Annotated in this window: 198 protein-coding genes, 2 tRNA genes, 3 pseudogenes and 1 riboswitch; of the genes and pseudogenes, 122 read left to right on the top strand and 81 right to left on the bottom strand. The window is 73.7% G+C overall.

The window, feature by feature from the left end; genetic code table 11:
* Positions 1-134: 134 nt before the first annotated feature.
* The 4 genes from AC1C2W_RS03020 to AC1C2W_RS03035 form a co-directional block, all read right to left on the bottom strand.
* On the bottom strand, positions 135-761 hold the full coding sequence (locus tag AC1C2W_RS03020) for a CYTH domain-containing protein (protein WP_495387852.1): 627 nt from the start codon (positions 759-761) through the stop codon (positions 135-137).
* 67 nt (positions 762-828) lie between these two features.
* The gene (locus AC1C2W_RS03025) at positions 829-1995 is read right to left on the bottom strand and encodes a bifunctional 2-methylcitrate synthase/citrate synthase (protein WP_495412345.1); all 1167 of its coding nucleotides are present in this window, start codon (positions 1993-1995) and stop codon (positions 829-831) included.
* 64 nt (positions 1996-2059) lie between these two features.
* Positions 2060-2971 carry a methylisocitrate lyase gene (prpB, locus tag AC1C2W_RS03030; protein WP_495387850.1) on the bottom strand — a complete coding sequence of 304 codons (912 nt, stop codon included), beginning with the start codon at positions 2969-2971 and terminating at the stop codon, positions 2060-2062.
* A 10-nt stretch (positions 2972-2981) separates the two neighbouring features.
* Positions 2982-4499 carry an MmgE/PrpD family protein gene (locus AC1C2W_RS03035; RefSeq protein WP_495412346.1) on the bottom strand — a complete coding sequence of 506 codons (1518 nt, stop codon included), beginning with the start codon at positions 4497-4499 and terminating at the stop codon, positions 2982-2984.
* 387 nt (positions 4500-4886) lie between these two features.
* Here AC1C2W_RS03035 and AC1C2W_RS03040 point away from each other — a divergent pair, with 387 nt between their 5' ends.
* Complete coding sequence (locus AC1C2W_RS03040; RefSeq protein WP_495412347.1) at positions 4887-6410, top strand: MFS transporter; 1524 nt, start codon at positions 4887-4889, stop codon at positions 6408-6410.
* Positions 6411-6471: 61 nt separating this feature from the next.
* Here the strand turns inward: AC1C2W_RS03040 and AC1C2W_RS03045 are convergent.
* A tRNA-Arg gene (locus tag AC1C2W_RS03045) sits at positions 6472-6547 on the bottom strand.
* Positions 6548-6648: 101 nt separating this feature from the next.
* Between AC1C2W_RS03045 and argS the strand changes: the two genes are divergently transcribed.
* From argS to nrdF, 29 genes are all read left to right on the top strand, one after another.
* The gene (argS, locus tag AC1C2W_RS03050) at positions 6649-8316 is read left to right on the top strand and encodes an arginine--tRNA ligase (protein WP_495387847.1); all 1668 of its coding nucleotides are present in this window, start codon (positions 6649-6651) and stop codon (positions 8314-8316) included.
* Positions 8313-9782 carry a diaminopimelate decarboxylase family protein gene (locus AC1C2W_RS03055; RefSeq protein ID WP_495387846.1) on the top strand — a complete coding sequence of 490 codons (1470 nt, stop codon included), beginning with the start codon at positions 8313-8315 and terminating at the stop codon, positions 9780-9782. Before argS ends, AC1C2W_RS03055 begins: the two co-directional genes overlap by 4 nt.
* Positions 9783-9963: 181 nt before the next feature.
* A complete protein-coding gene (locus AC1C2W_RS03060; RefSeq protein ID WP_495412639.1) occupies positions 9964-11265 on the top strand; it encodes a homoserine dehydrogenase in 1302 nt (433 codons plus the stop codon).
* A complete protein-coding gene (gene thrC, locus AC1C2W_RS03065; protein ID WP_495412348.1) occupies positions 11262-12476 on the top strand; it encodes a threonine synthase in 1215 nt (404 codons plus the stop codon). The genes AC1C2W_RS03060 and thrC overlap by 4 nt, the downstream gene beginning before the upstream one ends.
* 35 nt (positions 12477-12511) lie before the next feature.
* Positions 12512-13501, top strand: a complete 990-nt coding sequence (gene thrB, locus AC1C2W_RS03070; protein ID WP_495412349.1) for a homoserine kinase — start codon at positions 12512-12514, stop codon at positions 13499-13501.
* A gap of 280 nt (positions 13502-13781) precedes the next feature.
* Complete coding sequence (rho, locus tag AC1C2W_RS03075) at positions 13782-15878, top strand: transcription termination factor Rho (RefSeq protein ID WP_495412350.1); 2097 nt, start codon at positions 13782-13784, stop codon at positions 15876-15878.
* A 110-nt stretch (positions 15879-15988) separates the two neighbouring features.
* Positions 15989-16198 (top strand): 50S ribosomal protein L31, encoded by a 210-nt coding sequence (gene rpmE / locus AC1C2W_RS03080; protein ID WP_495387843.1) that lies wholly within the window; start codon positions 15989-15991, stop codon positions 16196-16198.
* A gap of 129 nt (positions 16199-16327) precedes the next feature.
* On the top strand, positions 16328-17419 hold the full coding sequence (gene prfA, locus AC1C2W_RS03085; protein ID WP_495387842.1) for a peptide chain release factor 1: 1092 nt from the start codon (positions 16328-16330) through the stop codon (positions 17417-17419).
* A gap of 25 nt (positions 17420-17444) precedes the next feature.
* Positions 17445-18419, top strand: a complete 975-nt coding sequence (prmC, locus tag AC1C2W_RS03090) for a peptide chain release factor N(5)-glutamine methyltransferase (RefSeq protein WP_495387841.1) — start codon at positions 17445-17447, stop codon at positions 18417-18419.
* On the top strand, positions 18416-19168 hold the full coding sequence (locus tag AC1C2W_RS03095; protein WP_495387840.1) for an L-threonylcarbamoyladenylate synthase: 753 nt from the start codon (positions 18416-18418) through the stop codon (positions 19166-19168). Before prmC ends, AC1C2W_RS03095 begins: the two co-directional genes overlap by 4 nt.
* Positions 19165-20394 (top strand): glycosyltransferase family 4 protein, encoded by a 1230-nt coding sequence (locus AC1C2W_RS03100; RefSeq protein WP_495387839.1) that lies wholly within the window; start codon positions 19165-19167, stop codon positions 20392-20394. The genes AC1C2W_RS03095 and AC1C2W_RS03100 overlap by 4 nt, the downstream gene beginning before the upstream one ends.
* Positions 20391-20852 carry a Cg1360 family ATP-synthase-associated protein gene (locus AC1C2W_RS03105; RefSeq protein WP_495387838.1) on the top strand — a complete coding sequence of 154 codons (462 nt, stop codon included), beginning with the start codon at positions 20391-20393 and terminating at the stop codon, positions 20850-20852. The genes AC1C2W_RS03100 and AC1C2W_RS03105 overlap by 4 nt, the downstream gene beginning before the upstream one ends.
* A gap of 154 nt (positions 20853-21006) precedes the next feature.
* On the top strand, positions 21007-21894 hold the full coding sequence (gene atpB, locus AC1C2W_RS03110; RefSeq protein ID WP_495387837.1) for a F0F1 ATP synthase subunit A: 888 nt from the start codon (positions 21007-21009) through the stop codon (positions 21892-21894).
* A 101-nt stretch (positions 21895-21995) separates the two neighbouring features.
* Positions 21996-22232 (top strand): ATP synthase F0 subunit C, encoded by a 237-nt coding sequence (locus AC1C2W_RS03115; protein ID WP_495387836.1) that lies wholly within the window; start codon positions 21996-21998, stop codon positions 22230-22232.
* Positions 22229-22843, top strand: a complete 615-nt coding sequence (locus tag AC1C2W_RS03120; RefSeq protein ID WP_495387835.1) for a F0F1 ATP synthase subunit B — start codon at positions 22229-22231, stop codon at positions 22841-22843. The genes AC1C2W_RS03115 and AC1C2W_RS03120 overlap by 4 nt, the downstream gene beginning before the upstream one ends.
* Positions 22843-23658: a F0F1 ATP synthase subunit delta gene (locus AC1C2W_RS03125; RefSeq protein ID WP_495412351.1), complete on the top strand. Its 816-nt coding sequence runs from the start codon at positions 22843-22845 to the stop codon at positions 23656-23658. Before AC1C2W_RS03120 ends, AC1C2W_RS03125 begins: the two co-directional genes overlap by 1 nt.
* A gap of 83 nt (positions 23659-23741) precedes the next feature.
* The gene (gene atpA, locus AC1C2W_RS03130) at positions 23742-25370 is read left to right on the top strand and encodes a F0F1 ATP synthase subunit alpha (RefSeq protein WP_495387833.1); all 1629 of its coding nucleotides are present in this window, start codon (positions 23742-23744) and stop codon (positions 25368-25370) included.
* Between the two features lie 2 nt (positions 25371-25372).
* Positions 25373-26272, top strand: a complete 900-nt coding sequence (locus tag AC1C2W_RS03135) for a F0F1 ATP synthase subunit gamma (RefSeq protein WP_495387832.1) — start codon at positions 25373-25375, stop codon at positions 26270-26272.
* 76 nt (positions 26273-26348) lie between these two features.
* Positions 26349-27833, top strand: coding sequence for a F0F1 ATP synthase subunit beta (gene atpD, locus AC1C2W_RS03140; protein WP_495387831.1), 1485 nt, complete (start codon positions 26349-26351; stop codon positions 27831-27833).
* A gap of 103 nt (positions 27834-27936) precedes the next feature.
* Positions 27937-28221, top strand: coding sequence for a F0F1 ATP synthase subunit epsilon (locus AC1C2W_RS03145; RefSeq protein WP_495387830.1), 285 nt, complete (start codon positions 27937-27939; stop codon positions 28219-28221).
* Positions 28222-28226: 5 nt separating this feature from the next.
* Positions 28227-28652 (top strand): DUF2550 domain-containing protein, encoded by a 426-nt coding sequence (locus tag AC1C2W_RS03150; RefSeq protein WP_495387829.1) that lies wholly within the window; start codon positions 28227-28229, stop codon positions 28650-28652.
* A 122-nt stretch (positions 28653-28774) separates the two neighbouring features.
* On the top strand, positions 28775-29470 hold the full coding sequence (gene nucS / locus AC1C2W_RS03155; protein ID WP_495412352.1) for an endonuclease NucS: 696 nt from the start codon (positions 28775-28777) through the stop codon (positions 29468-29470).
* Positions 29471-29547: 77 nt separating this feature from the next.
* Positions 29548-30861: an N-acetylglucosamine-6-phosphate deacetylase gene (locus AC1C2W_RS03160; protein ID WP_495412353.1), complete on the top strand. Its 1314-nt coding sequence runs from the start codon at positions 29548-29550 to the stop codon at positions 30859-30861.
* Between the two features lie 253 nt (positions 30862-31114).
* The gene (locus AC1C2W_RS03165; RefSeq protein ID WP_495412354.1) at positions 31115-32587 is read left to right on the top strand and encodes a GH1 family beta-glucosidase; all 1473 of its coding nucleotides are present in this window, start codon (positions 31115-31117) and stop codon (positions 32585-32587) included.
* Between the two features lie 102 nt (positions 32588-32689).
* Positions 32690-34123: a serine hydrolase gene (locus AC1C2W_RS03170; protein WP_495412355.1), complete on the top strand. Its 1434-nt coding sequence runs from the start codon at positions 32690-32692 to the stop codon at positions 34121-34123.
* Positions 34124-34707: 584 nt separating this feature from the next.
* Positions 34708-34950, top strand: coding sequence for a glutaredoxin-like protein NrdH (gene nrdH, locus AC1C2W_RS03175; RefSeq protein ID WP_495412356.1), 243 nt, complete (start codon positions 34708-34710; stop codon positions 34948-34950).
* Positions 34951-35118: 168 nt separating this feature from the next.
* Positions 35119-35550: a class Ib ribonucleoside-diphosphate reductase assembly flavoprotein NrdI gene (nrdI, locus tag AC1C2W_RS03180; protein ID WP_495387823.1), complete on the top strand. Its 432-nt coding sequence runs from the start codon at positions 35119-35121 to the stop codon at positions 35548-35550.
* A gap of 38 nt (positions 35551-35588) precedes the next feature.
* On the top strand, positions 35589-37715 hold the full coding sequence (gene nrdE / locus AC1C2W_RS03185) for a class 1b ribonucleoside-diphosphate reductase subunit alpha (protein WP_495412640.1): 2127 nt from the start codon (positions 35589-35591) through the stop codon (positions 37713-37715).
* Between the two features lie 32 nt (positions 37716-37747).
* Positions 37748-38728: a class 1b ribonucleoside-diphosphate reductase subunit beta gene (nrdF, locus tag AC1C2W_RS03190; protein WP_495388427.1), complete on the top strand. Its 981-nt coding sequence runs from the start codon at positions 37748-37750 to the stop codon at positions 38726-38728.
* A 155-nt stretch (positions 38729-38883) separates the two neighbouring features.
* Here nrdF and AC1C2W_RS03195 read toward each other — a convergent pair whose 3' ends face one another.
* Together AC1C2W_RS03195 and AC1C2W_RS03200 are read right to left on the bottom strand one after the other, a co-directional pair.
* Positions 38884-39405 carry a phosphoribosyltransferase gene (locus tag AC1C2W_RS03195; RefSeq protein ID WP_495387822.1) on the bottom strand — a complete coding sequence of 174 codons (522 nt, stop codon included), beginning with the start codon at positions 39403-39405 and terminating at the stop codon, positions 38884-38886.
* Positions 39406-39523: 118 nt separating this feature from the next.
* The gene (locus AC1C2W_RS03200) at positions 39524-40495 is read right to left on the bottom strand and encodes an FKBP-type peptidyl-prolyl cis-trans isomerase (protein WP_495387821.1); all 972 of its coding nucleotides are present in this window, start codon (positions 40493-40495) and stop codon (positions 39524-39526) included.
* Between the two features lie 135 nt (positions 40496-40630).
* Between AC1C2W_RS03200 and AC1C2W_RS03205 the strand changes: the two genes are divergently transcribed.
* The 3 genes from AC1C2W_RS03205 (at position 40631) to AC1C2W_RS03215 (ending at position 42650) form a co-directional block, all read left to right on the top strand.
* On the top strand, positions 40631-40930 hold the full coding sequence (locus tag AC1C2W_RS03205) for an Rv1322 family protein (protein ID WP_495387820.1): 300 nt from the start codon (positions 40631-40633) through the stop codon (positions 40928-40930).
* 38 nt (positions 40931-40968) lie between these two features.
* Positions 40969-41733: an alpha/beta hydrolase gene (locus tag AC1C2W_RS03210; RefSeq protein WP_495412357.1), complete on the top strand. Its 765-nt coding sequence runs from the start codon at positions 40969-40971 to the stop codon at positions 41731-41733.
* 89 nt (positions 41734-41822) lie between these two features.
* Positions 41823-42650 (top strand): alpha/beta fold hydrolase, encoded by an 828-nt coding sequence (locus AC1C2W_RS03215; RefSeq protein WP_495387818.1) that lies wholly within the window; start codon positions 41823-41825, stop codon positions 42648-42650.
* Positions 42651-42713: 63 nt separating this feature from the next.
* Here the strand turns inward: AC1C2W_RS03215 and AC1C2W_RS03220 are convergent, their stop codons facing one another.
* Positions 42714-44144, bottom strand: a complete 1431-nt coding sequence (locus AC1C2W_RS03220) for a coiled-coil domain-containing protein (RefSeq protein WP_495387817.1) — start codon at positions 44142-44144, stop codon at positions 42714-42716.
* 335 nt (positions 44145-44479) lie between these two features.
* On the opposite strand from AC1C2W_RS03220, the gene AC1C2W_RS03225 reads away from it, so the two are divergent.
* Genes AC1C2W_RS03225 through AC1C2W_RS03235 form a run of 3 tightly spaced genes read left to right on the top strand, consistent with a single transcriptional unit; the run spans position 44480 to position 47872 of the window.
* On the top strand, positions 44480-45880 hold the full coding sequence (locus AC1C2W_RS03225) for a hypothetical protein (RefSeq protein WP_495412358.1): 1401 nt from the start codon (positions 44480-44482) through the stop codon (positions 45878-45880).
* Complete coding sequence (locus tag AC1C2W_RS03230) at positions 45877-46893, top strand: DUF8094 domain-containing protein (protein ID WP_495387815.1); 1017 nt, start codon at positions 45877-45879, stop codon at positions 46891-46893. The genes AC1C2W_RS03225 and AC1C2W_RS03230 overlap by 4 nt, the downstream gene beginning before the upstream one ends.
* Positions 46894-46918: 25 nt before the next feature.
* A complete protein-coding gene (locus tag AC1C2W_RS03235) occupies positions 46919-47872 on the top strand; it encodes a co-chaperone YbbN (protein ID WP_495387814.1) in 954 nt (317 codons plus the stop codon).
* Positions 47873-47975: 103 nt separating this feature from the next.
* On the opposite strand, the gene glgB is transcribed toward AC1C2W_RS03235, so the two are convergent.
* Positions 47976-50240 carry a 1,4-alpha-glucan branching protein GlgB gene (gene glgB / locus AC1C2W_RS03240; RefSeq protein WP_495412359.1) on the bottom strand — a complete coding sequence of 755 codons (2265 nt, stop codon included), beginning with the start codon at positions 50238-50240 and terminating at the stop codon, positions 47976-47978.
* Positions 50241-50700: 460 nt separating this feature from the next.
* On the opposite strand from glgB, the gene AC1C2W_RS03245 reads away from it, so the two are divergent.
* Positions 50701-53286 carry a glycoside hydrolase family 2 protein gene (locus AC1C2W_RS03245; RefSeq protein ID WP_495412360.1) on the top strand — a complete coding sequence of 862 codons (2586 nt, stop codon included), beginning with the start codon at positions 50701-50703 and terminating at the stop codon, positions 53284-53286.
* On the opposite strand, the gene AC1C2W_RS03250 is transcribed toward AC1C2W_RS03245, so the two are convergent.
* The 5 genes from AC1C2W_RS03250 to glgX all read right to left on the bottom strand — a co-directional run bounded on the left by AC1C2W_RS03250 (position 53270) and on the right by glgX (position 63107).
* A complete protein-coding gene (locus AC1C2W_RS03250) occupies positions 53270-54805 on the bottom strand; it encodes an aminoglycoside phosphotransferase (protein ID WP_495412361.1) in 1536 nt (511 codons plus the stop codon). The two genes, AC1C2W_RS03245 and AC1C2W_RS03250, sit on opposite strands and share 17 nt — an antisense overlap.
* Positions 54802-56595 (bottom strand): maltose alpha-D-glucosyltransferase, encoded by a 1794-nt coding sequence (treS, locus tag AC1C2W_RS03255; protein ID WP_495387811.1) that lies wholly within the window; start codon positions 56593-56595, stop codon positions 54802-54804. Before treS ends, AC1C2W_RS03250 begins: the two co-directional genes overlap by 4 nt.
* 24 nt (positions 56596-56619) lie before the next feature.
* Positions 56620-58695: an alpha-1,4-glucan--maltose-1-phosphate maltosyltransferase gene (locus AC1C2W_RS03260; protein WP_495412362.1), complete on the bottom strand. Its 2076-nt coding sequence runs from the start codon at positions 58693-58695 to the stop codon at positions 56620-56622.
* Positions 58696-58942: 247 nt separating this feature from the next.
* Positions 58943-60691 carry an FAD-binding dehydrogenase gene (locus AC1C2W_RS03265; protein WP_495412363.1) on the bottom strand — a complete coding sequence of 583 codons (1749 nt, stop codon included), beginning with the start codon at positions 60689-60691 and terminating at the stop codon, positions 58943-58945.
* An 85-nt stretch (positions 60692-60776) separates the two neighbouring features.
* Entirely contained in the window at positions 60777-63107 is a 2331-nt protein-coding gene (gene glgX, locus AC1C2W_RS03270; protein ID WP_495412364.1) for a glycogen debranching protein GlgX, read from the bottom strand.
* Between the two features lie 309 nt (positions 63108-63416).
* On the opposite strand from glgX, the gene AC1C2W_RS03275 reads away from it, so the two are divergent.
* Together AC1C2W_RS03275 and AC1C2W_RS03280 are read left to right on the top strand one after the other, a co-directional pair.
* The gene (locus AC1C2W_RS03275; protein ID WP_495387807.1) at positions 63417-64223 is read left to right on the top strand and encodes an electron transfer flavoprotein subunit beta/FixA family protein; all 807 of its coding nucleotides are present in this window, start codon (positions 63417-63419) and stop codon (positions 64221-64223) included.
* 13 nt (positions 64224-64236) lie between these two features.
* Complete coding sequence (locus AC1C2W_RS03280) at positions 64237-65232, top strand: electron transfer flavoprotein subunit alpha/FixB family protein (RefSeq protein ID WP_495387806.1); 996 nt, start codon at positions 64237-64239, stop codon at positions 65230-65232.
* A gap of 33 nt (positions 65233-65265) precedes the next feature.
* On the opposite strand, the gene AC1C2W_RS03285 is transcribed toward AC1C2W_RS03280, so the two are convergent.
* The 15 genes from AC1C2W_RS03285 to AC1C2W_RS03355 all read right to left on the bottom strand — a co-directional run bounded on the left by AC1C2W_RS03285 (position 65266) and on the right by AC1C2W_RS03355 (position 80019).
* Positions 65266-65721 (bottom strand): TA system VapC family ribonuclease toxin, encoded by a 456-nt coding sequence (locus AC1C2W_RS03285; RefSeq protein ID WP_495412365.1) that lies wholly within the window; start codon positions 65719-65721, stop codon positions 65266-65268.
* Positions 65714-65959 (bottom strand): hypothetical protein, encoded by a 246-nt coding sequence (locus AC1C2W_RS03290; protein ID WP_495387804.1) that lies wholly within the window; start codon positions 65957-65959, stop codon positions 65714-65716. Before AC1C2W_RS03290 ends, AC1C2W_RS03285 begins: the two co-directional genes overlap by 8 nt.
* 83 nt (positions 65960-66042) lie before the next feature.
* Positions 66043-66330, bottom strand: coding sequence for a MoaD/ThiS family protein (locus tag AC1C2W_RS03295; RefSeq protein WP_495387803.1), 288 nt, complete (start codon positions 66328-66330; stop codon positions 66043-66045).
* A 16-nt stretch (positions 66331-66346) separates the two neighbouring features.
* The gene (gene moaA, locus AC1C2W_RS03300; RefSeq protein WP_495412366.1) at positions 66347-67453 is read right to left on the bottom strand and encodes a GTP 3',8-cyclase MoaA; all 1107 of its coding nucleotides are present in this window, start codon (positions 67451-67453) and stop codon (positions 66347-66349) included.
* A 4-nt stretch (positions 67454-67457) separates the two neighbouring features.
* Positions 67458-67802, bottom strand: a complete 345-nt coding sequence (locus AC1C2W_RS03305) for a DUF6457 domain-containing protein (RefSeq protein WP_495387801.1) — start codon at positions 67800-67802, stop codon at positions 67458-67460.
* The gene (gene mobA, locus AC1C2W_RS03310) at positions 67799-68488 is read right to left on the bottom strand and encodes a molybdenum cofactor guanylyltransferase (RefSeq protein ID WP_495412367.1); all 690 of its coding nucleotides are present in this window, start codon (positions 68486-68488) and stop codon (positions 67799-67801) included. The genes AC1C2W_RS03305 and mobA overlap by 4 nt, the downstream gene beginning before the upstream one ends.
* A 1-nt stretch (position 68489) precedes the next feature.
* On the bottom strand, positions 68490-69866 hold the full coding sequence (locus tag AC1C2W_RS03315) for a molybdopterin molybdotransferase MoeA (protein ID WP_495412368.1): 1377 nt from the start codon (positions 69864-69866) through the stop codon (positions 68490-68492).
* A 91-nt stretch (positions 69867-69957) separates the two neighbouring features.
* Complete coding sequence (locus AC1C2W_RS03320) at positions 69958-71193, bottom strand: MFS transporter (RefSeq protein WP_495387798.1); 1236 nt, start codon at positions 71191-71193, stop codon at positions 69958-69960.
* Positions 71194-71230: 37 nt separating this feature from the next.
* Entirely contained in the window at positions 71231-71989 is a 759-nt protein-coding gene (gene narI / locus AC1C2W_RS03325; protein WP_495387797.1) for a respiratory nitrate reductase subunit gamma, read from the bottom strand.
* On the bottom strand, positions 71980-72678 hold the full coding sequence (narJ, locus tag AC1C2W_RS03330; RefSeq protein ID WP_495412369.1) for a nitrate reductase molybdenum cofactor assembly chaperone: 699 nt from the start codon (positions 72676-72678) through the stop codon (positions 71980-71982). Before narJ ends, narI begins: the two co-directional genes overlap by 10 nt.
* Positions 72675-74444, bottom strand: coding sequence for a nitrate reductase subunit beta (gene narH, locus AC1C2W_RS03335; RefSeq protein WP_495412370.1), 1770 nt, complete (start codon positions 74442-74444; stop codon positions 72675-72677). The genes narJ and narH overlap by 4 nt, the downstream gene beginning before the upstream one ends.
* The gene (locus tag AC1C2W_RS03340; RefSeq protein WP_495412371.1) at positions 74441-78298 is read right to left on the bottom strand and encodes a nitrate reductase subunit alpha; all 3858 of its coding nucleotides are present in this window, start codon (positions 78296-78298) and stop codon (positions 74441-74443) included. Before AC1C2W_RS03340 ends, narH begins: the two co-directional genes overlap by 4 nt.
* Before the next feature lie 205 nt (positions 78299-78503).
* Entirely contained in the window at positions 78504-78974 is a 471-nt protein-coding gene (locus tag AC1C2W_RS03345) for a hypothetical protein (protein WP_495412372.1), read from the bottom strand.
* Positions 78975-78983: 9 nt separating this feature from the next.
* Positions 78984-79475, bottom strand: coding sequence for a hypothetical protein (locus AC1C2W_RS03350; protein ID WP_495412373.1), 492 nt, complete (start codon positions 79473-79475; stop codon positions 78984-78986).
* A gap of 67 nt (positions 79476-79542) precedes the next feature.
* A complete protein-coding gene (locus AC1C2W_RS03355; protein WP_495412374.1) occupies positions 79543-80019 on the bottom strand; it encodes a hypothetical protein in 477 nt (158 codons plus the stop codon).
* A gap of 193 nt (positions 80020-80212) precedes the next feature.
* On the opposite strand from AC1C2W_RS03355, the gene AC1C2W_RS03360 reads away from it, so the two are divergent.
* Together AC1C2W_RS03360 and AC1C2W_RS03365 are read left to right on the top strand one after the other, a co-directional pair.
* Positions 80213-82438, top strand: coding sequence for an AfsR/SARP family transcriptional regulator (locus AC1C2W_RS03360; protein ID WP_495412375.1), 2226 nt, complete (start codon positions 80213-80215; stop codon positions 82436-82438).
* A gap of 139 nt (positions 82439-82577) precedes the next feature.
* Positions 82578-84068 carry an HNH endonuclease signature motif containing protein gene (locus AC1C2W_RS03365; RefSeq protein WP_495387789.1) on the top strand — a complete coding sequence of 497 codons (1491 nt, stop codon included), beginning with the start codon at positions 82578-82580 and terminating at the stop codon, positions 84066-84068.
* Between the two features lie 71 nt (positions 84069-84139).
* Here AC1C2W_RS03365 and AC1C2W_RS03370 read toward each other — a convergent pair whose 3' ends face one another.
* Positions 84140-84856, bottom strand: coding sequence for a class I SAM-dependent methyltransferase (locus AC1C2W_RS03370; protein ID WP_495387788.1), 717 nt, complete (start codon positions 84854-84856; stop codon positions 84140-84142).
* Between the two features lie 26 nt (positions 84857-84882).
* Between AC1C2W_RS03370 and AC1C2W_RS03375 the strand changes: the two genes are divergently transcribed.
* Complete coding sequence (locus AC1C2W_RS03375) at positions 84883-85437, top strand: P-loop nucleotide/nucleoside kinase family protein (RefSeq protein WP_495412376.1); 555 nt, start codon at positions 84883-84885, stop codon at positions 85435-85437.
* Here the strand turns inward: AC1C2W_RS03375 and AC1C2W_RS03380 are convergent.
* Entirely contained in the window at positions 85383-85961 is a 579-nt protein-coding gene (locus AC1C2W_RS03380) for a DUF4143 domain-containing protein (protein WP_495412377.1), read from the bottom strand. The two genes, AC1C2W_RS03375 and AC1C2W_RS03380, sit on opposite strands and share 55 nt — an antisense overlap.
* Before the next feature lie 200 nt (positions 85962-86161).
* Here AC1C2W_RS03380 and AC1C2W_RS03385 point away from each other — a divergent pair.
* Positions 86162-86350: pseudogene (locus AC1C2W_RS03385) on the top strand (uroporphyrinogen-III C-methyltransferase); the annotation flags it as partial.
* A gap of 296 nt (positions 86351-86646) precedes the next feature.
* Positions 86647-87744, top strand: a complete 1098-nt coding sequence (locus AC1C2W_RS03390; RefSeq protein ID WP_495412641.1) for a uroporphyrinogen-III synthase — start codon at positions 86647-86649, stop codon at positions 87742-87744.
* 342 nt (positions 87745-88086) lie between these two features.
* On the opposite strand, the gene AC1C2W_RS03395 is transcribed toward AC1C2W_RS03390, so the two are convergent.
* The 4 genes from AC1C2W_RS03395 to AC1C2W_RS03410 all read right to left on the bottom strand — a co-directional run bounded on the left by AC1C2W_RS03395 (position 88087) and on the right by AC1C2W_RS03410 (position 91344).
* A complete protein-coding gene (locus tag AC1C2W_RS03395) occupies positions 88087-89154 on the bottom strand; it encodes a sulfate/molybdate ABC transporter ATP-binding protein (protein WP_495412378.1) in 1068 nt (355 codons plus the stop codon).
* On the bottom strand, positions 89151-89897 hold the full coding sequence (locus tag AC1C2W_RS03400; RefSeq protein ID WP_495412379.1) for an ABC transporter permease: 747 nt from the start codon (positions 89895-89897) through the stop codon (positions 89151-89153). Before AC1C2W_RS03400 ends, AC1C2W_RS03395 begins: the two co-directional genes overlap by 4 nt.
* 224 nt (positions 89898-90121) lie before the next feature.
* On the bottom strand, positions 90122-90940 hold the full coding sequence (gene modA, locus AC1C2W_RS03405) for a molybdate ABC transporter substrate-binding protein (protein ID WP_495387783.1): 819 nt from the start codon (positions 90938-90940) through the stop codon (positions 90122-90124).
* Complete coding sequence (locus tag AC1C2W_RS03410; protein WP_495387782.1) at positions 90937-91344, bottom strand: TOBE domain-containing protein; 408 nt, start codon at positions 91342-91344, stop codon at positions 90937-90939. Before AC1C2W_RS03410 ends, modA begins: the two co-directional genes overlap by 4 nt.
* 177 nt (positions 91345-91521) lie before the next feature.
* On the opposite strand from AC1C2W_RS03410, the gene AC1C2W_RS03415 reads away from it, so the two are divergent.
* The 7 genes from AC1C2W_RS03415 (at position 91522) to araA (ending at position 101378) form a co-directional block, all read left to right on the top strand.
* Entirely contained in the window at positions 91522-92886 is a 1365-nt protein-coding gene (locus tag AC1C2W_RS03415; RefSeq protein ID WP_495412380.1) for a molybdopterin molybdotransferase MoeA, read from the top strand.
* On the top strand, positions 92883-93476 hold the full coding sequence (gene moaC, locus AC1C2W_RS03420; protein ID WP_495412381.1) for a cyclic pyranopterin monophosphate synthase MoaC: 594 nt from the start codon (positions 92883-92885) through the stop codon (positions 93474-93476). The genes AC1C2W_RS03415 and moaC overlap by 4 nt, the downstream gene beginning before the upstream one ends.
* Positions 93473-94630 (top strand): molybdenum cofactor biosynthesis protein MoaE, encoded by a 1158-nt coding sequence (locus tag AC1C2W_RS03425; RefSeq protein WP_495412382.1) that lies wholly within the window; start codon positions 93473-93475, stop codon positions 94628-94630. Before moaC ends, AC1C2W_RS03425 begins: the two co-directional genes overlap by 4 nt.
* Positions 94631-94812: 182 nt before the next feature.
* The gene (locus tag AC1C2W_RS03430; RefSeq protein ID WP_495412383.1) at positions 94813-97065 is read left to right on the top strand and encodes a PhoX family protein; all 2253 of its coding nucleotides are present in this window, start codon (positions 94813-94815) and stop codon (positions 97063-97065) included.
* Between the two features lie 294 nt (positions 97066-97359).
* Positions 97360-98973, top strand: a complete 1614-nt coding sequence (locus AC1C2W_RS03435) for a xylulokinase (RefSeq protein ID WP_495412384.1) — start codon at positions 97360-97362, stop codon at positions 98971-98973.
* A gap of 71 nt (positions 98974-99044) precedes the next feature.
* Complete coding sequence (locus AC1C2W_RS03440) at positions 99045-99755, top strand: L-ribulose-5-phosphate 4-epimerase (RefSeq protein ID WP_495412385.1); 711 nt, start codon at positions 99045-99047, stop codon at positions 99753-99755.
* A 111-nt stretch (positions 99756-99866) separates the two neighbouring features.
* On the top strand, positions 99867-101378 hold the full coding sequence (araA, locus tag AC1C2W_RS03445) for an L-arabinose isomerase (protein ID WP_495412386.1): 1512 nt from the start codon (positions 99867-99869) through the stop codon (positions 101376-101378).
* A 207-nt stretch (positions 101379-101585) separates the two neighbouring features.
* On the opposite strand, the gene AC1C2W_RS03450 is transcribed toward araA, so the two are convergent.
* Positions 101586-102185, bottom strand: a complete 600-nt coding sequence (locus AC1C2W_RS03450; RefSeq protein WP_495412387.1) for a TetR/AcrR family transcriptional regulator — start codon at positions 102183-102185, stop codon at positions 101586-101588.
* A gap of 67 nt (positions 102186-102252) precedes the next feature.
* On the opposite strand from AC1C2W_RS03450, the gene AC1C2W_RS03455 reads away from it, so the two are divergent.
* The 4 genes and pseudogenes from AC1C2W_RS03455 to AC1C2W_RS03470 all read left to right on the top strand — a co-directional run bounded on the left by AC1C2W_RS03455 (position 102253) and on the right by AC1C2W_RS03470 (position 106326).
* Entirely contained in the window at positions 102253-103179 is a 927-nt protein-coding gene (locus AC1C2W_RS03455; protein WP_495388424.1) for an SDR family NAD(P)-dependent oxidoreductase, read from the top strand.
* A 143-nt stretch (positions 103180-103322) separates the two neighbouring features.
* Positions 103323-104304 (top strand): annotated as a pseudogene (locus tag AC1C2W_RS03460) (LacI family DNA-binding transcriptional regulator).
* 35 nt (positions 104305-104339) lie between these two features.
* Positions 104340-104758, top strand: a pseudogene (locus tag AC1C2W_RS03465) (carbohydrate ABC transporter permease); the annotation flags it as partial.
* A 92-nt stretch (positions 104759-104850) separates the two neighbouring features.
* Positions 104851-106326, top strand: coding sequence for a helix-turn-helix domain-containing protein (locus AC1C2W_RS03470; RefSeq protein WP_495412388.1), 1476 nt, complete (start codon positions 104851-104853; stop codon positions 106324-106326).
* Positions 106327-106500: 174 nt separating this feature from the next.
* On the opposite strand, the gene AC1C2W_RS03475 is transcribed toward AC1C2W_RS03470, so the two are convergent.
* Together AC1C2W_RS03475 and AC1C2W_RS03480 are read right to left on the bottom strand one after the other, a co-directional pair.
* Positions 106501-107787, bottom strand: a complete 1287-nt coding sequence (locus tag AC1C2W_RS03475; protein ID WP_495412389.1) for an MFS transporter — start codon at positions 107785-107787, stop codon at positions 106501-106503.
* Positions 107784-108410, bottom strand: a complete 627-nt coding sequence (locus AC1C2W_RS03480) for an ArsR/SmtB family transcription factor (protein WP_495412390.1) — start codon at positions 108408-108410, stop codon at positions 107784-107786. The genes AC1C2W_RS03475 and AC1C2W_RS03480 overlap by 4 nt, the downstream gene beginning before the upstream one ends.
* A 192-nt stretch (positions 108411-108602) precedes the next feature.
* On the opposite strand from AC1C2W_RS03480, the gene AC1C2W_RS03485 reads away from it, so the two are divergent.
* The 6 genes from AC1C2W_RS03485 to AC1C2W_RS03510 all read left to right on the top strand — a co-directional run bounded on the left by AC1C2W_RS03485 (position 108603) and on the right by AC1C2W_RS03510 (position 114831).
* Positions 108603-110135: a glycoside hydrolase family 97 N-terminal domain-containing protein gene (locus AC1C2W_RS03485; protein WP_495412391.1), complete on the top strand. Its 1533-nt coding sequence runs from the start codon at positions 108603-108605 to the stop codon at positions 110133-110135.
* Positions 110136-110156: 21 nt separating this feature from the next.
* Positions 110157-110244: riboswitch (ZMP/ZTP riboswitch) on the top strand.
* An 81-nt stretch (positions 110245-110325) separates the two neighbouring features.
* Positions 110326-111609 (top strand): serine hydroxymethyltransferase, encoded by a 1284-nt coding sequence (gene glyA, locus AC1C2W_RS03490; protein ID WP_495412392.1) that lies wholly within the window; start codon positions 110326-110328, stop codon positions 111607-111609.
* Entirely contained in the window at positions 111606-112481 is an 876-nt protein-coding gene (locus tag AC1C2W_RS03495; RefSeq protein WP_495412393.1) for a bifunctional 5,10-methylenetetrahydrofolate dehydrogenase/5,10-methenyltetrahydrofolate cyclohydrolase, read from the top strand. The genes glyA and AC1C2W_RS03495 overlap by 4 nt, the downstream gene beginning before the upstream one ends.
* Positions 112478-113341: a PPK2 family polyphosphate kinase gene (locus AC1C2W_RS03500; RefSeq protein WP_495412394.1), complete on the top strand. Its 864-nt coding sequence runs from the start codon at positions 112478-112480 to the stop codon at positions 113339-113341. The genes AC1C2W_RS03495 and AC1C2W_RS03500 overlap by 4 nt, the downstream gene beginning before the upstream one ends.
* A 117-nt stretch (positions 113342-113458) precedes the next feature.
* Positions 113459-113941, top strand: coding sequence for a VOC family protein (locus AC1C2W_RS03505; RefSeq protein ID WP_495412395.1), 483 nt, complete (start codon positions 113459-113461; stop codon positions 113939-113941).
* Between the two features lie 68 nt (positions 113942-114009).
* Entirely contained in the window at positions 114010-114831 is an 822-nt protein-coding gene (locus AC1C2W_RS03510; protein WP_495388423.1) for an exodeoxyribonuclease III, read from the top strand.
* Positions 114832-115198: 367 nt separating this feature from the next.
* Here AC1C2W_RS03510 and AC1C2W_RS03515 read toward each other — a convergent pair whose 3' ends face one another.
* From AC1C2W_RS03515 to AC1C2W_RS03530, 4 genes are all read right to left on the bottom strand, one after another.
* Positions 115199-116503 (bottom strand): alkaline phosphatase, encoded by a 1305-nt coding sequence (locus tag AC1C2W_RS03515; protein WP_495412396.1) that lies wholly within the window; start codon positions 116501-116503, stop codon positions 115199-115201.
* A gap of 106 nt (positions 116504-116609) precedes the next feature.
* A complete protein-coding gene (gene galK, locus AC1C2W_RS03520; RefSeq protein ID WP_495412397.1) occupies positions 116610-117875 on the bottom strand; it encodes a galactokinase in 1266 nt (421 codons plus the stop codon).
* A gap of 70 nt (positions 117876-117945) precedes the next feature.
* Entirely contained in the window at positions 117946-119100 is a 1155-nt protein-coding gene (locus tag AC1C2W_RS03525) for an Mrp/NBP35 family ATP-binding protein (protein WP_495387762.1), read from the bottom strand.
* Positions 119097-119690 (bottom strand): P-loop nucleotide/nucleoside kinase family protein, encoded by a 594-nt coding sequence (locus AC1C2W_RS03530; protein ID WP_495412398.1) that lies wholly within the window; start codon positions 119688-119690, stop codon positions 119097-119099. The genes AC1C2W_RS03525 and AC1C2W_RS03530 overlap by 4 nt, the downstream gene beginning before the upstream one ends.
* Before the next feature lie 111 nt (positions 119691-119801).
* Here AC1C2W_RS03530 and AC1C2W_RS03535 point away from each other — a divergent pair, with 111 nt between their 5' ends.
* The gene (locus AC1C2W_RS03535; RefSeq protein WP_495412399.1) at positions 119802-120611 is read left to right on the top strand and encodes a maleylpyruvate isomerase family mycothiol-dependent enzyme; all 810 of its coding nucleotides are present in this window, start codon (positions 119802-119804) and stop codon (positions 120609-120611) included.
* 33 nt (positions 120612-120644) lie between these two features.
* Here AC1C2W_RS03535 and AC1C2W_RS03540 read toward each other — a convergent pair whose 3' ends face one another.
* Together AC1C2W_RS03540 and AC1C2W_RS03545 are read right to left on the bottom strand one after the other, a co-directional pair.
* The gene (locus AC1C2W_RS03540; protein ID WP_495387759.1) at positions 120645-121151 is read right to left on the bottom strand and encodes a DUF1003 domain-containing protein; all 507 of its coding nucleotides are present in this window, start codon (positions 121149-121151) and stop codon (positions 120645-120647) included.
* Positions 121144-122415, bottom strand: coding sequence for a magnesium transporter MgtE N-terminal domain-containing protein (locus AC1C2W_RS03545; protein ID WP_495387758.1), 1272 nt, complete (start codon positions 122413-122415; stop codon positions 121144-121146). The genes AC1C2W_RS03540 and AC1C2W_RS03545 overlap by 8 nt, the downstream gene beginning before the upstream one ends.
* A 91-nt stretch (positions 122416-122506) precedes the next feature.
* Between AC1C2W_RS03545 and AC1C2W_RS03550 the strand changes: the two genes are divergently transcribed.
* Positions 122507-123319: a YflT domain-containing protein gene (locus AC1C2W_RS03550; protein WP_495387757.1), complete on the top strand. Its 813-nt coding sequence runs from the start codon at positions 122507-122509 to the stop codon at positions 123317-123319.
* 8 nt (positions 123320-123327) lie between these two features.
* Here AC1C2W_RS03550 and AC1C2W_RS03555 read toward each other — a convergent pair whose 3' ends face one another.
* From AC1C2W_RS03555 to AC1C2W_RS03565, 3 genes are all read right to left on the bottom strand, one after another.
* Positions 123328-123864, bottom strand: a complete 537-nt coding sequence (locus AC1C2W_RS03555) for a hypothetical protein (protein ID WP_495412400.1) — start codon at positions 123862-123864, stop codon at positions 123328-123330.
* Positions 123865-124016: 152 nt separating this feature from the next.
* Complete coding sequence (locus tag AC1C2W_RS03560; RefSeq protein ID WP_495412401.1) at positions 124017-125582, bottom strand: aminopeptidase P family protein; 1566 nt, start codon at positions 125580-125582, stop codon at positions 124017-124019.
* 54 nt (positions 125583-125636) lie between these two features.
* Positions 125637-126539 (bottom strand): alpha/beta fold hydrolase, encoded by a 903-nt coding sequence (locus tag AC1C2W_RS03565; RefSeq protein ID WP_495412402.1) that lies wholly within the window; start codon positions 126537-126539, stop codon positions 125637-125639.
* Between the two features lie 174 nt (positions 126540-126713).
* Here AC1C2W_RS03565 and AC1C2W_RS03570 point away from each other — a divergent pair, with 174 nt between their 5' ends.
* The 4 genes from AC1C2W_RS03570 (at position 126714) to AC1C2W_RS03585 (ending at position 130213) form a co-directional block, all read left to right on the top strand.
* Positions 126714-127580, top strand: coding sequence for a PHP domain-containing protein (locus AC1C2W_RS03570; protein ID WP_495412403.1), 867 nt, complete (start codon positions 126714-126716; stop codon positions 127578-127580).
* The gene (locus tag AC1C2W_RS03575) at positions 127577-128212 is read left to right on the top strand and encodes a MarC family protein (protein ID WP_495387753.1); all 636 of its coding nucleotides are present in this window, start codon (positions 127577-127579) and stop codon (positions 128210-128212) included. Before AC1C2W_RS03570 ends, AC1C2W_RS03575 begins: the two co-directional genes overlap by 4 nt.
* 61 nt (positions 128213-128273) lie before the next feature.
* Positions 128274-129023, top strand: a complete 750-nt coding sequence (locus AC1C2W_RS03580; protein ID WP_495412404.1) for a FadR/GntR family transcriptional regulator — start codon at positions 128274-128276, stop codon at positions 129021-129023.
* Positions 129020-130213: a CynX/NimT family MFS transporter gene (locus AC1C2W_RS03585; protein ID WP_495412405.1), complete on the top strand. Its 1194-nt coding sequence runs from the start codon at positions 129020-129022 to the stop codon at positions 130211-130213. The genes AC1C2W_RS03580 and AC1C2W_RS03585 overlap by 4 nt, the downstream gene beginning before the upstream one ends.
* 19 nt (positions 130214-130232) lie before the next feature.
* Here AC1C2W_RS03585 and AC1C2W_RS03590 read toward each other — a convergent pair whose 3' ends face one another.
* Together AC1C2W_RS03590 and AC1C2W_RS03595 are read right to left on the bottom strand one after the other, a co-directional pair.
* Positions 130233-130529, bottom strand: coding sequence for a DUF1905 domain-containing protein (locus tag AC1C2W_RS03590; RefSeq protein ID WP_495412406.1), 297 nt, complete (start codon positions 130527-130529; stop codon positions 130233-130235).
* 76 nt (positions 130530-130605) lie between these two features.
* Positions 130606-132354, bottom strand: a complete 1749-nt coding sequence (locus tag AC1C2W_RS03595) for a DEAD/DEAH box helicase (RefSeq protein ID WP_495412407.1) — start codon at positions 132352-132354, stop codon at positions 130606-130608.
* 281 nt (positions 132355-132635) lie between these two features.
* Between AC1C2W_RS03595 and AC1C2W_RS03600 the strand changes: the two genes are divergently transcribed.
* On the top strand, positions 132636-133361 hold the full coding sequence (locus AC1C2W_RS03600; RefSeq protein WP_495387749.1) for a ferritin-like fold-containing protein: 726 nt from the start codon (positions 132636-132638) through the stop codon (positions 133359-133361).
* 95 nt (positions 133362-133456) lie between these two features.
* On the opposite strand, the gene AC1C2W_RS03605 is transcribed toward AC1C2W_RS03600, so the two are convergent.
* Positions 133457-133681 (bottom strand): DUF3107 domain-containing protein, encoded by a 225-nt coding sequence (locus AC1C2W_RS03605; protein ID WP_495387748.1) that lies wholly within the window; start codon positions 133679-133681, stop codon positions 133457-133459.
* Between the two features lie 221 nt (positions 133682-133902).
* On the opposite strand from AC1C2W_RS03605, the gene AC1C2W_RS03610 reads away from it, so the two are divergent.
* Together AC1C2W_RS03610 and AC1C2W_RS03615 are read left to right on the top strand one after the other, a co-directional pair.
* A complete protein-coding gene (locus AC1C2W_RS03610) occupies positions 133903-137322 on the top strand; it encodes an ATP-dependent helicase (protein ID WP_495387747.1) in 3420 nt (1139 codons plus the stop codon).
* A 209-nt stretch (positions 137323-137531) separates the two neighbouring features.
* Positions 137532-140969 (top strand): ATP-dependent helicase, encoded by a 3438-nt coding sequence (locus tag AC1C2W_RS03615; RefSeq protein ID WP_495412642.1) that lies wholly within the window; start codon positions 137532-137534, stop codon positions 140967-140969.
* 116 nt (positions 140970-141085) lie between these two features.
* Here AC1C2W_RS03615 and AC1C2W_RS03620 read toward each other — a convergent pair whose 3' ends face one another.
* Positions 141086-142009: a macrolide 2'-phosphotransferase gene (locus AC1C2W_RS03620; RefSeq protein ID WP_495387746.1), complete on the bottom strand. Its 924-nt coding sequence runs from the start codon at positions 142007-142009 to the stop codon at positions 141086-141088.
* A 151-nt stretch (positions 142010-142160) separates the two neighbouring features.
* Here AC1C2W_RS03620 and nudC point away from each other — a divergent pair, with 151 nt between their 5' ends.
* The gene (nudC, locus tag AC1C2W_RS03625) at positions 142161-143153 is read left to right on the top strand and encodes an NAD(+) diphosphatase (RefSeq protein ID WP_495387745.1); all 993 of its coding nucleotides are present in this window, start codon (positions 142161-142163) and stop codon (positions 143151-143153) included.
* Between the two features lie 35 nt (positions 143154-143188).
* Here the strand turns inward: nudC and AC1C2W_RS03630 are convergent, their stop codons facing one another.
* On the bottom strand, positions 143189-143458 hold the full coding sequence (locus AC1C2W_RS03630) for a mycoredoxin (protein ID WP_495387744.1): 270 nt from the start codon (positions 143456-143458) through the stop codon (positions 143189-143191).
* A gap of 72 nt (positions 143459-143530) precedes the next feature.
* On the opposite strand from AC1C2W_RS03630, the gene AC1C2W_RS03635 reads away from it, so the two are divergent.
* Both AC1C2W_RS03635 and AC1C2W_RS03640 read left to right on the top strand, forming a co-directional pair.
* A complete protein-coding gene (locus tag AC1C2W_RS03635; RefSeq protein WP_495412408.1) occupies positions 143531-145564 on the top strand; it encodes an ATP-dependent helicase in 2034 nt (677 codons plus the stop codon).
* Between the two features lie 523 nt (positions 145565-146087).
* Positions 146088-146459 carry a WhiB family transcriptional regulator gene (locus AC1C2W_RS03640; RefSeq protein ID WP_495387742.1) on the top strand — a complete coding sequence of 124 codons (372 nt, stop codon included), beginning with the start codon at positions 146088-146090 and terminating at the stop codon, positions 146457-146459.
* Between the two features lie 134 nt (positions 146460-146593).
* Here AC1C2W_RS03640 and AC1C2W_RS03645 read toward each other — a convergent pair whose 3' ends face one another.
* The gene (locus AC1C2W_RS03645) at positions 146594-147658 is read right to left on the bottom strand and encodes a ThiF family adenylyltransferase (protein WP_495412409.1); all 1065 of its coding nucleotides are present in this window, start codon (positions 147656-147658) and stop codon (positions 146594-146596) included.
* Positions 147659-147761: 103 nt separating this feature from the next.
* Here AC1C2W_RS03645 and AC1C2W_RS03650 point away from each other — a divergent pair, with 103 nt between their 5' ends.
* Positions 147762-148337, top strand: coding sequence for a M48 metallopeptidase family protein (locus AC1C2W_RS03650; protein ID WP_495412410.1), 576 nt, complete (start codon positions 147762-147764; stop codon positions 148335-148337).
* Between the two features lie 81 nt (positions 148338-148418).
* Here AC1C2W_RS03650 and AC1C2W_RS03655 read toward each other — a convergent pair whose 3' ends face one another.
* Positions 148419-149885, bottom strand: a complete 1467-nt coding sequence (locus AC1C2W_RS03655; protein ID WP_495412411.1) for a zinc-dependent metalloprotease — start codon at positions 149883-149885, stop codon at positions 148419-148421.
* Between the two features lie 238 nt (positions 149886-150123).
* Here AC1C2W_RS03655 and AC1C2W_RS03660 point away from each other — a divergent pair, with 238 nt between their 5' ends.
* The 9 genes from AC1C2W_RS03660 (at position 150124) to AC1C2W_RS03700 (ending at position 160139) form a co-directional block, all read left to right on the top strand.
* Positions 150124-151284: a YlbL family protein gene (locus AC1C2W_RS03660; RefSeq protein ID WP_495412412.1), complete on the top strand. Its 1161-nt coding sequence runs from the start codon at positions 150124-150126 to the stop codon at positions 151282-151284.
* 116 nt (positions 151285-151400) lie between these two features.
* Positions 151401-154448 (top strand): UPF0182 family membrane protein, encoded by a 3048-nt coding sequence (locus AC1C2W_RS03665; RefSeq protein ID WP_495412413.1) that lies wholly within the window; start codon positions 151401-151403, stop codon positions 154446-154448.
* 158 nt (positions 154449-154606) lie between these two features.
* Positions 154607-154683 (top strand) — tRNA-Met (locus AC1C2W_RS03670).
* Positions 154684-154847: 164 nt separating this feature from the next.
* Positions 154848-155117 (top strand): DUF7218 family protein, encoded by a 270-nt coding sequence (locus AC1C2W_RS03675; protein ID WP_495387736.1) that lies wholly within the window; start codon positions 154848-154850, stop codon positions 155115-155117.
* A 435-nt stretch (positions 155118-155552) separates the two neighbouring features.
* Positions 155553-156047 carry a dsRBD fold-containing protein gene (locus tag AC1C2W_RS03680; protein ID WP_495387735.1) on the top strand — a complete coding sequence of 165 codons (495 nt, stop codon included), beginning with the start codon at positions 155553-155555 and terminating at the stop codon, positions 156045-156047.
* A gap of 132 nt (positions 156048-156179) precedes the next feature.
* Positions 156180-157040 carry an ABC transporter substrate-binding protein gene (locus AC1C2W_RS03685; RefSeq protein WP_495387734.1) on the top strand — a complete coding sequence of 287 codons (861 nt, stop codon included), beginning with the start codon at positions 156180-156182 and terminating at the stop codon, positions 157038-157040.
* A 7-nt stretch (positions 157041-157047) separates the two neighbouring features.
* The gene (locus AC1C2W_RS03690) at positions 157048-157941 is read left to right on the top strand and encodes an amino acid ABC transporter permease (RefSeq protein WP_495387733.1); all 894 of its coding nucleotides are present in this window, start codon (positions 157048-157050) and stop codon (positions 157939-157941) included.
* Entirely contained in the window at positions 157938-158726 is a 789-nt protein-coding gene (locus AC1C2W_RS03695) for an amino acid ABC transporter ATP-binding protein (RefSeq protein ID WP_495387732.1), read from the top strand. The genes AC1C2W_RS03690 and AC1C2W_RS03695 overlap by 4 nt, the downstream gene beginning before the upstream one ends.
* Positions 158727-158813: 87 nt before the next feature.
* Positions 158814-160139 carry a T6SS phospholipase effector Tle1-like catalytic domain-containing protein gene (locus tag AC1C2W_RS03700; RefSeq protein ID WP_495412414.1) on the top strand — a complete coding sequence of 442 codons (1326 nt, stop codon included), beginning with the start codon at positions 158814-158816 and terminating at the stop codon, positions 160137-160139.
* A 92-nt stretch (positions 160140-160231) separates the two neighbouring features.
* On the opposite strand, the gene AC1C2W_RS03705 is transcribed toward AC1C2W_RS03700, so the two are convergent.
* Positions 160232-160624, bottom strand: coding sequence for a universal stress protein (locus AC1C2W_RS03705; RefSeq protein WP_495387730.1), 393 nt, complete (start codon positions 160622-160624; stop codon positions 160232-160234).
* Positions 160625-160758: 134 nt separating this feature from the next.
* Here AC1C2W_RS03705 and AC1C2W_RS03710 point away from each other — a divergent pair, with 134 nt between their 5' ends.
* Complete coding sequence (locus AC1C2W_RS03710; RefSeq protein WP_495387729.1) at positions 160759-161148, top strand: TFIIB-type zinc ribbon-containing protein; 390 nt, start codon at positions 160759-160761, stop codon at positions 161146-161148.
* A 41-nt stretch (positions 161149-161189) separates the two neighbouring features.
* Here the strand turns inward: AC1C2W_RS03710 and AC1C2W_RS03715 are convergent, their stop codons facing one another.
* The gene (locus AC1C2W_RS03715) at positions 161190-161630 is read right to left on the bottom strand and encodes a SufE family protein (RefSeq protein ID WP_495387728.1); all 441 of its coding nucleotides are present in this window, start codon (positions 161628-161630) and stop codon (positions 161190-161192) included.
* A 105-nt stretch (positions 161631-161735) separates the two neighbouring features.
* Positions 161736-162662 carry a sulfurtransferase gene (locus tag AC1C2W_RS03720; protein ID WP_495387727.1) on the bottom strand — a complete coding sequence of 309 codons (927 nt, stop codon included), beginning with the start codon at positions 162660-162662 and terminating at the stop codon, positions 161736-161738.
* Between the two features lie 419 nt (positions 162663-163081).
* On the opposite strand from AC1C2W_RS03720, the gene AC1C2W_RS03725 reads away from it, so the two are divergent.
* Complete coding sequence (locus tag AC1C2W_RS03725) at positions 163082-163621, top strand: nucleoside deaminase (protein ID WP_495412415.1); 540 nt, start codon at positions 163082-163084, stop codon at positions 163619-163621.
* Here AC1C2W_RS03725 and AC1C2W_RS03730 read toward each other — a convergent pair.
* Positions 163536-164168: a nucleotidyltransferase family protein gene (locus tag AC1C2W_RS03730; protein WP_495412416.1), complete on the bottom strand. Its 633-nt coding sequence runs from the start codon at positions 164166-164168 to the stop codon at positions 163536-163538. The genes AC1C2W_RS03725 and AC1C2W_RS03730 overlap by 86 nt on opposite strands.
* Positions 164169-164285: 117 nt before the next feature.
* Between AC1C2W_RS03730 and AC1C2W_RS03735 the strand changes: the two genes are divergently transcribed.
* The 7 genes from AC1C2W_RS03735 (at position 164286) to AC1C2W_RS03765 (ending at position 170644) form a co-directional block, all read left to right on the top strand.
* Complete coding sequence (locus tag AC1C2W_RS03735; protein WP_495412417.1) at positions 164286-165458, top strand: SPFH domain-containing protein; 1173 nt, start codon at positions 164286-164288, stop codon at positions 165456-165458.
* Positions 165459-165461: 3 nt separating this feature from the next.
* Positions 165462-166538 (top strand): TFIIB-type zinc ribbon-containing protein, encoded by a 1077-nt coding sequence (locus tag AC1C2W_RS03740; RefSeq protein WP_495412418.1) that lies wholly within the window; start codon positions 165462-165464, stop codon positions 166536-166538.
* Positions 166535-166717, top strand: a complete 183-nt coding sequence (locus AC1C2W_RS03745) for a hypothetical protein (protein WP_495412419.1) — start codon at positions 166535-166537, stop codon at positions 166715-166717. Before AC1C2W_RS03740 ends, AC1C2W_RS03745 begins: the two co-directional genes overlap by 4 nt.
* 108 nt (positions 166718-166825) lie before the next feature.
* Positions 166826-167122 (top strand): DUF3175 domain-containing protein, encoded by a 297-nt coding sequence (locus AC1C2W_RS03750; protein ID WP_495412420.1) that lies wholly within the window; start codon positions 166826-166828, stop codon positions 167120-167122.
* A gap of 141 nt (positions 167123-167263) precedes the next feature.
* Positions 167264-168532 (top strand): GAF domain-containing protein, encoded by a 1269-nt coding sequence (locus AC1C2W_RS03755; RefSeq protein WP_495412421.1) that lies wholly within the window; start codon positions 167264-167266, stop codon positions 168530-168532.
* A gap of 149 nt (positions 168533-168681) precedes the next feature.
* Complete coding sequence (gene exaC / locus AC1C2W_RS03760) at positions 168682-170205, top strand: acetaldehyde dehydrogenase ExaC (RefSeq protein ID WP_495412422.1); 1524 nt, start codon at positions 168682-168684, stop codon at positions 170203-170205.
* A 16-nt stretch (positions 170206-170221) separates the two neighbouring features.
* Positions 170222-170644: a DUF779 domain-containing protein gene (locus AC1C2W_RS03765; protein WP_495387720.1), complete on the top strand. Its 423-nt coding sequence runs from the start codon at positions 170222-170224 to the stop codon at positions 170642-170644.
* Between the two features lie 18 nt (positions 170645-170662).
* Here AC1C2W_RS03765 and AC1C2W_RS03770 read toward each other — a convergent pair whose 3' ends face one another.
* Entirely contained in the window at positions 170663-171028 is a 366-nt protein-coding gene (locus tag AC1C2W_RS03770) for a DoxX family protein (RefSeq protein ID WP_495387719.1), read from the bottom strand.
* Between the two features lie 161 nt (positions 171029-171189).
* Here AC1C2W_RS03770 and AC1C2W_RS03775 point away from each other — a divergent pair, with 161 nt between their 5' ends.
* Positions 171190-172185 (top strand): hypothetical protein, encoded by a 996-nt coding sequence (locus AC1C2W_RS03775; protein ID WP_495387718.1) that lies wholly within the window; start codon positions 171190-171192, stop codon positions 172183-172185.
* A 48-nt stretch (positions 172186-172233) separates the two neighbouring features.
* On the opposite strand, the gene AC1C2W_RS03780 is transcribed toward AC1C2W_RS03775, so the two are convergent.
* Positions 172234-172713, bottom strand: a complete 480-nt coding sequence (locus AC1C2W_RS03780) for an HNH endonuclease (RefSeq protein ID WP_495387717.1) — start codon at positions 172711-172713, stop codon at positions 172234-172236.
* 265 nt (positions 172714-172978) lie between these two features.
* Between AC1C2W_RS03780 and AC1C2W_RS03785 the strand changes: the two genes are divergently transcribed.
* Complete coding sequence (locus AC1C2W_RS03785) at positions 172979-173353, top strand: dihydrofolate reductase family protein (RefSeq protein WP_495412423.1); 375 nt, start codon at positions 172979-172981, stop codon at positions 173351-173353.
* 119 nt (positions 173354-173472) lie between these two features.
* On the opposite strand, the gene AC1C2W_RS03790 is transcribed toward AC1C2W_RS03785, so the two are convergent.
* Entirely contained in the window at positions 173473-174588 is a 1116-nt protein-coding gene (locus tag AC1C2W_RS03790) for a class I SAM-dependent methyltransferase (RefSeq protein WP_495412424.1), read from the bottom strand.
* Between the two features lie 128 nt (positions 174589-174716).
* On the opposite strand from AC1C2W_RS03790, the gene AC1C2W_RS03795 reads away from it, so the two are divergent.
* Positions 174717-177476 carry an ATP-binding protein gene (locus tag AC1C2W_RS03795; RefSeq protein WP_495387714.1) on the top strand — a complete coding sequence of 920 codons (2760 nt, stop codon included), beginning with the start codon at positions 174717-174719 and terminating at the stop codon, positions 177474-177476.
* 39 nt (positions 177477-177515) lie between these two features.
* Here the strand turns inward: AC1C2W_RS03795 and AC1C2W_RS03800 are convergent, their stop codons facing one another.
* From AC1C2W_RS03800 to aceA, 5 genes are all read right to left on the bottom strand, one after another.
* On the bottom strand, positions 177516-178190 hold the full coding sequence (locus AC1C2W_RS03800) for a PKD domain-containing protein (protein ID WP_495412425.1): 675 nt from the start codon (positions 178188-178190) through the stop codon (positions 177516-177518).
* Between the two features lie 242 nt (positions 178191-178432).
* Positions 178433-179056, bottom strand: coding sequence for a DUF6318 family protein (locus AC1C2W_RS03805; RefSeq protein WP_495412426.1), 624 nt, complete (start codon positions 179054-179056; stop codon positions 178433-178435).
* Positions 179057-179198: 142 nt separating this feature from the next.
* The gene (locus AC1C2W_RS03810; protein WP_495412427.1) at positions 179199-179624 is read right to left on the bottom strand and encodes a hypothetical protein; all 426 of its coding nucleotides are present in this window, start codon (positions 179622-179624) and stop codon (positions 179199-179201) included.
* Between the two features lie 351 nt (positions 179625-179975).
* Positions 179976-181718 carry a malate synthase A gene (gene aceB / locus AC1C2W_RS03815; protein ID WP_495412428.1) on the bottom strand — a complete coding sequence of 581 codons (1743 nt, stop codon included), beginning with the start codon at positions 181716-181718 and terminating at the stop codon, positions 179976-179978.
* 56 nt (positions 181719-181774) lie between these two features.
* Complete coding sequence (gene aceA / locus AC1C2W_RS03820; protein ID WP_495387709.1) at positions 181775-183097, bottom strand: isocitrate lyase; 1323 nt, start codon at positions 183095-183097, stop codon at positions 181775-181777.
* 173 nt (positions 183098-183270) lie between these two features.
* Here aceA and AC1C2W_RS03825 point away from each other — a divergent pair, with 173 nt between their 5' ends.
* On the top strand, positions 183271-184782 hold the full coding sequence (locus AC1C2W_RS03825) for a helix-turn-helix domain-containing protein (protein ID WP_495412643.1): 1512 nt from the start codon (positions 183271-183273) through the stop codon (positions 184780-184782).
* 126 nt (positions 184783-184908) lie between these two features.
* Entirely contained in the window at positions 184909-185658 is a 750-nt protein-coding gene (locus AC1C2W_RS03830) for a DedA family protein (protein ID WP_495412429.1), read from the top strand.
* Here AC1C2W_RS03830 and nhaA read toward each other — a convergent pair.
* Both nhaA and AC1C2W_RS03840 read right to left on the bottom strand, forming a co-directional pair.
* Positions 185624-186823, bottom strand: a complete 1200-nt coding sequence (gene nhaA, locus AC1C2W_RS03835) for a Na+/H+ antiporter NhaA (protein ID WP_495412430.1) — start codon at positions 186821-186823, stop codon at positions 185624-185626. The two genes, AC1C2W_RS03830 and nhaA, sit on opposite strands and share 35 nt — an antisense overlap.
* Positions 186824-187055: 232 nt before the next feature.
* On the bottom strand, positions 187056-187658 hold the full coding sequence (locus AC1C2W_RS03840; protein WP_495412431.1) for a DUF1697 domain-containing protein: 603 nt from the start codon (positions 187656-187658) through the stop codon (positions 187056-187058).
* Positions 187659-188094: 436 nt separating this feature from the next.
* Between AC1C2W_RS03840 and phoH2 the strand changes: the two genes are divergently transcribed.
* Positions 188095-189378 (top strand): RNA 5'-3' helicase PhoH2, encoded by a 1284-nt coding sequence (phoH2, locus tag AC1C2W_RS03845; protein WP_495388419.1) that lies wholly within the window; start codon positions 188095-188097, stop codon positions 189376-189378.
* A 10-nt stretch (positions 189379-189388) separates the two neighbouring features.
* On the opposite strand, the gene AC1C2W_RS03850 is transcribed toward phoH2, so the two are convergent.
* Positions 189389-190696, bottom strand: a complete 1308-nt coding sequence (locus AC1C2W_RS03850) for an FUSC family protein (protein WP_495412432.1) — start codon at positions 190694-190696, stop codon at positions 189389-189391.
* 89 nt (positions 190697-190785) lie between these two features.
* On the opposite strand from AC1C2W_RS03850, the gene AC1C2W_RS03855 reads away from it, so the two are divergent.
* Entirely contained in the window at positions 190786-191295 is a 510-nt protein-coding gene (locus AC1C2W_RS03855) for a MarR family winged helix-turn-helix transcriptional regulator (protein WP_495387704.1), read from the top strand.
* A 197-nt stretch (positions 191296-191492) separates the two neighbouring features.
* Here AC1C2W_RS03855 and AC1C2W_RS03860 read toward each other — a convergent pair whose 3' ends face one another.
* Positions 191493-192932, bottom strand: coding sequence for a class II fumarate hydratase (locus AC1C2W_RS03860; RefSeq protein WP_495412433.1), 1440 nt, complete (start codon positions 192930-192932; stop codon positions 191493-191495).
* An 83-nt stretch (positions 192933-193015) separates the two neighbouring features.
* On the opposite strand from AC1C2W_RS03860, the gene AC1C2W_RS03865 reads away from it, so the two are divergent.
* Positions 193016-193573, top strand: a complete 558-nt coding sequence (locus AC1C2W_RS03865) for a DUF1697 domain-containing protein (protein WP_495387702.1) — start codon at positions 193016-193018, stop codon at positions 193571-193573.
* 21 nt (positions 193574-193594) lie between these two features.
* Here AC1C2W_RS03865 and AC1C2W_RS03870 read toward each other — a convergent pair whose 3' ends face one another.
* Genes AC1C2W_RS03870 through AC1C2W_RS03880 form a run of 3 tightly spaced genes read right to left on the bottom strand, consistent with a single transcriptional unit; the run spans position 193595 to position 195488 of the window.
* Positions 193595-194227, bottom strand: coding sequence for a carbonic anhydrase (locus AC1C2W_RS03870; RefSeq protein ID WP_495387701.1), 633 nt, complete (start codon positions 194225-194227; stop codon positions 193595-193597).
* A complete protein-coding gene (locus AC1C2W_RS03875; RefSeq protein WP_495387700.1) occupies positions 194224-195195 on the bottom strand; it encodes a carbohydrate kinase family protein in 972 nt (323 codons plus the stop codon). Before AC1C2W_RS03875 ends, AC1C2W_RS03870 begins: the two co-directional genes overlap by 4 nt.
* A complete protein-coding gene (locus AC1C2W_RS03880) occupies positions 195192-195488 on the bottom strand; it encodes an exodeoxyribonuclease VII small subunit (RefSeq protein WP_495387699.1) in 297 nt (98 codons plus the stop codon). The genes AC1C2W_RS03875 and AC1C2W_RS03880 overlap by 4 nt, the downstream gene beginning before the upstream one ends.
* A 103-nt stretch (positions 195489-195591) precedes the next feature.
* On the opposite strand from AC1C2W_RS03880, the gene AC1C2W_RS03885 reads away from it, so the two are divergent.
* Positions 195592-197220: an ABC-F family ATP-binding cassette domain-containing protein gene (locus AC1C2W_RS03885; protein ID WP_495412434.1), complete on the top strand. Its 1629-nt coding sequence runs from the start codon at positions 195592-195594 to the stop codon at positions 197218-197220.
* A 34-nt stretch (positions 197221-197254) separates the two neighbouring features.
* On the opposite strand, the gene AC1C2W_RS03890 is transcribed toward AC1C2W_RS03885, so the two are convergent.
* A complete protein-coding gene (locus AC1C2W_RS03890; protein WP_495387697.1) occupies positions 197255-197905 on the bottom strand; it encodes a TetR/AcrR family transcriptional regulator in 651 nt (216 codons plus the stop codon).
* Between the two features lie 97 nt (positions 197906-198002).
* Between AC1C2W_RS03890 and AC1C2W_RS03895 the strand changes: the two genes are divergently transcribed.
* Positions 198003-199214, top strand: a complete 1212-nt coding sequence (locus AC1C2W_RS03895) for an FAD-dependent monooxygenase (RefSeq protein WP_495412435.1) — start codon at positions 198003-198005, stop codon at positions 199212-199214.
* Positions 199215-199245: 31 nt separating this feature from the next.
* Here AC1C2W_RS03895 and xseA read toward each other — a convergent pair whose 3' ends face one another.
* The gene (gene xseA / locus AC1C2W_RS03900) at positions 199246-200526 is read right to left on the bottom strand and encodes an exodeoxyribonuclease VII large subunit (protein ID WP_495412436.1); all 1281 of its coding nucleotides are present in this window, start codon (positions 200524-200526) and stop codon (positions 199246-199248) included.
* An 81-nt stretch (positions 200527-200607) separates the two neighbouring features.
* Here xseA and AC1C2W_RS03905 point away from each other — a divergent pair, with 81 nt between their 5' ends.
* Positions 200608-201651 carry a 4-hydroxy-3-methylbut-2-enyl diphosphate reductase gene (locus AC1C2W_RS03905; protein ID WP_495387694.1) on the top strand — a complete coding sequence of 348 codons (1044 nt, stop codon included), beginning with the start codon at positions 200608-200610 and terminating at the stop codon, positions 201649-201651.
* Positions 201652-201750: 99 nt separating this feature from the next.
* Here the strand turns inward: AC1C2W_RS03905 and AC1C2W_RS03910 are convergent, their stop codons facing one another.
* On the bottom strand, positions 201751-203346 hold the full coding sequence (locus AC1C2W_RS03910; protein ID WP_495387693.1) for a DNA recombination protein RmuC: 1596 nt from the start codon (positions 203344-203346) through the stop codon (positions 201751-201753).
* Between the two features lie 116 nt (positions 203347-203462).
* Between AC1C2W_RS03910 and AC1C2W_RS03915 the strand changes: the two genes are divergently transcribed.
* The 7 genes from AC1C2W_RS03915 (at position 203463) to AC1C2W_RS03945 (ending at position 209959) form a co-directional block, all read left to right on the top strand.
* Positions 203463-204314, top strand: coding sequence for an ABC transporter ATP-binding protein (locus AC1C2W_RS03915; protein ID WP_495412437.1), 852 nt, complete (start codon positions 203463-203465; stop codon positions 204312-204314).
* Positions 204284-205879 carry a hypothetical protein gene (locus AC1C2W_RS03920; RefSeq protein ID WP_495412438.1) on the top strand — a complete coding sequence of 532 codons (1596 nt, stop codon included), beginning with the start codon at positions 204284-204286 and terminating at the stop codon, positions 205877-205879. The genes AC1C2W_RS03915 and AC1C2W_RS03920 overlap by 31 nt, the downstream gene beginning before the upstream one ends.
* 122 nt (positions 205880-206001) lie before the next feature.
* Positions 206002-207042, top strand: coding sequence for a GNAT family N-acetyltransferase (locus AC1C2W_RS03925; protein ID WP_495412439.1), 1041 nt, complete (start codon positions 206002-206004; stop codon positions 207040-207042).
* A 66-nt stretch (positions 207043-207108) separates the two neighbouring features.
* Positions 207109-207882, top strand: coding sequence for a DinB family protein (locus AC1C2W_RS03930; protein ID WP_495412440.1), 774 nt, complete (start codon positions 207109-207111; stop codon positions 207880-207882).
* Entirely contained in the window at positions 207879-208451 is a 573-nt protein-coding gene (locus AC1C2W_RS03935) for a chloramphenicol phosphotransferase CPT family protein (RefSeq protein ID WP_495412441.1), read from the top strand. The genes AC1C2W_RS03930 and AC1C2W_RS03935 overlap by 4 nt, the downstream gene beginning before the upstream one ends.
* An 11-nt stretch (positions 208452-208462) precedes the next feature.
* Positions 208463-209548, top strand: a complete 1086-nt coding sequence (gene ychF, locus AC1C2W_RS03940; protein WP_495387687.1) for a redox-regulated ATPase YchF — start codon at positions 208463-208465, stop codon at positions 209546-209548.
* A 51-nt stretch (positions 209549-209599) separates the two neighbouring features.
* Positions 209600-209959: a nucleoside triphosphate pyrophosphohydrolase family protein gene (locus tag AC1C2W_RS03945; protein WP_495387686.1), complete on the top strand. Its 360-nt coding sequence runs from the start codon at positions 209600-209602 to the stop codon at positions 209957-209959.
* Between the two features lie 4 nt (positions 209960-209963).
* Here the strand turns inward: AC1C2W_RS03945 and AC1C2W_RS03950 are convergent, their stop codons facing one another.
* A complete protein-coding gene (locus tag AC1C2W_RS03950; RefSeq protein WP_495388418.1) occupies positions 209964-211172 on the bottom strand; it encodes a N(5)-(carboxyethyl)ornithine synthase in 1209 nt (402 codons plus the stop codon).
* 122 nt (positions 211173-211294) lie between these two features.
* Between AC1C2W_RS03950 and AC1C2W_RS03955 the strand changes: the two genes are divergently transcribed.
* Positions 211295-211933, top strand: a complete 639-nt coding sequence (locus tag AC1C2W_RS03955) for a LysE family translocator (protein ID WP_495387685.1) — start codon at positions 211295-211297, stop codon at positions 211931-211933.
* 86 nt (positions 211934-212019) lie between these two features.
* Positions 212020-212409 carry a hypothetical protein gene (locus AC1C2W_RS03960; RefSeq protein ID WP_495387684.1) on the top strand — a complete coding sequence of 130 codons (390 nt, stop codon included), beginning with the start codon at positions 212020-212022 and terminating at the stop codon, positions 212407-212409.
* Here AC1C2W_RS03960 and AC1C2W_RS03965 read toward each other — a convergent pair.
* Entirely contained in the window at positions 212386-213135 is a 750-nt protein-coding gene (locus tag AC1C2W_RS03965) for a YqjF family protein (RefSeq protein WP_495412442.1), read from the bottom strand. The two genes, AC1C2W_RS03960 and AC1C2W_RS03965, sit on opposite strands and share 24 nt — an antisense overlap.
* 46 nt (positions 213136-213181) lie before the next feature.
* Positions 213182-214750, bottom strand: a complete 1569-nt coding sequence (locus tag AC1C2W_RS03970; protein WP_495412443.1) for an alcohol dehydrogenase catalytic domain-containing protein — start codon at positions 214748-214750, stop codon at positions 213182-213184.
* 501 nt (positions 214751-215251) lie between these two features.
* Here AC1C2W_RS03970 and AC1C2W_RS03975 point away from each other — a divergent pair.
* Positions 215252-216034: a phosphatase PAP2 family protein gene (locus AC1C2W_RS03975; RefSeq protein ID WP_495412444.1), complete on the top strand. Its 783-nt coding sequence runs from the start codon at positions 215252-215254 to the stop codon at positions 216032-216034.
* 20 nt (positions 216035-216054) lie between these two features.
* On the opposite strand, the gene AC1C2W_RS03980 is transcribed toward AC1C2W_RS03975, so the two are convergent.
* Positions 216055-216723 (bottom strand): LysE family translocator, encoded by a 669-nt coding sequence (locus AC1C2W_RS03980; protein ID WP_495387680.1) that lies wholly within the window; start codon positions 216721-216723, stop codon positions 216055-216057.
* A 77-nt stretch (positions 216724-216800) separates the two neighbouring features.
* On the opposite strand from AC1C2W_RS03980, the gene AC1C2W_RS03985 reads away from it, so the two are divergent.
* A complete protein-coding gene (locus tag AC1C2W_RS03985; RefSeq protein ID WP_495387679.1) occupies positions 216801-217238 on the top strand; it encodes a GNAT family N-acetyltransferase in 438 nt (145 codons plus the stop codon).
* Positions 217235-217831: a hypothetical protein gene (locus AC1C2W_RS03990; protein ID WP_495412445.1), complete on the top strand. Its 597-nt coding sequence runs from the start codon at positions 217235-217237 to the stop codon at positions 217829-217831. Before AC1C2W_RS03985 ends, AC1C2W_RS03990 begins: the two co-directional genes overlap by 4 nt.
* A 31-nt stretch (positions 217832-217862) precedes the next feature.
* Here the strand turns inward: AC1C2W_RS03990 and AC1C2W_RS03995 are convergent, their stop codons facing one another.
* The gene (locus AC1C2W_RS03995) at positions 217863-218723 is read right to left on the bottom strand and encodes an alpha/beta fold hydrolase (RefSeq protein ID WP_495412446.1); all 861 of its coding nucleotides are present in this window, start codon (positions 218721-218723) and stop codon (positions 217863-217865) included.
* A gap of 63 nt (positions 218724-218786) precedes the next feature.
* Between AC1C2W_RS03995 and AC1C2W_RS04000 the strand changes: the two genes are divergently transcribed.
* The 7 genes from AC1C2W_RS04000 (at position 218787) to AC1C2W_RS04030 (ending at position 228276) form a co-directional block, all read left to right on the top strand.
* Complete coding sequence (locus AC1C2W_RS04000; RefSeq protein WP_495412447.1) at positions 218787-219509, top strand: TetR/AcrR family transcriptional regulator; 723 nt, start codon at positions 218787-218789, stop codon at positions 219507-219509.
* Between the two features lie 63 nt (positions 219510-219572).
* Positions 219573-220382: a GNAT family N-acetyltransferase gene (locus AC1C2W_RS04005; RefSeq protein ID WP_495412448.1), complete on the top strand. Its 810-nt coding sequence runs from the start codon at positions 219573-219575 to the stop codon at positions 220380-220382.
* 13 nt (positions 220383-220395) lie between these two features.
* Positions 220396-220611: a hypothetical protein gene (locus tag AC1C2W_RS04010; protein ID WP_495387674.1), complete on the top strand. Its 216-nt coding sequence runs from the start codon at positions 220396-220398 to the stop codon at positions 220609-220611.
* A 234-nt stretch (positions 220612-220845) separates the two neighbouring features.
* Positions 220846-223809 (top strand): FtsX-like permease family protein, encoded by a 2964-nt coding sequence (locus tag AC1C2W_RS04015; protein ID WP_495412449.1) that lies wholly within the window; start codon positions 220846-220848, stop codon positions 223807-223809.
* Positions 223809-226562: an FtsX-like permease family protein gene (locus tag AC1C2W_RS04020; RefSeq protein WP_495412450.1), complete on the top strand. Its 2754-nt coding sequence runs from the start codon at positions 223809-223811 to the stop codon at positions 226560-226562. The genes AC1C2W_RS04015 and AC1C2W_RS04020 overlap by 1 nt, the downstream gene beginning before the upstream one ends.
* Positions 226563-226573: 11 nt before the next feature.
* Positions 226574-227506 (top strand): ABC transporter ATP-binding protein, encoded by a 933-nt coding sequence (locus AC1C2W_RS04025; protein WP_495387671.1) that lies wholly within the window; start codon positions 226574-226576, stop codon positions 227504-227506.
* Complete coding sequence (locus AC1C2W_RS04030; RefSeq protein WP_495412451.1) at positions 227503-228276, top strand: ABC transporter ATP-binding protein; 774 nt, start codon at positions 227503-227505, stop codon at positions 228274-228276. Before AC1C2W_RS04025 ends, AC1C2W_RS04030 begins: the two co-directional genes overlap by 4 nt.
* Positions 228277-228434: the final 158 nt, after the last annotated feature.

The following is a 228434-nucleotide window of genomic DNA, read 5'->3' on the forward strand; positions in this document are numbered from 1 at the left end:
AACCGGCGGGGTTTCGACAGGCTCAACCGGCGGGGTTTCGACAGGCTCAACCGGCGGGGTTTCGACAGGCTCAACCGGCGGGGTTTCGACAGGCTCAACCGGCGGGGTTTCGACAGGCTGAACCGGCGGAGTGGTCAGGTGGTGATGGTCGTGTTGCCGCCGAAGTCGTCGCGGAAGCGGGGGCCCTGGCCCGCGAGTTCCTGGGCGTAGGCGGCGGACCAGACGCGGAACGGGTCGACCGCGAGGGACTCGTTGGAGAACCGGCGGTCGTCGGTGAGCTCGGTGACGCAGAAGTCGGGGATCTGCAGGTCCGTGACCGGGCCGGACCGCTCGCATTCCGCCACGATCAGGGGTGCGTTGGCGCCGCCGAAGACGTCGATGGACCAGCCGTCCGCGCCCAGCCAGGCGGCGTACCGCGTCTTGATCACGTGCGCGCCGCCGCGTCGCACCAGCTCGACGCCCACCAGCGGGTCGAGCTGACGCTCGGCCTCGTACCGGGTGCCGCCCGCGGACGGGCCCTTGACGGTGACGGCGGCGAAGTCGACGCGCGTGCGGTAGAGCTCGAGCACGTCGCGGGCGTCGCTTTCCGGCCCCAGGCGCGCTTCGACCCCGGTGGCCTGCACCCGTACCCGCAGGGCGAAGCCGCCGTCGGACAGGAAGTACGACTGGACGATCAGCGCGGGCGCGTCCCGGAGCGCGTCGGGCAGCTCCCGGACGAAGAACCGGCGCTCGAACTCGAAGTCTGCGTAGTCCGTGGACATGCCGCGAGCCTAGTGCGCCTCAGGCTTCCCTCCGTGTGCCCGTGGACGGCCCGCGTGGACGGATCGCCTACCGCCGGGGCACCTCGCGACGCTCGGGGCCCACGTAGGCCGACAGCGGACGGATGAGGGCGTTGGCGGCCTGCTGCTCCAGCACGTGCGCGGTCCAGCCGGTGACGCGGGCCGCGACGAACAGGGGCGTGAACGTGGGCGTGTCGAAGCCCATGAGGTGGTACGCCGGGCCGGACGGGTAGTCCAGGTTCGGGTAGATGCCCTTGCGCGCCACGAACTCGGACTCGAGGGCGTCGTACAGGGCACCCAGGTCCGCGCGGTCGTAGTGGACGACGAGCGTGTCGAGGGCCGCCTTCATGGTCGGCACGCGGGAGTCGCCGTGCTTGTAGACGCGGTGGCCGAAGCCCATGATCTTGCGCTTCGCGGCCAGCGCGTCGTCGAGCCACGCGGCCGCGCGCTCGGCCGAGCCGATCTCGGCCAGCGTGTCCATCACGGCCTCGTTCGCGCCGCCGTGCAGCGGCCCCTTGAGCGCCGCGATCGCGCCCACGACGGCGGAGTGCAGGTCGCTGAGCGTGGACGTGATGACCCGGGCCGCGAAGGTGGACGCGTTGAACGAGTGCTCGGCGTACAGGATCATCGACCGGTTGAAGGCGTCGACGACGACCGGGTCCGGCTCGATGCCGAACGTCATCCAGAGCAGGTTCGCGGAGAAGTCGAGGTCGTCGCGCGGCTCGACCGGCTCGAGCCCCCGGCGCCGGCGCTGCCCGTGCGCGACGGCGGCCGGCAGGGCGGCGAAGAGACGGACGCTCCGCTCGAGGTTCACTGCCCGGTCCCCGGCGGCCTCCATCGCGGTGAGGCCGGCGGCCTCCCGCGCCCCGATCACGCTCACGGCGGTGCGCAGCTCGTCCATCGGGTGGGCGCTCGGCGGCAGCAGGTCGATCGCGCCGCGGACGTCGTCGGCGAGGCGACGGTGGTCGCGCTCGGTGGCCCGCAGCGCGGCCAGCTCCGCGTCGGTGGGCAGCTCGCCGTGCCAGAGCAGCCACGCCACCGCCTCGAACGGCTGCGTGGCCGCGAGGTCCTGCACCGGGTAGCCGCGGTACAGCAGGGAGTTGGTCTCCGGGTCGACCTTGGAGATCGTCGTGACGTCGGCGACCACCCCGGCCAACCCGCGGCGGACCTCCGGCTCCGTGGACTGCCCGGCGGTCGGATCCGTGTGCTCGGTCATCGGTGCTCCTTTGCTGCGGTGCTGCGTGCGGTCGACGGCGGCTGCGGCGCGAGTGCTGCGGGAGCTAGCCGTGCTGGTTGTCGTCCAGGGAGAAGTCGAACACCCCGGTGTCGAAGGCCGAGTAGGCCGCGTAGTCCAGGAGCTCGTACAGGCGGGCGCGGGTCTGCATGTGCTCGACCTCGCCCGTGAGCGAGCCCTCGGCCCGCAGCGCGTCCAGGCCGCGCTCGGCGGCGCCCATGGCGAGCCGCAGCAGCGAGACCGGGTAGATGACGAGGGCCACGCCGGCGTCGGCCAGCTGCCGGGTGGTGAAGAGCTCGGACTTGCCGAACTCGGTCATGTTGGCCAGCACGGGCACGTCCACGGCGTTCGCGACGGCCTCGAACTCCGCGAGGTCTCGCATGGCCTCCGGGAAGATCGCGTCCGCCCCGGCGTCGGCCAGCGCCTTGGCGCGGTCGATCGCGGTGTCCAGCCCGGCGACCGCCCGCACGTCCGTGCGCGCCATGACCAGCAGGTTGTCGTCCCGGCGGGCGGCGACGGCCGCGCGCACGCGCTGCAGCGCCGTGGGCTCGTCCACCACCTGCTTGCCGTCGAGGTGCCCGCACCGCTTGGGGTTCACCTGGTCCTCGACGTGCAGGCCGGCGACGCCCGCGTCCTCGAACGTCTGGACGGTGCGCGCCACGTTCATCGCCTCGCCGAACCCGGTGTCGGCGTCCACGAGGGTCGGCAGGTCGGTCATGCGGGCGACCTGGCCGGCCCGGGTGGCGACCTCGGTGAGCGTCGTCAGCCCGACGTCGGGCAGACCCAGGTCGGCGGCGACCACGGCGCCCGAGACGTAGACGCCGTCGAACCCCTTGTCCTGGATCAGCCGTGCGGCGAGCGGGTTGAACGCGCCGGGCAGCTGGAGCAGCTCGCCCGAGCGCAGCCGCGCGCGGAACGCCGCGCGCTTCGCGGCCGGGGTGGTCGTGGAGTAGAGCATCGGTCGCCTCTCAGAAGATGCCGGCGGGCACGGGGTGCCCGGCGAGCGGGTCGGCCAGCGGGGTGATCGTCAGGCCGGCGAGCTCGTCGGGCGTGAGCTCGGGCAGACGCTGAGCCACGTCCAGGAACCGCTCGATCTCACCGTCCGCGAGGACGCCCGCCGCGAGCGCGCGGAACTTCGCCACGTACTGCTCGCGGGCGAACGGACGCGCACCGAGCGGGTGCGCGTCGGCCACGGCGATCTCCTCGACCACGCGCGAGCCGTCGGCCAGCTCGATCTCCACCCGGCCGCCGAACGCCTTCTCGGCCGGGTCGACGGAGTGGTAGCGGCGCGTCCACTCGGCGTCCTCGGCCGTCGTGACCTTGCGCCACAGCGCCACGGTGTCCGGGCGGCCGGCGCGCTCGGGCGCGTAGCTGGCCGCGTGGTCCCAGGCGCCGTCCTGCAGCGCCACCGTGAAGATGTACGGGATCGAGTGGTCGAGCGTCTCGCGGCTCGCGGCGGGGTCGTACTTCTGCGGGTCGCCCGAGCCGGAGCCGATGACGTAGTGCGTGTGGTGGCTCGTGTGCAGCACGACGGCGGCGACGTTCGCCGGGTCGCGCAGCTCGGGGCGCTCGGTACCGAGGCGCCGCGCGAGGTCGATCCACGCCTGCGCCTGGTACTCGGCCGAGTGCTCCTTGGTGTACGTGTCCAGGATGGCGCGGCGCGCCTCGCCCGCGGCCGGCAGCGGCACGGTGTACCGCGCGTCCGGACCGTCGAGCAGCCAGGCGATCACGCCGTCCTCGCCCTCGTAGATGGGGCTGGGGGAGGTCTGCCCGCGCATCGCGCGGTCCACGGCCTCCACCGCCATCTTCCCCGCGAACGCTGGGGCGTGCGCCTTCCAGGTGGAGATCTCGCCCTTGCGCGACTGCCGGGTGGCCGTCGTCGTGTGCAGCGCCTGGCCCACGGCCTGGTACACGGTCTCCACGGGCAGGCCGAGCAGCGTGCCGAGGCCCGCGGCGGCGGACGGCCCGAGGTGGGCGACGTGGTCGATCTTGTGCGCGTGCAGGCTGATGCCCTTGACCAGGTTCACCTGGATCTCGTAGCCCGTGACGATCGCGCGGAGCAGCTCGGCGCCGCTGCGGCCCAGGTGCTGGGCGACGGCGAGGACGGGCGGGATGTTGTCGCCCGGGTGGGAGTACTCGGCCGCCAGGAACGTGTCGTGGTAGTCGAGCTCGCGCACGGCCACCCCGTTCGCCCACGCAGCCCACTCGGGGCTGGTGCGCGAGGGGGAGCCGACGATGGTCGCGCCCGCTCCGCCGCGGGAGACCGGGTGGGCCTCCGCCTGTGCGCGGGCGGCGAGGATCGGGCCGCGGCCCAGGGAGGCGGTCGCCACGGCCGCGTTGTCGATGACCCGGTTGATCACCATGTCCGCGACCTCGGCCGTCGGCTCGAGCTGCTCGGCGGCGACCTCCGCGATCTTCCACGCCAGCTGCTGCTCGCGCGGCAGAGGCTCGTCGGAACGGTAGACGCGGACCTCGTGGTCGATCATGCGGGGAGTCCTCCGGTGGGTGCAGGCCCCGTGTGGGCGCCGTCGCCGCCCGCGCTCCGGGCTGCCCCGAGAACGTAACGCCCGGCGCGCGCGGGGTCCAGCGAGCGCGGCCGTGGCGAACCCGTGCCCACGCGCCGTCCGGCACCCCTGTGGCGGGCTTCACGAATGACCGGTCAAGGGTCGGTGTCGTCGCAGGTGACGACGCCGGCCCTCCGGCCGTTGGGGACGGTGATTGCCCCGGCTAACTTGATTCGGGGTCAAGAATCGGTAACGTGGCCGCCCATGTTCGGGCTCGGCGTCCGCTTCTGTCGCGGGCGCCCGTTCCCCGTCACGGGCCGGGTTGTCACGGCACACCGCGTGCCGCGGCCCCGGCCACGGAAGGAAAACATGTCCGCCGCTCTCCCTCAGGATCAGACCGGCCCCACCCCCGCCACCCCCGCCAGTGCCACCACATCACCGGCCGGCGGCCCCCGCCGCAGGCTGCGCGTCTCCGACGTCACCGTCGTCGACAACTCCATGCTCAAGAAGACCATCGGGGGCACCGCCGTCGGCAACCTCATGGAGTGGTACGACGTCGGCGTGTACGGCTACCTCGCCGTCACGATGGGCGCCGTGTTCCTGCCGCAGGCGTCGTCCGGCGTGCAGATCCTCTTCTCCCTCGGCGTGTTCGCCGCTACCTACGTGGCCCGCCCGCTGGGCGGCATCGTCTGCGGCCGCATCGGCGACCGGATCGGGCGCCAGAAGGTGCTCGCCTTCACGCTGGTGATGATGGCGTCCTCCACGTTCCTCATCGGGCTGCTGCCGACCGACGGCCTGATCGGTGCGGCGGCGCCGCTGCTGCTCGTGCTCCTCAAGCTGGTGCAGGGCTTCTCCACCGGCGGCGAGTACGCCGGCGTCACGACCTTCCTCGCCGAGCACGCCCCTGACCGCCGCCGCGGCTGGGCCGCCTCGTTCCTCGACTTCGGCAGCTACCTGGGCTTCGCGCTCGGTGCCGTGGTCGTCACGGTGCTCCAGGTGACCCTCGGCGAGCAGGCGATGGTCGACGGCGCGTGGCGCATCCCGTTCCTGATCGCCGGGCCGATCGGCGCGTTCGCCGTGTGGTTCCGGCTGAAGGTCGAGGAGTCGCCGGCGTTCCAGGCGCAGCAGGTCGCGGCCGAGGCCGCGAAGGAACAGGGCATCGAGGCGCCCGTCGCCTCGGTCACGCTCCGTTCGCAGTGGCGCCCCCTCCTCGTCGCGATGGTCCTCGTGGCCGTCGCGAACACGGCCGGGTACGCCTTGACCAGCTACATGCCCACGTACCTGACCGACACGCTCGGCTACGCCGCGACGGACGGCACCCTCCTGACCGTGCCGGTGCTGGTGCTGCTGGCCGGGATGATCCTCGTCGCGGGGCCGGTGAGCGACCGGTGGGGCCGCCGTCCGCTGCTGTGGTTCGGCTCGGGCTCCCTGGCCGTGCTGGCGGTGCCGGCATTCCTGCTGCTCGCCGCGGGCCACGTGTGGTCGACGCTGCTGGGCCTGTGCCTCATGGCCGTCCCGGTGGCATGCATGGTGGGCGTGCAGGCGGCGACCCTGCCCGCGATGTTCCCCACGGCCGTGCGCTACCGGTCGATGGGCCTCGCCTACAACGTCGCGCTCGCGGTCTTCGGCGGCACGACACCGCTCATCGTGGAGTCGCTGACCCAGGCGACGGGATCGAGCATGGCCCCGGCGTACTACCTCGTGGGCTTCGCGCTCGTGGGCACCGTCGCGGTCGGCTTCGTGCGCGAGAGCGCGGGCAGGCCGCTGCCGGGCTCGATGCCGTCGGTGGACACGTCCGCCGAGGCGAAGGACCTGGTGCGCACGCAGGAGCGCAACCCGGACCTCGACCTGGACGCGCTGCCGCTGGACCAGGACCTGGTCGGCGCGCACTGACGGGGCACGCGACACAGAACGGCCCCCACCGGCATTCTTGCTGGTGGGGGCCGTTCTGATGTGGTGCGCCTGAAGGGATTCGAACCCCCGACCTTCTGCTCCGGAGGCAGACGCTCTATCCACTGAGCTACAGGCGCGGGCGCCGAGCCGGACCGGGAACGGTCGTGCTCAGCACGGTGCACGAGACTACCAGCACCTCGGGGTGGGGAGGCGCGCGAGGGTCAGTAGAATCGCCCGGGTGACCCCCGACCAGCTCTCCCGAGCGCTCAGTGCTGCCCTCGCCTCGGCCGTGGCCGACGGCACCCTCGCCCTGCCCGCCGACGCCGTCCCCGCGTCGGTCCACGTGGAGCGACCCCGGCAGCGCGAGCACGGCGACTGGGCCACCAACGTGGCGCTGCAGCTCGCGAAGAAGGCGGGCACCACGCCGCGGGCGCTCGCGGACGACCTCGCCGCGCGCCTCGGGTCGACGCCGGGGATCGCGCGGGTCGACGTCGCCGGGCCGGGCTTCCTCAACATCACGCTCGAGGCCGGCGCGGCGGGCGAGCTCGCGCGGACGGTCGTGACCGCGGGCGCGCAGTATGGCAGCACCGACGCCCTCGCGGGCCAGGTGCACAACCTCGAGTTCATCTCCGCCAACCCGACGGGCCCGCTGCACATCGGGCACACCCGCTGGGCCGCGCTCGGCGACGCGCTCGCCCGCATCATGCGGGCCGCGGGCGCCGACGTCACCGCGGAGTACTACATCAACGACGCCGGCGCGCAGATGGACAAGTTCGGCCGCTCGGTGCTGGCCCGTGCCAAGGGCGAGGACGTGCCCGAGGGCGGGTACCCGGGCGAGTACGTCGCCGAGCGCGCCGCCGAGGTGCTCGAGCAGGAGCCCGACCTCCTCGACCTGCCCGAGGACGAGGCCGCGACGATCGCCCGCGAGCTCGGCTACCAGGCGCAGCTCGAGGCGATCCGCCGCACCCTCGACGCCTTCGGCGTGCACTTCGACGTCTGGTTCTCGGAGCGCACGCTGCACGAGTCCGGGGCGGTGGAGCAGGCGGTCGCCCGCCTCCGCGAGCAGGGGCACGTCTTCGACGTCGACGGCGCGGTGTGGCTGCGCACCACCGACTTCGGCGACGACAAGGACCGGGTGATGATCCGGGCCAACGGCGAGCCCACGTACTTCGCCGCCGACGCCGCGTACTACCTGTCCAAGAAGGACCGGGGCTTCCCCCGCAAGATCTACCTGCTCGGCGCCGACCACCACGGGTACATCAACCGCCTCAAGGCCATCGCGGCCTGCGCGGGCGACGACCCGGAGACCAACATCGAGGTGCTCATCGGTCAGCTCGTGAACATCGGGGGCGAGCGCATGGGCAAGCGCCGCGGCAACGCGCTGTATATGGACGAGCTCATCGAGTGGCTCGGCTCGGACGCGCTGCGGTACTCGCTCGCTCGGTTCCCCGCCGACACCCCGCTGTCCCTCTCCGGCGAGGAGCTGCTCAAGCAGAGCAACGACAACCCGGTCTTCTACGTCCAGTACGCGCACTCGCGCACCTGCGCGGTGGACCGGAACGCTGTCGACCGCGCCGTGGACCGTACCCGCGAGGACGGCTCGGACGCCTTCGACCCGTCGCTGCTGACGCACGAGACCGAGGCGGCCCTGGTCGGGCGGCTCACGGAGTTCCCGCGGATCGTGTCCCAGGCGGCCGAGCTGCGCGAGCCGCACCGGGTGGCGCGCTACCTCGAGTCGCTGGCTGCGGACTACCACAGGTGGTACGGCGAGTGCCGCGTCACGCCGTACCCGGACGAGGAGGTCACGGACACGCACCGCACGCGCCTGTGGCTGAACGACGCGGTGCGCCAGGTGCTGGCCAACGGCCTCGACCTGCTCGGCGTCGGCGCCCCGGAGCGGATGTGACCGCGGCGCACGGCGGGGCGGTCGCGGCAGGCGTGCCCTGGTCCACCGGCGTGGTGCGCCGCGCGGACGGCGCCCTCGAGGTGGCGGGCGCCGACGTCCGCGACCTCGCGGCCGAGCACGGCACCCCGGCCTACGTGCTCGACGAGGCCGACTTCCGCCTCCGTGCCCGGGGGTACCGCACGGCGTTCACGACGGCGTTCGCCGAGGTGGGCACCGGCGTCGACGTCTACTACGCGGGCAAGGCGCTGCTCACCGTGGCCGTGGCCCGCTGGGCCCGCGAGGAAGGACTGCGGGTGGACACGGCCTCGGGCGGCGAGCTCGCCGTCGCGCTGCGCGCCGGCCTGCCGGGCGCCGAGCTCGGCCTGCACGGCAACAACAAGTCCGACGCCGAGATCCTCACCGCCCTGGACGCGGGGGTCGGCCGGATCATCGTCGACTCGCTCGTCGAGATCGACAGGGTCGCGGCGCTCGCGGCCTCCCGCGGCGTCGTCGCGCCCGTGATGGTGCGCGTCACGACCGGCGTCCACGCGGGCGGCCACGAGTACATCTCCACCGCGCACGAGGACCAGAAGTTCGGGCTCTCGGTGAACCCCGCTCCGATGGTTGCCCTTCGACAGGCTCAGGAACCGCCGGTCGAAACCCGTGAGCCGGTCGCCCTTCGACAGGCTCAGGGACCGGTCAGGGCGGTCGAGGCGACCGACAGCCCGGCGATGCGGGCGCTGCTCGCCGCCGTCGCGCGCCCGGAGCTGCGCCTGCTGGGCATCCACTCGCACATCGGCTCGCAGATCCTCGACCCCGCGGGCTTCGAGGCCGCCGCGCGCGTGGTGCTGCGCCTGCGGGCCGAGCTCGCCGAGCGCACCGGTGTGCTGGTCGACGAGGTGGACCTCGGCGGCGGCTACGGCATCGCGTACCTGCCGGGCGAGGTGCCCCTGGACCCGGAGGGCATCGCCAAGGACGTCGCGAGCGCGGTGGCCGCGGCGTGCGCCGAGCTCGGCACGCCGCTGCCGCGGATCTCGATCGAGCCCGGCCGCGCGATCGTCGGCCCTGCGGGCCTCACCCTCTACACCGTCGGCACGGTCAAGCCGGTCGCGCTCGACGACGGGCGCGTGCGCACCTACGTGTCGGTGGACGGCGGGATGAGCGACAACATCCGGCCCGCCCTCTACGAGGCGCAGTACCACGCGGAGGTCGTGGGCCGGTCGTCGGACGCCGAGCCAGTCCTGGCGCGCGTCGTGGGCAAGCACTGCGAGAGCGGCGACATCGTCGTGCACGAGGTGCAGCTGCCCGGCGACGTGCGGGCGGGGGACCTGCTCGCCGTCCCCGCCACCGGCGCCTACGGGCGGTCCATGGCGTCGAACTACAACCTGCTGACGCGGCCGCCCGTGGTCGCGGTGGCCGATGGCGCGTCGCGCGTCCTGGTGCGGCGCGAGACGGTCGCGGACCTGCTCGCGCTCGACCTGGGCTGAGCGCCAGCGCCGGGCGTGGACGACGGCCCGCGTGCCGCCGGGCCGCGGCTATCCTGACATTCGTCCCGGCATCTCGTTCGAAGGTTCTCCCGTGCCTGCAGCCCCCACCTCCGGGCCCCACCCTGGGGCCGTCCCCGCGGACCGTCCCAACCACGCGGCCGCCCCGAGCCTCGAGCCGGGCGTGCTGCGCGTCGCGCTGCTCGGCTGCGGCGTCGTCGGCTCGCAGGTCGCGCAGACCCTGCTCCAGCACGCGGACGACCTCGCCGCCCGCGCCGGGGCCCGCCTCGAGCTGACGGGTATCGCTGTGCGCGACGCGAGCCGTCCGCGGGAGGGCGTCCCCGCCGTCGTCCCACGCGACCTCTTCACCGAGGAGGCCGGCGCCCTCGTCGACGACGCCGACCTCGTGATCGAGCTCATGGGCGGTATCGAACCTGCCCGTGGGCTCATCCACCGGGCGATCGACGGCGGGGCGAGCGTCGTGACGGCCAACAAGGCCCTCCTCGCCGCGCACGGCCCGGAGCTCTTTGAGGCGGCCGACGCCGCCGGGGTGGACCTGTCCTTCGAGGCGGCCGTCGCCGGCGCCATCCCGATCGTGCGGCCGGTGCGCGAGTCGCTCGCCGGCGACCACGTGCGCCGCGTGCTCGGCATCGTCAACGGCACCACGAACTACGTGCTCGACCAGATGACGACGCACGGGTTGGACCTCGAGGAGGCACTCAAGGAGGCGCAGGACCTCGGCTACGCGGAGGCGGACCCGACCGCCGACGTCGAGGGTCACGACGCCGCCGCCAAGGCGGCGATCCTCGCGTCGCTCGCCTTCCACACGCGGGTGTCGCTGAGCCAGGTGGCCTGCGAGGGCATCACGAGCATCACGGCCGCGGACGTCGCCGCCGCGCAGCAGACGGGACACGTCGTCAAGCTGCTCGCGATCGCCGAGCAGACCGCCGAGGGCGTCTCCGTGCGCGTACACCCGGCGCTCGTGCCGGTGGCTCACCCCCTCGCCGCCGTGCGCGGCGCCTTCAACGCGGTGTTCGTCGAGGCCGACGACGCCGGCCCGCTGATGTTCTACGGCCAGGGCGCCGGCGGCCGGCCCACGTCGTCCGCGGTGCTCGGCGACCTCGTGTCGGCGGCGCGCGACCGGATCGTCGGGGGCCACGGCCCGCGGGAGTCCGCCTACGCGTCGCTGCCCGTGCTCCCGCACGACGCCGCGGTGACGCGCTACCACGTGCGCCTCGTCGTGGCGGACCGTCCCGGCGTGCTCGCCCAGGCGGCGCAGGTGCTGGCCGACCACGGCGTGTCGATCGACACGGTGCGGCAGGCCCCCGACGAGCCCTACGGCGTCGACGTCGCCGACGGCACGGCGGCGCTGCTGCTGACCACGCACGCCGCCCGCGAGGCGTCGCTCGCCGCGACGGTCGCCGCGCTGCGCGGCATCGAGCCCGTCCACGAGATCACGTCCGTCCTGCGAGTCGAGGGAGCATGACCTTGCCTGCCGACCAGCCTGCCGACCAGCCCACCGACCAGCCCACCGACCAGCCCACGCGCCCCGCGCACCAGTGGCGTGGCGTCATCACCGAGTACGCGGAGCGCCTGCCGGCCCACGTGCGCGAGCACGTCGTGACCCTTGGCGAGGGCGGCACCCCGCTGGTGCCCGCCCCCGCGCTGTCGGAGCGGACCGGGGCCGACGTCTTCGTCAAGGTCGAGGGCATGAACCCGACCGGGTCGTTCAAGGACCGGGGCATGACGACGGCCATCTCCGCGGCCGCCGGCCGCGGGGCGAAGGCCGTGGTCTGCGCGTCGACCGGCAACACGTCCGCGTCGGCGGCGGCGTATGCCACCCGGGCCGGCATGACCTGCGCCGTCCTCGTGCCGGAGGGCAAGATCGCGATGGGCAAGCTCAGCCAGGCGATCGCCCACGGCGCACGCCTGCTGCAGGTGGACGGCAACTTCGACGACTGCCTCGTCGCCGCGCGCAAGCTCGCGGAGGTTTACCCGGTCGAGCTGGTGAACTCGGTCAACCCGGATCGCATCGAGGGTCAGAAGACGGCGGCCTTCGAGATCGTCGACGCCCTCGGTGACGCTCCCGACATCCACTGCCTGCCCGTCGGCAACGCCGGCAACATCACGGCCTACTGGAAGGGCTTCCGCGAGTACGCGGGCCTGGACGACGGTGCCGCGTTCGGGGCCCTGGCCACTCGCACGCCGCAGATGTGGGGCTTCCAGGCCGCGGGCGCCGCGCCCATCGTCCACGGGCACCCGGTCGACCAGCCCGAGACGATCGCCACGGCGATCCGCATCGGCAACCCGGCGTCGTGGGAGCAGGCCGTGGCCGCCCGCGACACGTCGAACGGTGTCATCGAGGCGGTCACCGACGAGCAGATCCTCGCGGCGCACCGCGTGCTGTCCGCGGAGGTCGGCGTCTTCGTGGAGCCCGCGTCGGCGTCCGGCGTCGCGGGGCTGCTCGCCCGCGCCGAGCGCGGCCTCGTCCCCGCCGGCGCGCGCGTCGTCGTGACCGTCACGGGCCACGGTCTCAAGGACCCCCAGTGGGCGCTCCGCACCCCGATTCCCTGGGTTCCCGGCAAGGGCCCGCAGCGAAGCGAGGACACCTTGCTGGGACCAGGCGGTGGTGAGGTCGCACCTACCCGCGTCAGCGCCGACGTCGTGTCCATCGCCGACGCGCTCGGCCTCGACTGAGTTCACTCCGAACGAGCCCCGGGAAGGGGAGCACGATGCAGCTCGGCGCCGACCACGTCCTCGTCCGCGTTCCCGCCACCAGCGCCAACCTGGGCCCGGGTTTCGACGCGATGGGCCTGGCCCTCGCCCTGTACGACGAGCTGGAGGTCGAGCTCCTCGCGAGCGACGAGGCCGTCGTCGAGATGGAGGGCGAGGGGGCCGGCGAGGTCCCGACGGGGGAGGAGCATCTCGTCGTGCGCGCCCTGCGCCACACCCTGGAGCTCGCGGGCGCCCCCCGCACCGGGCTGCGGCTGCGGTGCGTCAACCAGATCCCGCACGGCCGCGGCCTGGGCAGCTCGGCCGCGGCCGTCGTCTCGGGGATCGTCGCGGCGCGCGCGCTGCTCGCCGACCCGCACGTGCTCGACGCCACCGAGGTGCTGCGGATCGCGACCGAGTTCGAGGGTCACCCCGACAACGCGGCGCCCGCCATCCGCGGCGGCGCGACGCTCGCGTGGCGCTCGGCCGACGGCGCCCGCGCCGTGGACCTCGACGTCGACGAGCGCATCGAGGCCACCGTGCTGGTCCCGGACGTCCGCCTGGCCACGAGCCGCGCCCGCGGCGTGCTGCCCGCCGAGGTGCCGCACGCGGACGCGGCGTTCACCGCGGGCCGCGCCGGGCTGCTGGTCGAGGCGCTGGCGCGCCGGCCCGAGCTGCTCCTCGACGCCACCGAGGACCGCCTCCACCAGGACTACCGCGCCGGGGTGATGGCCGGTTCGGCCGAGCTGCTGCGCACGCTGCGGGCGGAGGGCCACGCCGCGACCATCTCCGGGGCCGGTCCCACGGTCCTGGTGCTCACCGCGGGCGAGGGCACGGCCCGCCTCGACGCCGTGCTCGCCGACCTGATCGACGACGTGGCGGGCTGGCGGGCGCTGCGGCCGGGGGTGGACACCGAGGGTGCGGTGGCGCGCCGGGTGACCGGCGCCGGCGGGCACCCGGCGGCGTCCGACGGGTCCGGCGTGTCGGCCTCCGGCCGGGCACGCAGGTGATATGATGCGGTGAGCCTTCGGGAACGACTGCGAGGGCACTCCCTCTTCGCCGTACGGCGCGTCCGCGCGTCCGGCCAGAGCCTGGTGCCCCGGTGGTTGCGATGCGGTGCACGACCCGCCGCGGCAGTCCCGTGAGAAGGCGAAACACAACCCCGCCAGCCGACGTCGTCGTACCACTGATGCGAGGTTCCACGCGTCTCGGCGCTTCCCGCGTCTGGACGCCCGCCACCGCGGCCCGTGACAGCATTTCAGGGCCGCATACGAGGGGGAAGGGTCCTTCGTGACGAACACCACCGACAGCCGGAACGGCTCCGCCGCATCCGGAAACCTGAGCTCGATGCGTCTCGCCGAGCTCCAGGCGCTGGCCTCCCAGATAGGCGTCAAGGGGACGTCCCGGATGCGCAAGAGCGACCTGCAGGACGCGATCCGGTCCGCCAACGGCCAGAGCGCGCGCACCACGAGCGCCCCCGTCGCCGCGGCGACCGCGGTGGCGCCCACGGTCCGCAGCGACGCCCCGGCCCAGGCGCAGGCCGAGCCCGCGCGGAACGACGGCCCCGCCGAGCGCCCCGCTACCGAGGCGCCGCGGCGTTCGCGCCGCGCCATCCGCACGGCCGGGTCCACGGACGACGCCGACGCGCAGGGTGACTCCGGTCAGCAGCGCCAGGGCGCCGCGGCCGAGAGCTCCTCCGCCTCCACCGAGCAGCCCACACGCAGCGGGTCCGACCAGCGCGGCGACCAGCCGCGTGCCGAGCGTTCCGAGGGCGACCGCGAGGCGCGGCTCGCTCAGCTCGCCGAGGCCGTCGCCGCACCGCGTGAGCGGGGCGGGCGGCGTTCCGGCGGGCAGGGCTCCGGCGGACAGGGGGGCCAGAACGGCGGTCAGTCCGACGCCGAGGGCCAGCGCTCCGAGCGCGGCCAGGGCCGGACGAACGACGGCTCCGGCCAGCAGCGCTCGGGCACCCAGGGTGGCCAGACCTCCCAGGGCAACCAGACCTCTCAGAGCAACCAGGGCGGCCAGACCTCTCAGGGCGGCCAGCGCGACGAGCAGCGTCAGCGCCGCGATGACGACGACGAGCGTGGTTCGCGCCGCCGCCGTGGTCGTGACCGTGGCCGGGATCGCAAGCGCACCCGCCCCGGCCGCAGCGCCGGCCCGGACGTCGCGGGGCTCGACGAGGTGGAGGTGCGCGAGGACGACGTGCTGCTGCCCGTCGCCGGCGTGCTCGACATCCTCGACAACTACGCGTTCGTGCGCACCAGCGGCTACCTGCCCGGCGAGGGCGACATCTACGTCTCCCTCAACCAGGTGAAGAAGTCGGGGCTGCGCCGCGGTGACGCGGTCGTGGGCGCGATCCGCCAGCCGCGCGAGGGCGAGGAGCTGCCGTCCGTCGGCGGCAAGAACGTGCGCGGCAAGTACAACGCGCTGGTCCGCCTGGACTCGGTCAACGGCATGTCGCCGGAGGAGTCGCGTCAGCGGCCCGAGTTCACGAAGCTCACGCCCCTGTACCCGCAGGAGCGGCTGCGCCTGGAGAACCCGGAGGCCACGCGCCTCACCCCGCGCGTGATCGACATCGTCGCCCCGATCGGCAAGGGCCAGCGCGGCCTCATCGTCGCGCCGCCCAAGGCCGGCAAGACGATCATCATGCAGCAGATCGCCAACGCGATCACGGCGAACAACCCCGAGGTCCACCTCATGGTGGTGCTGGTGGACGAGCGCCCCGAAGAGGTCACCGACTTCGAGCGTAACGTCAAGGGCGAGGTCATCTCCTCGACGTTCGACCGGCACGCTTCGGACCACACGATCGTCGCCGAGCTCGCCATCGAGCGGGCCAAGCGCCTCGTGGAGCTGGGCCAGGACGTCGTCGTGCTGCTCGACGGGATCACCCGCCTGTCGCGCGCCTACAACCTCGCCGCGCCGGCGTCGGGCCGCATCCTCTCCGGTGGTGTGGACGCCGCCGCGCTGTACCCGCCGAAGCGGTTCTTCGGCGCGGCCCGCAACATCGAGGGCGGCGGCTCGCTGACGATCCTGGCCACCGCGCTCGTGGAGACGGGCTCGAAGATGGACGAGGTGATCTTCGAGGAGTTCAAGGGCACGGGCAACATGGAGCTCCGCCTGTCCCGCAACCTCGCCGAGAAGCGCATCTTCCCGGCGATCGACGTCAACAGCTCGAGCACCCGCCGCGAGGAGATCCTCATGGCGAAGGACGAGCTCGCGGTCGTCTACAAGCTGCGCCGCGTGATGGGTGCGCTCGACCAGCAGCAGGCCGCCGAGCTGCTGCTGGGCCAGCTCAAGAAGTCCAAGACCAACGTCGAGTTCCTTCTGCACGTGCAGAAGACGACGCCGGCCGGTCTCTCGGACGATCACCCGGGCGAGACGATCTGACCCGGAATTTCTAGGACGCTCCCGCGTTCTGGCACAATGGTTCGTCGGCCATCCGGTTCACGGCCCGCTGTCCTGCGGGCCGACCCGGGGGCATCACACCAAGGAGCATCATGAAGTCCGGTATCCACCCCGAGTACGTCGTCACCGAGGTGACCTGCACCTGCGGCAACACGTTCGTCACGCACAGCACCGAGACGTCCGGCAAGATCAACGCGGACGTGTGCAGTGCCTGCCACCCGTTCTACACGGGCAAGCAGAAGATCCTCGACACCGGTGGCCGCGTGGCCCGGTTCGAGGCGCGCTACGGCAAGAAGAAGTAGCTGGCTGACAGCGCCGGTGGTCCGCCCGACAACCTCTCCAGGGGCAGTCGGACGTCGGATCACCGGCGCTGTTGCTTTGCCCGGGGGCGTGGGCCCACGGATCCCCTGCACGTCGGACCGGGAGATGCCATGACCGACTCGTTCGCTGCGGCCAGACCGCTGCTCGCGGAGCACGCCGAGATCGAGCGGGCGCTCTCCGACCCGGCGGTGCACGCCGACGCGGGCCGGGCGCGCTCCCTCGGGCGGCGCTACGCCGAGCTGAGCCAGGTGGCTGCCGCCTACCGGGCCTGGGAGCAGGCCCACGACGACGCCGAGGCCGCCGCCGAGCTGGCCGGCGAGGACGAGTCGTTCGCCGCCGAGCTGCCCGCGCTGCGCGAGGCGGCCGATGCGGCCGCGGAGCGGCTGCGCCGTGTGCTGGTGCCGCGCGACCCCGACGACGCGCGCGACGTGATCCTCGAGATCAAGGCGGGGGAGGGCGGCGACGAGTCCGCGCTCTTCGCCGGCGACCTCCTGCGCATGTACCTGCGGTACGCCGAGCGGCGCGGCTGGTCCACGCAGGTCCTCGCCGCCACCGAGACGGAGCTGGGCGGCTACAAGGACGTGCAGGTCGCGATCAAGGCGCGCAACGTCACCGACCCGGCCGAGGGCGTGTGGGCGAACCTCAAGTACGAGGGCGGCGTGCACCGCGTGCAGCGCGTGCCGGTCACGGAGTCGCAGGGGCGCATCCACACGTCGGCCGCCGGCGTGCTCGTGCTGCCCGAGGTCGACGACCCGGGCGAGATGGAGATCGACGCGAACGACCTGCGCATCGACGTCTACCGCTCGTCGGGGCCGGGCGGGCAGTCGGTGAACACCACCGACTCGGCGGTGCGCATCACGCACGTGCCCACCGGGATCGTCGTCTCCATGCAGAACGAGAAGTCGCAGCTGCAGAACAAGGAGCAGGCCATGCGCGTGCTGCGCGCGCGGCTGCTGGCCGCGCAGCAGGAGGCCGCCGCCGCGGCCGCCGCCGACGTGCGGCGCTCCCAGGTGCGCACCGTGGACCGCAGCGAGCGGATCCGCACGTACAACTTCCCGGAGAACCGCATCGCGGACCACCGCACGGGGTACAAGGCCTACAACCTCGACCACGTGCTCGCGGGCGACCTCGACCCGGTGGTCCGTTCGGCCATCGACGCCGACGAGGCGGCCCGGCTGGCCGCCGCGGGTTCCCGTGCCTGACGCTGTGGGCGCGAGATCGGGGGGAATGGACGACTCCATTCCCCCCGATCTCGCGCCCACAACCGTCGGGTCGACCGTGCGCTGGGCGGCGGCGCGGCTCGCCGCAGCGGGCGTGCCCAGCCCGCGCGTGGACGCCGAGGCGCTGCTCGCGCACGCCCTCGGCGTCGACCGCTCGGAGGTGCGGCGCCTCGCGGTGCTGGACCGGGGCCTCGCCGACGACGCCGTCCGCCGCTTCGCCGCGGACGTGGCGCGGCGCGCGGCCCGGGAGCCGTTGCAGCACCTCACCGGCGTGGCGCCGTTCCGGCACCTGGAGCTCGCCGTCGGCCCCGGTGTCTTCGTGCCGCGGCCCGAGACCGAGCAGGTGGCGCAGGTGGCGATCGAGGAGGCCATGCGGGTCGTGGCGCGCGAGGGCTCGGCGGTGGTCGTCGACCTGTGCACGGGATCGGGCGCGATCGCCCTCGCCGTGGCGGCCGAGGTGCCCGGCGCGGTCGTGCACGCGGTCGAGCTTGACGCTGCCGCGCACGGGTGGGCGCAGCGCAACGTCGCTGCCGCGACGTCGGCCGCCGGCGCGCCGGAGCCCGTCGTGCACCTGGTCCGGGGCGACGCCCGCACCGCGCTGCGCGAGCTGGACGGGACGGTCGACGTCGTCGTCTCCAACCCCCCGTACGTGCCGCCCGGCGCGGTGCCGCACGACCCCGAGGTGGCCGAGCACGACCCGGCCGTCGCGCTGTTCGGCCTGGGCGCGGACGGGCTCGAGGTCCCGCGCGGCGTCACGGCGGCGGCCGCCCGCCTGCTGCGCCCCGGCGGCCTGTACGTCATGGAGCATGCGGAGGTCCAGGCGGCGGACGCGCGGGCCATGGTCGACGACGTGCCCGTGTTCGGGCCCGCGGCGACGCGGGAGGACCTCACCGGCCGCCCGCGGATGGTCGTCGCGCGTCGCGTCGCCGCGGGGCCGAGCCCGGACGGCGGGCCGACGAACCGTGACAGACTGAGCCCGTGAGCAGCGTGCACGACGTGACCGACCCGAACACCTGGGGCCCTGCGATCGACGAGGCGGTGAACACGGTCTCGCGCGGCGGCCTGGTGGTGCTCCCCACGGACACGGTCTACGGCATCGGCGCGGACGCCTTCGACGCCGAGGCCGTCGCCGCGCTGCTCGCGGCCAAGGGTCGCGGGCGTCAGATGCCCCCGCCCGTGCTGGTCCCCGACGTGCGGACGCTCGACGGCCTGGCGACCGAGGTACCCCACGACGCGCGGCGCCTCGTCGAGGCGTTCTGGCCGGGCGGGTTCACGATCATCCTGCGGGCCCAGCCGTCGCTGCAGTGGGACCTCGGGGAGACGCACGGCACGGTCGCGCTGCGGATGCCCGACCACCCCGCGGCCCTCGCGCTGCTGCGCCGCACCGGCCCGCTCGCCGTCTCGAGCGCGAACGCCTCCGGCAGCCCCGCGGCGCTCGACGTCACCGGCGCGCGCGCACAGCTCGGAGAACCCGTCGCGACCTACCTGGACGGCGGCGACGCCCCCGGCGGCGTGGCCTCGACGATCGTGGACGCCACGGGCGAGCACCTGCGCGTTGTGCGCGAGGGCGCGATCACCCTCGAGGCGCTGAACGAGGTGGCGCCGGTGCGCGGCGCGGACGCCGACGATGATGACGACGAGCCCGCGGACGAGCCGGTCACCGACGAGCCCACGGCCGGCACGACGTCCACGGAGGGCTCGACGGAGCCTGCCGAGGAGTCCGCCGGGTGAGAGCGTATCTGCTCCTGATGCTGGTCTCGGCGGCGGTCACATACCTCGCCACGCCGGGCGCGCGGTGGCTCGCCCGGCGCACGAACGCCATCACCGCGGTGCGGTCGCGCGACGTGCACGTGCAGCCCACGCCGCGGCTCGGCGGGCTGGCCATGCTGCTCGGCATCGTCGTCGCGGTGGTGCTGTCCTCGCGGATGCCGTTCCTCGCGGGCGTGTTCGAGACCGGGCCGCAGGCGTGGGGGATCATCGGCGGCGCGACGATCGTGTGCCTGCTGGGTTGGGCCGACGACGTGTGGGACCTCGACTGGATGACCAAGCTCGCGGGGCAGGTGCTCGCGGCCGGGTTCATGGCGTGGCAGCAGGTGCAGCTCACCTCGCTGCCCACGCCGGACGGGCTGTTCATCACCTCGTCGCGGCTGTCGCTGGTCGCGACGGTGCTCGTGATCGTGGTGGCGATGAACGCCGTGAACTTCGTGGACGGCCTGGACGGTCTGGCCGCGGGCGTCATCGCCATCGGCGGCTCCGCCTTCATCCTGTACACCTACAGCCTCACCCAGCAGGCCACCCCGGAGAACTACGCCAACCTCGCGACCCTCATGGTGGCCGTCCTGGTGGGTGCCTGCATCGGCTTCCTGCCGCACAACTTCTTCCCCGCGCACATCTTCATGGGCGACTCGGGCTCGATGGTGCTCGGCCTCGTCTTCGCGGGCGCGACGATCACCATCACGGGCAACATCGACCCCACCGCGACCGGCGACGCCCTGTCGGGCGCGCAGCGCGTGCCGCTGTTCATCCCGCTGCTGCTGCCGGTGGCAGTGGTGCTCCTGCCGCTGCTGGACATGGCGTTGGCGGTGGTGCGCCGGCTTGCCGCCGGCAAGTCGCCGTTCCACCCCGACCGCATGCACCTGCACCACCGGATGCTCGCCATCGGGCACTCGCACCGGCGCGCCGTCCTCATCCTCTACGTCTGGGCGGCGGTCTTCTCCTTCGGCGCGGCGGCGCTGGTGATGTGGGACTGGAAGGCGGTGCTCGCCGGCCTCGGCGTGGCCATCGTGGTCGCGCTGATGCTCACCCTCGGGCCGCTGCGTACTCGCGGCCGGTTCCTGGACGACGACGTCGCCACCGGCAGCCACCCGACCGTCGCCGCGGCGCCGGTCACACCCGCCGCACCGCCATCGGCCACGACCTCGCCCACCCTGACGACGCACGAAGGACGCCAGAGATGACGACGCCCGAGACCCCCGCCCCCACGCCCGACGGCCCCGGCGCCGACGAGCACACCACCACCGCGGAGCGCGCGGTGCTGCGCACCGCGCTGCGCGACACCTTGATCCTCGTGGGCGCCCTGGTGGTGCTGGGCGGCGGGATCGGCCTGCTGGTGGCGGGCATGCCCGGCCTCTGGGGGGCACTCGTCGGCGCCGGCCTCGCGGCCTTCTTCTGCGCGACGACGATCTGGTCGATGCTGCGGACCGTCGGGTCGAGCCCCACGCGCATGGCGGCCTTCGTCATGGGGGCGTGGGTCGCCAAGATCGTCGTCCTCATCGTGGTGCTGGCGCTGCTCCAGGGCGCCACGTTCTATGACCCGTGGGTGCTGATCGCCGTGCTCGCCGTCGGGGCGATCGGTTCGGCCCTGCTCGACTACCGCGCGGTGAACAGCGGCCGGGTGCCCTACGTGCAGCCGTGACCGTGCGGCCGGCCGGCAGGCGGCCATGGCCTGCGACGACGCTCGTCGCCGCGGGCAACATCGTGCGCATGTTCACAAGCCGCCAGATCTGGCCGCTTCCGTGCTCCAGAATGTCGGAGCACGGGTGAAGATCCGGTAGGCTGTGCGCGAATCCATGACGGCCAGGTCCGATGGCGTGCCCTCCCAGGAGTGGAGCGCCTCCGGCCCGTACGACCTCCGGGAGAATCTCCTGTCTACGCCAGCGATCCCCCTGCTGCTCGCCGCTGAAGGTGACGGCGAGTTCCACGCGCCGACGATCGCCGACTTCTTCCCTCCGGCCATCTTCTTCGAGGGCACGCCCTTCGAGTTCAACCGGATCATGCTGGTGCGCGTCATCATGGCCGCGGTCCTGATCACGGTGTTCGTCATCGCGGCCAAGCGGGCGAAGCTGGTGCCGGGGCGGTTCCAGAACGCGATCGAGATGATCCTCGACTTCGTCCGCAACTCGATCGCGGTCGAGGTGCTCGGCCAGGAGAACGGCCGCAAGTACTTCAAGCTGCTCGCGACGATCTTCTGCACTGTGTTGGTGATGAACATCGCCGCGGTCGTGCCCTTCCTCAACATCGCGGGCACGTCCGTCATCGGCCTGCCGATCGTGCTCGCGGCGTGGTCGTACGTGATGTACCTCGGTGCGGGCGTCAAGGCGCACGGCGTGGGCGGGTTCCTCAAGAACTCGCTCTTCCCGCCGGGCGTGCCGCCGGTGCTGTACATCCTGCTGGTGCCGATCGAGTTCCTGCAGGTCTTCATCCTGCGGCCCGCGACGCTCGTCATCCGGCTGCTGGCCAACATGGTGGCGGGCCACCTGATGCTCGCGATCTGCTTCACGGCCACCTCGTTCTTCCTGTTCGACTCCGCCGGGGCGATGAAGCTCTTCGGCGCGGGCACCTTCGTGGCCGGCTTTGCGTTCTTCCTCTTCGAGGTCTTCGTGGCGGCGCTGCAGGCCTACGTGTTCGCGATCCTCACCGCCGTCTACCTCAACATGTCCGTCGAGGCGGAGCACTGACCGTCTCGCGGTACCCGGTCTGAGCCGGACCAGCTTCACAACTGCACCCACAACGTCGACGCCGGGCCACCGAGGCCCGGCGCCCAACGGAAGGAAACCCAGTGGACGTCACCACCCTCGCCGAGGTCACCGGAAACATCGGCACCGTCGGTTACGGTCTCGCGGCGGTCGGCCCGGGCATCGGCCTCGGCATCCTCATCGGCAAGACGATCGAGGGCATGGCCCGCCAGCCCGAGGTGTCCGGCCAGCTCCGTACCACGATGTTCATCGGCATCGCCTTCGTCGAGGTGCTCGCGCTCCTCGGCCTGGTGGCCGGCTTCATCGTCCCGGCAGCATGATTTCTCCCCTGAACACACCCAGCGTGACCGTGCTCGCGGCGGAGACGTCAGAGCCGAACCTCCTGATCCCCCACTGGCCGGACATCATCTGGTCGCTGGTGATCGTCGTGATCATCGGTCTCGTCTTCTACAAGTACGCGCTGCCGAAGTTCCAGGCCGTGCTGGACGAGCGCACCGCGAAGATCGAGGGCGGCATCGCCAAGGCCGAGCAGGCGCAGGAGGAGGCCGCGGAGGCGCTGAAGGAGTACCACCAGCAGCTCGCCGAGGCCCGCGCCGACGCCGCGAAGACCCGCGAGGAGGCGCGTGCCGAGGGCACCGCCATCATCGCGGAGCTGCGCAGCAAGGCGCAGGAGGAGGCGTCCCGGATCGCCGAGACCGCGCAGCGCCAGATCGAGGCGGAGCGCCAGACTGCCGCCGTCTCGCTGCGCACGGAGGTCGGCACGCTGGCCACCGAGCTGGCGTCGAAGATCGTCGGCGAGTCGCTGCAGGACTCCGCGCGCCAGTCGCGCGTGGTCGACCGCTTCCTCGACGAGCTCGAGGCCGCGGGCGACGCGTCGCAGCCGGCGTCGGCCGCCAGCTCGGCCGGCAGCTCGGCCGGCAAGGAGGGCTGATGCGCGGTACCAGTGGAGCATCCCTCGCGGCGGCGCAGGAGCGGTTCGAGCCGGTCCTGCAGTCCGCCGGGCCCGACGCGCAGGCGCTCGGTGAGCAGCTGTTCGCCGTCGTCGCGGCACTGGACGGGTCCGGGCCGCTGCGTCGCTCGATGGCCGACCCCTCGCGGAGCCCCCAGGACCGGGCGGATCTTGCCGCCCGCGTGCTGGCCGACGGCTTCGACGAGCGGGTCGTGGACCTCGTCACGGGCCTTGCGCGGTCGCGCTGGGCCAGCGACGCGGACCTCGTCGACTCCCTGGAGCGCCTCGGCCTGGACGCCGTCCTGGCGTCCGCCCAGTCGCGGGGCGCCCTGGAGACGGTCGAGGACGAGCTGTTCCGGCTGACCCGTGCGCTCGTCGGCCAGCGCGAGGCGCGCCGGGTGCTCTCCGACTCCGCGACCGACCCCGCACGTCGGGCGCAGCTCGTCGACACCCTGCTCGAGGGCAAGGTGGACGCCGTGACGCAGGAGCTCGCACGCCGGGCCACGACCAACCTCCGCGGCCGCCGCTTCGTGGCGTCGCTGATCTGGTACGGCGAGGTCGCCGCCGAGCGGCGCCGTCGCCTCGTGGCCACGGTCACCAGCGGCGCCGTGCTCAGCGAGTCCCAGCAGGAGCGGCTCGCCACCCTGCTCGAGCGCGCCTACGGGCGCCCCGTGCAGCTCAACGTGACGGTCGACCCGGCCGTGATCGGTGGCCTGCGCATCCAGGTCGGCGCTGACGTCGTCGACTCCACCGTGCTGTCCCGCCTGGCCGACGCCCGTCGCCGGCTGGCCGGCTGAACCCTTCCAGGCCCAGCGCCGGCCCTCGGTCGGCTACGCAGAACGTGAGGCCGCGCGAGTCGCGGCCACGACAGGAGAGAGCAATGGCTGAGCTGACGATCAGGCCGGAGGAGATCCGCGCCGCTCTGGACAGCTTCGTGAAGTCGTACGAGCCCGAGGGCGCGGTCAGCGAGGAGGTCGGCCGCGTCACCGCCGCCGCCGACGGTATCGCGCAGGTCGAAGGCCTTCCGGGCGCGATGGCGAACGAGCTGCTGCGCTTCGAGGACGGCACGCTCGGCCTCGCGCTGAACCTGGACGTCCGGGAGATCGGCGTCGTCGTTCTCGGGGAGTTCGCCAGCATCGAGGAGGGGCAGGAGGTCCGCCGTACCGGCGAGGTCCTGTCCGTCCCCGTCGGCGAGGGCTACCTCGGCCGCGTCGTCGACCCGCTGGGCAACCCGATCGACGGCCTGGGCGAGCTCGAGAGCGAGGGCCGCCGCGCCCTCGAGCTCCAGGCGCCCGGCGTCATGCAGCGCAAGTCGGTGCACGAGCCGCTGCAGACCGGTATGAAGGCGATCGACTCGATGATCCCGATCGGCCGCGGCCAGCGGCAGCTGATCATCGGCGACCGGCAGACCGGCAAGACGGCGATCGCGATCGACACGATCATCAACCAGAAGGCCAACTGGGAGTCGGGCGACCCGGCCAAGCAGGTGCGCTGCATCTACGTGGCCGTTGGTCAGAAGGGCTCCACGATCGCCTCCGTGCGCGGCGCCCTCGAGGAGGCCGGCGCGCTCGAGTACACGACGATCGTCGCGGCCCCGGCGTCCGACCCGGCAGGCTTCAAGTACATCGCGCCGTACACGGGCTCGGCCATCGGCCAGCACTGGATGTACCAGGGCAAGCACGTGCTCATCGTCTTCGACGACCTGTCGAAGCAGGCCGAGGCCTACCGTGCCGTGTCGCTGCTGCTGCGGCGCCCGCCGGGCCGCGAGGCGTACCCCGGCGACGTGTTCTACCTGCACTCCCGTCTGCTGGAGCGTTGCGCGAAGCTGTCGGACGAGCTCGGCGCGGGCTCGATGACCGGCCTGCCGATCATCGAGACCAAGGCGAACGACGTGTCGGCGTACATCCCGACCAACGTCATCTCCATCACCGACGGCCAGATCTTCCTGCAGTCGGACCTCTTCAACGCCGACCAGCGCCCGGCGGTCGACGTCGGCATCTCCGTCTCCCGAGTCGGCGGTGACGCGCAGATCAAGGCGATGAAGAAGGTCTCCGGCACGCTGAAGCTCGAGCTGGCGCAGTACCGGTCGCTCGAGGCGTTCGCGATGTTCGCGTCCGACCTGGACGCCGCGTCGCGCGGCCAGCTCGCCCGTGGCGCGGTGCTCATGGAGCTGCTCAAGCAGCCGCAGTACACGCCGTACCCGGTCGAGGAGCAGGTCGCGTCCGTTTGGGCCGGCACCAAGGGCAAGCTCGACGACGTCCCGGTCGAGGACGTCAAGCGCTTCGAGTCCGAGATGCTCGATCACCTGCGTCGCAAGACCGAGGTGCTCAGCGCCATCGCGTCGACCGGCAAGCTCGAGCAGGACACCGAGGACGCGCTGACCAAGGCCGTCGAGGACGTCCGGAACGGCTTCCTCAAGGCCGACGGCACCCCGCTCGTCGGCGGCGACGCCGAGGGCGATACGTCCGACGTCGAGCAGGAGCAGCTCGTCGTGAAGAAGAAGGCCTGAGCATGGCCGGTGGATCCCAGCGCATCTACAAGCAGCGGATCAAGTCGACGCAGTCGCTGAAGAAGATGTTCCGCGCGCAGGAGCTGATCGCGGCCTCCCGCATCGGCAAGGCGCGGGCGCGTACGGCTTCGGCGGCTCCGTACGAGCGGGCCATCACCCGCGCGGTGTCCGCGGTGGCCACGCACACGTCGACCAAGCACCCGCTCACGAGCGAGCGCGGCGACACGAACCGCGTCGCGGTCCTCGTGATCGCATCCGACCGCGGGATGGCCGGCGCCTACTCGGCGTCGATCCTCCGTGAGGCTGAGCGGCTCGTGCAGCAGCTCCAGGGCGCGGGCAAGGAGGTCGTGCTCTACGCGACCGGTCGCCGCGCCGTCTCGTACTACCACTACCGGGGGCGTCAGCTCGAGGGCCAGTGGTCGTACGGCTCGGACAGCCCGAACTCCGACGTCGCGGGCGAGGTCGCGGACACGCTGCTGGGCGCGTTCCTCGCCCCGGCGGCCGAGGGCGGGGTCAGCGAGCTGCACGTGGTCTACACGCAGTTCGTCAACATGGTCACGCAGCGGCCGCGCGTGGTGCGGATGCTCCCGCTCGAGGTCGTCGAGGGCGTGGCCGTCCCCGGCGAGAACGACGCGTTCCCGCTGTACGACTTCGAACCGTCGCCGGAGAGCGTGCTCGACGCGCTCCTGCCGCGCTACGTGCGCAGCCGCATCTTCAGCTTCATGCTGGACGCGGCGGCGTCCGAGCTGGCCGCGCGCCAGCGGGCGATGCACACGGCGACGGACAACGCCGAGGACCTGATCCGCAACTACACGCGCCTGGCGAACCAGGCGCGCCAGGCGGACATCACCCAGGAGATCAGCGAGATCGTCTCGGGTGCCGACGCCCTCGCAGCATCATGACCACCCCGAACATGGTCCTGACGGCGCGACCGCCCGTACTGACATCCGAAACGTTCCTTTCGAAGCGAGGCAAGCAATGACCGCCACCACCGTGGAAGCAGCACACGGCGCGGCCCCGACCGAGCCGGGGACTGGCCGTGTCGCGCGTGTGATCGGCCCCGTCGTCGACATCGAGTTCCCCGAGGACGCGATTCCCGACATCTACAACGCCCTGACCGTCGGCATCGACCTGTCGACCCAGGGCGAGGGCGAGAACTCTTTCACCCTCATGCTCGAGGTCGCCCAGCACCTCGGCGACTCCCTGGTCCGCGCGATCGCGCTCAAGCCGACCGACGGCCTCGTGCGCGGCGCCGTCGTCACCGACACCGGCGCGCCGATCAGCGTCCCCGTCGGCGACGTCACCAAGGGCCGCGTGTTCAACGTGACCGGCGACGTGCTGAACGCGGAGCCGGGCGAGAAGATCGAGATCACCGAGCGCTGGCCGATCCACCGCAGGCCCCCGGCCTTCGACCAGCTCGAGTCGAAGACCACGATGTTCGAGACGGGCATCAAGTCGATCGACCTGCTCACCCCGTACGTGCAGGGTGGCAAGATCGGCCTCTTCGGCGGTGCGGGCGTCGGCAAGACGGTCCTCATCCAGGAGATGATCCAGCGCGTCGCCCAGGACCACGGCGGTGTGTCCGTGTTCGCGGGCGTCGGGGAGCGCACCCGTGAGGGCAACGACCTCATCGCGGAGATGGAGGAGGCCGGCGTCTTCGACAAGACCGCGCTGGTCTTCGGCCAGATGGACGAGCCGCCGGGCACGCGTCTGCGCGTCGCCCTGTCGGCGCTGACGATGGCGGAGTACTTCCGCGACGTCGCCAAGCAGGACGTACTGCTGTTCATCGACAACATCTTCCGCTTCACGCAGGCCGGCTCCGAGGTCTCCACGCTGCTCGGCCGCATGCCGTCCGCGGTGGGCTACCAGCCGAACCTCGCCGACGAGATGGGCGTGCTGCAGGAGCGCATCACCTCGACGCGCGGCCACTCGATCACCTCGCTGCAGGCGATCTATGTGCCGGCGGACGACTACACCGACCCGGCGCCGGCGACCACGTTCGCCCACCTGGACGCGACGACGGAGCTCTCCCGCGAGATCGCGTCGAAGGGTCTGTACCCGGCGATCGACCCGCTGACCTCGACGTCCCGCATCCTCGACCCGCGCTACGTGGGTCAGGAGCACTACGACGTGGCCACGCAGGTGAAGTCGATCCTGCAGCGCAACAAGGAGCTCCAGGACATCATCGCGATCCTCGGTGTCGACGAGCTCTCCGAGGAGGACAAGACGGTCGTGGCGCGTGCGCGCCGCATCCAGCAGTTCCTCTCGCAGAACACCTACATGGCGAAGAAGTTCACCGGCGTGGAGGGTTCCACGGTGGCGCTGAGCGAGACCATCGAGGCGTTCAAGAAGATCGCTGCGGGCGAGTTCGACCACATCGCCGAGCAGGCGTTCTACAACATCGGCGGCCTCGAGATGCTCGAGGAGAACTGGGCCCGTATCCAGAAGGAGTACGGGGCCTGACGGCTCCGTCACCGCCACGTCGTCCCGCCGGGAGGCCCGCCCGCCCGGCGGGACGACGTGACCGCCGCACGAACCCCAGCACGACGGGAAAGAGGATTGTGAGATGGCAGAGCTGAACGTGGACCTCGTCGCGGCCGACCGCAAGGTCTGGTCGGGCGCGGCGCGTGAGGTCAGCGCCCCGTCCGTCGACGGTCAGGTCGGCATCCTCGCCGGCCACTCGCCGCTCCTCGCGGTGCTGCGGCCCGGCACGATCCGGGTCGCGACGTCGCAGGGCACCGCGGTCGAGGCGCACGTCACCGGCGGGTTCGTCTCGGTCGACGGCGATCTCGTCACGATCGTCGTGGACGAGGTCTCGGAGCTGTCCGGCCGCGAGCCGGCGCTGCGCTGAGTCAGGTGCCGGTGGCGTACGTCGTCTGGGTCGCGGTCGGGATCGTCGTCGCGCTCGGACTGGTGCTCGCCGCCGGTGCCTCCCGCCTGCGGACCCTGTCCCGGCGGGTCGGGTCCTTCCCCTGCCACGCCCGGCACGCGGACGACCCGCAGGCCGGCTGGGTGGTGGGGATCGCCCACTACGCCGTGGGCCGCATCGACTGGTGGCGCGGCTGGTCCCTGGCCCCTCGCCCCGCACGGGTCTGGCAGCGTGACCGGCTGTCGATCACGGGGCGCGCCCCGCTCGACCAGGCCGGCCAGCCCGACCAGGTGCTGGTGCGCTGCCGCTACGACGGCACCGACTTCGAGCTGCTGATGTCCTCGGGCGCGTACGAGGGTCTCGCGTCGTGGCTCGAGTCCGCGCCCCCGGGACGCCGCGACCTGGTTCTCTGAGCCGGCCGCCGATCGCCGGGATCGTACGAACGATCGCCACGAACGATCGCCACGAACGATCGCCACGAACGATCGCCACGAACGATCGCCACGAACGAACGCCACGAACGAAGAGGGGGACCGTGCGTCTCGTCGTCGCACGCTGCTCGGCCCGGTACACCGGCCGGCTCACCGCGCACCTGCCGCTGGCCACGCGGCTGATCGTCATCAAGGCGGACGGCAGCGTGCTGCTGCACTCCGACGGCGGCTCGTACAAGCCGCTCAACTGGATGAGCCCGCCCTGCTCGACGGCGACGGCCGACCCCGACGAAGAGGCCCGCGGGCGCGGGGTCACCGCGGTGTGGACCGTGCAGCACCAGAAGTCGGACGACCGCCTGGAGATCGAGCTGCACGAGGTGGAGCACGACTCGGCGCACCACCTCGGCGTCGACCCCGGCCTGATCAAGGACGGGGTCGAGGCGCACCTGCAGGAGCTGCTCGCCGCCCAGATCGAGCGGCTCGGCGCAGGGCACTCGCTCGTCCGCCGCGAGTACATGACCGCGATCGGCCCGGTCGACATCCTGGCCCGCGACGGCCAGGGCGGTGCGGTGGCCGTCGAGATCAAGCGCCGGGGCGACATCGACGGCGTCGAGCAGCTCACGCGCTACCTCGACCTCCTCAACCGCGACCCCCTGCTGGCGCCGGTGCGCGGCGTCTTCGCCGCCCAGGAGGTCAAGCCGCAGGCGAGGGTGCTGGCCACCGACCGGGGGATCGAGTGCCTGCTGCTCGACTACGACGCCATGCGCGGCGTGGACGACGTGGGCTCCCGGCTCTTCTGAGCGTGCTGTTGCGCGGTCCGTCGAGCGGTCCGTCGAGACATTTCGCGCTCCTGTGAGGGTGCGGCAGGATGTGGCGCATGAGTGATGCCTCCCTCCCGGCCCCCGCGACGTCCGGCGAGCCCGTCGCATGGCGCGGGTACGTCGTGACGCCCCAGGACGTGATCGACGACGGCGCCGTGGTGGTCGCGGACGGGGTGATCCGCTGGGTCGGGCCGGTCGTCGCGGCCGAGTACGCGGACCCGTCCGTCGCCGCGGCCGTCGCGCGGGCGGCGGTGCCCGCCCCGGGCACGACGCTGCTCCCGGGGCTCGTGGACCTGCACGATCACGGCGGCGGCGGGGTCGGCTTCCCCGACGCCGCGAGCCCCGACGAGGCGATGGTCGCGGTGCTCGAACACCGCCGCCACGGCACCACCACGATGCTCGCGTCGCTCGTCACCGCCGACCGCGAGACGCTCCTGGCGCGGGTCGCGATGCTTGCGGGCCTCGCGGAGGCCGGCGAGATCGCAGGCATCCACGCCGAGGGCCCCTTCCTCTCCCACGCGCGCCGCGGGGCGCAGAGCCCGGACGACCTGCTGCCGGGTGACCCCGCCCTGGTCCGCGACCTGGCCGAGGCCGCCCGCGGGCACCTACGCACGATGACCGTCGCCCCCGAGGTCGAGGGCGTGCTCGGGCCGGACGGCGTGGCGCGCGAGCTGGTCGCGGCCGGCGTGATCCCCTCCCTCGGCCACACCGATGCGACGACGGAGCAGTCCGAGGCGCTCGTCGTGCAGGTCGTCGCCGGCCTGCGCGCGCAGGCGGAGGAGGGTGGGCCGGCGCGCGAGATGACGGCCACCCACCTCTTCAACGGCATGCGCCCGCTGCACCACCGGGCGCCCGGCCCGATCGCGGCCTGCCTCGCGGCCGCCGCTCGCGGGGAGCTCGTGGTCGAGCTCGTGGCGGACGGCGTGCACCTGGCGCCCGCGACCGTCCGCACCGTGGTCGAGATGGTCGGGGCCGACCACGTCGCCCTGGTGACAGACGCGATGGCCGCCGCGGGCATGGCCGACGGCTCTTACGAGCTCGGGCCGATGGCGGTGACGGTGCGCGGTGGCGTGGCGCGGCTGACCGACCCGGACGACCCCGAGGGCGGCACGATCGCCGGGGGCACCGCCCACCTGATCGACGTCGTGCGCGCCACGGCCGCGGCGGGCGTCCCCCTGGTCGACGCGGTGCGGTCCGCGTCCTGGGTGCCGGCCCGCGTGCTGGGGCTCGCGGACGTCGGCGGCCTGGTCATCGGGCGCCGCGCCGACGTCGTCGTCACCGACGGCGACCTGCGCGTGCTGCACGTGCTGCGCGGGGGCGTCGAGGCTGAAGGTGTCGAGGTCGGCGGTGTCGAGGTCGGCGCCGGCTGAGCGAGCACGGTCACACGGGCTCGACGGTCCAGCCGGTCGACGAGCCCTCCCGGACGACGGCGACCCCGCCGGCCCCGACGACGAGCCCGGTGTCCGTGTCGGTGCCGCACCGACCGCCCCGGCTAGGCGTGGGCGGACGGCGTCACGCTGCGGCTCTTCCACCTGCCGGACTACACTGCCCGCCAGGGTGGGAGCGCTTCCACCCATCAGCAGTCCACGATTCCCGCGACTCCGAGCACCGAGGAACGCACCCATGACCACCACGACCACCGCCGCCGGGCCCGCCGACGGGGCGACCGCCCCCCGCACGTTCCCCGTCGACTTCCTGTGGGGGACCGCGACGGCGGCCTACCAGATCGAGGGCGCCGCCGCCGAGGGCGGCCGTGGCCCGTCGATCTGGGACACCTACTCCCACACTCCCGGGCGCACGTTCGACGGCGACACCGGGGACGTCGCGTGCGACCACTACCACCGCTGGCCCGAGGACGTGGACCACCTCGCGCGGCTCGGCGTCGGCGCCTATCGCCTGTCGATCTCGTGGTCGCGCGTGCAGCCGGGCGGCCGCGGCCCGGTCAACGCCGAGGGCGTGGACTTCTACCGGCGACTGCTCGACACGTTGCGCGAGCGCGGCATCCGGCCCTTCGTCACCCTCTACCACTGGGACCTCCCGCAGGATCTGGAGGACGCCGGCGGCTGGGCGAACCGCGAGACCGCCGAGGCCTTCGCCGAGTACGCGCGCCTCATGGCCGTCGAGCTCGGCGACCGGGTCGAGGCGTGGACCACCCTCAACGAGCCCTGGTGCTCCGCCTACCTGGGCTACGGCTCGGGCGTGCACGCCCCCGGCCGCACCGAGCCGGCCGCGGCGCTCGCGGCGGTGCACCACCTCAATCTCGCCCACGGACTGGCCGTGCAGGCGATCCGGTCGGTGCTGCCGGGCGCGCAGACGTCGATCACGCTCAACCTGCACGTCATCCGGCCCGCCGACCCGGCCGCGCCCGCCGACGCCGACGCCGTGCGGAAGATCGACGCGCTCGCCAACCGCGCCTTCCTGGGCCCGATCCTCGACGGCGCCTACCCGGCCGACCTGCTCGCGGACACCGCGGAGGTCTCCGACTGGTCGTTCGTGCGCGACGGCGACCTCGAGGCGATCCGCCGGCCGCTGGACGTGCTCGGCGTCAACTACTACTCGACCGTCACCGTGCGGCACTTCGCGGGCGACGGCGAGCGGGCGGAGAACGACGGGCACGGCGCCTCGAGCCACAGCCCGTGGATAGGGGTCACCGACGTCGAGTTCGTCCCGCAACCTGGACCCACCACCGCGATGGGCTGGAACATCGACCCGACCGGGCTCACGGAGCTGCTGCTCGACCTGCACCGCCGGTACCCGGGCGTGCCGCTGGCCGTCACCGAGAACGGCGCGGCCTTCGACGACAAGCTGGTGGCCTCGGGCGGTGAGCGCCGCGTGCACGACGACCGCCGCGTGGCGTACCTGCACGACCACGTCGACGCCGTCGGCGCGGCCCTCGACGCCGGCGCGGACGTGCGCGGGTACTTCGCCTGGTCGCTGATGGACAACTTCGAGTGGGGTTACGGGTACTCCAAACGCTTCGGCATCCTGCACGTCGACTACCCGACGGGCGAGCGCACCTGGAAGGACTCGGCGCACTGGTACCGCCGCCTCGCCGCCACGGGCGCCCTGCCGCCCGTCGACGCCGTCGCGCCCTGACCCGCGTCACGCCGAGCTGCCGAACAGGCGGTTGACACCCCTATCGCGGTCAGATCGCCGCGATAGCGGTGTCAACCACCTGTTCGGCATTAGCGTGCGGGCATGACCGTGCCTCCGCCCGCCTCGACCACGCCCGACGGTGACGCCCGGTTCGACGACGCCCGGTTCGGCGACGCCCGGTTCGGCGACGCCCGGTTCGGCGACGCCCTGCGTCGGCGGGCCCGCGAGGCTCGGGTCCCGGCGTTGTCCGCGGCGGTGGGGCGGGCCGGCGACGTCGCCTGGACCGGCGTCGCCGGGTGGGCACCCGCCGACGCGGGCACGTCGTTCCGCATCGGGTCGATCACCAAGCCGATGACGGCGGTCGCGGTGCTGCGGCTGGCCGCGGCCGGCAGGCTGGGCCTCAACGACCCGGTGGGGCGTCACCTGCCGGACGCCCCCGCCCCGGACGCCTCCGTGGCGCAGCTGCTCACCCACACGGCGGGGCTGCCGGCCGAGGCCCCGGGGCCGTGGTGGGAGCGGCACGGCGCGGGTTCCTGGGCCGAACTGGTGACCCCGGGCGTCGAGCCGCTGTGGGAGCCGGGGGAGCGGCACCACTACTCCAACGTCGGGTACGCCGTGCTCGGCCGGCTGCTGGAAGAGGCCCACGGCCTGCCGTGGGACGACGTCCTGCGCGCCGAGATGTGGGAGCCGCTCGGCATGACTCGCACCGGCCGCGTGCCGGCCGGGCCCGCGGCCACCGGCTACGCCGTGCACCCGCACGCGGACGCCGTGCTGGTCGAGCCCGTGGCCGCCTACGGCGCGATGGGGCCGGCGGGCGAGTTGTGGTCGACGCCGACGGACCTGGTGCGGTTCGGCTCCTGGCTGGTCGGCGCCGGCGCGGGGGAGGACGACGTGCTGCCCCTGGCGTGGCGGCGGCGGATGACGGCGCCGCGCGCGGTCGTGGACGAGCCAGGCGCCCCGTTCGGGGCGGCGTGGGGGCTGGGCGTCTCGGTGCACCACCCGGCCACGGGTGGCAGCTGCGGCGGCCGCCGCACCGTGGGGCACGGCGGGTCGGTGCCCGGCTTCACGGCGACGCTGCGCGCCGACCCCGCGACGGGGGACACGGTCGCCGTGTGCGGCAGCTCGACCGCCGGGTTCGGGGACGCCGCCTTCCTGCTCGACCTGCTCGACGACCCCGCCGGGACCCCCGACCCCGCGGGCGCCCCGACGGACCCCGCCGTGCTCGCACTCACAGGCACCTGGTACTGGGGCCCGATGCCGCACACGGTGACGCTGCGCCCGGACGGGCTCCTTGAGCTGCGCGCCTCCGACGGCGGCGGGCGCGGCACGGCGTTCGCCCGGTCCGCGGACGGCCGGTGGGCGGGGGTGGAGGGCGGCTACTGGCTGGGCGAGCACCTGCGCCCGGTCGACCCGGGCACGGCGGCGGAGTACCTCGACGTCGGCACCTTCCACCTCACCCGGGCGCCCTACGACCCCGCGACGGCCGTGCCCGGCGGGGTCGACCCCGCCGGCTGGCAGGCACCGCCCGCGCGGTGAGCCGCCCTGGCTGTGCGACACGGGCTGTGCGACACACCACCGGACGCGACACGCCGACGTTCTCGACGAGTTTCGGTCCGATCGTGCGGCCGGGAATGTCCGGTCTGCCCGGTGAGCCCGGCCCTCGGCGGGGTGCCGAGGGGCGTGCCGAGCCCGGAGTCCGTCGACCCCCGTCGCCCACACGCTGTGGACGCCGCTCACCCACCGGCTGTGGACAGCCGGCCGTCATCCGCACGAGGGCGCGGATGGACGCGATACGGGGTGGGGACGGACACCGGGGGCGCCTGTGGACGGCCGTGTCGGACCCTCGTGCGAGGCTGGTTGTGAAGGGTCGGGGCGGGGAGCAGGTGGCGAATGACACGGGTGTCAACCACAACATGTCGGCTCCGCGCGCGCCCGGACCACTAGGTGTAGTGTTTAAAGCATGCAGGGCGCGCAGCCCTTCGAACAAAGCACACCGGCGTAGTTCCACGGACGTCACCCCAGGTCCGGGCCCTTGAGGGCCGGCGGGAGACCGGTCCGGAAGGGCTGCAGGGCGGGTCGCACCAAGCCCCCCACGGGGAGCGCAGAGAGGGAGAAGACACATGAGCATCACGGTCTACAGCAAGCCGGCCTGCGTGCAGTGCGACGCGACCTACCGCGCCCTCGACCGGAAGGGCGTCGAGTACTCGGTGGTCGACATCACCCAGGACGCCGAGGCCCTCGAGATGGTGCGCGGGCTCGGCTACCTGCAGGCCCCGGTCGTCGTCGCCGGCGACAACCACTGGTCGGGCTTCCGCCCCGACCAGATCAGCGCCGTCGCGGCGCAGCAGGCCGTCTCAGCCTGACGCCTGGTTTCAACACGGTTCAACACGGTTCAACACACGCGGGACCACGCGGTCCCGCACCTCACACGGCCGGCGCCCCGAGCTTCGAACACGACCCGGGGCGCCGTGCGTATCCGACGGCGCAGCACGGCGGCGCCGATCTGGCAGCAGCATCCGGGGGAGGGCGACATGAGTTCTCTCGTCTACTTCTCCAGCGTGTCGGAGAACACCCACCGCTTCGTCCGGCGGCTCGGCCTCGAGGACCTCGGCATGTCCGTGCACCGCACCCCGGTGCGGAAGACGGACGGATTCCTCACGGTGACCGAGCCGTACGTGCTCATGGTTCCCACCTACGGCGGGGGCAACGAGGGCGGTGCGGTGCCGCGCCGGGTGCGCGAGTTCCTGAACGACCCGCACAACCGGTCGCTCGTCCGCGGCGTGATCGCCGCGGGAAACACCAATTTCGGCGCTGCGTACTGCATCGCCGGCGACATCATCTCCGCGAAGTGCCAGGTGCCCTACCTGTACGCCTTCGAACTGCTGGGGACGGCTGAGGACGCTGACCGCGTCCGTGACGGATTGGGACGATTTTGGCAACGACAGTCACTGATCTCGGCGTGAGCTCGACGACGACCCCGGAGGTCGCGGGGGCCACGACGGTGCCGCTGCAGGGCGTGCAGCTGGACTTCCACGCGCTCAACGCGATGTTGAACCTGTACGGGCCGGACGGCAAGATCCAGTTCGGCAAGGACCGGGAGGCCACCACGGCCTACTTCGAGCAGCACGTGGTGCCGAACACCATCCAGTTCGACACGCTCGACGCGAAGCTCGACCACCTGGTCGAGAACAAGTACTACGACCCGGCGGTGCTGGGGAAGTACTCGCGCGCGTTCGTCAAGGAGCTGTTCCAGCTCGCCTACTCGAAGGACTTCCAGTTCGAGTCGTTCCTCGGGGCGTTCAAGTACTACACGTCGTACACGCTGAAGACGTTCGACGGGAAGAAGTACCTGGAGCGCTTCGAGGACCGCGTCTCGATGGTCGCGCTCGGCCTGGCCGACGGCGACGAGCAGGTCGCCCGCGACGTCGTCGAGGAGGTCGTCTCCGGCCGGTTCCAGCCGGCGACCCCGACGTTCCTCAACGTCGGCAAGGCGCAGCGCGGCGAGCCCGTGTCCTGCTTCCTGCTGCGCATCGAGGACAACATGGAGTCCATCGCGCGCGGTATCAACTCGGCGCTGCAGCTGTCCAAGCGCGGCGGAGGCGTGGCGCTGCTGCTGAGCAACATCCGCGAGCACGGCGCGCCGATCAAGCACATCCAGAACCAGTCGTCGGGCGTCATCCCCGTGATGAAGCTGCTCGAGGACTCGTTCTCCTACGCCAACCAGCTCGGGGCGCGCCAGGGCGCCGGCGCCGTGTACCTGCACGCGCACCACCCGGACATCATGCGGTTCCTCGACACCAAGCGGGAGAACGCGGACGAGAAGGTCCGCATCAAGACCCTCTCGCTGGGCGTCGTGATCCCGGACATCACGTTCGAGCTCGCAAAGACGGACGCGGACATGCACCTGTTCAGCCCGTATGACGTCGAGCGCGTGTACGGCAAGCCGTTCGCCGACATCTCCATCTCGGAGAAGTACGACGAGCTCGTGGCCGACGACCGGATCACCAAGACCACGATCAAGGCCCGCGACTTCTTCCAGACGATCGCCGAGCTGCAGTTCGAGTCGGGCTACCCGTACGTGATGTTCGAGGACACGGTGAACCGGGCCAACCCGATCAAGGGCCGGATCACGCACTCCAACCTGTGCTCGGAGATCCTGCAGGTCTCGACACCGTCGACCTTCCACGAGGACCTCTCCTACGACGAGGTCGGCCGGGACATCTCCTGCAACCTCGGGTCGCTCAACATCGCCAAGACGATGGACTCGCCCGACTTCGCCAAGACGATCGACACGGCGATCCGCGCGCTCACGGCCGTCTCGGACCAGACGAACATCGAGTCGGTGCCGTCCATCCGGCGGGCCAACGACCTGGGGCACGCGATCGGGCTCGGGCAGATGAACCTGCACGGGTACCTCGCGCGCGAGCGGATCTACTACGGCTCCGCCGAGGGCATCGACTTCACGAACCTCTACTTCTACACGGTCGCCTACCACGCGATCGCCGCCTCCAACCGGCTGGCGATCGAGCGCGGCAAGGCGTTCGGCGGGTTCGAGGACTCGAAGTACGCCACCGGCGAGTACTTCGACAAGTACACGGACGGCGAGTGGAGGCCCGCCACGGGGCGCGTCGCGCAGCTCTTCGCCGACTCCGGGGTCGCCATCCCGACGCAGGACGACTGGCGCGCGCTCAAGGCGTCCGTCGTCGAGCACGGCATCTACAACCAGAACCTCCAGGCCGTGCCGCCCACCGGGTCGATCAGCTACATCAACAACTCGACGTCGTCGATCCACCCGGTGGCCGCGAAGATCGAGATCCGCAAGGAAGGCAAGCTCGGTCGCGTCTACTACCCGGCGCCGTACATGACGAACGACAACCTGGACTACTACCAGGACGCGTACGAGATCGGCTACGAGAAGATCATCGACACCTATGCCGTGGCCACGCAGCACGTGGACCAGGGGTTGTCGCTGACGCTGTTCTTCCCCGACACCGTGACCACCCGCGACGTCAACAAGGCGCAGATCTACGCCTGGCGCAAGGGCATCAAGACCCTCTATTACATCCGCCTCCGCCAGATGGCCCTCGAGGGCACTGAGGTGGAGAACTGCGTCAGCTGCATGCTTTGAGCAACTATCTGGAATTCGGGGAAGAGAAGACGATGGCGCCCACGGGGAAGCTCAAGCTCATCGATCGCGTGACCGCGATCAACTGGAACCGCGTGCAGGACGAGAAGGACGTCGAGGTCTGGGACCGTCTGGTCGGGAACTTCTGGCTGCCCGAGAAAGTGCCGGTGTCCAACGACATCCAGTCGTGGCACACGCTGAGCGAGGCCGAACGGCTGATGACGACCCGTGTGTTCACCGGCCTCACGCTGCTGGACACCATCCAGGGCACCGTCGGCGCCGTGTCGCTCATCCCGGACGCGCTGACGCCGCACGAGGAGGCGGTGTACACGAACATCGCGTTCATGGAGTCGGTGCACGCCAAGAGCTACTCGTCGATCTTCTCCACGCTGATCTCGACGCGGGAGATCGACGACGCCTTCGCGTGGTCGGAGGAGAACGCGAACCTGCAGCGCAAGGCCGAGATCGTGCTCAAGTACTACCGGGGTGACGACCCGCTCAAGCGCAAGGTCGCCTCGACCATGCTCGAGTCGTTCCTGTTCTACTCCGGCTTCTACGCGCCGATGTACTGGTCGAGCCGCGCCAAGCTCACCAACACGGCCGACCTCATCCGCCTCATCATCCGCGACGAGGCCGTGCACGGGTACTACATCGGCTACAAGTACCAGAAGGGCCTCGCCCTCGTCAGCCGGGCCGAGCAGGACGAGCTCAAGGCCTACACGTTCGAACTCCTCTTCGAGCTGTACGAGAACGAGGTCGAGTACACCGACGCCCTGTACGGCGAGCTGGGGCTCTCGGAGGACGTCAAGGCGTTCCTGCGGTACAACGCCAACAAGGCCCTCATGAACCTGGGCTACGAGGCGCTGTTCCCCAAGGAGGACACGGCCGTCAACCCGTCGATCCTCGCGGCCCTGAGCCCCAACGCGGACGAGAACCACGACTTCTTCTCCGGCTCGGGTTCCTCGTACGTCATCGGCAAGGCAGTGGCGACGCAGGACGACGACTGGGACTTCTGACCCCAGCGCCGAGGTAGTGCCAAAATCGCCGAGGTAGTTCGAAAAGCGCCGAGGTAGTCCCGAGTTCAGCGAGGTAGTTCACTACCTCGCGCAGAACGAGACTACCTCGGCGCTTTTCGAACTACCTCGGCGATTTTGGCACTACCTCGGCAGGATCAGACGTCGGCGGACGGGGCGCCTGTCACGGGCGGGTCGGCGGCCCAGGGGAAGGTGATCCACAGGTCGGTGTCCCGCCAGGAGTAGTCGGGCCGGATGATGGTGCGCGGCTTGGTGTAGAGCACGACGGAGCGGGCATCGGCGCCCAGCTTCGCGAGCATGTCCATGACGAGCGCGAGCGTGCGCCCGGAGTCGGCGACGTCGTCCACCACCAGCACCTTGGAGCCCGGCAGCTCGGAGGTGTCCATGAGCGGGGGCAGCACGCGCGGGTCGTCGAGGGTCTTGCCGATGTCGGTGTAGAACTCGACGTTCAGCGTGCCGACCCCCTTGGTGCCCAGGGCGTACGCCATCGCGCCGCCGGGCACGAGGCCGCCGCGCGCGACCGCGACGACGACGTCGGGCAGGAACCCGCTGGCGACGACGCTCTCGGCCAGCTCGCGGATCGCGACCGGGAGCTGGGTCCAGGTGAGGACCTCGCGCTCGGGGGCGACGGGTACCTGCTCGGTGGGCTGTGCGCTCATGGCACCAGACCCTACGCGCGACGGCGGGCCCCCTTGACCGGGAGCCCGCCGTCGCGATGGTGCTGACCTGCGCGGCAGCCGGCGTGACGTGCGGGACGTCACGCGGTGCCGCGGGGGGTCACTGTGCGTCGAGGATGTCGACCACGAAGACCAGCGGCTGACCGGCGAGCGGGTTCTCCTCGCTCTTCTCCGCGCCGTACGCCTGGGCGGCCGGGATGACGAGCAGCACCTGGCTGCCCACCGTCTGGCCGGCGATGCCCTTGACCCAGCCGTCGATCACCTGACCGTCGGCGATCGGGAAGCTGGCCGGCGTGCCCCGCTCCCAGGAGGAGTCGAAGGTCTCGCCATCAAAGGTCCAGCCCGTGTACTGGGCGGTGACTGTCTGGCCGTCCTTCACCTTGGGCCCGTCGCCCTTGATGAGGGTCTGCGCCACCAGGTCCTTCGGCGCCTCGTAACCCTCGGGGATCTTCACGGACGGCGCGCCCGAGTCGTCGAGGGTGACGGCGGGAAGGCCCTCCTCGGGCTCCACGGCCTCACCGTCGGCGCGCGTCGGGATCTTGGTCGCGTCGGTGATCTCGACGAGGTTGACCGCGGTGACGGCCTGGCCCTGCTGGTCCTGCGACGGGAACGCCACGAGCACGCGGGAGCCGACCTTCTGGCCGGTCAGCGGCTCGGTGAGCACTCCGTAGCTGGTGTCGCCGAGCACGAAGGTCGCGGGGGCCTTCTGCTCCCAGGTGGAGCCCTGGCTGCTGCCGTCGGCACCGAGGTACCCGACGAAGTCGATGGTCACCTTCATGCCCTCGGTGACCTCGGCGCCGTCGCCCTCGTCGATCACGCGGGACGTCGGGACGGAGACCTCGAGCGGCGTCTCGAACGAGAGCTTCGGCTCCTTGCCGGCGTCGCCGTCGACCTTGACGGACTCGACGGCCGCGACGTCCTCCTTGGTGGGTTCGGGGGCCTCGGTGGCCGGCGAAGACGACGCTGACGCGGACGGCGACGCGCCGTCGCCGGAGTCGTCGGCGCAGGCGGACAGGGTCAGGGCCGCGGCCAGCGCCAGCGCGGTGGCGGCGGCGGACGTGCGGAGCTTCACAGGGGAGTCCTTCGGTTGACTGGACGATCCGGGCCACTGTAACGGCCCCACCTGACTGCTTGGCACAGGGAGCGCGCCGGTGCCGGGCGTCCGCGCGACGACGTTCCTGGTCGGACGCGGGCGACAATGGACCACATGCCGTCGAGCCGTCCGTCCCGCAAACGCCCCTGGGGTGCCGAGCCCCCGCCGCTCGACCTGGACCGGGCGCTCGGCGGGGTACGACGCGTCAGCGCCGAGGACGGGGAGTGGACCGTGCGCAAGGTCCGGGGCGGCGAGAAGCCGTACCGGTGCCCCACCTGCCGGCAGGAGATCCCGCCCGGCACGTCGCACGTCGTCGCCTGGCCGCGGGACGTGATCGGGGGAGAGCCCGCGGGGCTGGAGCAGCGCCGGCACTGGCACGCGTCGTGCTGGGAGCGCCGCGCCCGGCTGCGCTGACCGGCCGGAATCGCCCCGCGGAACTACGCTGAGCGGTGATGAACGACGATGCCACCGGCCACCAGATCCGTTCCCTCACGATGCTGCCCGCGCGCCGAGAGGACGTCGAGCTGCACACGGCAGACGGGCTCACGCTCGTGGGCGAGCTCGCCCTGCCGGCGGACCGCGACCCGGTCGCGACGCTCCTGACCCTGCACCCCTTGCCGACGCACGGCGGCTACATGGACTCGCACGTGTTCCGCAAGGCGGCCTGGCGGTTGCCGGCCCTCGCCGATCTCGCGGTGCTGCGGTTCAACACGCGCGGGACGTCGTCGCCCCGCGGCACGTCCGAGGGGGCGTTCGACGGCGGCGAGGCCGAGCGCTACGACGTCGCCGCCGCGATCGAGCTCGCGGAGTTCCGCGAGCTGCCCCGCCCGTGGCTGGTCGGCTGGTCCTTCGGCACGGAGCTGGTGCTCAAGCACGGAGCCGACCCGGGTATCGAGGGCGCGATCCTGCTCTCCCCGCCCCTGCACCGCGCGACCGACGAGGACCTGGACCGGTGGGCCGACTTCGGGCGCCCGCTCGTCGTCCTCGTGCCCGAGCTCGACGACTACCTGCGCCCCGACGAGGCACGACGCCGGTTCGCGCGCGTGCCGCAGGCGGAGGCCATCGGCGTCGACGGCGCCAAGCACCTGTGGGTCGGGGAGCCGGCGGTGCGCCGCGTGCTCGACGAGATCGTCGGCCACGTGCTGCCCGGGCACCCCCCGCTGCCGACGCACTACGCCGGCGAGGTGCAGCAGGCGCAGGCGGCGCCCGCCGGATGAGCACAGACTGGACCAGCACGGCCTGACGGTCGCCGCCCGGGCGCGACCACAGGGACGACGTGAAAGACGACGTGAAAGAGGAGTCGACGATGACCACGACCTCCGCGCTCCTGGCGACGTACACGCTGCACGAGGGCGCGGGTACGCCCCTCGTGCTGCTGCACGGCTTCCCCCTCGACCACCGCATGTGGGCGGCGGCGGCGCGGGCGCTGCCCGAGGGCGTGCGGGCCATCGGCGTGGACCTGCCGGGCCAGGGCCACTCCGAGCTGCACGGCATGCCGCCGCGCCTCGAGGACGTCGCCGACGCGGTGCACCACACGCTGCGCGAGCAGGGCGAGGGCAACGCGGTGGTCGTGGGGCTGTCGATGGGCGGTTACGTGGCGCTGGCCCTGGCCGAGCGGCACCCCGGGATCGTCGTGGGCCTCGGCCTCGTCGACACGAAGTCGACGGCGGACCTCGACTCCGCCCGCGCCAAGCGGCTGCGGATCGCCGACGCCGTGCTGGAGGGGCAGACGCTCGACCCCGTGCTCAGCATGCCGGGCACGCTGCTGGGCACCACGAGCGCTCAGCAGCGCAGGAACCTCTTCCCGCAGCTCGAGACGTGGATCCGGGCACAGTCGCCCATCGGTGTCGCGTGGGCCCAGCGCGCGATGGCGGCTCGGCCCGACCGTACCGACGTCCTGCGCAGCTTCGACGGCCCGGTCGCCGTGGTGGTGGGTGCCGAGGACCAGCTGACGCCGCTCGTCGAGGCCGAGCACATGGTGCACGCGGCCCGCGACGGCGCGCTCACCGTGGTTCCCGGGGTCGGGCACATGAGCGCCGTCGAGGACCCGGCCACGGTCGCGGCGGCCCTCGCGCTGCTGCACCGCCGGGTCGCCGAGCGCACCACGCGCCCGCGCTGGCCCTGGCAGTACTGAGCGCAGCCGAGCAGCACTGACCGGTCCGCCGCGCGGGCCGCCTCGCCGTCAGCCTCCGAGCCGTCAGGCCTTCGTGGTGGCCGGGGTCTCCTCGACGTCCGCGCCCTCGCCGGCGTCGTCCGCGGGCTCGCTGCCCTCGGCCTCGTCGATCTCGTCGGTCGCCTCGGCCTCCGGCTCGGGCTCCGGCTCGGTGGGGGCCGGGGCCTCGGACTCCGGCTGCGCCGCCTCGGCGTGCACCTCGGCGACCGGCACGGGCGCCCCGGGCACGGTGGCGACCTTCTCCGCCCCGAGCAGCCCGCGCAGCTCCTCGAGGTAGGAGTTGATCGAGTCGTGGCGGCGCGTGAGGTCCTCGAGCTGCCGCTGGGCCGTGGTGCGGTGGTGCTCGGCCTCGGCGCTGGCGTCGGTGACCATCTGCTCGGTGAACTCCCGCGCCTCCGCGACGACGCCGTCGGCGGTGCGGCGGGCGTCCGCGACGAGCGCCTTGACGTAGGCGTCGGACTCGGCCCGCACCTTCTCCGCCTGCTGCAGCGCCAGGGCGACGCGTCGCTCGGCCTCGGCCGCGTGCTCCTCGGCCGCGCGGACGAGCTGGTCGGTCTCCCCGCGCGCGGTCTCGTGCCGGGCGGCGGCCTCGTGCTCCACCTGCTCCCGGCGCTGCGCGATCTCGAGCTCGGCGTCGGCCAGCGCGGCGCGCGCCTGCTCGCGCAGCTGCTCCAGCTCGGTGGTGACGGCGTCCGAGGCCTCTGCGGCGTGGTGCTTGGCGTCGGCGACGATGCGGGCCGCCTCGCGGCGGGTGCGCTCGAGGAGGTCGGTCGACTCGCGCTCGGCCTCCTCGCGCAGCGCCGCGGCGTCGGCCGCCGTCTGCGCGCGCTGCTGCGCGGTGTCCCGCTCGGCGGAGACGCGCAGCTCGGTGGTCTCGCGCTCGGCGGTGGAGCGCTGGACGCCGATCTCCCGCTCGAGCGTGGCGCGCCGTTCGCTCTCCTCGGCGCTGAGCGTGCTGGTGATGAGGGCGGCCTCGCGCTCGGCGGAGCCGACCAGCTCCTCGGCGCGGCGCTGGGCGGCGAGCAGGGTGCCCTCCGCCTCGGCGGCGGTGGTGGAGCGGATCTCCTCCGCCTCGCGGCGGGCGCTGCCCAGCAGCTCCGAGGCCTCCGACTCGGCCCGGGAACGCACCTGGCCGGCAGAGAGCTTGGCGCGCGCCATGATGTCCGCTGCCTGCTGGTTGGCCTGGGTGAGCACGTCCGTGGACTGCTCCTCCGCGGACCGCAGCAGGCGCTCGACGCGGGACCCGAGCCCCGCGTACGACGGCTTCTCGTTCTCGCGGAGCTGACGCTGGGTCAGCGCGAGCTCGGAGGACAGCTGCATGGCGCGCTCGTCGGTGCTCACGACGTTGCGGCGGACCTCCTCCAGAGCCTGCTCGAGGCGGGCGATGTGACCCTCCACCTGGGCGCGGTCGTAACCGCGCATGGTGATCGGGAAGAGCGTGCGCTCGTCGGACACGTGCAGACCTCCGTGACGTGGTGGGGGTGCCCCGGCCTCGCCGGGTGACGGGTGACCCCGGCCTCGGCCAGGATAGTGGGGCGGGCGGGACGCCGATACTCGTGACATTCTTACGCTTCCGGGCGATCCGGGCATACCCGAGGTCGCGATCGGTCCAGGGTCCGGCGGGGTTCTGGCGTCGATCCACGGGTCGTGACGACCGCCGGGAGCCGGGGCGCGGCCGCCGTACGCGAGTCGTGAAGGGTTCGTGAACCGCCCCCCGCCAGGGCGCTCGCATGGACGGACAGTTCCCGGGCGTCCCTATGCTGAACTGTCCACGTCGAAGGGAAAGCTCGGTGCTGCAACGCATTCTGGGTGGCGTACTGGTCCTGCTCGGACTTGTCGCCGCCGCGCTCGGTGTCGCCTCCGCCACGGTTTGGCGCGACACCGACACGGTGGTCGCCACGGCCAAGCCGACGGGCGACGGCACGCTCGTCGTCACCGACCCCGGGGTTCTCGGGCTCGTCGGTGGCGACGTCACGGTCAGCGCGTCTGTCCCCGAGGGGCAGCGCGTCACCCTGGCTGTCGGCCGCGACGTCGACGTCGACGGGTGGGTCGGCAACGACCCCTACTCGCGCGTCACGGGCCTCAGCGACTGGGAGACGCTCTCCTCGCAGGCCGGGGTGCCCGCCGATGAGGAGGCGGAGACGAACGAGGCCCCGACCACGGGTCCGGACCCCGCCGGGTCGGACATGTGGGTGGCCGAGGCCTCCGACGAGGGCAGCGTCACGCTGCGCTGGAGCGACCGCCCCGGCCGCTGGAGCCTGCTCGCCGCGGGCGTCGGCGAAGGCGCCCAGGCGCCCACCCTCGAGCTCACGTGGCCCCGCACCATCAGCACGCCCTACCTGTGGCCGGGCGTCGGGGTCGGCGCCGGGCTGGTCGTGATCGGTGTCGTCCTGCTCGTGGTCGGCGGACGTCGCGTCCGTGCCGAGCGTGCCGATGCCGCCTCCCGCACCGACGGCCACGACGGCCGCGACGAGCACCGCACCGACGGCCCCGCGGCCCCGGCGCGCCGGGCGTTCGGCGCCCGGAGCCCGTTCGGCCCCGTCCGCGCGGACAACGGCGCCGACACCGACGCGCCCGGCGAGGCCCCGGTGGAGAGCGGCGCCGCCACCGACGACCCGGCCACAGACCGGCCCGACGCGGCCGAGCCGGGGGACCCCGCGGACGACGGCACGGCGCACGGCTCGGCCGGCACCGCCGAGGTGCCCCTCGCGAACCGGTTGCTCCGCCGCTCGAGGCGCCGCGAGCGCGAGGCCCTCGCAGGCGGGTCGCAGGACGCCGCGTCGCAGGGTTCCGCCGCGGACCCGTCCGGCTTCGCGCCGCCGCCCGCCGCACCGCACTTCGCCGACGCGCCGGCACACGCGCACGAGCCGGTGCCGTCCGAGCCCCTGACCACCACCGGCGCGATGCGGATGACGCGTCGTGAGCTGCGCGCCCAGGAGGAGGCCCGCCGGGCCACCGAGCAGGGCGGCGGGGTGACCCGCATGCTGCGCGCCATGACCGGCTCGATCCCGGCCGTCCGCCCGCAGCCGGCCGAGGCGGAGGGCGAGGCCCCGGCCGCGCGTCCCAACTCCTCAACCCCCGCCGGCCGCGCGGCCGCGTGGCGTGCCACCTGGGGCTTCGGCGATGCCGGGGGGGCCGGCCAGACCGACGACGCACGCACGACCGACACCACTGACGGAGAGAACCGATGAACCGCCGTACCACCCGCCGCGGCATGGCCGTCGCGAGCGCCGTCGTCGTCTCGACGGCGCTGCTCGCCGGCTGCGCCGACGAGCTGCCGCAGCCCGCGCCGGGCGAGGCGGTCGCCGGCCCCGTGCTCAGCGAGGACCAGGAGACCGAGGTGTTCACTGCGGTCTCGGAGACCGTGGCGAAGGCCGACAAAGAGCTGAAGGGCAAGGACCTCAGGCCGCGCGTCACCGGGCCGGCGTACGAGGTGCGCACGAGCCAGCTCAAGGTGGCCAAGGAGCGGGACAACGGTGAGTTCGTCACCGAGATCCCGACCGAGTCGCAGCAGATGATCATCCCGACCACCCAGACGTGGCCGCGCACCACCTTCTCGATCACCGCCGCGACGGAGGACCTCGAGACACCGCGCCTGGTCTCGTTCGAGCAGGAGTCGCCGCGGGCGGACTTCCGGATGTGGTCGTGGGTGCAGCTCATCCCCGGCATCAAGATGCCGGCCTTCGCCGACGCGGGGATCGGCTCCGAGGCCGTCGCCGCGGACGACGACTCCCTGGCCGCGACGCCTCAGGACGCGCTTGCCCAGTACGCCGACCTGGTCACGCTCGGGGCCAAGAAGTCCTCGTTCGCCAAGGGCTTCGAGCTGCCCGACGCCGACCTGGTCGCCGCCGTCGCGGCCGACGCGTCGGCCTGGCGAGATGTGGGCGGCTTCGAGGAGTCGGGCACCGAGTACTCGCAGAAGTACAAGGCGCGCAAGGACGACGTGCGCGCGGTTCGCACCGCCGACGGCGGGGCGCTCGTCATGGGCGTCCTCGAAGGCAAGACCACCGTCAAGGCGGAAGCGGACGCCAAGGTGCCGGCGCTGTCGGAGACGCAGAAGGCACTGCTCGGCGACAACGACCCGACCAACGTGCTGCGGACCGAGTACACCGACATGGTGGCGCTGTACGTGCCGCCGAAGGACTCGGACGCCAAGGTCCGGCCGCTCGGCTACTCGCACGTGGCGACCGCGGCCTCCAACTGACCTCCCGCGCTCCTAGGATGTCGACATGACCAACGCGACTCCCGACCCGAGCTTCAGCACGCGCGGCGCCGTCGACCTGTCGGCGCTGAACCGTCCGCAGGCACCGCCGCCGGGGGAGCCTGGCGGGGCGCCGTCGGCAGACGGATACGTGCTGGACGTCACGGATGCGAACTTCCAACAGGTGGTGCAGGACTCGACCACCTACCCGGTCGTCATGCTCCTGTGGATCCCCACCGACCAGGCGAACGCCGAGCTCGCCGAGCTGCTGGGGCGGCTCGCCGAGGAGTACGCCGGCCGGTTCCTGCTCGGCCGCCTCGACGCGCAGACGTACCCGCAGGTTGCCGCCGCGTTCCAGGTGCAGGGCGTGCCGACGGTCGTGGCGGTGCTGCAGGGGCAGCCGCTGCCGCTGTTCCAGGGCGCGGCGCCCGAGGAGCAGGTCCGGGGCGTGCTCGACCAGCTGCTGGCCGCGGCCGAGCAGAACGGCGTCACGGGCCGGGCCCCCGCCCAGGGCGGCGACGGTGAGCCCGAGCCGGAGCAGGAGGAGACGGAGCCCGTCGAGGAGCCGCTGCCGCCCCTGCATCAGGAGGCGTACGACGCGATCGAGCGCGACGACCTCGACACCGCGGTCGCCGCCTACGAGAAGGCGATCAAGCAGGACCCGAAGGATGCGCTCGCCGTGGCCGGGCTCGCCCAGGTGCGGCTGCTGCAGCGCACCCGCGGTGCCGACCTGCAGGCCGTGCGGACCGCCGCCGCGGATGCCCCGGCGGACGTCGACGCGCAGCTCGCGGTGGCCGACGCGGACATGCTCGGCGGCAAGGTCGAGGACGCGTTCGCGCGCCTGCTCGAGCTGTTGCCCGGTGCCGACGCGGACGCCAAGGAGCGGCTCCGCGTGCGGCTGGTCGAGTACTTCGAGATCGTCGGCCCCACCGACCCGCGCGTCGGCAAGGCACGTCAGCGCCTGGCGATCAGCCTCTACTGACGCCGAGATAGAGAAGGCAGACCCGCGAGATAGAGAAGCTCGGACGAGACCCCAGCCGGCTGGGGTCTCGTCCGAGCTTCTCTATCTCGCGGGTCTGCCTTCTCTATCTCGGCGTCAGGAGCAGCGCGCCGAGGGGCGGCACGCGCAGCACGACGGAGTGCTGCCGCCCTTTCCACGGCACGTCCTGGGCCACGACTCTCCCGAGGTTGCCGACGCCGGAGCCGCCGTAGTCCTGGGCGTCGGTGTTGAGCGCCTCGTCCCAGGTGCCGCCGTCGGGCAGGGCGAGGCGGTAGTCCTCGTGCGGGACGCCGGCGAAGTTCACGACGACCACGACGGGCCGGCCCTCGTGGTCGCGGCGCACCCACGAGAGCGTGTCGTGGTCGGCGTCGTCTGCGTCGAGCCACTCGAAGCCGGCGGGGTCGAAGTCACGCTCCCACAGGGCCGGCGTCGCCCGATAGAGGGCGTTGAGGTCGCGCACCAGGCGCTGCACCCCGGCGTGGCCGGGGGTCTCGAGCTGCCACCAGTCGAGGCCGGAACCCTCGTCCCACTCGGCGTCCTGCGCGAACTCCTGGCCCATGAACAGCAGCTGTTTGCCGGGGTGGGTCCACTGGTAGGCGAGGAAGGCGCGGACCCCCGCGAGCTGCTTCCACCGGTCGCCGGGCATCCGGCGCAGCAGCGAGCCCTTGCCGTGCACCACCTCGTCGTGGCTGATCGGCAGCACGTACTGCTCGGAGAACGCGTAGACCAGCGAGAACGTCAGCTCGTGGTGGTGGTAGCGGCGGTACACCGGGTCGTGGGCCAGGTACCGCAGCCCGTCGTTCATCCAGCCCATGTTCCACTTCAGGCCGAAGCCCAGGCCGCCCGCATCGGTGGGGCGCGTGACGCCGGGGAACGCGGTGGACTCCTCGGCGATCATCATGACGCCCGGGGTGCGGCGGTAGGCGGTCGCATTCGCCTCCTGCAGGAGGGCGATGGCCTCGAGGTTCTCCCGGCCGCCGCGCACGTTGGGCTCCCACTCGCCGGGCTTGCGCGAGTAGTCGAGGTAGAGCATCGACGCGACCGCGTCCACCCGCAGCCCGTCCGCGTGGAACTCCTCGAACCAGTAGGTCGCGTTGGCGACCAGGAAGTTGCGCACCTCGCGCCGGCCGAAGTCGAAGACGTACGTGCCCCAGTCGGGCTGCTCGCCGCGGCGCGGGTCGGGGTGCTCGTACAGCGGCGAGCCGTCGAAGCGCGCGAGCGCGAACTCGTCGCGGGGGAAGTGCCCTGGCACCCAGTCGAGGATGACGCCCACGCCCTCCTGGTGCAGCCGGTCCACCAGGAACCGGAAGTCGTCGGGATGGCCGAACCGCGCCGTCGGGGCGTAGTAGCCCGTCACCTGGTAGCCCCACGAGCCGCCGAACGGGTGCTCCGCCACGGGCAGCAGCTCCACGTGCGTGAAGCCCTGCTCGACGACGTACGCGGTGAGCTCCGCGGCGAGCTCGCGGTAGCCGAGGCCCGGCCGCCACGACCCCAGGTGCACCTCGTACACGCTGACCGGGCCGGAGTGCGGGTCGGTCGCGGCGCGCCGCGCCATCCAGTCCGCGTCCTGCCAGTCGTAGGACGAGTCGACGACGACGGACGCCGTGGCGGGCGGCACCTCGGTGCCCTTCGCGAGCGGGTCGGCCTTGGCCCGCCAGACCCGGTCGGCGCCCAGCACCTCGTACTTGTACCGGGTGCCCGCGCCGACGTCCGGCACGAAGATCTCCCACACCCCGCTCGCGCCCAACGAGCGCATCGGGTGCACGGCGGTCCACTGGTTGTGGTCGCCCACGAGCCGCACCCCCCGCGCGTTCGGCGCCCACACGGCGAACGCCGTGCCGCGCACCTCGCCGGCCGCGCTCGGGTAGCGCCGGGGGTTGGCGCCCAGCACGCGCCACAGCTCCTCGTGCCGGCCCTCGGAGACCAGGTGCAGGTCCATCTCGCCGAGGGTCGGCAGGAAGCGGTACGGGTCGTCGACGACGCGCACGTCGTCGTCGTAGCGCGTGCGGAGCCGGTAGTCGGGGGCGTGCCACCCGCCGTCCGCGTCCACCTCGGCCGGGACGACCGCCTCCCACACGCCCGCGGCCACATGCCGGGCGGGGTACTCGGTCGAGGTCCCTGGCACCGCGCCAGCGGTGGACGCGCCGGCAGTGGCGGTGAGTACGACGACCTCGTCGGCCAGCGGCCGCAGCACCCGGACCACCGCCCAGGCGGCGCCCGTCCCGTCCCTCGTCCCGGCGTGCTCGACGTCGAGCAGGTGCGGGCCGAGCACCGCGTGCGGGTCGTGCAGGGTGCCCTGCGCGACGGCGGTGAGCACCTCGGGGTCGACCGGCGGCGGAGACGGCGTCATGGCCCCACGATTCCACGCCACGTCGGCGGTCGCGTGGCGACGCGCGCCGGGCCGCTCGCGGAGGGCGGGCGGCGGGCCGGCATACGATCCAGGTCGAAGGGGGTGGCGTGACCCGGATCACGATTGCGGCATGGCCGTCCTGGACGTCCCGCACGACCTCGCGACCGCCCGGCACTTCTCCACGAGATCGTGGTGCTGTACCGCGGGCGCGTCGTCGAGCGGGGTCCGTCGGACGCCGTCGACCGCGACGCGATCGACAACAGCGTGTACTTCGACCACTTCACGGGACCGCGGCAGGTGGCGGGGTCCCGGCGGACAGGGCACGTTCCGAGAGTGCGTCGTCCGCCTGACCGCTCCACGGCACCCCTATCGTCCCTCCCGACCCGACCCGTCCCGCCCCACCCGAACGACAGACCCGCGTCCGGCATGCCCGGACCCACCGATCGACCAGAGGACACCGATGACGTACATCCCCCCGACCTTCCGCGCCCTGCACGGCGGCTGGACCCTGACCGCGGCCGGGCTGCCCGCCGACCCGCCGGATGGCGTGGCCGGCCCGCTCGAGGCGGGGATCCCCGCCGTCGTGCCGGGCGAGGCGCACCTCGACCTGCACCGGGCGGGGCTGATCGACGCCCCGTTCGACGGGGACAACGAGGCCGCGCAGCAGTGGATCGGCGACACGGCGTGGCGCTTCACCACGACGTTCGGGTGGGCGTCGGGAGACGCCGCCCGCCACGACCTCGTCGCCCACGGCCTGGACACGGTCGCGACGGTCACGCTCAACGGCGTCGAGGTGGGCCGCACCCAGAACATGCACCGGGGGTACCGGTGGGACGTGCGCGACGCGCTGCGCGAGGGCGAGAACACCCTGGCCGTGGCGTTCGCGGCCCCCGTGCCGGAGGCCCTCGCCCGCGCGGACCGCGACGGCTCCCTGCCGTCGACCAACCACCACGAGTACAACCAGCTGCGCAAGATGGCGTGCTCGTTCGGCTGGGACTGGGGCATCGACGTCGCCGGCGCGGGCATCTGGAAGCCGGTCGGGCTCGAGGCGTGGTCCGGGGTTCGGGTCGCGTCGGTGCGCCCGCTGGTCGACGTGGTGACCGGGGCCGACGGCGCGCCCGAGGGCGTGCTGACGGCGTACGTCGAGATCGAGCGCGACGGGGTCGTGTCGGACGAGGGCTCGCCCGGCGGCGACGTGCCCGTGACCGTGCGCCTCGCCGGTCCGGACGGCGAGGGGCTCGTGGCCGCGGGCGTCGTCCCGGCCGGGGAGACCACCGGGACCGTCACCGTCCGCGTGCCCGCGGTGCGGCGCTGGTGGCCGGTCGGCCACGGCGACCAGCCGCTCTACGGGGTCGAGGTGGTTGCTGGCGGCACCGGCACGTGGTCCGGCCGGGTCGGGTTCCGCACCGTCGCGCTGGACACGACGCCCGACGCGGCCGGCGCGCCGTTCGCGCTGCAGGTCAACGGCGAGACCGTGCTGGTGCGTGGGGCCAACTGGATCCCCGACCACGCGTTCCTCACCGAGATCGACCGCGACCGCTACGCCCGCCGGGTGGACGACGCGCTCGAGGCGAACGTCAACCTGCTGCGCGTCTGGGGCGGCGGCATCTACGAGTCCGACGACCTCTACGACCTCGCGGACGAGGCCGGCCTGCTGATCTGGCAGGACTTCCCGTTCGCCTGCGCCGCGTACAGCGAGGACGAGCCGATGCGCGCCGAGGTGGAGGCCGAGGCCCGCGAGAACGTCACGCGGCTCAGCCCGCACGCGTCGCTCGTGCTGTGGAACGGCAACAACGAGAACACCTGGGGCTCGGTCGACTGGGGCTGGGCCGCGCGCCTCGGCGGCCGCCCGTGGGGCGACCTCTACTACCGCGAGCTGCTGCCCGGCGTCGTCGCCGAGCTCGACCCCACGCGGCCCTACTCGCCGGCCAGCCCGTACTCGTTCGGCGACTACCGGCACCCGAACGACGAGCGCTACGGCACCATGCACATCTGGGACGTGTGGAACCGCGAGGACTACTCCGTCTACGCCCGCTACAAGCCGCGGTTCCTCTCCGAGTTCGGCTTCCAGGGGCCGCCCGCCTGGTCGACGCTGACCCGCGTCGTGCACGACGAGCCGCTCGACCCGTTCGGCCACCAGATGCTCGTGCACCAGAAGGCGCACCTGGGCAACGCAAAGCTCGAGCGCGGCTGGCAGGGTCACCTGCCGGACCCGGCCACGATCGAGGACTGGCACTGGACCACGCAGCTCAACCAGGCGCACGCCGTGCGCTTCGGCATCGAGCACGTGCGCTCCCTGACCCCGCACAACACGGGCACGATCATGTGGCAGCTCAACGACAACTGGCCCGTCGTCTCGTGGGCGGCCGTGGATCACGACGAGCACCGCAAGCCCCTCTGGTACGCGCTGCGCTCCGCCTACGCGCCGCGGCTCGCCACGTTCCAGCCGCGCGCGTCCGCCGAGGCGCGGGCCGCGGCCTGGGCGGGCATCGAGCCGGAGCCGGACGTCGTGGCGCTCGTCGTCGTCAACGACACGGGCGAGCGCCTGGCCGGGACGTGGACCGTCACGCGCGAGGCGCTCGACGGCACCGTGCTCGCCAAGACGATCCTCGAGGTCGACGCGCCGGCGCGCGGGGCCGCCACGGTGGCCGTGCCCGCCGAGGTCGCGACGTTCGGTGACGGGGCCGGCGAGGTGCTCACGGCCACCGCGGACGACCCGGACGCCGACGTCGCCCCGGCCCTGCGGCACGGCGCCGAGGTGGTGGACCAGCGGCTCGACCCCCGCCCCCTGCAGATCGAGGCGTCGGCCACCGCCGACGGCTGCGAGCTGCGGGTGACGGCCACGTCGCTTGCCCGCGACGTGTTCTGCCCGGCGGACGTCGTGGACCCAGCGGCCCGCGTCGACGCCGGCATGGTCACCCTGCGGGCCGGGCAGACCGCAACCCTCCGGATCACCTCGCCGGGCGGCGGCGACCCCGCCGGCTTCGCCGCCGCGGTGCGCTGCGCCAACGACCTGCTCGGGACGGGGGTCAGCGCGGCCGGCTGAGCACGCCGTCGATGGCGGACAGGGGGATGTGCACCCACCCTGGCCGCTGCCGGGTCTCGTAGACCACCTCGTACAGCGCCTTGTCCAGGACCAGCGCGCCGAGCACGACGTCCGTGGTGTGCGGGTCGAGCTCGGCGCGCGGGCCGGTCGACAGGCCCCGGAGCGTCGGGCGGGCCGACTCGCGGTAGCGGGCGAGGAAGGCGTGCACCGCCTCGGCCTCCCAGGTGGGGTCGGGTGCGCCGCCCACGGCCGCCGCGTACGCGAACGAGCGGATCATGCCCGCGACGTCGCGCAGCGGCAGGTCGGCGGCGGCGCGCTCGGCGGCGGGGCGCTGCGGCTCGCCCTCGAAGTCGAGCAACTTCCACCCCGTCTCGCCGTGCAGCGCCTGGCCCAGGTGCAGGTCGCCGTGCACGGTCTGGAGGGGCACCTGCGGCACCCGGGGCAGACGGCGCTCCAGGTCGGCGAGGAGGCCCATGATCTCGGGAGCGCGCGGGATCAGGGCGGGCGCCTCCGCGACGGCGAGCTCCGCCCGGTGGCGCAGCCCGGCCACGAACCGCGTCGGGTCGAGCAGCGGGCCCGGCGGCATCGCCTGGCGCAGTACGGTATGCAGCTCGGCCACGACGCGCCCGAGGTCGGCCGCGAGATGCGCGAACGACTCGCCCTGGCGGGCGTGCTCGCAGGCCAGCTCGAACCCGTCCCGGGCCCGCGGCACGAGCTCGCTCAGCACCGCCAACGCCGCTGGTCGATCCTGTCGGGTTTCGACGGGCTCAGCCAGTGTGGTCTCCACAGGCTCGACCGGCGTGGTCGGGCCGGGCTCGACCAGCGGGACCTGCAGCGCGCCGAGGAACTGCGGCACGCCGTCCCAGCCGGCGCGCGTGAGCGCCCGCGGCACCACGACGTCGGGGTGGGGCCCGGGCACGACCGTCCGCAGGATCTTGAGCATCCCGCCCGTGCCGGCCGGCGACGGCACGCCCGGCAGCACGACGCTCGTGTTGGACTGCTCGCCCGCCACCACGTGCCCGCCGGCCACCAGGGCGGCGTCCGGCACCGGCTCGCCGCCGCGCACGCGGTCCGCGCCCATCGCGTGCAGCATCGCGAGCCAGCAGGCGGGGTGGGCGCCGCCGTCGTGCACCGCGACGTCCCCCGCGGCGGTGTGCACGTCGGCGATGAACCCCGGCCCGTGCTCGCCCGGGTCGGTGAGCACCAGCGGCACCTGCGCCACCACCGACCCGCCCGGCACCCCGGCGCCGCGCAGGTGGACCAGCAGCACGAGGACGTCCGCTCCCGGCGGGCCTGCGCTCGGTCTGCTCGCGCTCCCGACGGCCGCGCTCCCGACGGCCGCGGGCCCGACGGCGGCATCGTCGGCCTCGTCGAACGTCACCGCGAGCCACGGCTCGACGCGCACGCCGGCGCCGCTCGCACCGCCTGCCGGGAACCAGCGGCGGCCGGGCAGCCAGGCCGCGAGCAGGTCCCCGACGCTCGGGTCGGGGACGCCCGCGGCCGGCCGCACGGCGGTCATGACGATGCGCCTCCCGGTGCCGGTGGGCTGAGCAGGAGCCAGTAGAAGTCGCGCGACCCCCACGTCATCGTGACGGCCCCGCCCGCGGCGACGTCGGGGAAGCGCGCGCCGCCGAACAGGTCGGTGAGCGACCAGCCCGCATGCGCCGGCAGCCACACGTGCGCCGACCGCGCCGTGGCCGACAGGTTCGCGGCCACCAGCAGCGTCTCGCCCGGCGTCGTCCGGGTGTACGCGATGACGGCCTCGTCGTCGGCCTCGAGCGCCGTGAACTGACCGGTGCCGAACGCCGGGTGCAGCCGCCGCACGGCGAGCATGCCGTGCACCCAGTGCAGCAGCGACGACGGCTGGGCGAGCTGGACCTCGACGTTGGTGTGCTGGTAGTGGTGCACCAGGGACTGCACCAGCGGCAGGTACAGCTTGCCCGGGTCGGCCGTGGAGAAGCCGGCGTTGCGGTCCGGCGTCCACTGCATGGGGGTGCGCACGGAGTCCCGGTCGGGCAGCCAGATGTTGTCGCCCATGCCGATCTCGTCGCCGTAGTACAGGCAAGGGCTGCCGGGGAGGCTCAGCAGCAGCGCGTGCGCCAGCTCCACCTCCTTGCGGGAGTTGTCGAGCAGCGGGGACAGACGGCGGCGGATCCCGATGTTCGCGCGCATGCGCGGGTCGGGGGCGAACCACCCGTACATCGCGGCGCGCTCCTCGGTGGAGACCATCTCGAGGGTGAGCTCGTCGTGGTTGCGCAGGAAGGTGGACCACTGGCCGCCCGGCGACGGGATGTCCGGGGTGTCGGCCAGGATGTCGAGCAGCTGGCGGGCGCGCTGGTCGCGCATCGCGTAGTAGACGCGCGGCATCACGGGGAAGTGGAAGCACATGTGGCACTCGGGCGCGTCCGGCGTGCCGAAGTAGTCCACCACCTCCTGCGGCCATTGGTTCGCCTCGGCGAGCATGATCCGACCCGGGAACTCGTCGTCGAGCATCCGCCGCACCCGGCGCAGGAAGGCGTGCGTCTCCGGCAGGTTCTCGCAGTTAGTGCCCTCGGCCTCGAACAGGTACGGCACGGCGTCGAGCCGGAACCCGTCCACGCCGATCCGCAGCCAGAACCGCGCGACGTCGAGCATCGCGTCCACCACGCGCGGGTTCTCGAAGTTCAGGTCCGGCTGGTGGCTGAAGAACCGGTGCCAGAAGTACTGCCGCCGCACCGGGTCGAACGTCCAGTTGGACGTCTCGGTGTCCACGAAGATGATCCGCGCGTCCGGGTAACGGGTGTCGTCGTGCGACCAGACATAGAAGTCCCCGTACGGGCCCTCCGGGTCGTTGCGGGACGACTGGAACCACGGGTGCTGGTCGCTCGTGTGGTTCATCACCAGGTCCACCACCACGCGGATGCCGCGGGCGTGCGCCGCCTCGATGAGCTCCTGGAAGTCGGCGATCGTGCCGTACTGGCTCGCGATCGACGTGTAGTCCGCGATGTCGTACCCGCCGTCGCGCAGCGGCGACGGGTAGAACGGCGGCAGCCACAGGCAGTCCACGCCCAGCCACTGCAGGTAGTCGAGCCGCTCGGTGACGCCGCGCAGGTCGCCCATGCCCGCCCCGCCCGTGTCCGAGAAGGCGCGCACGATGACCTCGTAGAAGACGGCCTTCTGGTACCACTCCGGGTCGTCCGACAGGCCCGGCTTGTCCAGCGGCGGCGGCAAGGGCTGCTCCCGCGTGGGCAGCACCTGCACCGGCACCTGCCGGGTGATCGGGCGGGGCACCTGAGCGCCGCGGGCTGCGGGCGGCACGTCGGTCGTCATCGTCGCCTGCTCATGGCTGCCTCGTCATGCCAGGCCCACCTTGAGCACGTGCGCCACCTGCTCGCGCGGGTCGAGGCGCACGTACGGGTGCGCGCCCCACGGGTAGGTGGCGCCGGACAGCTCGTCGTGCGCGACGAAGAACGGCTGGTCCTCCACCCCGTCGGGGCGGGTCAGGCCGAGCGCCTCGAGGTCGAGGAGGACCGTCGACTCCTGCGTGGCCCACGGGTCGAGGTTGAGCACCACGAGCACGACGTCGTCCTGCGTGGCGCCGGGGCGGCCCGCGGCGGGCAGGTGCTCGGCCCGCACCCGGCTGGAGAACGCGACCACCTGGTCGTTCGTCGTCGGGTGCACCGCGAGGTCGCGCAGCTGCTGCAGCGCCGGGTGGGCACGGCGGATCTCGTTGAGCCGGCGCAGCAGCGTGGAGATGCCGATCACCTCGGCCTGCGACCAGTCGCGCGGCTTGAGCTCGTACTTCTCGTTGTCGATCTGCTCCTCGACGCCCGGGCGCGGCACGTTCTCCACCAGCTCGTAGCCGGAGTAGACGCCCCAGGTGGGGGAGCCGGTGGCGGCGAGCACCGCCCGCACCGCAAAGCCCGCGACCCCGCCGTGCTGCAGGTACGGGGGCAGGATGTCGTGCGTGGTCGGCCAGAACGACGGGCGGAGCACCGAGCCCTGCGGGCCGCTCACCTCGGCCAGGTACTCCTCGATCTCCTCCTTGGTGTTGCGCCAGGTGAAGTACGTGTACGACTGGTGGAAGCCGATGCGCGCGAGCGTCTGCATCATCGCGGGGCGGGTGAACGCCTCGGACAGGAAGATCACGCCGGGGTGCGCGTCGTGCACCTGCGCGAGCAGCCACTCCCAGAAGTTCAGCGGCTTGGTGTGCGGGTTGTCGACCCGGAACGCCGTCACGCCGCGGTCGATCCAGAGGAGCACGATCCGCAGGATCTCGGCGCTCAGTCCGTCCGGGTCGGTGTCGAAGCTCAGCGGGTAGATGTCCTGGTACTTCTTGGGCGGGTTCTCCGCGTACGCGATGGTGCCGTCGGCGCGGTGGGCGAACCACTCCGGGTGCTCGGTGACCCACGGGTGGTCGGGGGAGCATTGCAGCGCCAGGTCCAGCGCCACCTCGAGGCCTTCGTCGCGGGCCGCCGCGACGAAGGCGCGGAAGTCCTGCTCGGTGCCCAGCTCCGGGTGGATCGCGTCGTGGCCGCCGTCGGGCGAGCCGATGGCGTACGGGCTGCCAGGGTCGTCCGGCTGCGGGTCGAGCGTGTTGTTCCGACCCTTGCGGAACGTGGTGCCGATGGGGTGCACCGGCGTCAGGTACACGACGTCGAACCCCATCGCCGCGACCGCGGGCAGGCGCTGCGCGGCCGTGCGGAACGTGCCCGAGCGCCTCGTCCCGTCCTTGCGCCGGGTGGCGCCCTCCGAGCGCGGGAACAGCTCGTACCAGGCGCCCGCGAGCGCCAGCGGGCGGCTCACGCGCAGCGGGTATGCGGCGCTCGCGGTCACCAGGTCGCGCAGGGGGCCGCGGCGCAGCGCGTCCTTCACGGCCGAGGTCATCGCCATCGCGAGCCGCGCCTCCGGCGGGCGGGTGTCGTCCGCCAGCTCGTGGGCAGCCGCCGTCAGCGTGGCGGCGTCCTTGGCGCTCCGGGTGGCCTGCAGCTGCCGGGTCACGATGCGCTCGAAGAGTTGCCTGCCTTCCGCGAGCACGAGGTCGACGTCCTGGCCGGCATCGAACTTGATCACGGCGTCGTGCACCCACGTGGCGTACGGGTCGGACCAGCCCTCCACGCGGAACGACCAGTCGACCGTTCCGTCGGACGTCGTGTCGGGCTGCAGGAAGCCGCGGAACCGGTCGAGCCCCGGTGCGACGTCGACCATGGGGGCGGTGGAGTGTACCGAGCCGTCCGGGGCGAGCAGTACGGCGGTGGCGGAGACGGCGTCGTGTCCCTCGCGGAAGACCGTCGCCTCGACGGGCACCACCTCGCCGATCGCCGCCTTCGCGGGCCAGCGCCCGCCCTCGACCACGGGGGAGACCTCCAGGACGGGGATCCGTCCGATCGGCACGTGCGGCGTGGGCTGCGGAGACGTCACGGCCTCCACGCTAGCCAGCGCACCCCGGCAGCGCGCGCCAACCCGCCCACCGCCGGGGTAGTGCCCGATCCCGCGAGGTAGTTTGAAATCCCGCGAGGTAGTCCCGAATTTCGCGAGGTAGTTCAAAAATCGCCGAGGTAGTTCGATTCTCAGCGAGGTAGTGCGCTACCTCGCGAATCTTGGAACTACCTCGGCGATTTTTGAACTACCTCGCGAAATTCGGGACTACCTCGCAGGATCTAGCACTACCTCGCGGTCAGACGCCGGCGGCGAGGGCGCGGCCGGTGACGCGACCGGTGTGCAGGCAGCCGCCGAGGAAGGTGCCCTCCAGCGCGCGGTGGCCGTGCACGCCGCCGCCGCCGAACCCGGCGGCCTCGCCGACGGCCCACAACCCCTCGAGCACGGACCCGTCGGCGCGCAGGACGCGGCCGGACGGGTCGCACCACAGGCCGCCGAGGGTCTTGCGGGTCAGCACGGACAGCCGGACGGCGAGCAGCGGGCCGTCCTTCGGCGTCGTGAGCGGGCGGGGCTTGGCGACGCGGATGAGCTTGTCCACCCGGTAGTCGCGGGCGGCGCGCGTGGCCACGACCTGCGGGTCCTTGCCCAGCCCGGAGGCAACCTGCGCGTCGCGGGCCGCGACCAGCGCCGCGAGGGCGTCGGGGTCCACGTGCCCGCGCGAGCCCGGCGTCGCGTCGACGAGGGCGTTCATCTTGGCGGCGAGCTCGGCGGGGGTGTCGGCCCAGAGGAACTCGGGCGACTCGTGGGCGAACCGCTCCACCGGCCCGACGGCGCGGGGCAGCACCCGCTGCGCGAGGAGCTTCACGTCCTTGCCGGTGAGATCCGGGTTCTGCTCCGACCCCGACAGCGCGAACTCCGACTCCATGATCGCCTTGTTGAGCACGAACCAGGAGTGGTCGTCCCCGCGCTTGGTGACGTGCTGCAGCGCGCCGAGCGCGTCGAACCCGGGGAACAGCGGAGCGGGGAGCCGCCCGCCCTCGGCGTCGAGCCACAGGGAGCTCGGCCCGGGCAGAATGCGGATGCCGTGGTTCGTCCAGACCGGGGAGTGGTTGGCGATGCCCTCCGGGTAGTGCCACATGCGGTCCTCGTGCACGAGGGCGGCCCCGGCGTCGGCGGCGTGGCCGAGCATCAGGCCGTCGGTGGAGTCCGGGACGCCGGAGAGCATCCGGTCGGGCAGCGTCCCCGCCTCGGGGTCCCAGTGCGCGCGGGCCAGGTCGTGGTTGGCGCCGATGCCGCCGGTGGCGACGACGACCGCGCCCGCGGCGATCTCCTCGGTGCCCACGACGTCGCGGTTCGACGGCGCGCCGCGCCCGCCGAACGGGAGACCGCCCATCGCCTGGCCGGCCAGCACCTCCGCCCGGACGCCGGTGACGCGGCCGTCGGTCGTGACGAGCTCGGTGACCCGCCGCCGGAACCGCAGGTCGAGCAGACCGGCGTCGCGCGCCGCCCGTGCCGCCGTCACGAACGGCTCGACGATCCCGGGCCCGGTGCCCCATGTGACGTGGAAGCGGGGCACGGAGTTGCCGTGCTCGACCCTGCCGTCATCGTGGCCCACGGTGTACCCGCCGCGCTCGGCCCACTGCACCAGCGGGAACCAGCGCACGCCCTTGCCGTGCAGCCACGAGCGCATGTCGCCGGAGGCGAACTCGACGAACCGCCGCGCCCACGCGTACCCGTGCCGGTCGCGGCCCTCCCCGCGCTCGGCGCCGGGCGCGAACTGCGCGGAGCCCAGCCAGTCCGACCACGCCAGGTCGGCCGAGTCGTGCACGCCCATCGCGCGCTGCTCCGGCGACCCGACGAGGAACAGCCCGCCGAACGACCACCACGCCTGGCCGCCGAACGACGCCTCGGGCTCCTGGTCGAGCAGCACCACCCGTTTGCCCGCCGCGGTGAGCTCGGTCGCGGTGACCAGCCCGGACAGTCCGGCTCCGACGACGACGACGTCGGCGGTCACGGGCGAGGCAGCGGGGGAAGCGTCGGCGCTCATGACCCGCAGTGTGGCAGAGGAGTGCCGGTCAGCACACGGGCGAAGAGCGGTCGACGTCATGCACCCCGGAGCGGTGCCGTCGGCCCTATCGCCCGACGAAGACCTCCACGCTCAGCGCCTCGAGCGTCGTCCCGCCGGCGTCGTCGCCCTCGTCGCCCTCGTCGCCCTCGTCGCTCAGGCCGCCCTCGGGCGGCTCGGGCCGGTCCCAGGCCGAGCTCCACACCTGCTCCCAGGCCGTGTCGCCGGGCGCGGGTGGCAGCGCGACGTCCGCCCCGTCGAGGCCGCCGTTCAGCACCAGCAGCACGTGCGCGTCGCCGTCCTCGGGGCCAGGGCGCAGCATCTGCACCACCCGTCGCCCGGCCACGGCCCACGCGTCGCGGTCCATCGCCTCGCCGCGGTCGTCGAACCACAGCAGGTCGGGCTGGTCCTCGCCGGGCCGCGGCGTGCCGAGGAAGAAGGAGTCCGCGCGCAGGGCGGCGTGCCCGCGGCGCAGCGCGAGCAGGAACCGCGTGGTCTCCAGGAGGTCGCGGGCGGCGTCGTCGAGGTCCCAGCCGAGCCACGAGATCTCGTTGTCCTGCGCGTAGGCGTTGTTGTTGCCGCCCTGCGTGCGGCCGAGCTCGTCGCCGGCGGTGAGCATGGGCGTGCCAGCGGACAGCAGCAGCATCGCGAGCAGGTTGCGCTGCGAGCGGCGGCGCAGCGGCACGACGGCGGACCACGGCTCGGTGGTCGTGTCGCCTCCGTCTCCGCCGTCGTCGTCGACGCCGGGCGGCGCGTGCCCCTCGACGCCGTGGTTCCAGGACAGGTTGTGGTCGGACCCGTCGCGGTTGTCCTCGCCGTTGGCCTCGTTGTGCTTGTGGTCGAAGGCGACGAGGTCGGCGAGCGTGAATCCGTCGTGCGCGGTGACGTAGTTGACCGACGCCACCGGGCCGCGGATCAGCGGCGGGTCGGAGTGCCCGAACAGGTCGGCGGAGCCCGCCAGGCGCGTGGTGAGCTCGCGCAGCCCGTGCATCTCGCGCCCGTGGGAGCCCTCGCGCGGGGCGTCGAGCCAGAACCCGCGGACGCCGTCGCGGAACCGGTCGTTCCACTCCGCCATCGGGGGCGGGAAGTTCCCGGTCTGCCACCCGCCGGGCCCCACGTCCCAGGGCTCCGCGACGAGCTTGAGCCCGTTCAGCACCGGGTCGGTCTGGAGGGCAACGAGGAACGGGTGGTCGGGGGAGAAGCCGTGGTGCGTGCGGCCCAGGGTGACGGCGAGGTCGAACCGGAAGCCGTCGACGCCCACCACCTCGGCCCAGTAGCGCAGCGAGTCGAGGGCGAGCTGCACCACGCGCGGGCGGCGGAAGTCCAGCGAGTTGCCCGTGCCCGTGACGTCCGCCAGCGCGGCGGGGGACGCGCCGTCGTGCAGGTAGTAGCCCGCGTTGTCGAGGCCGCGCCAGCTGATCTGCAGCGCGTCGTCGCCGCCCTCGCAGGTGTGGTTGTAGACGACGTCGAGCAGCACCTCGATGCCCGCCTCGTGCAGCAGGTGCACCATGCCGCGTACTTCGTCGAGGACGGCGGCCGGTCCGGCCTCCTGCGCCGCCCGCGTGGCATACGCGGCGTGCGGGGCGAAGAAGCCGAGCGTCTGGTAGCCCCAGTAGTTGGTGAGGCCGTGCGCCACCAGGCGCGGCTCGCTCGCGAACGCGTGGATCGGCAGCAGCTCAAGGGTCGTGGCGCCGAGGCTCGTCAGGTGCTCGATGGTCGCCGGGTGCGCCGCCCCCGCGTAGGTGCCGCGCAGCTCGGGCGGGACGCCGGGGTGCCGCGCCGTCAGCCCCTTCACGTGCGCCTCGTAGACCACCGTGTCCGCCCACGGCACCCGCGGGCGGCCCAGCGGCACCGAATCCTCGTGCAGTGGCACGACGACGGAGTGCGGCACGAAGGCGAGCGAGTCGCGGTCGTCGGCCTCGCCGTACTGCTCGGCCACCCACCACCGGCCGTCCGGGTCGTCGCCGTCCTGGCTCCGCGGCGCGCTCACCGCGCCGAGCGTCTCCGGGCCGTACGTCAGGTCGCCCACCAGACCCCGCGCGTACGGGTCCACCAGCAGCTTCGCGGGGTTGTGCCGCTGCCCGGCCTGCGGGTCCCACGCGCCGTGCGCCCGGAACCCGTACCGCTGCCCCGGCGCGACGTCGGGCACGTGCGCGTGCCACACGCCGTAGACCGGCCCGTCGAGGGCGATCCTCCGCTCGGCGTACCGGGCCGGGTCGTGGGCGTCGCGGTGCGGCTCGACGACGTCGACCAGGCACAGCTCCACGCCGTCCGCGTGCGACGCCGCGACGGCGACGTCGATGCCGCCTTCCGGCGTGGGATGCACCCCCAGCGGCGGCACATGGCTGCGTCGTGCGCTCGGGCGCGTGAGCGGCGTGACCTTCGGGCGCGACTCCATGGGGACATGGTGCCCGCGCCGGCTGACAGGCGCGCGTCTCACGGCGGTATGGCGCACGGCGGCATGTTGTTCGCCGGGTCTCTCCTTGAGTGGATCATCGTGCAGGTCGACCGACCCAGACTTTTCGTCCCTCCACAGATGCGCTCCATGCAGGGGATGAGAGAGATCTTGGGGGAGCGCGCGGATCGTGGCGTTGCCGCGGACTTCACACCGGATCCCGCACCGGGCGGGAGGCCGCCGCGGGTAGGCTCGGCAGCGTCGGCCGCGCTGCCCGCGGCCCACTGTCACCGTGAGCTGGAGGTCGCGCCCGTGCGCATCGTCGTCGCCGTGAAGTACGTGCCGGACATCAATGCGGAGCGGCGGTTCTCCGGCCGTCGCGTCGACCGCGATCCGGGCGTCGGCACCCTCAACGAGCTGGACGAGAACGCGCTGGAGGCGGCGCTGCGGATCCGGGACGGCCTGCCCGAGGACGAGCGCGCGGCGAGCGAGATCGTGGCGCTGACCGTGGCTCCGGCGACCGGGGACGTGGCGCTGCGCAAGTCGTTCCAGCTGGGCGTGGACCGGGCCGTGCGGGTCACGGACGACGCGCTGGCCGGGTCGGACTACTTCGGCACCGCCGCCGCCCTCGCGGCCGGGGTGCGCAAGCTCGAGGCCGACGGCGCGCCCGTCGACCTGGTGATCACGGGCATGGCGGCGCTCGACGGCCTCGGCTCCGTGGTCCCGGCCCTCGTGGCAGCCGAGCTCGGCCGCCCGGCGCTCACGCTGGCGAAGAAGATCGGCGTCGCGGACGGCACCCTCACGGTGGGCCGCGAGACCGACGAGGCCAGCGAGACGCTCACCGCGCCGCTGCCCGCCGTCCTGTCCGTCGCGGACACGGCGAACAGGCCGCGGATGCCGAACTTCAAGCTGATCATGGCGGCCCGCACCAAGGAGATCGAGGAGTGGTCGGCCGCCGACCTCGGCCTCGACCCCGGGTCGGTCGGCGATGCAGGGGCGCGCACGCAGGTGCTCAGCGCTGCCCAGCGCCCGCTGCGGCCGGAGGTCGAGCTGGTGGTCGACAAGGGCGAGGGCGGCACCGCGCTCGCCGAGTACCTCATCCGCAACGAGCTGGTCTGAGAGGGCTGCCACCATGACCAACCGCACCGTCCTCGTCCTCCTGGACCCCGCCACCGAGGTGCGCTCCGGCGCGCTGGAGCTGCTCACCATCGCGCGCGGCCTCGGCCGCGTCGAGGCCGTGGCCCTCGAGGCCCCGACCGTCGAGGTGCTCGCCCAGCTCGGCGCCTACGGCGTCGAGATCGTGCACCAGGCCGAGGTGCCGCCCGCCGCGCTCGGCGCGGCCGGGGGTGACGCCGCCCGCCACCTGCCGTCGGTCGTCGCCGCGACGCTCGCCTCCGCCGTCCGGCGCACGGACGCCGACGTCGTGCTGGCCCCCGCCACGTTCGGCGCGAAGGAGGCCGCCGCGCTGGCCGCGTACACCCTCGGCGCCGGTCTGGTCATCGACGCCGCCGCCGTCGGCGAGGACGACGACGGCCGCATCGTGGCCGGCAAGCGCGTCTTCGCCGGCGCCTGGGACACGCGCTGCGTGGTCACCGCCGACGTCGCCGTGCTCACCGTGCGGTCCAACGCCGTCGTGCCCGAGCCCGCCGAGGCGGCCGTCGCCACCGAGGTGGAGGCCCTGCCCGTCGAGCTGCCCGCCGGCACGTCCGGCGTGGTCGTGACCTCGCGCGAGCTCAAGGAGCGCACCTCCGGCCGCCCGACGCTGGAGGACGCCGCCGTGGTCGTCGCCGGCGGGCGCGGCACGGGCGGCGACTTCGGCCCCGTCGAGGAGTTCGCCGACGCGGTCGGCGCCGCCATCGGCGCGACCCGCGACGCCGTCTTCGAGGGCTGGTTCGACCGCTACGTCGGCCAGACCGGCGTCACCGTCGCCCCCCGGCTGTACGTGGGCGCGGGCATCTCCGGTGCCCCGCACCACCGCGGCGGCATGCAGGCGTCCCAGGTGATCGTCGCCGTGAACTCCGACCCGGAGGCCCCGATCTTCGAGATCTGCGACTTCGCCGTCGTCGGCGACCTCACGGACGTGCTGCCGCAGGCGGCGGCAGCGATCCGCGCCCACCGCGCGTCCTGACCCGCTCGTTGCACGGAGGTCAGGAGACGAGCGCTACCGTCTGCTTCCACCGACCAGGTGGACATGCTTGCGGTCGCGCGGCCTGAGCGAGTCGCGGATCCTGGCATCGAACGTCGCAAGGACGCCGCCGTGCGAGATCGCGAGGTTGAGCAGATGGGCGTCGGTGACCTGTCGGTGTCCGGTGACGTGTCGGGTCAATGACCGGGCGTCCGCGATCGACGTCGCATCGGCGACGAACTCGGCGTTCGGCAGGGCTTTGATGGCCCGCAGGGCGTCGAGCGCGACATCGATCTTGAGGGGCTTCCCGTCGGAGCCGACCGTGATCGCCGGGTTGAGCAGGAGGCGCACCAAGGCGGTCTCGGTCATCGGAGTCGTCGCGAACCGTGCCACCTGCGACAGCCAGCGCCGCGCGTCCGCGTGATCGACATGCTCCTGGAGTGTGAGCGCGATCAGGACGTTGGCGTCGGCGATCGCGACCTGCTCACTCATCGTCGTCCAGGGCCTCGGCGACCATCTCGCGGGTGACCGTTCGGGCCGCGGAGTGGAACACGGGGATGGAGTCCAAGGGGTAGTCCCCCTCCCGCGCGAGCTGGTCGGCCCGCTCGGTGGCGAGCTGAACCAGGACACGACCGGGGCGATGGTCCGGGAAGCGGCGCGCCCCGAGCGAGAGGAGCCTTTCCACGTGCTCGTCCCGGGTGACCTGGATGCGTTCGTGGATGGTCGGCATAGCCGCGAGTGTACCACCGGGGGTACGTAAGGTGACACACCTGCGCAGTCTCTGCGCCGCTCGGACTCGAATCGTGCGTCGGTTCAGCCGCCCGCGAAGGGCGGCAGCAGGTCCAGGCTCGCGCCGACGGGCACGACGTCGGACGGCGCGGCCCGGCGCCCGTCGAGGAGCACGCTGCAGCGGGCGAGCACGGGCTCGGCCGCTGGGGTGGCGGCGGCGAGGTGGGCGAGGACGTCGCCGACGGTCGCTCCCGACGGCACGGTGAGTGTCTGCTGCGAGCGGCCGAGGGCGGCCCGCGCGGCGGCGAAGTAGCGCAGCGCCACGTCCTGCGTGGCCGTCGGAGCATCTGCCGTGGTCGTCGTGTCAGTCATCGTCGTCTCCCGGGTCTCATCCACCGATGGCGCTCATGGTCCGTTCGGGCTGCGTGAACCCGCCGTCGAACCCCGTGCCGGAGCCGGTGTCGCTCATCCCGTGGCCGGACTGCTTGCCCCACATGGCGGTGCGCCACAGGTCGGCGAGCACCGCGTCGGACGCCCCCGCGCGCAGGGGGCCGAGCAGGTCGGTCTCGGTGTGCGCGAACAGGCAGTCGCGCACGCCGCCCTCGGCGGTGAGGCGGGTGCGGCGGCAGTCGGCGCAGAACGGCTCCGTCACCGACGCGATGATGCCCACCCGGCCGAGGCGCCGACCGCCGGCGTCGCGCACCACGAACCGCTCCGCGGGCGCGCCGTCGCGCGGCTCCTCGTCGGTCTCGAGGGCGAACCGCCCACCCAGCTGGGCGCGCACCTCTGCCGCGGTGACCATCGCGGCGCGGTCCCACGCGTGGTCGGCGTCCAGCGGCATCTGCTCGATGAAGCGCAGCTCGAAGCCGCGCCCCAGGCACCAGGTCAGCAGGTCGGCGGCGTGGTCGAGGTTGACGCCGCGCACCAGCACGGCGTTGACCTTCACGACGTCGAACTCGCGCGCGGCGGCGTCGATCCCCGCGAGCGTGCGCTCGAGGAACGGGCGCCGCGCGAGCGTGGCGAACGTGTCCGGGTCGAGCGTGTCCAGCGAGATGTTCACCCGGTCCAGGCCCGCCTCGCGCAGCGCGCGGGCGCGGGAGTCGAGCCCGACGGCGTTGGTGGTGAGGCTCAGCTCCGGGCGATGGGGGAGGGCGGCGCAGTCGCGCACGATGTCGAGCAGGTCGCGGCGCAGCAGCGGCTCGCCGCCGGTGAAGCGCACCTGCCGGACGCCGAGCTCGCCGGTCGCGATCCCCACCAGCCGTACGATCTCCTCGCGCGTCATCACCTGGTCGCGGGGCAGCGTGGGCAGCCCCTCGGCCGGCATGCAGTAGGTGCAGCGCAAGTTGCAGCGGTCGGTGAGCGACACCCGCAGGTCGGACGCCACCCGCCCGAACGAGTCCACCAGGCCGGGCGTCGCGGGTCGCTCGGCGGGCAGGCGGACGTCCGGCACCCCCGCGGCGGGCAGCCGCGGCATCCCGAGCGCGACGGTCGTCATCCGATCAGCTCCCAGGGTTGGTGGCGAGGTCCGTGGCTGTGCCCGACGAGGGGCCCGCCGACGCTTTCGGCCCGGGGTCCTGCCAGGACAGCGCAGCCGCCGTCGCCCGCTCGAGCGCGTCGGAGCCGTTGCCGTGCGCGGCGGCGAGCCCGGCCGCGAAGCCGACGACGTACGTGGTGACAGGCGCGGCCGGCCGGGCGACCTGATGCGCGGCGTCGCGTGCGAGGTCCAGCACGGCCCCGACGTCCACGCTTCGCGGGGGCAGGCCGAGCTCGGCCTCGAGCGCGTCCACCCATCGGTCCAGCACGCTGGAGCCGGGGTCGTCGGTGCGGGGCGTCTGATCGGTCATCGGGTTCCTTCCCGCGGTCGGGCGTGTGGTCGTCCCACCGTAAGCCGTCGCACGTCGTCCCAGGTGTCGACGTCGGCGCTGAGGCCCCCGCCGTCCGGCACCTCGACGCACGACAGCGCCGCGACCAGCCGCCGCACCGACACCCCGACGAGGCCCTCCGGCCCGGCGGCCGACCGCAGGGCACGGCGCAGCGCGTCGCGGCGGTAGAGGCCGACCAGCCACTGCGCGCGGCCGTCGCGCACGAGGTAGGCGCCGTCGGCGTGCGGCGCGGGACCGGTCGTGCTCACGGCGCCGACGGCGGTCCGCAGCAGGGGCACGGCCGCGGCGGCGCGCGGCACGTCCACCGCGAGGACGAGCACCCACGGTGCGGCGAGTTCCGTGCGGTCGTGGCTGTGGTCCAACGCGCGTAGCCCGGCGTCGAGGCCGGCCACCGGACCGCCGAACGGCGGGTCCTCGCGCGTGAGGACGACGTCACGGACGTCCAGGGCGCCCGGCGGGAGCGTCGCCGCGGGGCCGACGATGACGGTGCGCGCGGCGTCGCGGGTCGCGGCGAGCGCGTGGTCGAGCAGCGGTGCGCCGTCGACGACGACGGTCGGCTTGGGCACCCCGCCGAGCCTGGCCGCGCGCCCGCCGGCGAGGACGACCGCGTCGTGCAGGGCCGGGGTGGGGCCGGGGCCGGCCGTCACGTCACGCCTCGCCGTCGGTCGTGGGTGCACCGAACGGCAGGTCCAAGGGGAGCACGTCGATGTCGGCGCCGGCCTCGACCTTCTCGACGTCGGCCGGCACGAGCGCGAGCCCGTCGGCGCCGAGCAGAGCCGACGTCGCGTGGCCTCCCGCGGCGCCGGGTCGGTCGTCACCGGGGGCTGCGGCTCGCTCGACCTCTCCCGAGGGCAGCGTCCGCACCGGCACGACGTGCACGCGCCCCGGCGGGCTCGACCAGGCAGAGGCCGCGCGGCGTCGCGCCGGAAGTACGGGCGCCCGGCCCGCCAGCACCGCGACCGCCGGGCGGACGAAGAGCGCGAACGACACGAAGGCGCTCACCGGGCTGCCGGGCAGCGCCACCCACGGCACCCCCTGCCAGCGCGCCAGCGCCTGCGGACGCCCCGGCCGCACCGCCACGGCGGCGACGTCGACGTCGCTCAGCCGCGCGTCGTCGTCGGCGAGCACCGCCCGCACGACGTCCGACGCCCCGGCCGAGACCCCGCCCGTCGTCACGATGAGGTCCACCCCCGCCCCGCCGCCCACCACGTCATCGAGGGCGGCGCAGAGGGCGGCGCGGAGCGCGTCGGGATCGTCGGGGACGGCGCCGACGCGCACGACGTCGGCCCCCGCAGCCCGCACCAGGGCAGCGAGCAGCAGGGAGTTCGAGTCCGGGATGCTGCCGAACCGATCCGTCGGCAGGAGCTCCGAGCCCGTGGACAGCACCGCCACCCGCGGGCGGGCGCGCACCGGCAGGGCGGTGAGGCCGCCCGAGGCGGCCACGGCGACGAGGGCCGGCGTCACGGGGTCGCCAGCGGACCCGAGCAGGTCCCCGGGCCGCACGTCCTCGGCGCGGAAACGCACGTGCGCGCGGGGCTGGCGGGCGAGCGTGACCTCGCGCTCCGTCGTCGGGCCGCCGGCGACGAACCGCCCGGTCGACGTGCGCTCCACCGGCACGACGGCGTCCGCCCACGCCGGCACCGGCGCGCCGGTCATGATCCGGACCGCCCCGCCTTCGTCCGAAGTGTTGTGGGCGCGATTTCGGGGGCTATCCGTCGACGGATAGCCCCCGAAATCGCGCCCACAACACTCGGGGAGGGCGGGGGAGCCGGGGCGGAGGTCGCCGACGACGGGCAGGGTGACGGCGGCGCCGTCGTCGGGCAGGTCGGCCAGGCGCACCGCGTAGCCGTCCATCGCGGCGGCGTCGAACGGCGGGACGGCGGCGTCCGCGCGCACCGGCGCGGCCAGCACGCGGCCGGGCGCGCCGACGGCGAGGTCCGCGAGCGGCACGTCGCGCGACGGGAGCGGCGCGACCAGGGCGAGCGCGGCGGCGACGTGCTCGTCGACGGTGCGGGCCGGGTTCACGGCGCCACCGTAGGCCGGGTGCGTGACGCGGGTGCGGCCGTGTCCTCAAAGCGCGCCGTCGCGGGCTGTGAACGGGTGCGGCGCGCCGCGCTCATCCCGCCCCCGTGTTGGCGCGCACGCGCTTGCGCACCGGTCCGAGCGTGAACAGCAGCGTGATCAGGCCGGTGAGCGCCAGCAGCGCGAAGCCGATGCCGTAGTCGCCGCGCCCACCGTAGACGGCGCCCATGATCAGCGGCGGGATGAACCCACCAAGGCCGCCCGCGGCGCCGACGACGCCCGTCACGGCCCCCACCGTCCCGGGGGGAGCCATCTTCGCCACGAGGGCGAACGTCGCCCCCGACGACGCGCCGAGCGCGACCGCCATCCCGAGGAACGCGATGGTCGCGCCGGGCATCAGGGCGGGCTGGAAGATGATCACCGCCGCGAACACCGTCACCACGGTGAAGCACGCGATCGACACCGGCACGCCGCCGAACTTGTCCGACAGCGTGCCGCCGATCGGCCGGCAGAGCACCGCCAGCACCACGAACCCGGCGGTGCGGAACGACGCGTCGCTGGCACTGAGCTCATACGCGTTCTGCAGGAACGTCGGCAGGTACACGGAGAACGCCACGAACCCGCCGAAGCCGATCGCGTACAGCCAGGAGAGCTGCAGGGTGGCGGGGATCTTCATGGTCGCCCAGGTGCGCGCCCACATGCCGCTGCCGGTGCCGGGCGTCCAGGCCGGCGAGTCGCGCAGCAGGGCCCGCGAGACGAGGGCGAAGACCGCCAGGAACACCGAGACGATGATGAACGGAGCGCCCTCGCCCCACGCGTCGCGGATCGGCACGGTGGAGAAGGATGCGATGGCGGTGCCGCCCATGCCGGCGCCGAAGATGCCGATGGCGGTGCCACGCCGGGCGGGCGGGTACCAGTTGTTGACGAACGGGACGCCGATGGCGAACGTCGTGCCGCCCAGCCCGAGGAAGAACCCGCCGACCAGCAGCCAGGGCAGGCTGTCCGCGACGAACCCGACGAACAGCACGGGCAGGATCGTCAGCACGCTGCACAGCGGGAACATCACCTTGGCGCCGAAACGGTCGGTGAGCGCCCCGATCGGGATGCGGCCGAGGGACCCGACGATCACGGGGACGGCCACGAGCACCGACACCTCGAAGTCGGACAGGTGGTACAGCTGCCCGTAGGTGTTGCCCAGCGGGCCGAGCAGGGCCCACGCCCAGAAACAGATCGCGAACCCGGCCGTCGCGAGCGCGAGCTGGGTCCCGTTACCCTGCACGGCCTGAGCCGCCGGCGCGTCGGCGGGGCCGGTGGACGGTGCCGAGGTCATGGATCCTCCTGGTGCGTGGGCGGTGCGGTGAGCGGGGTCATCGCGGGCTGTCGGACGGGTCCCAGCCCGGCCGCGGCGCCCGCGACGACACTGACGCCTCGCGGGACCGGTAGACCACGTACGGGCGGAACGGGTACTGCACGGGGGCGGAGAACGCGTGCACCAGGCGGGTGAACGGCCACAGGGCGAACAGCAGCAACGCCGCCACGATGTGCACCTGGAACGCCAGGGGCACGCCCTCCATGAGGGCGGGCTGCGGCTGCAGGTACCACAGCGACCGGAACCACGGCGAGATCGTCTCCCGGTAGTCGTACCCGTGGCCGCCCGCCAGGATCTGGGTCTGCACCGTCGCCCAGGCGCCCGACAGCAGCGAGGCGGCGAGGAACACGTACATGGTCTTGTCCATGCGCGTGGTCGCCAGGAACACCGGTCCGGTGGAGCGGCGCCGGTAGATGAGGATGAGCAGGCCGGAGACGGCGACGAGGGCGGCGACGGACCCCATGGACGTGGCGATGAAGTGGTAGACGCCCTCGCTGATGCCGACGGCCTCGGTCCAGGAGCTCGGGATCACGAGACCGAGGAAGTGCCCGAGCACCACGAAGAGCAGCCCGAAGTGGAACAGCGGCGAGCCGTAGCGCAGCAGCCGCTTCTCGTACAGCTCGCTGGACCGGGTGGTCCAGCCGAACTTGTCGTACCGGTACCGCCAGATCGACCCCACCACCAGCACGGCGAAGGTCACGTACGGCAGCACCACCCACAGCAGGATATTGTCGCCGCCCGTGTCGGTCACGCCCATGGCAGGTCCTCCCCGTCCCCGTATCCGCTCAGCCCGACCATCTCCGCCGGCGGACCGGCCGTCACGAGGTCGGCGATCCGCTCGGCCGTCGCGTCGTCGACGGGCGGCAGGGTGAGGCACACGGCCTCGATCGCCGCCGTCCACGGCGAGCCCTGCGCCGCGAGCGCGGAGCGCAGGACCTCGATGCCGTCGCGGTGGACGGCCAGCAGGCTGCCGGCGATCCGGGCGCCGTCCTCGCCCCCACGGGCGGACAGCTCGAGCACGGTGGGCAGATAGTCGGGCAGCTCGTCGCCCGTGGGCTCGAAGCCGGCCGCGCGATACGCCTCGACGAACCGCACCAGCGCGGTCCCTCGGCGCCGGGTGTCGCCCGCCGCGTAGTACGACAGGTACATCGCGCACCGGCGCTTGAGGTCGAACGTCGCGACGTAGGCGGTCTGCAGGGCGGCGGGGTCGCCGTCCGTCAGGGCGTCGGCCAGGCCGGTGAGGCGCTCGCGTACCGGCGCGGGCAGGTCGCCGACGGCGTCGCGCACCGTCTGCGCGGCCGCGCGCGTCTCGTCGTCCGGGTAGCCGAGCAGGACGGCGGCCCCCATGTGCGCGACGGCGCGCTGGCCGCCGTCGAGCCGCACGGGTGTCAGCGGGTCGAGGCGCTTGGCCCGGACGCCGGGACGAGGCAGGAAGGCGAGGCTCATCGCGCGCTCCCTGATCCGGAGGCATCGGAGCCGCCGGGCTCCTCGTACGTGGCGTCCTGCCGGCCGCCCGGCACGGTGCCCGGGCTGCCGGGGGGCACGCCGCCGCCGCCGCCCTCGGAGGGCGGGAACAGGCCCGTGGGGCTCCCGTTGCCGTCCCAGTTGAGCAGGTTCACGCGCCCGGGGGTGGACGGCCCGTAGGGGGAGTCGGCGGTCTGCCGGTTGGCGAGCGCGTGGAAGTTCTCCACCGCGACCGGCAGCGGGGTGCCTGACGACGAGCCGAACGGTCCGGCGCCGCTCATCCCCTGGCCGCCCATGCCCGGCCCGCCCTCGACGTCGAGGGAGCACGCCATCTCCTCCAGCTCGCGCGCCACCTCCGTGTGCGCGGACGGGATGACGTACCGGTCCTCGTACTTGGCGATCGCGAGCAGCCGAAACATCTCCTGGACCTGATCGCCGGTCATGCCGACGGCGGTGGCGGTCTCCTCGGGAAACTCGCGGCCCAGGTTGACCTCCCGCATGCCGGAGCGCATCGCCGCGAGCTTGCGCAGCACCCGCTCCACCGGCCTGGTGTCGCCCGCGGTGAACAGGCCCGCGAGGTACTCCAGCGGGATGCGCAGCTGCGAGATCGCAGCGAACAGGGTGCGGCCGTCCTCGCCGTCGTTGCCGGAGCTGGCCACGACGTCGACGACGGGCGACAGCGGCGGGATGTACCAGACCATCGGGAGCGTGCGGTACTCCGGGTGCAGGGGGAGCGCCACCTCGTAGTCGTGGATGAGCTTCCAGATGGGGGAGCGCTGCGCGGCCGTGATCCAGTCGTCCGGGATGCCCTCGCGGCGGGCGGCGGCGACCACCTCGGGGTCGTGCGGGTCCAGGAAGACGGAGCGCTGCGCGGCCAGCAGGTCCTGCTCGTCCTCGATCGCGGCGGCGGCCCCGACCTTGTCCGCGTCGTACAGCACCAGGCCGAGGTAGCGCAGCCGGCCCACGCACGTCTCGGAGCACACGGTGGGCAGGCCCACCTCGATGCGCGGATAGCACAGCGTGCACTTCTCGGCCTTGCCGGTCTTGTGGTTGAAGTAGACCTTCTTGTACGGGCAGCCGGTGACGCACATGCGCCAGCCGCGGCACTGGTCCTGGTCCACCAGCACGATGCCGTCCTCGACCCGCTTGTACATCGCGCCCGACGGGCAGGACGCGACGCACGACGGGTTGAGGCAGTGCTCGCAGATGCGCGGCAGGTAGAACATGAACGTCTGCTCGAGCTCCTCGGCCACGTGCTCGCTCATGTGCTTGAGGATCGGGTCGTCCTGCATCGTCGCCGTCGACCCGCCGAGATCGTCGTCCCAGTTGGCCGACCACTGGATCGACATGTCGTCGCCCGTGAGCAGCGACTTCGGCTTCGCGACCGGCGTGTGCTCGCCCTGCGGCGCGCTGAGCAGCATGTCGTACTCGTACGTCCACGGCTCGTAGTAGTCGTGGATGGACGGCAGCTTCGGGTTGTGGAAGATCGACGCGAGCTTCTTCGCCCGACCGCCCGCACGGAGCTTCAGCTTGCCGCGCTTGGTGCGCACCCAGCCGCCCTGCCACGTCTCCTGGTCCTCGTACTGGCGCGGGTAGCCCAGCCCCGGCCGTGTTTCGACGTTGTTGAACCACACGTATTCCATGCCCGTGCGGTTCGTCCAGGCCTGCTTGCAGGTCACCGAACACGTGTGGCACCCGATGCACTTGTCGAGGTTCATCACCATCGACATCTGCGCCATGACCTTCACTGGTAACGCACCTCCTGGCTGCGGCGTCGGATGACGGTGACCTCGTCGCGCTGGTTACCGGTGGGGCCGAGGTAGTTGAACGCGTAGCTGAGCTGCCCGTACCCGCCGGCGAGGTGCGTGGGTTTGAGCAGGATGCGCGTCAGCGAGTTGTGGATGCCGCCGCGCTTACCGGACGTCTCCGCCAGCGGCACGTCCACCGTGCGGTCGGTGGCGTGGTGCATGTAGACGGTGCCCTCGGGCATGCGGTGGGAGACGACGGCGCGGGCGACGACGACGCCGTTGCGGTTCACCGCCTCGATCCACTCGTTGTCCGCGACGCCGATCTTCGCGGCGTCTGCCGGGCTCATCCAGATGTTCGGCCCGCCGCGCGACAGCGACAGCATGAACAGGTTGTCCTGGTACTCCGAGTGGATGGACCACTTGGAGTGTGGGGTGAGGTAGCGCACGGCGACGGCGGCATGACCGGTGACGCTGCCGTCGTCGAACGTGCCGGGCACGGGACTGTCGCCGAACAGGTGGTGGAGGTCCAGCGGCGGCCGGTACACCGGCAGCTGCTCGCCCAGCTCGATCATCCAGTCGTGGTCGAGGTAGAAGTGCTGGCGGCCGGTGATGGTGTGCCACGGCTTGAGCCGCTCCACGTTGACCGCGAACGCCGTGTACCGGCGCCCGCCGTGCTCCGACCCGGACCACTCCGGGGAGGTGATGACCGTGGTCGGGCGGGACTGCACGTCGGGGAACGTGACGCGCTTGGCATGGTCGTCGCGCGCCAGGTCGGCGAGCGGCTGCCCCGTGCGGCGCTCCAGGTTCTCGAAGCCCTGCACCGCCAGCCGCCCGTTCGTGGTGCCGGACAGCGCGAGGATCATCTCGCACGCGTGGGTGTCGCGGTCCAGCCGCGGGCGCCCGGCCGCGGGCCCGGAGGTCACGACGCCGTTGACCTGGCCGAGCTTGCGCACCTCCTCGTCCGGCATGTACGCGACCCCCTTGGTGGCCATGCCCTTCGTGTCGGTCAACGGGCCGAGGGCCGCCATGCGCGCCGCGAACGCCGGGTAGTCGCGCTGCACCACCTGCAGGCGCGGCATCGTGACGCCGGGCACCAGCTCGCGCTCGGTCATCGGTGCGCCCGCGTCGGTGAGGGTGCCGTGCGGCACGGCGAGCTCGTCGGGGGTGTCGTGCATCAGGGGGGTCGCGACCAGGTCCTCGCGCACCCCCAGGTGGGTCTCGGACATCTGGGACACGAGCCCGGCCAGCGTGTGGAACGTGTCGAAGTCCGTACGGGTCTGCCACGGCGGGCTGATCGCCGGGTTGAAGGAGTGCACGAAGGGGTGCATGTCCGTGCTCGACAGGTCGTGCTTCTCGTACCAGGTGGCGGCGGGCAGCACGACGTCGGAGAACAGCGTGGTGCTCGTCATGCGGAAGTCCATCGTGACGAGCAGGTCGAGCTTGCCGCGCGGCGCCTCGTCGCGCCACGCCATGGACGCCGGCCGCCGGTCGGGCGGCGCCTCGGCGGCCAGCACGGACGAGTCCGTGCCGAGCAGGTGCTTGAGGAAGTACTCGTTGCCCTTGCCCGAGGACCCGAGGATGTTGGCCCGCCAGATCGTCAGCACGCGCGGGAAGTTCGCCGGGTCGTCGGGGTCCTCGCAGGCGAACTTGAGCGTCCCCTTCTTGAGCTCGTCGACGACATGCTGCTCCGGCTCCTTGCCGGCCGCACGCGCCTCGTCCACCAGGTCCAGGGGGTTGCGGTCGAACGTCGGGTAGCTCGGCATCCAGCCGCGCTGGGCGGACTCCACGAGCGTGTCCGCCGTCGTGCGTCCGGCCAGGCGGCCCGGCGCGAGCGGGGAGGCGAGCGCGTCGGCCGGCATCCCGTCGTACCGCCACTGGTCTGTGGCGAGGTAGAACCACCCGGTGCCGATCATCTGCCGCGGCGGCCGCAGCCAGTCCAGGCCACCCGCGTACTGCGCCCACCCGGTGATCGGCCGGCACTTCTCCTGCCCCACGTAGTGCGCCCAGCCGCCGCCGTTGACGCCCTGGCAGCCCGTGATCGTCGTGAGGGTGAGGAACGCGCGGTAGATGGTGTCGGCGTGGAACCAGTGGTTCGCGCCCGCGCCCATGATGATCATCGACCGGCCGCCGGAGTCCTCCGCGTTCTGCGCGAACTCCCGGCCGATCTGCGCGGCGTCCGCGGCCCGCACGCCGGTGATCTCCTCCTGCCAGGCAGGAGTGCCGGGGGCGGTCGCGTCGTCGTAGCCGGTGGGCCACTCGCCCGGCAGGCCGAGCTCGGCACGCTCCACGCCGTACTGCGCGAGCAGCAGGTCGAAGACGGTGGTCACCAGGTGCCCGCCCACCCGCCGGGTCGGCACGCCGCGTGTCAGCACGCCCTTGCCGCCGAGGTGCGCCTCGACGTCGGTCGAGCCTGTCGAGATCATGTCGAACCGGGGGAGCAGCACAGGTACGCCGGTTTCGACAGGCTCGACCGGCGGTGGGGCGTCGGCCACCGACAGCAGCGGGTCGACGTCGCCCAGGTCGAGGTTCCACTTGCCCTCGCCCGCCTCGCCGTACCGGTCGGCGAGGGTGCCGTTGGGGGCGACGACGGTGCCGTCGGCGTCCAGCAACAGCGTCCTGAAGTGCGGGTTCGCCCCGGACGACGCCCCGGGCAGGACGTCGTCGTCCACGTCCGCGGCCGTGAGGAACTTGCCCGGCACGTACGTCGCCGCCTGTCCTGAGCCTGCGCCGTCCTGAGCCTGTCGAAGGGTCGAAGGGTCGTGCTCGTCGAGGCGCACCAGGAACGGCGCGTCGGCGTACTTCTTGAGATAGTCGACGAACGGCGCGGTGCGCTTCTCCACCAGGAACTCGCGCAGGATGACGTGCCCCATCGCCAACGCCAGCGCGCCGTCCGTGCCCGGCTGGGGGGCGAGCCACTGGTCCGCGAACTTCGTGTTGTCCGCGTAGTCCGGCGAGACCGAGACCACCTTGGTGCCGCGGTAGCGCGCCTCGGTCATGAAGTGCGCGTCCGGGGTGCGGGTCACCGGGACGTTGGAGCCCCACATGATCAGGTAGGACGAGTTCCACCAGTCCGCCGACTCGGGCACGTCCGTCTGGTCGCCGAACACCTGCGGGGACGCGACCGGCAGGTCGGCGTACCAGTCGTAGAACGACAGCATCGTGCCGCCGAGCATCTGCACGAATCGCGCCCCGACGCCGTGCGACACCATCGACATCGCCGGGATGGGGGAGAACCCCGCGACCCGGTCCGGGCCGTGCTCCTTGATGGTGTGCACGTGCGCGGCCGCGACGATCTCCGCGGCCTCGTCCCACGTGGCGCGCACCAGCCCGCCCTTGCCGCGGGCCGACTTGTACGCGCGGGCCGTCTCAGGGTCGGACGTCACCCGCTGCCACGCCAGCACCGGGTCGCCGCCCACCGCGGCCTTCGCCTCTCGGTAGGCGGCGAGCAGCACGCCGCGCACGTACGGGTAGCGCACCCGGGTGGGGGAGTAGGTGTACCAGGAGAACGCCGCGCCGCGCGGGCAGCCCCGCGGCTCGTACTCGGGGGAGTCCGGGCCCACCGACGGGTAGTCCGTCTGCTGCGTCTCCCACGTGATGATGCCGTCCTTGACGTACACCTTCCACGAGCACGACCCCGTGCAGTTCACGCCGTGCGTGGAGCGCACCACCTTGTCGTGCGACCACCGGTCCCGGTAGAAGACGTCGCCCTGACGCCCGCCCTTGAGGAACAGCTGGCGCAGGTCGTCGGACACCTCCCCCTTGCGCAGGTGCTTGCCGAGTCTCAGGAGGGCGTCGGCCGCTCCGGTCGGTGGTGCCGTCCCGGTCTCGACGTCGGGCGGGCGGGTGGGCGACATGCGCACTCCTGAGGCTGGGGGGATCCGAAGAATCACTGCTTCGAATCATGGTCCCGGACCTGCGGCAGTGCACGCCAGACACCCCTGATCGGGGTACGGCATTGATCACGCGGCCGCGTCATCTTGGTCCTGACGGGACGTCGGAACACCCGTCACGGTGCTCCGACGCCCGTCCTCCCGTCGTGCGGACGCGTGTGGGCACCCGTCAGGACCTGCCCGGAACCTTCTTCTTCGCCGTGCACACCGCCCCGGCCGTGTCGGACGTGCACGTCTGGATGTACACGGTCTGCCCCTCGTCGTACGACAGGTTCACCTCTCGGTAGGTGTTGTCGCCCTTGGAGTAGAAGACCGCGGGCCCGCTGCCGCCGACCCAGAGCCGGACGATCGACTTGCGGTCGTTGTCGTGGTAATCCCAGATCGACAGAACCTCGCCGTAGGCGCGGAACCGGCCGTGGACGTACTCGTCGCTGCCGCTCTTGGACGCCATCTCGGCCACGGAGACGCCGCCGGCGTCCTCGGGATCGTTCCAGGCGTAGTAGTTGGGGGTCCAGCTGGCCTGCGGTGCCACGTCGGAGGCCACGTCGGAGGACGCGGCGCCGGCGGCCGTGCCGCCGAACGTCCCCAGGGCGGCGACGGCGAGCGTCGCGGCCGCTGCTGTCATCGATCGAAGTCGCATGATCCCTCCTCAGGACTTGCCCTTCGCGGTCTTGGGCGTGCAGACGGCGTTCGCGGACGTCGAGGTGCAGGCCTGCAGGTACACGGTCTGGCCCTCGTCGTAGGACAGGTTCAGCTCGCGCTTCGTCCCGTCGCCGTTGGAGTAGAAGACGGCCGGGCCGCTGCCGCCGACCCAGAGCTTGACGATCGACCTGTAGCCGTTGGGGTGGTGGTCCCAGATCGTCAGGTGCTCGCCCTTGGCCTCGAACATGCCCATCACGTACTGCTCGGTGCCGTTCTTGATGGCCTGCTCGTAGATGCTGACGCCGCCGGCGTCGCCGTCGTCGGCCCAGGCAGCGGTGTCCATGTACCAGCTGGCCGCCGTGGCGGTCGTGGCGGTCGTGGCGGTCATGTCAGGTGCGGGCACAGGCGCGGGGGCGGCCGTGGCCGCCGGACCAAGCAGGCAGAGGCCGGCGACGCCGAGCGTCGCGGCGACGGCCGCCGTCATGGTGCGAAGTCGCATGATTCCTCCTCGAGATCGTTCGTGGGTCGTTCGTGGGTCGTTCGTGGGTCGTCCGTGGCGGTGGCGGTCAGGACCTGCCCTTGTACTCCCTGTCCGAGCAGACAGCGTTCGCCGAGTCGGAGGTGCAGACCTGCACGTAGACCGGCTGGCCCTCGTCGTACGACTTGTTGACGACCCGCTCGGTGCCATCGCCGTTGCCGTAGAAGACGGCGGGGCCGCTGCCGCCGACCCAGAGCTTGACGATCGCCTTCCGGTCGTTGTCGTGGCTGTCGATGATCGTGATCTTCTCGCCGTAGGCGATGAACTGGCCGAGGACGTTCTCCCCGGTGCTGGGCTTGGAAGCCCGCTCGTAGACGGAGACTCCGCCGACGTCGTTCGGGTCGTTCCACGTGGCGCCGGTGCTCGTCCACGCGGCCGCCGTGGCCGGGTCGGCGCCCGGCGCGTCCGGAGCGGGTGCGGCGGTGGCCGCCGTGGCGCCCAGCAGGCCGAGCCCCGCGGCACCGACGGCCGCAGCCGCCAGCGTCCTTCTCGTGCTGTGTCGCATGGGTTTCCCCTCGTGTCCCTCGCGCCGGGCGGACGGTGCGGTCGTCGGCCCGGCCCGGCGGCGGTCGACGACCTCTGATGGGCACCACCGTGCCGACGGCCGCTTTCCTCGCCCTTTCGCCGTACTTCCGTCGCCCCGGTCACCTCTTGTGTGGGGTGGGGATCAATCGGTCCCGACGTCGGAAGGGGACGACATGCGCTTCGAGGTGCTGGGGCCGGTGCGGGTTGCGCGGGCGGACGACGTACCGCAGGTGTCCGGGGCGGTCCGGCTCGGGCTGTTGGCGTTGCTGCTCACCCGCGCCAACTCGCCGGTGCCGGCCGAGGCGCTGTTGGACGCGCTCTGGGACAGCGGGGACCCGGCCGACCTGCAGCGTCTGCACCTGACGGTGCACCGGTTGCGCCGTGCGCTCGGGGAGGAGGGCCGGCTGGCGCTCGACGCCGGGGGCTACGTGCTGCAGGTGCACCCGGGGGAGCTGGACGCGCACCTTTTCGACGAGACCGTGGAGCGCGCGACGGGCACCGCCGACCCCGGCCGCCGGGCCGAGCTGCTGCACTCCGCGATGGGGTTGTGGCGAGGCGAGCCGTTCCAGGGCCTCGACCTCGGCCCCCTCGCCGCGGAGGCGGGGCGGCTCACCGAACGGAGGGACTCCGCGCTCGAGCAGCTCTACGCCGCCGAGCTCGAGTGCGGACGCCACGCGAGCGTCGTCGGGGACCTCGCCGATCTGGTGGGCCGCCACCCGCTGCGGGAGCGCCTGCACGCGCTGCTCATGACGGCGCTGTACCGCAGCGGCCGACAGGCCGACGCGCTCGCCGCCTACCGGTCGGCCCGGCAGACCCTCGTCGACGAGCTCGGCCTGGAACCCGGATCGGAGCTCCGCGAGCTCGAGCGGTGCATCCTCACGGGCGAGGACGCCGCGATGGCGCCATCCCCCGTACCGGCGCACCGTCCGCCTGCGCACCGTCCGCCTGCGCAGCTGCCGCACGACCCGTGCGGGTTCGTCGGTCGCGCCGAGGAGCTGGCGGCGCTCGACCGGTTCAGCAGGCACTCGGAGGGCGGTGCGCGGGTGGTCGTCGTCACCGGGACCGCCGGGGTCGGCAAGACGGCGCTGGTGACGCACTGGGCGCATCGGGCGCGCGAGCGGTTCCCCGACGGGCAGCTCCACCTGGATCTGCACGGCTTCAGCCCGCACGCACCGGTGTCGCCCGTGGACGCGCTCGGGGTGCTGCTGCGGTCCGTCGGCGAGGCCGGCGACGCGATCCCCGCCGACCTGGATGCCCGCGCCGCGAGGTTCCGCACCCTGACCGACGGCCGCCGCCTGCTGCTCGTGGTGGACAACGCGTCCGACGCCGACCAGGTGCGGCCCCTGCTGCCCGGGTCGGCCGGCTGCGTCACGGTGGTCACCAGCCGCGACACACTTGCCGGGCTGACCGCGGGGGAGGGCGCCGACCGGCTCGACGTCGGCCGGATGACCCGGCGGGACGCGCGGGCCCTGCTGGGTGCTCGGCTCGGGGACGACCTCCCTGCCCACAGCGACTCCGGGCGCGGGGTGGACGACCTGGTGGACGACCGAGTGGACGACCTGGTGGACGCCCTCGTCGAGCGGTGCGCCCGCCTGCCGCTGGCGCTGCGCGTCGCCGCCGAGCGGCTGCGCGACGCCGGGCCCGACGACATCGCGCACCTGGTGGCGGCGCTGGGCGTGGAACGGGACCGGCTGGACCTGTTGGAGACCGGCGACAGCCACACGTCGGTCCGCTCGGTGCTGTCGTGGTCGTACCGGCAGCTCGCGCCGGAGCAGGCGCTGCTGTTCCGGCGCTCCGGCTTCCACTGCGCGCACGCGCGCCACTACCTGGACCCGTTCTGCGCGTCGGCGCTGCTGGGCAGCACGGACCTGCAGCGCACGCGCCGGCTCATCGACGACCTCGTACGGTGCCGCCTGCTCGACGAGGCGGAGCGCGGCCGCTACGAGATGCACGACCTGCTGCGCATCTACGCCGCGGAGCTCGCGGCGGAACACGAGGACGCCGCGGCCGGCCCGCGGCGGATGTTCGACTACTACCTGGCCGCGGCGGTGCGCGCTGCCGCCTGCCTCGAACCGGCCGAGACGCGCCTGCGCACCGACCTCCCCGAGGTGCTCACGCCACCGCTGGACGGGCCCGACGCCGCCCTGCGATGGCTCGACGACGAACGGTCGACCCTGGTGTGCGCCGCGGAGCAGGCGCTGCTCCTGGGCCACCTCACCCACGTCGTCGACCTGTCGACCGTGCTGTGGCGGTACCTCGACGCGCACGGGCACCGCGACGAGGCGCGGCGCCTGCACACCGCCGCGCGTCGCGCGGCCCGGGACCTGGGGGACCGCACCGCCGAGGGCGTCGCGACGCGCTCGCTCGGCGTGCTGGAGCTGCAGAGCAAGCCCGCCTGAGCCGCACAGGCCTGGCGTGCGCCCTGTGCGTTCGCGCTCGCGCGCGTTTCACGCCTCGACCCGCCCCGCCCGGGGCACGGCCGCGATGGGTCGAACGCGTGTTCGAGTGCCTGTCGGTGGCTGGTGGTTGACTCGTCCCATGGCAACGCAGCCCGGCACCGTCGCAGCGCAGCAGGCGCTGGATGCTGCCCTGGGTCGGGCGACGGACGAGCAGACAGCTCTGAATGCGGCCGCGGGACGACGTACGGTCGCCCTGGCCGAGGTGCTCGAGGCCGCCGATGCTGCCCCGGAGTCGATGCTGGACGTCGAGGTCGCGCGGGTGGAGTCGTCATCTGCCGAGCGTCGTGGGTCGGTCGCGCACCGGGCGTTGGCGGCCGAGGTCGCCTGCGCCCTGGGGGTGAGCGAGCACGTCGCGCAGGGGTTCCTCGCTGACGCGCAGGTCCTCGCGTCGACGGCGACCGCGACGCTGGAAGCCCTGTGCGGGGGCCGCATCTCCTACCAGCACGCCTCGACGCTCGTCGACGCGGTCGCCGACCTCCCCGCCCAAGCCGCCGCCCAGGTCGAGCGCGCGGTCCTGGACCGGGCGCCCGCCCTGACACCGGCGCGGTTCGGCTCCCTGGCCCACGCCGCGCGAGACCGGTTGCACCCCATCCCCGCCGAGGTCCGGCGGGAGGCCGCCGCCCTGCGCGCCGACGTCTGGGTCGACGACGGCAAGGACGGCATGTCCTGGCTCACCGCCCACGTGCCCACCCCCGTCGCCCACGCCGTCCACGACCGGCTCACCCGCGCCGCCGCGCGCGCCAGGTCCGCCGGCGACCCTCGCGGGATCGGTCAGCTGAGAGCAGCCGGGCTCAGCGCCCTACTGCTCGACGGTGCACAGGTCGAGGACGCGCAGGTCGAGGACGCACAGGTCGACAGCGCACAGGTCGACGGTGCACAGCACGAGCACGACTGCGGTCCTCCCGACCCGTTGGTCACGCTGGCCCGGAGCGTGCGGCCCGTCGTCCACGTCACGGTCCCGATGTCCACGCTGGCGGGCACGAGCGAGTCCCCCGCGACTCTCGACGGCACGACGCCCGTCGACGCCGAGACCGCGCGACATCTCGCTGCTCGCGCACCCACCCTCAGACGCATGCTCACCGATCCGGTCAGCGGCGCGATGCTCACCGTCGACCGGCGCAGCTACGTCGTGCCCGCCGACCTGCGCACCTTCCTCACCCAACGCGACGTCACCTGCCGGTTCCCGGGCTGCCGCGTGCCCGCCGCGCGCTGCGACGTCGACCACACCCTCGGCTGGGCCGACGGCGGCTCCACCGACGCCGGCAACCTGGCGCATCTCTGCCGCGCGCACCACACCCTGAAGCACGAGTCCTGCTGGCAGGTCGAGCAGCTCGACGACGGCGTCCTCGCCTGGACCTCGCCCCGCGGGCGCACCTACCTCACCGCCCCCGGCAGCGCCGACCACGCCCTCGACCAGCTCGACACCTGGGCGATTGAGGCACAGTTCCTGGCGGGCCAGGCGCCCCCCGAACCTCCCGCCGCTGGCCCGGTCGACGAGCCCACCAGGGAAAGCGCTCCGGAGTCGGCGGCACGGACCGTCGTCACTGATGACGGCATCCCGCCGTTCTGACCGAAGCGTCCACCGTGCACGACGGCACCGCGATGGTGGGCTCGCTCACCAAGAACGCACAGCCGCCCTTTCTAGCAGTCCGTCGGACGGGTCCACTCGAGCGTGTAGCGGAAGAACAGCCGCTGCCGGAAGCGCGCACCGGGCAGCACGCGGCGCGCGGCCGTGGCGACCTCGCCGTACGTCTCGCGCGCGTCCCGCACGGGCACGACCGGCCGGCCCTCGGCGTCGGTCCCGGCCTCGTCCGGCAGGGCGGCCGGCGCGGCGACGCGCGGGTGCTTGATCATCCCTACAACGGGGTTTGCGAACGATGAGACCAGGTCGACGGCGAGGTCCCGCGGCGCTCCCAGCCGCGCCAGGCCGACCACCAGCAGCCGCCCGCCGGGCGCGAGTACGCCGGCCGCGTGGCGCAGCGCGGCCTCGAGCTCCATGTGGTGCAGCGAGGCCACCATCGTCACGACGTCGAACGAGCCGTCGGCGGGCAGGTCGAGGAAGCCGTCGTGGCGCACGGTGACGGCGGGGTCGTCGGCGAACCGGGCGCGCGCGGCCTCGGCCATCGTGACGTCGACGTCGAGGCCCACGACCTCGAAGACCTCGCGGCGCAGGCGGTTCACGAGGGCGCCTGTGCCGCACCCGACGTCCAGGGCGCGCAGGCGCCGCCGCGGCAGCCGCCGCAGGATCCAGCCGTGGAAGTGGTCGTTGTGGTTCCACGGGTGCCGGGCGTTCAACCGGCCGAGGGCACGGCCGCCGGCGCGTACCAGGGGATTCGTGGTCGTGCGGGGGTCCGCCATGGTCGCCGAGGGTAGTGTCACCACCCGTGACCAGCCGTCTCGTCCTGATGTGCGGCCCCGCGGGCGCCGGCAAGTCCACCCACACCCGCCGGTACGCGGACGCGGGGTACGCGGTGGCGTCGGTCGACGAGCTCGCGTGGGAGGCCACGCACGCGGCCCGCCACCCGCTGCCGGAGGACGACGCGCGGCGGGTGGGCGAGGCGCTGCGGGAGCGGGCGGACGACCTGCTCGCGCAGGGTCGCGACGTCGTCGTGGACTCGTCGTTCTGGTCGCGGGCCTCCCGCGACGAGTACCGGGCCCTCGGGGCGGCCCACGGCGCGGACACCCTGGTGGTGTACGTCGACACGCCGCGCGACGTGGCCCTTGCGCGCGTGGCCGCGCGCACCGGCGCGCACGCGCACGACGTCCTGCTGGCACCGGAGGTCGCGGCGGCCCACTACGACGGGGTTCGAGGTCCCGACACCCGAAGAGGGCCCGCTCCAGGTCGTCCCCGGCGTCGTGCCGGGGACCTTCGCATGAGAGGTCCTCAGGGTCCGAGCAGCGCGGCGGGAATGACGGCGATCCCGTCGCGGCGACGGTAGGCCCGCTCGCCCGTCGTGATGACCGCGGCGTCCAGAAGGTCGTCGCCGAGCTTGTCGCGGAGCCAGAGCAGGTGCTTGACGTCGGCGTCGCTCACGCTGCTCGCGAGCTTGGTCTCGAGCGCGACGACGGCGCCGTCGTCGCGCTCGACGATCAGGTCGACCTCGTGAGTGCCGCCCTGGGTGCGCAGGTGCTGGGCGCGGGCCCGTGCCGACTCGGCATAGGTCTGGACGCTCAACGACACGAGATGCTCGAAGAGCGGTCCGAGCAGCGAGCCGTGCCGGCCGAGGTGGAGCGAGGCCTGGGTGGCTCCGAGGAGCCTGGCGGCCAACGCGGGGTCGGCGAGCTGGTGCTTGGGCGCCGAGACGTGGCGGTCGAAGGCGCTGCGGCTCGGGGACCACGCCGGCAGGTCGTCGAGCAGCCAGAGGCTGGTCAGCGCGTCTCGATAGGCGATGGTCGTCGTCAGTGCGGGCCTGTCCCCCTCGCCTGGCGTTGCCGCGTCCAGGATCCTGGACGCCGCCGGCAAGGATCCGCGGGCGGGGCTCGCCGGCGACCTCGCCTCGTACCCGGTCGTCGTGACGGGCGGCGTCGTTCACGTGGGGCTCGGATGACGAACGCCGCGCCCGGCGCTCCGGCCGGGCGCGTGACGCTCGTCGGCGCCGGCCCCGGCGCCGCGGGGGAGAGGTGGTCGCGGCCTGCCGTGCCGCCGGGGTACCGGTCGAGGTGGTGCCCGGGGTGTCGTCCGCGCTCGCTGCACCTGCCCTGGCCGGGGTGCCCTTGACCCACCGCGGCACCACGACGGCGTTCCACGTGGTCACCGGGCACACGCGCGACGGCGCGGAGCACGCGGGAACAGGAACTGACGCCGTCCTCGATGCGGTCTCCATGGCCTGCGTCACGTCCCGCGCCGCTACCCTGGTGATCCTCATGGGGGTGTCCGCCCTGCCCGCGATCGTGGCCCGGCTGCTCGATGCGGGCGCGAACCCGGCCACCCCGTGGCGATCGTCGAGCGGGGTTCGTTGCCCGACCGGCGCCTCACGCGGGTCGCGCTCGACCTGGCGGCCCAACGTGCCGAGGAGGTCGGGTGCGGGCTCCCGCCGTGGTCGTGGTCAGGGACATCGCGGACGAGAAGCTGCTGGAGGTCGCTGGTGACGCAGGAGCCGTGGGGTGGGCCGGTGCCTGAGGGCGCCCGGCCCGCGCTGGGCCAGGTGATGGCGGGGTGCACGGTGCTGGTCACCGCCGATCGGCGCTCCGGCGAGCTCGCTGCGGCCCTCGAGCGGCGGGGCGCCACGGTGCGCCACGCGCCCGCGCTGAGCATGGTGCCGCACGTGGACGACGACGCGCTGATCGCCGCCACCCGTGCCCTGGTCGCCGACCCGCCGGACGTCGTCGTCGCCACGACGGGCGTCGGGTTCCGCGCCTGGATCGAGGCCGCCGACGCGCACGGGCTCGCCGACGACCTGCTCGCCGTCCTCGGCCGGTCGCGGCTCGTGGCCCGCGGGCCCAAGGCGCGCGGCGCCATCCAGGCCGCAGGGCTCCAGGCCGACTGGGTGGCGGAGTCGGAGACGTCCGCCGAGATCGCCGAGGTGCTGCTCAGCGAGGGCGTGTTTGGGCTGCACGTCGCGATCCAGCACCACGGCGCCGGCGCCGACGGGCTCGACGGGGTATTCGCGAAGGCGGGTGCCCGGGTGTCGGCCCTCGTCGTCTACCGCTGGGGGCCGCCGCCCGACCCGGCCGCCGTCGAGGCGTCCGTGCGAGCGGCCGCCGCGGGGGAGGTCGACGCCGTCGCGTTCACGTCGGCCCCGGGTGCCGAGGCGTGGATGCGGGCCGTCGAGGACCAGGGGCTGCGGGGCGCGGTCGTGGCGCGGTTCGCGGACGGGGAGATGGTGGCCGCCGCCGTCGGCCCGGTGACCGCGCGCCCGCTGGAGTCGCGCGGCATCCCGACGCTGCAGCCCGAGCGCGGCCGTCTCGGGGCCCTGGTGCGGTCGCTCGTGGGGCACTACGAGCACCTCGAGTCGGTGGCGCTCGCCACCGTCGCCGGGCCCCTCGTCATCCGCGCGCGCGTCGCCGTCCTCGCCAGCCAGGTGCTGCCGCTGTCGCCCACGGGCGTCGAGGTGCTGCGGCTGCTGGCGGCCGCGGGCGGCGACGTCGTGCCGCGGGAGCGGGTGCTCGACGTGCTGCCCGGCTCCTCGCGCGACCCGCACGCCGTCGAGGTCGCCGTCGCGCGGCTGCGCGAGGCCGCCGGTCGCCGCGACCTGGTCAAGACCGTCGTCAAGCGCGGCTACCGCCTGGAGCTGGCCCACGGCTGAGCGCCAGCTCGAGCTTCGGCGCGGAGGGCGACCCGATCGCTCCGCGTCTGACCTCGACCGTCTGGACGGCAAGGGAGCTGCGCAGTTGTCGGACCCGAAGTATGAGCGCCGGTGAGGACGTTGCCGTCGCGGTCCACGACCGATCCCTTGTTCGCCCCGGTCACCAGCGCGACCGTCTGACGGTTGTCCTGCTCGTTCATGATCGGCTCCTTGTCGAAGCACGATCGACCTCCGGGAGCGGAGACGTCTGCTCGCTGTGTCTCTTCGAGTCTTCGAGTCTTCGAACCTGGGACGAGACAGCCGACCTGACTGTGACACGGGCCGCACGCGGGCCCGCCGCCGCTAGACTGGGTAGACGTCCACCTCGGCGGCCTTCACGGACAGCCACACCCGGGTGCCGGGGGTCAGCGCGAGTTCGGCGGCGGCCTGGGGCGTGACGTCGGCGGCGAGGTGGTCGGTGCGCACGCGCTCGAGGTCGCCGTGCGGCTCGAGCGTGCGGACCGTGCCGCGGAACGTGTTGCGCGGGGAGCCGTGACGCTCGTCGAGGTAGACGGAGACGGCGGACGGCCGGAACACCGCGGTCATCGGCGTGCCGACGGGGAGGTCGCGGCCGGGCTCGTCGGCGTGCGCCAGCCCGTGCACGACCTCGCCGGCCTCGGTCGTGACCCCGTCGCCGGACCACGTGCCGGCGAGCAGGTTCAGCCCGGCGATCCGCGCGGCGTACGCGCTGCGGGGGCGGCCGAGCACCTCGGCGGTCGGGCCGCGCTCGACGACGCGCCCGCCCTCGATGACGGCGATCTCGTCGGCCAGGAGCAGGGCGTCGAGCACGTCGTGGGTGGTGATGATCGCGGTCTGCCCGGCGAGCAGGTGCCGCAGCGTCTGGCGCAGCTCGGGGGTGACGTCGACGTCGAGGGCGGCCATGGGCTCGTCGAGCAGCAGCAGGCGCGGGCGGGCGGCGAGCGCGCGAGCGACCGCCACCCGCTGCGCCTGGCCGCCCGACAGGGTCGCCGGCCGGCGGTCGGCGAGGTGCGCCAGCCCGATGCGCTCCAGCCACCGGTCGGCCTCGGCGTCGGCGGCCCGCCGCGGCGTGCCCTGGGAGCGGGGCCCGAACGCGATGTTGTGGCGCACCGACAGGTGCGGGAACAGCAGGGGCTCCTGGGCCAGCAGCGCCACCTGCCGGGCGTGGGGCGGCACCCAGGCCCGGGTGCGGCCGGCCGCGGCGCGGACCAGCGGGCGCTCGCCGAGCGTGATCTCGCCGTCGTGCGGCCGGAGTGTGCCCGCGGCCAGGCCGAGCGCCGTGGACTTGCCGGCGCCGTTGGGCCCGAGCAGGGCGAGGGTGCGGCCCTCGGCGACGTCGAGCTCGACGTCGAACCCGCGTGCGGGCAGCGTCGCGGCGAACGAGAGCGTCACAGCGCAGCCCCCCGGTGCCGGGTGAAGCCGATGACCAGCACAGCGATCACCACCAGCAGCAACGAGAGGGCGACCGCGGCGTCCGGGTCGGTCTCGCGCTGCAGGTAGATCTCCAGCGGCAGCGTGCGCGTGGTGCCCTGGAGGCTGCCGGCGAAGGTGATCGTGGCGCCGAACTCGCCGAGGGCGCGGGCGAACGACAGCACCGTCCCCGACAGCAGGCCGGGCCACACGAGCGGGAGGGTCACGCGGCGGAGCACCGTCGTCGGGCGGGCCCCGAGCGACGCCGCGACGACGTCGTACCGCGCACCCGCCGTGCGCAGCGCGCCCTCCACGCTGACGACCAGGAACGGCAGCGCGACGAACGTCTGGGCGAGCACCACCGCCGTCGTGGAGAAGGCGATCTGCAGGCCCAGCACCTCCATCGTCTCCCCGAGCAGGCCGCGGCGGCCGAACGTGTACAGCAGGGCGATGCCGCCGACGACGGGGGGGAGCACCAGCGGGATCAGCACCAGCGACCGCAGCAGGTCGAGACCCGGGAACCGGGAGCGTGCCAGCACCAGCGCCATCGGGATCCCCAGCACCAGGCACGCCACCGTGCTGGTGGCCGACGTCTGCAGGCTCAGCACGAGCGCGGCACGCGCGGACTCGCTGGTGACCAGCCCCCAGTAGCCCGACCAGTCGACCCGCGTGCCCATCGCGACCAGCGGTAGCACCACGAGCAGCCCGCCCAGGGCGGCGGGCACGAACGCCCAGCGTGGCAGGCCGATGGCGGCCTCGCCGGTTGAGCTCGTGGGAACCCGACCGCTGGTTGAGCTTGTCGAGACCCGATCGCTGGTTGAGCCTGTCGAGACCCGATCGCTGGCTGAGCCTGTCGAGACCCGATCGCTGGTTGAGCTTGTCGGGACCCGATCGCTGGTTGAGCTTGTCGGGACCCGATCGCCGGTTGAGCTAGTCGAAACCCTCATGGCTATGCCGACGGCGTGGCGAAGCCGAAGTCGGCCAGGATCGACCGGCCGTCGTCGCCGAGCACGAGGTCGACGAACTCCCGGGCGAGGTCGGCCCGGTCGCTGTCGTCCGCGCCGCGCTCGACGGTGGCGATCGGGTAGGTGTTCACCGCGCTGGACGACTCGGCGAACTCGACGCCCTCGACGTCGACGCCCGCGGCGGCGACGTCCGTGACGTAGACGAGGCCGGCGTCCGCCTCGCCCGCGATCACCTTGTTGAGCACGTCGGTGACGCTCTGCTCCTCGCTCACCGGCTGCAGGTCGAGGCCGGCGGCCGCCTCGACCTTCGTCGAGGCGGCGCCGCACGGAACCTCGGGGGCGCACAGGACGAGATCGAGGCCCGAGTCGGAGTCCGGGGCAGCAAGGTCGGCGAGCGAGGAGACGCCGGCCGGGTTGCCCGGCGGGACGGCGATCTCCAGCGTGTTGGAGGCGAAGTCCTGCGGGTCGCCCACGAGGTCGTCGGCGACGAGCTTCTCCATGTTCGCCGTGTCCGCCGAGGCGAAGACGTCCCCCGGCGCGCCCTGCTGGATCTGGGCCACGAGGTCCGACGACCCGGCGAAGCTGAGCTGTACGTCCACGCCGTCGTGGTCGGCCTCGAACCGCTCGGCGAGCTGCTCGAACGAGCCCGTCAGCGACGACGCCGCGAACACCGTGAGCGTCGTCGTGCCGCCGCCCGCGTCGTCGTCCCCCTGGGCGGCGCCGCCGCAGCCCGCCAGCGCGGCGACCGCCAGCGCGCACAGGCTCAGCGCGCACGGCCCGGTCAGCGCCACGCGCCTGCTCATGCGGCTCCTCGGCCCTCGGCCTCGATCACCACGGTGGTCGACTTGATGACCGCCACCGCCACGGAGCCGCGCTCCAGGCCGAGGTCGCGCACGGCCTCGCTGCTCATCAGCGACACCACGCGGAACGGCCCGCACTGCAGCTCCACCTGCGCCATCACCGTGTCGACCGTGAGGTCGGTGACCAGGCCGACGAAGCGGTTACGTGCCGAGCTCTTCGTCCCGCCCGGCACCGCCGGCGGCGTCGCGTGCTCGCGGGCCACCATCGCCACCTCGTACCCGTCCACGACCTTGCGGCCCGACGCGTCGGCGGTCGCCCGCAGCAGGCCGCGGTCGATCCAGCGGCGCACGGTGTCGTCGCTGACGCCGAGGTAGACGGCGGCTTCGGAAACTCTCATGTGCGGCATCGTGGCGAGCATAGCGCCGTATCTGCGGGTTGGCATCCGTCGGTCGAGCCTGTCGAGACCACCTCGTCGGTCGAGCTTGTCGAGACCGGGTTTCGACAAGCTCAACCAGGGGTCGAGGCGGTCGAGGCCACCTCGTCTCAACCAGCGGTCGGTGGTCGAGACCATAGGCTTGCGCTCGTGCATGACGTGACGCATTCCCGCCGGACGGTGGCCGAGCACACCGCCGCGGTGACCGACATCGTCGTCCCGGCGCTGGCGTCGGCGCGCGAGCGTGGGGTGCAGCCGGTCGAGGTCGCCGCACTGCTCGCCGCGGCCGCGGCCGGCGCCTCGCTCGCCCCGCGCGTGCTGGCGCGCGACGCCGTGGCCGCCGTCGCGCTGCCGGGCTTCGACAACTCCCAGATGGACGGGTACTCGGTGCACTCCGCGGGCCTCGCCGCGGCGTCCGAGGCCGAGCCGGTGGTGCTCCCCGTCGGCGCGCCCGTGCCCGCCGGCACGCAGCCGCCGCCGCTCGCGCCCGGCAGCGCCGCGCCCGTCATGACCGGCGCGCCCGTGCCCGCCGGGGCCGACGCCGTCGTGCGGATCGAGGACGTTGACCCGCCGCGCTTCCCCGCCCCCGGTCAGGATGCCGAGGTGCGGTTCGCCGCGCCGGTCGCGCGCGGTACGTACGTGCGGGCCGCGGGGTCCGACGTCGCGGCGGGCGCCGTGCTGCTCCGCGCCGGGACGCCGCTGGGTGCCGCGCAGCTCGGCGCGCTCGTCGCGGCGGGCGTGCCACGCGTCGACGTCGCCCCGCCGCCGCACGTGCTGCTCGTCTCCACCGGGTCGGAGCTCGGGCCCGCCGGCGTCGTCCTCGGCCCCGCCCAGGTGCACGACGCCAACGGCGCCGCCCTCACCGCCGCCCTCGCGCAGGCCGGCGCGCGCGTCACGACCCGCGTCGTGCCGGACGAGCCCGACGCGCTGCACCGCGTGCTCGCCGCGGCGCCGACCGACGTCGTGCTCGTCGTGACGACCGGCGGCGTGTCCGCGGGGGCGTACGAGGTGGTGCGCCAGACCCTCACTGCCGCTCCACCCGAGGACGCCTCCGGCGTCTGGTTCGGGCACGTCGCCGTCCAGCCGGGCGGGCCGCAGGGCCTCGGCACGGTCACGCTCGGCGAGTTGTCAGGACCACACGCAGGTCCTCATGCTCCTGGCCCTGACAGCTCGGGGGAGCGGACGGTGCCGCTCGTGGCGTTCCCCGGCAACCCGGTGAGCGCGTACGTGTCGTTCGAGCTCTTCCTGCGCCCGCTGCTCGCCGCCGCCACGGGCGCCGTGCCGGCCCGCCGCCCCTTCGGCCGCGCGCCGCTTGCGGAACCCCTCGACTCGCCGCCCGCCCTGCATCAGGTGCGGCGCGGCAGGCTCGACGACGACGGCCGCGTGCGCATGACCGGCGGCCCCGGTTCGCATCTTTTGACCCACCTCGCCGCCGCGACGATCCTCGTGCATGTGCCGCCCGGCGTCGCGCGGCTCGAGGCCGGCAACCCCGTCGACTACTGGGAGCTCCGATGACCGCACCAACTGCCGACCCGACACCCGATCCGACACAGGGTCTGTCGCACTACCGGGCCGACGGCGCCGCGCACATGGTCGACGTCTCGGCCAAGGACGTGACGAGGCGCGAGGCCACCGCGACCGGCGTGCTGCGCACCCGCGCGGACGTCGTCGCGCGCATCGCGTCGGGCGACCTGCCCAAGGGGGAGGCGATCGCTACCGCGCGGATCGCCGGGATCCTGGGCGCCAAGCGCACGCCCGACCTCGTGCCGCTGTGCCACCCGCTGCCGATCTCCGGGGTCGAGGTCGACATTGTCCCCGCCGATGGCGCCGACACCGTAGAGACCGGCAGCGTAGAGACCGGCACCCCAGAGACCGGCACCGTCGAGATCCGCGCGACCGTGCGCACCACCGGCCGCACCGGCGTCGAGATGGAGGCCCTCACCGCCGTCACCGTCGCCGGGCTCACGCTGTACGACATGATCAAGGCGGTCGACAAGGCGGCGGTGCTCACGGACGTGCAGGTCGTCGCGAAGTCGGGCGGCAAGTCCGGCGACTGGGCGCGACCGGCCGCATCGAACCCGGCCCCGGGCCAGGAGGACGCATGAGCGGGTCGCACGATCACGATCACGAGCACCACGGGGCGGACGGCGCGGTGCACAGCGTGGCCGTCGTCGTCGCGTCGGACCGTGCCGCCGCGGGCGAGTATGCGGACCGCTCCGGGCCGGCGGCCGTGGAGTGGTTCGCCGCGCGCGGCTGGCGTACGTCGTCACCCGTCGTGGTGCCCGACGGCGACCCGGTGCGCGAGGCGCTCGAGTCGCTGCTCGCGGGCGCAGTCGCCGGCGTGGTCCCGGACGTGATCGTGACCAGCGGCGGCACCGGGTTGGGCCCGCGCGACCGGACCCCGGAGGCGACCCGCGCCGTCCTCGACCGGGAGGTCCCCGGCATCGCGGAGCTCGTCCGCGCCCGGTCGACCACCCCGACGGACCCGGCGAAGTCGCCGGTGGTGGCCGCGGCGCTCTCGCGCGCCGTCGCCGGGGTGGCCGGGCGGACGCTGGTCGTGAACCTGCCCGGGTCCGTCGGTGGGGTGCGCGACGGTCTGGACGCGCTGGCCGACGTGCTCTCGCACGCCGCCGACCAGCTGAGCGGCATCGACCGCCCCATCACCCCGCCGGCCGAGCCCGGCCCGTCGGTTGCCCTTCGACAGACTCAGGAACCGCTGGTCGAAACCCGATCATCGTCGATTGAGCCTGTCGGTACCGCGTCCGGGGCTTCGACCCTTCGACAGGCTCAGGACGGCGCAGGCTCGACCAGCGACGCGGTCGTGCTGCGCGCCGACGTCGTCGACACGCGCCTGGACCCGCTGCTCGCGGAGCTGAGCACCCTGGTGCGCGACGACACGTGCGGCGCGGTGGCGACGTTCACCGGGTTCGTGCGCGACCACGACTCAGGGCGGGGCGTCACCCGGCTGCACTACGAGGCGCACCCGGAGGCGGCGTCGGTGCTGCGCGCGGTGGCCGAGCGGGTGGCCGCGCGGACGGCGGCGGCGACGGGCGACCGCGTGCGGGCCGCCGTCGTGCACCGCACGGGCGACCTGACCGTGGGCGACGTCGCCGTGGTGGCGGCCGTCGCCGCGGGGCACCGTCACGCGGCGTTCACCGCGGCGTCGGACCTGGTCGAGGAGCTCAAGGCCGAGGTGCCGATCTGGAAGGAGCAGGGCTTCGACGACGGCACCTCCGAGTGGGTGGCGTCGCTGGGCTGAGCGCCAGGGCTGAGCGGCAGGGCTGAGCGGCAGGGCTGGACGAGCCGACCCGGCCGAACCTGTAGGTCACCTGGTGTTCACCTGAGGGTCGGTGTCACGACGGCGAGCGGCCATCGGTGATCCCTAGCGTCGGGCGCGTCACCCCCGGCCTCAGTCACCGCCCTACCTCAGGAGTGTCACCGATGACGATCGCCCCCGAGTCACGCCCGCTGCTGGAGCTCGCCGCCACCCCGCATGCCCTTCACTACGCGCGCGGCAAGCGCAGCGCGGTCACGTGCCGGCTCAAGTGCGCCGACGCGTGCTCCCACCCCGCCCCCAACGAGTCCGCCAACGAGTACTTCCGCGACGTCGCGGCCCGCGCGCTGTCCCGGCGCGTCATGCTCGGCGGCCTCGCCGCCGCGGCCGCCACCGTCGTCGTCGGCGCCCAGGTGGCCGGCGCCCCCGGATCGAGCGCCGCCACGTCGTCCGGGATGGCTGCGGGTCGCGGCGGGTCCAAGGGCCTCGCCTTCGGCGCGATCACGCCGCAGGACGCCGCCACCGACGCGTTCGTCGTGCCCGAGGGTTATGAGTGGTCGCCGATCATCCGATGGGGCGACCCGATCCTGCCCGGCGGCCGCGCGTTCGACGTCGCGCGCCAGACGCCGGAGCAGCAGGCCAAGCAGTTCGGCTACAACGTCGACTACCTCGACATCCTGCCCGCCGACCCGGACGACGTCCGCCCGCGCGGCACGACGAAGCGCGGCAGGCGCGGCCTGCTGGTGAGTAACCACGAGTACACCAACGCGGGCATCATGTTCGACGACTCGTACGACGCCGCCACACGCCGTGCGATCGAGCGGGCGGCGTGGGGCATGTCGGTGGTCGAGGTGCGTCGCGACCGCGAGGGCTCGCCGTGGAGCTACTCCCGGATCAGCCGCTACAACCGCCGCATCACCGTGGACACGGAGTTCGAGGTCGACGGCCCGGCGGCCGGGTCGTACCTGCTGCGCACGGTCGAGGACCCGACCGGCACGCGCGTGCGCGGCACCCTGAACAACTGCGCGGGCGGCACCACGCCGTGGGGCACCGTCGTCTCCGGCGAGGAGAACTTCAACGCCAACCTGCGCGTCAACGGCAAGGACCCGCGCGACGCGCGCTACGGCCTCGCCGACAAGGCGACCAGCTACGGCTGGGAGCTCGACGACCCGCGCTTCGACGGCAACAACGCCGGCTACGAGTACGAGAACCACCGGTTCGGCTGGGTGGTCGAAGTGGACCCGTACGAGCCCGACGAGGCGCCCGTGAAGCACACCGCGCTGGGCCGCCTCAAGCACGAGGGCGCCAACGTCATCCTCTCGAAGCGCGGCCACGCCGTCGCGTACATGGGCGACGACGAGCGGTTCGACTACGTGTACAAGTTCGTCTCGAAGGAGCGGTTCCGCGACGGCAGCAGCCGCTGGGCGCGCCGCCACAACAAGACGCTGCTGAGCGCGGGCGACCTCTACGTCGCACGGTTCATCGGCGACTCCCCGGCGTCCGAGATCGACGGCACGGGCGCGGTCCCCTCGGACGGCGGCTTCGACGGCACAGGCGAGTGGATCCCGTTGGTGGAGGACGGCCGGTCACGCGTCGAGGGCATGACGGTCGAGGAGGTGCTGGTCTTCACCCGGCTCGCGGCCGACGCCGTGGGCGCAACCAAGATGGACCGCCCCGAGGACGTGGAGCCCAACCCCGTCACCGGTCGCATCTACGTGGCCTGCACCAACAACACCGACCGCGGCGCGGACGGCAAGGAGGGGGCCGCCGAGCCCAACCCACGCACCACCAACCGCGACGGCCACATCGTCGAGATCATCGAGGACCGCGGCGACCAGACCGCCACGACGTTCACCTGGAACCTGCTCCTCGTGGCCGGTGACCCGTCGGTGAACGACTCGACCTACTTCTCCGGCTTCCCGGCGGACAAGGTGTCGCCCATCTCGTGCCCCGACAACGTGGCGTTCGACGCCGAGGGCAACCTGTGGATCTCCACCGACGGCGCGCCGTCGACCATCCAGAAGTGCGACGGCCTGTTCAAGGTGACCCTCACCGGGCGCCGGCGCGGCCGGGTGGAGCAGTTCCTGTCCGTGCCGCGCGAGGCCGAGACCTGCGGGCCGGTCGTGGACTCCCGCGACGCGATGGTCTACGTCAACGTGCAGCACCCGGGCGAGAACGGCAGCGTCGACGACCAGCACTCGTTCTTCCCCGACTACCTCGCCGAGGGCGAGCAGGCCCCCGCAGGCGCGTGGCGCGGCCCGCGCCCCGCCACGGTGCAGGTCTACAAGATCGGTCGTGGCGAGCACCCCGGGAACGGGAACGGCAATGGGCACGGCAACGGGAACGGCGGCGGGAACGGCGGCGGCTGGGACGGCCCCGGCCCTTTCCCGTGGCCCCGTGGCCCGAAGGGTCGTCGCTGACCCCGAGGTAGTACCCAGGCGGGCCGAGGTAGTTCAGAACCGCCCGAGGTAGTTTCGTTCCCAGGCCAGAACGGAACTACCTCGGGCGGTTGGGCTACTACCTCGCCGAGGATCGGACTACCTCGGCGGATTCCGAACTACCTCGGCGGGGGGCGGGGTTGGTCGGGCGTCATGTGAGCGCTAACATCCTTGTGTCATCCGGGGAGAGCGCCGGGTGGAGGCCGCAGTGGTGGCGGCCGCACGCGACGATGGACTCGACGACGCCCGGGACGGCCGGGCGGGGACGGAGCAGCAATGACGCAGCTGGACGCGACGGTCGAGATCCGGGAGGCGATCGCCGCCGGCCGGACGTCGCTGGGGATCGAGCTCGGTTCGACCCGGATCAAGGCCTGCCTGGTGGGGCCGGACCGTGCCCCGATCGCGAGCGGCGGCCACGACTGGGAGAACCAGCTGGTGGACGGGGTGTGGACGTACTCCCTGGACGAGGTCTGGGCCGGCCTGCAGGAGAGCGTCGCCGCCCTGCTGGCCGACGTCGAGGAGCGGTACGGCGTCCGCCCCACGACGTTCGGCGCGCTCGGCGTCTCGGCGATGATGCACGGCTATCTCGCGTTCGGCGCGGACGACGAGCAGCTGGTGCCGTTCCGCACCTGGCGCAACACCAGCACGGGCCCAGCCGCCGCGGAGCTCACCGACCGGTTCGGCTACAACGTGCCGCTGCGCTGGTCGATCGCCCACCTGTACCAGGCGATCCTCGACCACGAGCCGCACGTGCCGCAGGTGCGCTTCCTCACCACGCTCGCGGGCTACGTCCACTGGCGGCTGACGGGCCGCAAGGTGCTCGGCGTCGGCGACGCGTCCGGCATGTTCCCGGTGGACCCGGAGACGGTCGACTACGACGCCACGATGCTCGAGCAGTTCGACCACCTGGCGGCCGCGCGCCGCCCGGGGCTGGCCGTGCGCGACCTGCTGCCCGAGGTGCTGGCCGCGGGCCGCGAGGCCGGCGAGCTCACCGCCGAGGGCGCCGCGCTGCTCGACCCGACCGGCACACTGCGGCCGGGGATCCCGCTGTGCCCGCCCGAGGGCGATGCCGGCACCGGCATGGTCGCGACGAACTCCGTCGCGCAGCGCACCGGCAACGTCAGCGCCGGCACGTCGATCTTCGCGATGGTCGTGCTCGAGCACCCGCTGCGCAAGGTCCACCACGAGCTGGACCTCGTGACCACGCCGGCGGGCGACCTCGTCGCGATGGTGCACTGCAACAACGGCGCCAGCGAGCTCGGCGCGTGGGCCGACATGTTCGGCCAGTTCGCCACGGCGCTGGGGGCGCCCGCCGACGACGACGCCGTGTTCGGCACGTTGTTCCGCGCCGCCCTGGACGGTGACGCCGACGGTGGTGGGCTGTTGGCCTACAACTACCTGTCCGGCGAGCCGATCACCGGCCTGGACGCCGGGCGCCCGCTGTTCGTCCGCACGCCCGACAGCCGCCTGACCCTGGCGAACTTCATGCGCGCCCAGATCTACGGGGCGTTCGGCACGCTCGCCCTGGGCATGCACGTGCTCGCGGAGGAGGACGTCGCGCTCGACGCGATGTTCGCCCACGGCGGCCTGTTCCGCACCGAGGGCGTGGCCCAGCGGCTGCTCGCCGCGGCGCTCGGCGCGCCCGTCGCCGTCGGGACCACCGCGGGGGAGGGCGGCGCCTGGGGCATCGCGGTGCTGGCGGCCTTCCGGGCGGCGTACGCCGCGAACGAGGCGTCGGACCTCGGCGCCTACCTGCGCGAGCGGGTCTTCGCCGACGCGAACATCGTCGTCGTCGAGCCGGACCCGGCGGACGTCGCGGGGTTCGCCGCGTACCTCGAGCGCTACGCCGCCGGCCTCGCCGTCGAGCGTGCCGCCACCGACGCGATCTAGCTCGACCTGACACGACCTGACACTCGATCTGACACTTCGATCTGACACGACCTGAGACGAGGAGCACCACCATGACCGCGCTGACCGAGGTCCCCGCCCACCTGCGCGAGGCCGTCGGCGCCGCCAAGGAGCGTGTCGCCGCGCTGCACGCCGAGCTGCCCCGCTGGGAGCTCGTGGTGTGGACGGCGGGCAACGTCTCCGAGCGGGTCCGCGACGACGCCCACCCCGACGGCTCCGGCGACCTCCTCGTCATCAAGCCGTCCGGCGTCGCGTACGACGACATCACCCCCGGGTCGATGGTCGTGTGCGACCTGGACGGCACCCTGCTCGAGGGCGACCGCTCGCCGTCGTCGGACACCGCGGCGCACGCCTACGTGTACCGGCACATGACCGAGGTGGGCGGAGTGGTGCACACGCACTCCACGTACGCGACGGCGTGGGCCGCGCGCGGCGAGGAGATCCCCTGCGTGCTGACGATGATGGCCGACGAGTTCGGCGGGCCCGTCCCCGTGGGGCCGTTCGCGATCATCGGCGACGACTCGATCGGCCGCGGCATCGTCGCGACCCTGGACGGCCACCGCAGCCCGGCCGTGCTGATGCGCAACCACGGCCCGTTCACGATCGGCAAGGACGCCCGCGCCGCGGTGAAGGCCGCCGTGATGGTCGAGGAGGTGGCGCGCACCGTGCACGTCTCGCGCCAGCTCGGCGAGCCGCTGCCCATCGAGCAGGCTCACATCGACTCCCTGTACGCGCGCTACCAGAACGTCTACGGCCAGCACTGAGCCCCTTCGGCGGTTGAGCCTGTCGAAACCCCGCCTGTCGAAACCGGGTTGCGACAGGCTCAACCAGCGGGGTGGTTTCGACAGGCTCAACCACCGAAGGAGACACATCCCATGAGCAAGCCGTACGCCGACCGCGAGGTCTGGTTCTTCACCGGCAGCCAGGACCTGTACGGCGAGGAGACCCTGCGCCAGGTCGCCGAGCAGTCGCAGGAGGTGGCGCGCGCCCTCGACGCGTCGTCCGACGTGCCCGCAACCGTCGTGTGGAAGCCGGTCCTCAAGGACTCGGACTCGATCCGGCGCGCCATGCTCGACGCGAACGCGGACGACAACGTGCTCGGCGTCATCACGTGGATGCACACCTTCAGCCCGGCCAAGATGTGGATCTCCGGCCTCGACGCGCTGCGCAAGCCGCTGCTGCACCTGCACACGCAGGCGAACGTCGAGCTGCCGTGGGCGGACATCGACATGGACTTCATGAACCTCAACCAGGCCGCGCACGGCGACCGTGAGTACGCGTACCTCGCCACCCGCCTGGGCGTCGCCCGCACGACGGTCGTGGGCCACGCGTCGAACCCGGCGGTGACCCGCCGGTTGGGTACCTGGGTGCGCGGCGCCGCCGGCTGGGCCGCCACGCACGAGCTGAAGCTGGTGCGGTTCGGCGACAACATGCGCAACGTCGCCGTCACCGAGGGCGACAAGACGGAGGCCGAGCTGCGGTTCGGCGTCTCGGTGAACACGTGGGGCGTCAACGACCTGGTCGCGGCCGTCGGTGCCGTGGAAGACGCCGCGGTGGATGCGCTCGTCGCCGAGTACGAGGAGCTCTACGACGTCGCCGACGGGCTGCGCCGGGGCGGCGAGCGGCACGAGTCGCTGCGCTACGCGGCCCGCCAGGAGATCGCCATGGAGGCGTTCCTCGTCGAGCGCGGCGCCAAGGCGTTCACCACGAACTTCGAGGACCTCGGCGCCCTGCGCCAGCTCCCGGGCATCGCCGTGCAGCGGCTCATGAGCAAGGGCTACGGCTTCGGCGCCGAGGGCGACTGGAAGACGGCCGTCCTGGTGCGCGCCGCGAAAGTCATGGGCGAGGGGCTGCCTGGCGGGGCCTCCCTCATGGAGGACTACACCTACGACCTCACGCCCGGCTCCGAGCTGATCCTCGGCGCGCACATGCTCGAGGTGTGCCCGTCCCTCACGACGTCGAAGCCGCGGGTGGAGATCCACCCGCTCGGCATCGGCGGCAAGGAGGACCCGGTCCGCATGGTCTTCGACGCGGACGCGACCGAGGGCGCCGTCGTGGTGTCCCTGGCCGACATGCGCGACCGGTTCCGCCTCACGGCGAACGTGGTCGACGTCGTGCCGCCCACCCAGGAGCTGCCGAACCTGCCCGTGGCCCGCGCGGTCTGGGCGCCGCGGCCGGACTTCACCACGTCCGCCGAGGCGTGGCTGACCGCCGGGGGAGCGCACCACACGGTGATGTCGACCGCGGCTGGGGTGGAGGCGTTCGAGGTGTTCGCGAACATCGCGCGCACCGAGCTGCTCGTCATCGACGAGTCCACCACGCGGCGTGGGTTCGCCGACCAGGTGCGCTGGAACCAGGTGTACTACCGCGTGGCGCAGGGCCTGTGACCTGCTGAGTCCGGTGGTGCCCCGAGGGCCGTCGTCCGCGAGGACGGCGGCCCTTCGTCGTGCGCTGGCGCGGCTGTTACGGAATCGTGATGGCAGCGCTCCCGCGCAGGTGATGCGATGTGGGTCGCAACATCGCCCGCAGGCTCTGGGAGGTCTCCGAAGGGCACACCGACACTCGCTTCCCGCTCTAGGCCGGTCGGTGACGCCCTACGGGGAGTGGGGTCGGACGACGAGGCCGGTGAGCAGCAGGTCGACCACGGCGGCCAGCTCGGCCTCGTCGGGCACCTCGCCGACGACGAACACGCTGAAGAAGAGGGCGCCGCCGAAGGCCCGGTGCAGGGTCGCGGCGGGCGGGGCCCCGTCCAGCTCGCCGCGCTCCGTCGCCCGGACGAGGAGGGCGTCGATCTCCGCGCGCTCGCCGGCGACGAACACGCCGCGCCACCGTTGGGCGACGGCGGCCGAGCGCGAGATCTCCGCGATCACCTGCGGGGCGACCTCGCGCGCGGCGGGGGAGGCCATGTCGTCCAGGATGCGCCGGCCGAGGGTGAGCAGGTCGCCGCGCAGGGACCCCGTGTCCGCGGGCACCGCGACCTCGGCCGGGTGCAGCGTCGCCGCGAACAGCAGCTCCGCCTTCGAGCCGTACCGGCGGTAGATGGCGGCCTTGGAGGTGCCGGCCCGGGCCGCGGCCGCGTCCATCGTCACGCGGGCGTACCCCACCTCGGCGAGCAGGTCGCGCGCGGCGGCGAGCACCGCGCCGTCGATCTCGGCGTCCCTCGGCCGCCCCGGCCCTTGACCCGTCCGTCGCATGGTGGCAGCATACGATACGCCGGTATCGATACGCCGGTATCGGAAAAGGCTGGGGCGGGTGACGACGATGCGGAACGTCGTGATGACCGGCGGGACGTCGGGGTTCGGCGCGTTCGCCGCGCGGGACCTCCTGGCGGGCCCGAGCACGCGGTTGCTGCTCGGCACCCGCGGCACGCGAGTGCCGGACGGCGCCCACGAGGCGCCGCTGGACCTCGAGCGCCTCGAGAGCGTGCGCTCGTTCGCCGCCGCGGCGGCCGGCTGGGCGGGCGGGCGCATCGACGCGCTCGTCCTCAACGCCGGCGTGCTGCGCCCGGACCTCGCGGGGCGCACCCCGGACGGGTTCGAGACCACCTTCGCCGTCAACCACCTCGCCCACTACCTGCTGCTGCGCCTCCTGCTGGGCGCGCTCGCTCCCGGCGCCGTCGTCGTCCTCACCACCAGCGGCGCCCACGACCCGGCCGAGAAGGCCGGGCTGCCCGTGCCGCGCCACGCCGACGCCCGCCTCCTGGCCCGCCCGGACCGGGGTGCGCGCGACCGGTCTGACGACGACGGGACAGGCGACCCGCCCGGCGTCGCGGGCCGCCGGGCGTACACCGCGTCCAAGCTGTGCGCCGTCCTGACGGCCCGGGCGCTCGCCGACCCGGACCTCGCAGGCGGGCGGGGGGTCGCCGGGGTCGCGTTCTGTCCCGGGCAGACCGCCGGGACCGGTCTGGTGCGCGCCATGCCCCTCCCGCTGCGCGCCGGGTGGCGGCTGCTCGGCGGCCCGTTGCGCGTGCTGAAGCCGGGGGTAAACCGGCGCGCGGACGCCGGGCGCGCGCTGGCAGGGCTCGCGCTCGGCGAGCCGCGGCCACCGAAGGGGCAGTACTACGCGGCGCTCCGCCGCGGTCGCCTCGTCTGGAAGGAGCCGTCGGAGCTCGCCCGACGCGAGGACGCGATGCGGGCGCTCTGGCGCGACAGTGCGGAGCTGGTGGGGCGGGACGCCCCGGTCGCGTGACCGTGACCCCGCTGCCTGTTCGGCGCTGGGCTGGGGGCGGGTAGCCCGACGCGCACGCAAGCGACGCAACGGCGCGCAAGCGGCTTGCGTCCGCGTGTAGGGGCGCGAGCACGTCGAGACGACTTGCAGACGTCGCCGCGAAGGTGGGGGTCAGCGAGGCGACGGTCAGCCGGGTGCTCAACGGCAAGCCCGGGGTGTCGCAGGCGACCCGGGACGCCGTCCTCACGGCGCTCGACGTGCTCGGGTACGAGCGCCCCACCAAGCTGCGCGGCGACCGACCGCGGCTCGTGGGCCTGGTGCTGCCCGAGTTGGCCAACCCGATCTTCCCCGCGTTCGCCGAGGTTGGTCGGTGGAGCGCTCGCCCAGCAGGGGTTCACCCCCGTGCTGTGCACGCGCACGGCGGGCGGCATCTCGGAGGCCGAGTACATCGACCTGCTCCTGGGGCAGCAGGTCTCGGGCGTCATCTTCGCGGGCGGCTTCTACGCCGAGCGCGACGCCGACCACGCGCACTACGAGCGCCTGCAGGCCCTGAGCCTGCCGGTCGTGCTGATCAATGCCTCGATCGAGACGCTCGAATTCCCGCACGTGTCGTGCGACGACCAGGTGGCTACGCACCAGGCGCTGGAGCACCTGGTGTCCATGGGCCACGAGCGGATCGGCCTGCTGCTGGGCCCGGACGACCACGTGCCGTCGGAGCGCAAGCTGGCCGCGGCGCGCACCTTCGCCGACCGGCACGGGCTCGCGCCGCTGGAGGCCGCGCACAGCCAGTACTCGCTCGAGAGCGGGCAGGCGGCGACCAGCCGGCTCCTCGAGTCCGGGGTGACGGCGATCATGTGCGCGTCGGACCCGCTGGCGCTGGGGGCGGTGCGCGCGGCGCGTCGCGCGGGGCTCGACGTCCCGCGCGACGTGTCCGTCGTGGGTTACGACGACTCCGCGCTGATGAACTCGACCGGCCCGGCCCTCACCACCGTCCGCCAGCCCGTCGACGCGATGGGGCGCACCGCCGTCGACCTGCTGGCGAACACGATCGCCGGCGGCACCGTCTCGCGCGACGAGCTGCTCTTCGAGCCCGAGCTGGTGGTACGACGCTCGATGGCGGCGGCCCCGCGGCCGCAGGCCGGCTGACTCCCACCGCTCCACGACGGCCGGCGGCGTGCCCGAACAGCTTCTGGGCGGTGTGGCTGCCCGCCGGTGCGAGCGCCTTCAACGTGCTGTTGGTCACGCGGTTCTTCGACAACCTGCCGCGCGAGATCTTCGAGGCCGCCCGGGTCGACGGCGCCGGGCCGTTCCGCGTCGGCTGGTCGATCGTGCTGCCGACGTCGAAGCCGATCCTCGGGGTGGTGTCCGTGTTCGCGTTCATCGCGGCCTGGAAGGACTTCCGGTGGCCGCTGCTGGTGCTGCGCGACGTCGACAAGCAGCCGCTGTCCGTGCGGCTCCCGGCCCTGCAGGACTACGTCGAGCTCGACGTCTTCCTCGCGGCGCTCGCGATCTCGACCATCATCCCGGTCGTTCTCTTCCCGGCGTTCCAGCGGACGTTCCTGCGCGCGGCGCCGGCCTCGGGGGCGCGGTCAAGGGTTGACAGGCGGTCTTCACCCGGAGCGGCGTTGACTCCGAGGCCGTCCCAATGCTCCTATATGCCAGATCACCGACACTCCGGAGGAAGAGGAAGATGTGACCCAGTCCGACACGACGGCCGACGCTCGAGGCGGCGGCCGGCCCGCGGTGCGCTACCGCGGCCGGCACCTGCCGATGGTCGCGGTCGTCGTCGCCGCGACGATCGCGACCGCCCTGGCCTACAGCGGCATGGTCCTGTTCGGCCTCGAGGTCGCGGGCATGTCCCCGGCGGAGGCGTACGCCCTCGCCGGCTTCCTGGAGGTCAGCCTCGTCGCCGTCGCCCTCATGGCGCGCAACGCCGCCCTCGAGGGCCGCCCCTACGGCGTGCTGCTGACGCTCACCTGGGTCCTCTCCGGCACCTCCGGCGTGTTCGCGGCGCTCCACGAGATCGCCGTGCCGGACGCCAGCACCCCGTACATGGTCGCGTTCCGGTTCGTGCCCCCGCTGGTCGCCGCGCTCATGTGGCACCTCGCGCTCGTGGGCGAGCGGCACATGGTCACGGGGCACACCCTCGACGAGCGCCGTCGCGAGCACCGGGTGCACCAGTACGTCACCGCGCTGGAACTGTGGCGCGACGCGCGGCTCGACAGCTCGGGCACCCGGCGCGGCATGCGCAGGGTCCGGGCGGCGCACCGCCGCCAGCGCTCCGCGCGGGACGGTGCGCTGAAGCTGCTGACGGTCGAGGACTTCGTGCGGCGCATGCAGGTCTGGGTCGAGCGGCTCGAGGCCGCCGAGCGGCACGGCAACCGCCTCGACCTGATCGGCGCCAGCTCGCTCGAGCGGGGCGTGGTCCGTGGCGCCGCCCTCGGCACGACGCGGGCGGTGCCTGCGCTCGCGGCCGCGCGGTCCGGCGCGCCCGCAGGGGAGGTCGTGCCGGCCGCGGCTGCCGCACTGTCCCCGATCGAGCCCGTCGAGCGACCGGCGGACGAGTCGCTCGACGAGCCGTTCGCCGACGAGTTCCAGGCGGCGCTGACCGGAGGGACCCCGGTCGTGCAGCCGGAGGAGCGGGCGGACTACTTCGCCGACGGCACCGCAAACCTGGCGGCGGCCGACGGCACGGAAGACGGCGTGGACGACGGCGCGGAAGACGCGGACGCCGAGGCGGAGGCCGCCGCCGCGGAGCGCGAGGCGGAGGCCGGGCTGCCGGGCACGCGCGAGCCGCTGCCGGAGACGGGGCACACCCGCCGGGTGGAGGTGTTCGACATGCTCCGGCAGACGGACCCGGCGATGGGCGACGCCCTCGCCCACCGGTCCGCGTTCCTCACGGCGCACGGCGCCGCCGAGGAATCGACCGAGACCGGGGGCGGGGCCGCGGCGGCCCTCGCGCCGGACCCGGCGCCCGGCGTGGCGAACGAGCCGGCCGCGCAGCCGACGGGCGACGTCGTGCCGCCGGACGACGAGCCCGCGTCGGCCCGCGACCGCCGGATCGTGGAGCTCGCCGGTGACGGCCTGAACCACCGCGAGATCGCCGAGCACGTCGACGTGTCGAGGGCGACGGTGGGGCGCGTCGTGAAGCGGTACGCCCCCGCCTGAGGACGTCCCACCCGTCGGGGGCGGGGTCAGGCGCGGGCGAACGTCCCCGCGAACGCGTTCCACGACTCCGGGGCGAGCCGCACACACCCGGGTGCACCGGCGACGTGGCGGCCGCCGGCCAGGAGAAGGTCGTGGCCGTGCAGCCGGGCGGCAACGAGGAGATCGTGCCGGTCCTCAGCTCGACGGGCTGAGCTCCCGCGGCTCGGGCAGGTCGCGCAGCCCGCGCAGCGGTCCGCGGACGACGCTCAGGCAGGCCGCGCAGTGCACGGCCGCCATCAGCACGACGGTCTCCCGCACGCCCAGGGCATCGCCCAGCACACCCGCGACCAGGCCGGCCAGGGGCATGGTGCCGAAGTTGACGACCTGGCTCGTCGTGACGACGCGGCCCATCAGCGGCTGCGGCACGTAGCGCTGCCGCCACGCCCCGCGCAGCACGTTGCCTGCCACCACGGCGAGGCCGACGAGGAAGAGCCCGGCCACGGTCCATGCGACCCGGGCGCCTCCGCCCCCGAGGCCCACGAGGAGTGCCGGCGGGCCGGCCGCGACCATGAGCAGCACGGTGGCGCGGGCGCTGCCGAGACGCCGGCTGAGCCGGGTGGCCACGGTGGCGCCGAGCAGGCCGCCGCAGCTGCTGACCGCCAGCACCAGGCCGAGCGCGGACGGCTCGAGGCCGACGGTGTCCACGAGGAACAGGACGAGCAGTGCGCCGTACCCGGTGAGCCCGAAGTTGGAGATGCCGCCGACGACGACCATCCAGCGCAGGTACCGGTCGGACGCGACGAACGCGACGCCCTCGCGGATCCGCTGCCGCAGCGGTGCGGTCGGCGGGCGCTCCGGCCGGCGCCCGGGGCGGATGCGCCAGAGGCAGACCGCCGAGACGACGAAGCTCACGGCGTCGAGGGCCAGGCCGATCGCGGCGCCGAGCGCCTGCGCCATCGCGCCGCCGACACCGGGGCCCGCGACCTGCGTGGCCGACTCGGTGCCCAGCAGGCGCGCGTTGGCGGCCTCGAGCTGGTGGCTGGGCACGACCTGGGGGAGGAAGACCACGTACGCGGTGCGGAAGAACACGGTGCTCACCCCGGAGGCCAGGGCGACCGCGATCAGCTGCGGCACGGTCAGCACGTCGAGCGCCGCCGCCACGGGCACGCTGCCGATGGCCACCGCGGCGACGAGGTCCGCGACGATCATGACAGCCCGCGCCGGGAGCCGGTCGATCCATGCGCCCGCGGGCAGCCCGATCACGAGCCACGGCAGCCATGCCGCCGCGGTGAGCAGACCGACCGTGGTGGCCCCGGCGTCGAGCTCGAGGACGGCGACGAGCGGCAGCAGCACAGACGTCGTGGCGTTGCCCAGCACGCTGACGCCCTCGCCGATCCACAGCCGGAGGAAGCCGGCGTTGCGCCCGAGCGGGACGTCGCCGGACTCGTCGGCGCGGGGGTCGCGGCTGGTGGTGGCGGTCATGGCTGCGCGGGGAAGCCGCGGCCGAAGACGAACACCGGCTCGCGCTCGACGTCGTCGTCGGGGCGTGGGCGCTCCGCCCACCGCACGAGCACGGCGGTGATCTCCGAGCCGAGCTCGGCGAGCTCGGCGGGCGACAGGTGCAGCCAGGTCTCCGTGGCGAACGCGGCGGCGTCCCACGCGGGGGCGGACTCGGCGTTGGCGTTCCAGGCGCGGACCCGCTCGAACTGGCGCTGGACGCTCAGCGCCTCGGCGGCCTGCGCGGCGGCGACCGCCGTGGTGTCGTCGGCAAACTCGTGGCGCGACCAGCGCAGCCGCGGCGCGACGAGCCGCCACCACCGCTCCCGGCGGTCGCGGGCGAGCTCGGGCGCCTCGGTCACGAGGCCGGCGTCGTGCAGCACCTTGAGGTGGTGGCTGGCGCTGCCGACGGCCTGGCCGGTGCGGCGTGCGAGGCCGGAGGCGGTCGACGGCCCGTCGACCTTGAGGGCGTCCATGATGCGTGCGCGGTACGGGTTGGCCAGGGCGGCGAGTGCCTTGGCCTCGGTGACCGTGCGCACCGGGGGCTGCGCCGCGGGGGCGGTGGCGGTCTCGGGCGCGCCGTCGGGCTCGGGAGGAGGCTGCGTCATCCCGCCACCGTAAACCCACAAGAAGTGTTGTACAAGAAGTCTTGTGGATTGCGTCCAGCTGTGGTGGCTCGGCACGCGCCTCCCTAGACGCGCCGCGGCGGCTCGACGACGAGCCGCACGACTCGACGACGAGGAGTGGCGACGACCCACCGCCCGGCACGACGTACGAGGCCCCGAGGCCTGCGATCCCTGGTGGCACCGGTGACGGCGGTCGCCGTCGCCCTGGGCGTGGCCATGGCGGGGCCAGGCGCCGCGGCCGAGGGAGATGCCGATGCCTCCCGCTGGCGCGTCGCCTCGCCGTCGGGCTCCGTCGACGCCGAGGTGCGGCTCGTCGACGGCGCGCTCGACCTCGCCGTGCGCCGGGACGGCCGACAGGTCCTGACCGTGGGCTCGCTGGGCGTGGTGACGGACGTGGCCGACCTGTCGACCGGGCTCGACGTGGTGTCGACCGAGCGCGACGTCGTCCGGGAGAGCTACACGATGACGACGGGCAAGCGGCGGGAGCGCTCCGTCCGGCAGGACGAGCTCCGGCTGCGCGTGGCGAGCGCCGACGGACGGTTCGACGTCGTGATCCGAGCGGCCGACGACGGCGTCGCGTTCCGGTACGAGCTGCCGCGCTCCCTCGGCGACCAGTACCAGGTGCTCTCCGAGCCGGCGCGCTTCGCGCTGCCCGCCGAGGCGGACGCGTGGCTCCAGCCGTACGCGCCGCAGTACGAGAACGCGCACGTCACGACGACGGCGGCCGACGCCGAGCCCGGGTCCTACGGGTTCCCCGCGACGTTCCGCCACGGCGACGACTACGTGCTGCTCACGGACTCGGACGTCACCGGGACCTACGCGGGCTCGTCCCCGACGCACGACGCGGCCGGGTCGCCCGACTACGGCCTCGAGCTGTACGAGGGCGACCCCGTCGCGGCAGCGGGCGCGCTGCGCACCCCGTGGCGCGTCGCCGTCACCGGCTCGGCCGGCGACATGGTCGAGTCCACGCTGGTGGACGACCTGGCCCGCCCGAGCCGCGTCCGCGACACGTCGTGGATCGAGCCGGGCATGGCGGCGTGGTCGTGGATCACCGGCGGCTCGACCCAGGCAGTGACGCGGGGCCGGCTCGCGGGCGGGCAGACGGTCACAGGGATCTGGACCGTGCGGGTGGGCCGCGACGGGCCGGTCGGCGCCGTCGACCTGCCGGTCGTCGGCACCTATGAGACGCGGGACGGCCGGACGATCCGCTCGGGCGACGCCGCGCGGCTCGACGTCCTGCCGCCGGTGCCGCAGGGCGACGCCTGGGTCTCGGGCCTACCGTTCGTCGAGGCGACGACGGGCTTCGGCGACGTCACCCGGGACGTCGACCTGGGCGGCGGGCCCATCGACGTCGGGGGCCAGCAGTTCGCGCACGGGATCGTCGCGCACGCCCCCGCCGACGTCCAGGTGCGCCTCGGCGGGGCATGCGCCACGTTCACCGCGACGCCCGGCATCGAGCCCGGAGGGGATGACCCGGAGGAGGGCAGCGCGACGTTCACGGTCGTCGGCGACGGGGTGCCGCTGGCCACGGTGGGCTCGGACGCCGACCCGGTGACCGTCGAGACGGCGCCGGAGCCCCTCGAGGTGGACGTGACCGGCGTCGAGTCCCTCTCCCTGCAGGTCGGCGACGGCGGCGACGGCGGCGACGGCAAGAACAACGACCACGCGGCGTGGGGGGACGCCCGGCTCGCCTGCGCCGGCTCCTGACCCGCCCTCTGCTGCTAGCATCGACGGCGTCGCGACTGGCGTACAGGTGGATCACCATCGGGGAGCGACGCGCTGTGCAGACGACGGGTCGTTCGCCTGGGCCCGGTCGCTCGATTGACATGATGGCCCGGCCTCCTGACGGTCGGCCGAGCCTGTCCGAACGCCGTCCGACACAGCAGGAGAACGCCGCATGAGCACTCCCGACCCCACGTTCAACGCGCCCCTGGCCGAGCTCGACCCCGAGATCGCGGCCGTCCTCGACGGGGAGCTGGCCCGCCAGCGCGACACCCTCGAGATGATCGCGAGCGAGAACTTCGTGCCCCGCGCCGTCCTGCAGGCGCAGGGCAGCGTGCTCACCAACAAGTACGCCGAGGGCTACCCGGGCCGCCGCTACTACGGCGGCTGTGAGCAGGTCGACATCGCGGAGAACCTCGCGATCGCCCGGGTCAAGGACCTGTTCGGGGCCGAGGCCGCGAACGTCCAGCCGCACTCCGGCGCCCAGGCCAACGCGTCAGTGCTGCACGCCCTCATCAACGCGGGCGACAAGATCCTCGGCCTCGAGCTGGCGCACGGCGGCCACCTCACGCACGGCATGAAGATCAACTTCTCCGGCAAGCTCTACGACGTCGGCGCCTACGGAGTGGACCCGCAGTCGTACCGCATCGAGATGGACGAGGTGCGCAAGCGCGCTCTCGAGCACCGCCCCGACGTCATCATCGCCGGCTGGTCCGCCTACCCCCGCCACCTCGACTTCGCCGCGTTCCGCGAGGTCGCGGACGAGGTCGGCGCCAAGCTCTGGGTGGACATGGCGCACTTCGCCGGCCTCGTGGCCGCGGGCCTGCACCCGAGCCCCGTGCCGCACGCCGACGTCGTGAGCTCCACCGTGCACAAGACCATCGGCGGCCCGCGCTCCGGCTTCATCCTGAGCAAGGAGGAGTACGCCAAGAAGATCAACTCCGCCGTGTTCCCGGGCCAGCAGGGCGGCCCGCTCATGCACGTGATCGCGGCCAAGGCCGTCGCGTTCAAGGTCGCGGGCACCGACGAGTTCAAGGACCGTCAGGAGCGCACGCTGCGCGGCGCTCAGATCATCGCCGAGCGGCTGACCCAGGCCGACGTCGCCGAGCAGGGCGTGTCCGTGCTCACCGGCGGCACCGACGTGCACCTGGTGCTCGTGGACCTGAGGAACTCCGCGCTCGACGGCCAGCAGGCGGAGGACCTCCTGCACGATGCCGGCATCACCGTGAACCGCAACGCCGTGCCGTTCGACCCGCGCCCGCCGCGCGTCACCTCCGGCCTGCGGATCGGCACGCCGGCGCTCGCCACCCGCGGGTTCGGCGACGCCGAGTTCACCGAGGTCGCGGAGATCATCGCGGTGGCCCTGCGCGACGGCGCCTCGGCCGACGTCGACGCCCTCTCGGCCCGCGTCGCGAAGCTCACCGCCGACTTCCCGCTCTACCCCGGCCTGCAGCAGTGACCGCCCGGATGCTGCCCGGCAAGCCGGTCGCGGAGGCGGTGTTCGCGGACCTCGCTCCGCGGATCGAGTCGCTCGTCGCCGCCGGTCACCGGCCGGGGCTCGGCACGATCCTCGTCGGCGACGACTCGGCGAGCGCCGGCTACGTCCGGATGAAGATGGACAAGGCGACCGAGCTCGGGTTCACCTCGCCGCACATCCACCTGCCGCAGGACGCCACGCAGGCGGACGTCCTGGCGGCCGTGCGGGAGATGAACGACGCCAAGGACGTCGACTCCGTCCTCATCCAGCACCCCACCCCTCCGCAGATCGACTTCGACGCGGCGCTGCTGGCCCTCGACCCGGACAAGGACGCCGACGCGCTGCATCCGGTGAACATGGGGCGTCTCGCGCTCGGCATGCCGGGCCCGGTGCCGGCGACGCCGGCGGGGATCGAGACGCTGCTGGCGCACTACGAGATCCCGGTCGCCGGTCGCGAGGTGTGCATCCTCGGCCGTGGCACGACCCTCGGGCGGCCGCTGGCGCTGCTGCTCTCGCAGAAACGTCCCACGGCCAACGCGGCCGTCACCGTGGTCCACACCGGGGTGCCGGACTGGCCGGAGTACACCAAGCGTGCCGACATCGTCATCGCCGCCGCTGGTGTCCCGGGCATCCTGCGGCCGGAGCACCTGACGCCGGGCGTCACGGTGATCGGCGGCGGTGTCCGGTACGAGGGCCGCAAGCTGCTGCCGGACGTGGACGAGTCCTGCGAGGAGGTCGCCGGCGCGATCACGCCGCGGATCGGTGGCGTCGGGCCGACCACCATCGCGATGCTGTTCCGCAGCGCCGTCGAGGCTGCCGAGCGCTCGGTCGCGTCCGCCATCATGAGCGCATGACCGCGAAGAGCCAGCAGGGATGGGCGGGCGAGCCGAGCGAGCTGCTCCGGGTGGGCGAGGGGTTCCGGCTCGCGGACGTCGACCCCGACGCGAAGCCCGGGTACGAGGGGAAGAAGAAGGACGGCGCGGCCGACCTCCGAGCAGGCGCCGAGGAGCTGGACGAGCTCCAGGAGCGCCTCTACGCCCAGAGCCGCGAGGACCCGTCCGCGCCGGCCGTGCTGCTCGTGCTGCAGGCCATGGACTCCGCCGGCAAGGGCGGCATCGTGCGCCACGTCATCGGCGCCACCGACCCGCAGGGCATCCACCTGAAGGCGTTCAAGAAGCCCACGCCGGAGGAGCTGGGCCACGGGTTCCTGTGGCGGGTCGAGAAGGAGGTCCCGGAGGCCGGGTACATCGGCGTCTTCGACCGCTCGCACTACGAGGACGTCCTCATCGGCAGGGTGCGCGAGCTGGCCCCGCCCGCGGAGATCGAGCGCCGGTACGGCGCGATCGACGAGTTCGAGAAGCGGCTGACCGACGCGGGCACCCGCGTCGTCAAGGTCATGCTGCACATCTCGTACGAGGAGCAGAAGGAGCGCCTGGCCGAGCGGCTCGAACGACCGGACAAGCACTGGAAGTACAACCCCGGCGACGTCGACGAGCGGTTGCTGTGGCCGCGGTACATGGATGCCTTCCAGCAGGTCTTCGAGCGCACCTCGACCGACAACGCCCCGTGGTTCGTGGTGCCCGCGAACGCGAAGTGGTACGCCCGGCTGGCGGTGCAGGCGCTGCTCCTGGAGGCGTTGGAGGACATCGACCCGCGCTGGCCGGCCGCCACGTTCGACGTCCAGAAGGAGAAGGCGCGCCTCGCCGCGACGTGACGTCCCATCCGACCGGCATCTGACTGGCGATGAGTTCGCCCGCCCGTCCCGGTCGACCCCTGGGACGACACCGCGCGCCACCGACGGCGCGTGGGCCGGGAAGAACGGGAGACGGACATGGTCGACGTGCTCACCCACCTGTGGTTCGGCAACAACAAGGCCCACGAGGCCGCCGAGTTCTACGCCGCGCACATCCCCGACTCCTCGGTGGGCTCGGTGCTGGTCTCGCCCGAGGGCGTGCCCGGGGCCGAGCCGGGGCGGCCGTTCATCGTGGAGTTCACGCTGGCCGGGCACCGCGTCATCGGGCTCAACGCCGGGCCGGAGTTCCAGCTCAACGAGGCCTTCAGCTTCTACCTGCGGGTCGACTCGCAGGAGGAGGTGGACCGGTACTGGGAGGTCCTCACGTCCGACGGCGGCGAGCCCGGGCCCTGCGGCTGGTGCAAGGACCGCTACGGCGTCTCGTGGCAGGTCGTGCCGAAGCGGCTCGAGGAGCTGTCGGGCGACTACACGACCGAGGCCAACATCCGCGTGATGAAGGCGATGCTGCAGATGCACAAGATCGAGGTCCCCGTGCTGGAGGCCGCCTACCGCGGAGAGTGAGCAGGGGCACCCGCCGCCGACGTCGTCGGGTGCGGGCGGTGTCGCCGGCGTGTGATGGGATGACCGGCGTGCTGACCGTCGCCACCGCCAACGTCAACGGCATCCGTGCCGCCTTCCGCCGCAACATGGACGCCTGGATCGCCACCCGCACGCCGGACGTGCTGCTGCTGCAGGAGGTGCGCGCCCCCGACGAGCTGGTCCACGAGTTCCTCGAGGGCTGGCACGTCGCGCACCTGCCGAGCGAGATCAAGGGCCGCGCGGGGGTGGCGGTCGCGTCGCGGCTGCCGCTGCACGCCGTCCGCATGGGTCTCGCGGCCCACGGCCCGGCGGGGGAGCCCGAGCCCCCGGTCGACACCGGCCGCTGGGTGGAGGCCGATGTCGAGCTGCCGGGCGGCGGCCTGCTCACGGCCGTCTCCGCCTACCTGCACTCGGGGACGAACACCCCGGGCAAGGAGCACACGATGGCGGCCAAGTACGCGCACCTCGACAAGGTGACGGCGCGCCTGGCCGAGCTCGCCGCGGCCGAGCGGCCCGCCGTCGTCGCCGGCGACCTCAACGTCGCCCACCAGAACGCCGACATCGCGAACTGGAAGGGCAACCTCAAGAACGCTGGATTCCTCCCCGAGGAGCGGGCGTATGTGGACCGCTGGCTCGGCGAGCTCGGCTGGGCCGACCTCGGCCGCGTGCACGCCGGCGACGGCCCCGGACCGTACACCTGGTGGTCGTGGCGCGGGCAGTCGTACGTCAACGACCGCGGCTGGCGCATCGACTACCAGCTTGCCAACACCGTGCTCGCGCCGCGGGCCGTCAAGGTCGAGGTCGACCGCGCGCCCACCTACGACGAGCGGTGGAGCGACCACGCGCCCGTGATCGCCACGTACGACCTCTGAGTCTCCGCTGGTTGAGCCTGTCGAAACCCGGATCCTCGCTGGTTGAGCCTGTCGAAACCCGGATCCTCGCTGGTTGAGCCTGTCGAAACCCGGATCCTCGCTGGTTGAGCCTGTCGAAACCCGGATCCTCGCTGGTTGAGCCTGTCGAAACCCGGATCCTCGCTGGTTGAGCCTGTCGAAACCCGGATCCTCGCTGGTTGAGCCTGTCGAAACCTGCGTGAGGGGTTCGACAAGCTCAACCGGCGGCGCGGGGTTTCGACAAGCTCAACCGGCGGCGCGGGGTTTCGACAAGCTCAACCGGCGGCGCGGGGTTTCGACAGGCTCAACCGGCGGCGCGGGGTTTCGACAGGCTCAACCGGCGGCGGAACTATCGGCGCGGGAACATCGCCTTCAGCACCGCGTCGTGCACGTCGGTGTTGAGCTGGGCGCCGCTGAGCCGGTCGGCTCCCGGGCCCTGCGCGGTGATCGGCGTGGCCTCGCCGGTGTGCCCGCCGGTGGTCCAGTCGACGGTGAACTCCAGGTCCGTGCCCGGGATCGGGAACGGGCCGTCCTCGGCGGTCGCGCCCGCGCCGGACTCGTCGTCGGCGTCCACGTTCTCGATGGCGAGCCCGCCGGTGGCGTGGTCGCCGACCACGAGGATCAGCGTGTCCTTGTGCTTCTTCTGGAAGTCCAGCGCGAGCGCGACGGTCTCGTCCAGCGACTGCCCGGCCTCGATGGTGCGCGTGGCGTTGCTCTGGTGGGCGAACTCGTCGATCGCCTCCTCCTCGAGGAAGAGGAAGAAGCCGTCCCGGTCCCGGGAGACGACGTCGAGGGCCTTGGCGGCCATGTCGACGAGCGGTACCTCAGGCGAGTAGATGTCGCCCTCGCCCTCGTTGGCCTGCTGGAACGTCTCCTCGTTGGCGAACAGGCCGAGCAGGCGACGGCCGTCGGCGTCGGCCAGCCCCTCGGCGTCGCTCACGTACGTGTACCCGATCTCCTGCGCCCGCTCGACGAGGTTGCCCTCGGTGCCCTGGCTCTCCTCCTTGGGGTCCTGGGCCGGGTTGTCCGGCCAGGCGCCCGGGTCGCCCGCCGGGTACCACCAGTCCTCGCCACCGCCGAGCATGACGTCGGGCCTGGTCTCCTCGAGGTACTGGCGCGCGATCTCGCTGTGGTCGTACCGATCGGTGACGTGTGCGCCGAAGGCGGCTGGGCTCGCGTCGGTCACCTGCGCCGTGGAGACGAGGCCGGTCGCCTTGCCTCCCCGCTTCGCCCGCTCGAGCAGCGTCTCGACCGGGGTGCCGTCCGCGTCGACGCCCACGGCCCCGTTGAACGTGCGCACGCCGGTGGCGAACGCCGTCGCCGCGGCGGCGGAGTCGGTCACGGCCTCCTCCGGGTCCGCGGAGTCGGTCGCGGTCCAGCCGGCCTCGTCCAGCGAGTCCATGGTCAGCCGGCCGTCCTTGCCCTCCGTGGCGAGCCGGATGAGCTCCCGCGCGGAGAGCCCCATCCCGTCGCCCTGGATGAAGATGACGTTGCGGGCCCTGTCCTTGGTCGGGTGCCTGTGGTCGCGGTCGGCGGCGTGGCCCGCGGGCCGCTCGGTGGCGTCGTACGACGCCACCGCGGCCACGGATGCGCCGGCGGCGGCCAGCGCCGTCAGGCCCGCGGCGCCTGCCCTGAGAATTGCCTTGCGTGACATCGCTCCTCCTCGAACGCATGCCGGCGGCGTCCGTGCCGCCATGCCGGGGCACCGTAAGCAGGCCCGGCCGCGGCCGGCATCTCGGGGGAGGCTCGAACGACGGGGGTCAGGCGGTGCGGCCCGCGGCGGCCGACGGCGGCGCGAGCAGGAAGCCGGGCGAGCGCAGCCCGGCGTCGTCGAACGCGGCCTGCACGGCCGCGACCACGTCGTCGACCTCGCCGGCGCGCACGAGCGCGATCGCGGAGCCGCCGAATCCGCCGCCCGTCATCCGGGCGCCGAGGGCCCCGGCGGCGAGGGCCGCGTCCACGACGAGGTCCAGCTCGCGTGCGGAGACCTCGTAGTCGTCGCGCAGGGAGGCGTGCGACGCGACCATCAGCGGCCCGACCTCGCCGGCCCGGCCGCCGGTGACGAGGCCGCGGAACTCCTCGGTGCGCGCGATCTCGGTGACCACGTGCCGCACGCGCTGATGCAGGACGCCGTCCGGGTCGTGCGGCTCGAGCGCGGCGAGCGTCTCGTCCAGGTGGTCGGCGTCCACGTCTCGCAGCGTCTCGATCCCGAGCAGTGACGCCGCGTGCTCGCAGCTGGCGCGCCGCTCGGCGTACTGGCCGTCCACGTGGGAGTGCTCGGCGCGGGTGTCGACCACGAGCAGCGTGAGACCGGCGGCGGCGAGGTCGAAGGGCACGGGGGTGCCGGACTCCAGCGCGGTCAGCCCGGGGCGGGAGTCGACCAGCAGGGCGTGCCCGGCCGTGCAGCGCAGCGACGCCGCCTGGTCCATGCCACCGGTCGGCGCGCCGGCGATCTCGTTCTCGGCGCGCACGCAGGCGGTGACGAGCGTCGCCCGGCCCGCGTCGTCCGCAGGGTCACCGATGAGGCCGAGTCCGAAGACCTCGTCGAGGGCGACGGCGACGGCGCACTCCAGCGCGGCCGACGAGGAAAGGCCGGCACCGAACGGCACGCAGGAGTCGACGACGGCGTCGAAGCCGCCCACCGTGCGCCCCGCCTCGCGCAGCGCCCACGCGACGCCCGCGACGTACGCCCCCCACCCGGTCACAGCGCCGGGGGCGACGTCTGCCAGGTGGGTCGTCCAGGTCTCGCCCGGCGCCTGCGCGGAGCCGAGGCGCACGACGTCGTCGTCCCGGCGGCGCAGGGCGACGTAGGTGCGGTGGGGCAGCGCGGTCGGCAGCGCCAGGCCGCCGTTGTAGTCCGTGTGCTCGCCGATGAGGTTGACGCGGCCCGGGGCCGACCACACGCCGTCAGGCCCGGCGCCGTCGTCCCTGCCGTCACCGCCGCCGAAGGTCGTGGCGTACAGCTTCGCCGCGCGCCGCGCGCCGTCGTCGTCGGACCAGGACTCGAGCCACTCGGGCGTGCTCATGGCAGTGCTGCTCCTTCGTAAGCGGGGTAGGTGGGGGGCACCGTGGCGTGCCCCGGGCGAGGGTATCGCGTCAGCCCGAGACCGGGCTGAGGTTCAGGTGCATGCCGGCGAGCCCGCGGGAGCGGCGGCCGAGCGATCGCGCGACGTCGCGCAGCACGCGGGCGCCGGCGGAGTCGGGGTCGCTGAGGACGACGGGGGTGCCGTCGTCGCCCGCCGCGCGCACCGCAACGTCCAGGGGCACCTGGCCGAGCAGCGGCACGGGGGTGCCGAGGGTCTGCCCGAGCCGGTCGGCCACGCGCTGCCCGCCGCCGGAGCCGAAGACCTCCAGCCGCGACCCGTCCGGCTGCTCCAGCCACGACATGTTCTCCACCACGCCCACCACGCCCTGCGACGTCTGGGTGGCGACCGACCCGGCGCGCTCCGCGACCTCGGCGGCCGCGGCCTGCGGCGTGGTCACGACGAGGATCTCGCTGCTCGGCAGCAGCTGGGCCACGGAGATCGCGATGTCGCCGGTGCCGGGCGGCAGGTCGAGGAGCAGCACATCCAGGTCGCCCCAGAACACGTCGGCGAGGAACTGCTCGAGCGCGCGGTGCAGCATGGGGCCGCGCCAGACGACCGGCTGCCCCGCCGGCACGAACATGCCGATGGACACCACCTTGACGCCGTGCTCGACCGGCGGCAGCAGCATCGAGTCCACGCGCGTGGGCTGACGGTCCACGCCGAGCATGCGGGGGATGGAGAAGCCATAGATGTCGGCGTCGACGACGCCCACGCTGAGGCCGTCGGCCGCCATCGCCACCGCGAGGTTCGCCGTCACGCTCGACTTGCCCACGCCGCCCTTGCCGGACGCGATCGCGTACACCTTGGTGAGCGACCCCGGCTGGGAGAACGGGATCACCGGATCGCCCGCGCCGCCACGCAGCTGCGAGCGCAGCGACTGGCGCTGCTCCGGGGTCATGACCCCCAGCTGCACGTCGACGCCGGTCACGCCCTCGAGGGTCTCCACGGCGGCGGTCACGTCGCGCACCAGGGTGCCCTTCATCGGGCAGCCGGCCACCGTGAGGTCGATGCCGACCGTCACCCGCCCGCCGTCGTGCACGTCGACCGACCGGACCATGCCGAGCTCGGTGAGAGGGCGGCGGATCTCCGGGTCGATGACCGTGCCCAGCGCGGTGCGGACGAGGTCGCTCAGCGGTGCGGAGCTGTCGGGGGAGCCGGTGGTCATGCCTCGATCCTAGGCGCGGAGCGCCCCGGGCCGGTGCGGCGTCGGTCACGGGCGCCCGCGGCGGCGCCCGGCAGCGCCGCGGCCACCCGGTGCGCCAGGTGGCCGACGTCCACGGGGCCGCTCGTATCCTGCATGACGACGCGCCCCAGGGCGAGCGGCGTGCCCTGGGCGGACCACGCGGCCCACTCGGCCGCCATGTCGCGGCCGTCCGTGTGCGCGGGGTGCCGGTGCGGTGCCCTGGCCTCGAAGCGCTCGCGCGCGACGGCGGGCGGCACGTCGCACCAGACCTCGACGACGGCGTCGGCGCCGGCCGTCGCCAGCCCGCGCAGTGCGTGGTCCAGGTCGCGGGGCCGGAACCACCAGGACTCGACGACGACGAGCGGCAGCGGAGCGGCGGCCAGCAGCCACAGCGCCTCCGACGCGGCGGCACCGAGCCGGGCGTGTGCCCGGGGGTCGGAGGCGTTCGCGAGGGCCTCCTTGACGACGTCCTTGCCCAGGAGCGGTGCGTCGAGCCGCGCGGCGAGCGGCGCCGCCAGGGTCGACTTGCCGGACCCGGGCAGGCCGTTCACGAGCACCACCTGTCGCGCCATGACCAGCAGCACCTCCTTCGGTGACCGAACGTGAGCCCCCGGCGGAGGCTATCGCTCCGGACGCGGTGGCGCTCCGCGCGGTAGGACCTGCCGAGGGCTACGTTGACCAGCATGGACGCCCTCGCCTCGATAGCCCGCGACTCGGCCCTGCTGGTCGAGGCCGTGAACGCCGCGCCCGCAGAAGCCCGCGTGCCGGCCTGCCCGGAGTGGACGGCGGGCGACCTGGCGTTCCACGTGGCGTCGGTGCAGGCCTTCTGGGCGGAGGTCGTCGGCCACGAGCCGGGCGCGGGGAGGGCGCACGGTGCCGTCGTCGCCCTCGAGCGCCCGGACGACGACGCGGCCCTGACCGACCTCGTCCGCCGAAGCACCGCCCGGCTGGTCGCGGCGCTCGCGGGGCGTGACCCGAACGAGCCGTGCTGGTCATGGCACCCGGAGGGCCACACCGTCGGGTGGGTGACCCGGCGCCAGCAGCACGAGGCGCTGATCCACCGCGTGGACGCCGAGCAGACGGCCGGGCGCGGCGTCACGCCGCCGGACCCCGACGTCGCCGCGGACGGCGTGGACGAGGTGCTCGGCGTCCTGCTCGACGGGCACCCGGACTGGACGACCTTCGTGCCGGACGGCGGCACCGTCGCCGTCGCGGTGGACGCGCCCGGCGAGGCGGCGCACACGTGGTACGTCGAGCTCGGGTGGGTGCGCGGCACCGGTCCCGAGTCGGGCCGGGAGTACGACGTGCGGGGTGGACGGCTGGTCGACGCCGCTGCCGATGCTGACGCCGCTGCCGTCGCCGTCGTCGCGGGTGCCGCCGCCGACCTCGACCTCTGGCTGTGGGGGCGTGCCGGCGCCGAGCCGGCGCGCTTCACCGGCGACGCCGGGGCCGTGGTGGCGCTGCGCGTCGCTGCGGTCGGCGCCATGCAGTGATCCGGGTGCTTCGGACCTCGCCCGGGCCGTGACTCAGGACGACGACGCGTCCCGGCTCCGCTCGACCTCCTTCTCCTCGAGCTCCTCGAGGAGGTTGCGGATCTCCGAGCGCACGAAGTCGCGCGTGGCGACCTCGCCGAGCGCGATCCGCAGGGCGGCCATCTCCCGGGCCAGGTACTCCGTGTCGGCGAGGTTGCGCTCGGCGCGCTGCCGGTCCTGCTCGGCCGTGACCCGGTCCCGGTCGTCCTGGCGGTTCTGCGCGAGCAGGATGAGCGGCGCCGCGTAGCTGGCCTGCAGCGACAGCATGAGGGTGAGCGCGGTGAAGCCGTTCGCCGCGGAGTCGAAGCGCAGCTCCTGCGGCCCCCAGGCGTTCCAAGCCAGCCACATCGCGCAGAACACGGTGAGGTAGACGAGGAAGCGCGGGGTGCCGAGGAACCGGGCGATGCCCTCCGTGGCCTTGCCCACCGCGTCCTGGTCCATCTGCGGGCGGGGGATGAAGGTGCGGCGGCTCTCCTTCGGCTGGTCGAGGCGGTCAGCCACGCGGCACCTCCTCCAGGTTCTCGTCGATGTGCTCGCGCCAGTCGTCCGGGAGGATGTGGTCGAGCACGTCGTCGACGGAGACGGCGCCGAGGAGCCGCTTCGCGTTGTCGAGCACGGGCAGGGCGAGGAGGTCGTACGCGGCCAGCAGCCGGGTGACCCGGCCTACCGTGGCGTCGGAGGTGAGCCACTCGGTGTCCGTGTCGAGGACGGACCCTACCGAGGCGTGCGGGGGCTCGCGCAGCAGCCGCTGGAAGTGGGCGACGCCGAGGAAGCGGCCGGTCGGCGTCTCCAGCGGCGGCCGCACGACGAACACCATGGAGGCGAGCGCGGGCGGCAGGTCCTGCTTGCGAATCTGCGCGAGCGCCGTCGCGATCGAGGTCTCCGGGCCGAGGATCACCGGCTCGGTGGTCATGAGGCCGCCCGCGGTGTCCTCGGCGTAGGAGAGGAGGCGCCGTACGTCCTTCGCGTCCTCCGGCTCCATGAGCTCCAGGAGCCGGGTTGCCTGCTCGTTGGGCAGCTCGTTGAGCAGGTCGGCCGCGTCGTCCGGCTGCATGGCCTCGAGCACGTCGGCCGCGCGCCCGGAGTCCAGCCGGGACACGATGGCGACCTGGTCGTCCTCCGGCAGTTCCTCGAGCACGTCGGCCAGTCGCTCGTCGTCGAGGGCGGTCGCGACCTCCAGGCGGCGCGTGTCGCCGAGTTCGTGCAGCACGTCCGCCAGGTCGGCGGGCCGCAGGCCCTCGTATGCCTCGAGCAGCTTGGCGGCACCCTGCTCCTGCGTGGAACCCGCCAGGCCGGTCACGGCGGTCACGGGAACCACGAGGGTCTCGCCGCGGCGGCGCAACGACAGCCCCTTGGACGGCTGCTTGCGGCGCACGAAGAGCTGGTCCACGAGCCAGTCGCCCGTGCGCTGGCGGGTGATCGACAGGTCCTCCACCGTCGCCTCGCCGGAGCCGTCCGAGAGCCGCACCGTGCGGTCGAGCAGCTCGCCCAGCACCAACGACTCCATCGCGCGCTGCTCGAAGCGGCGCATGTTCAGCAGGCCGGTCGAGAGCACCTGGCCGGCGTCGATCGCCGTGACCCGCGTCAGGGGGAGGAAAACCCGGCGGCGACCCGGCACCTCCACGACGAGGCCGACGGCGCGGGGCGCGCCCTTGGCACGGATCAGGACGACGGCATCGCGCACGCGCCCCACCTCGTCACCGATCGGGTCGAAGACCTGGGTGCCGGCGAGGCGTGCCACGAAGACCCTGGTTGCCACGCTCACGCGGTCAGCCTACGCGGGGCGAACCCGTCGGTCCTGGTAGGAGGCGCGCGGTGTGGTGGTGCCTGGGCCCGGAAGGGGCCAGACTGGGTGAATGACCTTCAGCCGCCCGAACGCAGTGCCCCGCGTCCCCACCCTGCCGGGCGGCGACGAGGTCGCCGCGTACGACACGTACCTCGAGGCCCAGCAGGCCGTCGACTACCTGTCGGACAACAAGTTCGCCGTCGAGCACGTGACGATCGTCGGCACCGACCTGCGGATGGTCGAGCGGGTGACCGGCCGCCTGTCCTACGGCAGGGTGGCGCTCGCGGGTGCCCTGTCGGGCGCGTGGTTCGGCTTCTTCGTCGGGCTGCTGCTGAGCCTGTTCGGCGGGGCGGGGATGGGTGGCGTGCTCCTGGTCGGCATCGGGCTGGGCGCCGGCTTCGGCCTGCTCTTCTCCGTGCTGTCCTACGCCCTGACCGGCGGGCGGCGAGACTTCACCTCCTCCTCGCAGATCGTGGCCTCCACCTACGCGATCCTCTGCGGGCCGGAGCAGGCCGGCGAGGCGCGGTCCATGCTGCTGAAGTCGCCCAACGGCCTGGGCAAGGCGCGGCGCGGATCCACCACTGTCTCCGCCCCGCCCGCGGCGGCACCGGCCGCTCCCGCCGGGTCGGCGCCGGCTGCACCCGCCCCCACCACGCCCCGCGCTCCCGACCCGCGCTGGACCACACCCAGCGGCGCGCCGCGGTACGGCGCAATGCGCCCCGCCGGCGAGCAGGCACCCGCGGCCCCGCAGGCTCCGAGCGCCGAGCCGCAGACCGCCGAGCCCTCGACGGCCGAGCCCCAGCCTTCGGAGCCGCAGACCACTGAGCCGCAGGAGCCGCGACCGGAGGAGCGGGACGACCCGTACCGCCCGCCCCAGCCCTGACCTGTCGATCAGTTCGGCAACGGATTGTTCTGTTCGGCACGGATGTCTGCCGAACGGACCCACCTACTGCCGAACTGAAGCAGCTGGCCGCGGACTCCCTGGTGGCGATGGGAGCAGAGGATGGGTGCGCAGCGTTCGGCGTACGTCATCCGGAAAGCGCGCGGCCAGCGTGTCGACGATCCTCGCCAGGGGTGCGCAGGGACGAGCGAGGTCAGGTGCCGCCGGACGTCCGACGCGGCACCACCGGATCGTCGACAGCGTTGCACGACGTGCGTCGCGGCGGGAGGCGTCCAGAGGCGCAGCCCGTGGCACCGGGCGGCGGTCTCGTGACTGAAGACGTGGTCCGCCGTGAGCTGACGGTGCACGGCACGGGCGAGGTCGAGCATCCGCCGTCGAGCGGCCTCCGCGGCGTGCTCGACGCGGGTCGGCTCGGCTCGCCGGTACGCGCCGTGACGAAGTCCTTCGAGTTCCCCGGCGCGGCGCGCTCGGTCGAGTTCGTGCCGCTGGACGTCGCGGGCGATCACGAGGGGGGCGTCGTCGGTCACACGCCAAGACTGGCGGACCACAGGAACAAGGCGACCATGCCCGTGGACAATGCCCTGGCGCCCTCAGGTCAGTTCGGCAGGGGGCTGATCTCCTCGGCACGAATGTATGCCGAAGAGATCAACCCACTGCCGAGCAGAACGGATGGGTCCGGTCAGCCGCGCAGGCGCGCCATCCAGGCCTCGACGTCCTCGGGACGGCGGGGGAGGGCGGCGGACAGGTTCTCGTTCCCGTCCTCCGTGACGAGCACGTCGTCCTCGATCCGCGCACCGATGCCGCGGTACTCCTCGGGCACCGCGAGGTCGTCGGCCTTGAAGTACAGGCCCGGCTCGATGGTGAACACCATGCCCGGCTCGAGCACGCCGTCCAGGTAGAGCTCGCGCCGCGCCTGCGCGCAGTCGTGCACGTCGAGGCCCAGGTGGTGGCTGGTGCCGTGCACCATCCAGCGACGGTGCTGCTGGCCCTCGGGGGACAGGGACTCCTCGGCGGTCACGCCGTCGGGCAGCAGGCCCCACTCCTCGAGGCGGGCCGCGATGACCTCCATCGCGGCGGCGTGGATGTCACGGAACTTCGTGCCCGGCTTCGCGACGTCGAACGCGGCGTCAGCCGCGTCGAGCACGGCGGAGTAGATCCTGCGCTGCACGTCGGTGAACTTGCCGTCCACCGGCAGGGTGCGGGTGACGTCGGCGGTGTAGAGGGAGTCGACCTCGACGCCCGCGTCCAGCAGCACCAGCTCGCCCTCGTGGACCACGCCGTCGTTGGAGATCCAGTGCAGCGTGGTGGCGTGCTCGCCGGCGGCCGCGATGGTCTCGTAGCCCACGGTGTTGCCCTCGAGCCGGGCGTGCGCGTCGAACGTCGTCTCGATGACGCGCTCGCCGCGGCGGTGCGCCACGGCCTTGGGCAGCGCCGGCACCACCTCCTCGAAGCCCTCGATCGTGCGGGCCACGGCCTCGCGCAGGTGCTCGAGCTCGATCGCGTCCTTGACCAGGCGCAGCTCGGAGGTCGCCTCGACCAACGATCCGTCCTGGGACTCGGCCTCGACGCCGGCCTCCTCACGGATCGCCTCGACGAGCGTCTCGATGCCCTCGTCGGCGCCGGTCACGACGAGGATCCGCACGCCGTCCGCGCCGACGTCCTTGGCCAGGGCGTCGCGCAGGTCGTCGACGTGGCGCGCGTGGACGCCGGTGAGCGTCGTGACGTCGTCGAGCGAGGGACGGGCGCCCACCCAGAACTCGCCGTAGCGCGAGTCGGCGTAGAACTCCTCGGTGTCGCGTGCCGCGAGCGGGCGCACGTAGAGCACGGCGTGGTGCCGCGACGGGGCGCCGTCGGCGCCCGGGTCGCCCTCGCCCTCGGCGACGGGGTGCAGCACAAGCACGGCGTCGGGCTCCTGGTCGGTGCCCAGGCCGGTGAGGTGCGCGAACGCGGAGTGCGGGCGGAACCGGTAGTCGGTGTCGTTGGACCGGACCTTCAGCGGACCGGCGGGGATCACGAGCCGAGCACCGGGGAAGAGAGCGGAGAGCTTCGCGCGACGCTCGGCGGTGAACGGGGCGGCGTCGCCCGCGACGATGCCGAGGTCGGCGCGCGGGGCCCAGTGCGAGGTGATGAACGACCTGAACGCCTCGGAGACGGGGCGCTGGGAACGGTTGCTGCCGCGGTCCTCTTCGCCGGGCGGAGTGTTCGGGGCGGGTGCGGACTCGTCGACGGGGGTGGAGTCGGTCATGGTTCCAGTGTCCCACCCGACGGCGGGGCGGACGGGCCGGGCGGGAGGCGCGGTTCAGGCGCGGGCGAAGTCGTGCAGGGCGCGCGTCAGGACGCGGTTGAAGGCGTCGGGCGCATCGGAGTTGACGTCGTGACCTGCCTCCGGCACGACGACGAGCGCCCCGCGGTCGGCGGCCGCCACGTGGCGGGACTCCTCGAGCCGCATCCGGTCGCGCGCCCCGTTGACGAACCACACGGGCACGCGGAGCGCGCGCGTGCTCGCCACCGAGGACCTGCCGGCGAGGTGGGTGAGCGCGTCGGTCACCACGTCCCAGCCCGGACGGTGGACGCCCGCGGTACCGAGGGCGTCACCCATCAGCTCGGCCACCTGCGTGCCCCCGGCGCGGGAGCGCCCGCCCATCAGCGCGGACTGCCAGGCCAGCGACGCGTCCCGCAGGCCGCGTCGGAGCGTCGTCGTGCCGGAGACGGCGAGGCGAGCGACGTCGCGGTACAGCGCGACGGGCTTGCCCTTCGGGTCGGACGTGCAGCCGGCCGCGACCACCCCGGCCAGCCTCGGGGCGTCGGCGTCGGCGTCGGCGGCGGGGGTGGTGTGCCGCGCCGCGTGCTGGGCCTGCTGCGCCGTGTGCTGGGCCGCCCAGGCGAGCGAGGTGTACCCGCCGAGGGAGAGGCCCACCACGACCACCGGCGTCCCCGCGTCGAACGACCGGGCCGCGTCGTCGAGCACCTCGAAGGCGCCGGGCATCGAGAACCGCTCGCCGTGCCGCGCGCCGTGCGCGGGCAGGTCGACCGCGACCGCGTCGTGGCCCGCGTCGCGAACGTGCTCCAGCTGCCGTTCCCAGATCGCCGACGACGTGCGCATGCCGTGCACGAAGACGATCCCGGACCGGCCGTGGCCGGATCCGGGAAGGGGGGTGAGGTCGGGCAGCGAGGGGGCGACGTCGGCGCGGGTGTGGTCCATCGCGACGATCGTCTCGCGCCCATCGGCGCGTGCCGGGGGCAGGAGCAGCGGGCGCGGTGGAGAGCTTGTGTCTCCCGCCTTCACGACGCTCGGGCGGCGGACGTGGCCGACGTCGCACCGGTGCGGGCGCCGGATCGCGCGTCGTCACGCCCCTCGCTCCCTAGACTTGGGCCCGTGACGACTCGGCCCGTGATCGACCTCCATACCCACTCGCGGGCGTCCGACGGCACCGATCGGCCGCGTGCCGTGCTGGAGGCCGCGGCCGGAGCCGGGCTGAGCGTGGTGGCGCTGACCGACCACGACACCGCCGCGGGCTGGGCGGAGGCCGCCGACGCCGTCGCCGGCACCGGGATCGCCCTGGTGCGGGGCACCGAGGTGTCCACGCGGGTGCGCACCGCCGAGGGGGGCATCAGCGTCCACCTGCTGTCGTACCTGCACGACCCGGACGGCACGGACCTGCGCGCCGAGTTTGAACGCACCCGCTCCGACCGGCTGACGCGGGCGCGCCGGATGGCGGACCTGCTGGCGGAGGACTTCCCGGTGACGTGGGACGACGTCGTCGCGCAGACGGGCGACGACGCCACGGTGGGGCGCCCCCACCTGGCGGACGCGCTGGTCGCCGCGGGGGTGGTCGCGTCGCGGGACGAGGCGTTCGCGACGATGCTGCACCCGGGCGCCCGGTACTACGTGCCGCACTACGCCCCCGACACGGATGCGGCCGTGCGCGCGGTGCTCGCCGCGGGCGGCGTGCCCGTGCTGGCGCACCCGGCCGCGGGAGCTCGGGGGCGCGTCGTGAGCGACCAGACCGTCGCAGACCTCGCCGCCGTCGGCCTCGCGGGGCTCGAGGTGGACCACCGGGACCACGACGCCGCCTCGCGCGACCGGCTGCGGGGCCTGGCGGCCGAGCTCGGGCTGCTGGTCACGGGCTCCAGCGACTACCACGGCACCGGCAAGCTGAACCGCATCGGGGAGAACTCCACCGATCCCGAGGTGCTCGCACAGATCGAGGATCGAGGTCGACTGGACGTGATCCGCCCGTGAGCGCGGTGCTGGACACCGCGCTGTTCACCGAGGTGTTCGTCACCCTGTTCGTGATCATGGACCCGCCCGGCACCGTTCCGGTCTTCCTGGGCCTGACCTCCGCCATGGGCGCCAAGCAGCGCAACCGCGCCGCGCGGCAGGCGATCCTCGTCGCGTTCGGCGTCATCGTGGTCTTCGCGCTCTTCGGCCAGCAGGTGCTGCACTACATGGGCATCTCGCTGCCCGCGCTGCAGGCGTCCGGCGGGCTGCTCCTGCTGCTGGTCGCGATGGAGCTGCTGACCGGCAAGATGGAGGAGCCGGCGCCGTCCGGGAACAAGGGCGTCAACGTGGCCCTGGTGCCGCTCGGGACGCCGTTGCTCGCTGGCCCGGGCGCGATCGTCGCGACCATGGTCTTCGTGCAGCAGACCAGCGTCTCGGACGGCGGCGCGCCGCAGCTGATCGCCATCGCGGTGGCGATCGTGCTGGTGCACGTGAGCCTGTACCTGGCGATGCGGTTCGCGAACGTGATCCACCGGGTGCTCAAGGACTCCGGCGTCACGCTCGTGACGCGGATCGCGGGCCTCCTGCTGGCCGCGATCGCGGTCCAGCAGATCGCCACGGCGGTCACGGAGTTCGTCAAGATGGCGCAGTGAGCACCCGGCGTCCGCCGCCGGCGGACGCCGATCCGCAAACATGGGATGTTAGGGTCTTTGGATGCCTGAGCCCACCGCCTCCCCGATCTCCACCCCCCGCAAGGTCTCCGAGCTCGTCGTCGAGCACCTGACCGACCTGGTCGAGCGGGGGGAGTGGCCCGTCGGCTCACGCATCCCCGCCGAGCCCGAGCTGGTGGCCCAGCTCGGTGTCGGGCGCAACACCGTCCGCGAGGCCGTGCGCGCCCTCGAGCACGCGGGCATCCTCGCGCCGCGGCGCGGCGACGGCACGTACGTGCGCGCCGCGAGCGGGCTCGACGCCGCACTCGGGAGGCGCGCCCGGACGGCCGACGCGCTGCAGGTGCTCGAGGTGCGCTCGATCCTCGAGCGCGGGTCCGCCCGGGCCGCCGCGGCCCGTCGCGACCCCGCCGCGCACGAGGCGCTGCGCGCGGCACTGGCCGCACAGGTCGCCACCCGCGGGGCCGCCGACGACGTCGCCTACCGCGCAGCCGACATCGCCTTCCACGCCGAGGTCGTCCGCGCCGCGGGCAACCCCCTGCTCGTCGAGCTCTACGACGGGCTCGACCACGTGCTGCTGCGGACGCTCGCCACCGACGCCCACGGCCGCCACCACCGCGACGTCCCCGGCCACGAGGAGGTGGTCGCCGCCGTGCTCGACGGCGACCCCGACGCCGCCGAGCGCGCCGTCCTCGCCACGATCGAGGCCGTGCGTGCCCACGTCGTCGAGAGCACGAGCGGCGGTGCCGGCGGTGCCGGCGGTGCGGCGCGCGACGGGCACGGGGAGGACGCATGATCGCCGACCGCCGCCCCCTGGCCGCCGGCGCCGTCCTCGCGATCGTCCTCGCCGCGCTCAACCTGCGCCCGGGAGTCGTCGCCGTCTCGCCGCTGCTGGGGGAGATCCTGGCCGAGGAGGGCCTCGGCGCGACCGCCGGTGGTGTCCTCACGACGCTCCCCGTGCTGTGCTTCGGCCTGCTCGCCCCTGCTGCCCCGGCGCTCGCCCGCCGGTTCGGCCTGGAGCGGTCGCTGTTCGCGAGCCTCGTGCTGCTGTGCGTGGGGTTCGCCCTGCGGCTCGTCCCCGGCGTCGGCACCCTGCTGCTCGGCACACTCGCCGTCGGGTGCGCCATCGGGCTGGGCAACGTGCTCCTCCCGGCGCTGATCAAGCGGGACTTCGCGGAGCGGGTCGGCCTCATGACGGGCCTGTACTCGATGGCGCTGTCCGGCGGGGCGGCGCTCGCGGCCGGGCTCACGGTGCCGCTCGCCACCGCCGCGGGCCTCGACTGGCGCGCCGCGCTGGCGTCGTGGGGACTGCTCGCGGTGCTCGGCGCGGTGGTGTGGGCGCCGCGCGCGCTGCGCGCCGGGGAGCGGACGGCGGCCTCGCTGCGCCCGGCCGGCGCCTCGCCCGTCGACGCCGCGAGGTCGGTGTGGCGCAGCCCGCTGGCCTGGGCGGTCACGGTGCTGATGGGGACGCAGTCGCTGTCGTTCTACGCGATCAACGCCTGGCTGCCGGAGATCTTCGTGGCCGCGGGCCGCAGCGTCGCGGTGGGCGGCTGGCTCCTGGCGCTGACCAACCTGCTCGGCATCGTGGGGTCGTTCGTCACCCCGGTGCTGGCCGGGCGTCTGCGGCGGCAGCGGGCGATCGGCATCGTCATTGTCGCCCTGATCACGACGGGCCTGCTGGGCCTGGCACTCGCGCCGGGCGCGGCATTTCTCTGGGTGGTGCTGCTCGGCCTCGGTCAGGGCGGCGGCATCAGCCTCGCGCTGACCCTCATGGCGCTGCGCACCGAGAACGCCGCTCGCACGTCGGAGCTGTCGGGCATGGCGCAGAGCGCGGGCTACGTGCTGGCCGCCTGCGGGCCGCTCGGCCTCGGCGTCGCGCACGACGCCACCGGGTCGTGGACGGTGCCCCTGCTGGTACTGGTCGCAGCGTCGCTGGTGCAGGGTGTCGCCGCCTGGTTCGCCGGCCGCGACGAGATCGTGCGTTGACCCGCGGTGTCGCCCGCCCTCAGGGCCCGACCGGCTCCAGGGTGACCCGGACCGTCCCGCCCGGCTCAATGCCCTCGGCCTGGCGCACCGCCTTCTTCAGCGGCAGCACGTAGCCCTTCTGCTCGTCGCTGGGGAAGACTGACGTGGACCACGTGGTGGCGCCGACCGTGACGGTCACCTTGATCGAGCCGAACCCCCGCGGGGGCAGCGGCAACTCGGCGAGCGTGTCGGACTCCTCCGGCGGCACGGTGACGAACCACCACGAGTCGCTGCGCACCTGCCACTGCCACAGCGGTGCCGAGAACGTCAGACGCATGACGGCAGGCTACGGCGTACCGCCGACAACAGAACGGCGGTCGAGCCCGCGGGCTCGACCGCCGGCTTCCGGTGGGTCAGCTCTCCGACGGCGCCTGCGGAGCCGACGAGGCGCCACCCTCGGTGGGGCGGCCGCCGCGGGTGCGGCGCCGGTTGCGGCTGCGACGGCGCTGCCCGCCCTCGGACTGCTCCGCAGCACCGTGCTCGCCGGTGCCGTGCTCGCCGGTGCGGTGCTCGGCGCTGCCAGACGTCGCGGCGTCCGGCCGCGAGCCCTGCGTGGCGCCGCCGCGGGGGCCCTGGCCGGAGCGCGATCCGTCACGACGACCGCCGTCACCTCGACCGCCGTCACCTCGACCGCCGTCACCTCGACCGCCGTCACCTCGCCCGCCGTCACCTCGACCGTGATCACCCCGGCCGCCGTCGCGCGGGCCGCTCTGGGCGCTGGTGCGCTTGCCGGTCTCGCCGAGGTCCTCGAGTACCTCGGCATCGAGGCCGCCGAGCTGCTGCTTGTTCCTCGGCAGCCGGCCCTTGGTGCCCTCGGGGATGCCGAGGTCGGAGAAGAGGTGCGGCGAGCTGGAGTACGTCTCGACGGGCTCGGGGAAGCCCAGGTCGAGGGTGCGGTCGATCATCTGCCAGCGCGGGATGTCGTCCCAGTCGACGAACGTCACGGCCGTGCCCTTGTTGCCCGCGCGGCCGGTGCGGCCGATGCGGTGCAGGTAGGTGCGCTCGTCCTCGGGGCACTGGTAGTTGACGACGTGCGTCACGTCGTCGACGTCGATGCCGCGCGCGGCCACGTCGGTCGCGACGAGGACGTCGATGTGGCCGTGGCGGAACGCGCGCAGCGCCTGCTCGCGGGCGCCCTGGCCGAGGTCGCCGTGGAGGGCACCGGCCGCGAACCCGCGGTCGCGCAGCTCGTCCGAAACCTTCGCCGCGGTGCGCTTGGTGCGGGCGAAGACGATGGTGCGGCCGCGGCCCTCGGCCTGCAGCAGGCGGGCGAGCACCTCGATCTTGTCCAGCGCGTGCGCGCGATAGATCACCTGGCGCGTGTCCTTCACGGTCGCGCCCTGGTCGTCGGGCTCGGCCGCGCGGATGTGCGTGGGCTGCGACATGTAGCGGCGGGCCATCGAGACCACCGGCCCGGGCATCGTCGCGCTGAACAGCATGGTGTGCCGCACGGCGGGGGTGCGCGACAGGATCTTCTCGACGTCGGGCAGGAAGCCGAGGTCGAGCATCTCGTCGGCCTCGTCGAGCACGACCGTCGCAGCGCGCGTGAGGTTGAGGTGCCCCTGGTTGAGCAGGTCCACCATGCGGCCGGGGGTGCCGACGACGACCTCGACGCCGTTGTTGAGCGTCTCGATCTGCGGCTCGTAGGCGCGGCCACCGTAGATCTGGACGATCCGGACGCTGCGGTGCTTGGACGCGGTCTCGAGGTCGCGCGCCACCTGCGAGGCGAGCTCGCGGGTGGGGGCGACGACGAGGGCCTGCGGCTTGCCCGGGGCGGGCAGCTCGTCGAAGCCCGGCTCGCCCGGCGCGACCACGCGGTTCAGCAGCGGGACGCCGAAGCCGAGGGTCTTGCCGGTGCCGGTCTTGGCCTGGCCGATGATGTCGTGCCCCTGCAGGGCCACGGGCAGCGTCATCGCCTGGATGGGGAACGGGTGGGTGATGCCGGAGTCGGCCAGGGCCTCGACGATCTCGGGGCGCACCCCGAAATCGGCGAAGGAGACGCCCTGCGCCTGGATGGCGGCGGGGGAGGAGTAGTCGGGCTCGCCGGCGGTGCCGGTCGTGGGCGCCACCGTCTCGGCGGCGCTGCTGTCGGTCGTGGTCACGGGTACCTTCGTCTGCTCGTCGGCGCGCGCGAACCGGGCTCCCGAACGGGCCGGAGGGCCGTTGACGGGCCGCACTGTTCGGATCGCATGAAGCGCCGAGGTGGTCGGCAGCCGATCGTGAAAGAACGTCGCTCAGGCTCCGCGGGACGTCCCGCGGGCCGCTGCGGTCGAGTCAAAGCGTGACGACCGGGCAACCGAAGTACATGTCCATGGTACGCGACCGGCCCGCGACGAGGGTCTCGCCGCGACGGACGCGCGGCGGCCGCACTTATCCTGGGCGGGTGAGCCACCAGCGCAGCACCCCGGCCGATCATCCCGGAGGCGTCGCCGGCGCCGACACCGCGCCGGCAGGCGGGGCCCCGGACCCCGCGCGCGCGGTGCTGGTCGGGCTCGCCGCCTACACCGAGCTGTCGGCGTTCGGGCTGCTCGCGAGCAGCTCCGTGGACGCGCCCGACCTCGCCACGCGCCAGACGCTCGCCACCGCCGCGGGCGACGCGCTCGACCGGCAACGACGGCTGCTGGTGTCCGTACCGGGCGAGGTGGCTCCGGCGGCCGTGATGGCGCCGTTCGACGGGGCGCTGGCCGACTTCGACGCGCGGACCGCGCCCGCGAGCTGGGCGGAGGGCCTGCTGAAGGGCATCGTCGGGCACGGGGTGGCGCAGGACCTGTGCCGCGAGCTCGCGCGGGGCCTGCCGGCCGGCGGCGAGGAGTTCCTGCGCGCCGTCGGGGGACCCCGTACCGACGACGCCGCGACGGTGCTCCTGGCGGGCGCCGCGGCAGCCGACGACGTGCTCGCCGCGCGTCTCGCCCTGTGGGGGCGACGGGTGGTCGGCGAGGCCCTGGGGCTGGTGCCGGTGCTGCTGGCCGCCCACCCGCCGCTGGCCGCGCTGGCAGCCGCGGCGCGGGGGGCCAGACCCGCCGCGGGCGCGTCCGCGCAGGGATGGCTCGTCTCGCGGCTCACCGCCGAGCACACCCGGCGCATGGACCGGATGGGCCTGGCCGCCTGACGATCCGCGGAGCGTCCCGGCCGACGACTGACCCGGCCGCACACCGACGGTGCGACCGGGTCAGGGATGGTGCCGTCGTCAGGGACGGAGCCGGCTCAGAGCGCGCCGAACCCCACCCGACGCTGGTCCTCGGCGCCGACCTCGACGTAGCCGATGGTGGCGGTGGGCACCAGGATCTTGCGCCCGCGGGCGTCGGTGAGCTCGAGCACGCCGTTGTCGGCGAGGGCCTCGCGGACAGCGGTGGTGACGGCCTCCGCCGTCTCGTCGGTCTCGATGACGAGCTCGCGCGCCAGGTTCTGCACACCGATCGTGATCTCCACGTTGTCTCCTTCGCGAGCTGCGCCGGCGCTGCCGGCGGCGGTCTGTCGTTCTCCGGTCACCCGGACGTCCCGTCGATCCTAGTCACGGCGGGCCCCGGTAACGGGCCACGACGCCCTTTGTCAGCGGAGGGTGAAACTCGCGACGGCGCTGTCGGTGTGACCGGCGGCCCGTGGGGCTGTCGGTGGGGCGGGCTGTCGGTGGGGCGTGGTCGAATCGGCCCGTGACGCCAGCGACCGCGACCGCCCCCCGCCTCGTGCCGTCGGCGTCCGTGGACGCCGACGGCATTGACGGCGCCGATGTCCTGGACGCGACGCAGACGTCCGCCGTCGTGGCGGCGCTCTCCGGGCCGGCGACGCTGGTGGTGGGCGCACCCGGCACGGGACGCACCACGGTGGCGACGGCGGTCGCGGTGCAGGCGCTCGAGGCCGGCGCGGACCCGGCGCGCGTGCTCGTGCTCGCGGCGTCCCGCAGGTCGGCGGCCCGGCTGCGCGACCGCGTCACCGCGCGGGCGGGGCGCACGGTCGGAGCACCGATGGTCCGCACCCCCGCGTCGGCCGCGTTCGCCGTGCTGCGCACCCGGGCGGCAGCGCACGGCGAGGCCGCGCCCACGCTCGTCTCGGGGCCCGAGCAGGACCTCGTGCTCGCCGAGCTCCTTGAGGGTCACCTCTCCGGCGAGGGCACCGACCTGCAGCTGCCGCCCGGGCTGCCCGAGGAGTCGCTGGGCCTGCGCGGCCTGCGCCAGGAGCTGCGCGACCTGCTGATGCGGGCCGCGGAGCGTGGGCTGGGGCCGGTGGACCTCGCGGGGCTGGGCGCCCGGCACGACCGCCCCGAGTGGGTCATGGCGGCGCAGCTCTACGAGGAGTACCTGGACGTCACGACGCTGAGGCTCGGCACGCCGGACGCGGGAGCCCGGTACGACCCGGCCGGTGTCGTCGACGAGGCGGCGCACGCGCTCGCGGGCTGGGACGAGGAGCTGCCGGACGTGCCGCGGCCCGCCTGGGACCTCGTGGTCGTGGACGACTACCAGGAGGCGACCGTCGCGACGGCGCGCCTGCTGCACGTGCTGCACGACGCGGGCGCCCGGCTGGTGCTGCTCGCCGACCCGGACTCAGCCGTGCAGGGCTTCCGTGGCGCGTCCCCGGGGCTCGTCGGGCGGGCTGCGGCGCCGGCCCGGCACGGCGTGGTCGGAGCCTTCGACGCCCGCACGGTGGTGCTCGGCACGGCGTGGCGTCAGCCCGAGGAGCTGCGCGCCGTCACGCGGGGGGTCACGTCGCGCATCGCCACGGTCTCCGGGGCGTTGCACCGCGTCGCCGGGGCCCGCCCGGAGGGGGACGACGACCTCACGGACGCCGACAGCTCCGGGACGGGCGAGGCTGCCGCCGCTGCCGGCGCCGGCGACGTCGAGGTGGGCGACGCGCCTGGGAGGGGCGTGCAGGTCGCGGTCCTCGCCGGCCCGGCCCAGGAGGCCGCGTACGTGGCACGCGAGCTGCGCGCCGAGCACCTGCTGCACGGGACGCCCTGGGAGCGGATGGCTGTCGTCGCCCGCAGCGGCGACCGGCTCGCCTCGGTGCGCCGCGACCTGGTCGCCGCCTCCGTCCCGGTGGCGCTGCTCGGCTCTGACCTGCCGCTGCGCGACGAGCCGGCCGTGACGCCGCTGCTCGCCGCGCTGCGGGTGTGCGCCGCCGGGGGCGGGATCGACCGCCTGCTCGCCGACGAGCTGGGGGAGCCGGGGCCCGGCGTCGGCTCGGAGCTCGACGCCGACACGGCCGCGCTGCTGCTCACGTCGCCCGTCGGCGGCCTCGACGCGGTGGCGCTGCGCCGGCTGCGTCGCGCGCTGCGCGCGGAGGAGCTCTCGGGGGGCGGGGGCCGCTCGTCCGACGCCCTGATCGTCGAGGTGCTGGACGACCCCGCGCGCGTCGAGACGCTCCCGTCCCCGGTGCGCCGGGGGCCGGGGGCCGTCGCCCGGGTGCTCGCCGCGGGACGCGCGGCGGCGGCCGAGCCGGGCGCCACCGCACAGACGGTGCTGTGGGCCGTGTGGGCTGCCACCGGGCTGGCTGACCGGTGGCGGGATTCCGCGCTCGCGGGCGGCTCGTCGGGTGCGCGCGCGGACCGCGACCTGGACTCCGTGCTCGCCCTGTTCCGGGCGGCGGAGACGTACGTCGACCGGATGCCCGGCGCCCCGGTCGCGGCGTTCGTCGACTACCTCGCTTCGCAGGACCTGCCGGCCGACTCGCTCGCCGCCTCGGCGGCCGGCGCGCACGCGGTGGAGGCGCTGACGCCGGCCGGCGCGGCGGGCCGGGAGTGGGACGTCGTGATGGTGGTCGGCGTGCAGGACGGTGTGTGGCCCGACCTGCGCCTGCGCGACTCGCTGCTCGGCTCGCAGGCCCTCGTCGAGCTGCTCGCGGGGCGCTCCGACGACGCGCACGGGATGGGCACCGAGGCGCGGCGCCAGGTGCTCGCCGACGAGCTGCGCGCCTTCGCCGTCGCGACCTCGCGGGCGCGACGGCGGCTGGTCGTGACAGCGGTCGAGGACGCCGAGGACGCGCCGTCGGTCTTCCTCGACCTCGTGACGCCGCCCGGCACCGACGTCACGGGTCCCGACGGCGGGCCCGACCCGCGGAGGGTCACGGTGGGGCCTCCGCTCGACCTGCGCGGCGTCGTCGCCGAGGCCCGGGCCGCGCTGGTCCGCGACGCCCGGGCGGGCGCGCCGGACGGTGGCCCGGTGACTGCCGGCCCGGTGCCGGACGAGGTGGCGGCGCACGACCCGGCGAGCGTGGCAGCCGCCCTGCTCGCCGACCTCGCCGGCGCGGGGATCGCCGAGGCAGACCCGCGCACCTGGTACGGCGTCGCGACCACCTCCAGCGACGAGCCGCTGTGGGGGCCGCAGGACGAGGTGACCGTCTCGCCCTCGAAGGTGGAGACGGTGAGCACGTGCGCGCTGAAGTGGGCGTTCGAGTCGGCCGGGGCCACGGCCCCCGACGCCACCCACCAGACGCTCGGCACGCTGGTGCACGAGATCGCCGAGACGCTGCCGAAGGCGCCGCTCTCCGCGCTGCGCGCCGAGCTCGACCGTCGCTGGCCGGAGCTCGCGCTGCCCGAGGGATGGCCCTCGCGCCAGCTGCGCCGCCGGGCCGAGCAGATGGTGGAGCGGCTCGCCGCGTACTACGCCGACGCGGGGGACCCCGTGCTCGTCGAGCCGGCCTTCGAGCTCACCGTCGGCCGTGCGCGCCTCAAGGGCAAGATCGACCGGGTCGAGGACGCGGGCGACGACGGGGTCACCGTCGCCGACCTCAAGACCGGCCGCACCGCGGCGTCGCGGGCCAAGGCGACCGAGCACCCGCAGCTCGGCGCCTACCAGCTGGCCGTGGCCGAGGGCGCCCTCGACCTGCCCCCGGGCACCCCGAGCGCGGGGGCGCGGCTGGTATACGTCGGGACGCCCACGGTGGCGCCCAGCGTCCGCAGCCAGCCCGCGCTGCCCGTCGAGCAGGACGGCTCGAGCTGGGCGCGGGCGCTGGTCGAGAGCGCGGCCGACACCATGGCCGCCGCCCGCTTCACCGCGCACGAGAACGACCTGTGCCCCATGTGCCCCGTGCGGCGGTCGTGCCCCGTGCAGCCCGAGGGAAGGAACGTCATCGGATGACCGGCGACAGCACGTCCGCACCCGGCCCGGTGCCGGCCTCTGGGCCGGACCCGGCGTCGGCCGCCGCGCCCGACGGCGCGTGGGATGCACTCGGCGAGCCTGACCGGGCGGCGGACCTCGGCTTCCCCGAGCTCGCCGGCCTCGGCGCGCCCGACGGCGTGCTGTTCGACGACCCATTGCTCGACGGCGGGGCTCTCGACGACGGACCGATGCACCGCGACGGTGCGGCCGCGTCGGCGACGCAGCGGCTGTCGGCCCGCGAGATCGCCGAGCTGCTGGGCCGCCCGTCGCCCACCGACGAGCAGGCGGCCGTCATCGAGGCTCCGCTGGAGCCGGTGCTCGTGGTGGCGGGCGCGGGGTCGGGCAAGACGGAGACGATGGCGGCCCGCGTGGTGTGGCTCATCGCGAACGAGCTCGTGGCGCCCGAGGAGGTGCTCGGGCTGACGTTCACGCGCAAGGCGGCCGCCGAGCTCACCACGCGGGTGCAGTCGCGGCTCGCGCAGCTCGCCCGCGCGCAGGGCCGCGCGGCGTCGGGCCTCGACCTGTTGGCACGCCCGACGGTCGCGACCTACAACGCCTACGCGGCGTCGCTCGTGGCCGACCACGGGCTGCGGCTGGGGATCGAGCCGGGCTCGCGGCTGCTGGGCGAGGCGAACCAGTGGCAGCTCGCGGCCCAGGTCGTGGAGTCGTGGGCTGACGACCTCGGCACGGACCGCGCGGTGAGCACCGTGGTGGGGGCCGTGCTCACGCTCTCGGGGGCGCTCGGGGAACACCTGCTGGCGGTGGACGACGCGCGCGACGCGCTGGCCGACGTCGTCGCCCGGCTCGACGCGGTGCCGCTCGGCCCGCGGCAGAAGAAGCGGACCAAGGAGATCCAGGGCCTGATCGACTCGGTCGCGGAGCGGGCGCGGCTGCTCGACCTCGTCGCCGAGTACCGCCGCCGCAAGCGCGTCGTGGACGCGCTCGACTTCGGCGACCAGATCGCCTTCGCGGCCGAGCTGGCACGGTCGGTCCCCGCCGTCGGGGCCACCGAGCGCACCCGCTACCCCGTGGTGCTGCTCGACGAGTACCAGGACACGTCGTACGCGCAGGTGGAGCTGCTCGCCGGGCTGTTCGGCGGCGGCCACGCGGTCACGGCCGTGGGTGATCCGCACCAGTCGATCTACGGCTGGCGCGGGGCCTCCGCGTCCGGCCTGGCGCGGTTCCCCGAGCGGTTCCGCACCCGTGGTGGCGCGCCCGCGGCGGTGCGCTACCTCAGCACGTCGTGGCGCAACGACGGCGCGGTGCTCGCGGCCGCGAACGTGGCCGCCGCTCCGCTGCGGGAGCGCGCGCGGCAGACGGGCACGGGCATGGACGTGCCGCCGCTCGACCTGCGGCCCGACGCCGGCACCGGAACGGTGCGGGCGCACGTAGCCACGACGAGCGAGGAGGAGGCCGAGGCGGTGGCGGAGGTCGTGGCCGCGCGCTGGCGGCGGGGGACGCGCCGCGACGGCTCCGACCGGGTGACGGCGGCCGTGCTGTGCCGGGCCCGCTCGCAGTTCGCGGCCGTCGAGGTGGCGTTGCGCCGTCGCGGGCTGCCCGTCGAGGTGGTGGGCCTGGGCGGCCTGCTGTCCACGCCGGAGGTGGTCGACGTCGTCGCGCTGCTCGAGGCCGTGCACGACCCGTCGCGCGGTGACTCGCTGTTGCGGCTGGTCACAGGGCCGCGGGTCAGCCTCGGCGCGGCGGACCTGCACGCACTCGGGTCGTGGGCGTCCGACCTGGCACGTGCCGCCGGCGCCCGGCCGGGTGCCCCGTCCGGTGCGGGTGCCGGGCCCGAGGACGAGAGCCCCCCGGTGATCGAGGGCGACGTGGTCGACCACCGCTCGATCGTCGACGCGCTGGACGACCTGCCTGCCCCCGGCCGGCCGGCCAGGGACGGGCGTGTGTTCACCGCGGTGGGGCACGGGCGGCTGACGGCCCTCGCGCGCCTGCTGCGCGAGCTCCGCGGGCTCACCTACCTCTCCCTGCCGGAGCTCGTCGTCGCGGCCGAGCGCGCGCTGGGGCTCGACGTCGAGGTCGCCACCGCCCAGGTGCTGGCCGACGCGCTCGCGTCCGGCCCGCCCGGCAGCCCCGGCGCGGTCGCCGGGGCCGGCGTGAGCCTGCGAGGACGCGAGCATCTCGACGCGTTCCGGGACGTCGCCGCGAGCTTCGCGCAGTCGGCGGACGTCGCGACGCTCGGCGCGTTCCTCGCGTGGCTCGGCGTCGCGGGCGATCGGGAGCGCGGGCTGGACATGCCGGTGCGTGAGCCCGACCCGGACGCCGTGCAGGTCATCACCGCGCACGCCGCCAAGGGGCTCGAATGGGACGTCGTCGCGGTGCCGGGGCTGGTGGACGGGGTGTTCCCGAGCCAGGCGGAGTCGGCCGGCGGGCGCACCGACAGTGGCTGGCTCACCGACCCGGCCGCACTCCCGTACCACCTACGGGGCGACGCCGCCGATCTGCCTGAGTTCACCTGGGCGGACGCCTCCGACACCAAGGACCTCGCCGCCCGCCGGGACCAGTTCCGCGCGGACAGCGGCGCCCACCGCCTGGCCGAGGAGCGCCGGCTGGCCTACGTCGCGTTCACCCGGGCGCGCAAGGAGCTCTTCCTCACGGCGCACTGGTGGGGCACGGGCAGCAGCCCGCGCCGCGTCTCCCCGTTCCTCGCCGAGCTCGTCGAGGCCGGCGTCGTGGACCCGCGCGGCTGGGCCGGTCAGCCGGACCCCGGCGACGGCAACCCGCGCGAGGCGCAGGAGCGCGCCGGCTCGTGGCCCACGCCCGACGCCGCGCCCGGCCACGCGGCAGCCGGCGGCGACGGAGCAACGACCGCGGACGCTGTGCCCTCGCCGCGCGAGCTCCTGCGGCGGACGGCGTCGCGGGTGGACACGGCGCGCGCGGCGGGCGGCGGCGCGACCACCGGGATCCTGCGTGACGACTCCGGCCGCGACCTCGTCGTCCTGGCCCGCACCCTGCTGACGGAGCGTGGGGCGCGCACGACGCGGGAGGTCGAGATGCCCGCGCACGTCTCCGCGTCGGGCCTGGTGCGGCTGGCCGCCGACCGGGACGCGTTCGCGCTCCAGCTGCGCCGCCCCGTGCCGCAGCAGCCCACCGTGCACGCGCGCCGCGGCACCCGCTTCCACGAGTGGATCGAGCGGTTCTTCACGTCGTCCTCGCTGGTCGACGTGGACGACCTCCCCGGCGCCGAGGACGGCGAGATCCCGCCCGACCTCGACCTCGAAACCCTGCGGCAACGCTTCCTCGACTCGCCCTGGGCGGCACGTACGCCGCTCGCCGTCGAGGTGGACGTGGAGACGCCGGTCGCGGGGGTGATGCTCCGCAGCCGGATCGACGCCGTCTTCGCCGACCCCGAGGCCGCGTCACCGGCGGGTGGCGAGGCGCCCGCCGTCGTCGTCGTGGACTGGAAGACCGGCCACGAGCCGACCGACCCGGCGGCCCGTGCCGCCCGCGAGGTGCAGCTGGCCGTCTACCGGTTGGCCTGGTCGCGGTATGCCGGGCTGCCGCTCGACCGGGTGTCCGCGGCGTTCGTCTACGTGGCGAGCGGTACCACGGCGCGCCCCCGACGCCTGCTCGACCAGGCGGAGCTGGAGGCGCTGGTGCGCGGCGCCTGAACGACGACGGGCCCGGGCACCGGCGACGTCCGGGTCACCAGCGGTATGCCCGTGGTTTCGGCCGCCTCGCATGCCCGGCCGCGTCGCAGTGAGGATGTGCCGTTGCCCGGGCGGGGTCAGGCGGGGGCGTCCTCGCGGGTGGCCTCGTCGAGGTCGGCCAGCATCGCCTCGGCGTCGGCGACGACGTCGGACAGGGCGTGCCGGACGCCGTGCAGCAGCCAGCGGGCGAGCGCGAGCTCGCCGACGAGGAGCGCGCGGTCGACCAGCCGGGCGTCGTGCAGCTCGGTGCGCCGCAGCTGGTAGGCCTCCATGATCGAGTCGACCGAGTCGGGCGGGGCGGCGACGAGCAGCCAGGCGAGGTCGTCGGCCGGGTCGGCCACGCGGGCGTCGGACCAGCCGCTGATCGCGGTGACGCGCCCGCGGGTCACGAGCATCTGATCGGTGGCGAGGTCGCCGTGCACCACGACGGGCTGGAAGCGCCACAGCGCGACGTCCTCCAGCGCGGCCTCCCAGCGGCGCAGAAGCGTGGGCGGCACCTTGCCGGTGGCCGCGGCCTCGTCGAGCTCCACGAGACGCCGCTCGCGGTACTCGGCGGCGGTGTACGAGGGCAGCCCGCACGACTCGACGACGGATGCCGGCAGCTCGTGCACGGCGGCGAGCGTGCGGCCGAGGTCGGCGGCGAGCCCGGGGCCGGGGCGCAGTGCCTCGAGGTCCAGCGCGGCGCCCGTCACGTGCCGGTGCACGACGGCGCGCCCGCCTTCCGGCAGCAGCGCGTAGCCGGCCACCTGCGGCACGGTGAACGGGAGCACGCCGGCGTCGACGTACAGGTGCAGCGCCTCGAGCAGCTCGATCTCGGCCTCGAGGGCGGCGCCGGCAAGCGTGGTGCGGGGCGCGCGCACGAGCCAGTCGACGCCGTCGTCGGCGGTGACGACCGCGGCGTCGTAGTCGCCCGGCAGGTCCTCGGGGCGGACCGAGTGGGCGTCCAGGCCCGGGACGGCGGCCGTCGCGAGAGCGGCGAGAGCGAGTGGACTGCGTGGCACCCGCCCACCGTAGACGCTCGCGGGGGCCGCCCGGGGGCACCGCGGCGCGCGTGTCCGTCGCTGCGCCGGGCGAGTTCCGGCCGCATGCCGGTGCCGGCCGGCCGGGGCCGGGCACGGCCATGACCGGAGCGGGCGCGGGTACCGTCGAGGCGTGACTGCACCCTCCTCGCTCCCCGACCTCTCCTACACCCGCGCCACCCACGACCGTGCCGCCGGGCGGCGCGTGGAGCCGGGACTGGTCCCGGACCTGCTCGCCGACGCCGCGACCCGGGTGGTGCTGGTGCTCCGCGGCCGGGTGGCGGTCGACGCCGCGGGCGACCTCCTGCTCACCGGCCCTGCTGGCGTTGCCGGCCTCGCGGCCGAGGCGGAGCGGCCCGAGGGTCACGCGCCGGGCCACCGCTGGCTGTTCCTCGGCGAGGAGGACGGCGGCGGTCTGCTCGGGCTCGTGCTCCCGGACGAGGCGGACGCCGACGCCGTCGGCATCGAGGGCGTCTCTCCGGCGACCCCTGCGACGCGCCTCGCCCGCGAGCACACCTGGGCCGGCCTGCGCGACGTCGGGGGCCGGCCGCACGACGCGCTCGCCTCCGAGGCGGTCGCGCTGTCGGCGTGGCACGCCTCGCACGAGCGGTGCCCGCGCTGCGGGGAGCCGACGGTGGTCGAGCAGGCGGGCTGGGTGCGCCGCTGCGTGGCGCAGGACGTCGAGATCTACCCGCGCACCGACCCCGCCGTGATCATGGCCGTGGTGGACGACGCCGACCGCCTGCTCCTGGGGCGCGCGGCGCACTGGCCCGAGGGGCGCTTCTCGACGCTCGCCGGATACGTCGAACCGGGAGAGGGGCTGGAGCAGGCCGTGCGGCGGGAGGTCGCCGAGGAGACGGCGGTCGTCGTCGGCGACGGCCCCGACGACGTCGTGTACCGCGGGAGCCAGCCGTGGCCGTTCCCAGCCTCGCTGATGCTCGGGTTCCGTGCCCGGGCGGTCGCGACCGACATCGAGGTGGACGGCGCCGAGGTCACCGCCGCGCGGTGGTTCACCCGCGCCGAGCTCGCCGACGAGGTCCGGGCCGGCGCCGTGGGCCTGCCGGCGCGGCCGTCGATCGCCAGGGCGCTCGTCGAGGAGTGGTTCGGGGGCGAGCTGCCCGGCTGACCGCGCTGATGACCTGCCGGTGACCGTGCCGGGCGTCAGGACGCGAGCCGCGCCTTGACGTCGTTCAGCGACGGGTTGGTCGCTGCGGTGCCGTCGGGGAAGACGACGGTCGGGACGGTCTGATTCCCGTCGTTGACCTGCTCCACGTACGCGGCCGTCCCCGGCTGCTCCTCGATGTCGACCACCGTGTACCCGATGCCCGCGGAGTCGAGCTGAGTGCGCAGCCGGCGGCAATAGCCACACCACACGGTCGAGTACATGGTGACGGTGCCCGGCGCGGGGAGCTGGGGGGTGACGATAGTCATGGGGGTCCTTCGGGGAGTCGGCTGGGGACGAAGGGAGCGCGTTGTCGGCGACGGCTGCGAGAATCGCAGACGATGCCGACAGCTACCAACTCCCCGTCCGCCCTGCTTCATCCCGACGCGATCCTCGACGCGCTCGATCCCGAGCAGCGCGAGGTGGCGCTCGCGCTCACCGGGCCGGTGTGCGTGCTCGCGGGCGCGGGCACGGGCAAGACGCGGGCGATCACGCACCGCATCGCCTACGGGGTGCGCTCGGGTACCTTCAAGCCGACGTCCGTGCTCGCGGTGACGTTCACCGCCCGGGCGGCGGGAGAGATGCGCACCCGGCTGCGCGAGCTCGGGGTCGCGGGCGTCCAGGCCCGCACGTTCCACGCGGCCGCGCTGCGCCAGCTCGGCTACTTCTGGCCGCGCGTGGTGGGCGGCGCCCCGCCCCGGATCCTCGAGCACAAGGCCTCCGTGGTCGCGGAGGCGAGCCGCCGCATCGGGGCGAGTGTCGACCGGGTCGCGGTGCGCGACCTGTCGTCGGAGGTGGAGTGGGCCAAGGTCTCCCTCGTCACCGCCGAGGACTACGTCCGCGCGGCGGCGGCCGACGACCGCCCCGCGCCGTCGGGCTACGACCACCAGACAGTGGCCCGGCTCATCACCGCGTACGAGGACGTCAAGACCGAGCGCGGCGTCATCGACTTCGAGGACGTCCTGCTCATGCTCGCCGACATGCTGAACTCGCACCCGCAGGTCGCGCAGGAGGTGCGCTCCCAGTACCGGCACTTCGTCGTCGACGAGTACCAGGACGTCTCGCCGCTGCAGCAGTTCCTGCTGGACCAGTGGCTGGGCGGGCGCAACGAGCTGTGCGTCGTCGGCGACCCGTCGCAGACCATCTACTCCTTCACGGGGGCGACGCCGCACTACCTGCTGGACTTCACGCGCACCCACCGCGACGCCCAGGTGGTGCGCCTGGTGCGTGACTACCGCTCGACCCCGCAGGTGGTCCACCTCGCCAACGAGGTGCTGCGCCGCGGGCGGGTGCCGGGCGCGCTCGAGCTCGTCGCGCAGCGCCCTGCGGGCCCGCCGGCCGGCTTCACCGCGTACGACGACGACGACGCCGAGGCCGTCGGGATCGCCGCGCGGGCCGGCCGGCTGATCGCGGGCGGGGTGCGGCCGAGCGAGATCGCCGTGCTCTACCGCACCAACGCGCAGTCCGCGGCGTTCGAGTCGGCGCTCGCCGACGCCGGGATCAGCTACCTGGTCCGCGGCGGGGAACGGTTCTTCCAGCGCAAGGAGGTCCGCGACGCGATCGTGCTGCTGCGGGGCGCGGCGCGGTCGTCCGACCCGGACCAGCCGATGCCCGAGCAGGTGCGCGACGTGCTGACCTCGGCCGGCTGGTCGGAGCGGCCGCCGGCCGCCCGAGGCGCGGCGCGGGAGCGCTGGGAGGCGATGCAGGCGCTCGTCGGGCTCGCCGACGACGTCGTGGCCGCTGGCACCACGGAGGCCCCGGCCACCATGGCGACCCTCGTCGGGGAGCTCGAGGAGCGCGCGTCGGCGCAGCATGCGCCCACTGTCGAGGGGGTCACCCTCGCGTCGCTGCACGCGGCGAAGGGGCTCGAGTGGGACGCCGTCTTCCTCGCGGGCATGAGCGAGGGGCTGATGCCGATCTCGCTCGCGGACACGGACGAGGCGGTGGCCGAGGAGCGCCGGCTCCTCTACGTGGGGGTGACCCGCGCCCGGGAGCACCTGGAGCTGTCGTTCGCGCGGTCCCGCAACCCGGGAGGCCGGGCCACGCGCAAGCGCACGCGGTTCCTGGACGGGCTGTGGCCGGACGACCCGTCGGCGCGCGGCCGCTCCCGCGGTGCGCGCGGCCAGGCTCGGCAGCAGCTGACGGGGGATCACGACGTCGCCCTCTTCGACGCGCTGCGCGAGTGGCGTCTGTCGGTGGCGCGGGAGACAGACAAGCCCGCGTTCACCGTGCTGGGGGACGCCACGCTCGCGGCGATCGCCGAGCTCAAGCCCACCTCGGTGGCCCAGCTCGCCCGCGTCAACGGCGTCGGGCCGGCGAAGATCGATCGCTACGGGCAGGCGATCCTCGCGATCGTGGCCGACTCGATCGGCTGATTCCCGCGGCGGACGGGCGGATGTCGGGGTCTCGAGCATTGCCCCGAGAAATTGGTCGAAGAAAAATCAGATAAAAGATGTGGCGCCCCGGACGGGGGCGTCTATGCTCGGAGAGTCCCAGACGGAGTGGCGTCTGCCGAGAGGCGGATCGTCCGAGAGCAGTGAGGAGGTGGGTGCAGAAATGGACACGATGACTCAGATGATGAAGGTGAACGCGTCTGTCGGCGCGCCGGGGCACATGTCTGCCTATGGCGAGCTGATCGCAGTCGTCCCGTTCCGTGCGCGGAAGCACGGAGCAGGCCTCGTCGATCTCCACATCGCACCCGACTCCGCCCCCTGGAGCCCACCGGTTTAGGTACCGGTCCAGGCCGCGGAGTCCCACCGGGACCCGCGGCTTTCGTCTTTCCGCCCAGGGAAGAAGACCTCACCAGGTCGCACGAGCCGGCCCCCTGACTCCAGGGGACCACCGCAGGTCCTGAACACCGACGTTCACATCAACACCCAGGACCTGACGGAGGAACTCGTGCGTCTCGCACAGCTGTTGGACGAGCGGCTGCTCGACACGACCCCCCAGGGCGGATCCGGCCCCTGGACACCCCATCAACCCCTCACGCAGAGCCCGGCCGAGGTGGCCGAGCTCGACCGCCAGTTCGCTGCGCTGCTCCCGTGCCGCACCAACGACCCGGAGCTGTGGTTCGCTGAGCACACCGCCCAGGTCGAGGAGGCCAAGGCGCTGTGCCGCAGCTGCCCGCTGCAGGCCGGCTGCCTCTCCGGTGCGCTCGGGCGGCAGGAGCCCTGGGGCGTGTGGGGTGGTGAGGTCTTCGTCGACGGAAAGGTCGTCGCCCGCAAGCGCGGACGCGGCCGGCCCCGGAAGTCGGAGACTGTCGCAGCATGACCGCCGGCGTTGCCGGACAGAGAACCCGGCTCGCCGAGATAGAGAACCCCGGACCGCGAGATAGAGAAGCTCGGACGCGACCGCACTCAGGTGCGGCTTCGTCCGAGCTTCTCTATCTCGCGGACCGGGGTTCTCTATCTCGGCAGTGCCGTGCAGCTGCAGCCCGGGTGGGGTGCGACCTCGCGCACCCGCGGGACGGCCTCGGGCAGCGCCACCTCCAGGACCCGGCCCACGGCCGTAGGCGTGGCGCCGTCGATCAGCGCGAGCACCTGCCCCGCGGCGAGGGCGGCACCCGTCGCGGCGAGCGTCGTCTCGTGGGCCGCGACGTCCGTCGCGCCCCCCGTCAGGTCGGCGACGACGTACGGCCAGCGGTGGTCGGTGTCGGCGGCGTGCCGGTCGCAGCACCCGACGCACGCCGACCGCCCGGGCAGCACCAGGGGGCCGACCACCACGTCCGCCTCGCGCACCACGACGGGCAGGTGCGGGACGGCCGCGCCGAGCAGCCGCTCGTAGCGCGCCGGCCGAGCGGCGTGGGACTCCAGGACCACCACGACGTCGAGGGCTCCGGCGTCGTCCAGCTCCGTGTTGACGCGCAGGCGCGGGTGCCGCCGCCGCAGGAGCGCCGCGACGGCGTTCTCCCGGGGCCGGCCGACGTCCTCGGGTCCGTACCCGCCCAGCCCGAGGTCGCCGACGTGCACCGGGTCGCGGTCGTCCAGCACCAGCGTGCCGACCCCCGCCGTCGCGAGATGCTCGGCCAGTGCTGCGCCGAGCCGGCCCAGTCCGTGCACCCCCACGGTGGACCGGTGCCGACGCTCGAGCGTTGCGGCACCGGCGCCGTCGGGTCGCAAGGCACCCAGGACGGCGACGTCGGGCGACCAGCCCGACGGCTCGGCCCCGCCGCGCCGGGCCGACGCGGGGCGGACCAGGAAACCGCCGTCGACCAGGACGCGGACGATGTCCGCCTGCCGCTCCGGGCTCACGCCCCAGTGCCGCGCACTCCGGTCGAGCGACCGGTGCCTGCGCACCCCGACGTCACGCAGCCAGCCGGCCTCGTGGTCGGCGAGGCCGGCCAGGACGAGGCTCCACCGCGGGTCGGTGCCGAGCTGGACCTCCCCGTCGCCGTGGTCGAGCACGGGCGTGGCGGGGCGCAGGGAGAGGCGCTGGTCCGACCCCGCCTCGGGGTTCTCGGCATCTGCCATGCGGTCACCCTGGCACGCGCCCCGCGGAGCCCGAGGCCGTCGTCCACAGGGCTCAGGGGGGCCTCCGTACCACCCGGTTCGTGTGGTGTGACACACAAAGATCATGAATCCCCGGTACGGTCGTGCCGTGGCCCACGACACCATGACGTCGGTGGAGGTCCGGCGAAGCCGTCGACGGACCGCCACGGTCAGCGCGTACCGCGACGGGGAGCGCACCGTCGTGGCCATTCCCGCGCGCTTCTCCCGCGCGCAGGAGCGCGAGTGGGTCGCCAAGATGCTCGCGCGGCTCGAGGACAAGGAGCGCCGGCGCCGGCCGTCGGACGCCGAGCTGGTGGAGCGGGCGCGGGAGCTGGCCGAACGGTATCTCGACGGACGAGCCCGGCCGACCAGCGTGTCGTGGTCGCCCCACCAGGGCCGGCGCTGGGGATCGTGCACCCTCGTCGACGGCTCCATCCGGATCTCCACGCGCGTGCAGGGGATGCCGGAGTGGGTGCTGGACTACGTGCTGCTGCACGAGCTGGCGCACCTGCTGCACGCGGGCCACGGCCCCGCCTTCTGGCAGCTGCTCGAGGCCTATCCGCGCACCGAGCGGGCGCGCGGCTTCCTGGAGGGGGTGTCGTTCGTCCAGGACGACGGCGGCGCGACGCCCGCCGCCGCGGGCGACGACACCGCTGGTTGAGCCTGTCGACACCGCTGGTTGAGCCTGTCGAAACCCCGTGAAGTGGGCTCGACAGGCTCGACAGGCTCGACCGGCGGCTGGTCAGCGGGCCGGCGTGTCCCCGTCGTCAGACCCGTCCGTGTCCGCCTGATCTGCCGACTCGAAGATCTGGGCCAGGGCCGCGTCGACGTCGGACTGCTCGTCCGCCTGCTCCGCCCGCCGCGAGAAGTAGCCGGCGGGGTCGTCGAGGTCCGCAGTGCCGGGCAGCAGGTCGGGGTGGTCCCAAATTGCGTCCCGGGCCTCGGGCCCGCCCTCGGCGAGGACGTGGGCGAAGAGAGCGGTGGCGTCGCGCGAGCGGCGGGGCCGCAGCTCGAGCCCGACCAGGGTGGCGAAGGTGCGCTCCGCGGGCCCGCCCGCCGCCCGCCGGCGCTGGATCATCTCGCGCAGGGGGTAGGCGTGCGGCAGGTGCGGCAGCGCCGCCGTCGCCGCGACCTCCGTGACCCAGCCCTCCACGAGTGCGAGCGCGGTCTCCAGACGCAGCAGGGTCGCCTCCTGCTCGGGGGTGTGCTGCAGGCCGAAGACCCCGCCGGTGAGGGCCCCGCGCAGGGCCTCCGGGTCGCTGGGGTCGATGTCGCGCACCTGCTGCTCGAGCATGTCCAGGTCGATGGTGATCCCCCGCGCGTACTGCTCCACGAGCCCGTGCAGGTGCGCGGCGAGCCACGGCACGTGCGTGAACAGCCGGGCGTGCGCCGCCTCGCGCAGGGCGAGGAAGAGGCGTACCTCCTCGAGCGGCGCGTCCAGACCGTCGGCGAAGGCGGCGACGTTGGTCGGGACGAGCACGGTGGCGGGCTCGGACAGCAGCGGGACTCCGACGTCGGTGGCGCCGAAGACCTCGCGTGAGAGCGTGCCTGCCGCCTGCCCGACCTGCATGCCGAAGACGGCCGAGCCGAGGCGCCGCATCATCTGGGTGGGGTCGAGGCCGCCGCCCAGGGCCCCGACGGGCAGCCCCGGCAGCGCGGGGGTCCCGAAGTCGTCCGACTCGCCGAGCTCGCCGGGGAGCTGGTCGCGCAGCACGGTCGCGAGGGCGTCGGCCACCGACGCCGCGACCGGGGCGACCAGGCGGTCCCACGCCGGGAGCGTGGCCTCCACCCACTCCGAGCGGCTCCAGGCGTGCGTGCGGCCGCCGGCGGGGGGCAGGTCGGTCACCGCGTCGAGCCATAGCTCGGCCACGCCGAGCGCGTCCGTCGCGGCCTTTGCCTGCCCGCCCGTGAGCGACGGGTCGCCTCCGGCGATCGCGGCCTGGCGCGCCACGTCGTGCGCGACGTCGGTGTTCACGGGCCCGTCTCCGGAGGCCGAGAGCAGGCGCTGCACCTGGGCGAGCACCTGCTGCATCGTCGCTGGGTCCGGGGCGCCCCCGGGCATCCCTGCCAGCGTCGCCGGATCGATGCCCTGGGCGCGCATCTGGTCGAGCACCTCGTCGGTGCGCTCGCCGAAGAAGCCCTCGAGCATGGCGTGCAGCATGCGTTCGCGCTCCTCGGCACCCTCGGGGTCGTCGGGAAGGTTGCTCATGCGGGCTCCTCGGCTGTACGTCTCGGCTGAAACGTCTCTGCTGAACGTCTCGCGGCCGTCGGTCGACCGGTTCACCGTAACCACCCTCGACGTCCGCCCGGGCCGTCTGGTTCCGCCAGTTCGCTCTGGGCGCAGATCTCCCGAGGCACCCTGAGTCACGGGCGTCGGAGCGCCTGTGCCCGGCCGGCGTCGGCGTCGTGACCGGCGTGCGCCCAGGAACGTCGGCGATGATGGATCCGTGACCTTCGACCGCGACATCCTCGCGCCCGACGACCCCTCGGCCGCGGAGGCCGACGTCCCGACGCCGCGGGCGTCGCGGCGCAGCGTGACCCTCGGCATCTCCCTGCTGGTGACCGCGCTCCTGGCCGCCGTGCTCCTCGTGCTGCCCGCGCCGTACGCGATCCGGGCGCCCGGGCCCACCGAGGACACCCTCGGCCTGCAGGGGCAGGACGTCTCGGGCGACGACGTTGCCTCGGGCGGGCAGAGTGCCACGGCGCTGCCCGTCGTCGAGATCGACGGGGCGGAGACGTTCGACGTCACGGGGGAGCTGCGGCTCACCACGGTCTCGGTGTACGGCGGCCCGGGCGGCGACGTGCTGCTGGGAGACGTCCTGTGGGGGTGGGGCTCGCGCGAGCGCTCGGTGCAGCCGGTGGAGGCGATCTTCCCCGAGCAGACCACTCAGGAGGAGCAGCAGCAGGTGGGCCAGGCGCAGATGGCCGGCTCGGAGTCGTCCGCCACGGTCGCGGCGCTCACGGAGCTCGGCTACGACGTGCCCGCCACGCTGACGGTCGCGGGCACCGCGCCCGGGTCGGGCGCGGAGGACGTGGTGAAGCCGGGTGACGTGGTGCGCAGCCTCGACGGGCACGCGGTCACGACGCACCAGGAGCTGCTCGCGGACCTCGATGCGGTGGCGCCGGGTGACGACGTCACGCTGGGGGTGGAGCGCGACGGCGAGCCCTTGGACCTGACGGTGACCACGGCGGAGGGCGACGGGCGCGCCGCCCTGGGCGTGTACCTCGACCCGAAGTACGACTACCCGGTCGACGTGTCGATCCGCCCCGGGAACATTGGCGGCCCGAGTGCCGGCACCATGTTCGCGCTCGCGATCATCACCAAGCTGACCCCGGAGGACGAGCTCGACGGCGCACGCGTCGCGGGCACGGGGACGATGAGCGTCGACGGTCAGGTCGGGCCGATCGGCGGCATCCAGCAAAAGCTGTTCGGGGCGGTCGAGGACGGCGCGGACTGGTTCCTCGCCCCCGCGGACAACTGCGACGAGGTCAAGGGACACGTGCCCGACGGCCTGAACGTGGTGCGGGTGGCCACGCTCGACGACGCGCGGGCGGCCGTCGAGGCGATCGGCTCCGGGAAGGGCGCGGAGCTGCCCACCTGCGCGTAACCCTCCCGTGAAGGGCCCGTTCCCCCACCAGGGTGCGAAGCGTGGGAACCTGAGGGATGACAGGGACGTTTCACCAGACGTCCGCCCGTCCCGAGCACGAGTGAGGTGCCCGCACCGTGTCTTTCGCTGCCCCACCCCGTCGACGTCCCGGCGGTCCGCCGGCCAAGCGCCGGCGTAGCCCCCTGGCGATCACGCTGGTGGTGATCGCGGCGATAGTCGTCGCGCTGCTCCTGCTCGCGCAGTTCTGGACCGAGGTGATGTGGTTCGACGCGATCGGCTTCAGCAACGTGATCTGGACGGAGTGGATCACGCGCGGCGTCCTGTTCGTGCTGGGCTTCCTGGTGATGGGCGCGGCGGTGTTCTCCTCGTTCGCCGTCGCCTACCGGGTGCGCCCGGTCTACGCGCCGTCGACGCCGGAGCAAGCCACCCTCGACCAGTACCGCGAGGCGATCGAGCCGCTGCGGCGCGTCGTGACGATCGCGGGCCCGGTCGTGGTCGGATTCTTCGCCGGCGTCGCGGCGTCGGCGCAGTGGCGCGGCGTGCTCCTTGCGCTGCACCCTGCCGAGTTCGGCAAGGACGACCCCCAGTTCGGTTTCGATCTCGGGTTCTTCGTCTTCACGCTGCCCGCGCTGCGGTTCGCCGTGAGCTTCCTCATGGCGGTGGTGATCATCGCCGGCATCGCGGCCCTGGTCACGCACTACCTGTACGGCGGGCTGCGGCTGGGACCGGTGCCCGCGGGCACCCCGCGCACCACTCGCGCGTCCCGCGTGCACCTCGCCGTGCTCGGCGCTGTGCTCATGGTGGTGATCGCCGCCAACTACTGGCTCGACCGGTACTCCCTGCTCACGTCGACCAACACGAAGTTCGACGGCGCGTCGTACTCGGACGTGCACGCGGTGATCCCGTCGAAGGAGATCCTCACGGGCGTGGCCGTGCTCGTGGCGCTGCTGTTCGTGCTCGCGGCAGTGCGCGGCACGTGGCGCCTGCCGGCGATCGGCGTCGGCCTCATGGTCGTGTCGGCGATCGCGATCGGCGGGATCTACCCGGCGGTGGTGCAGCGCTTCCAGGTGCAGCCGAACGCCCAGGAGCTCGAGGCCGACTACATCCAGCGCAACATCGACGCTACGCACTCGGCGTACGGCCTGGACGGCATCGAGACCGAGCCGTACGACGCCACCACGGAGGCGGAGGCCGGCGCGCTGCGCGAGGACGCGGACACCACGGCGTCGGTGCGTCTGCTCGACCCGCAGGTGGTCAGCCCGTCGTTCCGGCAGCTGCAGCAGAACAAGCAGTACTACGACTTCGCCGACAACCTCTCGGTGGACCGGTACGACATCGACGGCGAGTCCCGCGACACCGTGATCGCGGTACGCGAGCTGAACCTCGCCGGGCTGGGCGACAACCAGCGCAACTGGGTCAACGACCACACCGTGTTCACGCACGGGTACGGGGTGGTGGCCGCGTACGGCAACCAGCCGGGGCCCGACGGCCAGCCTGCCTTCTACGAGGGCGGCATCCCCACGCAGGGCGCCCTGACGGACAAGGGCTACGAGCCGCGCATCTACTTCAGCCCGTCCACGACCGACTACTCGATCGTCGGCGCGCCTGAGGACACCGACCCGTGGGAGCTCGACTACCAGGCCGACGACGAGCAGGGGGGCGAGCAGGTCAACACGGCCTTCCCGACCGAGGACATCGCCGCCGGCCCGGACATCGGGTCGTTCGGCAGCAAGCTCCTGTACGCCCTGAAGTTCGGCTCGCAGGAGATGCTCTTCTCCAACCGCGTCACCGACGACTCGCAGATCATGTACGACCGCGACCCCATGACGCGCGTGCAGAAGGTGGCGCCCTGGCTGACGCTCGACCAGGGCATGTACCCCGCGGTGGTCGACGGGCGGGTCAAGTGGATCGTCGACGCGTACACGACCACGGACGCCTACCCGTACTCCACCGGGCAGCCGATGCAGGAGGCCACGGCCGACTCATTGACGCTCGCGGCGCAGGGCGTGCCTGTGGACATGCCCCCGGAGGTCAACTACATCCGTAACTCCGTCAAGGCGACGGTCGACGCGTACGACGGGTCCGTGACGCTCTACGCCTGGGACGCCGACGACCCGGTACTCAAGGCCTGGTCGGAGGTCTTCCCGGCGTCGGTGAAGCCGATGTCGGAGATGTCGGGCGAGCTGATCAGCCACGTGCGCTACCCGGAGGACATGTTCAAGGTCCAGCGGACGCTGCTCGCGCAGTACCACGTGGAGGATGCCGGGCAGTTCTTCTCGGGCCAGGACTTCTGGGCTAACCCGACGGACCCCGTGTCCAGCGGGGACACGTCCGCGGCCAAGCAACCGCCGTACTACCTGTCGCTGCAGATGCCCGGCCAGGACACCTCGGCGTTCTCGCTGACCAGCACCTTCATACCCGGCGGTAATACCGACCGCGAGATCCTCACGGGATATCTGGCCGCCGACGGCGATGCCGGGGCCACCGCGGGCGAGGTCGCCGACGGGTACGGAGACCTGAGGTTGCTGGAGCTCCCGAGAGACTCCACGGTGCCCGGCCCCGGCCAGGTGCAGAACAACTTCGACTCGAACCCCACCATCTCCGAGCAGCTCAACATCCTGGAACGGGGCTCGTCGAGCGTCGTGCGAGGCAACCAGCTGACGCTGCCGGTGGGTGGCGGCCTGCTGTACGTGCAGCCGGTGTACATCCAGTCCGCCGGGGGCACCCAGTTCCCGCTGCTGCGCCGCGTGCTCGTGGCGTTCGGCGACCAGACCGGGTACGCCGAGACCCTCGACGAGGCTCTGGACCAGGTCTTCGGCGGCGACTCCGGCGCCAACGCCGGCGACGCCGGCGGCGAGGCGGAGACGGACGTCCCGACAGCGCCGGTGGAGGGCGGTGACACGGCTGAGCCGGGCACCGAGCCGTCGACGGAACCCTCCACGGAGCCGAGCGACGAGCCCACGGGCGAGTCGACGCCGGCGCCGACGGGCGACGCGCAGGCGCGTCTGAACTCCGCCCTCGAGGACGCGAACGACGCCCTCGCACAGAGCGATCAGGCGCTGAAGGACGGCGACTTCACCGCGTACGGGGAGGCTCAGGACCGCCTGCAGAAGGCGATCGAGGAGGCCCTGGCCGCGGAGGAGGAGATCGGGTCCGCGGGCTGATCGGTTCGCGGTCGCACGTGGCGGGGTCGTCGGTCCATCGGACCGGCGGCCCCGCCGTCGATCTCGGGCGTTTTCGCGACCCCTTGTGTGACGTGGGTCCCATTTGCCCGAACCGACTTGGCACTCGTCCATCCGTGGCGTAATGTTCGAGGAGTCGACGCGGGGTGGAGCAGTTCGGTAGCTCGCTGGGCTCATAACCCAGAGGTCGCAGGTTCAAATCCTGCCCCCGCTACCAAAAGGGAAGGCCCGATCGGATTCGTCCGGTCGGGCCTTCGTCATGTCCGGACGGTTTCGCCTGCGCTCCCCTTGGGCGGACGCCCCGAGATGCGGCGGTCGGCTCGCTGTGGTCACGCTGAGGTGACAGCACTACGGAGCAGCCGTGGACGGAGGGAGCGCACCATGCCGCGACGGGATGCCGGGCCGAGCGTCAAGGACAAGGAGCTCTACGAGGAGCTCCGCGACGAGGGCAGCAGCAAGGAGAAGGCGGCGCGCATCGCCAACGCCGCCGCGGCCCGCGGGCGCAGCAAGGTCGGCGCCAAGGGCGGCAAGGCCGGGTCGTACGACGACTGGACGGTGGATCAGCTGCGCGAGCGGACCGCCGAGCTCGGCGTCGAGGGCCGCTCGACAATGCGCAGGAGCGAGCTGATCCAGGCCCTGCGCTCCCGCTGAGCGCGCCGCCCCCGGGCCGTGGCTGTGGATAACCCGCCCGGGGCGCGACCCGACCTCGCTACCTTCGCGTCGTCGGCGCACACGTCGTCGGCGCACACGTCGTCGGCGCACACGTCGTCGGCGCACACGTCGTCGGCGCACACGTCGTCGACGACACAGTCGAAGGAGCGAGATGTCCGACCCGCCGTCGACGGGCGCGCCCTCGTCACACCCTTGCCGACCCCGCGCCGTACGGAGCCGGTGGATCCGGCTCGTGGGGTCGGGGCGGTCGTCACGCTCCTGGTGCTCGCCTTCCTGGCGTGGGTCGTGTTCGAGCCGGCGAGCCTGCGTACGCGTCCTCCTGAACCGAGGCGCTGCCGGTGGCGCCCACCGGGCGCATGATGGAGGGACCTGACGGTTCGACGGCGAGCACGCGACGATGCGAGGAGGCTGGCGATGAGGGCGACGGTGGGCGACCGGATCGTGGTGGCGTCGGGGGTGGTCGGCGGCGCGGTGCGGGACGGCGTGATCGTCGGCTGCGCACACGAGGACGGGTCGCCGCCGTACCGGGTGCGCTGGTCGGACACGGACGAGGAGACGCTGGTCTTCCCGGGCGTGGACACGGTGGTGCAGCACGACGGTGCGGACGTGGGCGGTGCGGTGGCCGCGAAGCCCGAGCCGGCCCGGGCGCTCACCTGGGAGGTGCGGGTGACGCTCATGGAGGCGTCGGGGAACACGACGGCCGAGGCGATGCTGACCCCTGGGCCGGACGTCGGCTCGCTGCGGGGCGTCGGGCACGCGCGCAAGGACCCCGACGACACCCAGATGCCCGTGATCGGGGACGAGGTCGCGGCGGCACGTGCCCTGCGCCGGCTCGCGGACGTGCTCCTGGAGCAGGCGGAGCAGGATATCTCGAACGAGACCGGGCACCGGGCGCACGTGCACCCCTGACGACCCGACCGCGGGAACCGACAACCCGGTACGCCCCGGCCTGTGACCAGCGCCATGCCCGGTCGGGGCCGCGTCGGCATAGGCTCGACGACGTCGTGTCCCGTCGTGTCCCGTCCATGGAAGGCCCCACCCGTGCGTACCCCCCGCCCCCTCGTCACGGTCGCCCTCGCTGCTGCCGTCACGCTCGGGATCACCGCCTGCTCCTCGTCGGACGACGGCGGCGACGAGTCGTCGGATTCGGCGTCTGCCGTCGACTGCACGCCCGAGGGTCTGCAGACTCTCGCGGCGGGCACCCTGACCGTCGGAACGAGTGACCCCTTCGAGCCCTGGTATGTGGGCGAGGCGAGCAGCGGGAAGGGCTTCGAGTCCGCCCTCGTGTACGCGGTGGCCGACGAGCTGGGTTTCGCGAAGGACGACGTCGAGTGGACGCCGGTGACCTTCGAGCAGATCATCAGCCCCGCCGTGAAGCCGTTCGACATCGCCGCGTACCAGACGACGATCACCGAGGAGCGCAAGGGCGCGGTCGACTTCTCCAGCCCCTACCTCACCAGCCGCCAGGGCGCCATCGTGGCCGACGAGGGCGAGTTCGCCGACGCCGCGAGCCTCGCCGACCTGACGGGCGCGAAGATCGGCGTCACCGCGACGCAGACCTCGCTCGCCGCCGCCGAGGCGGCATGGGGCGACGACGTCGACGTCACGCCGTTCAACGCCGCCGGCGACGGGATGACCGCGCTGAGCTCCGGCACGATCGACGCGATGGTGATGGATGTCGACCAGGGCGTGGCGGCGTCGACCGTCTACTTCCCGGACACGCACGTGGTCGGCACCCTGCCGCCCGTCGGCGACCCGGAGCAGCTCGGCCTGGTGCTCGACAAGGGCTCGTCCCTCACGGCGTGCGTCTCCGGCGCCGTCGACACGCTCGAGGAGAACGGCACCCTCGACGAGCTGCGGACCGAGTGGCTCAAGTCGGACGACATCGCCGAGCTCTCCTGATCCGCGCGTGAGCGACCCCACGACCGCGGCGACCGATGGCCGGCAGCCGTCGGGGAGGGCGCGCGCCCGCGAGGCCTTCCGCCGCGCCCAGCGGCGACGCGCGACCCTCGTCGCCCTCGTCGCGACCGTCGTCGTGCTGGCCGCCGTGGTGTACGTCGTGACGACGGCGCCCGGGTGGGAGCGAGCACGCGAGGCCTTCTTCTCGCCGGAACGCGCCTGGGAGGTGCTGCCCGAGATCGCCTCCGGGCTGTGGCTCAACCTGCGGGTGTGGGTCGTGGCGAGCGTCGTGGGCCTGGTGCTGGGGCTCGTCCTCGCCGTCGTGCGCACCTCCCGCATCCCGGCGCTGTTCCCGGTCCGCGTGCTCGCCGTGGTCTACGTCGACGTGTTCCGCGGCGTGCCGCTGCTGCTGGTGCTGCTGCTGGTGGGCTTCGGCCTGCCGGCGCTGCGGCTGCCCTGGCTCCCCGTGAGCGCGGCGTTCCTCGGCGGGCTGTCGATCGTGGTCTGCTACACCGCATACCTCGCGGAGATCTTCCGGGCCGGGATCGAGTCGGTGCACCCGTCGCAGGTCGCCGCCGCGCGCTCGCTCGGGCTGAGCCGCGGGCAGGCCGTGCGGCGCGTGGTGCTGCCGCAGGCGGTACGCCAGGTGACCGCGCCGGTGGCCAGCATGCTCGTGTCGCTGCAGAAGGACTCCGGCCTGATCTCGATCCTCGGTGCGGTCGACGCGATCCGGGCCGCGCAGATCGCCACCACGGGGGACTACAACTTCACGCCGTACGTGGTGGCCGGCATCCTCTTCCTGCTGGTCTCCATCCCGCTGACCCGCCTCGTCGACGCCTGGTCGGCGCGGCAGGGCTGGCGCGGCGAGCTGCGTGGCGTCAGCGGAGCGGGGGTCGTGCGATGAGCGCGCCGTCCGCCCAGGGGGCGCCGGGCGCCCCGCTCCTGTCGCTGCGCGACGTGCGCAAGTCCTTCGGCACGGGCGCCACGCGCAAGGTCGTCCTCGACGGCATCGACCTCGACGTGGCCGAGGGGTCGTGCGTCGTGGTGGTGGGCTCCTCGGGCTCCGGGAAGTCCACCCTGCTGCGGGTGGTCGACCTGCTCGAGGAGGTCGATGACGGCGAGGTGCTGCTCGACGGCGAGGACGTCGCCGACCCGTGGGTGGACGCGGACGCCGTGCGGGCGCGGCTCGCGATGGTGTTCCAGCAGTACAACCTCTTCCCGCACCTGCGGGTGCTCGACAACGTGACCCTCGCACCGCGCGTCGTGCACGGGCTCGGCCGCGCGGACGCCGACGACGCGGCGACGGCGATGCTGGAGCGCGTCGGGCTGGCGGACAAGGCGGGGGCGTACCCGGACCAGCTCTCGGGTGGACAGCAGCAGCGCGCGGCGATCGCCCGGGCCCTGGTGAACGGGCCCGAGCTGTTGCTCCTCGACGAGATCACGTCCGCCCTCGACCCCGAGCTGGTGGGGGAGGTGCTCGACCTGCTGCTCTCCCTGCGCAGCGAGGGCGTCGCCGGGCGACCGACCACCATGCTCGTCGCGACGCACGAGATGGGCTTCGCCCGCGAGATCGCCGACGAGGTCGTCTTCCTGCACGCGGGCCGCGTGCACGAGCGCGGCACCCCCGAACAGGTGCTAGGCGACCCGCGGCAGGAACGTACGCGGGAGTTCCTGCGCCGCCTGCGGTGAGGCGCCCGGCCGTCGCCTGAGCCCGCCGGCGATCCGGGGTATCACCCCCGCTCCCGCGGCCCTCCGAGGTACATGGAAGGGACGATCATGAGGCGACTGGTGCTGTGCTGTGACGGGACATGGAGCCACGCGGTGAACCCGCAGGTATCCAACATCGAGAAGCTCGCGCGCTCCGTGCTGCGCTCCGGGGGGAGCGGCGAGTCCGACGTCGAGCAGATCGTCGGGTACGTGGCGGGTGTCGGGGCCCGCGGCTACCTGATGGACCAGCTGCTCGGCGGGGCGTTCGGCTACGGCTTCGCGCGCAACGTCGTCGAGGGCTACCGCTTCCTGGCGATGAACTACGAGCCGGGGGACGAGATCGTCGTGCTCGGCTACTCCCGCGGGGCGTACACGGCCCGCAGCGTGGCGGGGATGCTGGCGCAGGTCGGGCTGATCACGCCGGAGGCGATGGACGCCGGGCTCCTGTGCGAGGCCGAGCGGGTGTACCGGCTCAAGCCGCCGCCGCCGCGCCGAGTCGCCCGCGCCGAGCGCACCGTGCAGCGCACGCGGCCGGGGTCGTGGCGCCGCCGCCGCGCCGAGGCCGTGATCCGTCGCGGTGACGACGTCCGGACGGCGAAGGAGCATTTCCGGTCCGCCAACGGACGCCAGGTGCCGGTGCGGTTCCTCGGCGTCTTCGACACCGTCGGCGCGCTGGGCGTCCCCGGGCCCTCGCGGCGCAAGAACCGGTTCCACGACGTCTCGCTCTCGGCGTCCGTCCTCACCGCGCGGCAGGCGCTCGCGATCGACGAGCGGCGCCTGACGTTCGCCCCCTGCCTCTGGACCGTGCCCGACGACGACCCGCCCGACCGCGTGCAGCAGGTCTGGTTCCCCGGCACGCACGGGGACGTCGGCGGCGGGGGGTCGCGCTGCGGCCTCGCCGACGTCGCCCTGCAGTGGATGGCCGCGGAGATGCGGGCCGTGGGCGTCCAGTTCGACGAGCACCGCCTCGCCCGACAGCTCACGCCGCGGGCCGAGCTCGTGCTGGCCCAGGCGCCGCCGTGGCCGTTCCGGGTGCTGAACACGGTCAAGCGGGTGCAGCCCGGCTACGAGGTGATCGACGGCCGCGTCGTCTTCCGCCGGGGCCTGCGCGTGCTGGCCCTGCCGTCGGTGGTGGACGGGGCCACGGGGGAGGCGGTGTCCGCCTGGCGCGACGGCGTCCGCCTGGCCGATACCGTGCTGCGGCACGTGCTGCGCGACGGCTATGCGGCGCTCGCCCCCAACCTCGGGTGGTGGATGGCCGAGGCCGGTGGCGTGGAGCGGGTGCCGGTCGAGCAGATCGCGGCGGCACGCGCCGACCTGCGGCCGCTCGTCGTGCCCGAGCGCGCGGTCATCGCGTCCGAAGAGGCTCCGCGAGCTCTACCGGTGGGTCGGTGAGGTCGGGGTCCTTCGCCAGGTACGCCTTCGCCTCCCGTGCGATGAGGCGCCGACACACGACCCGTCCGACGCGTGTCGGCGGATCGCGCAGATCAGTCGTCGTAGGTGTCCTTGACGACGAGCACGGGGACGGGGGCGTCGAGCAGAACGCGCTGCGTGGTCGTGCCGATGAGGAAGGTCCCGGCGTTCGACCGCTTGCGCGACCCGAGCACGACGAGCGTCGCTCCCGAGGCCTCGGCGGCGTCCAGGATCGCGTCCGCCGGCTCGGTGCCGGAGCTGCGGCGGGTCACCGGCTGCACTGTGACGTCCTGGGGAGCCTCGGCGAGGAGCGACTCAAGCGGGTCCTCCTCGTTCGGCGCCGCGGCGTCCGCGCGGGCCAGGTGGACCACGTGCAGGGGAAGTCGCCGTCGTGCCGCCTCCGCGATCGCGGTCCGGACGGCCGCCGCACCGTGGGGCGACGGGTTGTAGGCCACGAGCACCGTCATGGGCACACTCTCGCACATCCGTCGGCGTGGCCGCGGGTGTCCGTGACGTCCGGACCGACGCCCTGACCGGTGCGCAGGAACTCCGTCGCGCCGCCGGGCGTTGACCCAGCCATCCAGACGAAGGAGCAAGCGCGATGCAGTGTCCGCAAGATCAGTCCGTCCTGGTGATGACCGAGCGCAAGGGGGTCGAGATCGACTACTGCCCGCAGTGCCGGGGCGTGTGGCTGGACCGGGGGGAGCTCGACAAGATCATCGACCGCTCCATGGAGGCCGAGATCGCCGCGGAGGCGGGGGGCGCGAGGCCTGCCGAGACGGCCGGCCACGGCGGGCCCGCCCCGGCCGGGTACCCGGGGGCCGCGCCGTACGACGACCGGCGCCCCGACCCGCGGGGGTACGACCCGCGCTACGACGACCGCCGCCGGGACGACCGGGGGCGCGACAGCCGCGGGTACGACCCTCGGCGCGATGACTACCGCCGCAAGAAGAAGAAGGAGTCCTTCCTCGGCGACCTCTTCGACTTCTGACCGGCCGCTGAGCGCCGCGGCCTGGTGCGGCGCCCTCCGCGTCAGGCCGCGAGCTGCTCGCGCACCTGGCGCTTGGCGCGCGTCAGCATGCCCGCCATGCCGTTGAGCCGTAGCGGGCTGACGGCGCGGGTGAGGCCGATCATCAGGGGGAAGTCCTCGGGCACGTCCAGCACCTGCTGCGTCGTGAGGCCAGACAGGCCTTGGGCGAGGATCGAGGCGAACCCGCGGGTGGTCGGCGCCTCCTCAGGAGCGGTCGCGTAGAAGTGCACGACGTCGCCGTCCACCTCGGCGAACGCGCGCACGGGGGACTGGCACTCCTCGACGGCCTCGAGCAGGCCGGGGGCGCTCTCGTAACGCGGCGGCAGCCCGGGCAGCTCGTGGGAGAACTCGAGCAGCAGCTGCAGGCGGTCGCGCTCCTCCAGGGCGAGGAAGTCCTCCCGGATCTCGGCGAGCGACTCGGGCAGGGCGGGGGCGTCGGTCATGGCTCCAGTGTCTCGTACAGGGGAGATGCCGGTCGAGCCTGTCGAGACCACGCGTCAAGGGCTGACAGGGTGTCGACAGGCTCGGCCGGCGGGTGGTGGGGCGGGTCAGGCAGCCTGCTGCTGCTTGACGCTCGCGGGGACCTCGCCGGGCTCGGCGCCGGCCGCGATCGGCACGCGGACGGCGTTGCCCCACTCCGTCCAGGAGCCGTCGTAGTTGCGCACGTCGTCGATGCCGAGCAGGTAGCGCAGGGCGAACCAGGTGTGGCTGGAACGCTCGCCGATGCGGCAGTACGTGATCACGGAGTCGCCGTCCGTGAGGCCGAGGCCGCCCTCCTGGTAGATCGCCTGGAGCTCGGCGCGCGGCTTGTAGGTGCCGTCCTCGGCCACCGCGGTGGCCCAGGGCACGTTGCGCGCCGACGGGATGTGGCCGCCGCGCAGCACGCCCTCCTCGGGGTAGTCCGGGATGTGCAGGCGCTCGCCGGAGAACTCCTGCGGGGAGCGGATGTCCACCAGCGGGCCGTTGCCGAGGTGGGCCAGCACGTCCTCCTTGAAGGCGCGGAACGTGGAGTCGTCGCGCTCGACGACGGGGTACTCGCCCGGCGCGGGGGAGGGCACGTCGGTGGTGAGCTCGCGGCCCTCGGCGGTCCACAGGTTGCGGCCGCCGTCGAGCAGGCGCACGTCCTCGTGGCCGAACAGCGTGAAGACCCACGCCGTGTACGCGGCCCACCAGTTGTTCTTGTCGCCGTAGAGCACGATCGTCGTGTCGCGGGAGATGCCGCGGCTCGCGAGCAGGTCGGCGAAGCCGGCGCCGTCGAGGTAGTCGCGCTCGACGGGCTGCAGCAGGTCGGTGTGCCAGTCGATCTTCACGGCGCCGGGGATGTGCCCCGTCTCGTACAGCAGCACGTCCTCGTCGGACTCCACGACCACGAGGCCCGGGGTGTCGAGGTTCTCGGCGAGCCAGGACGTCGTGACGAGGCGCTCGGGGTGCGCGTACTCGGCGAGACGCGGCGTCGGATCGGTGGGTGCGGGCATGGGTTCCTCCATCTATCGGCGCGCATGCGCCGGTGCGTCGGGTGCGTCCGAGAGCCACTGTAGGAACCGCGCCACCTGCAGCGAAAGCGCGTGTCCATCATGTGGGACCACGATGCGAGACGACCGCTTCTCGCGGCTCGAAGTCCGGCATGTGGAGGTGCCATTCCGAGCCAGTGGTGGGCCGTGTCACCGGCTGCTAGCGTCGTGAATGCCAACGGCGGGCCCGGGCCGAGCGGACGTGAACGTCCCCGCGGTGGTCGACCTGAAGTCGATCCGACACCGGCAGCTATCTACCAGGCGGCATGAAGGACAACTCGCCTGCAGCGGCCCGCCGAGCGCCCGGTCTTCACCCGGTCCCGGTGTGGTCCCGTCGACCCGAGGTGCACCCGGGGGTCGCTGCCCGAACCGTGGAGACCACCATGGACCGCAATGCCGTGGACACCCGGCCGGCCGGCGCCGCGGCCGAGCCGCCGGCCGCCGCATACCTCGAGCGGGCCATCACCCTCGCCGTCGACAGCGTCGCGAACGCCGGCGGCCCGTTCGGCGCCGTGATCGTCACCCGTGACGGCCGCGTGGTCGAGGGCAGCAACCGCGTCACCCAGGACAACGACCCCACCGCCCACGCCGAGGTCACCGCCATCCGGCGGGCGTGCGCAGAGCTCGGCACCTTCGACCTGTCGGGCTCCGTCCTCTACTCGAGCTGCGAGCCGTGCCCGATGTGCCTCGCCTCGGCGTTGTGGGCGCGCGTGGGCGCGGTCTACTTCGCCGCGGACCGGCACGACGCCGCGTCCGCCGGCTTCGACGACGCCGCGTTCTACGACTTCTTCGCCGCTCGGCTCCAGGACCTGCCCGAGGACCGGCCAGACGGCGGGATCATGACCGTGCGGCACGAGCGCACCGGCAGCGCCCTCGCCCCCTTCGACGCGTGGCGCGTCCTCGAGACCCGCACCGACTACTGACCCGCGGCGCCCTCGTACTTCGTGCGCGGAGGAAGGACACCGATGCTGTGACGCGTCCAGGCCGGTGAGCGGCCAGCAGGCGCGCGACATCGCCGGGCTCCACGCCGGGCTGGTCCACGTGGGCGACCACCACGCGCTGCGGGCCCAGGGCGAGCGCGGTGGTCACGCCGGCACGCAGCGAGGAGGCCATGCCCGACGCCCAGTCCGGATTGTCGACGACGCGCACGCGCGGGTCGTGGAACGAGGCCTCGGCGCGCGCACGGTCTGCCTCGGCACCGAGGACCACGACGGCGTCGCACCCGCCGGCGAGCAGGATACCCACGACGTGCTCGACGAGCGGACGGCCGCGGTGGGGGAGCAGGGCCTGGGGACCGCGCCCCAGCCGGCTCCCGGCACCGGCCGCGAGGAGCACCGCGACGGGCGGTGTCCGGGTGGAGGCCGTGGGCGCGGCGGGCACCCGGTCAGGATAGGTCCCTGCGCGCGCCGTGGGTCGGGAGTCGCGCGGGCGCGAACGTGGCGAGGGGTCCGGTTTCGGAGGCCGGATCACAGTGCCGCGACCTGGCGATTTTGCCAAGACTTGGCGTCTTCATCGTCCGTCCGGGCACCGCTATGCTCAGCCCGGCGCGACGGTCGCGCCCGACTCGAACGACGCGAAGGAATCCGGATGAGCTTCATGGAGAAGCTGCGTGGACAGCTGATCGACATCGTCGAGTTCCTCGACGAGAGCCGGGACACGATGGTCTGGCGCTTCCCCCGCCAGGGCAACGAGATCAAGAACCAGGCGAAGCTGGTCGTGCGCGAGGGACAGACGGCCGTGTTCGTCAGCGAGGGCCGGCTCGCCGACGTGTTCGGCCCGGGCACGTACACGCTCGAGACGAAGAACATGCCGATCCTGTCCACCCTCCAGGGCTGGAAGTACGGGTTCAGCTCCCCGTTCAAGGCGGAGGTCTACTTCGTCGCCACACGCCAGTTCACCGACCTCACGTGGGGCACGCAGAACCCCGTGATCCTGCGCGACCCCGAGCTCGGCGCGGTCCGCATCCGCGCGTTCGGCACGTACGCGCTGCAGGTGGTCGACCCGGCCTCGCTCCTGCGTCAGCTCGTGGGCACCGACCCTCAGTTCCGCACCGACGAGATCGGCGACTACTTTCGCAGTCTCGTCGTCGGACAGCTCGGCCCGGCGCTCGCCGAGGCGGGCGTCGCCGCGATCGACCTCGCCGCGAACCAGCGCGAGATCGCGGTGCGCCTGGCGGGGCAGCTCTCCGAGGACCTGGCGGAGTACGGGGTCGCCGTGCCGCGCTTCGTCCTCGAGAACGTCTCGTTCCCGCCGGAGGTCGAGGCGGCGCTCGACAAGCGCACCCAGATGGCCGTCGTCGGGAACCTCGACCAGTACACGAAGTTCCAGACGGCGACCGCGATCGAGACCGCCGCCGCGAACCCGGGCGGCGCGGGCGAGGGCCTCGGCCTGGGCATGGGGATGGCGATGGGCCAGCAGATGGCCCAGACGCTCGCCCCGTCGCCGGCCCGGCCCTCGCCCGCCGCTCCGCCGGCTCCCGGCGGCCCGCCGCCGCTGCCGGTCGCCGAGGCGCCGTGGTTCTGGGCGGCAGGAGGGTCACAGGCCGGACCCGGCACGACGGCGGACGTCGCCGGGCTCGTCCGGGCCGGTGAGCTCACGAGCGAGACGCTCGTGTGGCAGCAGGGCATGGCCGCGTGGACGGCCGCCGGTCAGGTGCCCGCGCTCGCGCCCCTCTTCGCCGCGACACCGCCCCCGCTGCCTCCGGCCCCCGGACCGCCCGCAGGTCCGGCGTCCGGCACCTCGACCGGAACCGAGGGCTGACCGTTGAGCGACGTCCAGGGTGACCTCGTCCGCACGCGCTGTGAGGCGTGCGGGTCCCAGCTCGCGTACTCGCCCGGCACCCGGCACCTGCGGTGCGTGGCGTGCGGCGGTGAGGTGGAGATCGTCCACGCGGCGGGCGACGCCGTCGACGAGCACTCGTACGACTCATGGGCCGCCGCGCAAGGGGGGTCGCGAGCCGGGATCCTCGACGCACGGCTGCTCACGTGCGACGGGTGCGGCGCGACCACGCAGGGCACCGACCTGTCCGTCGCGTGCCGGTTCTGCGGCGGACATCTCGTCGCTGTGGCAGAGGCCGACGGGCTCGTGCAGCCGGAGGCGGTCGTCCCGTTCGGCGTCGAGCAGGCGCAGGCGCGCGAGGCGTTCCGCCGCTGGGTGCGTTCGCGCCCGTTCGCGCCGGGCGAGCTCAAGAAGGTCGGCGACACGGAGTCGCTGCACGGCACGTACGTGCCCCACTGGACGTTCGACGCCGAGACCTCGTCGTCGTACACCGGCCAGCGCGGCCACGAGTACCACGTCACGGTGAAGGACGGCGACAACGAGCGTCAGGAGCGGCGGGTGAGCTGGACGCCCGTGTCGGGACAGGTCGAACGGTCTTTCGACGACGTGCTCGTCCCGGCCTCGTCCCAGGTCGCCGAGCTCGATCTCCGCCGCCTCGGGCCATGGCCGCTCGAGGACGCCGTGCCGTTCCGTGCGGAGTACCTCGCGGGCTACTCCGCGGCCCGGTACGAGGTCGAGCCTTCCGACGGTCTCGAGCGGGCCAAGGCGACGATGGCCAAGACCATCACGAAGGACGTCCGGCGGGACATCGGCGGCGACGAGCAGCGGGTCGGCACGGTCGGGACCGCGTACGCCGACGTCATGTTCAAGCTCGTGCTGCTCCCGCTCTGGATCGCGACCTACGTGTACGCGGGCAGGCAGTGGCAGGTCATGGTCAACGCGAACACGGGCCAGGTCGTCGGGAAGCGCCCCTTCAGCAGGGCGAAGATCGTGTTCGCCGTGCTCGTCGGGCTGCTCGTCGTGGCGGCACTCGTCTTCTTGTACGTGCGCTCGCGGATGTGAGGGTCACGCGTCCCGGCGGCCTGCGGACGGTGCTGCTGCAGTTGCTGGCACCGTGCGTCGTCGGGCAGCTGCTGCAGCCGCTCGTCGGCGACCGGTTCCGCGCCCGCCGTTGGCTCACCCTCGGCGTGGACCGTGGCACCATCCCCGTCGCGGTGGCCGGCGGATCGCGGTCCCCGTGATCCTCTTCCACCAGCTCCAGCTCGTGGTGTGCGCGGCGCCTCGCGCTGCGCGACCGAGCCCCTGCCCGCACCGCTGCGAGCAGGCGGCGTCCCGCCTAGCGTCGGGGGATGGCGAAGCGGGACGACGGCGCGTCGGGGGAGCGGTGGTCGCAGGACGTCACCGAGCACTCCGACGCGCTGGACCTGGAGGAGGACGTCTTCACCTGGGACGACCCCGTGCGCATCGCCGCGTCGCTCAAGCGCTCGGCGGAGGCGAGCGGCCGGCGCAAGGGCACGCCGTACCAGTCGGCGATGTCGATGCTGACGTTCTACGTCAACCGCGCCGGCACGGGCCTGCCCGCCGCGCAGCGGGACGTCCTCGAGCGGGCGAAGGGCGAGCTGCGCAAGGCGTTCGGCCGGGAATGACGCACGCGGCGAGACGTCACGCGGTCGGCCGACAGACCTCGCCGTCACACCTCTCACGAAGGCGGGAGAGACCCCCCTACACTGGCTCGGACGCACCGGACGACGACGTCGGGAGTCGCGATGGAGGGGACGGCCGCCTCGGTGGCACGTGCAGGGGACCCGCGCGGGGCCGCCGTGCGTCGTGACCCGCGCACGGTGCGCGCCGCGTACGAGCGGTTCCTCGGCACCGGAGAGCCTCCGGGCGATATCGACCCGGTGGTCGCCGACTCCTGGCGCCGATCGCTGCGCAGCGGCGTCGACCCGGACACCCTGAACCCGCAGGTCTCCCTCGCGGACGACGACCTCGCCGCCTACCGTCTGGCACACCCCCTGGCCGCGGTGATGCCGGTGGTGCGCGAGTTCGTGGTCGACGGCGCGGCCGACGACGGCCTCGTGGTCGCGGTCTCCGACGAGGCGGGGCGGCTGCTCTGGGTCGAGGGCAACCACCGCCTGCGCGGCACGGTCGACCGCGTCGGGTTCGTCGAGGGCGCGGTGTGGCGGGAGGAGAACATCGGCACCAACGCGCCGGGCACGGCGCTGGCCACGCGGCGCGCCGTCCAGGTGATCGGCGCCGAGCATTTCTCGCGTCCCATCCAGGACCTCAGCTGCGCCGCCGCGCCCATCCGCGACCCCGCCACCGGCCGGGTGCTCGGCGTCCTCGACGTCACGGGGCGGCGGGCCGCGGCGACGCACGTCGTGATGTCGCTGGTGCGGGCCACGGTCGCGACGGTCGAGCGGGAGCTCGCGACCCGGGCCGCCGCCGGTCCCCGCCGGCCGGACGTCGTCGCCGGACCCACGCCGGTCGACCTCCACGTCCTCGGGCGCCCCGCCCTGCGCGGGCGCGACGGCGCACGGCCGCTGTCGCTGCGGCACGCCGAGATCCTGCTGCTCCTCGCCGAGCACCCCCGCGGCCTCGGCGCCGACGAGCTCGCCGTGCTGCTGCACCCCGGGGAGCTGTCCGACGTCACCGTGCGTGCGGAGGTCTCCCGGCTGCGGCACGTCGTGGGCCCCCTGCTCGCCGGGTCGCGGCCCTACCGGCTCGCCCGCGCGCTGCGTACCGATGCCGACGACGTGCGGGCGGCGCTCGCCGCGGGCGACGTGCGCACCGCCGTCGCCGCGTACGCTCCGCTGCTGCCCCGGTCGGTCGCCCCGGGGGTGGAGCGGCTCCGGGCCGAGCTGTCGGCCGAGATGCGCGCCGCCGTCCTGGCCTCGGGAGACGCCGACGCCCTGGACGCCTGGGTGCGCGGCGTCGACGGCGCCGACGACCACGCCGCGTGGACGCGCCTGCTCGCCGCGTCGTCCGCCGGTAGCCCGCAGGCCCTGCGCGCCCGCGCACGCGTGACGCTGCTCGACGTCGACCTCGGCGGTTGAGCATGTCGCAATCTGCTGGTTGAGCGTGTCGAGGTCTGACAGCTCAACCAGCGGGACCGCAACGCACTGCAACGGGACTGCAACCTTCGGCGTCCTAGGGTCGCCTCATCGCGGCGCGACGAGGCGCTGCAGGCACGCGAGGAGGCAGCATGACCGTCTACGCAGCCCCCGGTCAGCCCGGGGCGATCGCCGAATACCGAGCCCGCTACGACCACTGGATCGGCGGCGAGTACGTGCCGCCGTCGAGCGGGCAGTACTTCGAGAACCCGAGCCCCGTCACCGGGCAGACCTTCACCGAGGTGGCGCGCGGCAACGCGGACGACATCGAGGCAGCCCTCGACGCCGCGGAGGGCGCCGCGCCCGGGTGGGGTCGCACGTCGGTCACGGACCGCGCGAACATCCTCAACAAGATCGCCGACCGCATGGAGGCACACCTCGAGGAGCTGGCCGTCGCCGAGAGCTGGGAGAACGGCAAGGCCGTCCGCGAGACGCTGGCCTGCGACATCCCGCTCGCCATCGACCACTTCCGCTACTTCGCCGGCGCCATCCGCGCGCAGGAGGGGTCGATCTCCGAGATCGACGAGGACACCATCGCGTACCACTTCCACGAGCCGCTCGGCGTGGTCGGGCAGATCATCCCGTGGAACTTCCCGATCCTCATGGCCACTTGGAAGCTGGCGCCCGCGCTCGCGGCGGGCAATGCCGTCGTGCTCAAGCCCGCCGAGCAGACCCCGGCGTCGATCCTGTTCCTCATCGACATCATCGGCGACCTGCTGCCGCCGGGTGTGCTCAACATCGTCAACGGCTTCGGCGTCGAGGCGGGCAAACCGCTCGCGTCGTCGTCGCGCATCCGCAAGATCGCCTTCACCGGCGAGACCACGACCGGCCGCCTGATCATGCAGTACGCGTCGCAGAACATCATCCCGGTCACGCTGGAGCTGGGCGGCAAGAGCCCCAACATCTTCTTCTCGGACGTCGCGTCGGCGCAGGACGACTACTACGACAAGGCGCTCGAGGGGTTCACGATGTTCGCCCTCAACCAGGGCGAGGTGTGCACGTGCCCGTCGCGCGCGCTCATCCAGTCCGACATCTACGACCAGTTCCTGGGCGACGCGCTCGAGCGGACCAGGGCGGTGAAGCAGGGCAACCCGCTGGACACCGACACGATGATCGGCGCCCAGGCGAGCAACGACCAGCTCGAGAAGATCCTCAGCTACGTCGACATCGGCAAGGCGGAGGGCGCGAAGGTGCTCACCGGCGGGCACCGGGCCGAGCTCGACGGCGACCTGGCGGGCGGCTACTACATGACGCCGACCGTCTTCGAGGGCAAGAACTCGATGCGGATCTTCCAGGAGGAGATCTTCGGGCCCGTCGTGTCGGTGACGGACTTCGCGGACTTCGACGACGCGATGAAGCTCGCGAACGACACGCTGTACGGGCTCGGCGCCGGCGTCTGGTCGCGCCAGGGCGAGACGGCGTACCGGGCGGGACGCACCATCGAGGCCGGCCGCGTGTGGACCAACTGCTACCACGCCTACCCGGCGGCCGCGGCCTTCGGCGGGTACAAGGGCTCGGGCGTCGGGCGTGAGAACCACAAGATGATGCTCGATCACTACCAGCAGACCAAGAACCTGCTGGTCAGCTACTCGGGCCAGAAGCTCGGGTTCTTCTAGGAGGTTCGAGAACCACATGGATGACGACGACGGGGCCAGCCCCGCACGTGTCGCCGTGACGGACGCCGCGGCCGGGCTCCTCGCCCGGTTGCGGCGTCAGCACGGCGAGCTGATGTTCCACCAGTCCGGCGGCTGCTGCGACGGGTCGAGCCCCATGTGCTACCCCGACGGGGACTTCCTACTCGGGGACGCCGACGTGCACCTGGGCGACCTCGAGCTGAAGGACGAGCCGGTCGCCGCCCCCGGCGCGACGGGCGAGCCGTTCACCGTCGCGGTGTGGATGAGTCGCGCGCAGTTCGAGTACTGGCAGCACACGCACCTGACGATCGACGTCGTGCCCGGCCGCGGTGCCGGGTTCAGCGTCGAGGCGCCCGAGGGCGTGCGGTTCCTGACCCGGTCGCGGCTGCTCACCGATGCCGAGAGGGTGGCGCTCAGCTGACGACGACCGGGCTGACGGTCACCAGCCGGCGAACCGGCCCACCGCGACGAAGGCGGCCGCGAGCAGCAGGAGCACGTTGACCCACAGCTGCCCGAGCTCGCGGCGCCGCACGTGCACGGAGATCGCCAGCACCTGAAGCACCACCAGGAACGATGCGGCGATCGGCGTGAGTACGGTCACGGTGTTGGTGGCCCACGGCAGGATCAGCCCCAGCGCGCCCGCGATCTCCGCGAGCCCGATGAATCGCACCACTATGCCCGGGAAGTCCTCCACCCAGCCCATGCCTGATCGCAGCCGTTCGCGGCTCCGGGTGAGCTTCACGAAGCCCACCGCCAGGTAGAGCAGGGCCAGCAGCCCCGCGGCGACCCACAGTCCGATGTCCATCCGGTGCCTCCTCGCGGCAAACAGCTCGACGGCGAGCGGCGGCGGAGCCGTGGGCGGAGCGGCGACGCCGTCGTGCCTGCTGGGAACCTAGCGCGGGGACGCCGCAACCGGAACGACCTCGGCCGTGGTGTCGGAGGGCCCGCGCCCGATATGTTCTGCAGGTGACCCGAGAGACCCTCCCCTCCCTGTCGGCGCTGCCTGCCTGGCTCGTGCCCTCCGTGTACCTCCACTGGTCGACCGACTGGCTGCAGGAGGCCGTCGCGATCTCCATCCGCTCCCCGGAGCACCGGCTGCCCGGCGGGCAGGACGGACCGCAGCGCGGCGACGTCGTCGTGACCGTGCTCGGCGACGCGGGCGTCGTGGCCGCGGTCGAGCTCATGGGGTCCAGCGACGGCGAGAGCTGGGTGAGCGACGAGCTCTTCGGCCCCGACCGGCCCATCGTCTGGGCCGACTTGTTCGAGGGCGCAGAAACGTACACGAACTCGTCCGGCTGGCTGCCGCCCGAGCACGCGCGGCTCGTGCTCGACGGCGTCGCCGAGCAGTTCCGCGGCGGCCCCGTCCACACCCTCGACCCGGGCGACTGCGGCGCCGGGGACACTTCGCCCGACGTGCACGCGCTGCGCATCCTCGGCCACCGCGCCGTGACGGGCTGGGCGATGCGTCGCGAGGAGCGGTGCGCCACCTGCGAGCGGTTCGTCGACGTGCACCGCATGCACGCCCACGACGACGGCGCCGTCCGCCTCGGCACCACCACCGCGGGCGGGCGCACGCTCGAGCAGCTGGTGCGCGACGTCCACCTCCTGTGCGAGCAGTGCCACGACCTCATGCACGCACACACCGTCGCGTCCCAGCGCGCCCGGATGCGGCCGCAGTGCCCCGGCTGCGGCGCGCGCGGCAAGACCAAGCGGATCGTGTGGGGCATGACGTTCCAGGACGACGTGATGAACGCCGAGCCGGACGTCGTGTACGGCGGCTTCGAGGTGCCCGTGCCCACGCCCGAGTGGTACTGCACCGAGTGCCACGCCAACTTCGCGAGCAGCGTGATCGCGTCGCGCGCGCTGACGTCCGCCGAGACGGGTGGCAGCTCCGGGGCCGTGGCGGTCACCGGGTCGCTGTCCGTGGTGCCGGACCTGTCGGACGACGAGCCCGTCGCCTGAGCGCATGGCCCGATCGCGGTGCCTGACCGTCCGGCGGTGGCCGAGGGGTCAGGCCGCGGCCGTCACGGCGGTGCGTCGATGCCGGCGCACGAGGCCGTGCTCGGCAGGCGGCACGTACGGGGCGTGCAACAGCGGCATGCCCGCCTCGAGCGGGGTGCGGTCGGCCTTGCGGCTGTTGCACGGCTCGCACGCCGCGACCAGGTTGAGCCAGGTGGAGTCCCCGCCGCGTGAGCGCGGGATCACGTGGTCCACAGTCTCGGCCGGGCCGCCGCAGTACGCGCACGCGCCGTCACGCCGCCGCACACCCTCCTTGGTGACGGCCGGGTGACCGGCGCTGCGATACCGCCAGCGCATCGCGACATACCGCACGAGGCGCAGCACGCGGGGGAGCGGGTACGGGCCGAACTGATGCCCCTCCACCGCCTCCTCGACCACCGCCACCTCGCGCACCAGCATCGTGATGGCGTGCTTGACCGACACGCGGTGCAGGGGCTCGTAGCCCGCGTTGAGCACCAGTACGTCGGCCACGGCCCTGCTCCTTCCGGTGGCGGTGCGCGCCGGGTGGCGCGCGGGCGGCTCCTTGTCCCTCGGTCTGCTGTCGGTCGGGGCTGTGAATCCGATCACAGCATCCTGCCGAGGCGAAAGTATTCCGCCGCGCCGCGGAAGTCCAGCGTGATTGCCCGTCGCTGTGCGACGAAGCCGGTGGTTGAGCCTGTCGAAACCCGATGATTCCGCGCCGTCGGCGCCGTCCCCCTTCGTCGCGGACTCCGGTGGTTGAGCCTGTCGAAACCCGATGAGTCGGCGCCGTCGGCGCCGTCCCCCCGTCGCGGACCCGCTGTTCGGGGAAGTGGTGGACGGGTGGCTGGGCGAGCCGGCGTGGGCCGGGAGCACCGTGATCGACCCCGCCGACCTCGTCGACCTTGCCGCCCAGGTGCAGGCGCTCAAGGACGGCCCTGACGGCGAGCTGCAGGTGCACGGCAGCGCCCGGCTCACCAGCACCCTGCACGACCTCGGCCTGGTGGACGTCTATCGGATCTTCGTCGCGACCGTCGTCACCCCGTCCGAGGTCGGCGAGAGCGGGCTGGTGTACCTGGAGCTCGAGCCGCGGGCACTGCAGCACGGCACCGCCGCCGTCGCGGACGGCGCGCAGGCGGTCCGGATCGAGTGAACTGCCGAGCGAGCGCCCCGGGAGCTGCCGAACAGGCGGTTGACACCGTTATGGCGGCCCTGACGGCCCGGTGTCAACCGCCTGTTCGGCGCGGGGTGGGCGCGGGGTGGATGCTGCCGTCACCGCCGGGCTTCGAAGACGAGGTTGAACGGCGTCTGCGCGACCTCGCGGAACCGCGTGAGACCACCCGCCGTCACGACGTCGCGGATCCGCGCCGGGCCCGCCTGGGTGCCGAGCGCGAGGCCGACGTCCTGGGCCAGCGACGTCGGCGTGCACAGCAGCGTGGAGAAGCCGTAGTAGGCGCGGCCCACGGGGTTGAGGTTGTCCTCGACCCGGTCGCCGGCCATCGGCTCGACGATCATCCACGTGCCGTCGTCGGCCAGGGCGTCGCGCACGTGCCGGGCGGCTCCCACGGGGTCGCCCATGTCGTGCAGGGCGTCGAACATGGTCACGAGGTCGAACCCGGCGCCGGGGAAGTCCTGCGCCGACGCGACCTCGAACCGCACACGGTCGCCGACTCCCGCCGCCTCGGCGCGCTCCCGCGCCGTGGTGACCGACCCCTCGTGGTAGTCGTAGCCCACATAGGTGGAGCGGGGGAACGCCTCCGCCATGAGGATCGTCGACGAGCCGTGGCCGCAGCCGACATCGGCGACGACCGCCCCCTGGGTCAGCTTGTCGACCGTGCCGTCGAGGGCGGGCAGCCACGACTCCACGAGGTTGGCGTGGTAGCCGGGCCGGAAGAACCGCTCGCACCCGACGTGCACGTCGGCGCCGTGCTCGTGCCACCCGAAGCCCGCTCCGGTCCGCGCCGCCTCCAGGATGTGGTCCGTGTCGTGCACCGTGCCGAGCACGATCTGGAAGAGGCCCGGCAGGAACGCCGGGCTGTCCTCGACCGTCAGGGCGACGGCCTGCTCGGGCGGCAGGGTGTACCGGCCCGACGCCGGGTCGTAGGTCACGTACGCGCCCGCGGCCTGGGCGTTGAGCCACTCGCGGGCGTAGGGCTCGGCGGTGCCGGTGCGGGCCGCGAGCTCGGCGGGCGTGCTGGGCCCGTGGTCCGCGAGGTCCCGGTAGTAGCCGAGCTTGTCGCCCATCACGACGAGCGCCGCGTTCAGGGTGGCGCCCGCCTCCTCCACCGCGCGGAACACGAACGCCATGAGGGCGTCGGTGTCGACCTGCGGCGTGGCGGGTGCGGGTGTCTCGGGCGTCTGGGTGCCGGGCGTCTGGGTGTCGGTCATGGTGCTCTCCGTCGGACGGGTGCCGGCCGGGTGCCGACAGGTGCCCCTCGCCCGACCGTAGGAAGCGGGCGGGTGAACCCGCGTCAGGGGCCCCACCTGGTGGTGCCGCGCTGCCTAGACTCGAAGGCGTGCTCCTGGGGCGCGACGCCGAGGTCGCGACGATCGACCGGATAATGGCCGGGGCCCGGCTCGGGGAGGCGGGACGGCTCGCCATCCTCGGTGAACCGGGCGTCGGCAAGAGCGCGCTGCTCGAGCACGCGGCGGAGGCGCTCGGGTCGTCGTTCCGCGTCCTGCGCGCCACCGGCACGGCGGCCGAGTCCGGGATCGCGTTCGCGGGCCTGTCCCAGCTGTTCGGGGGCTGCCTCGACCTGCTCGGCGATCTCCCCGCGCGCCAGGCGGACGCGCTCGCGGCGGCGCTCGCGCTCGAGGGCGCCGTCGACGAGGTGGTGGCGGGCGACCGGCTCGCCGTCGGCGCCGCGACGCTCGGGATGCTCACCCGGTGCGCCGAGGCCGGCCCCGTCGCCGTCCTCGTCGACGACCTGCACGAGCTCGACCCGCCGTCGTCGCGAGCCCTCGTCTTCGCCGCACGACGGCTCTCCGCGGACCGGGTGGTCATGGTCCTCGCGGGACGCACCCCCGAGGCGGACGCCCTGGTCGACGGCCTCCCGGTACTCGTCCTCGCGGGGCTCGACCGGGCACCCGCGCGGACGCTCGTGGAGCGCGCCGTGGGATCCCCGGTGCCGCGCGACCGCTTCGCCGAGCTCTACGGGCGCGCGGCCGGGAACCCACTCGCACTGATCGAGCTCGCGACCCAACCCGACCCGCTGTGGCCCGAGATCCCGGGCATGCCGTCGACGGTGCCCGAGACCATCACCCGTGCGTTCGCCCAGCGGGTGCGGCGGCTGCCGACCGCGACGCAGCAGGCGCTGCTGGTGACGGCCGTGGCCGACGGGGACCTCGCCGTGACCGCCGCGGCGGCGACGGCCCTGGGGCTCGACCTCGCGAGCCTGAGCGCGGCCGAGGACGCCGGCCTCGTGGCCTCCACCGGTGGCGGCACCACGTTCCGGCACCCGCTGCTGCGGTCGGTGGTGTACTCCGGGGCGCACGCGTCCGAACGACGCACGGCACACCGGGCGGTGGCCGCGGCGCTCCCGCGCGGCGACGACGACCGCCGGGCGTGGCACCTGTCCGAGTCCGTCTGGGGGCCCGACGCCGGCGTCGCCGACCTGCTCGACGCGGCGGCCGAGCGGGCGATCTCGCGGGCGGGGTACGCGGTCGCGTCGACGGCGTACCAGCGGGCGGCGGCCCTCAGCCCGGCCGCGCCCGCGCGGCACGGCCGGCTGCTGCGTGCCGCGAGCACCGCCTGGGCGGACGGCGACGCGCACCGGGCGGTCCTCCTGCTCGACGAGCTGGCCGGGCAGCGTCCCGAGCCCGCGGTGGCGCGTGGGGCGCTCGAGCTGCGAGCCCGGGTCGCCGCCCGGACGGGGGCCCTGGGGGAGGCGATCGCCATGCTCCGGCGGCTGGCGGCCGACACGCCGTCGCCCGACGACCGCGTCTACCTGCTCGCGGACGCCGCGTACGTCGCGTTCTTCCTGGGCGGCACCACCACCTCCCTCGAGCTGGCCGACGAGCTCGAGGCGCTCCTGCCCGCGGTGTCCTCGTCCCGGACGCGGGCCCTGGCGCTGCTCGGCTGCGGCGTCGCGCGCATCCTCGCCGGCCGTGGCGGCACCGGCCAGGTCGAGGCCGCCGTCCCGCTCCTCGAGGCGGACGGCGGGCTGGTGGCCGACCCGCGGTGGTGGCAGTGGCTCATGATCGTGCCGCTGTACCTGCGCGACGCGTCGGGAGCGGCCGCGCTCGGGAGCCGGGTGCCGGAGATCCGCCGCTCCGCGACCGTCGCCGAGCTCCCGGGGCTGCTGTTCCTCGCGGCACGCGGGCACGCGACGGGCGACGCGTGGGGCCGCGCCACGGCCGAGTACTCGCTCGCCGTCGACATCGCCCGCGAGACCGGCCAGGTGGGGCCACTCGCGGCTGCGCTCGCCGGCCGGTGCTGGCACGCCGCGCGGCAGGGCGATCCCGAGCGTTGCCTGGCCGACGCCGAGGAGGCGCTGGCGCTCGGCCGGGGCGGCGACATGCACCTGCTCGAGGCCTGGGTGCGCTTCGCCCTGGGGGACCTCGCCCTGTCGCGGGGAGACGTCGGGACGGCGGTCACCGAGCTCACGGGCCTCGAGTCGCTGCTCGTGCGGCACGGGATGGACGACGTCGACCTGGCGCCCGTCCCCGAGCTCGCCGAGGCGCTGCTCCGGTCGGGGGACCGGCCCGGAGCCCAGCGACGCGTGCGGGCCTACGCGGCGGCCGCCCGGGCCAAGGGCCGGCCCTGGGCGCTGGCGAGGGCGCACCGCGCCAGTGCCCTCGTCACGGACGACGCCGACGACACGGACATGGGCGCGTCGTTCGCCGCGGCCCTCGCGCTGCACGCCCGGACGCCCGACGTGTTCGAGACGGCCCGCACGCAGCTGGCGTTCGGGCAGAGGCTGCGCCGCGGCGGGCACCGCGTCGACGCCCGCGAGCACCTGCGGGCGGCGCTCGCGACGTTCGAGCAGCTGGGGTCCGCGCTCTGGGCCGGGAGCGCCGGCGCGGAGCTCACCGCGACCGGGGAGGTCGTCCGCCCGTCCGCCGACGGCTGGCGGGCCGAGCTCACGCCGCAGGAGCTCCAGGTGGGGCTGCTGCTCGCCGACGGGCACACCACGCGCGAGGCGGCGGCCGCCCTCTTCCTGTCGCCGAAGACCGTCGAGTACCACCTGCGCAAGGTGTACCTCAAGCTCGGGATCCACTCGCGGCCGGATCTCGCCGGGGCGATGGCCGACCGCGCGGCCGGGGTCGGCCCCTGAGCCGACAGGCCGGCCCGTCACGCGTCGTGCGAGGCGGCGTCACCGGCCGGGGACGGTGTCCTCGACGAGGTGGGTGTGGGCCTCATGGACGGTGATCGGGTCGGAGGACGACGAGGTGGTGAGCTCGCCGTCGACCGGTTCCCAGCCGCTTGCGCCGCGGAGCTGGAACTCGCCGTGCCAGGTGGTGGTCAGGGTGACGGTCACGTCGCCCGGGCCGGTGTAGGTGTGCCCGACCCAGCTCGCGTCGGGGACGGGATCGCCCTTCGTCCACGGGTGCCCGGCCTCGTCGGTGACAAGAGGTGCGGCGCCGTCGCCGTAGTCCCAGGAGTAGGAGTCCGGGACCGCCCGCACCGTCACGGGGATGTCGAGCAGCTCGATGTCGAACGACTGGGGATCGGCGTCGGTATAGGTCACCGTGTGCAGGTTGATGAGCGTCCAGCCCTGGTCGGGCTGGACGTGCACGGGTGACGGGTCCAGCGTGAGCTCCTGGAACGCCCTGCGGGCCTCGTCGGTGAGGTCGGCCGCGCCGAGGCAGGTGCCTTGGTTGACCGGAGCCCAGTCGGAGTACTCACCGGCGGCCGCATCCCATTCCTGGTGCCACAGCGGGTCGAGCTGCTGCTCGTCCTCCGCGCACTCCAGGTCGTTGGAGATCGCTGTCTCGCGGTTGTTGCACTTCTCCCTGATCTGCTCGTTCGCCGTGGGTGATTCCGCCACCAGGCAGAGCTCCGAGGTCAGCCGCCGGTATCGAGTTGCGTGGTCGGGTGATGTCCCAGATGTATTCGCCGCGGAGTCAATTGCTTCCTGCTCGGTCACGGTGACGACGACGGTATTGGCGACATTGTTGGGATCGTCGCGGTCCTTGCGGGCCTCGCCTCCCCAAGTAGCCGCCTGTGCTCCTTGCGCCACCGCAAGTAGGAGAGCGAGAGCGATCAGCGGCGCGCCCACGGATGCGGGTCTCACAGCACGTCTCGATCCAGAATGTTGACGAGACGCCAAGCCATGCCGTCGTGGAGGAGTTCGAACCTCGCATCCAAACTCCCCGCGGTCTCCGTCCGGACATGTTCGCCGTTCTCGTCCTTGATCTCGGTTGCCTGCTCGGTGAGTCGGGCGTCCATCGGATATACTCCGATGAGTGTGTCCTTCTCGTACACCTTTGTCACCTTGAGGCTGGTCTCGCCGCCCTCGAAGTTGCTGCCCTCGCTATGGAACTTCTTCATCGTGTCCAGAGCATTGAGGCAGAAGTTGCAGTCCTTCCACATGAGTCGCTTCCACGTGTCGGAATTGCCGCTCTGAAGCATGTACGTGTGCAGCTCGACGAAGTACTCCGCCGCCGCGACGGCGCCCTTCTCGTCGGTGCGCTCGAAGTCCGGCCCGGGCTGCGGCTCGGCGAGCGTGGCGGTGGGCGACGGGCTGGGGCTCTCGGACGGCGTCGGGGCGCTGGTGCTCTGCTCGGGCGACGACGACCCTGACGCGGCGGGTGGTTCCGACGGGTCGCTGCAGCCGGCGAGCAGCATTGCGGCGATCGTGGCGGTGATCGCGGTGGCGGCGAGCGGTCGGCTGCGGCCGTGGGTCCGTGCCATCGGGGAGACCTTCCGGTTGGCGGGCTCGTCATGACCGGGCAGTCAGTTCGAGCAACGCTGCGTCGAGAACGCTCGGCAGAATACCCGTGACGGCCCCCCGGGGCCGCCGTCGGTCCACAGGTCAAACGGCCCGGCGGGCCGGTCACGCGTCGTCGAGTGCCAGCGGCCGCACCTGCCCGCCGGCGGCGACGAAGAACCCCCGCAGGCGGACGTCCTGCACGCGCGCCTGTTCGCGCAGGTCACGGTTCCAGGCGCGGTCGTCGGCAGCGATCCCGGCCTCGCCGGGCCGCTCGAGCACGGCGACGGCGCAGCCTCCGGGCGCCTCGTCGTCGATGACGCTGCGCAGCACGGTGCCCAGCCCCACGAGGGCGGCGCCGTCGGGGCGTGCGGGCACGTCGTCGATGGGGAGGGCGAGCCCGAGGAGCCGGTCGTCGGCGTCGAGCCAGGTGATGGTGAGGGTGCGGCGCCGTGGCCGGGCACCGCCTGCGAGGAACGTGGCGAGCTCCAGCAGCTCGGCGTCGTCGGCGATCAGGTCGCCCGGGCGGAAGGGTGCGGTCGAGGTGTCCATGCGTCGTGACCCTGCCCGACGACGAAGGCGTGCGTTGGGGTTATCCACAGGTCCATCGCCCTCGAGCCCCTTCGCCGGTCGAGCCTGCCGAGACCTCGAGGGGTTTCGACAGGCTCAACCGGCGGGGTGGTTTCGACAACCGGCGGGGTGGTTTCGACAGGCTCAACCGGCGGGGTGGTTTCGACAGGCTCGACCGGCGGGGTGGTTTCGACAGGCTCGACCGGCGGGGTGGTTTCGACAGGCTCGACCGGCGGGGTGGTTTCGACAGGCTCGACCGGCGGGGTGGTTTCGACAGGCTCGACCGGCGGGGTGGTTTCGACAGGCTCGACCGGCGGGGTGGTTTCGACAGGCTCAGGCGGCGAGGTAGCGGGCGTAGGCGCCGGTGGTGAGGAACGGCGGGAACTCCTCGCCGAGGGCGATCTCGCGGAACAGGGCCACGGCGTCGTCGAAGCGGTCGCCGGGCGACCGGTCGAGGCCGCGCACGACGTCGCGCAGCACGGCCTCGCAGCGCACCCGGGTGATGGGCAGGCCGTCGTCCGTGGTGGTGCCCGCCGCGACCCACTGCCACACCTGCGACCGGGAGATCTCCGCGGTGGCGGCGTCCTCCATCAGGTGGTCGATCGCGGCGGCGCCCACCCCGCGCAGCCATGACTCGATGTACCGCACCCCGACGGACACGTTGGTGCGCAGCCCGGCCGCGGTGACGGTCGCACCCGCCCGGCGGGCCGACGCGACGTCCAGCAGCTCTGCCTGGCCCACCGCGACGTCGTCGCGCAGGCGGTCCACCTGGTTCTCACGCTCGCCGAGCACCTCGTCGAAGGCGCCCCGCGCCACCTCCACCAGGTCGGGGTGCGCCACCCAGGTGCCGTCGAAGCCGTCGTGGGCCTCGCGGGTCTTGTCGGCCCACACCTGCTCGACGGCGCGCTCCGTGACCTCGGGCGAGCGGCGGTCGGGGACGAAGGCGCTCATCCCGCCGATGGCGTGCGCCCCGCGCCGGTGGCACGTGGCCACCAGCAGCTCGGTGTACGCCCGCATGAACGGCGCCGTCATCGTCACCTGGCCGCGGTCGGGCAGCACGTACGACGACCCCCGCGTGCGGAAGCACTTGATGATGCTGAACAGGTAGTCCCAGCGCCCGGCGTTGAGGCCGGCGCAGTGGTCGCGCAGCTCGTGCAGGATCTCCTCCATCTCGAACGCGGCCGGCAGCGTCTCGATGAGCACCGTGGCGCGGATCGTGCCGCGCGGGATCCCCAGCGCGTCCTGCGCCTCCTCGAAGACCTCGTTCCACAGCCGCGCCTCGCGGTATCCCTCGAGCTTGGGCAGGTAGAAGTACGGCCCCCGCCCGCGGGAGATCAGCTCGCGGGCGTTGTGGAACAGGTACAGCCCGAAGTCCACGAGGGACCCCGACGCCGGCTGCGTCGACCCGTCCGGGCCGGTGTATGCCAGGTGCGACTCGAACAGGTGCCAGCCGCGGGGGCGGAAGACGATCGTCGGGAGCCCGGTGAGGTCCGTCGAGCGCAGCTCGTACTTCTTGCCCGCGTCGTTCGTGAACGTCAGCGTGCCGCGGATCGCGTCGTGCAGCGCGAGCTGGCCCTCGACGACGTTGCGCCACGTCGGGGACTGCGCGTCCTCGGCGTCGGCCAGCCAGCACCGGGCACCCGAGTTGAGGGCGTTGATCGTCATCTTCGGGTCGGTCGGGCCCGTGATCTCGACCCGCCGGTCCTCCAGCCCCGGCGCCCCGGCCGCGCCCGCGACCCGCCAGGACGGGTCGTCTCGCACGGGCCGCGTGGCCGGGTTGAAGTCCGGGTCGTCGCCGTCGGCGATCCGCCGCATGCGGCGCTGCCGCTCGAGCAGCAGGCTGGTGCGGTCGTCGGCGAACCGGTCGTGCAGCATCGCCAGGAACGCCAGCGCCTCCGGGGTGAGGATCTCCTTGTCGCGCGGCCCGAGCGGGGCGGAGACCGTGACGTGGCCCTCGGCGAGGGTCGCCGCGCCCCAGGCCGACGGGCCGCCAACGGTCTCGGCGAGCGAGTCGCCGACGACGGGCACGGGAGCGGTGCGCGGGGGAGCGGTGGTCGGAGACGTGAGCGTGGTCATGGCATGCCTCCGGTCGATCGGGGCTAGGGCTGGGTAGGGAACGGCGTGGGGACCGCTCAGAACTGCGCGGCCTCGGTGGAGCCGGCGAGCGCGAGGGTGGCGGCGTCGGGGTTGAGCGCCGTCGACACGCGGTCGAAGTAGCCGGTGCCGACCTCGCGCTGGTGCCTGGTCGCGGTGTAGCCGCGCTCCTCGGCGGCGAACTCGGCCTCCTGCAGCCGCACGTACGCCGACATCTGCTCGCGGGCGTAGCCGTGCGCGAGGTCGAACATCGAGTAGTTCAGGGCGTGGAAGCCGGCCAGGGTGATGAACTGGAAGGTGAAGCCCATCGCGCCCAGCTCGCGCTGGAACTTCGCGATGGTGTCGTCGTCCAGGTGCTTCTTCCAGTTGAACGACGGCGAGCAGTTGTAGCTGAGCATCTGGTCCGGGAAGTCGGCCTTGACGGCCTCGGCGAACGTGCGCGCGAGCTCGAGGTCGGGGGTGCCGGTCTCCATCCAGATCAGGTCGGCGTACGGCGCGTACGCCTTGGCGCGGGCGATGCACGGCTCGATGCCATTGCGGACCTCGTAGAAGCCCTCGCCCGTGCGCCCGCCGGTGAGGAACTCCCGGTCCCGCTCGTCGACGTCGGACGTGATCAGGGTGGCGGCCTCGGCGTCGGTGCGGGCGATCACGACCGACGGCACGTCGGAGACGTCGGCGGCGAGGCGCGCCGCGTTGAGCGTGCGCACGTGCTGCTGGGTGGGCACGAGCACCTTGCCGCCCAGGTGGCCGCACTTCTTCTCGCTGGCGAGCTGGTCCTCCCAGTGCACGCCCGCGGCGCCGGAGGCGATCATCGACCGCATCAGCTCGTACGCGTTGAGCGGGCCGCCGAAGCCGGCCTCGGCGTCCGCCACGATCGGGGCCAGCCAGTCGCGGGTGGCGGCGCCGTTCTCCGACACGTCGATCTGGTCGGCGCGCAGCAGCGCGTTGTTGATGCGGCGCACCACGGCCGGCACCGAGTTGGCGGGGTAGAGGGACTGGTCCGGGTAGGTCTGGCCCGCGAGGTTCGCGTCGCCCGCGACCTGCCAGCCCGACAGGTAGATGGCCTGGAGACCCGCCTTGACCTGCTGCACGGCCTGGTTGCCGGTCAGCGCGCCGAGGGCGTTGATGTAGTCCTCCTCGTGCAGCTGACGCCACAGCCGCTCGGCACCGCGACGCGCCAGCGTGAACTCCTCGCCGACCGACCCGCGCAGCGCCACGACGTCCTCCGCGCTGTACGTGCGCTCGACGTCGGCCCAGCGCGGGTCGGCCGCCCACTGCTCGGCGAGGTCCGCGGCGGTCTGTGTCTGGTCGCCGGCAGCGCCGGTGGTGCCGGTGGAACCCTGCTCGAGGATCGCGGTCATGTCGTGCCTCTCTCGTCTCTCGTGGTGCGCCGACGGCGGGTGCCCGCCGTCGTGCCTTCGTCGTCCTTGCCCACGACCCTGACGCGCCGCACCAGCCCCCGGCCAGCAATCTGGCGGAGAAGTTTCAGCGTTCTTCTCCTGGACGGAAGCTGTGGCGCGTGTCACCCTCGAGCATGGCGATCTCGACCGACCCCAGGCCCGATACCCGGGACGGCACGGCGCTGCCGCTCGACATCCCGATCGAACGCGAGGCCGACGCCCTGACGATCGGCCGCCGCATCCGGCACCTGCGCACCCGCCGCGGCATGACCCTGGAACAGCTCGGAGAGGCCATCGGACGTGCGCCGTCACAGGTCTCGATGCTGGAGAACGGCAAGCGCGAGCCCACGATCGCGCGGCTGCAGGCGGTGGCGCGCGCGCTCGGTGCGAGCGTCGAGGACCTGCTCGCCACGGAGCCCCCGTCACACCGCGACGCCCTCGAGATCGAGCTCGAGCGCGTGCAAAGGGGGTCGCTCTTCTCCGCACTCGGCGTGCATCCGGTGCGGGTGGGCAAGTCCCTGCCGACGGACGCGCTGGAGGCCATCGTCGGCCTCCAGCGCGAGCTGGAGCGGCTGCACTCCGAGCGGGCGCTGACGCCCGAGGAGGCCCGGCGGGCCAACACGGAGCTGCGGGCCGACATGCGCGCGCAGGACAACTACTTCCCGGACCTCGAGATCGTCGCGCGCGGCCTGCTGGACGACGTCGGGCACGCCCGCGGCCCGCTGCCGCAGCGCGCCGCGGGCGAGCTGGCGGCGCACCTCGGCTTCACCATCCACTACGAGCCGGACCTGCCGCAGTCCACGCGCGCCGTCATCGACCAGCGGAACCACCGGGTCTACCTGCCGAGCAACGGGATCCGCGGGCGGTCCGACGCCCGGTCGGCGGTGCTTCAGGCGCTCGCCTCGCACGTGCTGGAGCACGCCGAGCCGCGGGATTACCGGGAGTTCCTGCGCCAGCGGGTCGAGGCCAACTACCTGTGCGCGGCGCTGCTCGTGCCCGAGCGGGACGCCGTGCGGCGGCTGCGCGAGGCCAAGGAGGCGCGCGCGATCTCGCTCGAGGACCTCCGCGACGCCTTCGCCGTCTCCTACGAGACGGTGGCCCACCGCTTCACCAACCTGGCCACCCGGCACCTGGGCATCAAGGTGCACTTCATGAAGGTCCACGAGTCGGGATCGATCCACAAGGCGTACGAGAACGACGGCGTGCGCTTCCCCGCCGACCCGCTCGGCACGCTCGAGGGACAGCACGTGTGCCGGCACTGGACCGCCCGCGTGGTGTTCGGCATCGCCGACCGGCTCAGCCCGTACTACCAGTACACGGACACGCCGACGGGCACGTACTGGTGCACCTCGCGGGTGACCGACACGTCCGACGGCCGGTTCTCGGTGAGCGTCGGGGTGCCCTACGCGCAGGTCAAGTGGTTCCTGGGTCGCGAGACGACGGCGCGGACCACCTCGCGGTGCCCGGACGAGAGCTGCTGCCGCCGTCCCGACGAGCCGCTGGCCCGCCGCTGGGACGGGCACGCCTTCCCCAGCGCCCGCCCGCACGCGTCGATGCTCGCGGCGATGCCGTCGGGCGCCTTCCCCGGCGTCGACACCACCGAGGTGTACCAGTTCCTGGAGCGCCACGCCCCGGCTTCGGACTGACCTCGCTGCGCCGTCGGCGAGGGGGCCACCCGCGCGGCTGACCAGGGAGGGGTCGGGGTCACCCCAGGGTCGAACCGGGGGGACACCCCATAGTGACGCACCACCGCCGCAGCAGAGGGTGGAGCCATGTTCGAAGCGATCGCCTCGCTGTGGGGCCAGCTCGAGACCGCGCTCTTCGCGCTCGTCTCCTCCGACTGGGCATACCCGGCGCTGTTCGCGGCCACGGCGGGCGACGGCCTCTTCCCGCCCGTGCCCGGCGAGACGGTGATCATCATGCTCGCCGTGGGCGCGCAGACCGGCGGGGGCGTGAACCTCGCCCTGGTGGTCCTGGTGGCCGCGCTCGGTGCCTGGTGCGGCGACCAGCTCGCCTATGCCCTCGGCCGGGCGCTGGGCACGTCCCGGGTGCCGTTCCTGCGGGGCAGGCGCGGGCGCCGCGCCGTGGACTGGGCGGCGCGCTCCTTCGAGCGACGCGGGGCGTCGGTGGTGCTGGGCGCGCGCTTCGTCCCGGTGGGGCGGATGGCGGTGAACGTCACCGCCGGCGCGGTCGGTCTGCCTCGCCGCCGCTTCATGGCCCTGTCGGCCGTGGCCTCCCTGGCCTGGGCCTGCTGGTCCGTGCTCATCGGCGTGGTGGCGGCCGAGCCCCTCGGCGACCGGCCGCTGCTGGCTGTCGCGGTCGGGGTGGTGGTCGGGACGGTGCTGGGCGTGGTCGTCGACCGGGTCCTCACGGCCTGGGGAGCCAGGGCCGGCCGGGTCGCTGCCCCGGCAGCAGAGCTGGTACCCGTGGCGGAACTGGCGCCGGCGCTCGCGTGCGCCGCCGGCCCGAGCGTCCCGGCGCGGGGCGTCAGTGCTCCTGGCGGTCCTTCTCGTCTCCGATGAAGTCGCCGACGGCGTCGTCCTGGCCGTCGAGGTTCATGTCCGGGGTGCGCGCCTTGCGGACGTCCCAGCGCAGCGTCAGCGCGCCGAGCACCGCGGCGATCACCGAGCCCATGAGGATGGCGGCCTTGGCGCCCTCCGTGTGTTCCGACGCGTGCCCGAACGACAGCTCCGACACGAGCAGCGCGACGGTGAACCCGATGCCGGCGAGGAAGGCGACGGGCAGCAGGTCACGCACGCCGATGCCCTGCGGGAGCCGCAGCGGGGTCAGCCGGGTGACGAGCGCCGTCGTCCCGAGCACGCCGATGAGCTTGCCGACCACGAGCCCCACGGTGATGGCCGGCACCACCGGCTGACCGAGGATCTCGCCCACGCCGCCGCCGTCGACCAGGTTCACGCCCGCGGCGAAGAACGCGAAGACCGGGAGCGCGAGGCCTTGGGACCAGGGCTTCACCGCATGCTCGTAGCGGTGCGTGCGGGGTTCGGCCTCGCCGTGAGCCGGCCGCGCGGCGACGGTGAAGCCCATGAGCACGCCGGCCACCGTGGCGTGCACCCCGGAGGCGTGCATGAAGGCCCAGGCGACGACGAACAGCGGCACCAGCAACCACCACCGCGGCGCGCGTGAGCGCACGTACCAGCCGAACACCACGACGGTGACCAGCGAGGCGGCGAGGTAGGCGAAGTCGAGGGCGTCGGTGTAGATGACGGCGATCACGACGATCGCGAGCAGGTCGTCCACCACGGCGAGGGTGAGCAGGAACGTCCGCACGGCGGCGGGCAGGCCCCTGCCGAAGACCGCGAGCACGCCGAGCGCGAACGCGATGTCCGTGGCGGTGGGGATCGCCCAGCCGTTCAGCGCGCCCGGCTCGCCCAGCACGACGACGGTGACCGCGTAGATGGCGGCGGGGACCGCCATGCCGCCCACGGCGGCGAGCATCGGCACGCCCGCCTCCCTAGGGCTGCGCAGGCTGCCCGCCACGAACTCGTGCTTGAGCTCGACGCCGACGACGAAGAAGAAGATCGCGAGGAGGCCGTCGGCCGCCCAGGCGGCGACCGTGAGGTCCAGGTGGATGTGCAGGGGCCCGAGGGAGTCGAAGCCGAGGACGGTCTCGGAGAGGGCGGAGTACCACTCGCGCCACGGGGCGTTCGCGCAGATCAGGGCCAGCACGGCGGCGCCGATCAGGAGCGCGCCCCCCGTGGTCTCGCGGGCGGCGAAGCGGCGCAGTCGTGCGCCGCGGGACGGGGTGGTGGTCTCGGAGGTCAGGGTCGTGCTCCTGTCCGGTCGTGGGGTCGCTCGTGTCCCGGCGTTGCAGCCGGTGCCACCGACCAGACTTCCCGGCTCACCGCCCGACAGCGTACCGGCCGGGCGCAGTGCCTGCGGGTCCGGGAGGCGCGGCGCATCAGGTGGCCTCGCGTGCCATCGTCGCGAGCCGGGTCAGGGTGTTCCAGTTCCGAGCGGTGGTCCACGTGCCCGCCGCCCGGTCGATCGCGGCGGGGGTGAGCCGGGACCGACCGATCCCGTCCACGTAGTCCACGAACAGGACGCCCTCGGCGACGGCGAAGCTCTCGCCGCCGGGGTTGTCCTCCTCCAGGCGGGCGACGCCCTCCGGGTCCACCGGCACCGGGCCCACGTGCACCTGGACGTGGGACGGGTGGTCCGCGGTGGCGTCGGGGAACGGGTCGGCGGCGACGACGGCGGCCGCGCGCCCGGCGGACAGCGCGACCGCGCGTACGTCGCCGCCGAGCCGGTCGACGAGCGCCGCCGCGACCCGGTCGGCGATTGTGGTTCTCTTTTTGCCCGCGACTTCTGTGCTGGTGCCGGCGCCGGCGCCGACGGTGACGGCAACCAGGTTGCCGCTGTTGGCGTAGGTACGCGCGTCGGTCAGCCCCGCCGCGGCCGCCGCGTCGCGCAGCTCGGCGGAGCTCACGCGTCGGTGGGGGCCGAGATTGACCCCGCGGAGCAGGACGACCCATGCGGTGGGGGTCGCGTCGGTCTTCGGCATGGGCACCATCGTGCCCGCCCGCGCTCGCCGGTGCGTCGTGGGGGAGTCCGGCCCGTGAACGCCGGGTGACATCTTCCCGACCCGCCGCGGTGGGGGTGGTGGCACGAATCACAGCGTCGTAGTTTGACGACAAGGACGACAACCAGCCGTCCTCCGGGAGGCCAGCCGATGGGGTTCACGCTCCGCGCAGGAGGGCCGGCACCGGCTCTGCGTCGCACGGCGCCCAGGGCCGGCCGACCGCCCACCACCAGTCCGCCCCTGCCCGGCCGGGACCACACCGGTCCCACACCGGGCTCGTGGCCGGAGGGAGCTCGCCGTGGCCCACACCGCACCCGTCCCTGAGCAGGCTGTTGATTCCCCCGCTGTCAGCACGAGCGCTGCCGGCACCACCAGCGACACCGTCGACGCCCGTCGGACGTTCGTCGTCGACACGTCGGTGCTGTTGTCCGACCCCCGGGCGTTCCACCGGTTCGCCGAGCACGACGTCGTCCTCCCGGTCGTGGTCGTCACCGAGCTGGAGGCCAAGCGGCACCACGCCGAGCTCGGCTACTTCGCCCGCAGCGCCCTGCGCATGCTGGACGACCTCCGGGTGAAGCACGGCCGGCTCGATGCCCCGATCCCCGTCGGGGACGGCGGCGGGACGCTGCGCGTGGAGCTCAACCACACCGACCCGCTGGTGCTGCCCGCGGGCTTCCGGCTCGGCGACAACGACACCCGGATCCTGTCGGTCGCGGCCAACCTGTCGGCGGAGGGGCGCGACGTCACCGTCGTGTCCAAGGACCTGCCGATGCGGGTGAAGGCCTCGGCCGTCGGGCTCCGCGCGGAGGAGTACCGGCACGAGCTCGCCGTCGACTCCGGGTGGACGGGCATGCGCGAGGTGGACGTGGCGCAGGAGCAGGTCGGCGCGCTGTACGAGGGTGAGGAGCTCGAGCTCGCCGCGCTCGACCCGGCCGTCGTCGAGGCGGCCTCCCCGCTGCTGTGCCACACCGGGCTGGTGATCCACTCGCCGAGCGGGTCGGCGCTCGGCCGGGTGACCGCCGACAAGAAGATCCGCCTGGTCCGGGGCGACCAGGACGTCTTCGGCGTGCACGGCCGCTCCGCGGAGCAGCGCATCGCCATCGACCTGCTGCTCGACCCCGAGGTGGGGATCCTCTCGCTCGGCGGCCGCGCCGGGACCGGCAAGTCCGCGCTCGCGCTGTGCGCCGGCCTGGAGGCGGTGCTGGAGCGTGGTCAGCACCGCAAGGTGATCGTCTTCCGCCCGCTGTACGCGGTCGGCGGCCAGGAGCTGGGCTACCTGCCCGGGTCCGAGTCGGAGAAGATGAACCCCTGGGCGCAGGCCGTGTACGACACCCTGGGCGCGCTCGTGTCGCCCGAGGTGGTCGACGAGGTGATCGGCCGCGAGATGCTCGAGGTGCTACCCCTGACGCACATCCGCGGGCGCTCGCTGCACGACGCGTTCGTCATCGTCGACGAGGCCCAGTCGCTGGAGCGCAACGTGCTGCTCACCGTTCTCTCGCGCATCGGCCAGGCCTCGCGGGTGGTGCTCACGCACGACGTCGCGCAGCGGGACAACCTGCGGGTGGGACGGCACGACGGCGTCGCGGCCGTGATCGAGGCGATGAAGGGCCACCCGCTCTTCGCGCACGTGACCCTCACTCGCTCGGAACGCTCGCCCGTCGCGGCGCTCGTCACCGAGATGCTGGAATCGATCGAGATCTGAGCGCCCAGGCTCAACCAGCGGTGGGGCGGCGCGGGTGCACCAGCACGACGGCGAGCACGCCGAGGGCGGCGCCCACCACGGTGTCGAGGGCGCGGGACGCGGCGATGCCCGCCGGGTCGGCCGCCCCGCCGAGTGACGTCATGAGCAGCGCCATCGGCGTGATCGTGAGCATCGCGAGGCCGTAGTGCCGGCCCACGACGATCTCGGTGACCACCTGGAGGGCCACGACGAGCACGCACGTGGCGGCGAAGCCGAGGTGGGCGCTGAGCAGCGGCCACGCCAGGAGCGCGCCGAGCGCGGTGCCGCCCGCGCGTTGCAGGGCGCGGACCACGGCGTGGTGCGTCGTCGAGCCCTGCAGCGTCGCGGTCGCGCCCATCTGGGCCCAGGCGGGGTGCCCGAACCCCGCGACCAGCGCCACGGCCCCGGCCATGAGGCTTGAGACGACGACGCGCACCGAGGCGAGGCGCCAGCCGCGCGCCGGCCACGTGGCGCGCGCGGTGTCGCGCAGGCGCTCGCGCGGGGGGAGCGCCGCGGCGGGGCCGCCGTCGAGCGTGCCAGCCTCGGGCACCGGGTGGTCGGGCACTGGGTCGAGCAGCGCGGTGATCTCGGCGAGGTCGGCGGCGAGCAGGCGCGCGGTGTCGCGGGTGCGGCGGTGGGAGAGGTCGTCGGCGAGCACCACGCGGGCGCGGGCGACGGTGGCGCGGGCCGCGGTGTCGGCGGGTAGAGCAGGCGCGTCGTCGGTGTCGCGGACGGCCAGCGCACCCCGCACGGCGTCCGCCGCGCGACGGACGGCGAGCCGCGCCGGGCCGCTGGGGCGCACGAGGTAGCCGCTCATCGCGACCGCCCAGGCGATCGCCGCGCCGGCCGCGCAGGCCAGGCCCTGCTCGAGCACCCCGGCCCAGGAGTGCGGGGCCGCGAGCCCGCCGGCCGCGGTGAAGACCACGATGGTGGCGCCTGGCGGGCCGGAGCGCACGAGCACGCAGGCGGCGGTGGCTGCGCTCGCCACGAGGCCGACGACGGCGAGGGTCACCGGGAGCGGCGAGCCCGCGGCGGTCAGCACTGACGTCAGGGCGAACGAGCCGACGAGAGCGACCGCCGCCCCCGCGAGGATCGCCGCCCGGCGCCGGTACGGCTCGTACCGGCCGTACAGGGATGTCAGGGCGCCGAGCGCGGCGATCCCCGCCAGATCGGTGCGGCCGGTGGTAGCCGCGACCACGAGCGCGAGCGCGACGGCGGCGCCGCACCGCAGGGCGGCGGCGAGGGTGGCGTCCGCAGGGTTGACGTGCAGCGCGGCGCGCAGGTGGTGGGGATCGAGCACGTCACGGGCGCTCGCGAGTACGAGGGAGGAGGAGGGGGCATTGGTTCCACAATAGTTCACCGGTAAATCATCATGGAACTATTCGCTGTGTGACGTCTATCCTGGTCGCCGTGGACTACATCGAGCGCGTGCGTGCGCAGTGGGTCGAGCGGCTGCCCCGCGTCGACACCTCCCCGGCCGACGTCGGCGCGCGGGTGCGGCGCATCGCGGCGCTGCTGGAGGCCGAGCTCGCCGACGACCTCGCCGCGAACGGCCTCACCCGGCCCGAGCTCGACGTCCTGACCGCGCTGCGTCGCTCCGGTCGCCCGCTGCGAGCGGGGGAGATCACCACGATGACCGGTTCGCCCGGCGCGTCGATCACCAAGCGGGTCGACCGCCTCGAGTACGCCGGGCTGGTGGAGCGGGCCGTGCACGAGCGCGACAAGCGCGGGGTGCTCGTGGCGCTCACGGCGCAGGGCGAGGAGCTCGTCGATGAGCTGTTCCCGCGCCAGGTCGAGCACGAGCGGGCGATGCTGGCCGACCTGAGCGAGGCCGACCGGGCCGAGCTCGGCCGGCTGCTCGCCATCGTGCTGCGCCGGCTGGACCCGCGCGACTACTGAGCCGTTCCGCGGGGAGGCGCCACGCATCAGGTGGAACCCCCCAGCCCCGCGCCCCGAGGGACGCCTCCCCGCGTACCGCCGACATTAGCAGGTGAGGTTAGGCTAACCAACCCCTGATCGGGATGCGTGAGAACCCCGGGGACGTCGACGGCGGCAGTCCCGGTGGGGACCGCCGCCGTCGCGGGTGCGGGAGAGGATCAGGCCTGCGGGGGCCGCGTCATCGAGAGCACGTCGAGCGCGGAGTCGAGCTGCGCCTCCGTGACCTCGCCGCGCTCCACGAAGCCGAGGTCGATCACGGCCTCGCGCACCGTGAGGCCCTGCTTCACCGAGTGCTTGGCCACCTTGGCCGCCGCCTCGTAGCCGATCACGCGGTTGAGCGGCGTGACGATCGACGGCGAGGACTCGGCGAACGCGCGGGCCTTCTCCACGTTGGCGGTGATGCCCGAGACGGCCTTGTCGGCCAGCACGCGCGACGCGTTGGCGAGCAGGCGGGTCGACTCCAGCACGCCCTGCGCGATGACGGGAATCTGCACGTTCAGCTCGAACGAGCCGCTCGCGCCGGCCCACGCGACCGTGGCGTCGTTGCCGATCACCCGCGCCGCGACCATGAGCACGGCCTCCGGGATGACCGGGTTGACCTTGCCCGGCATGATCGAGCTGCCCGGCTGCAGGTCGGGGATCGCGATCTCGCCCAGGCCGGCGTTGGGGCCGGAGCCCATCCAGCGCAGGTCGTTGCAGATCTTGGTGAGCGAGACCGCGATGGTGCGCAGCGCGCCCGAGAGCTCGACGAGGCCGTCGCGCGCCGACTGCGCCTCGAAGTGGTCGCGGGCCTCGGTCAGCGGCAGCCCGGTGTCCTCGCGCAGCAGCTCGATGACGCGCTGGGGGAAGCCTGCCGGGGTGTTGATGCCGGTGCCGACGGCCGTGCCGCCCAGCGGCACCTCGGCCGCGCGGGGCAGCGCCGTCTCGACGCGCTCGATGCCATAGCGGATCGCCGCGGCGTACCCGCCGAACTCCTGGCCGAGGGTCACGGGGGTGGCGTCCATGAGGTGGGTGCGGCCCGACTTCACGACGGTCGCGAACTCCTCGGCCTTGGCGCCCAGCGCGTCGGCGAGGTGCCGCAGCGCGGGCACCAGGTCGCCCGTCGCGCCGGCCGTGGCGGCCACGTGCACCGACGTCGGGAAGACGTCGTTGGAGGACTGTGACGCGTTGACGTGGTCGTTGGGGTGCACGTCCCTGCCGAGCGAGCGGGTGGCCAGCGTCGCGAGCACCTCGTTGGTGTTCATGTTCGACGACGTGCCGGACCCGGTCTGGAAGACGTCGATCGGGAAGTGCGCGTCGTGCGCCCCCGACGCGACCTCGTCGGCGGCCGCGGCGATCGCGTCGGCGATGTCGCGGTCGAGCACCCCGAGCTCGGCGTTCGCGAGGGCGGCGGCCTTCTTGATGCGGGCCAGGGCCTCGATGTGCCCCCGCTCGAGGGTGGTGCCGGAGATGGGGAAGTTCTCCACGGCCCGCTGCGTCTGCGCGCGGTAGAGGGCGTGCGCCGGGACGCGCACCTCGCCCATCGTGTCGTGCTCGATGCGGTAGGTCTCGCCGGCGCCGGACGCGCCGGTGCCGGGGACGACGGTGTCGGAAGTCATGCCTCTATCGTGCCGCACCCCGGCGGGCGGTCCGTCGTGAGCCGGATCACGCCGGTGTGGGTGCTGCACGCGAGGATGGCGCCGTGACCTACACCCACGCGGCCTTCTACCGCGCGATGAACCTCGGGCACCGGGGCAGCCCGGTGCGTGCCCAGCTCGAGGACGCCCTCGTCGAGGCGGGCGCCCGCGCCGTGCGGTCGTTCCAGACGAACGGCACGGTGCTGCTCGACGTCGCTGGCGCGCCCGACGACGTCGCGGCGGCCGTGGTCCGCGGTGCGGCGCCCCTGCTGGCCGAGCGGTCGGGCTACTCCCACGCGGCGCTGGTGCGGTCCCTCGAGGACGTGACTGCGGCGATCGACGGCGACCCGTTCGCGCTCACCCGCGACGAGCGGACCTACCGCGAGACGCTGACATTCCTGGACGGCGGAGAGCCGCTGCCCATGGTCCTGCCGTGGACCGACCCGCGCGACATGCTCGACCTCGTGGCCGCACGACGCGGCGTCGTGGTGGGCGTGGTCCGGGGCGGGCCGGGCACCTGGGCCGACCCGAACTCCCTCGTCGAGCGGTTCACCGGCGGGGTCGCCACGACGCGCACCCTCGGCACCGTGCAGCGCCTGCTGGTCGCCGCCGCACGGGCCTGAGCCCCGCCGCCCCGGGGCGGGTCAGTCGACCGGCTGCTCGGCGACGTCGCCGTCGACCGCCACGAGCCGCGCGCTGCCGTCGTCCAGGTCGTAGACGACGCCGACGACGGCCAGGCGGCCCGCGTCGACCGCCGCGGCCATCGCGGCCGAGTAGCCGCGCAGCAGGCCGACGGTGTGCTTGACGTGCTCCGTGCGCAGCACGTCGGGGTCGATCGGGCCCGAGAGCCCCTGGCGGCTCGTGAGCTCCGCCAGCGACGGGATGACCTTGTCGACCACGGCGCGGACGAAACCCGGCGGCTGCTCGCCCGTGCTGAGCGTGTGGGCCGTGGCCGCGATGGCCCCGCAGGAGTCGTGCCCCAGCACGACGACCAGCGGAGTGTGGAGCACCTCCGTGCCGTACTCGATGGAGCCGAGCACGGTGGTGTCGACGACGTGCCCCGCCGTCCGCACGACGAAGACGTCGCCCAGGCCCTGGTCGAAGATGATCTCCGCCGCCACCCGCGAGTCCGAGCACCCGAAGATGACGGTGTGCGGGTGCTGCACCGTGCGCAGCTCGTGGCGGCGGACGGCGTCCTGGTCGGGGTGCTCCGGCATGTTCTCCACGAACCGGGCGTTGCCGGCGCGCAGCCGGGCCCAGGCCTCGATGGGCGTCATGCGGACTTCTCCTGGGTGTGCCCGGTGGGCCTGTCGACGCGCACGCGGTCTGGCCCGATCAGGTCCGTGGGCCACGGCGGGTTCGCGCCGGCGCGGGAGACGGTCACGGCCGCCACCGCCACGCAGCGGACGAGCAGGCGCGCGGTGGCCGCACGGTCGATACCGCGCAGCGCCTCGCGCCGGCCGGCCCCGAGCAGCTCCGCGCCCCACAGCCAGTCGAGCAGCGCGCCCATGAAGGAGTCGCCGGCGCCGACCGTGTCGACCACGTCGACCTTCGGGGCCGCGATCGTCACCTCGCCCGCAGCCGTGATCGCCGTCGCGCCCTCGCCCCCGAACGTCACGACGAGGACCGCGGGCCCGGAGCGCTGCCAGGCGCGGGCCACGTCGAGCGGGTCGGCGCCGGGCGCGAGCCAGGCGAGGTCCTCGTCGCTGACCTTCACGACGTCCGAGAGTGCCACCAGCTCCTCGATGCGGGGCCGGGCGTCGGCGGCCTCGCCCATCAATGCCGGCCGGGCGTTGGGGTCGTAGGTGATCGTCGACGTCGAGCGGGCCGACTCCACCAGCCGGCGCACGTCCGCCGCCCCGGGCGCGAGGACCGCGGCGATGGAGCCGGTGTGCACGGCGACGGTGTCGTCCCCGGCGGCCGCCCGGCCCGGCACGCGCCACTCGAGGTCGAAGTCGTAGGTGGCGGCGCCCGTGCCGTCCAGGGTGGCCTGCGCGACGCTGGTGCGGTCGGCGCCGTCGCTGCCGTCGACCAGCTCGACCTTCGACTCGGCGAGCCACGACCGGACGTCGTCGCCGCGCGCGTCGCGGCCGAGCCAGGTGGCGAGCCGCACGTCGCGACCCAGCCGGCCGAGGGTGAGGGCGACGTTCGCGAGGCTGCCGCCGGGGTGCTCCTCGCTGGTGCCGTCGGGGCGGTGCACCACGTCCACGAGCGCCTCGCCGATCGCGAGCACGTGCGCGCTCATGCGTCGTCCCCGTCGTCGGTCGCGTCGTCGTCGGCGGCGCGGGTCTCGGCCTGCGCGGCCTCGAGCCGCCGGCGGGCGCCGTCCAGCCACTCCTGGCAGCGGGCCGCCAGGGCCTCGCCGCGCTCCCACAGCGCGAGCGAGGCCTCGAGCGGCTCGCTGCCGGCCTCGAGCCGGGCGACGACGCTCACGAGTTCGTCGCGCGCCTCCTCGTAGGTCAGCGCGGAGACGTCGGCAGGGAGGTCGGGGGACGCGCCGGGGGGTGAGCTCGGGGCGTCGGTGTTCGCGTCGGTCACGGGGACAGTCAACAACACGGTGCCGACACCATGTCACCGTGTTCCGTAGGCCGGGCCGAAAATGGGCTTGCCGCGCCGGACTGCGTCGGGCAGCGTGCGCGCTATGGGACATCTCGAGGTGGCGCACGTGGAGCACGTGCTGCCGGACGGTCGCACGCTGCTCGACGACGTCTCCTTCCGCGTGCCCGAGGGCAGCGCGACCGCCCTCGTCGGGCCCAACGGGGCGGGCAAGACGACGCTGCTGCGCCTGCTCTCGGGCGAGCTGGCGCCGCAGGCCGGCTCCGTCACGGTGACGGGCGGCCTCGGCGTCATGCCGCAGTTCGTCGGCTCGGTCCGCGACGAGACCACCGTGCGCGACCTGCTCGTCGCGGTCGCCCCGCCGCGGGTGCGCGACGCCGCGCGCGCCGTCGACGCCGCCGAGCTCGCGATCATGGAGACCGACGACGAGCCCGCCCAGATGCAGTACGCGCAAGCGCTCGCCGACTGGGCGGAGGCGCAGGGCTACGAGGCCGAGACGCTGTGGGACGTGTGCACCGTCGCAGCCATCGGCATCCCGTACGAGCAGGCCCGGTGGCGCGAGGTGCGTACCCTCTCGGGCGGCGAGCAGAAGCGTCTGGTGCTCGAGGCGCTGCTGCGCGGCCCCGATGAGGTGCTGCTGCTCGACGAGCCGGACAACTACCTGGACGTGCCAGGCAAGCGGTGGCTCGAGGGGCAGCTGCTGGCCACCCGCAAGACCGTCCTGTTCGTGTCGCACGACCGCGAGCTGCTGGCGCGCGTCGCCCATCGCATCGTCTCCCTCGAGCCCGCGCCGTCGGGCGCCGACGCCTGGGTGCATGGCGGCGGCTTCGCCACCTTCCACGAGGCGCGCCGCGAGCGGTTCGCGCGCTTTGAGGAGCTGCGCCGGCGCTGGGACGAGAAGCACGCCCAGCTGGTGCGCCTCGTGCGCGAGCTGCGGCAGGCGGCGGCGAACAGCGACGCGCTGGCGTCGCGGTACCGCGCCGCGCAGACCCGCCTGAGCAAGTTCGAGGTGGCGGGCCCGCCGCCCGAGCCGCCGCGCGAGCAGGACATCCGGATGCGGCTGCGCGGCGGGCGTACCGGCGTGCGCGCGGTGACGTGCGAGCGCCTCGGCCTCACCGGCCTGATGCAGCCGTTCGACCTCGAGGTCTTCTACGGCGAGCGCGTCGCGGTGCTGGGGTCGAACGGGTCTGGCAAGTCGCACTTCCTGCGGCTGTTGGGCGGCGACGACGTCGCGCACACGGGCGCCTGGAAGCTCGGCGCGCGCGTCGTGCCCGGCGTCTTCGCGCAGACCCACGCCCAGCCCGAGCTGTTCGGCCGCACCCTGGTGCAGGTGCTGTGGGAGGACCATGCACGCGACCGCGGTGCGGCGATGTCCGTGCTGCGGCGCTACGAGCTCACCGTCGCCGCGGACCGTGAGTTCGAGCGGCTCTCGGGCGGCCAGCAGGCGCGGTTCCAGATCCTGCTGCTCGAGCTGGCGGGCTGTACGGCGCTGCTGCTCGACGAGCCCACGGACAACCTCGACCTCGCCAGCGCCGAGGCCCTGCAGGAGGGGCTCGAGGCCTTCGACGGCACGGTCCTCGCCGTCACGCACGACCGCTGGTTCGCGCGTTCCTTCGACAGGTTCCTCGTCTTCGGGGAGGACGGCGCCGTGCGCGAGACCTCTGAGCCGGTCTGGGACGAGGGGCGCGTCGCCCGAGAACGAGCCGCTGGTTGAGCCTGTCGAAACCCGGCGCCGGGTTTCGACAGGCTCAACCAGCGGTCGTCCCGAGCGCCTCGGACGCCGTGCGCGCCCGCCGGCCGGCGACGACGTCGAGCACGTTGTCGACGAGCTGCCCGGCGACCTGCTCGGCGTCGTCACCCGCAGGGGTGATCATGCCGAGGGTCGCGCCGAGGTGGGCCGGGGCGATGATCAGCAGCACCAGGTCGAGGGGCGTCAGCTCGCTGGTGCCGCTCGCGTCGAGCAGCTCCTGGAAGAGCGTGAGCCGCGGCTGCAGGAGTTCCTCGACCCGGTCGGGCCCGGTCAGCTCGTCCCCGGACGCCCGCATCAGGGCGTCGACGAACGCGAGCCCGCCGGGGCGGTCGAACTCCTCGAGGAGGTTGCGGGCGTAGGCGAGCAGGTCGGCCCGGAGGTCGCCCGTCGCCGGCACGGGTGACCGCGCGTTGACGTCGGACACCGCGACGTCCAGCACGAGCGCCTCGCGGGTGCGCCAGCGGCGGTAGATGGTCGTCGCGTGGACGCCCGAGCGGGCGGCGACGTCGGGGATCTCGGGGGGCACGCCGCCGTTCGCGGCCATGAGCGCGCGCACCGCGTCGTGGACGGCGGCCCGCGTCCGCGCCGTCCGCCCGCCGGGGCGCACGGTGCCGGTCGCCTGGAGCGCAGGGTCATGGGGATCGGGCATGCCCCGACCTTATCGCAATCGCTCTTGCATTAGGGGTCTCGTCGCGCCTAGGCTCTGCTAACGCAAACAGCGTTGCATCAAGGGCGAGGGGGACGAGATGTCGAAGGTGCTGATCGTGGGGGCGGGGATCGCGGGCGACGCGCTGGCGGTGCTGCTGGACCGGGCCGGCTGGCAGGTCGACGTGGTCGAGATCGCGCCGTCCCTGCGCCCGGGTGGCCAGACCGTCGACCTGCGCGGGGACAGCCGCGAGGTGCTCGAGCGGCTCGGGCTGCTCGACGCCGCCCTCGCGCTCACCGTGGAGCAACGGGGCGTCGCCTGGATCGACGAGCGCGAGCAGCGGCGGGCCGAGATGCCGGTCGAGGCCTTCGGCGGCGCCGGCTTCGTCTCCTCGGAGGAGCTGCTGCGCACGGACCTCGCCCGGCTCCTGCACGGGGCCACCGGCCCGCGGACCTCGCACCGCTTCGGCGACACGGTCGTCGGCCTCACCGAGGTCGACGGCGGGGTCGCGGTCGAGTTCCGCGAGCATCCCCCCGAGATCTACGACCTCGTCGTGGGAGCGGACGGCGCCCACTCCCGGGTGCGGCAGCTCGTCTTCGGGCCCGAGGAGGCGTTCCGCCGGCCGCTCGGGCTCGCCCACGCGTGGTTCACGCTGGACGAGACGCCGACGACCCCCGCCCTCGACGGGTGGTTCCTCATGCTCAACCTGCCCGGGTCGCGTGTCGTGGAGGCACGGCCCGGGCACCCCGGCCAGCAGGAGGTCGGCCTGACGTTCCCGGCCGACGCACTGCCGCCGCGGCACGATGCCGAGGCCCGGTTCGCGCTCCTCGAAGGCACCTTCGCGGACGTCGGCTGGCGCACCGCCGAACTCCTCGCCGCCGCCCGCGTGGCCGGCGACTTCGCCCTCGACACCTACGACCAGATCCTGATGGACACCTGGTCCCGGGGCCGCGTCGTCCTCCTCGGCGACAGCGCCTGGTGCGCCAGCCCGCTGAGCGGCCTCGGCACGGCGCTCGCACTCCGGGGCGCTGCGGCGCTCGCTGACCGGCTCGGCGCCGGCCTCCCGGCGGACGTCGTGGGGGCGCTCGCCGGCTACGAGTCCGTCATGCGCCCGATGGCCCTCCGGGCGCAGGCGATGTACCCGGGGCGCGTGCGGTCGTTCGCACCGCGCACCCGGTGGGGCATCCGCGCCATGACCACCGTGATGCGGCTGGTCCAGCGCGGCCCGGTCGGCGCGTTCCTCACCCGGCACGTCGGCGACTACGGCCGCGCGGACGGCGCGCCGGAGCTCGCGGCGGCTGTGCCGAGGTAAGTCGGGCCGAGGTGAGTCGGGCCGAGGTGGGTCAGGCCGCGACGGTGCGGGCGACCTCGGCGTCGAGGGCGCCGCGGCCGAGGTGGACGTGCACGGAGTCGCCGACGGCGACGTCGTCGGCGGAGCGCACCACGTGCCCGTCCGCGCGCTGGACGACGGCGTAGCCGCGGGCGAGCGTCGAGTCGGGGGACAGGGCGCGCACCTGGGCCTCGAGGCGCCCGAGCTCGCCCGCGGCGCGCAGCAGCGTCGCGTCTAGGAGGTGGCGGGCGTGCCGCACGAGGTGGCCGATCTCGCGCTCGCGGCCGTCGACCGTCGTCTGGGGCCGGGCGAGCACCGGCCGCGACCGCAGGCCGTCGAGCCCGTGCTGCTCCCGCTCGACACGGGTGGCGACCGCGGAGCGCATCCGCCGGCGCGACTGCTCGAGGCGGAGCCGTTCCTCGCCGACGTCGGGCACGATCGCCTTGGCGGCGTCGGTGGGCGTGGAGGCGCGATGGTCGGCGACCAGGTCGAGCAGCGGGGCGTCCGTCTCGTGCCCGATGGCGCTGACCAGCGGCGTCAGGCACGCCGCGGCGGCCCGCACGAGCGCCTCGTTGCTGAACGGCAGCAGGTCCTCCACGGACCCGCCGCCGCGCGCGACGACGATCACCTCGACCTCCGGGCGGGCGTCGAGCTCCGCCAATGCCGCGCTGACCTCGCGGACGGCGTCGACGCCCTGGACGGCGACCTCGCGGATCTCGAAGCGCACCTGCGGCCAGCGGGCGCGGGCGTTGACCACGACGTCGTGCTCGGCCTTCGACTCGCGCCCGCACACGAGGCCCACGACGCCAGGCAGGAACGGTAGGGGTCGCTTGCGGTCGAGGTCGAACAGTCCCTCGGCGGCGAGCACGCGGCGCAGCTGGTCGATGCGGGCGAGCAGCTCCCCGACGCCGACCTGCCGGATCGCGGTGGCGCGCAGCGACAGCCGGCCGTTCTTCATCCAGAACTCGGGCTTGGCCTGGACCACCACGTGGTCGCCCACCTCGGGCTTGTGGTGCAGGCCTTCGTAGATCTTCGTGAGCACGTGCACGGGGAGCGACGCCTCGGCGTCGGTGTCCCGCAGGGTCACGAACTGCAGCCCCGACCGTCCGCGGTACGTGTGCTCCACGACCTGGCCCTCGACCCAGACCAGGGACATCTTGGCGACGTAGTCGCGGATCTTCGCCGACAGCAGCCGCACCGGCCAGGGCCGTTCCGCCGTCGTCTCGCGGGCGAGGGTGGGCAGGGGCTGCGGCTGGGCTTGCGACTGGGGCGTGTCCGACACGCCGTCCAGCATGCCCCACACCTCCGACGGCGCACACGCGCTCGGGTCGTCCCCGTCACAGACCGTCCACACCCGCCCGCCTAGACTGACCTGGTGACTGCGACCGCCACTGCCCACTCCCTCCCGACGTCGACCAAGCGCGTGCTGCTGGCCGCGCCGCGCGGCTACTGCGCGGGGGTCGATCGCGCCGTCGTGGCCGTTGAGAAGGCCCTGGAGACGTACGGCGCGCCCGTGTACGTGCGCAAGGAGATCGTGCACAACAAGCACGTCGTGGAGACGCTGCGTGACCGCGGTGCGATCTTCGTCAACGAGACGGATGAGGTGCCCGAGGGCGCCCGGCTCGTGTTCTCGGCCCACGGCGTCTCGCCGGCCGTCCGCGAGTCGGCCGCGGCGCGCAGCCTCGACACCATCGACGCCACCTGCCCCCTCGTGACCAAGGTGCACAAGGAGGCCGTGCGCTTCGCCAAGGACGACTACGACATCCTCCTCATCGGCCACACCGGCCACGAGGAGGTCGAGGGTACGGCGGGCGAGGCGCCCGACCACGTCCAGGTCGTGAACTCCCCGGCCGAGGTGGACCAGGTGCAGGTGCGCGACCCGGACAAGGTGGTGTGGATCTCGCAGACCACCCTGTCGGTGGACGAGACGATGGAGACGGTGCGGCGCCTGCGCGAGAAGTTCCCCGAGATGCAGGACCCGCCCAGCGACGACATCTGCTACGCCACGCAGAACCGCCAGGTCGCGGTGAAGAAGCTCGCGCCGGACTGCGACGTCGTGATCGTCGTCGGCTCGGCGAACTCGTCCAACTCGGTGCGGCTCGTCGAGGTGGCGCTGCAGGCCGGCGCGCGTACCTCCTACCGGGTGGACCGGGCGACGGAGATCGACGACGCGTGGTTCGAGGGGGCACGGACGGTCGGCGTGACGTCGGGCGCCTCGGTGCCGGAGATCCTCGTCGATGACGTGCTGACCCGCCTGGCCGGCCAGGGGTTCGGCGACGTCGAGGAGGTGCGCACCGCGACCGAGGACCTGATGTTCTCGTTGCCGCGGGAGCTGCGGGCCGGCCTCAAGGCCGCGGGCCAGGACGACAGCCGTCCTCGCCGTGGCCCCCGTACCGCGCTGCCGGTCGAGCCGGCCTGACGTCGGGCCTGTGCGGCGCGTTGGTTGAGCCTGTGCAGCGCGTTGGTTTGAGCCTGTCGAAACCTGGCTTCGAGGTTTCGACAGGCCCGCGAGAACGCCTCAGCCGGCGGCGGTGTCGTCCTTCGAGTCGTCGGTGGAGCGAGCCAGGCCCTCGTGGTCGGCGTCCACGAGGGAGTCGACCGACGAGCGGTCCTTTGCGACGACGGCGACGTCCCCGAGATCGACGACCAGCCCCTCCTCTGCCGCGAGCAGCTCGGGCTTGGTGAGCGGCCGGGTGGTGTCCTCCACGACCTTCAGCGGCTCGATGGTCATGCCCGGGTCGGCCACCTTGAGCTCGACCATGCGCCGGGCCTGCGGCAGCACGCGGGTCTCCAGGGAGCCCACGAACTCGTTGTAGCGCTTCGTCGTCGTGGTCATCGCCTGGCCGAGCTTCGAGATCTTGCCCGTCATGGTGACGATGCGGCTGTAGAGCTCCTTGCCGACCTGCAGCACCTTCTGGGCGTCCTCGGCGATCGCGTCCTGCTGCCAGGCATATGCCACCGTGCGCAGCATGGCGATCATCGTCATCGGCGTCGCGAGGATGACGTTGCGCCGCGCCGCCGTGTCGAGCAGCTCGGGCCGGCGCTCGACGGCGGCCGAGAGGATCGGCTCCGCCGGCACGAACAGCACGACGAACTCGGGGGTTGCGTCGAACTGCGACCAGTACGCCTTGCCCGACAGCACGTCGACGTGCTTCAGCAGGTCCTTGACGTGGGCGTCCAGGTGGGCCTCGGCCTCCTGCGGGACGGCGGTCGCCTGTGCCTTGAGGTAGGCGCCCAGCGGCACCTTCGAGTCGACGACGATGTTCTTGCCGCCCGCCAGGTGCACGACCATGTCCGGGACCAGCAGCTCGCCCTCCGCGCTGGTGACGTGCACCTGAACGTCGAAGTCGACGTGGGCGACCATCCCCGCGGCCTCGACCACGCGCTGCAGCTGCAGCTCGCCCCAGACGCCGCGCGTCTGGTTCGAGCGGAGCGCGGAGAGGAGGTCGTGGGTGCCCGTGCGGAGCTCGGAGTTGGCGGTCTCGAGGTGACGCAGGTGCTCCGTCAGGCTGCTGTGCCCCTCCCGGCGGGCCTTCTCGGCCTCGTCGACCCGCACCGTGACCTTCTCGAGCGTCTTGCTCATCGGGTCCAGCAGGGCGCGGATCGCCTGCTCGCGTCGCGCCAGCGTCTCGTCGTTCTTCACGGTGCTGGAGGCGAGCCGCTGCTCCGCGAGCTCGAGGAACTGCTTCTGGCTGGCCGTGAGCACCTCGTTCGCCAGGCTGCGGAACCGCTGCGCCGCCGCCTCCTGGTCGCCCTTGGCCTCCGCGAGCTGCCGCTCCAGGTCCTCGCGCACCTGACCGAGCAGGCGGTCTGCCTGCTCCCGCGTCTCCGCCACCCGGCGGTCGGCCTCCTCGCGGGCCCGGACGAGATCGCGCTCGGACTGCTCGTGCTGGGTGGCCAGCCGGCGCTCGGACTCGGCGGCCGCGCGGTCGAGGCGGCTGCGCTGCTCGGCGGCGTCGCGGCGCAGCGACTCGAGCTCCCCGTGCATACGCACGGTCTCCATCTCCTCCGACCGCCGCGAGCGCGCCGCCCGGTTCGCGTGCCCGAGCCAGCCGACCACAGCGCCCATCACCAGGGCGCCGAGCATCAGGAGCAGAGCGGTCGTCGTCGTCATGGGCTCAGGCTGCCACGGCGCACCGACAGGTCGGCGCCGACCGGCCGGGCGCCGCCGAGAACGCCGCGACGGCGACGCCCTCGCCGGTCGTCGGAGGCCCGCACTACGGTTGACCCGTGAGCGACCAGCCCGGACCGGCGCCCGGAAACGCCGTCCCCTCCCCTCCGCCCGACAACGCCGTCCCCTCCCTACCACCCGACCTCGGCGCCGCCCTCAGCCTGCGCGGGCTGTGGAAGCGGTTCGGCCAGAAGATCGCCGTCGCCGGCGTGGACCTGGACGTGCCCACGGGCTCGTTCTTCGGCCTCGTCGGGCCCAACGGGGCGGGCAAGACGACGTCGCTGTCGATGGCCACCGGCCTGCTGCGTCCCGACTTCGGCACGGTGCACGTGCACGGCACCGACCTCTGGGCCCACCCGGACCGGGCGAAGGCGACCCTCGGCGTGCTGCCCGACGGCGTCCGCCTCTTCGACCGCCTCACCGGGGCGCAGCTGCTCACTTACGCGGGCCTGCTGCGCGGCCTGGACCGCGCCACCGTGGCGGAGCGCACCGAGGACCTGCTGCAGGCCATGGACCTGGTGGCCGACCGCGACACGTTCGTCGTCGACTACTCCGCGGGCATGACCAAGAAGATCGCGCTCGCCTCGGCCATGATCCACGCTCCGCGCGTCCTCGTGCTGGACGAGCCGTTCGAGGCCGTGGACCCGGTCAGCGCCGCGAACATCCGCGACATACTGCACGCGTACGTGACCGACGGCGGCACGGTCGTGGTCTCGAGCCACGTCATGGACCTGGTGCAACGGATGTGCTCGCACGTGGCGATCATCGCGGGCGGGCACGTGCTCGCGGCCGGCACCGTGGCCGAGGTGCGTGGCGACCAGAGCCTGGAGGACCGGTTCGTGGACCTCGTGGGCGGCCGCCGGGAGTCGGAGGGATTGGCGTGGTTGCGCAGCTCGTCCGCCTCAAGCTGACCCTGCTGGCCAACACGTTCCGCCGGAGCGTGTGGCAGACGATCGGGCTCGTCGTCGGCTCCCTGTACGGGCTCGGCGTCCTCGTTCTCGTGGTGCTCGCGGCCGTGGTGGGCGGCACCGCCGACGCGGCCGTGACCGGGCAGGTGCTCACCATCGTCGGAGCGCTCGTCGTGCTCGCCTGGTGGGTGGTCCCGGTCTTCGCGTTCGGCCTCGACGCCACCCTCGACCCGCACCGCTTCGTCACCTTCGCCATCCCGCGGCGGCCGATGCTCGTCGGCCTGGCGCTGGCGGGCCTGATCTCCGTGCCGGCCGCGGTGACGGCGCTCGCGGCGCTCGGCGTGTCCTTCGCGTGGTGGCGGGAGCCCGCGGCGCTCGTCGCCGCGCTGGTGGGCGGGGTGCTCGCGGTCGCACTGTGCGTGGTCGGGTCGCGCGCGACGACGACGGTGCTCGCGCCCCTGCTGGACTCGCGCCGCTACCGCGAGGTGCTGGCGGTCGCCGCCGTGGTCCCGCTGGTGCTGATCGGGCCGGCGTTCGGCTGGCTGGCCGACGGCGTGGAGGTCACCGTGGGCGGGGACGCCGACGCGCTCGGCGCGGCGATCGCCCCGTTGGCCGAGGTGGTGGCGTGGACGCCCCTCGGCGCGCCCTGGGCCCTGGCGTCCGCGGTGCACGACGGTGCGTGGGCCCTGCTGGGCGCGCGGCTCCTGATCGCCCTCGCCACGCTCGCGCTCGCCTGGGTGGTGTGGGACCGGGCGCTCGCCCGCGAGCTGGTGACGCCGCGCGGCGGCAGCAAGGCCGGCGCCGGCAAGGGGCTCGGCTGGTTCGACCGCCTGCCCGCGACCCCGACGGGTGCGGTCGCGGCGCGCGCCGCGACGTACTGGCTGCGCGACCCTCGGTACGCGGTCTCGATCGCCATGGTGCCGCTGCTGCCGGTGGTGCTCCTCGCCATCGGGTTCTCCAACGGCGCCGGCGGCGGGCTCCTGCTGGTCATGGCGCCCCTGGCGGCCTGGCTGCTCGGGTTCGGGATCTCGAACGATGTGGGCTACGACAACACCGCGTTCGCCCTGCACGTCGCCACCGGCACCTCCGGCCGCGCGGACCGGTGGGGGCGGGTGCTGCCCGTGCTGGTGGGCGGGCTCCCGCTGTGCCTCGCGTTCGCGCTGGTGGGCTGCGGGGTCGCGCAGCGCTGGGACGCGCTGCCGGCGATGCTCGGGGTGACGTGCGCCACGCTCGGCGCGTCGCTGGGGATCTCCAGCGCCGTGTCCGCGCGGCTGGTCTACCCGGTGCCCAAGCCGGGCGACAGCCCGTTCAAGACGCCGAAGGGCGCGACGATGGCGACGATGGTCGCGCAGATGGTGGCGATGCTGATCGTGCTCGCGGTGAGCGTGCCCACCCTCGCCCTGGCACTCCCCGGGATCCTCGTGCCGCAGCCCGCGCTCGGGTGGGCGGCGCTCGGCGTCGGCCTCGTCACAGGGGTGGGCGTGCTGGCCCTGGGCGTGCGCTGGGGCGCCCGCACCTACGACCGCCGGCAGCCCGAGCTGCTGCAGCAGGTCATGGCGTTCGGCTGACGAACCGGCGGGCGGGCGAGGGTGATCCCGCCGGGTCGGTCACGGGTTCCCCAACGAGGTCGTGCGACGGCCGTGCGACGGCCGTGCGACGGTCTTGCGACGGTCTTGCGACAATGGGGGACGTGACTTCTGAGAACCACGACCACCCGACCCTCCCTGAGCGCTGGACCACCGCGACGCCCGACCTCGCCGACCTGACCCGGCTGAGCAACCTGCGCGCGGCGCTCGCGGAGCCGTTCACCGGGTCGGCGACGGTGAACTCGGAGGCGATCGCGGCCGAGGTCGCCGGTCCCATGTCGTGGACACGCCGGCAGGTCGTCGTGCGTGACCCGGACGGGGTGGTGCGGGCCTGGGCGACGGCGCACGACCGCGCGGCCGGCCGCGTCGTCGTCGGGCTCGATGTCGACCGGTCCGTGCCGCAGGCGGACGACCTCGCCGCCTGGGGGTACGCCTGGGGTGCCCGGCAGGGGCGCGAGCTCGCCGCGCAGCGGGGCCTGGGACGCACCCAGCTCGACTCGGGCGCCTACGCCGGCGACGAACGCCAGCGCGCGTGGCTCGCGGAGGCCGGCTACCGCCGCGCCCGGTCCTGGTTGCAGATGACGCGGCCCGTGCAGCCGGAGGAGGCCGCCCCCGGCGTGCTCCCGGCGCCCCGCCCCGGCGTCACCGTCCGCCGGATCGACACCCACGACGGCGGACTGCCGGTCGCCGAGGACCTGCAGACCGTGCACCGGGTGCTGGAGAGCGCGTTCGAGGACCACTTCAACTCCTACCGCGAGAGCTTCGGGGAGTTCCTGGTGCGGCTCCGCGCGGACCCGGGCCACCGGTGGGACCACTGGTGGCTCGCCCTCGTGGCCGACCCCGACGACCCGGCCTCCGTGCCCGAGCCGATGGGCGCGCTCGTGGGCGCCGTCCTGCCCTCCGGGGCGTCGGGCAAGGAGGCCAGCTACATCGAGTACCTCGGCGCCGACCGCCGGGCCCGCGGCCGCGGCGTGGCCACCGCGCTGCTGTTCGCCGTCGTCCAGGACGCGGCGGCGCGGGGGCACGACCGGGTGGGGCTCGAGGTCGACGCCGACAGCCCGACCGGGGCCGCGGCCCTCTACGAGAAGTGGGGCTGGCGCACGGCGTACGTCACCGAGTCCTGGCACCAGGACGTCGACGTCTGACCGCGCCCGGACGCGCCGCCCGGACCTGCACCCGGGTGCGTCGGTGCCCCCGCGTAGGTTCGGCGCATGACACGGTTCGGGCCGGACGACGACCTGCAGGGCGCCGAGTTCGTCGAGGCCGACATGACGGGCGCCGCGTTCCGCCTCGCGCGGCTCGACGGCGTGACGTTCGACCAGAGCTTCCTCCCGGGCGCCCGGATGCGGGGCGTCGACCTGACCGACGCGGAGATCGACGGCGAGATCACGGGCCTGCGGGTCAACGAGGTCGAGGTGGCGCCCCTGGTCGAGGCCGAGCTGGACCGGCGGTTCCCGGGGCGGGAGCAGGCGCGCTCGCAGGACCTGGCCGAGCAGCTCGCGTCGTTCGACGCGGCGTTGCTGCGCTGGGACCGCCTGCTCGAGCGCGTGGCGGCGATGCCCGCGGGGACGGTCGACGTGTCGGTCGACGGCGAGTGGTCGACCACCCAGACGCTGCGCCACCTCGTGTTCGCGGTCGACGGCTGGCTGCGCTACGGCCTGCGGGGGATGGACGACCCGTTCTGGTACGCCGGGCTGCCGTTCACCGAGTACGAGCCCGAGGTGGCGGCGCTCGGCGTCGACCTCGACGCGACCCCGTCGCTCGACGAGGTCCTCGCCGTGCACGCCGACCGGGTCGCCCAGATCCGCGCCGCCTACGCCGAGCTCGCGGGCACGGACGTCACCGTGGACGCGCCGCGCCTGCCCCCGTGGGCGCCGGACGGGATGACGCGCCCGGTCTGGCGCAGCCTCGGCGTGCTCCCGCGGGAGCACTGGGAGCACCTGCGGTTCGCGGAGCGCGATATCGACCGGCTCGCCGCGTCGTGACCGACGTGATCGTCCTCAACGGCGGCTCGAGCTCGGGCAAGACGACCATCGCGCGGCGCCTGCAGGAGCTGCTGCCGCGCCCGTGGCTCGCGCTGAGCATCGACGACCTGGTCGATGCCCTCCCGCCCTCGGTCCGCGACGGCGAGGGTGGCATCGAGCTCGGTGCAGAGGTCGTCGTCGGTGAGGCCTTCGGCGCGCTGGAGCGGGCCTGGCGGGCCGGCGTCGCGGCGACGGTGCGTGCCGGGGCGCCCGTCGTGGTCGACGACGTCTTCCTCGGAGGCGCCTCCTCCCAGGAACGGTGGCGGTCCACGCTGCACGGGCTCGACGTCCTGTGGGTCGGCGTCCGGTGCGACGCCGACATGGCGGCCGCCCGCGAGGCGTCCCGCGGCGACCGCGCGGCCGGCATGGCCGCGACGCAGGCGGTGGTCGTCCACGACGGCGTGACGTACGACGTCGAGGTCGGCACGTCGTCGGCCGGCCCAGGGGAGTGCGCCGGGGCGATCGCCGCCCGGTGCGCTGAGCCGGTGCGGGACCCGGTGGGCCGAGAGGGGGCGCGGCCCGGCACGTAGACTTGCGCAACGTGGCACTCACCATCGGCATCGTCGGCCTGCCCAACGTCGGCAAGTCCACCCTTTTCAACGCCCTGACCCGCAACCAGGTGCTCGCGGCGAACTACCCGTTCGCGACGATCGAGCCCAACGTGGGTGTGGTCCCGCTGCCGGACCCCCGCCTGGACAAGCTCGCCGAGATCTTCTCCTCGGAGCGCACCCTGCCCGCCACCGTGTCGTTCGTCGACATCGCGGGCATCGTCAAGGGCGCCTCCGAGGGCGAGGGGCTGGGCAACAAGTTCCTCGCCAACATCCGTGAGGCCGACGCGATCTGCCAGGTCACCCGCGTGTTCGACGACGGGGACGTCGTCCGCGTCGAGGGCTCGGTGGACGCCGAGGGCGACATCGAGACCATCTCCACCGAGCTGATCCTCGCCGACCTCCAGACGCTGGAGAAGTCGCTGCCGCGGATGGAGAAGGAGGTCAAGATCAAGCGTGGCGACCCCGCGCTCTTCGCCGCCGCCAGCACCGCGCAGAAGATCCTCGAGTCCGGCACCACGCTCTTCCAGGGTGCCAAGGCCGAGGGGCTCGACCTGGCCGACATCGACTCGCTGCAGCTGCTGACGGCCAAGCCGTTCATCTACGTCTTCAACACCGACGACGCCGGCCTCGCCGACAAGGGGATGCAGCAGCGGCTGCGCGACCTCGTCGCCCCCGCGGACGCCGTGTTCCTCGACGCGAAGTTCGAGGCGGAGCTCGTCGAGCTCGAGCCCGACGACGCGCGCGAGATGCTCGCCGACTCCGGCCAGGAGGAGGCGGGCCTCGACCAGCTCGCTCGCGTCGGTTTCCACACGCTCGGCCTGCAGACGTACCTCACCGCCGGCCCGAAGGAGTCCCGCGCCTGGACGATCCGCAAGGGCTGGACCGCCCCGCAGGCCGCCGGCGTCATCCACACCGACTTCGAGCGCGGCTTCATCAAGGCCGAGGTCATCTCGTTCGACGACCTCGTCGAGACCGGCTCCGTGCAGGCCGCCCGCGCCGCCGGCAAGGCGCGCATCGAGGGCAAGGACTACGTCATGCAGGACGGCGACGTCGTGGAGTTCCGCTTCAACGTCTAGCGTGACGACGGGTGCCTGCACCATCGACGCCACCAGCGGAAGGCAGGATGCATGACCGACACCGACCAGACAGCCGGGATCCTCGCCGAGGCGCGAGAGCGGGCCCTCGACGTGCGGGCCCTCTACGAGATCCTGGAGAACCGGTTCAACGGCACGACGTGGTCCCTGCACGAGCTGATGCTGGGCTTCTCCAACGACGTCGGCTACATCGGACGCCTGCTGCTCGCCCACGACGGCACCTGGGACATCGACGGCGACGTCGACGTGGAGCTGAAGCACAAGCTTGCCGAGACGCTGTGGTGGGTGTTCGTCCTCGCAGACCGGCTCGACGTCGACATCGACACCGCCTACGACGACACCATGACCCGTATCCGCACCGGACTCGAAGAGACCGTCGACCGCACCGCCTGAAAGCCTAGGCAGTCAGGGCGTGCGGATAGGCCGGCTCGCGACCCTGGAAGCTCAGGATGCTCGGGTTGCTGATCTCTCCGTCGTGGATCTCGATCGCGCGGGAGATGGTGAGATCGTTCGCCCACGCCGCCGGCCCCTCCATGACCGTGCGCAGGAACGGCAGGATCGCCTCGCTGATCTCCCACGTGGCGGAGTTCCACAGGTACGACGGGCTGTGGTCGACGGCGTAGTAGTGCACCCCTCGGCCGACCGTGAACATCGGGTCGTCGAACCCGGTGGGCCTGGCCCACTCGAATCCCATCCCCGCGTCGCAGGAGACGTCGACGACGAGGCTTCCCGGGGTGAATCCCTCGAGGTCCTCGGTGCGCAGGTAGGTCAACGGTGCGGCGACGTCCTGGAGCGTGCAGTTGACCACGATGTCGTGCGAAGCCAGGAACTCCGGGAGCAGGACGTCGCCGTCCTGCGTCTGCACCGTGCTGAGGTGGGCCGCGCCGCCGTCGGTGTTGAGCTGGATGATGTGTGCGGCGTGGATCGGCGAGCCGACGGCCGCGACACCGCGCTGCGTGAGGACCTGGATGTCGTGGATCCCGTGCGCCTTGAGCGCGGTCACCGCACCACGGGCCGTCGCGCCGAAGCCGATGACGACCGCGCTGAGTCGCGGCCCGTAGTCGCCGGTCGAGCCGATCAGGCTCAAGGCGTGCAGCACGGAGCTGTAGCCGGCGAGCTCGTTGTTCTTGTGGAACACGTGCAGGCTGAAATCGCCCCGGTGCGACCAGTGGTTCATCGCCTCGAAGGCGATCAGCGTGAGTCGGCGGTCGATCGCCGTCTGCGTCATTCCGGCGTCCTGCACGCAGTGCGGCCACCCCCACAGAACGCGGCCCTCGGGGATCGCGGCCACGTCCGCCGCCTGCGGCTTGGGCAGGAGCAGGACATCGGCCGACTCGATCACCTCGGATCGCTCCGCGACCCTGCCCACGCGCGACTCGACGTAACCCGGTTCCAGCTGGAACTCCGCGCCGTAGCCATGCTCGACCGTCATCCGCGCGCGCACGTCCGGGTCGATCCGGTCCAGGTGATGCGGATGTATCGGTAGCCGGTGCTCGTTCTCCATCGAGGAGCTCGCGAGCAGCCCGAGGGTGAGCAGATCATCGCTCGGCGAGGCGTCGTTCGACGACTCGGCGGGGACAGCGGAAAGTTGAGCGGCGCCGGACATTCGGACTCCCATCATCGGGGAACCAAGGTCGTCAGCTCCTGGCCCGATAGTACGCTGACGTGCCGCGGGACCTGGCCGAGGGCCGGAGTCGGTCACGGGGTCGGCGGCAGAGGGGGAGATCCGTGCTGGTGAGCTGGGCGGCAGTCGGGGGCGTAGCCCTCGTGGAACTGGGGATGGCGCTGACGCCGGGACCGAACATGATCCATCTGGCGTCGCGGTCGATCGGGCAGGGGACCCGTGCCGGGCTGACCGCCCTGGCCGGGACGGCGGTCGGCTTCCTGGCGTACCTCGTGGCCGCAACGCTCGGCCTCGCGGCGCTGTTTGCCGCCGTGCCCGCGGCCTTCGTCGCCGTGAAGGTCGCCGGGGCGGTCTACCTCGGCTGTCTCGCCTGGCAGATGCTCCGCCCCGGCGGTCGGTCCGTGTTCGATCCGGCGGAGGTGGCGCCGATACGCCCACGACGGCTGTTCGGCATGGGCCTGGTCACCAACCTGCTCAACCCGAAGATCGCCGTGCTGTACGCCGCCCTGCTCCCGCAGTTCATCGATCCGACCCGCACGCTGTGGCCCCAGTTCCTGCTGCTCGGTGGCGTCCAGGTCCTCATCGGGGTCACCGTGAACGGCCTGGTCGTCCTGGGCGCGGGAAGGCTCGCCGGCTTCCTGCGCGGCCGTCCGCGGGCGATGCAGGTGCAGCGCTGGCTGTCGGGGACCGTGCTGGCCGGGTTCGCCGTCAAGCTCGCCCTCGAACGGCAGCCCGCGTCGTAGTCCCCGGTCCCTGTCGTCGTCCTCGGAGAGGGCGGCTCGCCGCCGACTCGCTTGCGTCCGGTAGCAGCCGTTGGGAGCCTATCGGGATGAATCTCCCAGCCCGCGCGCCCGAGGCACCGTCACGCGCTCGTCACGCGGCAGCGTTCGTGGCGGGGCTCCTGGTCGCCAACTCTGCACCCCACGTCGCGTCGGCCGTGACGGGACGCGAGCATCTGACGCCGCTGGCGGGCAGGGAGTCGTCGCCGCTGGTCAATCTCGCGTGGGGTGCGGCCAACCTCGGCTGCGGGCTCGCGCTGGTGCGCGCGGCCGCGGGGAGGGGGCGGCGTTGGGACCGGCGGCTCGTCACCTTCGAGGCGGGCGTCGTGACCTTCGCCGCCTGGATGGTGGTGAGCGAGGGGCTGATGCCCTTGAACTCGATCCCTCGTCCGGGCGGGCGGCGCGCAGGTGCGAGCTCACGTCGGAACCAGACCTGGTGAGGCGAAGACGGTGTGCACCGCCCTGGCGTAGAGCACGGAGTCCGGCGCACGGTCGGCGAGACCGACGAAACCCGCCGTCGCCAGGAGGGTGTCGTCGAGCTGGACGAGCTCGGCGCGCTGCAGAGGGCACGGTTCGTGGTGGTTCCGGCAGTAGAGCGTGCGACCGAGGTGCGCCTCGTGGAACGCCCAGCGGGCGGTGAGCGCGGTGGCGATCGGATCGGCGGCGACCTCCGCGGTGCTCGCCGGGTCGTCGACCGGGCGGACCACGATCCGGGAAGCGGCAGCTCCTCGGCCGTGCCGCCTCGTCGTGTAGGCGATCGATCCGTCGATGCGGCGGATCGACATCGAGGCCCACTGGTACCTGAGGCCGAAGGCGGCCCTGGCGACCAGCACGGGGACGAGGCGCGAGGCCTCCAGGCTCAGGAAGACGACGCCCCGGCGGCCCTGCGAGTCGACCGAGTACAGGCGCACGTTGACCTCGGGAAAGTCCCCCAGCCAGGGGATGCGCGGCCCGCCGAAGAGGGCGGTCCGAGACATCTGGAACGCGACGAGCCCGACCCAAGCGGTCCCGTCGACGACGTCCGGCACGCAGCCGGCCGGCAGGTGCCGCGCCACCACGCACGGGTCCACGCGCCAGTGCAGGAACGAGACCTCGCTCCATCGCTGCCGCATGATGCCCTTGCGGCCCAAGGGCGGTGCTACGGCGGAGATCTCCTCGATGCGCATCTCGGTCTATCCGGGTCGGCGGACTGGGGACGGACAAGTATGCCCCTCAGGCGCGACGGGGCGGGGCCTCCTGGACGTCGACGTCGCGGTCGGCGACCCGCTCGAGGGCGAAGTAGTAGAGGTCGCCGTGGTCGGCGGCCTCCCGCCCGGTCATCACACCGAGGACGGCGTCGTCGGACACCCGGGTGAAGTGGTCGATGATCGGCTGCCCGTCGTAGACCATCGACGCCGTGCGGATGCCGTCGTGCTCGACCGTCCGCAACGTCGCGCCGCCGCGGGCGAGCCTCTCCTGGCCGACGAGCATGCCGTCCGGGCCCTCGCACACGAGCGGGAGCACGTCGTCGTCGGCGCGGAAGAGCTTGCCGAACCAGTGGCTGCGGGTCAGCAGCGCCTGGGTGCGATGCCCGATGCTGACGCCGAACCCTCGCCAGAGCCCGCGCAGCTCGGCGGTCCCCACGGGCGGCAGCGAGCGCCAGAGCCCGGGGAGGTCGCGCGCGGGGATCCTGCCGTCCCGCAGCAGGTCGATCAGATCGCCGCGGAGCGGCGTGGGGGAGGCGCCGGGGTCGCCCATCCGCAGCACCGGCTTGATCGCGCGCCCCGCGCGCACGTCGTCGATCGCCGTCGCGACGTCGGCGAACGGGTAGGTGCGCACCAGCCGCTCGACCGGCAGCCGGCCGGCGCGCCAGAGCGCCACGAGCGTCGGGATGTCCCGGGTCACGTCGGCATCGCCCTCGATGACGCCCGTCAGGGTGCGGCCCCAGAGCACCTGCGTCTGCGACACCGTGATCCGGTTGGCTCCGGCGTGCAGCGCCACCGTGGCGCAGACCCCTCGCGGGGCCAGCGCGGCCAGACCGAGGTCCACCGTCTCCTGCCGCCCGACGGTGTCGAGCGCGTGCGTCGCCGCGAGGGTGCGTGCCGGTACATCGTCCGGCGTGTGCGCCTCGGTCGCACCGAGCTCGAGCGCCAGGGCCCGCCGGTCGGCCGCGGGGTCGCTGACCACGATGCGCCGCACGCCGCGGTGCTTCGCCGCCATGACGGCGGCGAGACCGGTCGTGCCCGCTCCGATCACGAGCAGGGTGTCGTCCGGTCCGGGAGCCAGCACGCGGAGCACCGTGCCCGCGCCGGTGAGGATCCCGCAGCCGAGCGGCGCCGCCACCTCCCAGGGCACGTCGTCGCCGATGCGGACGGCGTTGGTGGCGCGCGCCAGTGCGTGCGTCGCCCAGGACGACTGCGCCATCCAGCCGGTGGTCGCCGGGACGCCGTCGACGACGGCTCCCGCCCGCGACCGGTAGTTGAGGTCCGCGAACCGCTCGCAATAGGCGGGGTGCCCGTCCGCGCACGACGCGCAGCCTCCGCACGAGTCGAAGCTCAGCACCACGCGATCGCCGGGCCGGAGCGAGTCGACGCCGGGCCCGACCGCCTCCACGACGCCGGCGCCCTCGTGCCCGAACACCGCCGGGAAGCGGTCGCCGGCCCCGCCGGCGATGCCGAAGAGATCGGTGGGGCACACACCGGAAGCGAGGATGCGGACCAGGATCTCGCCGTCGCCGGGCTCGCTCATCGTGACGTCCGAGAGCGCCACGGGTCCGCCGGGTTCGTGAACCAGGGCGGCCACGGCCGCCGTCATCGTCCGGGCCGGGGGGAGCGCAGAGGGGTGAAGCGCGGTGGTGCAGGTGCGGGGATCGCCCTCGGGGCCAGGTCGGACATCGGTGCCTCTCCCTCGTGCGTCGTCGGAGGATGTCGCGCCACAGGGGCCACGGCATCGCCCCGAGTCTGGCAGCGCCCGCGCCGGAAGTCACGGAGCTTGTTAATGGCAATTCACATCGGCATCGCTTCGAGGAGGCGGCCGCCTGTCCGCACCGGCGACATGGCCCGGCTGCTGAAAGGGTGCACAACGCCTGGCTCGTGGAGGAGTCGACGCCGCGCGGCTGACGCGCCCCGGCCGCGTGCCGGTGCCGCACGCCACACCACTGACCCGGTCCGCTCTCCCGCCGGATATCGGGGCAGGTCAGAGCCTTTGCGCCTCCTGCGGGGGACGCGGGGCGTGCGCCCGATGGGCCGGGGGAAGGGCGGAACGGGTGAACGATCCCGCGCGTCGCTGCCTACATTGGGGCCGATGTTGCTCCAGGCTCCCTCCCCACCCGCGCGTGATCTCGGCCGACCGCGCAGCGCGGCGGGAGGCGGCGCGAGCCCGCGACCGGCGACGCTGCCCTGGGCACGGCTGACGTCGGTGCCGGTGCTGTTCCTGGCGCTGCTCGGCGTGACGCTGCTGGCCGCCGGCCCGTTCCGGGGCGTCGACGAGGCCGCCCACCAGTACTGGGTGGCCCGGCTCACCCCGGGGCTGCAGCCGTTCATCCAGCACGTGCTCGACCCGATCGCCGGGCAGGCGGTCTGCCTGCCCGTGCTCGTCGTCGTCGCCGGCACGCTGTCGTGGCGCCACCGCACGTGGCGGCCGCTGGGCTGCGCGGCCGCCACCGAGCTGGCGTTCTACGGGGGAGTGGGGCTGCTCAAGGTGGTGCTCGCCCGCCCCGCGCCGACGACCGACGACGCCGACCTGTTCGGTGGCGGCCTGCGCGCCCTGGGGTGGAGCGGGATCAGCTTCCCGTCGGGCCATGCGGCCGAGGCCGTGCTCGTCTACGGCGCGGCGGTGTACCTCGTGAGCCGGTGGACCACGGTGTCGCCGCGCACCCTGCGCACCCTGCGGCTCGCGGTGGGCGTCGTCGCGCTGAACGCGGTGGCGGTGTCGTACTACCTCGGGTGGCACTGGATCTCGGACCTCGTGGGCGGCCTGCTCGTGGGCGGCCTCCTGCTGCGCCTGCTGGTCGTGGCCGACCGGCGCGGGTGGCGCCGCCGCTCGGCGAGTCGCGTCGTCGACTCTGTCCCGGGTCAGCACGGCTAGCTCACGCCCGCTGTCCGTGCTTACACGACGACGGCCACCCCGGCCAGGGCCAGGTACACGCCGCCGGTCGCGCGGCCCAGGCGCCGGCGGGCTCGCTCCGACCCACGCAGTCGACCCGACATCCGGTCGGCGAGGACGGCGTAGGTGCTGTCCACGAGAGTGGCCAGCACCACGAACACCGCCCCCAGGACGGCGAGCTGCGCGGCGACCGCGCCGTGCCCCGGCCGCACGAACTGGGGCAGGAACGCGAGGAAGAACAGCGCGGTCTTCGGGTTGAGCACGTCCACGAGCACGCCGTCGGCGAAGAGCCGCCAGGGCCGGGGCACAGCCTTAGCGGCGCCGTCGTCCGCCGTCGCGGGCTGGGCGCGGGCCGTGCGCAGCTCCCGCACCCCCAGCCACACCAGGTAGGCGGCGCCCGCCCAGCGGACCGCGTCGAACAGGGCGGGGGACCGCGCCAGCAGGGCGGCCAGCCCGGCGGCCGCCGCGACCACGTGCAGCGCGGCGCCGGTCTCGAGCCCCGCCATCGACCAGAGGCCCGCCCGCCGGCCTTGGACGGTGCTGCGCGCGACGACGTACACGACCGACGGTCCCGGAACGGCCAGCGTCGCGAGCGAGGCTCCCAGGAAGCCCAGCAGCGCCGGGGCGACCGGCAGCAGCGCGGTCACGCTCTCCATCGCCTGCGTGGTCATGGTGGTGAGGAGGGCGGGCGCCGGCTGTCCGTGACATCCGTTCGCCCCGGTGCGCGATCCGGGTGACGATGGCGGGCATGGCCGGCTGGACGATCGCGCAGGTCACGGACCCGGCCGAGCTGGTCGCGGCGTCGCACCTCTTCGACGCGCCGGTCTCGCCCCGGGGCGCGGCCGACGCGCTGGGCCGGCCCGGGCACGTCGTGCTGCTCGCGCGCGCCCCGGACGGGCTCGGGATCGGCTTCGTCTCCGGGGTGGAGATGCGGCACCCGGACAAGGAGCCGGAGATGTTCGTCTATGAGCTGGGCGTGGACGAGGCGTGGCGGCGCCGCGGCGTGGCCACCGCCCTGCTCGGGTCGCTGCGGGACCTCGCGGTCTCCCGCGGCTGCCGCGGGATGTGGACCGGCACCGAGGCGGACAACGTCGCGGCGCTCGCGACCTACCGCTCGCTCGGCGCCGAGGTCGACCGCGACTCCGTGTTCGTGGTCTGGGAGAACCTGGCCGAGGGGGGCCGATGACGGAGGTCACGGCGGCGCTGCGCCGCGCGTGGGGCGAGTTCGTCGGCCCGGAGGCCACGCGGGCGAACCACGTGCTGACGGTCGTCACGACGGTGGCCGGGGCCGTCGCGGCGCCGGTCGTGGCGCGGGCACGCGGTGCCGACACGAAGCGCGCGGTGGTCGCGTGCCTGCTGGCGGTGGACCTCGCGGGCGGCGTCTACGTCAACAACACGCGCGCGTGCGCCCGCTGGTACGAGCGCCCGGGGCAGGGGGACGCCGAGCACTACTCCTTCGCCGCGCTGCACGGGCACCCGGCCGCGGTGGCGTGGCTGGACGCGGGGCCCTCGGGTCGGGGCGCGGGGCGCCGGGTCCAACCCGCGGCCTGGGCCGCCGCCCACTACGCCTTCATGGTGGCCGCGACGGTCGCGATCCGGCGCCACCCGGCCCGTCGGCGCACGCTCGGGGTGGCCCTGACCGCCGGCGGGCTCGCGCTCGACGGGCTGCTGGGCCCCTCGCGGACCGCGCCCTGGTTCGCCTGGGCGTACTACCCCAAGCTGCTGGCGGGGCACGCCGCGGCGGCGCTGTGGTCGGACGACGACCTCGCCCCGCGCTGAGGCCGCGCTCACCGGCCGGCCCCCTCGCGGGTCATCGCGCGAGGTGCTCCGTCAGCCACGGCAGCAGCACCGGGAGCACGGCGTCGGCCTGCATGGCCGACAGGTGGTCCTTGCCGGGCAGCACCTCGACGCTCCATCCGGCGGCCTCGAGCTCGGCACGCCGGCCGGTCACGGCCCCGGCGATGACCACCTCGACGTCGCCCCAGCCGGGGCCGTAGGTGATGTCGTCGTCCGCGCCGACGACGACCAGGCGCGGGAGGGCGAGCCCGAGGGACACCCGGTCGTCGAACCCCGCGAGGGACTCGTAGAGGGTGAGGTACTGCTGCGTCAGCTCGGGCGGCTGCGTCATCTCGACGGAGTCCCAGTCGCCCGGCTCGGTCGTCGCGGGCTCGGTCGTCGCGTCGGACGGCGGCGCGTCGCGGTGGGCGAGCGCCAGGCGGTGCGCGGCGCGGGTGACCGCGAGCATCGCGTCGTACGGGCCGTCGAGCGGCGGGTACCCGCCCATGGCCAGCCCCGTGAGGCGGTCGGTGCGCATTGCGAGCTGCAGCCCGGCGAGGGCGAGCCACGAGTAGCCGTAGTACGCGAACCGGTCCGTGCCGGCGGCGTCGGCGACGGCCAGCAGGTCCGCGGCCAGCGCGTCGGCAGTGAGGCTGTCGGGGGCGGGGTGGGCTGCGCGGTGCCCCTCGTAGTCGGCGGCGACGACGCGGAAGCCGGCGTCGGACAGCCGGGTCGCGAGCGTGCGACCGAGGTCCGGGTCGGCGCCCCAGGCTCGCATCGCGTCGGCCCGGGGGCCTTCCAGCGGGGCGGTCCGGACCGGGAGCAGCACCGCCGGGCCCTCCCCGAGGACGGTCGCCTCGATCGTCGTCCCGTCGTGCAGTCGTGCGGTGGGCATCCGGGCTCCTCGGGATGGGGGAATAAACTACGTACACTGTAAGCGAATGAGAGGATCGCGGCGATGAGCGAGACCGAGGAGCATGTGCGCCGGCTGTGGCGGCACCGTGGCGTGGCGCCGTCGGCACCCCGGCGAGGCCCGCGGCGCCGCCTCGACCTGGACGCCGTCCTCGACGCCACCGTGGCCGTCGCCGACGCGGACGGGCTCGACGGGCTGTCCACGCGGGCCGTCGCGACGCGGCTGGGGCTCAGCGCCATGGGCCTGTACCCGTACGTCGGCACCAAGGGCCAGCTGCTGGCGCTCGCGGAGGACCACGCGTCCGCGCTGCCCGGCTGGGCGGACCCGGGCCCCGACCTCGCCGCGGACCTCGACGCCTGGGCCGGGCGCCTCTTCGACCTCTACCTGCGCCACCCCTGGCTCACGGAGCTGTCGTGGTCCGAGGCGCCGGGCGGGCCGCGCCAGCAGGACTGGCTCGAGCGGCTGCTCGACGTCCTCGCCCGGTGGGACGTGGCGACCGAGGCGCGCGCGGCCGTCGTCACAGCCCTGTACGCCGTGGTGCGGGCCTCGGCGCAGACCGCCGCCGGGCACCGGCGGCTGGACGCGGCCGGGGCGCAGGCCTGGCTGGAGCGCGCCGCGGCGACCCGCCGGCTCGTGCCGGACCTCGAGCGGCGGTACCCGCGGTCGGTCGCCCTCGCCCCGCAGGTCGACGGGGACTGGCGGGACGCGCCCCGCGCCGCGGTGCGGCACGTGGTCGACGCGCTGTGCCGGGGCGTCGAAACGTCCTGACCCCTCGATGCGCCCTGGCGAAAACCGTTGCCCGGCGCGCGCGGCTCTGGAAGGGTTGCGGCCGTGAACGCACCCGCCGCGGCCCTGGACGCCGCCCTCCTCCTCGCCGCCTACGACGACCAGCTCCGCACCGACGCGGAGACGCCGAGCGCCGTCTCGGTGACACGCCTCGGCCCGCTCCGGCTCGTGACTTTCGCCGGCGGCCGGGGGTTCGTCACCTACCGCGACCTCGGTGGGGCGGACGCCGCGACGATCCGCGGCTTCGTCGCGTCGGCGCTCGCGCACTTCTGCGCGGACCCCGAGATCACCCGCGCGGAGTGGAAGACCCGTGGCCACGACGTCGCGCCGGGGCTGCACGAGGCGCTCCTCGACCACGGCTTCGAGCCCGACGAGACGGAGTCGGTCATGATCGGCGAGGTGGCCGCGCTGGCCGTCGACGTCCCTCTGCCCGACGGCGTGACCCTGCGCCGTGTGACGGCGGAGGCGGACGTGCGCGCGATGACCGCGATGGCCGACGAAGTCTTCGGCGACGACCCCGCGACCTCCGGAATCGCGGACGCGCTGCTGCGCCGCCAGGCGATCGACCCGGACATGGAGCTCTGGGTCGCCGAGGCGGACGGGCAGGTCGTCAGCGCCGGCCGGCTCGAGCCGGTGGCCGACACGGCGTTCGCCGGGCTCTGGGGCGGGTCGACCCGCCCCGAGTGGCGGGGCCGCGGCATCTACCGCGCGCTGACCGCCGCCCGGGCGCGCTCCGCCCTCGCGCGGGGCAAGACGTACATGCACAGCGACTCCACCGAGTTCTCCCGGCCCATCCTGGAGCGCTCGGGCCTGGTCAAGGTCTCCACCACGACGCCGTACCTCTGGCGCCAGTAGACGGGGCGGGCCCGTGGGACTCGACGACGATCCCTTCGACCACCGCGTCACCAAGGACGGCAAGGTCCTGGTGAGCCGGGGTGGTCGGTTGGTCGTCACCGTCTCGGGCGCGCGCGCCGCCCGGCTGGTCGCGCTGCTCGGCCAGGACCCCGCGACCGACCAGGAGCTGCTGGCGCGCGCGACCGGCAACTACCGCCGCGGCAACGAGCGTCGCGAGCACCGGCCGTGACCGGTGTACGAGACGGGCGGCAGGCGCCTCCCTCCCCGATGACGCCCCGTGGCAAGCGCTCTTTGCGCCCTGGTGACAAGGGGAGCGCGGCGGGCCGTGGGGGGACTAGGGTCCGTCATTGCCGCCCGCACCGTTGCGGGCGGCGCCCGCAGGATGGCACCGGGGGTGGACCCCGGGCCGGGACGCAGGAGGGCACGTGAGCGAGGCGCTCAGGCCGCTCGTGGGGGCACGCCGGTGAGCCGCGCGCGGCTGCTCGTGCGGCGTTCGTCCGCGCACCGGGGTCTGCTGCTCCTCGTGGCGCTGCTGGTCGCCACCGTCTCGGCGGCGCTCGGCACGACGGCCGGCACCGTGCGGGCGGCCGAGGCACAGATCGTGCAGGACGGGCTCACCCGGGGCGGCGCGCCGGGCGTGGTCGAGGTGACCACGCGGCTCGCGCCGCCCGAGGACGCCGCCGCGCAGGACGAGGCGCTGCGCCGGCACCTCGGCCAGCTCTTCGCCGGCGCCAGCTACGACGTCGTGCGGCAGGAGGTGCCCGACGACGACTCGGACGACCCGTTCGTCCGCTGGACGCTCACCCTGGACGTCGCGGCGAGCCGCGTCGCCGACCTGAAGGTCCTGGCGGCGGGCTCCGACGAGCTCCTGGAGACCGTGCTCGGCGACGAAGCAGTCGCGGTGCGGGGCGGCACGGTGACGGGAGACCTGGGCGAGCGCGCGTCCGACACGGTGGCGGCCGTGGGCGCGGCGTCGGCCGTCACGCTGGTCCCGATGCTGTTGCTCGCACTCGCCGGCGCGGTCGCGGTCACGCAGGTCGCGCGGTTGCTCGCCGGCTCCCGGGAGGGCGAGGTGCGCCTCCTCGTCTCCCGGGGTGCCTCGCCCGGCCAGGTCACGCTGGCGGCGGCCCTCGAGGCGTGCGCGGTCGCGCTTGTCGGCGCGGTCGTCGGGGTCGGGGTCGCGGCCGTCGTGCTCGTCGCCCAGGGCGCGGTCGCCGGGGCGGGAGCGGGCGGGCGCCTGGCCGCCGCGGTCGCGCCGGCCGCAGTGGTCACGGCGGTGGTCGCCGTCCTGGTGCTCGGCGCGGTGAGCGGTGCGCAGGCGCGCGCCGCGGCCTCGCTGCGGCCTGCGGACGCCTCGGGGCGGGGGCGGCAGGCGGCGGCGTGGGGCACCGTCGTGCTCGTCGTCGCCGCGGCCGGGGTGACGACGTGGCTGCTGCGGCGATACGGCTCACCGCTGGTGCCGACGCCGCAGGGCGGCCAGACCGACCCGGCGGCGGCCGCGGCGCCGGCCCTCGTCCTCGCGGCCGCGGCCGTCGTGGCGGTCGCGCTGCTCGGCCCGCTGTCGCGCGGCTGGGCGACGCTCGCCGCGCGCCGCACCGACACACGGGTGCTGGCCGCACGGCAGGTCGCGCGCCGGCTGGCGGTCACGGCGGTCCCCGTGGTCCTGGTCGTCCTCGCCGCCGGGAGCCTCGCCCTCTCGGCCGCCTACACGGGCACGGCCCAGCAGGTCCGCGCGGACGCCACCGGCCTCGCCACCGGCAGCGACGTGCGCGTCGTGGCGAACGGCGAGGCGCCCGGGCCGCTGGCGTCGTTCGCGTCCCTGCGCGGTGCGGCCGCCGTCGCTCCGGCGCTCGTGCTCGGCGGCACGGTCGACCAGCGCGAGCTGTCCGTGACGGGCCTGCCCGTGGACCGCATCGAGGACGTGGCCCTCACGCCGGCGAGCACGGGCGGCGCGCAGCGGCTCCGGTCCGCGCTGGCGGGCGCCGACCCGTTCGAGGACACGCCCGTGCTGCCGGCCACGACCAGCGAGGTCACGATGCGCGTCTCCGGCCGGTTCTTCGTCGTCGACGCCGCGCTCGGTGGCACCTCCGCCCTCGGTGAGCCCATGACCCGGGCGGAACTCGCGCGGGAGGCAAGCGGCTCCGCCAGGCTCAAGGGCGCGCTGCAGGGCCTCGAGGCGGGACAGGTGCGGGTGCGGCTCTGGCTCGGCGGCGCCGACGGCCGGCTCGTCCCCGTCGAGGTGGGCGCGTTCGACATCGACCTGGACGGCGACGGCGACGGTGCGAACCCGATCGGCCCGCAGGAGAGCACCCACGAGCTGACGGTGGACGTCCCGTCCGCTGCGGCTGAGTCGCTGCGGGACGACGCATCCTGGCGCGTGCTCGCCCTCGACGCGGTGCCCGAGGGTTCGTCCGCCTGGGAGACGGCCCTCCGGCTCCACGTCGACGAGCTCGTGGCCACCACCGACGACGGGGCCGAGCAGGTCGACGTGGCGAACGCCGGCTGGGCGCCGGCGTCGAGCGACCCGGTCGTGCAGGCCGTCTGGGGCGCGCGCGGGGACGGGATGAGCCTCGCGTTGCGGACCAGCGAGGCGGGGCCGTCGGCGTTCCGGATGATCGCCGCGGGCATCGCGCGCGAGGCGGTGCCTGCCGTCGTCTCCCGGCCCCTGGCCGACCTGCTCGACCTCGACGTGGGCGAGCAGGCCGAGATCCCGGTGGGGTCGCGTCGCCTCACCGTCGAGGTCGCCGACGTCGTGGACGCCGTCCCGGGGGCGCAGCAGACCGCCGCGGCGATGGTCGGGCTCGGCGACCTGCAGGCCGCCTTCCTGCGGCTCACCTCCACCGTCCCCGAGGCCTCCGAGGTGTGGGTCCGCGCCGCGGAGGGGGCCGACTCCGACTCCGCGCTCGGGCGGCTGGCGGAGGCCGCCCGGCAGGCCGCGGCCGCGGACGACGTGCAGGTGACGACGTCGGCCGGGGGCGGCCGGTCCGACGCCGCGGCGCCCGTGCGGCAGGCATTCGGCGTGGCCGCGCTGGCGGCGGTGCTGCTCGCGCTCGTCGGGGTCGCGGCCGTCACCGTGAGCACGCTGCGGGAGCGCCGGGCCGAGGTCGCGGTGCTCCGCGCCGTCGGGATGCCCCCGCGCGCGCAGGGGAACGGGCGGGCCCTCGAGCTGGTGGTCGTGACCGCCGCCGCGGCGGTGGCCGGAGCGGCGGCGGGGCTGGCGCTGGCGGCCGCGACGGTGCCGGGCCTCGCCGAGGCCACGCTCACCGGGTTCGCCGTGGTCCCGCCCGCGGTGACCGCCCTCTCGCCGTGGGCCGCCCTCGTCCCCGGCATGGTGCTCCTGGGCGGGCTGGCGGGGCTCGCGCTCGCCGTGCGGGCGCAGGTCGTGGCCCAGGCACAGGACGGCACCTACCGCGAGGAGGTGCGCTGATGTTCCGGCTGCTGCTGCGCCGCCACCTGCGGACCGGATGGGGCACCGCCCTCGTCCTCGCGCTCGTCACCCTCCTCGCCGCGGCCGCCGGCACCGCGGCCACACGGGCGATCGGGGAGATGCGCGCGCGGCAGGTGTCCTACGCCACCGAGAACCTCACGCCCCTGCTGCGCGACGCCGTCTCCCTCGCCGGCGACGTGCCCGACGGGGACCCGGCGCTCGAGGCCAGTGCCCTCACCGTCCTCGACCCCCACCCGGGTGTCCCCGACGAGCCGGCCTGGGACGAGTTCCTCGACGCGATGGTGGGCCTGCGCGACGCGCGGCCGCAGCCGCTGCGCGGCGTGCTCGGCGACCCGTCGTTCGCCGTCTCGTCGACCGACCCCGTCGTGACGGAGGTGGTGCCCGGCAACGACGTCGACGTGCCGCAGGTGGTGCTGCGGGCGTCGGCGCGCCTCGGGCAGGACGCGCGGCTCGTCGAGGGCAGCTGGCCGGAGGCCACCGAGATCACCGCCGGCGTCAACGGCGCCGAGGGGGACGAACCGGTGCAGGTGGTCGTGACGCGCGACGTCGCGCACACGCTCGGGTGGGAGGTCGGCGGCGTCTATGCCGTCGAGGAGTGGAAGCACCCGCCGCTGCGCGTGGTCGGGCTCACCGAGCCGGTCGCGCCGGGGGCGACCGCCTGGTACCACCAGCCGTTCGGCCGCCAGGCCCAGGTGGTGCCGGACCCGGAGGTCGGCAACATCGCCACCGCAGCCGCCTACGTCGACCCGGCGATGATCGGCTCCGTCACGATGCGGGGGAGGACGACCCGCCTCTGGTACCCGGTGTCGACCACCGACCTGAGGTCGGACGACGTGGTCGAGCTCGCCGCCCAGGTGCGGGGACTGACCCACGACTCCCTCGAAATCGTGCCGGGCGATCCCGTGCGGCTGCAGGCGCGCACCCAGCTGGCCGACGTGCTCGACCAGGTGGTGCGGGACCGGGCGGGGACGGACGCCGTCCTCGCGGTGCTCGTGGTGGGGCCCCTGGGCGCGCTCGTCGCGGTGACCGTGCTGGCCGCGCGGCTCGTCGTCGAGCGCCGGCGCTCGGCGCTCGCGGTGCTGCTCGCGCGCGGGGCCACCGGGACGCAGCTCCGGCTGCTGACGGCGACGGAAGGGCTGGTGGTGAGCGTGCCTGCCGCCGTCGTGGGCGTGCTGCTCGGCCTCCTCGCATGGCCCGGGGACGTCACGGGGACCCAGCTCCTGATCGCGGGCGCGGCGGCGCTCGCGCCAGCCCTGGCGGCCGCGGCCGTGACCGTGCCGCGCACCCTGCGGGTGCAGCGGCAGGACCTCGCGGCCGGGAAGGTGAACCGCTGGCGCCGCACGACGGAGCTGGCGGTGGTGGGCCTCGCGGTCCTGGCGGTCCTGCTGCTGCTGCGCCGCGGCCTGGTCGCCGGGGCCGGGTCGGGCGGCGTCGACCCCCTGCTGGCGGCGACGCCGCTGCTCGTCGCGGCCGCGGCGGCCGTGCTCGCCGTCCGCGTGCTGCCGGTGCTCGCGCGCGGGCTCGAACGCCTGGCGGCCCGCCGGCGGGACCTGGTCCCGTTCCTCGGTGCGGCACGGGCCACCCGGTCACCCGCCGGCGGCGTCGTGCCGGCGCTGGCCCTGGTGCTCGCGGTGTCCGTCGGGGCGTCGTCGGCCGTGCTCCTGTCCACGGTGGACGCCGGCGTCGCGCGGCAGGCGCACGTGGAGCTCGGCGCCGACCTGCGTGTCACGGGCCCGGTCGTGACGCCCGAGACGGCGGCGGACCTGCGCCGCGTGGACGGCGTCACCGAGGTGGCGACGGTGTCGCGGCTCGCCGAAGGCGGCAGGCTGACCGGGTCGGACGGCCGCGGCCGTCCCGTCCAGGTCGTCGCGGTGGACGCCGCGGCGCTGGCGGCGGTCCAGGCCGACGTCCCGGACGCGCCGCGGGGCGTCGCGGCCCTGGCCGGACCGGAGGAAGCGCCCGGTGAGGACGGGGCGCTGCCGGTCGTGACGCAGTTCGTCGACGGCCTCGCCCTGGGCGCCGACGAGGCCACCCTGCAGATCGTGGACCGCACCCTCGACGTCGACGTGACGGGCACGGCCGGTTCCCTGCCCGGCCTGGGCGGCGCGACGGCGGCCGTGCTGGTGGACCGGGAGGCCCTCGTGGCGGCCTTCGGCGAGGAGGTCGAGCCGCGCACCGCGCTGGTCGCGCTCGCGCCGGACGCCGACCCGGCCCGGGTCGCGGCGGCCGTGCGGGACCTGGTGCCGGGGGCCACGGTGGACGACCTCGCCACGACGACGGACGACCTGCTCGACGCGCCCGCGGCGAGCGGGATCACCACCGGGGCCACCGTGGCCGTGGTGCTGGCCGCCGTGCTGATCGTGCTCACGGTGGCGATCACCCTGGTGCTGGCCGCCCCCGACCGGGAGCGGCTGCTGAGCGTGCTGCGGTCGATGGGGATCCGGCGTGCGGAGTCCCGCGCGCTGGTCGCGTGGGAGGTCGGGCCGTGGTCGCTGGCCGCGCTGCTCGTCGGCGCGCTGGTCGGGGTGGTCGTGCCCGCGCTGCTGCGCGCCCGCGTGGACCTGACGTCGCTGACCGGCGGCGGCCCGCAGCCGGGCCTGTCGATGAGCCCGGTGCTGGTCGCGGTCGGCGTGGTCGGGTTCGTCGTGACCGTGGCGGTCGGGGCGGGCGTCGCCGCGGTCGTCGGGCGGCGCTCCGCCTCGACGGAGCGGCTGCGAGAGGCAGCGGAATGAGGGAGGACGACATGGTGGTGACAGAGGAGCGGGCGCCGGAGCCCGCGGTCGACGGGACCGGCGAGCCGGGCGAGGAGATCCGGTGCCGCGGTCTGGTCCGGATCTTCGCGACGGACGGGATCGAGGTGCAGGCGCTGCAGGGACTGGACCTCAGCGTGCGGCGCGGCGACCTGGTCGCCGTCGTCGGGGCGTCCGGCTCGGGCAAGTCGACCCTGCTCAACATCCTGTCCGGCATGGACGTGCCGACGGCGGGCTCGGTGGTCGTGGCGGGCACCGACCTGCTGGCGATGGCCCGCGCGGACCGGGTGCGCTACCAGCGGTCGACGGTCGGGTTCGTGTGGCAGCAGACCGCCCGCAACCTGCTGCCCTACCTCACGGCCGCGGAGAATGTGCGGCTGCCGTTGGAGATCTCGCGGTCCGACGCCGGGGCGAGCCGCGGGGCGCGCGTCGCCGAGCTGCTGGAGATGCTCGACGTCGGCGCGGTCGCCGACCGCCGCCCGGGACAGATGTCCGGCGGCCAGCAGCAGCGCGTCGCGATCGCGGTGGCCGTGGCGGGCTCTCCCCGCGTGCTCCTGGCCGACGAGCCCACGGGTGAGCTGGACGAGGCGACGAGCGTCGAGGTGCTCGAGGCCCTGCGGTCGGTGAACGCCGAGACCGGGGTGACGACGCTGATCGTCACGCACGACCCCACCGTGTCGGAGCACGTCGCGCGGACCGTGCAGATCCGCGACGGGCGCACCTCGACGGAGGTGCTGCGGCGTGTGGAGGTCGACGAGCACGGCACGCAGCACCACGTGGCGGAGGAGTTCGCGGTGCTCGACCGCGTGGGCCGCCTGCAGCTGCCACCCGACTTCGTCAGCGCGCTCGACCTGCGCGACCGGGTGCGGTTGGCGCTCGAGGAGGACCGGGTCGAGGTCCGGCCGGACGGGAGGCAGGGGCGATGAGCGGCACGACGGATGTCACGACGACGGTGCTGCGCGCCGACGGCGTCTCGCGGGTCTTCGGCACGGGGGCGGGCGAGGTGAGCGCCCTCGCGGACGTGTCGATCGAGGTGGGCGCCGGGGAGCTGGTCGTGGTGGTCGGCCCGTCCGGCTCCGGGAAGTCCACGCTGCTGCACGTGCTCGGCGGTCTCGACCGGCCGTCGTCGGGCACCGTGCACCTGGGGGCCGACCCGCGGGCGCCCGGCTCGGGGTCGGACGCGGGGTCGGACGCGGGGACGGGCTCCGGGGCGCGCGACGGCGAGCGCGAGCTCGGCACGCTGGGCGAGGCGGAGCTGCACGCCGTGCGCCGCACCGAGATCGGCTTCGTCTTCCAGTCCTTCGGCCTGGTGCCCGTGCTGTCCGCGGCGGAGAACGTGGAGGTGCCGTTACGGCTGGCGCGGGTCGACCCGGCGGAGCGTGCGGAACGCGTCGCGGAGGCGCTCGCGGCCGTGGGGCTCGCCGAGCACGCCGACCAGCGGCCGTACGAGCTCTCCGGCGGTCAGCAGCAGCGGGTGGGCGTGGCGCGCGCGCTGGTCGCCCGGCCGCGCGTGCTGCTCGCCGACGAGCCGACCGGTCAGCTCGACTCGGGCACCGCCGCGCGCGTGATGGTCCTGGTCCGCGACCTGGTGCACTCCCGCGGGGTGGCCGCCGTCGTCACGACGCACGACCCCGAGCTCGTCGCGATGGCCGACCGGGTCCTGGTGCTGCGCGACGGGCGGCTGGCCGCCGTCTGAGGGTGCCCGCGGCGTGGGACCGAGTGTCCCGGAGGTTGCGCGGAGATACCGGAATGGTCACGGTTCCGGGCGCAAATGGGATCAAGGGTATGAGCCGGGGCCCAGACGTGACTAGGCTCACCGGCGCACAGTGCAGTGCGCGCGCACACGCGCATGCA

The organism is Isoptericola sp. Y581 (assembly GCF_059445475.1).

What these genes read in the sequence shown, in the direction of transcription:
- AC1C2W_RS03930 (WP_495412440.1), top strand. Translation starts at nt 207,109, where the DNA reads ATGACACGGTTCGGGCCGGACGACGACCTGCAGGGCGCCGAGTTCGTC.
- AC1C2W_RS03195 (WP_495387822.1), bottom strand. Translation starts at nt 39,405, where the DNA reads ATGAGCGCACAGCCCACCGAGCAGGTACCCGTCGCCCCCGAGCGCGAG.
- nrdI (WP_495387823.1), top strand. Translation starts at nt 35,119, where the DNA reads ATGAGTTCTCTCGTCTACTTCTCCAGCGTGTCGGAGAACACCCACCGC.
- nrdH (WP_495412356.1), top strand. Translation starts at nt 34,708, where the DNA reads ATGAGCATCACGGTCTACAGCAAGCCGGCCTGCGTGCAGTGCGACGCG.
- AC1C2W_RS03480 (WP_495412390.1), bottom strand. Translation starts at nt 108,410, where the DNA reads ATGACGCAGCCTCCTCCCGAGCCCGACGGCGCGCCCGAGACCGCCACC.
- AC1C2W_RS03525 (WP_495387762.1), bottom strand. Translation starts at nt 119,100, where the DNA reads ATGACCACCGGCTCCCCCGACAGCTCCGCACCGCTGAGCGACCTCGTC.
- AC1C2W_RS03870 (WP_495387701.1), bottom strand. Translation starts at nt 194,227, where the DNA reads ATGACGCCCATCGAGGCCTGGGCCCGGCTGCGCGCCGGCAACGCCCGG.
- AC1C2W_RS04025 (WP_495387671.1), top strand. Translation starts at nt 226,574, where the DNA reads ATGGTGGTGACAGAGGAGCGGGCGCCGGAGCCCGCGGTCGACGGGACC.
- AC1C2W_RS03165 (WP_495412354.1), top strand. Translation starts at nt 31,115, where the DNA reads ATGACCACCACGACCACCGCCGCCGGGCCCGCCGACGGGGCGACCGCC.
- AC1C2W_RS03765 (WP_495387720.1), top strand. Translation starts at nt 170,222, where the DNA reads ATGGATGACGACGACGGGGCCAGCCCCGCACGTGTCGCCGTGACGGAC.
- AC1C2W_RS03135 (WP_495387832.1), top strand. Translation starts at nt 25,373, where the DNA reads ATGGCCGGTGGATCCCAGCGCATCTACAAGCAGCGGATCAAGTCGACG.
- AC1C2W_RS03120 (WP_495387835.1), top strand. Translation starts at nt 22,229, where the DNA reads ATGATTTCTCCCCTGAACACACCCAGCGTGACCGTGCTCGCGGCGGAG.
- AC1C2W_RS03910 (WP_495387693.1), bottom strand. Translation starts at nt 203,346, where the DNA reads ATGACGACGACGACCGCTCTGCTCCTGATGCTCGGCGCCCTGGTGATG.
- AC1C2W_RS03975 (WP_495412444.1), top strand. Translation starts at nt 215,252, where the DNA reads ATGTTGCTCCAGGCTCCCTCCCCACCCGCGCGTGATCTCGGCCGACCG.
- AC1C2W_RS04000 (WP_495412447.1), top strand. Translation starts at nt 218,787, where the DNA reads ATGAGCGAGACCGAGGAGCATGTGCGCCGGCTGTGGCGGCACCGTGGC.
- AC1C2W_RS03475 (WP_495412389.1), bottom strand. Translation starts at nt 107,787, where the DNA reads ATGACCGCCACCACCAGCCGCGACCCCCGCGCCGACGAGTCCGGCGAC.
- moaC (WP_495412381.1), top strand. Translation starts at nt 92,883, where the DNA reads ATGACCGCACCAACTGCCGACCCGACACCCGATCCGACACAGGGTCTG.
- AC1C2W_RS03875 (WP_495387700.1), bottom strand. Translation starts at nt 195,195, where the DNA reads ATGAGCGCGCACGTGCTCGCGATCGGCGAGGCGCTCGTGGACGTGGTG.
- AC1C2W_RS03430 (WP_495412383.1), top strand. Translation starts at nt 94,813, where the DNA reads ATGACGATCGCCCCCGAGTCACGCCCGCTGCTGGAGCTCGCCGCCACC.
- AC1C2W_RS03735 (WP_495412417.1), top strand. Translation starts at nt 164,286, where the DNA reads ATGAGCTTCATGGAGAAGCTGCGTGGACAGCTGATCGACATCGTCGAG.
- AC1C2W_RS03990 (WP_495412445.1), top strand. Translation starts at nt 217,235, where the DNA reads ATGACGGAGGTCACGGCGGCGCTGCGCCGCGCGTGGGGCGAGTTCGTC.
- AC1C2W_RS03535 (WP_495412399.1), top strand. Translation starts at nt 119,802, where the DNA reads ATGGACGCCCTCGCCTCGATAGCCCGCGACTCGGCCCTGCTGGTCGAG.
- AC1C2W_RS03825 (WP_495412643.1), top strand. Translation starts at nt 183,271, where the DNA reads ATGGCGATCTCGACCGACCCCAGGCCCGATACCCGGGACGGCACGGCG.
- modA (WP_495387783.1), bottom strand. Translation starts at nt 90,940, where the DNA reads ATGAGCAGGCGCGTGGCGCTGACCGGGCCGTGCGCGCTGAGCCTGTGC.
- glyA (WP_495412392.1), top strand. Translation starts at nt 110,326, where the DNA reads ATGAGCACTCCCGACCCCACGTTCAACGCGCCCCTGGCCGAGCTCGAC.
- glgX (WP_495412364.1), bottom strand. Translation starts at nt 63,107, where the DNA reads ATGGAGTCGCGCCCGAAGGTCACGCCGCTCACGCGCCCGAGCGCACGA.
- narI (WP_495387797.1), bottom strand. Translation starts at nt 71,989, where the DNA reads ATGGGCGTGACCGACACGGGCGGCGACAATATCCTGCTGTGGGTGGTG.
- AC1C2W_RS03550 (WP_495387757.1), top strand. Translation starts at nt 122,507, where the DNA reads ATGACCTTCAGCCGCCCGAACGCAGTGCCCCGCGTCCCCACCCTGCCG.
- AC1C2W_RS03725 (WP_495412415.1), top strand. Translation starts at nt 163,082, where the DNA reads ATGGACCGCAATGCCGTGGACACCCGGCCGGCCGGCGCCGCGGCCGAG.
- atpA (WP_495387833.1), top strand. Translation starts at nt 23,742, where the DNA reads ATGGCTGAGCTGACGATCAGGCCGGAGGAGATCCGCGCCGCTCTGGAC.
- AC1C2W_RS03390 (WP_495412641.1), top strand. Translation starts at nt 86,647, where the DNA reads ATGGCGGGGTGCACGGTGCTGGTCACCGCCGATCGGCGCTCCGGCGAG.
- AC1C2W_RS03235 (WP_495387814.1), top strand. Translation starts at nt 46,919, where the DNA reads ATGACCAACGCGACTCCCGACCCGAGCTTCAGCACGCGCGGCGCCGTC.
- AC1C2W_RS03885 (WP_495412434.1), top strand. Translation starts at nt 195,592, where the DNA reads ATGGGACATCTCGAGGTGGCGCACGTGGAGCACGTGCTGCCGGACGGT.
- AC1C2W_RS03630 (WP_495387744.1), bottom strand. Translation starts at nt 143,458, where the DNA reads ATGACTATCGTCACCCCCCAGCTCCCCGCGCCGGGCACCGTCACCATG.
- thrC (WP_495412348.1), top strand. Translation starts at nt 11,262, where the DNA reads ATGACCTTGCCTGCCGACCAGCCTGCCGACCAGCCCACCGACCAGCCC.
- AC1C2W_RS03145 (WP_495387830.1), top strand. Translation starts at nt 27,937, where the DNA reads ATGGCAGAGCTGAACGTGGACCTCGTCGCGGCCGACCGCAAGGTCTGG.
- AC1C2W_RS03560 (WP_495412401.1), bottom strand. Translation starts at nt 125,582, where the DNA reads ATGACCGACTCCACCCCCGTCGACGAGTCCGCACCCGCCCCGAACACT.
- AC1C2W_RS03440 (WP_495412385.1), top strand. Translation starts at nt 99,045, where the DNA reads ATGACCGCGCTGACCGAGGTCCCCGCCCACCTGCGCGAGGCCGTCGGC.
- moaA (WP_495412366.1), bottom strand. Translation starts at nt 67,453, where the DNA reads ATGACGACCGTCGCGCTCGGGATGCCGCGGCTGCCCGCCGCGGGGGTG.
- AC1C2W_RS03265 (WP_495412363.1), bottom strand. Translation starts at nt 60,691, where the DNA reads ATGAGCGCCGACGCTTCCCCCGCTGCCTCGCCCGTGACCGCCGACGTC.
- araA (WP_495412386.1), top strand. Translation starts at nt 99,867, where the DNA reads ATGAGCAAGCCGTACGCCGACCGCGAGGTCTGGTTCTTCACCGGCAGC.
- AC1C2W_RS03790 (WP_495412424.1), bottom strand. Translation starts at nt 174,588, where the DNA reads ATGACCGACACCCAGACGCCCGGCACCCAGACGCCCGAGACACCCGCA.
- AC1C2W_RS03860 (WP_495412433.1), bottom strand. Translation starts at nt 192,932, where the DNA reads ATGACTTCCGACACCGTCGTCCCCGGCACCGGCGCGTCCGGCGCCGGC.
- exaC (WP_495412422.1), top strand. Translation starts at nt 168,682, where the DNA reads ATGACCGTCTACGCAGCCCCCGGTCAGCCCGGGGCGATCGCCGAATAC.
- AC1C2W_RS04020 (WP_495412450.1), top strand. Translation starts at nt 223,809, where the DNA reads ATGTTCCGGCTGCTGCTGCGCCGCCACCTGCGGACCGGATGGGGCACC.
- AC1C2W_RS03895 (WP_495412435.1), top strand. Translation starts at nt 198,003, where the DNA reads ATGTCGAAGGTGCTGATCGTGGGGGCGGGGATCGCGGGCGACGCGCTG.
- AC1C2W_RS03320 (WP_495387798.1), bottom strand. Translation starts at nt 71,193, where the DNA reads ATGACCTCGGCACCGTCCACCGGCCCCGCCGACGCGCCGGCGGCTCAG.
- AC1C2W_RS03985 (WP_495387679.1), top strand. Translation starts at nt 216,801, where the DNA reads ATGGCCGGCTGGACGATCGCGCAGGTCACGGACCCGGCCGAGCTGGTC.
- AC1C2W_RS03360 (WP_495412375.1), top strand. Translation starts at nt 80,213, where the DNA reads ATGCGCTTCGAGGTGCTGGGGCCGGTGCGGGTTGCGCGGGCGGACGAC.
- AC1C2W_RS03645 (WP_495412409.1), bottom strand. Translation starts at nt 147,658, where the DNA reads ATGGCAGATGCCGAGAACCCCGAGGCGGGGTCGGACCAGCGCCTCTCC.
- AC1C2W_RS03565 (WP_495412402.1), bottom strand. Translation starts at nt 126,539, where the DNA reads ATGGACCACACCCGCGCCGACGTCGCCCCCTCGCTGCCCGACCTCACC.
- AC1C2W_RS03245 (WP_495412360.1), top strand. Translation starts at nt 50,701, where the DNA reads ATGACGTACATCCCCCCGACCTTCCGCGCCCTGCACGGCGGCTGGACC.
- treS (WP_495387811.1), bottom strand. Translation starts at nt 56,595, where the DNA reads ATGACGACCGACGTGCCGCCCGCAGCCCGCGGCGCTCAGGTGCCCCGC.
- AC1C2W_RS03025 (WP_495412345.1), bottom strand. Translation starts at nt 1,995, where the DNA reads ATGACCGAGCACACGGATCCGACCGCCGGGCAGTCCACGGAGCCGGAG.
- AC1C2W_RS03890 (WP_495387697.1), bottom strand. Translation starts at nt 197,905, where the DNA reads ATGCCCGATCCCCATGACCCTGCGCTCCAGGCGACCGGCACCGTGCGC.
- AC1C2W_RS03350 (WP_495412373.1), bottom strand. Translation starts at nt 79,475, where the DNA reads ATGCGACTTCGCACCATGACGGCGGCCGTCGCCGCGACGCTCGGCGTC.
- AC1C2W_RS03125 (WP_495412351.1), top strand. Translation starts at nt 22,843, where the DNA reads ATGCGCGGTACCAGTGGAGCATCCCTCGCGGCGGCGCAGGAGCGGTTC.
- AC1C2W_RS03515 (WP_495412396.1), bottom strand. Translation starts at nt 116,503, where the DNA reads ATGTCACGCAAGGCAATTCTCAGGGCAGGCGCCGCGGGCCTGACGGCG.
- AC1C2W_RS03960 (WP_495387684.1), top strand. Translation starts at nt 212,020, where the DNA reads ATGAATCTCCCAGCCCGCGCGCCCGAGGCACCGTCACGCGCTCGTCAC.
- AC1C2W_RS03450 (WP_495412387.1), bottom strand. Translation starts at nt 102,185, where the DNA reads ATGCGACGGACGGGTCAAGGGCCGGGGCGGCCGAGGGACGCCGAGATC.
- rpmE (WP_495387843.1), top strand. Translation starts at nt 15,989, where the DNA reads ATGAAGTCCGGTATCCACCCCGAGTACGTCGTCACCGAGGTGACCTGC.
- AC1C2W_RS03040 (WP_495412347.1), top strand. Translation starts at nt 4,887, where the DNA reads ATGTCCGCCGCTCTCCCTCAGGATCAGACCGGCCCCACCCCCGCCACC.
- AC1C2W_RS03205 (WP_495387820.1), top strand. Translation starts at nt 40,631, where the DNA reads ATGCCGTCGAGCCGTCCGTCCCGCAAACGCCCCTGGGGTGCCGAGCCC.
- AC1C2W_RS03455 (WP_495388424.1), top strand. Translation starts at nt 102,253, where the DNA reads ATGCGGAACGTCGTGATGACCGGCGGGACGTCGGGGTTCGGCGCGTTC.
- AC1C2W_RS03170 (WP_495412355.1), top strand. Translation starts at nt 32,690, where the DNA reads ATGACCGTGCCTCCGCCCGCCTCGACCACGCCCGACGGTGACGCCCGG.
- AC1C2W_RS03710 (WP_495387729.1), top strand. Translation starts at nt 160,759, where the DNA reads ATGCAGTGTCCGCAAGATCAGTCCGTCCTGGTGATGACCGAGCGCAAG.
- AC1C2W_RS03830 (WP_495412429.1), top strand. Translation starts at nt 184,909, where the DNA reads ATGTTCGAAGCGATCGCCTCGCTGTGGGGCCAGCTCGAGACCGCGCTC.
- AC1C2W_RS03695 (WP_495387732.1), top strand. Translation starts at nt 157,938, where the DNA reads ATGAGCGCGCCGTCCGCCCAGGGGGCGCCGGGCGCCCCGCTCCTGTCG.
- atpB (WP_495387837.1), top strand. Translation starts at nt 21,007, where the DNA reads ATGACGGCCAGGTCCGATGGCGTGCCCTCCCAGGAGTGGAGCGCCTCC.
- AC1C2W_RS03215 (WP_495387818.1), top strand. Translation starts at nt 41,823, where the DNA reads ATGACCACGACCTCCGCGCTCCTGGCGACGTACACGCTGCACGAGGGC.
- AC1C2W_RS03655 (WP_495412411.1), bottom strand. Translation starts at nt 149,885, where the DNA reads ATGAGCAACCTTCCCGACGACCCCGAGGGTGCCGAGGAGCGCGAACGC.
- AC1C2W_RS03530 (WP_495412398.1), bottom strand. Translation starts at nt 119,690, where the DNA reads ATGGCGCGACAGGTGGTGCTCGTGAACGGCCTGCCCGGGTCCGGCAAG.
- AC1C2W_RS03680 (WP_495387735.1), top strand. Translation starts at nt 155,553, where the DNA reads ATGAGGGCGACGGTGGGCGACCGGATCGTGGTGGCGTCGGGGGTGGTC.
- xseA (WP_495412436.1), bottom strand. Translation starts at nt 200,526, where the DNA reads ATGCTGGACGGCGTGTCGGACACGCCCCAGTCGCAAGCCCAGCCGCAG.
- aceB (WP_495412428.1), bottom strand. Translation starts at nt 181,718, where the DNA reads ATGACCACGCTCACGTCTCCGACCACCGCTCCCCCGCGCACCGCTCCC.
- AC1C2W_RS03675 (WP_495387736.1), top strand. Translation starts at nt 154,848, where the DNA reads ATGCCGCGACGGGATGCCGGGCCGAGCGTCAAGGACAAGGAGCTCTAC.
- AC1C2W_RS03980 (WP_495387680.1), bottom strand. Translation starts at nt 216,723, where the DNA reads ATGACCACGCAGGCGATGGAGAGCGTGACCGCGCTGCTGCCGGTCGCC.
- AC1C2W_RS03285 (WP_495412365.1), bottom strand. Translation starts at nt 65,721, where the DNA reads ATGAGTGAGCAGGTCGCGATCGCCGACGCCAACGTCCTGATCGCGCTC.
- AC1C2W_RS03705 (WP_495387730.1), bottom strand. Translation starts at nt 160,624, where the DNA reads ATGACGGTGCTCGTGGCCTACAACCCGTCGCCCCACGGTGCGGCGGCC.
- aceA (WP_495387709.1), bottom strand. Translation starts at nt 183,097, where the DNA reads ATGACCGCGATCCTCGAGCAGGGTTCCACCGGCACCACCGGCGCTGCC.
- AC1C2W_RS03425 (WP_495412382.1), top strand. Translation starts at nt 93,473, where the DNA reads ATGAGCGGGTCGCACGATCACGATCACGAGCACCACGGGGCGGACGGC.
- AC1C2W_RS03505 (WP_495412395.1), top strand. Translation starts at nt 113,459, where the DNA reads ATGGTCGACGTGCTCACCCACCTGTGGTTCGGCAACAACAAGGCCCAC.
- AC1C2W_RS04030 (WP_495412451.1), top strand. Translation starts at nt 227,503, where the DNA reads ATGAGCGGCACGACGGATGTCACGACGACGGTGCTGCGCGCCGACGGC.
- atpD (WP_495387831.1), top strand. Translation starts at nt 26,349, where the DNA reads ATGACCGCCACCACCGTGGAAGCAGCACACGGCGCGGCCCCGACCGAG.
- AC1C2W_RS03250 (WP_495412361.1), bottom strand. Translation starts at nt 54,805, where the DNA reads ATGACCGCCGTGCGGCCGGCCGCGGGCGTCCCCGACCCGAGCGTCGGG.
- AC1C2W_RS03635 (WP_495412408.1), top strand. Translation starts at nt 143,531, where the DNA reads ATGCCGACAGCTACCAACTCCCCGTCCGCCCTGCTTCATCCCGACGCG.
- prpB (WP_495387850.1), bottom strand. Translation starts at nt 2,971, where the DNA reads ATGCTCTACTCCACGACCACCCCGGCCGCGAAGCGCGCGGCGTTCCGC.
- AC1C2W_RS03590 (WP_495412406.1), bottom strand. Translation starts at nt 130,529, where the DNA reads ATGCGTCTGACGTTCTCGGCACCGCTGTGGCAGTGGCAGGTGCGCAGC.
- AC1C2W_RS03500 (WP_495412394.1), top strand. Translation starts at nt 112,478, where the DNA reads ATGACCGCGAAGAGCCAGCAGGGATGGGCGGGCGAGCCGAGCGAGCTG.
- AC1C2W_RS03435 (WP_495412384.1), top strand. Translation starts at nt 97,360, where the DNA reads ATGACGCAGCTGGACGCGACGGTCGAGATCCGGGAGGCGATCGCCGCC.
- AC1C2W_RS03950 (WP_495388418.1), bottom strand. Translation starts at nt 211,172, where the DNA reads ATGTCCGGCGCCGCTCAACTTTCCGCTGTCCCCGCCGAGTCGTCGAAC.
- AC1C2W_RS03715 (WP_495387728.1), bottom strand. Translation starts at nt 161,630, where the DNA reads ATGACCGACGCCCCCGCCCTGCCCGAGTCGCTCGCCGAGATCCGGGAG.
- AC1C2W_RS03035 (WP_495412346.1), bottom strand. Translation starts at nt 4,499, where the DNA reads ATGATCGACCACGAGGTCCGCGTCTACCGTTCCGACGAGCCTCTGCCG.
- AC1C2W_RS03840 (WP_495412431.1), bottom strand. Translation starts at nt 187,658, where the DNA reads ATGCCGAAGACCGACGCGACCCCCACCGCATGGGTCGTCCTGCTCCGC.
- AC1C2W_RS03365 (WP_495387789.1), top strand. Translation starts at nt 82,578, where the DNA reads ATGGCAACGCAGCCCGGCACCGTCGCAGCGCAGCAGGCGCTGGATGCT.
- AC1C2W_RS03210 (WP_495412357.1), top strand. Translation starts at nt 40,969, where the DNA reads ATGAACGACGATGCCACCGGCCACCAGATCCGTTCCCTCACGATGCTG.
- AC1C2W_RS03805 (WP_495412426.1), bottom strand. Translation starts at nt 179,056, where the DNA reads ATGGCACGGACCCACGGCCGCAGCCGACCGCTCGCCGCCACCGCGATC.
- AC1C2W_RS03105 (WP_495387838.1), top strand. Translation starts at nt 20,391, where the DNA reads ATGACGACGCCCGAGACCCCCGCCCCCACGCCCGACGGCCCCGGCGCC.
- AC1C2W_RS03750 (WP_495412420.1), top strand. Translation starts at nt 166,826, where the DNA reads ATGGCGAAGCGGGACGACGGCGCGTCGGGGGAGCGGTGGTCGCAGGAC.
- AC1C2W_RS03770 (WP_495387719.1), bottom strand. Translation starts at nt 171,028, where the DNA reads ATGGACATCGGACTGTGGGTCGCCGCGGGGCTGCTGGCCCTGCTCTAC.
- AC1C2W_RS03995 (WP_495412446.1), bottom strand. Translation starts at nt 218,723, where the DNA reads ATGCCCACCGCACGACTGCACGACGGGACGACGATCGAGGCGACCGTC.
- AC1C2W_RS03650 (WP_495412410.1), top strand. Translation starts at nt 147,762, where the DNA reads ATGAATCCCCGGTACGGTCGTGCCGTGGCCCACGACACCATGACGTCG.
- AC1C2W_RS03295 (WP_495387803.1), bottom strand. Translation starts at nt 66,330, where the DNA reads ATGACTGACACGACGACCACGGCAGATGCTCCGACGGCCACGCAGGAC.
- AC1C2W_RS03230 (WP_495387815.1), top strand. Translation starts at nt 45,877, where the DNA reads ATGAACCGCCGTACCACCCGCCGCGGCATGGCCGTCGCGAGCGCCGTC.
- AC1C2W_RS03965 (WP_495412442.1), bottom strand. Translation starts at nt 213,135, where the DNA reads ATGCGCATCGAGGAGATCTCCGCCGTAGCACCGCCCTTGGGCCGCAAG.
- AC1C2W_RS03340 (WP_495412371.1), bottom strand. Translation starts at nt 78,298, where the DNA reads ATGTCGCCCACCCGCCCGCCCGACGTCGAGACCGGGACGGCACCACCG.
- AC1C2W_RS03945 (WP_495387686.1), top strand. Translation starts at nt 209,600, where the DNA reads ATGACCGACACCGACCAGACAGCCGGGATCCTCGCCGAGGCGCGAGAG.
- glgB (WP_495412359.1), bottom strand. Translation starts at nt 50,240, where the DNA reads ATGACGCCGTCTCCGCCGCCGGTCGACCCCGAGGTGCTCACCGCCGTC.
- AC1C2W_RS03580 (WP_495412404.1), top strand. Translation starts at nt 128,274, where the DNA reads ATGCCTGAGCCCACCGCCTCCCCGATCTCCACCCCCCGCAAGGTCTCC.
- narJ (WP_495412369.1), bottom strand. Translation starts at nt 72,678, where the DNA reads ATGAGCCTCGCCTTCCTGCCTCGTCCCGGCGTCCGGGCCAAGCGCCTC.
- AC1C2W_RS03720 (WP_495387727.1), bottom strand. Translation starts at nt 162,662, where the DNA reads ATGCCCGCACCCACCGATCCGACGCCGCGTCTCGCCGAGTACGCGCAC.
- nrdF (WP_495388427.1), top strand. Translation starts at nt 37,748, where the DNA reads ATGGCGCCCACGGGGAAGCTCAAGCTCATCGATCGCGTGACCGCGATC.
- AC1C2W_RS03410 (WP_495387782.1), bottom strand. Translation starts at nt 91,344, where the DNA reads ATGCCGCACATGAGAGTTTCCGAAGCCGCCGTCTACCTCGGCGTCAGC.
- AC1C2W_RS03160 (WP_495412353.1), top strand. Translation starts at nt 29,548, where the DNA reads ATGAGTGATGCCTCCCTCCCGGCCCCCGCGACGTCCGGCGAGCCCGTC.
- AC1C2W_RS03305 (WP_495387801.1), bottom strand. Translation starts at nt 67,802, where the DNA reads ATGACCGATCAGACGCCCCGCACCGACGACCCCGGCTCCAGCGTGCTG.
- prmC (WP_495387841.1), top strand. Translation starts at nt 17,445, where the DNA reads ATGGACGACTCCATTCCCCCCGATCTCGCGCCCACAACCGTCGGGTCG.
- AC1C2W_RS03280 (WP_495387806.1), top strand. Translation starts at nt 64,237, where the DNA reads ATGACCAACCGCACCGTCCTCGTCCTCCTGGACCCCGCCACCGAGGTG.
- prfA (WP_495387842.1), top strand. Translation starts at nt 16,328, where the DNA reads ATGACCGACTCGTTCGCTGCGGCCAGACCGCTGCTCGCGGAGCACGCC.
- AC1C2W_RS03700 (WP_495412414.1), top strand. Translation starts at nt 158,814, where the DNA reads ATGAGGCGACTGGTGCTGTGCTGTGACGGGACATGGAGCCACGCGGTG.
- AC1C2W_RS03370 (WP_495387788.1), bottom strand. Translation starts at nt 84,856, where the DNA reads ATGGCGGACCCCCGCACGACCACGAATCCCCTGGTACGCGCCGGCGGC.
- AC1C2W_RS03345 (WP_495412372.1), bottom strand. Translation starts at nt 78,974, where the DNA reads ATGCGACTTCGATCGATGACAGCAGCGGCCGCGACGCTCGCCGTCGCC.
- AC1C2W_RS03785 (WP_495412423.1), top strand. Translation starts at nt 172,979, where the DNA reads ATGAGTCGGCGCCGTCGGCGCCGTCCCCCCGTCGCGGACCCGCTGTTC.
- AC1C2W_RS03810 (WP_495412427.1), bottom strand. Translation starts at nt 179,624, where the DNA reads ATGGACACCTCGACCGCACCCTTCCGCCCGGGCGACCTGATCGCCGAC.
- galK (WP_495412397.1), bottom strand. Translation starts at nt 117,875, where the DNA reads ATGAGCACGCCCGAGTGGCTCGAGTCCTGGTCCGACGACGACGGCGCG.
- AC1C2W_RS03355 (WP_495412374.1), bottom strand. Translation starts at nt 80,019, where the DNA reads ATGCGACACAGCACGAGAAGGACGCTGGCGGCTGCGGCCGTCGGTGCC.
- thrB (WP_495412349.1), top strand. Translation starts at nt 12,512, where the DNA reads ATGCAGCTCGGCGCCGACCACGTCCTCGTCCGCGTTCCCGCCACCAGC.
- AC1C2W_RS03020 (WP_495387852.1), bottom strand. Translation starts at nt 761, where the DNA reads ATGTCCACGGACTACGCAGACTTCGAGTTCGAGCGCCGGTTCTTCGTC.
- AC1C2W_RS03585 (WP_495412405.1), top strand. Translation starts at nt 129,020, where the DNA reads ATGATCGCCGACCGCCGCCCCCTGGCCGCCGGCGCCGTCCTCGCGATC.
- AC1C2W_RS03615 (WP_495412642.1), top strand. Translation starts at nt 137,532, where the DNA reads ATGCACCGCGACGGTGCGGCCGCGTCGGCGACGCAGCGGCTGTCGGCC.
- AC1C2W_RS03290 (WP_495387804.1), bottom strand. Translation starts at nt 65,959, where the DNA reads ATGCCGACCATCCACGAACGCATCCAGGTCACCCGGGACGAGCACGTG.